Raw genomic sequence first — 230,686 nt, 5'->3', positions numbered from 1 at the left:
TTCAATCAGCGGCTTAGCAATACTACTCGGCAAGGTGCCAATCCCTAAGCCAGTTGTCAGAGCCTCTACTTTTGCTGGAAAGCTTGTCACGGTTAAACGAGGTTGTTTCTCTAGAATATTACGAGTTAAAGCGGGTTGATCGCGGGCTGTGTCTGCAATTGCAATAACCCTGTAACTTTCCCTCGCTTTTTGATCGAACTCGCCAGAACGCTTGTGAACGTAGTGGTTTGATGCCGCGACCCATACCATTTCCATCTTACCAATTATGTCACTTTTCATATCGTTTGGAATCGTGTCGAGCTTGGGACATACCAATAAATCGGCTCGGCCATCTGTGAGAGACTCCCAACAACCCGCTAAGATTTCCTCTTGCAAACGAACACGTGTCTTACTGATTTTGCCTAACTCATCGACTAGCGGGAAGAAATTAGCAATCGGAATAATGCCATCAAAAGCGATGGTTAAATCTAACTCCCAGCCATTAGCAAGAATACTCGCGTCGTTAACGAGTTGTTCAGTGGCGCCAAGAATAATCCTACCTTGCTCTAATATTAACTGCCCCGCTTCTGTGAAATTTGCACGGTGGCCTGAGCGGTCAAAAATCATGATATCCAAGTCTTGTTCTAATTTCTGGATTTGATAACTCAATGAAGAAGGTGCTCGGTCCATTTCATTCGCTGCAGCGGCAAAACTCCCACGACGATCGATGGCATCCAGTATATGTAGTGCTTCAAGTGTTATTGGGCTATGCATCATTATCCAACTTTATAAATGAGAGGTTAATCACAAAAATTGAAGTATTCACCAGCTAAATGGAACATTTAAAGCTTTTTAAATACAACGAGTTATACGGTTAAAACAGGTTTAGACTGACGAAGTCGAAAATAAATTCAAATGCAAATAATAGTAATTATCATTTAGATCCAATATTATCTTTCGCAAATCAAGATAATACTATGGAATTAAGGTAACTATCAGATGTATAAGCAATCCCTACTCTCTGCTTCAATCGTTTTAGCGCTTTCATCAACCTCAGCCTTTGCTGAAGATTATGCCCTATTTGACGAGGTTGTTGTATCTTCGACTCGTACGAATCAAACACTTATCAATACTGCGGCTTCTGTGACTGTCATCTCTGATGAGCAAATCGAAGAGAACATGGCAAAAGATGTTAACGAAATCTTCGAGTACACTCCAGGTGTGACGATGAACTCGAGCTCTCGCCAAGGCGCACAGACTATCAACATTCGTGGAATGGAAGGTAAACGCGTTAAGATTTTGGTTGATGGTTCATCGCAACCAGGTTCATTTGATGGTGGTCCTTATGCATTTATTAACTCTAGCGGTATTTCAATCGATCCCGACATGTTAAAAAGCGTTGAAATCATCAAAGGCGCTGCTTCAAGTTTACACGGAAGTGATGCTATTGGCGGCGTTGTTGCTTTCGAAACTAAAGACCCTTCTGATTTCTTAAAAGATGGCGAAGATTTTGGTGGTCAAGCTAAACTGTCTTACTCTTCAGAAGACAACTCTTTTAGCGAACATGTTGCGTTAGCGAATCGATTTGGCGACCTAGAAACATTGGTAGCCTACACGCGTCGAGATGGTGAAGAGTTGCAAAACTTCCGTAACCCTAACGACTTAGAGAACTACGCTGTTGAAGGTCAAGATACCTCAGCAGATAATCTTTTGGTTAAGTTACAGTACCAGTTAAACGAAAGTCATCGTATCGAGTTTTTAGCTGAGCTAATCAAAGATACTTCAGACTCTGACATCTACCACTCAAGCTATGATAGCTATACAGGTGCTGATGACACAACGCAAAATCGATTTGCTATTAAGCATATTTGGTTCGCTGATGGTGCAATTGCCGACACCGTAACGAGTAAAGTATCGTACATTTCTAAAGAAGAAAATGGTGTAACGAAGCGCTTTAAACCTGCTGGTCCTGGTATGCCACCTTGGGTTCCAGCTAACAACGACAATTTACAAACAAAAGATTACGAGTACACCGAAGATAAGCTTGAGATCGAGACGCAGTTAGATAAAGAAATTAACAACCATTACCTAGTGTATGGTGCGACTTATACACATAGTGACATTAGTAACACCAACATGGAGTACAACTCTGATCCAGCTACTGATGATCAGCTTTATGTATACACTCCTGATGCTAAAGAGCAAAAATTCGGCTTGTTTGTTCAAGATGAAATTAGCCTAATGAATGACAAGCTAGTTGTTACTCCAGGTGTTCGTTTTGATTACTTCTCAACGGATCCAGGTAGCAACACTACCGAATCGTTGACTGATTTCTCTGATTCAGCAGTAACAGGTCGTTTAGGTTCAACATACAAACTGACAGATACAGGCACTATTTTCGGCCAAATAAGCCAAGGCTTTAGAGCTCCTTCTTTTGATGAGCTTTACTACACCTATGACAACCCTGGACACGGCTACGTAAATGATCCAAACCCAGATCTGAAGTCAGAAACGAGTATCTCTTACGAGTTAGGCTACCGTCATAATACTCAAGCTTCATCATCTGAAATTGCGGCTTACTACAGTGACTACGATGATTTCATTGAGACAGTGGTTACGAAAAAGGTTGGCGGAACAACGCACTATTCTAACGTTAACTTAGATTCGGCAACGATTAAGGGGATTGAGTTCTCGAACACGTTACTTTGGGATGTTTTAGTCGGCGCACCTGAAGGCATTTCGACACACTTCGTTGCATCATACACTGAAGGTGAAGACGGAAACGGAAATGCACTAAATAGTGTGAACCCTTGGAATGCTGTATTAGGTCTTAACTACGATGCTCCAAACCAAAACTGGGGTACTAGCCTTAAGTTAAATTACACAGCTGACAAGTCTGGTTCAGACATCAACTTCGATGATGAAAGTGGCGGTAATGCTGGTCAAGCTGAGCTTCCAAGTGCCACGGTTGTTGACTTGACGGCTTACTACAAGCCAATCAAAGATCTGACTATTCGTGGTGGCGTGTTTAACTTAACTAATGAAGAGTACTACCGTTGGAACGACATTCGCGGCGATGATGAGCTTTACAAAGAAAACTCGCAAGCGGAAAGAAACTACGGCATTTCAGCTAAATACGAATTCTAATTCGTTAGAATTGCGAATCGCAGAAACTAAAAAGCCAGCTTAATGCTGGCTTTTATCTATTTCACTAAAAATTGTATCAAAAAGGAATAAGTGAAATTGCGTCTTACTTCTCTGCCATTTCTTTCTTAACCATTACTGCAGCAGCAATGATGAAAGTGATGATTAGGCCTAGTTCCATGATTAACTCCAAAGAAAATTAACATTAAACATATAATTCGCGAGCATATTAACACAACGAATACAGAATGATACTTTTTAACCACTAAATTACTTTTTATTCGATTTAGATCAAAAAAGATGCCCTAAAGCATCTTTTTGTACGTTAACTATTCATGAAACGACTAGATTAACCAGGGAAACCATCAGGGTTCGTTGACTGCCAGCGCCACGTATCTTCAGTCATATCAGTCAGTGTGCGTGTCGCATTCCAGCCTAATTCTTTCTGAGCTTTTGCCGGATCTGCCCAGCATTCAGCGATATCACCTGGGCGACGATCGACTAGTTTATAAGGAACTTGTTTACCGCTCGCTTTCTCAAACGCCTTAACCATATCTAATACACTTGAACCGTTACCTGTACCAAGGTTGTAGATATGAAGACCATCTTTACGCCCTACTTTCTCAAGTGCAGCGATATGACCGTCAGATAGATCCATGACGTGGATGTAATCACGTACGCCAGTGCCGTCTTTTGTTGGGTAATCGCTACCAAATACTGATAAGAATTCACGGCGGCCTACGGCTACTTGAGAGACGAATGGCATTAGGTTATTTGGAATACCTTGCGGATCTTCACCTAACTCACCACTTGGATGAGAACCGACGGGGTTAAAGTAACGCAGCAGTGTAATGCTCCAATCTGGATTCGCTTGTTGGAAATCGGTTAAGCACTCTTCAACCATTAGCTTACTACGGCCATAAGGGTTGGTTGCACTTGTCGGGAAATCTTCAGTAATTGGCACACTCGCTGGATCGCCATATACCGTTGCCGATGAACTAAATACCAGTGTTTTCACACCAGCTTCACGCATTGCATCAACAAGAACTAGCGAACCATTTACATTGTTGTCGTAGTATTCAAGAGGCTTAGCAACGGACTCACCCACCGCTTTAAGGCCAGCAAAATGGATAACGGCTTCGATGTTATGTTGCTTCATGGTTTCAGTTAAAAGCGCCTTATCACGAACGTCGCCTTCAACGAAACTAGGGCGAACGCCCGATACTTTTTCGATACGCTCTAGAACGCTCGGTTTGCTGTTGTACAAGCTATCAAAAAGTACAGGTGTCATACCTGCGTTAATCATCTGGATACTTGTATGGCTACCAATGTAACCCATGCCACCTGTAACTAAAACATTCATGCTTAGCAGACCTTTTAATTAAAATTATTCAATCTATCACTTATGATACAACAACTTAACGCGAGCTAACAGAGTTCAGTACTGTTGATTATCTGCAGAGAAGGTGTATTGACCTTTTCCTTTATGCTTCGCTTGGTACATCGCTTCATCGGCCATTTTTAGAATCGTGTCGAGATCTTTGTCTGATCCGTCGACTAAATGGATTCCTATACTTGCACCGACTTTCAGTGTTCGCTGTTTGTAGTTCACTTCTTGTTCGATAAGATCCAACAAACGCTCCGCTAACTTGGCGATTAAGTTTTTGTCGGTCTGTTTAATAATAAGTACAAATTCGTCGCCCGACAAACGTGCGACTAAATCCCCTGCTCTTACTTGCGAAAGCAAACGGTCAGAAACCGTCTTAAGTATTTCGTCTCCGGCATCGTGTCCGTAGGTATCGTTTATACGCTTAAATCCATCCAGATCTAAGTAAAGTACGGCAAACTGTTGATTTGAATAGTGACTCGCGGATACGACACCATCTAAGAACTTATAAAGTTGCGCTCGATTCGCTAGGCCTGTTAATGCGTCATGATGCGCTAAGTGTTCTAACCTCTCCATCTCTTTAACATTCGAGAGATCGGATAAAGTTAATACCATATCAAAATCGCCTTCTTTACGATCCGAGACAATTCGATTTACTTTGACGAACATTGGGACCAAAGTACCTGAAACATTTTGCTCCCACACTTCTCCTTGCCATTGACCATAGTTTTCAAGAGAACTACGAATTGTCGGCATTAAGGATGAAAACTGCTGCCAAGAGAAAACTTCAAACGGCGTTTTGTCCACCAGCAAGTCAGCATGATAACCAAGTAACTGTGTGACCGCAGGGTTAACCATGGTAATAACGTTAGACGAGTTGAGTACGATTAGCCCATCTTTACTGTTCTCAAATACGCCTGCCGCAAGTCGTTGACGGCTCATTGCCGTTTCAATCTCAGTCACGTCTTGTATCGCAAACAAAGTATGGCCATGTTTCGATAAGGATCGACTACTAATTTGTAGCCATTGCTTTGATTGGAACAGATCAATAGTTTCGATCATTTCGTCGTTGAGTTCGATATTAGAACTTAAAGCGGCTTGTAAAAATCCTGGTGGTTTGGTCGCGATGAGCTCTTGAATCGACATATTTTCAAGAAAAGCTTCGGTGCACTTAAAGATGTCTCGAGTCGCTGCATTAGCGTGAACAATGACCCCTTTTCGATCTACAACCAATAGTGAATGCTGAACCGTTTCAATGACTTCGTTCGCAAAAGACTTTTCTTCTTGAAGTTTATCTAATGTGAAATTGATCTGACTGTCGCGATGCTTAAGCCTTTCTAACATAGTATTGAATGCACGAACCAGATCGCCAATCTCATCGTTGCTTGCAGCTGTTAATTTCGGTTGCTCTGAACGACGCTCAACAAATGCCTGCATTGCTTCATTTAACTCAAACATAGGTTGGATAATGAAACGTTGAACCATTTTTACAAGCACACTCCCCAGCACAACGAGCAGCAATAAATAGATTCCCGCGACTTTTAGAATATTGGTCAGAATCTTAGAAAACGTCTGTTTGGATATCGTGACGCGTAGCTTTGCTATCATTTCATCATCAAGCCAAATTGGTACAGAGAGATAAATGTAGTCTTCTGAGATCGCAAACTGCTGAGCGGCAATATCTTTGATCTCATCTGCATTAGGCCTTGGTATAACGGTATTATCGACCTGATAGCTAGCAAATAACTGGTTGTCGTGATCAAATAACTTTACTCGCACGATGTCTTTATCGGCTGCAAAGGCTGACAAAATCTCGTTTGCGGATGTTTTATCTTCAAACAAAATTGCGGCCTGTAGATTGTATGCCACGCCTTGAGCCAACACTTTAACTCGTTGTATCAAGTTATCTTTCTCGCGCTCAAAAGTGACAGTGTAATTTATCGATTGGATCGTGATAAAGGCAACGGAAACAAACAAGATGATCGGCAGGATAAGCTTGTTTTTGATCGATAACTTATTGATGAAAGATAACATTAATTACCCTCCACGACGGCGATACGTAACAAATTTGAGCCTATGATGTAGTTGCCTCTTTTTGCATTGTCTAAATTGATCTTGGGTTTAATTTTATTATCAACAGTAACAAGCTCAACGACGCCTCCCATACGAGTAAAGTTAGGAGTCGGACTGACAGTAATCATATTGGGCGAATATAGGCTGATATCAAACCTTTCATTAGCAACAGTAAAGTAAGTGATATCGCACTGTGGCGTTACAGTTTGGTGTACATGAATAGGCAGTAAGCGCATTGTTTCGCCATTGGTAAATGAGGTAAGCACCTCACTGACTTCTTTATCCCCAATCACACAAAAATCGACGCTATTCATCTGACTCTCGTTATCCCAGCGGATAAAATTAGCGACTCTTAACAGATAGATCGCTTTCATTTGATTGGGGCTAAAACTGGTCGCATTCGAACCAAAAGAAGTGAGAAGTAAAACCAGCGCAAGTGTACCAATTGCAAATGATTGACAGAATTCGGCACGTTGCTCGAGCCTTTTGACACTCATGAGATACCCTTACGTAAATCTATTCGTAGTTAAATGTGATTGGGGTAAAGACTTTTTAATGACGACACGCAGTCGTTGCTTTCATTCATGCTAAATTTGAGCGAGTCCGCGGGATATACCCTGAGTTCACTTACTTTATAGGCAGTGTCGAATCTTTTGTTTATTCGCTCACTATATATGAAATGGAATACTGATAAATATCTGGTACCAAAACTTTGAAATAGGTCACTGTTTAATTCTGTCATTTATACGAACTTCAGTAAGTACCTAAACGTAAAGGATTGAAAGCAAGTGACAATGAAGATTTTGCTTAATTGCGACATGGGAGAAAGTTTCGGCAATTGGAAGATGGGCGATGATGAATCGGTCATGGAATGGGTCGACATGGCGAACATCGCCTGTGGGTTTCACGCCTCTGACCCTCATGTGATGTCTAAAACCATTAAGCTTGCCGAGCACTACCATACTCAGATAGGAGCTCATCCTGGCTATCAAGATCTTGTTGGCTTTGGGCGACGTTCAATCCCTCACACCATGGACGAGATCAGTGAATTAGTTTGCTATCAGGTGGGTGCATTGCAAGCCCTGTGTCGTTATCACCATACAACAGTTGGGTATGTGAAGCCTCATGGTGCCCTTTATAACGATATGATGGCAAACACCGACGTGTTTAACGCAGTCGCTCAAGCGGTTGCTGAGTTCAACATCCCTTTAATGATCCTCTCTTCTTCTGATAATCAACAATATTTAGACATCGCTGATGAACATGATTTACCTCTACTATTTGAAGCGTTCGCAGACAGAGCTTATTTAAACAATGGACATCTCGCACCGAGAACTTTAAAAGGTTCGGTTTATGTCAATCAAGATGATATCTATAACCAAGTCATGCAGATCGTCAATTACGGTTCAGTGACAACGCTCGAAGGTGAACGCCTCCCTATTGAAGCCGACACGATTTGTGTCCATGGCGATAATCCACAATCGATCGCATTGATAAAAAAAATCAGACAAGACCTCAACGCTTTTAATTAATATTGCGAAAGCTATAAGGCTGTAAGTGTCAAAGCTGTTAGTTAAAAATAGAGCGATAAGATAAGACCACAAAACAAGAAACCATGGCCAATCACCAAAGCACCTTATGCTGCGATTGGCATAAATGGTACTTTAAAGCGTATTTCTTCGTATCAGTATGGAAGCGAAATGAAGATGAACAAGATTGAATTCAATATCGACCCTGTCGCAGAGTGCAGTGTTTTAGTTACATTAAAGTCGGCTTACTCCTCAAACGTAACGCAAAGTATAGAGCTCAGCTCAAGTGCAGATGATTCTCGATACATGGCCCACTTTTCTGCAGCCATTCGACAACATTTCGCGTCAGTATTGATGAACGTGACACCGGCTTATCACACTATATTGGTGGATTACCTGCCTTACCGAATATCTGAACAACAATTGGTAGAACAACTTAACACCCTACTCACTCAATCCTTGTCGACACTTGCCAACAACCATTCTCGATCAAACGTTGTAGAGTTACCCGCCTATTACTCTAAAGAAACCGCACTCGATTTAGAACGGTACCAAGACAAAGGGCTATCATTAGATTCTGTTATTGCTTATCACTCCTCTCAGACATACCACGTCAGTGCAATTGGCTTTATTCCCGGCTTTGCCTTCATGTCTGATGTGCCTGATGAACTTGTATTGCCGCGCCATGCGACTCCGCGTTTAACCGTGCCTAAAGGCAGTATTGCTATTGCAGGTTCAAAAACGGCTGTTTATCCATCTGACTCACCGGGTGGATGGAATATTATAGGTAATTGCCCTTTATCTTTGTTCAATTATGAGCAATTAATCAACGCAGACATAACCTCACAAGGTCTCTCATTATTGAATGTTGGCGATAGCGTACAGTTTAAAGCCATCACGAAAAAAGAGTTCATTGAACTAGGAGGCGTACTTAATGGTTAAGCCAACACTGACAGTACTTAAGCCGGGGCCAATGAGTTTGATTCAAGACTTCGGACGGTTTGGTGTCGCACACCTTGGGCTCACACAAGGAGGCCCAGTGGATGATTACTCTTACAGTTGGGCTAATCACCTATTACAAAATCCAGTAAACATAGCCGCGTTAGAAATTACCCTAGGACAATGTGCTTTCAAGATCGATCATGATTGTGAAATGTCGATATGTGGCGGGGATTTACAGGCGACTTTGGATGGCCAAAAGCTTGAGAACTGGAGTACTTTTCAAGCTCGAACTGGGCAAGTTTTATCCTTTGGATTACCAAAGAATGGCCTTCGAGCCTATTTAGCGATTAAGGGAGGATTTGATGCTCCCATGACTCTAAATAGTCGATCTACCGTTATACGGGAAAAGATTGGCGGTTTTACCCAAAATGGTGAGCCTTGCCAAGAAGGTCAGAAGATAGCATTCTCAACACATCCTCTCACTCAACCTTTCAAACCATTGAGCGTCACGTTCAGATACAAACCCAACTATAACCTGCCTTTGAATTTGCGCATTATCGAAGGTTATCAATGCAACCTGTTTTCTGAATCTGCGAAGGAAACGCTCTATAACTCCAGTTATCGTGTTGACCAGAATTCGAACCGTATGGGCTATCGACTCAGTGGCGAGCCTGTCGCTTCTCCTAATATATCTTTGTTATCTGAGGGAATTGCACTAGGGGCGATTCAAATTCCACAAGACGGGCAACCTATCGTGTTATTGAACGACCGACAAACCATTGGTGGGTATCCGAAGATTGGTTGTATAGCTCGAATCGACTTACCGAGGTTAGCTCAAGCAAAACCGGGCCATGAAATATCGTTTAGTAAAGGCGATCGCTTGGGGTTACAAGATGTCTGGTGTCAGTGGGCACAGTTTTTCGGTTATTGATGCTTTTGCTCTTGATGCAGAAAACTCGATTAAGATAGATAAACAAGATGTTTAAATTGAAAAATCCAGCTTATTGTTTGCAGCAAGCTGGATTTTGTATTTGGATATCTAGGCTTTAGGAGAATTAGAACGCCTTTTAACCGTGATCTTGTCCTGATACCTTCGCAAGCGCATCTGGGTAACCGCGCTCCTTGGTTAAACCTATCGCTCTGTTTTCAATATCATTTAGGTTAAGTGACATTGTCACTGAGTGCGTGTCTTCAATCGATATCGATTCGGCTATATCAAACCATTGCTCAGCTACCTTTTGTGCAGCTTCTAACGTGGACGAAGCTTTTACGACTTCAAGTCGAGCATAGCGGTCACCGCAGAAAGACACGTCTGAAGCTCTCAAGCTTGGGTCCGTCCCCGGAATTTGCTGCGCACCGAAAAGCGGCTTACCGCCAACTTCAGCAGACGCAAAGCTTGGAATAAACTGAGACATATGAGTAATCGCCGCTCGTGTTCTTAACTTAAGCTGTTCTTCACTCCATCCGGATACGATTTTCTTAAGCAGCTTAGAAGGTAGCTGAGGTTGCGAAGAGTCCGTTGAAGATGAAACCAATCCACCTTCAAACAGAGTAATCCCTTCTGTCATGCCATGAAGCTGGAACACACCATCAGCATACGGTGTTAATTGCGCCATACCTTGTGGAGTGCCTCTTGGGCCATGAAAGATAACCTCTGGCCACTCTTCCTTACATTCTTGAGAATATGGCCACTCAGTGACGTAGGCGGCTTTAAATTCGACCAACCTTTGCTGTTTAGAGCCAACAAAGTCATCGACAATGCCGGTCTCGAAACCACTCGCATTAATCAAGTAATCTGCCGTCAGGTTACGGCTTTGATTTTCGCGGTCTGTGTAAGTTAAAGACCAACCTTCATTGGTCGATTCAACAGACTGTAAGCGGCTATTGGTCAACACCGTGCAATTCGATTGTTTATCAAGGGACAACTGAGCTGTCGCAGACAATCGGAATACACTCCATCCATACTCTTGAACCATCGCGACTGGGTACTTAAGCGTGTCTAAATCAGTGTGTTTAGCAAAAGGAATACACCATTCATCGAGCGATGTAGGTTTCAGAGGCTGCGTTTTTGCAGAAAGCGCTAACAAATCTTCTTTGCTATACAGCTTGTAATACTTTTCCGGATCGCCAAGCACTTGATTGCTTTTATCTTGTTTAACAAGGTCCGCATACGCTTGTTTGATGAGCTTAAGGCGAGGAAGTAAATCCATCGGTTCGCCACCATCACTATGTGGCACAGCGATGATTGTCGGTCGAATGTTGATCGTGTGAGGGAATAATCGGACAGTATCAATCGACTGTGTGAGCAATTGGAGACACTGCTCTACAGAAATATCTCGATACAGATTGCCGCCAGCGTGCAAGTGGCAAATGGGTGGCCCATTAACCAAACTTGGCCCTTTTTCCAAGATAATGACCTTAAAACCTAGCTCGCTAAAATGAATAGCGCTCGTGGTTCCGGCAATACCGCCGCCAACAATGGCAATAGAAGGTTGATTTATATCCGTTTTGTTGTGGTTCATCGGGTTCTGTAGAATTAGATTAACTGCCCCCATTCTACTTTTGTTCAGCGATGAATTAAATCACATTTTTATCAAGGTCTTAGCATTCTGCTTCTTAATATCAATATAAAAAACAAAAATAATCTCTTGACTTAATAACTCTAGATTGAGGTTTGAAGGTTATTCTAACAGTCAAATTTGTCCTAAGTGACGCCACATAAAGGCTGTCTCAATACTCGTAAAACACCGGCGTTAACTTATCCCTAAAGTTATCCACCGTTTTTGTGGATAACTGTTGATAACGTTCTTGCTAAGTTGCGCAAACCCTTTGTTTACAGGGACTAACCGATGTTCATAAAATCGGCGATATTGAACAATGAGTTTTAATTAATGCTGAGAAATGTCTATTTTAAGGTGAGATATATCTTGTGAGCCACACGAGTTGGTTAAATAAAAAGCGGCCTATTGCGAGTGACCTAAAAGATGTACTGCTAGACCGCTTTAAAAAGTGTGGGTGACGTATGTTAACCACTCTCTTTACTTAACCAATATCGTTTTTAGTGATTATCCAAAATCTTTGCTTACTGGCGCTAATAAACGTTTAATCAAACTATTGACCACCGCCGCTAAGGTGATAAAAGTCAGCACGGGCAAAATAATCCATAACATTGGATGAAGTGATGGTTCTAACTCGAAGCCAAAGCTCATCACACCAGCGACACTAAGCTCAGAACCTAAAGCTGCAATCGAGCCCGCCACCAATGCCATCAATCCATATTCACACCAAATCGTATTGAGAATGCGCTTCTTACTCGCCCCTAAGGTTCGATATAGACGAATCTCTTGCTGTCGTTGAGATAAGCTTAATCTCAGCAGTGTGAAGATTAACAACAGCCCCGCTACCACACCAAGTGCTGCGAGCACGGTGATTGACCAAACGATTTGTTTAAGCAGCTCTTGTATCTTGCTGCCCATCTTACGAATATCCATCAAACTGACTGTCGGGTGATTTCGTGACAGATCGTTAAGCATTTGATTGTGCGGCTCTTCTAATCTAAAGCTCACCAACCAAGTCGAAGGAATGGCACTCAATACATCCGGTGTAAAGATGAAGTAGAAATTTGGCTTCATTTCACGCCATTCTACCTCCCTAATGCTATTCACGTTAGCCACAACACTCTGGCTGTTTATCGTGAAAGTTAGCTCATCACCAATCTCCAAGCCTAGCTGTTCAGCCACTTCAGATTCGACGGATACACCTTTCTCTTGAGTCCAAGCACCTTTAAGCACTTCGTTATAGACTGGTAGAGTGTCTCCCCACGTAAAGTTGATCTCTCGACTCAGTGCATCTGTCCCTTCTGATGTATCACTGTACTCGTTCGCTTCGACTCCGTTTATTGTGGTTAAGCGGCCTCGAATAATTGGGAACGCCTGAGTACGCTCTACATCGTTGGAGTCAATGGTCGCGAGATAATCGTCTTTTTCATAGCTCGCAATATTTAGTGCAAACGCATTTGGCGCGTTTTCGGGTAAGGTTTGTTGCCAATCCGACAACAAATCACTTCTCACTAACCAGATAATAGATAGCAACATCAAAGACAGCGCTAAAGACCCGAACTGAATACCAGTAGCAAAGGGGGTGCGATTGATTCGACTTAGTGCTAAGCGCATTGAAGTCGATGTCGGTAATTTGCCGAACAAGCGCAATACGACATTACTTACGACCGCTAATACTAGGAACAGACAAGCGATTCCGGCTAAGACAATCCACACCAACAAGTTGTCGCCGTACATCAACATCATTGGAATAATAGGCACAAGCAACAACAAGTACTTTTTATAGCTTTCACGTAACTGGTGGTTCGATTGAATAACACTAATTGCCGATGTGTTGACCAAGCCTATTAGTGGGATACCTAAAGCGGGCACACCAATCAAGATGCTTGATACGATAGCCAATATTGCTGGCTCAGCGCCATAACTAGGAAGCGGTGTTGGCAGTAAGTCACCAAGTGGAATTCGTAATAAAAACTCTAAGCCAATACCAATGGTGATACCTAATACTGCGCCAATCACGACTAACAGAGATACCTGTACAAATAGCCATTTAATGATCCACTGCTTACTCGCACCTAAACTTTTAAGCATCGCGATGGTCTTTCGACGACTCGCGACATAGTGTTGGCAAGTCAGCACTAAAGTGGTCGCAGCCATGATCACTACGATGGCTACCGTTAGCGATAAGTACTGAGTCGTGCTTTCGAACATGTCGTTAGTGCGACTCGCTGAATCTTGCGTTCGCCAACGATCGCTTGGTGTTAACTCGATACTATCTTGTGCGGCTTTGAGTTTCGATTCATCACCATTTAAAAACAGTCTAAAGCTAACGCGGCTACCGGGTTGAATCGCGCCTGTCGCTTCAACATCGTTATTGTGAATAAGAACAGCAGGCATCTGTTGGAAAGGGTTAAAGCTCAAGCCTGGCTCTTGCGTGATGCGCCCTGTGATTGTTAAATCAGCATCGCCTATCGTGACATTGTCACCTATCTCAACTTCTAGCTGAGCAAATATACGCTCATCAAGCCACAATTCACCCGGTTCAACATGATTGCTTGCCGCGTTATCTGCGCCTTCCAGTATCATTTCACCGCGTAAAGGGTAATTACTCTCTACAGCTTTAACGGTAACCAACTGCATCGAGTTATCACTGAATGCCATGGTTGAGAAACGGGTCAGCTGAGAGCTTTCTAATTGTTCAACCTGAGTCAGATCTAATAAAGGTTGTGGGATTGGGTTTGCCGATACAAATACACTGTCGGCGGTTAACGCATCTTTGCCCTGCTTTACGATCACTTGTTCCATACGCTCAGCCAACGCTGAAAGCGCGAACACGCAAGCAATGATGAGCGTTAAAGCGATGGATACCGGCCATAGCTGACCATGTCGAATCTCTTCGATACTCCATGAAAACAGTCGTTTGTTCAGTCCGTGTGATGAATTCAATTTACACTTCCTCTATGTGACCGACATGCATTTTCAAGGTTCGTTGGCAACGCTGTGCGAGTTTAGGGTCATGAGTGACGAGAACAAGCGTGGTGCCGTGCGATGAATTGAGTTCAAACAACAACTCGACGATTTTCGCTGCGGTTTGTTGGTCTAGGTTGCCCGTAGGTTCATCGGCAAACAAAATTTTAGGCTTAATCATAAACGCACGAGCCAATGCGACCCTTTGTTGTTCGCCACCTGACAGTTGAGACGGTAAGTGATCAAGCCTGTCTTTCAAGCCCACTGATTCAAGCAGAGCCGTCGCGCGTTCGATGTCTTCGTCTTCACCTTTCAATAAACACGGTAGCGTAACGTTTTGCAACGCAGAAAGGCTTGGGATCAATAAGAAGCTTTGGAAAACAAACCCAACGGATTCACTGCGGATTTTGGCTCTCGCTTCATCATCCAGCTGTGATAAAGGTTGGCCTAACAAACTGATTTCGCCAGAAGTTGGCACGTCGAGCCCAGCAAGCAGTGTCATTAACGTGGATTTACCAGCACCTGAAGTACCGACAATCGCAACCGTTTCACCCTCACGAATATCGATGTCAACATGCTCTAAGATTGTTAAATGTTCTTGATTAGTAGACACTGTCTTGGAAACAGCTTCTGCTTTTATGATGGATGTATGCATGACTCGACTAATTTCCTTTTTATTTTTGATTTTATTTTCAACCGCTTCGTTAGCCCAAGGCTCTACGTCAGCTCAAGTTTCCAAGTTATTGGTACTTGGCGATAGCTTGAGTGCGGGTTACAACATGGATATCAAGCAAAGCTGGCCAAGTTTGTTGCCTGACGCATTGGAAAAACATGATAAAACCGTGAACGTGGTCAACGGGAGCATTTCTGGTGACACAACGGGTAATGGCTTAGCGCGTTTACCGCAACTGCTTGAAGAACACGCTCCAGACACTGTTCTTATTGAACTCGGCGCAAATGATGGACTGCGTGGCTTCCCACCTAAGCTTATGTCTGCGAACCTGGATCAGATCATCGAGCAAGTAAAAGCATCGGGTGCGAAACCAATTATGATGCAGATTAAAATCCCACCTAACTACGGCAAGCGTTACAACGAACAATTCGAGTACGTTTTTACATCGCTGTCTGATCAACAGGACGTGCCACTTTTGCCCTTCTTCCTTGAGCACATCATCCTCAAACCTGAGTGGATGATGAACGATGGGCTGCATCCAAAACCAGAAGCTCAACCTTGGATCGCTGAATTCGTCGCGCAAGAATTATATCAGTATCTTTAAGTTTTAATGGTCTAGCTCAATAAATTTTACACAGCTTTACGTTAGCCTGAGTGCATATCACCGTTAACTGTAAGGTTATTTATGCTGATCGAACCTATTATCAAGGGTGTGGTAGCCAAAAGCGCTCACCCTATTGGCTGTCAAGAAGCCGTAAAGCAACAGATCAAATTTGTTAAGAGTGCGCCGCAAATCAAAGATGGCCCTAAACGAGTTCTGATCATCGGCGCATCCTCTGGCTTCGGCCTAGCCGCTCGTATCGCCCTTACCTTTGGCGGTGCAAAAGCTGACACCATCGGCGTCTCATTCGAACGCGGTCCTAACGAAAAATCCTTAGGCACTGCTGGTTGGTACAACAATATCTACTTCAGAAATGAAGCCGAACGAGAGCAGCGCACTGCGATCAACATCGTTGGCGATGCCTTTTCACAAGAAACACGCTCACAAGTTGTCGAAGCCATCGAAACCTACTTCGAAGGCGAAGTGGATCTGATTATCTACAGCTTAGCCGCTGGTGTAAGACCGAAACCAGATTCCGAAGAATTCTGGCGCTCTGCGATCAAGCCAATCGGTGAAAGCGTCACTGGTGCAACTATATCTCTTGAACACGATCATTGGGTAACCAACACGCTTGAAGCAGCAACCGAAGAAGAAGCCGAAAGCACACTCAAAGTCATGGGTGGCGAAGACTGGGAAAACTGGATAGATGAGCTAATCAACGCTGAATCCATTGCCCCAGGCTGTAAAACCATCGCATTTTCTTACGTAGGTCCTGAAGTGACGCATCCTATCTACTTAGACGGTACTTTGGGTCGCGCTAAGATCGACCTTCATCAAACAAGCCACGCGCTAAATCTCGAACTAGCCAACTTCGGCGGTAATGCTTATGCGACCGTGTGTAAGGCATTAGTGACCAAAGCCAGCGTATTCATTCCCGGTTTAAGCCCTTACTTGCTCGCTCTATATAAAGTGATGAAAGAAAAAGAGACTCATGAGGGCTGTATTCAGCAAATGCAGCGTTTATTCAGCAGCAAACTATATGGACAATCAAAAGTGCCACTTGATGGTGAACGTTTGATACGAATGGATGAATGGGAACTAGAACCAGAAACTCAAGCGCACGTGGCAGAGCTACTTGAAACCATGGATGAAAACAATTTCCAAGCGATAGGTGATTATCAAGGGTTTAAAGAGGAATTTTTACAGTTAAATGGGTTCGCTCAACCATCGGTAGACTATAACGAGAAACTTAACACTCAGGATTTTATAAAGTTAAAGCCTTAATCGAAACTTATCTCATTACTGAGACCCAGATTCATATTTGAAAGCCTCTGCAAAATTGCAGGGGCTTTTTCCTGCAACATTTCTTATACTTAGTTAACGTAAGATTCACAGTTTTTTTGGTTCATCATAATTAACACAGGATGTGTTGATGCATTTAGCATAATTGACTCGGAGTCGTATGAAGAAAATAAAAACTCTAGATTTAGATATCCCAGATGATATGGAGTCAGGTTGGCAAAACATCGTCGACCTCTTAGCTCAAATTACTCAGGTGCCAGCCGCACTTATCATGCGAGTTCATGCCAACTATATTGAAGTATTCTCAACCAGTCGCAGTGAAAACAACCCGTACAACAAAGGAGACTCAGAAACCCTAGGTAATGGGCTTTACTGTGAAACCGTGATGGAATCTCAACGGAGGCTCCTTGTTCCTAATGCCTTAGCTGACCCTGAATGGGAAAACAACCCAGACATTAAGTTGGGCTTAATCTCGTATTGCGGTATTCCATTGCTTTGGCCAAATGGAGAACTTTTCGGTACGATCTGCATATTAGATTCTAAAGAAAACCATTACACTCCTACCTATATCAAGCTACTAGAGAGCTTTCGTACTTCGATTGAATCTCAGCTCAAAACTTTGTTTCAGCACGCTAAACTGACTCAAATGAATAAGGAGTTGAAAAACCGCGTCTACACCCGAACTAAAGATCTCGCGAGCCTAAATTATTCACTCAACCAAGAGATTGATAAACGTAAAGCCGCCGAACAAAAAATCAATTTTCAGAAGAACCACGATCTCGGTACCGGTTTTTTGAACCGCAATGCATTTGAATCTCGCTTAAACCAACGGTTGCCGTCACAGAGTAAACTGACCGATTGTTCATACGCTGTTATTCATATTGGTTTTACCAACGGTAGACGTATCCAAGCGCGTTACGGTTACAATGCATTAGATCAAGTACTTGTTGAATACCGCCAGCGAATCGATAGCATTTCTGATGTTGAAGTTCTCACCGCACGCCCTACTTCTGTCGATCTCGTTCTTGCGTTCAGCGTTAAGGATTTACAACATCGTCTCGAAGAAGTGTGTAAGAGTTTGGTAAATGTCGGTCATTCTGAGTTCGACATTGATAATGACAAAGTCCATTTGCACGCATTTATCGGCATAGCGATAACGAATAGCGAGGACGATGCTGAAAGTGTGCTGCAAAAATCTTCAGAAGCGATGCTTGCCTGTAAAGACTCGGGACAAAAATTTGCTTATTACTCTCAGTCTCATACCGATGAGCAAAGTCATCTAAATAAAATTGAAGGTTATTTGTTACAAGCGGTTCGTAATGATGATCTGATGCTCTACTTTCAGCCGAAAGTATGCCCGTTGACGCATCGCTGGGTTGGCGCAGAAGCGCTGTTACGTTGGAGGCACCCTGTTCTGGGCGATATATCTAACGAAACCTTAATTCACATGGCTGAACAAAATGGTTTGATATTTGAGGTTGGTAGTTTTGTGCTACGACACGCAATAGAAAAAGCAAAAGAATGGTCTCAATTCGTTGATGATTTCAAAATGGCAGTCAACGTTTCTGCTGTGCAACTCAAGAACGTGCATTTTGCCGAGCAAGTTGTTCACCTCTTAGAAACCTACCACCTAGAGCCGCACTTTTTAGAACTTGAAGTTACCGAGAGTGGCCTGATCGCAGATGAAGTCGTTGCCAAGAATACTCTGGAATCTTTGCATGACATTGGTGTTACATTGTCACTTGATGATTTCGGCACAGGTTATGCTTCATTCAGTTATCTTAAGAAGTTCCCATTTGACGCGATCAAAATAGATAAGAGCTTTGTCGACCAAATGTTGAACTCAAGTGAAGACACAGAAATTGTTCGCTCTATTGTTCAAATTGCTAAAAAACTCGACTTAAAAGTCACCATCGAAGGCATCGAATCTGAAGTCCAGGAACAATTTATAGTAGAAGAAGGCTGTGATGTTGGACAAGGTTACCTCTACGGTAAGCCGATGTCTGGCCAAGAATTCGAACACAGCTTAGTCAATCAAAACTATTTGGGGACAACTCGTTACGCTTAAAGCGAAAAAGAGCAGTTTGTTTTGGATTTAGGTCTACTTTCTCTTTACTCTAAAGGTGGTGATTTTTATAATCGCCGCCTTTCTGTTTTTATCTTCCCTTTATATAGGCATTCCTCGTTATGGATCAGTTGACTGCAAAGCTTAAAAAGCTCGAAAAACAAAACTTCCGCGCATATCAACAAATTAAAGGTCAATACGACTTTGCTGATTTCGAATTACACATCGACCACGTTCAAGGTGACCCTTATGCATCTTCTTCACGTTTTCGCGCAACACGTGCTTGGTCGTTAACAGGGTTAGATTGGCTTAAAGAAAAGTCTTACGAATACCAAGTAGCAGCTCGTGATTTCATTGCACGTAGCTTCTCTGAATTTGCTAAGCAAGAAGCGACTGTGTCTATCGCACTAACGGGTCAAACTGTTTTGGATAACACTTCTGTGGTTTTCACCGAGCACGGTATCGAAATTCGTTTTCGTATCAACCTACCTGCTGATGGTCGTAGTATTCTTGCAAAGAAAGCAATCAACATCATTACGTTCTATTTGCCTAAGTTTATTCGTCGCGCAACGCTTGAGCGTGAACTCAATATCGATGCGATGATTAAACATTGTGAAGCAGTTGAAGACCAAGACGCATTACGTGCTCAATTGGAAGAAAACAACCTAGCGGCATTCGTTGCAAATGGCAGCGTATTACCTCGTATTGCAGGTAACTGCGATCTACCAATGAAAGGCGCAGTTCCTTTCCTAGCACCAGAGTCTTTGAGCGTTACCTTAAACACACCCAACCAAGGTGATGTGACCGGTTTAGGTATTCCTAAAGGTATTACACTGATCGTTGGTGGTGGTTTCCACGGTAAATCAACACTATTGAACGCTGTTGAACGTTCTATCTACAACCATATTCCAGGTGATGGTCGTGAAGGCGTAGTGACGGCGACTGATACGATGAAGATCCGCGCAGAAGATGGCCGATGTGTACACAACTTGAATCTTTCAAACTACATCAACCATTTACCAATGCAGAAAGACACGTCTAATTTCAGCACACAAGATGCATCTGGTTCAACTTCGCAAGCGGCTTGGCTGCAAGAATCTATAGAAGCGGGTGTACAAACGCTCCTTATCGATGAAGATACGTCAGCGACTAACTTCATGATTCGTGATGAACGTATGCAAGCGCTAGTATCAAAAGGGGCTGAGCCTATCACTCCACTTGTTGACCGCATTGGCCAACTTCGCGAAGAGATGGACATATCAACTATCGTGGTAATGGGTGGTTCTGGCGATTATTTAGATGTGGCTGACACAGTGATTCAAATGCACGACTACCAAGCGGTAGACGTAACTGAAAAAGCACAAGAAGTGATCGCTCAACACCCTACTCAGCGAACTAACGAATGTGAGACGGCATTAGAAACTTTTGTTCCTCGTTCGTTAAACCGCGCAGCACTGATGAATATTCTTACTGACGGAAAATTCCGTGTTAACGCGAAAGGCAAAGAGTCACTGCGTTTTGGTAAGGAGTTCGCTGACCTTTCTGCATTAGAGCAGTTAGAGTCAACTTCAGAAGTCAACGCGATCGGTTGGGCATGGTTCCAGTTTGCACAAACTCCAGGTTGGTCAAACAATCCTGCTAAAGAGTTTAGCGCTATCTTAAGCGATGAGTGGCACGTGAACATGCCAAACTATGGCGACTTGGCGAAACCAAGAGTATTGGATGTAATGGCAGCACTAAACCGAATGCGTAAGTCTCAGTTCAAACCTTCGAACTCGAACTAATATCTCGCGTTAAGTTAACCTTATCTGTATTACGGCTCTCATTTATGAGGGCCTTTTTTTTGAGCTTGAACCTACCTCGAGCTTATTCTCTCGATACACGTTTCCGCATACAAATAATTCAACTATCTAATTCTTGATTAATCGATTATCAACACGTTGAATGCTGAGCGTGCTTATATTCGCCATGCATTGATTTATCTCTGAAATACCATGAATCATGACACAGCTTTTACAAAGCCCTAGTGATATTCGGATAAAGTCCCGACACTACAAGTGTAACTAAATGTAAAAGACTGAGGTTTTGATGAACCACAAACGCGTAAAAATGCGTGATCATAAAAGTGAAGTAAACCTGTTTCGAAATCGAGTCATCGTCGCGTTTGCAGGGATCCTGATCTTCACCCTCGTTTTAATTGGAAACCTATACAGGCTCCAAGTACAAGATTTCAAAAGTTACCAAACTCGAGCTGACGGCAACCGAATCAAGGTGCTCCCTATCGCGCCAACGCGTGGGTTGATCTACGATCGCAATGGTGTGTTACTCGCAGAAAACCAACTCATCTTTGATTTAATCATGATTCCAGAGAAAACGGATGACGTTGACACCATGCTCAGCAAGCTCAACAAATTCATCCCTCTTGATAATGAACAAATCGAGCGTTTCAAAAAGCGTTATCACAATACACGTCGTTTTAAGCCCGTGACTATTTTGGAAGATCTGAGCGAAGAAGAGATCGCCAAGTTTTCAGTTCAGCAGTACCAATTCCCAGGTTTATCCATCGATACCAACCTCAAGCGTTTTTACCCAAGTGGTGAAATACTTACCCATGTCTTAGGATATGTCGCTCATATCAACGACAGTGACTTGAGAAAGCTTGATGAACAAGGCAAAGAATCGAATTATCAAGCAACAACGGTTATAGGTAAGCTTGGTGTCGAACGATATTATGAAGACATACTTCATGGCACAAAAGGCTATCAAGAGGTTGAGGTAAATAGCCGTGGCCGTATTGTGAGAACCATTAAATATGTACCGCCAGTCGCGGGTAAAGACATTGTCTTAAACATCGACATTGAGCTACAAAAATACGTGTTTGACCAACTTGATAACCGGACTGGCAGTGCTGTGATTCTTGATCCTAAAGATAACAGTGTATTAGCGATGGCATCGAGCCCTAGCTATGACCCAAATCTGTTTGTGGACGGCATTTCGAGTAAAAACTATCAGACGTTATTGAATGATCCTGCCCACCCATTGGTGAATCGGACAACTTTAGGCGTGTACCCGCCCGCCTCGACCGTCAAACCATTTATGGCCGTTGCTGGTCTGCAAGAACATGTTATCTCTGAAAACACAATTCGTGATGATCATGGTTCATGGCAAATTCCGGGGTCTAAACCCAACTCTAAAGCGTGGCGAGATTGGAAACGTTGGGGTCACGGGCCTGTTGATGTTACACAGGCGATTGAAGAGTCAGTGGATTCATTCTTCTATCAAACGGCCTTTGATTTGGGCATCGACCGTATTTCAACGTGGATGAACCGTTTTGGTTTTGGTAAACCAACAGGCATCGATATCTATGAAGAAAGCAACGCCAACATGCCAACTCGTGATTGGAAAATGATGCGCTATCGTACGCCTTGGTATCAAGGTGACACCGTGCCGATTGGTATAGGACAAGGCTACTGGACATCTACCCCTTTGCAGCTGGCCAAAGCAACATCTGTATTGGTGAATCACGGTAAGGTAATGCCTCCACACATTCTAAGAGCAACGTTAGACCATGGAGAAGATTTCGATACACAAACGCTCGTTGTACCTAAGCAGATGACATCGATTGAAGAAGTGCCCGATGAGATTTGGGATGTACCAATCAATGCGATGAGACTTGTAAATAATGGGAGCCGAGGCAGTGGTCGAAGAGCCTTCAAAGGTGCTGACTATGTGAGCGGTGGTAAATCAGGTACGGCACAAGTATTTGATTTGGCAAAGGATCAGGTCTATAACTCGAAGAAGCTAGCACGTCACCTACTCGACCACGCGCTTTATACTGCGTTTGCACCTTATGACAACCCTAAATACGTTGCGACAGTGGTTATTGAACATGGTAACGGTGGTTCAAAAGTTGGTGCGCCATACATTCGTAAGGTACTCGATTACGCATTTGAGCATAAAAGTGGAGTGAGTAAAGACCACTCATAGCTCATCACTAGCAATAAACACAAAGCCCCACTAATGACATGTGGGGCTTTCTTCTTTCTTCTTTCTTCTTTCTTCTGGGAGTTTAGTAAATCAAGCGAGCTAAGTTTGAGCACTATTAGCCGCGCAGTACATTCCATGCTTCGCACAATGTCTGAAATTGAGCTGTGTTCCCTTCATCCCTATCAGGATGCCAACGTAGCGCAAGGCGTCGCCATCTTTTGCGAATCTCTTGTTGAGTCGCATCTAGTGGCAACTCAAATAAACTGAGTGCATGGCTTCTATCCATGTCCGTTTCACTACCGCCAACAAACTTCTTGTATCGAGTCCAAAACTCATTCAATAGCCTTTTGACTTCGCCTTCATCCGCTTCATAGTTGAGCCAGTTGATGTAATAGTCACGTAATGGGTCTTGCAGGTCGATAGTGTGAGTGCTGCCATGATAACGGCCGCTCATCAGTTCAATGTCCATGGCTTGTACCTGCAACCAACTGTCTGGATACAAGGTTTCTTGCAATTGATAGAGGGCATTCATAATTAAGAAGTTTTTCTTAAACAGCTCTTTTTCAGGTACGGGATCTAACACAGGCACCAAACCGAGATCATTAAGGTGTGCAGCCAAGGTATGTACTTTCCATCCACTTGGCTTTTGCTTGAGCACTTCCATAATTGGCCAAAGTAACGGGTTTTCCATATGTGTTTGGAAATTGGGGCTAATATCCTGATGACTTGGTGATTCTGGGTTGTCTAACATAATAAAGTGGGCCCGTTGCCATATGCATTTGAGTGTCTTATTAATTGAAAGCGATTTACGCCAGTTTGTCGAGTTTCAAATCAAATAAACATCAATCCGTTGCACCAGATAAACAAAAGGCCAGCATTACGCTGGCCTTCAAGAATATACCGTTTAACTTATATAAGCTTTAACTGACTAGATAACGCCAAGCTCTCTTAGACGTTCCATTAGGTATTCATTTGCCGTGTACTTATCAGACAGAACCACTTCTGGTTTCGGGTGCAAGAATAGAGGCAAAGAAATACGTGATTTCTCTTGGCGAGCACCTGATGGATTGATTACACGGTGAGTCGTTGATGGGAAGTAACCACCAGACGCTTCTTGCAGCATGTCACCGATGTTGATGATCATGTTACCGAAGTCACATGGCACATCAATCCACTCGTCATTCTGAGCTTTAACTTGAAGGCCAGGCTCGTTAGCCGCAGGCAGAACCGTTAGTAGGTTAATGTCTTCATGAGCCGCAGCACGGATCGCACCTGGTTCTTCATCACCTTGCATTGGTGGGTAGTGAAGAACGCGAAGCAGTGTTTGTTCGCTGCCATTAATCATTTCAGAAAGCGCGATTGAGAACTTCTCTTGTACTTCTTTTGGCGCATGCAGTTCAACCCAACCTAATAGCTCTTGAGCAAAAGCATTAGCACGTTGGTAGTAATCTAGAATCTGTTCTTTTAGCTGTTCAGGAATCTGACCCCAAGGGTATACGTGAAAGTACTCTTTGATGTCTTTTACAGTGTGGCCCTTTGCAACTTCAGACACTGAAGGTGGAAAATATCCATCTTGTGTTTCAACATTGAAGTGGAAGTTCTCTTTCTCTTCAGAAATGAAGAATTGGTACCAGTTTTCGTAAATTGACTCAACAAGCTCTTTTGGGATCGGGTGGTTCTTAAGAACACCAAAACCAGTTTCACGTAGAGAGCGAACAAATTGTTCTGCTGCGTCGTCAGCAAGGTAATCGACAGTTTCCAGTTTCATGACTTTTCTTTCTTGTTATGTAGTGATGCAACGATTTTAAGGATCGCTTTGTTGTAAATCAAACTTTTGTGAAACTCTCGCAACCGTTTGTCTAGATACTGGGCGATAACGCCAGTTTTCAACAAATATGGTGATTAGAGTGCAATTGAACACTGTTCATTATTGTGTAACTATACATGAAACTTATACAGGATCTGATGATGACAATTACGCCACTTGCTCAAAATAGACCTCTACTCTCACTAACTGCCGTCTATCTTGTTATCTTTCTTTTTTCAGCCTTTGACCCGTCTTCAAGAGCCGTTTGGATCGCTGAGATTGTCCCTGCTCTTGGTATTCTTGTCGGGATATGGTGGTTATCCACCAAGCTAACGTTTTCAAAGACCGCTTACATTCTGATGTTTATCTGGTTGGTTCTGCATACGATCGGCGCAAAATACACCTTTGCAGAAGTGCCTTTTGATTGGTTCAATAGTCTGATTGGTTCAGAGCGCAATAATTTTGACCGTGTGGCGCATTTCTCTATTGGTCTTTATGCCTATCCACTCGCCGAGTATTTGATTCGTAAGAAACTGGCTCAACCGGTGCTAGCTTGTTTTTTTGCTCTATTTGCCATCATGAGTGTTGCTGCAGGCTATGAAATTATTGAGTGGTGGTACGCGGAGGTAGCGGGTGGTGATGAAGGTATCGCATTCCTAGGTTCACAAGGTGATATTTGGGACGCTCAGAAAGACATGCTTTGCGACACCACCGGAGCGATAGTCTCACTATTACTTCTTAAGCTTCAAGGCCGTGTCAGAACTCATTGATACTGAACTTCAATAACAGCTCTGAAGTGCCACACACATTATGTGCTGTGGCATTTTTATTTCATCGTGCGCTTTCATTTTATAGCTAGCGTTTACTTCATCGTCACTTTACCACCGATGAATTTGTAGGCAGGTGTACCTCTAACCAAGGTATCTCTTGCGAATTCGATACCACACTCAGGGCATACGCATGGCTCTGTCGTGAAATCTTCGACTATACGTTCCTTAAAGCACTTTACGAGCGCACCTTTGCCACCCTTTCGATACTTGAAAAGTTGCGTTTTACATTTAGCGCAGAATATTTGAACCGTTTTAGTCGGTTGTTTCTTGTTCGGTTTAGCCATAGAAGTTAGTGATTGTATTTATTATTTTTTAAGTTTAGGGGCGACAAGAACCAAGCTTATCCCAAGTAAAATGACAGTCGATGAGATAACAAATTGCATGGTGACAGGTTCAGATAACAACAAAACGCCGCCGAGTGTCGCGATAACTGGAACAGAAAGCTGTGCAATGGATGCGGCGACCGTATTCAGCTTTTTCACGACGTAATACCACAAGCTATAACCCACGCCAGAGGCTACTGAACCAGACAATACTGCGTAAATCAAACCTTGTTCAGTGATGGATATTTGCGATGCCACACTAGGGATGACAGCTAACAGGCTTACTAACACAAGGATCGCTAACGAACTAAATACAAAGTTGGCAGTTGTAGATTGCAACGCGTTTTTAGACTTCTTACCCGCCAGAGTATAAATCCCCCACCCAATTCCAGCCAGAGCCATCAATATGATGGAGGTTATATCTGGTGAACTTGTCGATTCCGTCGGCATGAGTAAATAAACGAGCCCAGAAACAGACAACAAGCAACCACCCCACTCAAGCGATGACATTCTATTACCAGCGAATAAGTGTGCGGCAATCATCGTGAATTGAACCGCGACAAACAGGACCAAAGCACCAAGCCCTGCCCCTAGCGTTAAATAGGCAAACGAGAAGCCGAACATGTAAATGAGTAACGCCACTATGGCGGTTAAATCACACTGAGAACGAACCTTGGTATACATCGGTGCGTCATTGATTACTTTATCTTGTTTGCGTTTAGCGTTTGAAGATAAGGTTAATAAAATTAACAGAGTGAGCGCACCCGATAAGATACGCACGATCGAAAAACTCAAAGGATCAATTGTTTGATCCATCAAAGCCCAACGACACAACACTGAATTGGCAGCAAATGCCACCAGCGTAATAAGTGTGATAATCACCGTTTGCATCGTGTTGTCCTAATTGAGTTTTCTGTGATTTTAGTCAACGTCAGGTTTTACCCAAACTTGGCTAAAGTCGAACCAACCGAGTGCGTTGCACTTCGCGTTTTGTAACGTACCGCACTGGTCTTTGTTTACGCCTAACCAACAGTGGAACATCGGGATCAATTGGTTGCTTTGGACAAGTTGTTTACCGAGTTGTCTTGCTGGGAATTGCTCAAACTCGCCCGAGCGCCAGCGATCAATCATGTGACACCATTGGTCGAAGTCTTCTGCTTGGCTAGATTCATCAAGAAAGCTGTAATCCATTAGCCAGCCGGCTAGCGCATCATCTCTATTGTTGGCAATCCCCATTGGGTTAATCCAAATATCAACATTGTCGGCGTGTGGAGGATCGGTTTCGTAACCAAAAAGCTCGACATCAACATTATATTGCTTCAACACGGTGACGATGGCTTTAGCAAGTGTTGGGAACATTGGATGCTGACATTGATACGCCAATCTCACGCTTGGTTTAGCGCTTGCTGGTGGACAAACTGGTGTTTTTAACTTGATGTCATACCAACCGGGTTTGATTCCGTAAGCATGCAGCACACCCAAGTCGATAACCGTCTCTTTCGGAATATGCACAAACAAATCTGAAGCGTTTAAAGCATTTGATAAGAACTCTGCCCACGCAGGGTCTTGTGCGATGCCCTTCTTTCTATTGAGTAATAAATACGTACAGCCCGGATCAAGTTCAACTTCATCGCTATCACCGCGATCTGCCATTACGGGTTTAGAGAGGCTTGGGTAAACCATTGATGAATAAGCCTCATCGACCACCCAAACTTCAACGCGATCAATCAGCGGTCTAAAACCAAAGTATCCGTTGAAAGCCGTTAACACCAGTTGCTTCTCATCGTTCTTTTCAATGCGATAAGGACCTGTGCCTATCGGTCGAATATCGTAGTCTTCACCACGTAAAATCATCGGCAAGGTCACCTTAGCAACCGATTCAGTGAGCGCGAGTGGGAAGTACTTATCTGGACGCGTTAAAAAGACATCAACCACGCAATTGGCCGGTGATGAGACATCTTTAATATGAGAGAACATATTGAGCGGCTCGAGCAAAAGAAGCGTATCCACAACATGACTCGTTAACAGCGGTTCTCCGTTATGAAAACGAACGCCCGGTCTTAAGAAGAATCGCCATTGGTGATCATTAATCTTTTGCCATGAATGCGCAAGATCAGGCTGTAGCTGATCGTTCTCATCTAGGCGCGTTAACCCACTGAATACCTGACACGTGATATGTTGTTCAGAGCGTCGCATCGATTTAGTTGGGTTAAGCATGGAAAGCGGACGGTAGTAAGGCAAACGAATCACTTGTTCGCCTTCTTGATACTGTACGCCCAAGTAATTTTGAATAACTTGAGTAAGCTTGGCTGCATTGTGGTCAAGTACCGACAGTGCTTGACCAATTTTCCCTTCTTCTAAGTAGCGACGTGCTAAGTTTTCGCTTACATCACAACGATTCTGCTTAAAGATGAGCTTAGACAACTTACCTCGACCCGCTGCAGGTAACCACTCAACCCAGCCCTCTTCTTCGAGTTTGTTAAGCACCATTCTGGCATTACGACGGGTACAACAGAGCACATCTGTTATGTCGTCGAGCTGAACATCAGAATCTTTACCATCGAAGAATTCAAACAGGGTTTCAAATTGAACGCGAAGTCTTGGGCTACTCATAAAGAGGAAAACTTATTCAAAGGATATTGAATTCAGTTTCCCTATTTTACGAGTCAAAATCAATCGAACTTATAATTTTTTACGAAGAGATCATGAATGTGAGTCGGTTTCGTGGCCTTAACAGGAAGCCAAAGGCTTAAATAAACCCTGTTATAGCCAGTAATTACATCACATCACAGCCGATTTCATTGGCTATGTCGCGGAGCTGTTGTTCATTGTCTAATTTAATCGACCATTTGCACTCAGAACCGTTGGCAGAAATAACGTTTGCCCCTTTTCCGATCAGTTGAATCGCATCAACTTGCGCTTGCAATGTGACTCTATGTTCACCATCCAGACGAACAACCAGTTCATGGGCTGTTGCAATGACTTTTCCACTTTTAAACGTTATGACCATGGATATCTCTAACTAAAATAAACAGTTTATATATGAGGTTAATAAGCTGAGGATGGAATGATTCCTATCCCCGGCCTTTGTTATCGAATTAGCGTTTGTGCTTCTTCACTGCAATGGTTAAACGGCTTGTACAGACTAAGCGTTGACGCTCATCAGTGATGTTTATCTGCCATACTTGGGTAGACACACCAAGGTGAATAGGCTCGGCAGTGCCGATAACGTGCCCTTCACGCATTGAACGAACGTGGTTAGCGTTAATGTCTAGCCCCACGCAATAGTAACCATCGGGTACGCAGAAGTTTGCTGCTAGTGAACCCAGCGTTTCGGCTAAAACTACCGATGCGCCGCCATGAAGCATGCCAAGTGGTTGATGCGTAAAATGACAAACCGGCATGGTTGCCACCAAAGAGTTATCGTTAACCTCGGTGTAAACAATGTTGAGGTGCTCAATTAAGGTATTTTTTGAGGTCGCGTTGAAGGTATCTAGGTCAATGGGCTTTTTCCAAATACTCATGTGGGTTCCTTAATTATTGACTTTGTTAGTGCGTGAGCAGTTTCATTAACGCTAATGGTGTCCTTGAAGATAACTATGTTCTTAAAGATAGCTATGATCTTAAAGACAATAGTTATCTTACAACTATTAGTTATTACGCAAGTTGATGTTAACATGCATAAAAACCGAATACACAGAGGATATTGTATGACGTCATGGACGAAGTTTGCCTCACTTCTCACTCTTGCAGGCCTAACCGCATGTAGCGCTTCCCCGACAGGAAGAAACCAATTGCTGCTTTTCTCAGATCAAGATATGTCTCAGCTTGGAGCACAATCTTTTGAACAAATGAAGAAAGAACAGCCGATCAGTAAAGATGCAAAAACTAACGCTTATGTTCAGTGTGTAGCGAACAGTATTACTCAACACATTCCTAAGCAAGGCTTTAGTGAATGGGAAGTCGTTGTTTTTGATAGCGACCAAGTCAACGCGTTTGCCCTACCTGGTGGAAAAATTGGTGTATACACAGGTTTGCTTAATGTTGCGGTTAACCAAGATCAATTGGCAACGGTTATCGGACACGAAGTTGCTCACGTTCTCGCCGATCACAGTAATGAGCGTCTTTCTCAGTCTCAAATCGCTAATACTGGCTTATCTATTACTAACGTCGCGTTAGGCGCATCAGAATACAAACAGTATCAAGGCATGACCATGGCTGCGTTAGGCTTAGGTGTTCAATACGGTGTTGTTCTACCTTATGGCCGAACTCAAGAGTCTGAAGCCGATATTGTAGGCTTAGAGTACATGGCTCAAGCTGGGTTCGATCCAAAACAAAGTGTCGATTTGTGGCAAAACATGGCGAAAGCATCAGGTGGGAACCAACCTCCCGAATTACTTTCTACGCACCCTTCCCACAATACGCGTATTAAAGATCTACAGGCGACAATAAAAACGTTATCTCAATCTGGAACATCAAGGCCAAACTGCAAAGCGTAACCTGATGTTCTATCAAGCCTAAAACTTCAAATATAAAAGCGCCCTATCCATATTGGTTAGGGCGTTTTTAGTGGATCAGGCTAACGAGTTATTCGAACCGCGTTAACTCACAGATTAAGTGCCTAGAATTTGCAATGGTAGGCTTAATAGCTGATCTCCAGTAGAGGCAAAATACCAGATAACACCAATCAAACTGCTCACTAAACCTACGTACCAAAGGAATGATACGACTTGGCCGTATTTGTCTAAAGGCAATAGATGACTGTGGTGTCGTCCTTTCCATTCGAATAGAATTTCCACACTGCCCATAATCAATAAGAAACCGAACAAGGTCAGATTCAACTGGTAACTCAACACGACGCCAGCAACCGCTGCTGCAACACAAAGTACAATGCCAAGCACGCTGTTCATTGAAAAGCTGATACTTTTCAGCACATGGCCGCCATCCAGAGGCAAAATAGGCAGTAGATTGAACAGGTTTAACAAGGCGTTAAATACCGCAAGCCCGGCAAAGAACATCTCGCCAGTCGCCCAGTACAACACCATAAAGATCAACGACAATATTAATCCGAACAGCGGTCCCATGATCGAGATAACCACATCTTGCCATCGTGTATTAATCTTTTCATCGGATAGCGCCAAGCCACCAAGGAACGGGATTAAATAGATGCCTTTGGTCTTCATACCAAAGTATTTCATTGCTCTGATATGACCATATTCATGAAACATTAGACAAGCGATCAAAGCCAAAGCGAACTGAATTGAAAAAAGCCATGAGTATGCCGCTAAACTCGCAGAGGCAAGTACCACCTTAATTAGCTTGGCACTCTTGAGGGCTTTCATACCCAGTGACACTAACCCGATTAGGCTAAAACGTTTCTCAGGCTTAGGTGCTACAACGGGAGTTTGTTGCTCGATATCTTTAGTATTGCGATTGCCTTCGGTGATGGTTTGGCCATTAACAGACGCTTTGTACGTCATCTCAAACGGTTGCCATTGAACCAACGCCTCAACGTGACACTGCAACGTTTCTTCACCAGATCGGAGCGTAAAAGTATGCGTTCTCGCATCATCTTGATCTGTAGTTGCATCTAACTGAGACACCAACGTGTTATCCCAAAATAACTGTTGCCACCCTGCCATTGACCCCTCTAAACGAAGCGGTTTACCAAGAAACTCTATCGCGAGTAATTCCAAACTAAAATTCCAATTTAATGACGTTCTAAATGAACCAACATTATGCCGATTTAGGTATTAGCGGTAAACATAAACAAAGTTGTTACATATTGAGCAATTGAACGTTATTTGTACCAATAGCCAATATAAACATTCTGGTCACACCTCCAACCACGCATAAATCATTGATTATAATTATATTATTGATGATAGAGCGCCGCCCCTTGAAAACATTACTTCACAAAATGATAACTCATTCTTTGACTTTATATGAAATTTGAATTTAACATACCATTTACATTAGAGCTTAAACACCAACAATGCTCAGTGTGTTTTCAACAATAAGAATGAGATTTGATGCCCTAGGAGGGTCAAGGATGAAAACAATACAACGCTCTCTCGTTTCGCTTTCTGTGCTATTTGCATGTAATTCACTTGCGGCTGGTTTCCAAGTTGCTGAGCATTCTGCCTCAGGTCTTGGTCGTGCATTTTCAGGTGAAGGTGCCGTAGCCGATAACGCGAGTGTACTAGCGAGAAACCCCGCCGCAATGACCCTATTTGATACAGCACAATTTTCAGGCGCGGTTTCTATCGTTGATCCAGAGGTTGATATAACTCAAAACAACGTCCCAGGTTCTGGCGGTCAAAGCCAGGTATCAAAAGATGTTGCCCCATTACAAGTGGTTCCCGCGGCTTATTACATCAGCCCAATTAATGACAAATGGGCTTGGGGTATCGGTATGTTCTCCAACTATGGAGTTGCGACCGATTACCCCGATGATATTTATGCGGGTGATCTTGCAGGTGATACTTCACTTATATCAGTAAACGTAAACCCTAATATCGCCTATCGCATTAACGAACAATTTAGTGTCGGTGCGGGTGCAAACCTTGTTTACGCAGAAGCTGAACTTAATCGTCACCAAGGCTCTATCTCGAACATTACTGGGGACTCTGCCTCTACAAAACTGATCAGCATGACAGGTGAAACATTTGCATTTGGTTGGAACGTAGGCGCGTTATATGAACTGAATGAAAACAACCGATTCTCTATCGCTTATCGTTCAGAGGTAGACCTCGATTTTGATGATGGTGACTTTACTGATTACACGGGCAGTATCGTGCAAGGTAGTGCTACGACGACAACTGGCCGTTTAAAGATCACGTTACCTTCAATTATTGAAATTTCAGCTTTCCACCAATTGACCGATCAATGGGCGATTCATTACGGTTGGCAACAAACTGGATGGAGTAGCTTTAAAGAGCTTAAAGCGACGAGTTCCGATTGCGCAAATGGCGAGTGTTTTAAAAAGACCGAAGACTACGACGACAATAACCGTTACTCATTGGGTGCAACTTACCAATTGAACCAAGAATGGACCTTAAGAGCTGGTTTGGCTTATGACGAGCAAGCTGGTGAAGCGACATTGAGTATTCCTGATAGCGACCGTTTCTGGTACAGCGCAGGTTTGACTTATCAGTACAGCCCTAACCTTTCAATCGATGCTGGTTTCGCTCTTGTTCAAAGTAAAGAAGGTGATTTCACTGAAACCAATGAACTTGGTCAGGAACTTGAATTCTCTGGAGATGCAGTCGCTTACCTATCTGCGATTCAAATGAACTACACCTTCAACTAAACGGAATTAAAACATGAAAAAGTTATTTAACGTTTCGCTGCTTGCGTCAGCAATGTTTCTTGCCGGTTGTGGTGATGACTCTTCGAGTTCAGGTGCTTCAACAGCAATTCAATATGAGCAATACATTCAAGATTCACTCGCACAAGCGACGAATATCAAGTTTCAATTAACGGGTGCTGATATCGCTGTTCCTCTTCCTAGTTTCGCGTTGATGGATGCTACGGACGGTACACTTGGCTTGCCGACTGGCGGTGATGATTCATTAACTAACCCTATTGCAGCAATGAATACAATGGATGGCTGGTCTACTTCAATGCCAATCATCATGGATTTTGAAGGTACTGGTTTAGCTGATGGTGTGGCCACTGGTGGTGTTTACCTGCTAAAACTTAGCGGCTCGCTCACTTCTGAAACAACACCGACTGTCGCAGGAATATTGACTCTAGGTACCGACTTCAACGTTCTATCTAAAGCTTCAACCGACACCTTTACAATAGTGTTCAACGACTCGCTTGATGCTTCAAGTGAATATGTGTTGGCTCTGTCGAACGAGTTAACTGACGTTAATGGCGACCCTGTTGGCATGTCGGCAAGTTATGCAGCGCTTAAATCAAGTGCAGTAACTTACACAGAAGGTAGCCTTGCTCAAGCTCAGCAAGTCACTCAGGGCGTGGAAAAGATCTTCGCTGGAGCTACCGCAGCTGGTGCGATTAACCTTGATACTGAAAACATCATTTACTCGACGTGGTTTACTACAGAGTCTGTCGGTAGTTCCATTTACTCGACAAAGGCAGCGACTGCATCCGCTTTAGCTCAGGGTGGAGTGGCACAAGTATGGAAAGGCAGTGCCAATCCAAACAATATAGATCTATCATCTGCCTACCAAATGACATTTGGTACTACACAAGAATTGGCGATTGCATTGGCCGCGGATACTACTGTTGATACATTTATGGAGGCTTCCACTAAAGCCGCTATGCTAGCAGGTTATACGGGAGGAGCGTTAAATGGCACGGTTAACGTCACCAAAGGTAACGTAAAACTCCCCTACTACTTGGAAACAGGAACAAACGATTGGAATTCGCAACCATTTGAGTCTGGCATGCCAAGCCTTGTCAAGGTGTCTTCAGCTATTGCAGACACCAATGAAAAAGCAAATATGGCCGCACAGCTTGTAAGCTTAGGTGTAGATCTGACAAAGCTTGCTACAGACCCCGCGGAACAACTTAAACTTGTTGGTGCAAATCTGACTTTAAGTAACGGCAATGCATTAGACACCGAACGTGTCATCACTCGATATGCTCCTGTACCGCAAGTTAAATCACTGCAAGATGTAGAGTTTATCTTGTTTACGCCTGTGACCATTCCTGGCACTCCAATGCCAATCGTTATTTATCAACACGGTATTACTAGTCTTAAAGAAAACGCTTATGCATTTGCTGCGAATCTTGCTGCACAAGGTATTGCTGTGATAGGCATCGATATGCCACTACATGGAACTCGCAGCTTAGATAAAATTCCAAATGAACGTTCAGCGAATGCTAACCTATTGGCATACCTAAACCTTACTAACTTACCTGTCGCGCGTGACAATGTACGACAAAGTGTTATGGATGTGCTTGGGTTACGAGTCGCATTATCCTCTAACCAAGGTCAGGGCGCGTTCACATCAACACCTTTGGCAACTATAGATAACACAACGACCAACCACCCTAGACTATTCGGACATTCACTAGGTGGAATTGTTGGTGTTACTGCGTTAGCACAAGCTAACAAAACAATTAATGACCCTACGGGAGATGCAATTTATGCGTTTTCATCTAGTGTAATTGCTAATTCCGGCGGTCAAATTTCAAACTTATTATTGGGGTCAGACTCATTTGGCGACACTGTTATACACAACGTCGCGCTAGGAGGATTAGCAAGTTATGTAACACACAACACAACAACATGTGAACCAAATAGCTACACGATGACACAGTGTGTTGATGAGTTTATTTCAGACTCTGCGAATAAAGCGAGCCTTCAGACCCTACTTGCTCAGTTCGCTTATTCTAGCCAAACGGTGTTAGATGTAATCGACCCTTATACTAATGCGGGAGATTACAGTGATGCGTTGCCTACGCTAATGCTTCAAGCTGACGGGGATGAAACTGTACCAAACGCTGTTATCAATAACCCTTTGACTGGGAGTGCGCCATTTGCTGGTACTGAGCCGTTAGCTAACAAGCTTGTTTTGAACAATATAAGTGCATCAGCTGCAACTCCTTCTACGTCAGTTACCCGCGAGTTTATTCAGTTTAATGCAGTAGCTAAGCACTCAACTGCAATTGCACCTCAAGATAAAGGAACTCCTCCAGCGGATTACAATCACTACTTGGAAATTCAAAGAGAGCTGGTTGATTTCTTCTCTGACAACAAGTTGGATTCAGTATCAAACACAGGCTCTGTCTTGGAATAAGATTTACCTTTCTATCCACACCAAATGCCAGCCTAACCGCTGGCATTTTTGTATCTGCTATTTGTAACCGAAGCCTAGTTAACCGTTTGCATAAACCTTTAAAACACAAATGGTTGATCTCAGCTAAAATTAATCAAGACAGAATACCGTACGACCTCTTTCTTTATTGTAAATAAAGTGGATAATAGCCCCGTAATTTAATACCTAATAAATGTGAGTCCATTATGTCTTCTGAAGCTACGATGCTAGAACGCTGCCAATCTAAATGTGAACTATGTGGTTCTGATTCTTCTCTTACTGCATACGCAGTGCCGCCACACAGCCACGTAACAGTGGATCACGGCATCATGGTATGTGACAAATGTCTTGGTGAGATTGACGATCCTAAAGATATCAACCACTGGCGTTGCCTAAGCGACAGCATGTGGAGTCAAGAAGCGCCAGTTCAAGTAACTGCATGGCGTCAACTTACTCGTCTGAACTCTGAAAGCTGGGCTCAAGACGCACTAGACATGATGTACCTTGAAGAAGAAACGTCAGTTTGGGCACAAATCGGCATGTCTGCTGATGATAAGCCTCTTGACGTGAACGGCGTTGAACTTAAGAAAGGTGACGACGTAACAGTAATCAAAGACCTGCCAATCAAAGGTACTAACCAAGTAATTAAGCAAGGTACTGTTATCCGTGGTATCAGCGTTGGTGACGATCCTAAGCTTGTTTCTGGTAAAACAAACGGCGGTCAATCAATGTACGTAATCGCTGAGTTCTGCCGTAAGAAATAATCTTACTGTAAGAACGTGATCGAAAACGAAAAGGCGCCGATTAGCGCCTTTTTTAACATCTCAAGTTCTTAAAACTTAAAGCTATCAATAAGATGCTTTCGATAGTTCTTGATGACCGACACTAAGGACCCTTTTATCCCACTGATTTGCTTTGAATGTGGACACCACAAAGCAAAACCAAACTTGAAACCTTCTTCCATTTGTTCGGAATAAATAGGTTCTATCGAATATTTTGAAAATTCATAGTCAGTAAAAAAAGCCTTAGGCAGCAGCGACCAACCTAACCCCGCTTCAAGCATTTTAATAATAAGTGCGAGCTGATCGATTTCTTCGTAATCAGAACTCACAATAATCTTTTCTGACATCCCTTCTTCAATCAAAGATCTCAATACAAACTGCTTAGAATTGCGGAGTGCCACAAGAACTTCATCTTTACTCAAGGTAGATAGCTCTCCGCCTTTTTGAGCAAATGGGAAGAATTCAAAATGCCCTAGAAAAGTGGCATCTAAACTGTGCATAGCACGGCTATCATGAACATTAACCAAGCCAAAATGATAATCGCCAGTCTGTAACCCTACTTTAATTTCGTTCTTATTCTTGACGAGGAAATTTACTCGCATCATCGGAAAATCCAGCTTTAACTGCTTACGAATATCCACCAATACACGTTGTGGAATCACACTAGAGTAAGCAATCGTAATATTTTCTAATCCACCATAGGACAGACTCAACGCTACCTTGTCAAAAGTCCTAGCTTGTTCAATCGTCTGTTTTGCGTAGTGATAAAGAAGATGTCCGTCATCGGTTGGCTCAACAGAGCGGCCGACTCTTTCAAAAAGATTGACTGCGAGATGATCTTCCAAGTTAGTAATAACTTGTCCAATAGTCGTTCTATGCTTATTGAGCTTTACTGCTGCTTTACTAAATGACAGTTGCTCGTAAACGGTCACAAACGCGAGAAGTTGTTCAATACTAAAATTCATTCGATTGCACTGGCTTTCTTGATTATCTCTTTAAGCTATCACGAAATGGTCTGTTTGCACTTTTTGAAGACAACAAAAACAAATCAGATCGGCTATATGAGCGAAATTTGTCTAATTTGCAATCATTACTCATCTATACAGACCATAGTTATCCTATTTTTGATGGATCTGATCCTCTATAAGCGATTATCCAAATTGTGCCAACTGCTTTATCGTTCTGCCTATCAGAACGAATAGAGAACAACACCATGAACACAATGCCACATGAACTCGTGTGGGGTGAAATCTACTTCCCACCGCTGTTACTGGTTATCGCGCTCGCTTATATGCTGACGATTTTGACTGGTTCAATAGCAACCAAGTTTGGACTGCACAAATATGTCGCCTTTCCTGCGTTAGCAGAAATAAGTCTAATTGTGATTTTTACTGGCGTGATTGGCCAATTCATTCCCATCTTATAAGGCCTTACCCTTGATAAAACGTTACCTCATCACAGTACTATTATTTGTTGCTGCAGGCTCTGTGGTTTATAGCTATTACCAATCTTATACAAGTAACCCTTGGACGAGAGACGGGCAAGTCAGTGCCTATATAGTGTCGATTACTCCTCGTGTCACCGGACAAATCATCAAAATCCACGTAGATGACAACTCTCAAGTGTCTAAAGGCGATCTGCTTTTTGAGATCGACCCTAGTATTTATAGATCGGCTTACAACAAAGCATTAGCGACACAAAAACAAGCGCTTGCTCTACTTGCGAAAGCAAAAAATGAAGAGCAACGTGCAGCGAACTTAGAGAAGAGAACCCCTGGGGCCGTGCCCGTTTTAACGTTGAACAACTTAAGCAATGCTGTTGAAACCTCATCAGCGAATGTTCAACTAGCCAAAGTCAATGTTGAAGAAGCACATTTGAACCTCGAATTTACCAAGGTCTATGCGCCTACCAACGGATACATTACTAATTTTAATTTACGTGTTGGATCGCAAGTGGTTGCCAACTCACCTGTGGTTGCGTTGATCGATGAAGATAGCTTTTGGATTGAAGGTTATTTTAAAGAAACCGACCTTGTTGGGGTCAATCCACAAGACAGAGCGTTTGTCACTCTCATGATGCACAACAAAGTCCTGTTGAAGGGTCACATCAAAAGTATTGGATTTGGTATTGCTAAACAAGATGGTAGCACTGGCAATGACCTTCTACCTAACGTGAACCCAAACTTCCAATGGATTCGTCTTGCTCAACGTATACCGATAAAAGTGAAGTTAGATAATGTTCCTGAAGACCTACAACTTCGTGTTGGCATGACAGCTTCAATCAAAATAATCAAATAGTTGGATGACTTTTATGTTCAATGCATCAACCAAAGAAGGGATTAAAGCAGCGCTTTCAATCGTTATCGCAATCTGCCTGGCGCTGTGGTTTCAGTGGGAGAAACCTTATTGGGCAGCAATAGCGGTTGCCGTAATGGCATTGAACGAGAGTTTTGCTCATTCAATCAATAAAGGCCACAACCGTCTAATGGGTACCCTATTAGGAACGGGTTATGCCTTTTTCTTGATCGCGATGTTTTCACAAGATCGTTTTTTGTTCCTGACGTTTTTTACCTTGTTCCTAGGAATATGTATCTTCATGTCGAGTGATGAAAAGTATGGGTACATCTTTTCGATAGGATTCGCTGTGTGTTCCATCATCGCGTGTATGGGTGGTTTCGATAATCAGGTGACGTTCTACTTTGCGGTATTACGGATACAAGAAACTCTGCTCGGCGTGATAACATTCTCAATTGTGTATCGCTTAATTTGGCCCGTAAACACGGAACAAAACTTTGTACAACGCTTTGAGACAAGTAGAGAGACATTGTTAACCGCAATGCGTAACACCGACAGCTTGGATATAGAAGCCTTAGAATCCAACACCGCGAATATTGATAAGCTCTACCAATTGCTAGACTTGCCATTAAACGGCAGTTATCACCTCAAAGAGAATATTCAAGACTGCCGTTTGAGAGTCCATGAAATGGCTTATATTCAGACTCGATTGCTTGAACTCGCTTATGATGAGCTTGAACAACCTATTGATTGGCCAATTCTCATTCAAAATATGGAACGGATAGAATTAGTCGCGCCAAACCAGTCATTGATTGGTGACGTATCGTATGTGGTCGGTAAGAACCAAGGAGTTTCTTGGCACCACGAGCATCGTACCTTTGTTCAACATTTGAATGAGGATGGGAGAAAAGTCTTACAAGGTGTCTCGATGTTCGTAACATCGCTATTGGTTTGGATATATCTACCTGTACCAGGTGGTTTTATCTTCCCAATGATTGCAGGTGTGTTTTCTTCCATGCTACCGACCATGCCACCAAGTGTTATCAAAGATGCTTTTTTCGGGGTGATCGGCACTGGTACCATTATTTTGCTTCAATACATCTTTGTTATGCCAATGATGAGTGAACTTTGGCAACTCGCACTTTTTTATTTCGCTAATAGCGTAGTGATATGGAAGGTATTCGCAACACCTAAGCTTATGATTCATAGGATACTTGGTATTAATCTGCTGGTCGTGCTGACTTCTGGCGCTCTTAACCTAACACCAATATATCAGATAGAAACACCATTGCTTATGTTGACCACGATCTTAATTGTATTGATGATCGCTAAGCTATTTACTGATCTCTTTAGAGTAAAGACCACTGCTCAAGCTAAGCATTAACAAGATCTTTTGAGAACAGAATGACAGGCACAAAAAAGGCGCAATTAAGCGCCTTTAAAAAGTCTATTTTTACCGATTCAATATCAGTTATTTCTCAACCAAACATCTTGGTTTTTAGGTGCTTTCTTCTTTTTCTTTTTACCTGTGCCTGCCGGTGGCGCAACGGGTTTCAATGCAGCAACAAGTTCAGCAGTTGCTTCTTCATCTACTTCAAAGCCTTCAATTTGCTCACGCTCAAGACGAATTTTGTTCTTCTTCTCGATGATTGTGAAGTGATGGTAATCTTCGTGATCGATCAAAGATAATGCTAAACCAACCTCACCCGCACGACCGCTTCGGCCAATACGGTGCATGTAGTCTGATGGGCTACGCGGTAAATCAAAGTTGATCACCACTGGAAGTTTTTCGATATCTAGACCACGTGCGGCGATGTCTGTCGCGATCAGAACGTCGATCTCGCCAGATTTGAAATCTTCAAGGATACGAGTACGTGAACCCTGCCCTTTATCACCGTGGAATACTTCCGCGATAATACCGCGTTTGTAAAGCTTGTCTGCCAAGTGCTCACAGCTGTTCTTCGCATTAACGAAGATCAGAGCTTGTCGCCATTCGTGTTGCTGAATCAGGTGTGCTAACAAAGCAGTCTTGCGGCCTTTTTCAACTTCGAATACACGTTGAACCAGAGTGCTTGCATTAGCACTTTGAAGTTGAACTTCAATTGGGTCGTTCAGTAGTTCGTGAGTGAGCGTTTTAACTTGCTCAGGGAAAGTCGCAGAGAACAACAAGGTTTGCTTCTTGCTCGGCAGTAACTTCAAGATCGCGTCGAGCTCTTCTGTAAAACCAAGGCTTAGCATTCGGTCAGCTTCATCAAGCACTAACGTTTTTACTTTATCGAGCTTGATTGCGTTGCTTGAGATCAGGTCAAGCAAACGACCCGGTGTCGCCACCAAGATATCGGTACCGCCACGTAGCGCTTGCATCTGAGTGTTCACTGATACACCACCGAATACACAAACGGTTTTGATTGCACCGTTGAAGTGCACTGCGTAAGACTTAACGCTATCGGCAACTTGCTTAGCAAGCTCACGTGTAGGAACCAAGATAAGGCCAGAAACATAGTTACCTTTGCCCGAACGACGGTCCAAAGGTGCATCTTCATGAATCTGCTGTAACAGTGGAAGTGCAAATGCTGCGGTTTTACCTGAACCTGTATTTGCGCCTGCAATTAGGTCGCGTCCTGCTAACACACTTGGAATAACTTGCGCTTGGATAGGCGTTGGCTGTTGGTATTCAAGCTCGGTTAGACGAGCCATCAAAGGAGAGATTAAGCCAAGATCAGAGAAGTTGGTTGGTGCTGTGGTGTTAGTCATTAATTGCAGGAACTCAAAGCTAAAATAATAGCGCGCTATATTAACGTATTTCAGCAGTATTACGTAACTAAATCGCCCCTTTATCCTTTGTTTCAGTTGTTAAGACCCGCCAAAACAAGCAAGAGATGAAGTAATCGGTGTTAGAAGTACTCTAATCATCGTATCAGCTTCATCTCTATGTCGTTTATCTCATTGGATTGCCACGCTTGTAACACGGTTACTTTTGTAAAACGGTTGTCCTAAAAATTTAGTTCAGCCACCCTGCTACCGTTTGTTCAGGTGCATACGAGTTAGGCGCGGTTAACCACACGGCTACGGCATCTGGCGTGGCAACTAATGGAGCAAAATCAACATTGAATTGCCATTTGGATTCACCGCGTTGGTAACCATCGTAAACCACAACAAAATCATGCTCGAGTTTCTTACCTCTGTTTTCGCCCGCTTTAACGCTAGTGACTTCGTTCATCGCCAATAAGGCAATATGAGCCACATAATCCCCTTTGCCTTCGTAACTTACACTGAACGTATCGCCTTTATGATTGACGGTTAACTTAGGGTTACTTTGTTGTTGGAGCGAAGGGAGATTTCTATCGAGCCAATTAAAGTAACCGCGCCACTCTTTTCCATCGACGATAAAGCCCGGAGTATAAACGCCACTTGTTACCCCATAAGCTTTGTACAAGCGTTGCTTCTGACTGAATGCTTTGCTGGCGAACTTGTCTCCCCACCCTAGGTAATCCCAGTAATCGACGTGATAAGCAAGCGGAATAACTTGTGTCCAGAGTTTCGGATGATCCTCAAAAGTGCTGAGGTACTCATCAGCAGGCGGACAACTCGAGCAACCTTCAGAGGTGAAAAGTTCGATAACCTGTGCGGGCTGACCTTCATTACTCCAGGTTTGTGCAATCGACACAGAGGAATAAAAGCCGACCGGTAAGGCAAGTAAACAAAGTTTAATCAATGGTGAGTTGCATTTGGCGTGTGACATACCGTGATCCTTGTACGAAGCGAATTTACTGGCGCTCAAATACAGACCGTTATGCCTAAGTCTTTCTTTCAGGTGCTTATTTTGCGAAGAGATAAAGTTTCTTTCAGATACAAAAACGCCAGCTTGAGAAGCTGGCGTTTTTTAATTCTGTATTTCTTTAATTCAATGCGTTTACGCTGGAATTAACGGTTGATACCGATATCGCGTTGCATGTGACCAGATAGGTCGCTTGCGTAGTAACTACGTGGAGAGTTGTCTACGAAAAGAATATCAAAAATGTGTGCAATCAATCCTTTGAAGTTAACCGAGTAGGTCTTCTTATCCATAGAGTTAGGAACAGCGATAGTATTCATTTGCATTGCTTGAGCCATGATTGCCTCTCTATAAATTTGTTTATGTGGTTCGTTATGATGACAAGAATAATAGGTGATATTTTACAGGTTAAAAAATGACTAAAATTAGATATTCGAATTAGTTTTTCTAATAAAACAAACCATTAACAAGCCTGAGAAATACATATGCACAATGGGTGAGTATAAATTCAACATGATGCAAAAATCATGCATTTAGTACAAATAACCCCCAAACAAAAGTGGCCAATGTCACAGAAATTTTACATAAATAATTTTTCCGCTTCATCGACCACATATAACTTATCGAGTTTTCGATAAGTTATATTTGTTTTAATTTACTTGTTCAATGTCTGGCTTCTTTGCATAAATCGACGCTATAACCGCAATCGTCATGGTAGAAATCAGCACTGCTAAAGACCAGTATGTTGGGATAGCCCATTCGCTATCAACCAGTAGCATTTTCACACCGATGAAGACCATGATGAACGCCAATGCTGGCTTCAAGTAGATGAACTTATCCATCATGCCTTGCAGCACAAAGTACAGAGAACGAAGGCCAAGTAGCGCAAATACGTTTGCAGCAAGTACCAAGAACGGTTCTTGTGTCACGGCAAAGATAGCTGGAATAGAATCCAAAGCAAACATCACGTCCATGACTGCAATCGCACCAATCACCAACATCATTGGAGTGAACGCCCATTTAACGCCCTGTTTAACCATTAGCGCAGGACCATGGAAGTCCTCGGTGACAGGCATAATTTTACGAAGTAGCTTCTCAGGTAGTGTGTTAACACTCTCTTCTTCGCCTTTATCTAACGCCAGTTTGATACCAGTACCAATCAAGAACGCTGCAAACACGTAAAGCACCCAGTGGTATTCAGCCAACAGTTGCGCGCCTAATGCGATCATAATTGCACGAAGCACTAATGCCCCGATTACGCCCCAAAGAAGCGCACGCGGTCTTAAATGCTCTGGAACTTGGTATTGAGCAAAGATCATCGCGAATACAAACAGGTTGTCTACGCTCAATGATTTTTCTAACAAATAACCCGTAATGAATGACACGGTTGCTTTTTGCGCGGTGTAGTCACTATTTGGGGCATAGATGTCCCAAAATAGGTAAATAGAACCTGCGAACAAAAACGCGAGTACAAACCAGAAAACGCTCCAAATAGCCGCTTTCTTAATGGTTACGCTGCCACCACGAGTTTGATAGATATCAATAGAGACGAGAATTACTGTCAGCAGGAAAAAGCCCACATAAGTCGTCATGATTGGCGATGAAAAAAAGGATTCACTATTGGTAGATAATAGAGATTGAGTTGAGTTCATTATTCCTCCAGGCGGAAGAACTGTACAAAGACCTTCCGCAAACAAAGCATATCAAGCTCCATTACGGATCTTGACTGTGATTGCGTTGGTCTCGTTGAAGTGAAATATGGGATTTCACCTTTACATACCGGATAGACTCTTGGCCTAACGAGATGACGATATGTAAACTTGCGCTAACTACTCCCCAAACGCGTGGATAATATTCCCCTATTTATGTTTCGTCTAGATAAATTTGTTCTAAAAAAGAAAAAAGGAGCAAAAGCCCCTTTTTCTATTACCGCTGTTTTATCTAAATGACACACACATCGATTCTAAGAATACAACTCACGTGTTCAACCTGGGTGAATGCTCAGTGATATTTGAAACGAATGATATTCACCTATAAACCAGCTGTGGGTACCAAGTACACTAACGCAGACCAAACAGACACCCAGCCAACGACGGCTACCGCGTCTAACCAATCTTTCCTATCCATATTTTGCCTCCACAGGAAGTCACCTGTACAACAAAGCATAAACAGTGCCAATTTTATAAATCAGTCAAAAAGTACAAATAGTACGCACGATTATCGAAAACATTCCATGCAATTTAATGGTTCACTGTGTTGAAGTGATTCAGGGTGATCTTGTAAGAACGCAATAAAGCAGTCAGCCATTGAGTCAGTCGTAACCAACCCATCACCTATCATCTCCAAGACAGCGTTATAACCTTCTTTGCCTTTCATGGTATAGGCCGATGACGCTCCTCGGTAAACTCGGTCGCGAGACACTGGCTGCCAACCGGATGCTTCAGAGTGTATTTCTAGATGATGAATACGATGTCCTAGGGGCGCTTCTTTGTGGTAACAAAATCTCAAGTTATGAGTGTAAGGAAAGCTGCCAGAACCCGTGCCTACGACACCGTTATCCAATGCGTTATTAATAGCGCCTTCTAACATGCCTGCAATCGTCGCACCTTTTACCTCATACACACCAATAGGTACGGCAAACGGTAGTAGCTTTCCGGCAATATCGGCAACAGAGACGTCTCCGCTATTGAGTGAATTTCTAACACCACCGGCATTGTGAATGGCAAATTCAACGCCGTGTCCCTTTTTATTCATCAGGTAATGAAACGACTGAGCAACCAAAGGCGCAAGTTGGCTTGGTCCTTGTTCATCAGGAATACGGACATGACGCAGTTTCGTGTCAGCATGGGCAATAACTTGTTGCTGAAGCTTTCGCACTCTTGGCTGATATTTATCCGTCAGAATGCTCTGCAGTTCAGGATCTTTTTTACATACCGCGATGTTCTGGTGATTATTTAAAAACTCACACGCCATATTGTGAGCATCGTCTTGCCCTACTTCACTCAATTTAGCGTCTATAAACAGTCGACGCCCCAACAGCAGTTCATTCTTGCCATTAAAGTGCGTCACTTTGCCTTCAGAATCGAATTCGATTTCACAGTGTCCGAGGCTCATGGCATGGAAGCCTGCTTGAACTACATAGGTGTCACCGACTTTTACACCGTAGTCATCATCTTTTACTAGGCCAATATCAGAAAAATCACCTTGTAAGCGATGGCTGTGCCCACCAACAATCACACCAATACCAGACACATTGGCCGCCAGTTCTAAATCAGCCTCGTAACCAAGGTGGCTGAGTAACACAATCTTGTTAATACCAGCTTGATGAATCTGTTCTATCGTTGCTTTTGCCGTTTCTAACGAATTTTCAAACGGTGTATCAATATCTGGGTTCGCAATGCCCGCCATCTTGTCGATGCTTAAGCCGAATATGGCGACTTTCTCACCATCAAATTCTTTCGTTATAAAAGAAGCACTTCGTGTTTCAGTTAGGTAAGGCTTAACAATATCGTTGTCCGCTAAGGTATGAGTTTTATTGATATCTTCATTCGACAAATTCCAGTTACCCGCCAACAGTGGGAATTTGATTCTTTTAGCGAAAATGGCCACCGGTTCATTGCCCATGTCTAACTCGTGATTGCCAAGGGTCATGGCATCAATATTAAGGGCATTCAACAAATCGGCGTTGGCTTTTCCCTTAAATAGAGAAAAGTACAAGGTGCCTTGGAAGCAGTCTCCAGCGTGCAGGAACAAGGTTCCAAGCTTTTGACGTTGTGCATCTTGCTCTATTTGTTTAAAGCGCGTTGAGATTCGAGCAAAGCCACCTGCACTGACATAAGGTTCAATGATGTGGTTGTTCATTTTAAGTGATAGCTGTAATGAGGTTGGTTCAAAGTATGAGTGGGTGTCGTTGATGTGTGCCAACACTATTTTTGTCGGCTTATTCTTTTTAGTCATATTTTCTTCTCTCTTTGTCCCTTCATACTAGGTTGAGAATCATGACAGAATCGTGAATTTTATGAAACTGCACTGCAAAAAAATACTCAAGATAGATCAAAAATCTCGTTTTACTCCGTATAAATAAAGAGTGGATTTTGTGACAAAAGCGCATACCGGATAACAAATTTTCGATTATGATTAAAGATATCTGTTAGCTTTCAAACAATTAGCAGAGCCTTCCGTTAGGAGTAAGCCTATGCAACTAGAAAGAATCGAGATTTCTGGCTTTCGAGGTATCAAGCGTATGTCACTCGCGTTTGACGAGCTAACCACGCTGATTGGTGAAAATACTTGGGGTAAGTCTTCTTTACTTGATGCTTTGTCCGTCGTTCTCCCCTCAGACGGTGTCCCATATCACTTCGAAATGACTGATTTTCATGTCGATTATTCTGTTTCACATCCACAGTCTCAACATCTTCAAATTGTTCTCGCATTAAAAGCCAACGACAAGAGCGAGCTCAACGCAGGTCGTTACCGCAAACTCAAACCTATCTGGGTTCAAGATGAGTTTGGCACCTACCGTATCTATTACAGAATCAGCGCAACGTTAGAACAATATGAAACGACCACACACTACGCCTTCTTGGGAATTGATGGTAACCCTTTAAAGCTTCATCACTCTGAAAAACTGGCGCAGGAGTTAATGACGTTACACCCTGTGATTCGTTTGCGAGATGCAAGGCACTTTGATCGTCCTTTCAACAGTAAAACAATCAATCAGAATACCGTTGTTAACGGTGGTTCTAATGGAAACTATAACGTCATCTCTAATGGGAATGGGAACGGTACTCACGCCAGCAATGGCAGTGCTGCTAGCTCTAACGGCAATGGAAATGGGCGCCAGGCAAGAATAGAGAAACGCATTGATAATACCTGTCGTCGCTTAATGGCAATCCCAGGGCACGTTAACAAAGGCGAGATGCGCAGTAGCCTTGATTCAATGCAAAGCCTGATAGAACACTACTTTTCTTTTAAGAGTAACTCTCGTCGTAATCCAAGAAAACAGAGGGATGGCCTACTTTATTCAGCAGGTGCCAATGACCAAAGTATTCATCAACTTGTGGAAGAGACCAAGAACAAACAAACTCGTTTACTGTTCATGGGGTTACTTAACGCATACCTGCAAGCTAAAGGGCCGACTGACTTAAGACGATGTGCACGCCCTCTTTTGATCCTTGAAGATCCAGAAGGTCGTTTACACCCAACGCACCTAGCTAGGGCTTGGAGTTTGATGCAGAAATTACCCATGCAGAAAATTCTAACCACTAACAGTGGCGAATTACTCGCGGCGGTACCCCTTCAATCAATTCGCCGTTTGGTTCGACAATCAGACAAAACCATTGCAACTCAACTCAACATGAACCACTTCAGCAAAGATGAGCTGAGACGAATTGGGTTCCACATACGGTTCCATCGTTCTGGAGCATTGTTTGCTCGTTGTTGGTTATTGGTAGAAGGTGAAACCGAAGTCTGGTTGTTTAATGAATTAGCCAACCAATGCGGTTATAACCTTGCAGCGGAGGGTGTGCAGATCATTGAGTTCGCTCAATCTGGGCTTAAAGCACTGATCAAGGTTGCACAAGAGTTTGGTATTGACTGGCATGTGGTGACTGACGGCGATGCGGCAGGTAAAAAATATGCCGCGACAGTGATGTCTAAATTAGGGAAAGACCAAGAGAGGCATCGCCTTACCGAGCTACCTGATAAAGACATCGAGCATTACTTGTATATGAACGGCTTCGAAAACTTTTTCCGCGACATGGTTAAGATCCCATACGATCACCCTATCCCAGCGAAAAAAGTGGTGGCTAAGGTTCTCAAAAAACACGCGAAACCCGATCTTGCGTTAGCGATCGTTTCTCACTGCGAGAATCAAGGACAAGAATGTATTCCGCTGTTATTAAGGTGGACGTTAAAACGTGTCATCACCATGGCAAACGGGAACACCTAAGCGCTTTAATTAATTGATAGATGCTATTGGTTCTTCTGCAGATAAATTTTTTAACTGATTGGTTCAACCAAAACCAAAAAAGGCACACCAGATGGTGTGCCTGTATAAATCGATATACAAATTAATTGGGGGTTATCTTGCAAGAGTTCACAGTGACTAAACTAGGGTCAGGTTAACGAATTAAGCCTTCGCTTGCTTAGCGTGTTGTTCAACCGCTTCCGAAGATTGGGTCGATTTTTCGTGAAGCCATAGCCCCGTTGCTTTCATCAAGTATCCGAATACACCACCAAGCAGTAAAGATGGCACGACAAGTTGCCAATCGCCACCTGCCGCAAACGTCGCACAACAACCAATGAAGGTTCCTGGGATATAACCTAGCCACGCTTGTTTCGCTTGAATACACATAAAGAAAGCCACAATAGCAGTAATTACATAGCCTAGAATCTCTAACCCTGCGAAGGTTGAGCTTTCGATAATCACCATTGCCCAGAATACGCCGGTCATGTTGGTCAGTAAGCTACCTGCTAGTCCTTTAACACCGCCGGTTGGCGAAGCAAAATAACTGGTGCAACCTAGAAAACCGGCCCATGACAGTAAGCCGAAAGAGATAGCGATCCATCCCCATAGACCTGACAAAATACCTGTTGTTAATGAAATCGCGACTAATGTACTCATACTATTTCTAAAGCCTAATTACGCAATTCATCGCAACCGGATTTAGCCTCACTTAAAATCAAGTAAGCATATTATGGGAAGAACGCCTTCTTTTAGGCGATCTCGATCACGTTAACAATGTACGCGAATGTGCATTTATCATTAGATAGAGACCGGAATCGCTTATTCAACATATTTAGTTATTAGTATTTTATCAAATCTACATTAAAGAACCGACCTTTTGCCTTTCATCATGCGCTTACCTTCTCGCTTAATACACTCAGCAAGCGGGTTTTCTGCCATATCAGCACGCCAAATAAACGAAAGCGTACGTTCCATTTCAAGCTCAGGAACATTCAAGGTAACGAGTTGGCCGGATTCAACAAACTGCTCGACATCAAGATAAGGTAGACACGTTAAATATGGGCCGTTTGCAACCAAACTTCTTAAAACAGGAACGTGTTCATACTCTCGCCAAACATCAAGATCACCAATTAAATGATGAATAGAGCTATCAAAAACTTTGCGAGTACCCGAGCCATGTTCGCGCAATACCCACTTCGCTTGCTCTAGCTGCGCCAAACTCACACGTTCACGCTTGGCAAAGGGGTGATGAGCAGATGCAACGACCGTTAAATGGTCTGTACACCACACTTCTTGATGAACTCGACTATCGTCACAACGACCTTCGATAACGCCTAAGTCATATTTATAATCTAATACGCCATCAATGACTGCATCGGTACTTTGCACGCCAAGCGAGATTCGCATCTCAGGAAAGTCGTTATCAATAATACTGATGAGGTCTGGAACCAAGTGTTCTGCCGGAGTTTGGCTAGCACCGAGTTTGAGCTCTCCACTCAGTAAATGCTGCTCGTAGAACCCCATCTCAATTTGCTGCGCATCTTGCAGTAAACGCTTTGCTTTTGGCCTTAGCCACATGCCCCAATGAGTAAGGGCCATTTGCTTGCCCTGCCTTTCAAACAAAGGCCTGCCGAGCATTTTTTCCAACTGTGCAAGAGACATACTTGTCGCTGACTGAGTCAACGCCAACTTGTCTGCTGCCTGACTAACACTCCCGGAATCTGCCACTGCATCAAATACCGCGAGTTGCTTTAAAGAATAACGCAAAATTCATCCTTAATTCTTTTAATAACTTATGTCTTGCTGTTCGTTTTTTGTTAAGCCGATAAGCAATTAATTTCATTCTACGCGTAACCAAATCTATATCAATAATTTTGATGTGGTTTCTAAAAATTATCAATTTTACCTCTACCCCTCAACCCCCTAATCTGGGATGGCAGGACAGAAACGAGCCCTGCAAAACATTACTGATTAACCATTACGGATTAACCAAGTCATTAACACTAGGAATTACACATGACGGATTGTTCAAGGGGGGGATATGGCAACCAGCACTTCTGAAAATCAGCAACTGTTCTCGCCAACAGAAATGATGGCGGAAGCCGAGAAGTTTGCATTAAGCAAAGCAAATAAAACCAGCAGCATGACATTGAGTTTGGCAATCATGGCTGGCGCATTCATCGGGCTTGCTTTTTTATTCTATATCACGGTGACCACAGGTAGCGCTGATGCTGGATGGGGATTGAGCCGCCTAGCCGGTGGCCTTGCATTCAGCATGGGGTTAATCCTGATTGTTATTTGCGGCGGCGAGCTGTTTACCAGTTCAGTGTTATCAAGCATCTCATGGGCTAACAAGCAGATAACCTTCACCAAGATGCTGTCTATCTGGGGCAAGGTTTACGTCGGTAACTTCATTGGTGCCATGTTCCTTCTGGCTTTGGTAAGCGCAGCAGGCTTGTATCAATTAGATGGTGGCCAATGGGGTTTAAACGCTCTGAACATTGCACAGCACAAGCTACACCATAGCCCTGTTCAAGCTTTTGCTTTGGGTGTGCTTTGTAACTTATTGGTGTGTTTAGCAATTTGGTTAACGTTCAGCTCTGCTAACGCCATGACCAAAGCAATGATGACCGTGTTACCCGTTGCAATGTTCGTTAGCTCAGGCTTTGAACACTGTGTGGCGAATATGTTCATGGTTCCACTAGGCATCACGATTCAAGCATTCGCACCAGAGAGTTTTTGGATGCAAATTGGCGCGACACCAGCCCAGTACGCAGACCTAAACATCATGAAATTTGTCACCGCAAACTTAATACCAGTGACAATCGGCAACATCGTAGGTGGTTCGGTATTGGTCGGCTTAGCCAATTGGAGCATCTACCGTCGCCCACAACTTAAAGCAGCAAAAATTACCGCGATTACACAAACAACAGAAATTACGTCAGTTAAGGAAATCACTATGAACACAGCAACTACTATCAAGCAAATCATGAACACTCAACCAATTACACTTAGCGTAGAAATGCCTACATCCGTTGCGATTGATTCACTTTTAGACTCTCAACTTGTTAGCGCTCCTGTTTGCGATGTTGAAGGCCGTCTAGTGGGTATCTTCTCTGTTCATGACGTAATGGTTGACCTTTGGTGCCAAGACTACATTCCGACTAAAGGCCAGAAGGTGGTAGACCTAATGAGCCGTGACGTAGTCGCTATCTCTGCTAACGATAAATTGGTCGATGTTGCTGAGTTCCTATGTATCGACAAAGAGCAACTTTACCCTACTACCAGCATGGGCTACGCAACTCGCCTGACTTCTCTTTCCCTAGAAGAGCGTGCAAAAGCGATGAAAGTAAGCCAGCCACATATGCTTCCAGTATTAGAGAATGGCGTAATGGTCGGTGTGTTGACTCGTACAGAGGTGATGCAAGCACTGCGTCCGATCTACGGTGACCGCCTAAACGTGGTTCCACAAGCTGAACTAGAAACAGCTTAACTAAAGAAGGATTAACTTAACTAAAACAAGGCTGGATGATTAGGGATTAGTCGTTCACTTAAGAAAATCAGTCATGGCAACGTTGACTGGCTAGAAGTAAATGGTGGCTTAAAACGTACTAAAAGGTTTGACACAAAACAAACCTAAACGCGTGACCATTTACCTCAATAAAAAAGGCGCAAAGTGAATACTTTGCGCCTTTCTCTATTTCTAGCTAACCTGCTAGTTGATATCTACTAAACTTTTGATGTCTCTAAAAATGTTGATATCAGTCAGCGATTATAAATAGCTAGATTACTTCTTTACGCCTTCAACATGCAGATCCATGTCTACATAGCTTGAAGCGCCCATTACTGGAATGTTGAAGTCAGCAAGTTCTAGGCGAGTTGTACCAACGAAACCAGCACGCTCACCGCCCCATGGGTCTTGGCCAGCACCGATGAATTCAGCTTCGATAACGATAGGCTTAGTTACACCGTGAAGTTTAAGGTCGCCCATTACTTCAAGTTTGCCGTCGCCTTTATCAACCACTTTTGTGCTGTTGAATGTTGCGTCTGAAAATTTGCTTGCATCAATGAAGTCAGAGCTACGGATATGCTTATCACGTTCTGCGTGGTTTGAATCAAGGCTTGTTGTATCAATCGTTACGTTCACTTTTGAAGCTTCAACGTTGCTTTCATCAAATGAGAAATCACCTGAGAATGTGTTAAAACGACCTTGGATAAAGCTGTAACCTAGGTGGCTAACTTTAAAGTTTACTGAAGCATGCGCACCTTTTGTATCAATCACGTAATCAGCGGCGTTCGCAGCGAAAGGCATTGCCATAGCAAATGCTAATCCTGTAGCGATAATTGACTTTTTCATTTTGAAGCTCCTATCATTTTTCGTAGCGTATCGTCTTTGTCGATAACGTGGTGTTTTATCGCCGCTAATGCGTGCACTGATGCCATAATGATCAGTACCCATGCAGCATAGTAATGAACTGTTCCTGCGAGATCAGATTGGTTTGCAAACAGTTCACCCATACTTGGTACAGTGAACCAATTGAAGACCTCGATCCCGCGGCCATCTGATGTCGAAATCAAATAACCTGAAATAAATAAAACTGCTAAATTGATGTACATAAAGCCGTGAGCGATCTTCGCTGCTGCAACTTCATAGCTTTTACCCTCCACCTTAGGTGACGCGGTAACTAGTTTCCAAAGTAAGCGGATAACGGTAACGGCAGCCAAAAGAATGCCTACCGAACGGTGGTAGTCTGGCGCTGTTTTGTACCACTCGCTGTAGTATGAAAGATCAACCATCCAAAGGCCTACACCAAACAAACCAAATATTGCGAGTGCTGAAATCCAATGCATCGCTCTTGCTAAAGGGTTGTAATTTCTAACGTTGTTGTCCATGCATCTCTTCCGAATGTTAACGAGTCGTGTAGTTTTGAAAAGCGTACCCTACACTAAGTTTGTGTAACATATTATTTACCAAGCTTTACAATAGTTACATCATTGCAAATTAAACGAGTTATTCGAATTATTCGAACAAGTTTGGGCTAAACTTTAGATTTCAACAATTTGCTCGATCTCGTAGAGCTCATCTGAGATATCTAACATCTTACGTTCCATCACTTTTTGAGCATCTTCTATCCCCTTGTTGTAATAAACCGCACCAAACTTTTTACTGATGAAGTCGACTAAGAATTCCGTGTCGAACTGACCAAGCTCCACATCGAGTTCATCTTGCAGGTACTTTTGGAGCGTATGAGTAAGTTCAGACTTTTGTTTCGAATCTAATTGAATGGTCATGAATGTTTCCAAATAAAGAGTAAGTAGATCAATTGTGATTTGCTGACTAGACTATAATCATGGTAACTAGCTAGAATTCCTCATAATTTAGAATACAGACCATTGAAGTGCCAGTGCTATCCATAAAATCACTCAGCAATGGCTAATTTTGATAGAGAGATCAAGAACTCGCACTTTGAAGATAGGTAACGGCACCACAATTACCGTACTATTGCCCATCAATAAGATAGTAGCTGTGTATAAGGGACTTCATTGTTATTAGATCTAGTGATTAAAAGCGTTAATCAGTTTCAAGACGATTGCCTAAAGCTCTGTGAACGCCACTACCCTACGGTACACAATCAAGGAATCAGTGAGCACCATATAGGTAAAGCTTTTGCCCGCCGAATGGAGCACACCTTCATTAGCTTTAATCATGCAAGTAACATCAGCCCACTTGAAATGCTCTCCTCTGGTGAAAACCCTCGACACTTCCGAATCTCCTCTGAAATCGGCACCGTTTGGATGATCAGTCATCATATGGTGAGCGCAGGTAAAACTTGTCGTAAAAAGTTGATGCTAGACATTCATAATTGGCAACAAGAGTATGGGTTTGCCATTCAGCCTACTGACGTTTTGATCATTGTTTCTGACCATTGGATTACCCGAAGTAAAAACAGCGGTGAACTTTTACATTGGTGGATGGGAGATCTCCCGGATGAAATTACCGAATACAGCCAACAAGGTATCACTCTAAGAGAGAGTGATTCTCAATTCGCTACTGATTTAAATAATAACTTTAGTATCAGCCCATGTTTTATTAAATTCGGTCACCCGTTAAAACGGTCAGGGAATCAACAATTGGTTCGTAAATACCTGCAACTTTATGCGGTACTTCAATGGCAGTAAGAATACGGGTCAACTTTTTCATTCAATATTGAAAGCAAATTGTTAGACCTTCATCCCAATATTTTATAAAAGACAACTCATTCCCTGTTCATTAATTATTCGAACTTCCTGTTTTAATTATTAATAGCCGATCGACTCACTGTCTCGATTTTGAGAGATAGATATCATTTCTATGTAACTCGCTTAGTCTCTCCATTTTGTAACTTTGACATTCCCCCATAATCTAAGCCTTTAACCCTACTTTTCTCTGGTGTATCAGCGTTCTAGCCTTATATTGGTTGGGGTTAATATGAGAGACGTTACTCAGCAATTAAATTCACAGCAACTATAAAACACAGTCAATGATAGGTAAATTAAATGGTTAATGTCATTTATCATGCTGATTTTTCGTTAATTATATTTATTTAAATATTGACCCCATAAATGAATTTTTATTAATTGACAATTTACTTACACCTGTCAATATTGTGACAGCCATGACGTATATTCCGTCATTGAATAAATATCTATATTAGCGACTATGATTTTATCAGACAGAAGTGAATTTATTAGCTGTATATCTGTGGATGCCGATATGCAGTTTATTGCGAAATACCAAGACCTAACACTTAGAAGCGTCTATCAACCTATATTCGACAGTTCAATGACTCAGATAGGCGTTGAGGCTTTGGTGCGTATTTCGAATAGCAAAGGGGTTATTGTTCGTCCTGATCACTTCTTCCATTCCGACGACACGTTGTGCAACGATAAGATCAATGTTGAGAGGCTAAGTCGCGCTATCCATATCCGTAACTTCGCACAATCGAATATTCGCCATTTACACCTTTTCCTAAACGTTCTACCGAACGTTGGTGAGTTGTTTGCCGCAGAAAAAGTCAGTGACAGCCTGTTGGCTAAACGCCTTCATGAACTTAACCTTTCATGCGAGCAAATCGTCATGGAGCTGGTAGAACTGAATGCAGAAAGTGAAGAGCGCTTAAAAGATGCCGCTCACTCTCTTGCAGAGAACGGCTTTCAAATTGCTGTTGATGATTTTGGAACACAAGCGTCAACAGAACAACGCGTTCGTCATATCAACCCGCATATCATCAAGATAGATCGCTCAGTGATGTTAGATTTTGAGCAAGGTGATACACGAGAAATGGAATTAGTTCTTGAACTGGCGAAGCAAATCGGCGCTAAGACTGTCATCGAAGGCATTGAAACAGAGCATCAACTTACTGCAATGCAAAACTTAGGCTTCGATATGTATCAAGGCTATCACTTAGCGATGCCAAAGCCGATTGAGTTAGATCTCCGCGTCGCAATCTAGAACTGCCCCTATTCTTCCTGAAGCCGCTGACCTTTGGTTATCGGTTATCGGTTAGCGGCTTTTTTGTAGTGCCAATCTTATAGACCAAATCATGCCTATAAAAAAGCCCAGTCAAAATTGACTGGGCTGGCTTAAAAGAATCTGTTTTATATCATTCCCTAATAACCCGCAGTGGACGGTTTGATTCTATATAGAATAGCGAACATCACTGGTACTACTATTAGCGTTAGTACTGTAGCAAAGCCTAAGCCTGCCATGATGGTAATCGCCATCGAGCCGAAAAATGCATCGAATACCAAAGGAATCATACCCAAGATAGTCGTCAATGCTGCCATAGATACCGGTCGTACACGACTAATCGCACTGTCGACAACCGCTAAGTATGGGTCTTTACCTGTTGAGAGTTCAGTGTTGATCTGGTCAAGCAGTACGATACCGTTTTTCAAGATCATGCCGCTTAAACTCAGTAGACCTAGGAATGCCGTGAAGCTGAATGGCATATTGGTACCTAACAGACCAATCGAAACACCAATGATAGAAAGTGGCACCGTAAACCAAATCACAAGTGGCTTACGAAGCGAGTTAAACAGAAGCATAGTAATGATAAACATCAGCAAGTAACCCATTGGCAGTGAACCAAACAAAGATTCTTGTGCATCTTTCGAGCTTTCGTATTCGCCGCCCCAATTGATACTGTAGCCTTCTGGTAGGTCTAATGCTTCTACCTTTGGTTTAACACGAGCAAACAAGCTAGCTGGCGTTTCATCACCAAGTACATCGTGGTCAGCCAGCACGGTTAACGTACGCTTTCTATCACGACGTTGAATCAGTGGTTCAGACCATTGAAGCTCTACACCATCAATCACTTGCTCAACTGGAATGTAAGTTTGTAGCGATGGGCTCCAAATCTTCACATTGTTCAGTGATTCAAAGTCAAAACGCTCTTCTTCTGGCAAACGCGCAACGATAGGTAACATATGAGTACCATCACGCAGTAAGCCGATGTTGTAACCGCCGAACGCCATTTGTAACGTCTCAGACAGATCAGTTTTTGATATGCCAAGGCGACGTGCCTTTGATTCGTTAAATAGCGGCACTAGTTCTTTGGTGCGTTCACGCCAATCGTGACGAACATTTCGTGAACCTGGATCGGCAAGTAAGACGTCTTCGACTTCAACTGCAATGCTACGCAATACTTGAGGGTCTGCACCGATAATACGAGCTTCTATCTTTGAAGCCGGTGACGGACCGAATTCAATCAGTTTGAACTGGAACGTTGGTTGCTCAAATTCGTTCGCTAAGTCTTTGTCTAACTCCGCGAGAACCTTAAACATGGAGTCACGGTCAGTGGTTCTTACTTGTAATTGGCTGTACGCTTCGTAGCTTTTCTCTGGTTGGTATGTCAGCGCGAAACGTTGCATGCCCTGTCCAACCGTTGTAGTTACAAACTCTACGTCGTCTTCTTGACGAATGTAGCTCTCAACCTTTTCAGTTTGCTTGATCGTTTCACGTACATCCGTACCTTCTGGCATCCACATGTCTACGTAGAACATCGGCGTATTTGATGGCGGGAAGAACTGCTGCTTCACCTTACCAAAACCAACCACAGACACCGCTAGCAAAGCGATCATGCTGACGACAGTTAACCATCTAAAACGCAATGCAAATTTCAGAGATGCACCGAATACAACGAACAGAATACCTTTGTATGGGTCTTCGTTCTGATCGACTTTGTCTTCTTCTTTAAGCAGCATTTCAGCAAGGAATGGCGTTAGTGTTAGCGCCGTTACCCAACTCAAGAATAACGAGAAACACAGTACCCAGAACAATGAACCCATGAACTCGCCCGTTGCATCTTTCGATAATCCGATAGGTGCAAAAGCGGTAATAGCAATAATGGTCGCACCCAATAGTGGCCATTGCGTTTGTGTCACGATGTCTTTTGCTGCTTGAAGCTTAGTCTTACCTTTCTTCAAGCCAACCAATATACCTTCAACGACGACAATCGCGTTATCCACCAGCATACCGAGCGCGATGATCAAAGCACCCAGTGAGATACGGTGTAGTTCTACATCGTTGTAGTCCATCAAGATGAAGGTACCAAATACCGTCAATAGAAGAACCAAACCGATGATCAAACCACTGCGTAAACCCATTGCGAACAGCAATACAATGATAACGATAGCTACCGCTTCAACTAGGCTGATTAAGAAGTCAGCCACTGATTTATCTACTTCTTGCGCTTGGTTGTAGAAGTAGTTCAGTTCTACACCCGCTGGTTTAATACTCTCTAGGCGATCAAGTTCCGCATCCAGTGCTTTACCAATTTCAACTACGTTTACGCCTGAAGAGAACGCAATACCTAAGTTAATTGCTGGTTTGCCGTTGTACGTCAATACATTGCCTGGCTTTTCTTGAATACCGCGAGTCACTTCAGCGACATCTTTCAAGCGAATCAAGTTACCCGTATCACGACCATGAATGATTAGGTTTTCTAGCTCTTCAACTGTGCTCAGCGTACCGTTAGGTTTGATTGTTAGGCTTTGACCATTCAGCATTACCTCGCCTGCCGATACCACACTGTTTTGTTGTGCTAACAGTGACGTAACCGTCGACATATCTAGGTTCAGCGCCGCTAAACGCTCAAGTGACATCTCAACAAATAATTGTTCTTGTTGGTCACCCGCGATACTTACTTTGCCGACACCATCGACCAGTTCGATTTCACGCGTTAAATAATCTGCATACTGCTTTAGCTCGACATAATCGTAGCCATCACCCGTCAGCATGATCATCACACCAAATACGTCCCCAAAATCATCAATGATCTGAACTGAGTTAACACCACTTGGTAGCGTTGGCTGTAGATCGTTGATCTTACGGCGCATTTCATCCCAGATTTGTGGTAGCTCGTCTGGACCATAATCCATCTTCATGCTGACCATAATTTGAGACATGCCATTCGATGACGTCGAAGTGATCTTGTCGATATAAGGGAGCTGTCTTATCTCTTTCTCAAGGGGATAAGTCAGTTCCTCCTCAACTTCCATTGACGTAGCGCCAGGGTAAGTTGAGATAATCATTGCATCTTTAATGGTAAAAGCTGGGTCTTCTAAACGGGATAGATTACCAAAAGACGTCACACCGCCAATGGCCAAAATGACTAGAAACAGCCAGCTGATTACTTTGTTTTTTATTGAATATTCTGCGATGTTCATTCTGCTTTTCCTGACAATTTGATTCCGTCACGGAGTTTTCTTAGATTCGAGTTTACGAGTAGCTCACCTTGTTCAACGCCATGAGCGATAAGTGCCCCTTGGCCGCTGATCTTGTCGACTTCCACTTCGCTTTTGAAAGCTTGGCCGTCTTCCATCTTCCACACGTAAAACTGGTTCGCTTCAGCGCCCGCTTGTAGCGTCGTCATGGGCAACTGGTACCCTTGAACATCACTCAGGCCCGCTTTCGCCATATCTACATTTACCGTAACGCTGGTACCCGGCAGAATTTCACTTTCAGGTTGTTGCATCTGCATCCAAAACTCGTAAGTGCGAGATTGCGGATGCAGTTCACTGGTGTGCTCTAGATACGTCAGAGGGTATTTTCCAGAATGGCCGCCAAAAGTTGCGTCAGGTCGATAGCTGTTCGAACGCATGTCTGGGCTGATAGACGCTAAGATCGAATCTGATACTTGAATTCGCACATACACCTTGTCGTTCTGGTACACGCTGAGTAACGTTTCACCCGGTGTGGTGTTTTCGAAACGTTGCTTATCAACGGTTGAAATTGTTCCAGGGAATGGGGCTAAAAGCTCCGTGTAACTAAGCTTACGCTCTGCCGCAGCCAAATTAGCCGATGCCAGTTTGTAGTTAGCGGTCAACTGATCGTGTTCTGATTGCGACAACATCTTGCTGTCAAACATCTCAGAACCACGCGCCAGTTGCTTGCTCGCCAATTTGAATTGAGATTTAGCGTCTGTAAGGCCTTGAAGGTATGTCGCGTTGTCTAAGGTCGCCAGTAGCTGACCTTTTTCTACCTTGTCACCAGCTTCAACCAATACTTGTTGAATCTCACCAGCAAGCTTAAATGCCAATGGTGTGAGTTCTGCAGGCATCACCTGTCCGTTAAAGCTTCTGAATTGGTCAGTCAGGGGCGCACCAACTTCAAAGGTTGAAACCAAAAGTGAAGGTTGCTCACGGTGGTCGGTTTCATTGTTACAGGCTTGAAGTAATAACGCAGATACAACCACAACTGATAATTTGGAAAGGTTCATTAAATACCGCCCTCACGTAACCAAGCTTTTACTTGTTGCCCATCAGATAACACATCCACACCCGCTTCTACGATAAGGTCGCCAGAAGACAGGCCTTCAATAACCTTGCCTTGACCATCAAGGGTGACTTGTACTTTAGAAATCAATTGAGACTCTGGGTTGTAGCGCCACAGTTCACCGTGGTCTGCTTCTTTGCTTAGCCAAGCTGAATCAACAATGCCAATACCGGAGTCCGATCTGTTTTTCTGAACTTCAACTTGTGCCGTCATGCCAGAAAGCAGATTGATACCTTCAGGCTTCTCGATAGACACAACCGCTTGGTAGCTGTTGGTGTCTTCGTCTGGTTGCGTTGAGATCTCTTTAAAACGCGTTGGGATACGAATACCGCGGTGGCTATCCATCACAACCCACATGTTTGAGTTAGTTAGGTCTTGAATAGAACGGTCTTCAAGCTTTGATACAGGAATAGAGAAAGTCACATCCATCTCGCTGTGATTCAAAATATTAAGTACTGGCTGCTTTTCAGCGATTAACTGATATTGCTTACCAAACACCATCGAAACCACGCCATCGAATGGAGCAACTAATGTGGTGTAACCAAGGTTTGTTTGTGCTTGGTCCAACTCAACTTCAGCGGCAGTAAAGGTGTTTACGGCTTGGTCGTAGTAATCCGTGCTTACAAGCTTCTTCGAGTACAACTCTGACGCTTGCTTGTATTGGCTGTTCGCCAGATCAAACTTGGCTTGTGCTGCATCAACCGCAATACGGTAGTCCGTTGCGTCTAGCACAGCGAGTACTTGACCTTTCTTCACCTCTTGTCCCATACGAACAGAGAACGTTTCAATATCTCCGCCCACTAGGAAAGAAAGCGCGGCACGGTCGGTCGCATCCACTTTTGCGATAAAGCTATCAAGCTCGATATCCGTCAGCTGAGGGATCTCAAACAGCTTTACTGGCTTAACAACTTGAACCGTTTCTTCTGACTGAACCTTATTACATCCGGTCAAAGAGCCTGCGAGTAATAGTGCAGCAAATGCCACTCCTATCTGCTTACCCGCCTTGGCTTGAATAGACAACTTGGATTGCATGATGCTTCTCCATTTAATTATTATGATTTATTACACAGATGGGCAGTATATTTAATATTTAATAATTCTCAAGCTTTACTTTCCACCTGTGCAGTATTTTTTATTTCAGTAAAAACAGTGTAGAATGTGGTAATCAGGTAAATGTGTGAAATGAAGATGACAGAAAAGAAACAAGGTAGAAGAAGCGCAAAAGACGCCGAAGAGACTCGATTTTTGATCATGAGTGTTGCTGCGGATATGTTCTGTGAGCATGGATATGATAGCGTTTCACTGCGAAACATCAGTGAAAAAGCAGGCGTCTCGCATAGCCTTATCCGCCATCACTTTGGTAGCAAAGAAAAGATCTGGCATGCTATAAGCGATTGTTTACATGAGTATTTTCAGTCTTACATTGCTAAAATCATGGAAGAACTGCCAAAAGGTGTTACGCCGAGTATTACTATTTATTTGTTTAGTATGCGTCTCTTTAGCAACATGGTTCACTCACGTAAACCGATGCAACTTATCACCGACTCTGTTCGCCAAAAAGACAACCTGGTCGATTACTTTATCGACAATGTTGGTGATGTCGAAAAAGAAATTAATATGTTGGCAGAAGAATATAATGATGCGAACCCAGATAACTTGATCAACATTTATGAAATTAAATGGCAAATGATCATGTATGCGCACGGCGCGGTATGCCTAACCCCTTTCATGGAAAGCACGTGGAATGAAGGTGACATGCAATCGACGCCTGCAGAAGCATTGTTGAAACATTGGCAATTGTTCAACAAGCAAATGGTCAGTACGTTCAATATCAGTGAAGAATGGGTCTTGAATCCAAGTTCGATTGAAGAATTAATTTATGAAGTCCCTTGTGTGTGGAAGTGCAATCAAGAACACCGTTAATCGAATGCATTTTTTTGCCCTGATCGTAAATTAATTTACTTGATACAAAAACGCGCCCTTACAGAACAAACTGTAACGGCGCGTTTTTATATGTATAGATCTTTAATCTAGCTCTTTAGGTCCGCTTATTAGCGACGCGCTTTACCGCGGTTTTGGTGGATCTTAAGCTTTGCTTTCATCTTGCGTTTTTCTGATGAACGCCCCTTACTGCGACCACCGCGATCAGGTGCCACGTCTTTCTCAAGGCTTGGTTCAAAGCCTTCTAGCCACTCTTGAGGCAAACGCGTATCCAGTAATCGTTCAATATCACCCAGTAGGTAAGCTTCATCCTGACTCATCAAAGAAATCGCTAAACCGCTGTTGCCTGCGCGGCCTGTACGTCCAATGCGGTGAACGTAATCTTCAGCTTTGAAAGGCATGTCGTAGTTAACAACTTGTTCTAGCTGTTGAATATCAATACCACGAGCTGCAACGTCAGTTGCAATCAACGCACGCACCTTGCCTGATTTGAAATCGTCCAGTGCCTTTTGGCGTGCACCCTGACTCTTATCACCGTTGATTGATGCCGCTTTAATCCCGTCTAGCTTAAGCTCTTTAACCAGAGCATCCGTACCCTGCTTAGTTTTAGTGAATACCAACACTTGTTGCCAGTTCTTTGAACCGATCAGGTAAGCCAACAGTTCACTCTTACGCGATTTATCAACCGGATAAACCATCTGAGTAACCGTGTCAGCGGTACTATTTTTTGGCGTGACTTGAATTTCACTTGGCGACTGCATCATACGGTGAGCAATCGTCTTAATCTTATTATCGAACGTTGCAGAGAAAAACAGCGTCTGACGAACGTCATTCATGCGTGAAAGAATGCGTTTAATATCAGGCATGAAACCCATGTCCAACATGCGATCCGCTTCATCAAGCACCAACACTTCAGTGTGGCTTAATATGATGTTCTTAGTGAAAATATGGTCGATAAGACGACCAGGCGTTGCCACTAAGATATCTGCGCCTCCACGCAGGTTATCAGTTTGAACCTTCATGCTAACGCCACCGTAGGCCACAACCACTTTAATGTCGGTACCTTTCGCGTAACTGGTTACGTTATCAAACACCTGTTGTGCTAATTCACGCGTTGGCACTAATACCAATGCACGAACTAACTTAGGGTTTGGGATAACGTTGTCTTTAGTCTCGATTAATCTTTGAATAATCGGCAAACCAAATGCTGCCGTTTTACCCGTACCCGTTTGCGCGCCAGCCAATACATCTTTGCCTTCTAGCACCAATGGAATCGCTTGCTCTTGAACACTGGTTGGAGCCGTAAAGTTAAGCTCAGTGAGTGTTGTAAGCAGTTGGTCAGACAATCCAAGTTGGTTAAAAGATTTAGTAGGTTCAGACATAGTATGATGCTCAAAGATTAAATAGGCGCGGATTGTAGCAAACCTGCATTACGCTGTTTACCTTTCCTTTTGATTTTTCGTCAATTGAAGCGCACTAAACTGGTTTGCTTCTTCTAAAACGCTTGGATACAGCTCATTAAAGTGACACTGCAACTTATCATAGTGGCGTTCTAAGTCGTCATAACAGTTTTTGAGCATACCTAGCTTAGGCCTTCTTAACGCCATTCGTTGTAATACCAACTCAATGGAAGACATGTCTTGATAGCTTTCCAACCACCGCTGTTCTGCCATCTTCTGATGAATAGTAATGAAGTTCTCAGGCCAGTGTGACTCTTGATGTTCGAAAATCTGCTGATGACTGTCTGAACAAAAGTGCTCTAAGGATTGTGTCGAGAACTGTCCCCAATGATTGGCTAAGCAGTGATCCCAAAAGACATCGAGAGCGATAGGAGCAAAGCGTCTTGTTTGGTCTGAAAAGAGAGATTTTGCAGAACGAGACACATCATGACGGTCGGTATAGCTATCGACGAATCGATGAAGTCTTATCCCGTTAGAAAGCGAATCTGAATAGTGTTTATTAGGGTCACCCTTAACGAAGTCACCTAACAGATTACCGGCTAAGTTACTGTTGCAGTATTGAGCGATGTGCAGGTGTGCGAGAAAGTTCATTGAACCTCATTAAAGTATCGAGAACTAAGTAACATGGTAAACGTACTCGTTTATCTTCGCGAACTTTAATGAGGATAGTTTTGGTATGACGTGTGAGCGAATGAGATTTGCTCAGTTTAAGAATTGTCTAATTTGAGAACGTTGAACTACAAAAACGTTTAGCTAGGAAATCTTAGTTAGAAGACTTAAAAAGTTCTTCTGCTAATTGTTTAACTGTTTGTTCATAGTCAGATAAATCAATGCCAATTTCCATAGCATCTAACAACTCAAGACTTTCGTCATTATAAGATTGGTCACTCATAGTGCCCCCTCTATTCCTTGATGTGGACATAATGTCCTGTTAACTAGTGCACCATCTTGGACTTATATTATGTCACTTTGATGAACGCACTCTACTCTACCCATTCCATATTTATAGCTTGAAGCTACTCGCGATCATTAACGCTTGTTTACGTTAAAGGGGTATACGCGAACGACATATGTACTGCCACCTTACACCAAGTACAACAAATTACTCTACAAATTTTGAAGCAGATCATGGTCAAACGTTTGCTTAGGCATTTTTGATGCCCTGCCACCCACCACTGTAAATATTAATTTACAGTGGATATTTTAAATTACATTAGAGATTGCATTTGGAATTAAACTCAATCAGAATACTTCAAAATCAAGATATTCTTTGGGTTTATGCACGTACACCAGAAGAATTACAATGAAAACACACCCTAACGTAAAGAATTATATACAATGAATAAATCAAAGGTTTTTGGTAGTACTTTGATCATTGCAGGCACTACTATTGGTGCTGGCATGCTCGCTCTTCCACTTGCATCTGCAGGTATTGGCTTCTCAACTTCACTTTTCTTAATGCTATGTCTTTGGGCATTAATGACCTTTACTGCCTTATTAATGGTAGAGCTTCATCAATTCGCAGAATCGGACGCAACTCTACACACTTTAGCTAACACAATTTTAGGGACCAAAGGAAAGTGGATTGCTAGCTTTGCCGTTATGTTTCTGTTTTACGCTTTATGTGCTGCCTACATTGCGGGCGGTGGTGCTCAATTCAACCAACGTATTTCGGATATTGCAGGTATTGAGCTCAATGGCCAAATCACAACTCTCCTATTTACCCTGTTAGTTGCTGGCGTTGTGACGGTTGGTACACACAGTGTTGATAAAGTTAACCGTGTTTTGTTTGGCTTAAAGCTAATCGCGATGGTTCTAGTACTTAGTTTTCTGGCACCTAACATTACTTCTCAATACCTAATGAGCATGCCTTTACAGCAAGGCCTGATTGTTGCGGCGATTCCAGTTGTGTTCACCTCTTTTGGTTTCCACGGCAGCATCCCTTCGATTGTTCGATACTTAGATGGTGATGTTCGTTCTTTACGTAAGGTCATGATTATTGGTTCTGCACTGCCTTTGGTCATCTATGTTTTCTGGCAGAGCGTGACTTTAGGTGTGATTAGCCAAGAGCAGCTATTGTCGGACACAAGCTTAGGCGCACTGCTAGTCTCACTGTCACAGACCGTTCATCAGTCAAACCTTAGCGTGATCGTTGGTGTGTTCGCAGATCTTGCACTGTTAACCTCATTTATTGGCGTGAGCTTGGGCCTATTCGAATTTATGGGCGATTCATTGAGCAATAAGCTAGGCAGCGCTAAGCGTGTCAAAACAGCATTGATCACTTTCGTTCCACCACTCGGCTTTGCTTTGTTCTACCCACAGGGCTTTATTATGGCACTGGGTTATGCAGCAATCGCGCTAGCAGTACTTGCAATCCTGTTACCGACAGTGATGGTTTACAAAGTTCGTTACACTGATTTCTCCGTTGATGGCCAAAATACTCAAGAGACTTACCAAGTATTAGGTGGAAGCAAAGCGTTGTTCTTAGCGGGTAGCGTTGGCGTGTTTATCATTGCAATTCAAATCCTTATTTCAGTAGGGTTACTACCTTCTTTAGGCTAATAAACCTATACACGGTATAAATTCTTGATTGAGATCTCATAAACGATATGTTGGTATCATTAATTTTCACAATTAGTCGATTAGTATCACATTTTTATTGAGGTCGGTTATTTAGAGTCCACGGTAAAGGATTTACCGTGGAGTTTTTATGAAAGAAGTACAATTTCGAACGATAGACAAACTGTTTATTAAGATGTCTATCAACGACAAGTTTTGGGTCATTTTCTTAATCTTTTTCGCCGCAGTGGCGAGCCTAGCTGGACTCAACTACGTCAACAAAATGGAACAAATTGACGCAAGTGCAAAACAGCAAGTTGAGTATCAACTCAAAGGCATTTTATCAGCGTCAGATTCCCCTGCCTCTGTTCGTTCTGTTAGCCAACAAACTCGTCCTCAAGAGACTATCATTTCGAACAATGGCGCGGTTACCGCAACGGCTATTGCACAAGATGGTAACTACTACTCTCTTACCGTTTCAAACAACGAAACACAAAACCAAAAGCAGCAAGCACTGTACACTTTATTACTCAGTCTTTTATGGTGTGTGCCTTTTGGTCTTTTCTGTTACTGGGTAGCGACCTTCTTAGGTGGCGCTCTTTGGGTGCTTTACTCAACCACTCAAAAGATTGGCGATGGTGATTTAACTTCACGCCTTGGTTTCCACCCTGGCCGTGATGAATTTGGTACGATTGGTTGTGCTCTTGACCGTTCAATGGACACGCTAAGTGAGCTAGTGAACAACGTAAACCGCAGCGCAACTACACTAAGCGAAACGTCAGCTTCTTTCGAAACAGAAATGAAGCGCAGCGAAACACAAATCATGAGCCAAAACGCATCTCTTGACTCTGTTGCAACGGCAATGGACCAAATGACGGCGTCAGCTAACGAAGTGTCGAATATTTCTGCACGTTCAACCGAACAAACAGAACAAGATGCACAGCAGATCAACGATAGCCACTCGAAGGTTCAACAAGCCATCTCAGAGATCAGCACACTTTCTTCTCTGATTGAGCAAACCTCATCTTCGGTTACGAGCTTGAATGTGAACACCAGCCAAATTAATGAAGTCATTACGACGATCAACGCTATTTCAGAACAAACCAACCTACTTGCCCTGAATGCTGCGATTGAAGCTGCTCGTGCGGGTGAGCAAGGTCGTGGGTTTGCAGTTGTTGCTGATGAAGTACGCACGTTAGCAAGCAGAACACAATCGGCTACCGTTGAAATTCAAGCCATGATTGAACGCCTGCAACAAGAAAGCCAGAACATCGCTAAAATTACTGAACAAACGGTTGATCAAGCACAAACCAGCAGCCAATTGATTTCAAATATCGGTGATGACGTGAACTCCATCGCAGCTTCTGCTAATACCTTAATGGACATGAGCATTCAGATAGCCACTTCTGCCGATGAGCAAAGTAATGTAGCGAATACCATCGCGGCAGAGCTTAACGATATCCGTAGTCAATCCGATGTGATTAAAGATGTGGCTCAAAACTCTTCAAATGGCGTATCTAAGCTAACTGAAGCGTCAGTTTCACTATCTCAAACTTTGGCTAGATACCGAACTTAATTTGGGTTCAAAGAAAGCTCTAGCTCGTTTGATTTCTTAAATAGATACCTATTAAGCATTAGCGATTAACAAGCATAAAAAAGGACTCATATGAGTCCTTTTTCTTTATTTAATTGGCAAGCTTGCCGAGCGAAATTAACGTGTTTTTTGACTCATTGAGCACTCAACACTTGCCCACTCACGTTTGTTTCTCTCTCGGGTTCTCGAAAGAACAAGCTATAAAGCACAGGCACGACACCGAGCGTCAGTACGGTCCCGACCACCATGCCAAAAATCATCACAATCGACATTGAATACCAAAACTCACCGCCAGAAACCGCTAACGGCACTAGTCCAAGTATGGTGGTTAGCGTGGTCATCACAATAGGTCTTAAGCGACTCGTACAAGCTTCAATAATAGCGTCACGTACACTCATCTCGTTATTACGATTTTGTTCAATGCAATCAATCAGCACAATTCCGTTGTTAATAATGATCCCCGCTAAGCTGAAAATACCAAGCATCGCAGGAAAAGTGAAATACGCGCCCGTAATCAATAAACCAGACACCGCACCAATCAAAGACAAAGGAATCGTCAGCAGAATAATTAACGGTCGACGAATCGAGTTGAATTGAAGCAGCAACAGCAGAATCATCACAGCGAAACACTGCGGTAAATATCCAAACAAAGCACCATTAGCTTTACTTGCGCCCTTAAGTTCCCCCCCTAGTGCTATATGGTAGCCCGGTGGAAGATCTATTTGGGAAAGCTTAGGTTGAACCAACTTGTTAAGCTCACTTGCTTGTAGACTTTCATGCTTCACGCTAACAGTCACCGTTCTTTGTAAATCAAAACGACGAATGATTGAAGGCTCACTGGTTGCTTTGATAGTAGCAAATTGAATAAGTGGTAAAGCCTCACCATTAGTTGAAGACACGATCTGTTTAGTAAAGAGCTTATCGATAGTCTTCTCTTTGTCTTCTGCACCAACGATAACTGGAATCACATCTTCATTTTCTCGGAAACTGGTGACCTCTTTACCACGCAAGTAGCTGTCTAAACTTGTGGCTATGTCTCGGCTACTCACACCAGCTCTAGTCGCCCTTGCTTGGTCTATATCGAGAATAAGTTTAGGGACGTTGTTTTCCCAATCATTCGAGACACCAACGGCGCCGGGTACTTGTCGTAGGGTTAATTCAATCTGTTTGGCAATGCTCTGGATAGTCGATATGTCTTTACCCACCACTTGGTACTCAACCAAACCCAACTCGGTTCCCCCTAACCACATTCGTTTGGCTTGCCCACTCGCTTCTGGCAACTGTTCGATAATAAATCGATTGGTTTTATTAACCATTGCCAACGCGGCTTTGTAGTCTGTTGTGTTAACAACCATAAAAACGCGATTTGGCGCGCGATCAATAGGTGAAAGTGCTAAGAAAAAGCGCGGCCCACCGTCTCCTACATATCGAATAGTACTGGTGACGTTCGGGTTTTGCTCTTTATCCAACAACCAATCTTCAAGTCGCTCAGACACCCTTTCAGACTCTTCAACTTTAGTGCCGGCAGGGAGATCAACAAACACAAGATACTGATTTCGCTCTGAGCCCGGCATGAACTGTACCGTGACGAACTTGAAGCTATAAATCGATGCAGCAAAGATACTCAGCACTACCGCCAAAGTGACTAAGCGCATGTTTAAAATAGTACTGATAAGGTATCGGTAACCAAGATGAAAACGAGAAAGAGATCGCTGCTTATGTTCATGTTCCGCTTGGCTGATTGGGTTCATGAACCAAACACACAGAACTGGCGTTGCGAATAAACACAGAAACCACGAAGACAATAACGCAACCGTAATGACCTGCGATAAAGATCGTAGATATTCCCCAGTGACATCTTGTGCTAACAACAGTGGCATAAAGGCCAATATCGTTGTCAGCGACGACGTTAACAACGGAACCGCCATCGCTTTCGATGCCGAGACTGCCGCTTCAACACGATCGACACCTTCTGCCATTTTACTTTTGATAAACTCAGCAATTACGATTCCGTTATCCACCAGCAAACCGAGTGAAATGATGATCGCAGCTATAGACATCCTTTGCAGCTCAACGCCCCAAATCGACATCCCAATAACAGTAAGGAGTATGGTTAGCGGGACGATGCTACCAATGATCAATCCCATTCTTACACCAAGAAACGCCATCACAACAGCTAATACGACACCAATGGTTTGCATCAGGTTATTGGTTGCAGAATTCACTGCCTCATCAACTTTTTCTGGCTGAAAAGTTGCGAGTTCTAAATTCATACCTAACGGCAACTCCGCTCGGGCAGTTTCAACAAAATCTAATACTTCGGTACCAAATGCATCACTTTGACTACCCGACGCCATAGACGCTGCAATCACAACCGCGCGCTTACCGTTAAAATAAACAGGTGTGTTAAACGGATTTTCATAACCGCGCTCAACATCAGCCAAATCTCTCAAGTAAACGGTATTTCCAGATTCGCGTTCAATCAAATCAAGATCGAGAATCTCATCGACACTGTTAAAGTTTCCGGTCGGCTCAATCTCAATTTGCAGGGTATCGGTTTCTATAAGACCGCCAGGCAATACGACATTGCGAGCCTGAAGTGCGGATACGATTTGACGAAACTGAAACTTTTCATTAGCCAAAGCACCACTGCGTGCGTTAATCCAGATGCGCTCTTCATTAACACCGTAAAGCTCAACTTGAGACACCATTTGAACACTGCTTAATCGGTCTTGTAATGCTTCAGCCGTTTTTCTCAGCTCTTGGTCATCGAAAGCATCACCAATTAGCGCAATTGTAGCCGAGTAAACGCGGCCAAATTCATCGTTAACAAAAGGACCTTGTGTACCGTCTGGCAAACTAGTTTTCATGCTGTCCATGCGATTTCGAAGTGTGTCCCAGATAGGCTGTAGATCGAAGTACTTATCATGAACGGTAACGGTAATCTGTGTAACCCCAGTGCGTGACCAGGACTTTATCTCTGTTACTTCGGGGATCTGTTTGATTTCTCGCTCTAAGGGCTTAGTAATGAACTTCTCGATACGGTCTGGTGACATACCCGGGAATTGCGCAATAACAACAGCGCTACGAATTAGAATTTCCGGGTCTTCTTTGCTTGGCGCATTCTTAAAGGTACTAATGCCTATAACAAAAAGCATCACCAAGAACACTTGCGTAAATCGATGATATTTGAGGGCGAGTTCAGTAATTTTATGCATGATATCTCCCCTTACAAACCTTCCCACAGAGCGACTTGTTGCCCTTCATAAAGATAAGGAACGCCCGCTGTTACGACATGTTCCCCCTCAAAAAGGTTGCCGATCACCACAACCTGAGCATTAATATTGCGTTTAATCTCAACATAACGCTTTTCGATCACATAACTTTCTGGATTAACCACAAAGATGGCCGCGTTGTTTTTCTCTGAACTGGCATCCCGGTCATTGAAGTTAAATGAATCGATAGGAAGTAATACAGCGCCATGGTTTGAGCCACCAATATTGAATTGGATTTCTGCGGACATACCATTACGTAATTCAGCCTTTGATTCACTCAGTTGTAAGGTAACCGCATACGCATTGCCTCTTTCGACCACAGCACCAATCTCAGAAACGGTACCCGTGAATGGAGTGTCATTAAGCGCTGGAATCTTAACCTTGGTTTCTTCGCCAAAGTAAACCTCAGAGATCAACGATTCTGGTACCAAGAAATCTACTTCGTAGGCAAAGTCATTCACTAATTCGATGATCTTCTGCCCAGAACTTACCTTGGTGAATTCATCAATTGATACCTGGCTGACTTGACCAGAGAAGGGAGCGTATAGTTTGGCGCGTTCTAAATTAAGCTCTGCATTCAACAAATCAGTTTGAGCTAGGTTCTCTTGCTGCTGCTTAGCATCCAAGTCAGCTCGAATTGCGATCAATTCAGATTCTGACACAAAACCTTTAGTACTCAATTTAGCAGAACGTTTGTACTTATCTTCGGCTTGCAGCTTAGCCACTCTCGCTGCACCTAACGAAGCCCGCGCTTTTTGTAACGCAAACACCAGATCATGCGTTTCAAGTTGGGCAAGCACTTGTCCTTTTTCAACACGTTGCCCTTTAGAAACAATAAGATCACTGACTGTTCCCCCTACCTTAAAGCTCAGTGGCGACGTTTGTGCACTTTGCACAATGCCGCTAAGTTCACGAATTTGAGTATGTGATTGAAACATGGTGGTGATGTATTTAACGCTACGAATGGGTTTCGTTGTGTCTAAATCAGGTGTGGCAGATTGTTGCTTACATCCCGTTAGGGCGAGAGAGAAAACAAACAAAGCAATATATTTCACTGGGCAATCCGGGGTTATGGTACTCCGTTCCAGTATAGCAAACCGTATAGCGTTTAACTATTCTATTATCATTACCATGAAGCAAGTCGCAAAGGAGAGATTATGAAGGGGCAAAACTGTCTAATAATCGAGCTTAGGGGTAATCTAGTTAAACGGGTCTTATTTTCGCTTACCCTCTTGCTGCAGGTGACATAATGAATAATACAGAAGCACCAAACAACGAAGACATCACATGCCCTCTATGCCAACATGACGAATATCTGCTCTCAGAAAGTGGAGAGAAGTTTACGTGCGCATCGTGCGGTTTCCACACTAAACAATTTAGTAAAATAGTCAGCCTTCAAATAGGCACTACCCCACCAAAACTCCAGAGCTCGGTATACCGTTCATTGAGCAATGCTTGCCATTAATCCAAACCGAAATTTCTTCCAAACTGTAAATATCCTGAGCCGCTAGCTCTGCTATGTCGGCTTCTGGATCATCATTCAATGAATCTTCAATCGTTGGTCGCAGTCTAAAAGATTGAATCCCTGCTCTAACTCCAGCTTCAATACCCTTCACCGTGTCATCGACATAAATACATTCGTTTGGTAAAAAGCCCATGTTCATTGCGGTATACATGATCAGGTCAGGCTCCGGCTTCCAACTATTAGCATCAAAAGCCGAGAACACTTTACCTTTGAAGTCGTCGAGCATGCCCGTCATAGCCAATGATGATTCGACTCTCGATTTAGGAGCATTTGAAGCAATACAAAACTCGATGTCTTGTCGTTTGAGAAATTCAATCAACTCAATCGCACCATCCATAGGCTTCAAATGACGTTGGAAAAGCGCTTCGAGTTCTGTGCGGTAGAGGGGTTCAAGCGTATCAACGGATATCGACAGTCCAAGGCGTTCTTGTGTATCCACTAAGATATCAGCCAGCTTTCCACCCTGAAAATGGGCGTAACAGTCGTTCACGTTTAAATCAGCGCCAAAACGCGAAAATACGTTAACTAAAGCCTGACAGCATAGTCTTTCGCTATCGATTAACGTTCCGTCACAATCAAAAATCACACACTTAGTTTGTTCCAACCGCATAGAAATTCCACTCGCTTTGAATCCAAGCTTTATCCTATAGGGTTATCTTCAGGGTCGGCATGATTGAGCTAACACTTTACCGAAACCTAGTTATTTTTCTTTGCAAAATATGCAGCTGATCACCTTATGATTCAATATGCTTAAGCATTTTCATCTAACTTAGAGAAATATGAATAGTGTTTTTAGCTCTATATTTTATAAATGATAATCAGTTTCAAATAGAAATATAAGTAAGTGAGATATGTAACGTAGAATGGATAAAGGAGTAAATGGGTTAGCTAGCTCTATTATGAGCTAACTAGGAGCTAACTAGGAGCTAAATTAACGCACAGTTCTCTTCCTGGGTACTAACTGCTAAGGCGGTAGGTTCTGAATTGGAACTATCAGGGTAAGTATCTCTGATCGCTACAAACTCTGGTAAATGCTTCAGCAACAGCTTGGTAAGTTCAGGGTCAAACTGTCGACCGCACTCACGTTCAAATAGGTCTACAACCATTTCTAACGGCCACGGCTCTTTATAGCAACGTGCGCTCAACAATGCGTCGAAAACATCGGCTACTGCAGTAATGCGCGCAAACAAATGGATTTCATTAGCAGCCTTGCCATTCGGGTATCCTTCACCATCCCATCGCTCGTGATGCTCATTGGCGATAATCGCAGCTAAGTTAGTGATGTCACCCGCTCCACTGATCAGCAAATTGTAGCCTGCTGTCGTGTGCAGCTTCATCACTTCCCATTCTTCATCCGTTAATTTACCTGGCTTGTCGAGAATCGATTCAGGCACTGAGATCTTACCTACATCGTGCATAGGGCTGATGATTTCAATCATTTCTACTTCACGATGGCTTAAGCCTCGATGTTTCGCCAAAAGTGCTGATAACTTCGCCACACGCTTTACGTGATTACCCGTTTCGCCAGAGCGCGTTTCAATGGCTTCACCTAACACATGAATCATGTCTTTTTGAACGTTCAGTGTTTGCTTCTGTAGAGCGAGGATCCGTTTGTTCTTCTTTGCCAGCTCTTTCTTCTGACGTAAGGTAATGAACTGCATCAAGATGATCAGGCTTAAGCCTGCAATCACCATGGTCAAACCCATCAACAGTTGGAAGTTCTTACGAATAAAAGAAGAAGGTTCATTGATAACGACCGACTCTTCAGGTAACAAACTCTCACGGATACCGAACTTTTTCATCGCTGGATAATTGAACATAAAGCGTATGTTATCACCCGGCACCAATGGCGAAGAGAAACCAAGCGATACGTACTTGTCTAACGCATCAACAGCCTCCTCTCCTATGCTTTGCGAATGATTAACGTAACCGCCCAACACATCACCTGAGATGTAAAACTGCCATAGAGCGAACACAGGAGCTGCACTCGATACTGACAACGTTTCAGCAATTTCTTGATAAGAGTGATAAACGCCTTGTGCGAGTTCCGTGTTGTAGTGACTGAGCAGAACGGCATCATCAGCGGAGATAGTTTTTAAGTACTGGCTCGTCTCTTCAAGGGTTTGACTTCGGATTTCAACCAAATTGATATCGGGAAAATCAACCATCACCTTTTGTACTTCTTTGCGAATCAACTCAGAAGTGACACTGTAATCATTTACAAAATACAGGTTCTTAAGGTTTGGTCTTAACTGTGAAATCAACTCGATGTTAATGTCGATATGATCATTTTCATGAAGCACGGTTGCTCTATCAGTAATCGCGTACATGTCGGTACTGGTGTCATTAATACCAACCGCAACAACCGGTGTACTTCGGTCAATTAGAAAGCTAATGGATTCAAGAAAATTCGCAGCATTATCATCAGTAACAATGACACCATCCAGGTGATAACCCGAATACTTAGTTTCAAAGTAGTTGACTAGAGAGTCGTAGTATTCTGGACTGCTGATACGCTTGGTATCTAGATACTCAATTGAAAGTTTAACTTCGACTTGAGATTGACTGAACGCGCTATCTATTCCCTTTTGGAAATCGGCGGTCCATTGATAGGAAGGTCCATAGGAGTGGATGACTAGGATGTGCTTGATATCCCAGTTGTTAGCGTAAGTAGCTGTAGAAAAAGCGCTAACACACAATACAGCGATTGATATCAATAGCTTGTACATACCGGACCCTGTTTAAAAGACGGTGTATTGTACTCAGATTAACGCTTTCTCAAAGCTTCTTTAGCTTTCCAACCATACTTTATGATTAGAAACTTGATCTTGTGCCCAAAATTCGTGTAACTGTTTAGCAAACCCAATAGAGTCTTGGTCGTGCTGGTTTACGACATCTGAGATCAGCAGTGAATCGCCAGTCGCTGTAACAATCGCACTCGCCACTACATCACCGTTCTTAGTGCCTACATATAGTTCATGCTCATCCGATAGCATTATTTGGCTTAAAAACTCCAAAATATGCGCTCTTTCGGTTTCATCTTGATACCCGCTGGCTTGGTTAAGCGAGAATAGAACCGTCAGTTTATGAAAGTCGACTTTGTGTAATTCGTCTAGTTGGGTAGGTGTTTGATCTTGCGGGAGGAGTTGATACGTTTTTTGAGGAAGTTTGCTTTTATAGAGGTCTCGACCGAGAAGGCTCTCTTTTGCGGGGTACGCAATGTCGAGTTGACTGAACAGCCATTGGTTTTTCTTGTGTGCATTTTCAGGTATTTCGTTATTCATTCTATTAGTACCTACGTTTAGTATCCCCAAATATCACAGTTATTTGGAAGACATATGGTCGGCTGAGGTGCCGAGCTACAAGCAGAGAGCATACAGAGCATGACCAAGGCCAACAAGTACTTTAAATGCTTCATATTTTTCATTCTCCAACAACATCCTTTAAGAACTCGGTGAAAAGCTCTACACTCGTATTCAAGCTTTCAATATTCCTATAGTAAACAGAACTATATAAATAAAAAGGACTTCTTATGAAAAAAGCCTTAATAGCAGTTGGTATCATGACATTGTTGGCTGGCTGCTCAGACAACGAGGTTGGCGATGTCTCTCTCGGTTTCTTCACTATGAAAGATATCAAGATGTCTTCTTTAGATGACGATAAGATCGCGGGTGTAACTTGTCATATCGCATCCATCGAAGCGAATCTTAGCCTTTCAGATCCAAGTGATAGCTCAATCTCTTGCCGTCAAACAGGCGAAATTACGCCTGAGATGATTGCTCAAATAGACAAGAGTAAATCAGGTGAAGTGGTATTTAAGAAATCAAAAAGTATCTTTTTCAAAACAATGAAAGTTCGCCGCATCTACGACGCAGAGAATCAATCATTGCTCTACTTGTCTTACACCACTAAAGAAACAGAAGGTAGCTTCAAACACAGCCTTTCCACTGTTCCTCTATGGGGTACAAAGGCTTACGTTGATCCTGCTACGTTAACCCCTACGGAATAACGAGCTTAAATCACCTGTACAGACATTGTGCAGGTGATTCAAAATGTAATAAAAATGAAAGAAACAGAAACAAAATGTGATATCATGCGGCAAAATTTTTTCACTGTATTTTTCATATGAAGTTTCCTGGACAGCGTAAATCTAAGCACTATTTTCCAACTCACGCCCGTGATCCGTTGGTCAACCAAATTCAACAAACGCCTAAGTTGCATCGCGCGACTATTGTCGGCGTAGGTCAAACTATTGTTGATATCGAAGCCCGTGTTGACAACGCGTTCCTTGAAAAATACGAACTGAGTAAAGGTCACTCGCTTGTACTGGAAGAAAGTAAAGCAGATGCCCTGTACGAAGAGCTAGTTGAACGTGGTTTGATCACGCATCAATACCCTGGCGATACCATTGGTAACACGCTGCACAACTACTCTGTTCTTGCAGACAGCAAATCGGTTCTGCTTGGCGTTATGTCTAAGAAAATCGAAGTGGGTTCGTTTGGTTACCGCTACCTTTGTCGTACCTCTTCTCGCATGAACTTAAACCACCTACAAACTGTTGATGGTCCAATTGGTCGCTGTTACACGCTAATTACCGAAGATGGCGAACGTACGTTTGCGATCAACGAAGGACACATGAATCAACTGCTTCCTGAAAGTATTCCTGAGCAGATTTTCGAAAAAGCGTCTGCATTAGTTGTATCTTCATACCTAATGCGTGGCAAGCCTGAAGATCCAATGCCAAAAGCCGTACAAAAAGCGATTGAATATGCGAAAGCACACAATGTGCCTGTTGTACTGACTCTTGGTACTAAATACGTGATCGAAGGTAATGCTGAATGGTGGCAAGAATACCTGAAAGAGAACGTAACCATCGTCGCGATGAACGAAGACGAAGGTGAAGCATTAACCGGTGAGAAAGATCCATTACTTGCTGCAAATAAAGCGCTTGAGTGGGTTGACCTCGTTTTATGTACCGCTGGCCCTATTGGCCTGTACATGGCAGGTTACACGGACGAACTAGCGAAACGTGAAACGACACTGCCGTTGTTACCGGGTAACATCCCTGAGTTCAACAAGTTTGAATTTAGCCGCGCTATGCGTAAGCAAGATTGTGTCGACCCAGTAAAAGTGTACTCTCACATTGGTCCTTACCTAGGTGGTCCACTTGAGATTAAGAACACCAATGGCGCAGGCGACGGTGCACTTTCTGCACTGCTACATGATATGGCAGCGAACAGCTACCACCACGTGAATGTGCCAAACTCAGAGAAACACGAGCACGCTTGTCTAACGTACTCGTCACTGTCTCAAATTTGTAAGTATGCCAACCGTGTAAGCTACGAGGTATTGACTCAACACTCACCTCGCCTTTCTCGTGCACTACCGGAACGCGAAGATAGCTTAGAAGAAACATACTGGGATCGTTAATCGACCATTTTAGGTTGTCGACTGATTGAGGTTAACGCCTAGTTAGATTACCCATTTCTCGAAGGGCTGCTATATGCAGCCCTTTTTGTATTCGGTATTTATGCAAACACAATTAAAGGTAATCAAATCGAATATTTTGCTTGTTTAAGATTTGATCTCGCGCAATGACTCTTTAGATCTGTTATCTTCCAGCACATAATTCGTGTGGTTTGCCTTTACTTGGTAAATTTATACAGTATTATCGCCACGCAAACGTTTACGTACCACCTTTCGGTTCTGATATAAGGATCAAATATGCTATCTGATATTGATATTTGTCGCTCTACTCCCCTTAAAAACATCAGTGAGGTTGCTGAACAAGCAGGCCTGAATCAAGATGAACATCAACCGCTAGGACTCCATAAGTCTAAGGTTTCTTTAAGCTCCCTTGAACGCCTGTCTAGGCAACAAGATGGCAAATTGATCGTTGTAACTGCTATTACGCCTACGCCACTCGGTGAAGGTAAAACAGTCACCACAATTGGACTTGCACAAGGTCTCGCTAAAATTAACCAGTCTGCGATGGCGTGTATTCGTCAGCCTTCTATGGGGCCAGTATTTGGTGTCAAAGGTGGTGCTGCTGGCGGTGGTTATTCTCAAGTTACACCAATGGAGCAGTTAAACCTCCACCTAACTGGCGACATTCATGCGGTGACAGCGGCTCATAACCTCGCCTCTGCCGCTATTGACGCTCGTTTGTATCACGAGCTGCGTGAAGGGCTTGAAGCCTTTGAAGCGCGCTCTGGCTTAAAAGCACTAGATATAGACCCAAACAGAATCGTTTGGCGACGCGTGCTTGACCATAATGATCGTGCACTGCGCATGATCACTGTAGGTAAGAACGAGGCAGACAAAACAATCAACGGTTTTGAACGCGAAGATGGCTTTGATATCTCGGCCGCTTCAGAGCTCATGGCCATTCTTGCGCTGGCTGACGACCTTCAGGACCTGCGCAAACGTATTGGTCGTGTGGTACTCGCTTATAACCACCAAGGCATTCCATTAACCGCAGATGACTTCAACGTTGCAGGCGCAATGACTGTAACAATGAAGGATTCAATTGAACCAACATTAATGCAAACACTTGAAGGTGTTCCCACGTTGATTCACGCAGGGCCTTTCGCAAACATTGCACATGGTAACTCTTCAATTATTGCGGATAAGATTGCTCTTAAACTGAGTGATTTTGTTGTGACAGAAGGCGGTTTCGGCTCAGACATGGGTTTTGAGAAAGCGTGCAACATAAAGGTTAAAGCATCGAACAAAAAACCCGATTGCGCGGTGATCGTCGCAACACTACGTGGCCTAAAAGCCAACTCAGGCTTATACGACTTGAGAGCGGGTACAGCATTACCAGAGTCAATATTCAATGATGACCAAGACGCACTCATTGCGGGCTTTGAGAATCTAAAATGGCACATCAACAACGTTAAGCAATACCAAGTGCCTGCCGTTGTCGCCATCAACCAATTCCCACAAGACTCGATTCATGAGTTAAACACGTTGAAACAGCTGATCACCGATTTTGATCCTAATGTGACCGTTGAAATCAGCGAAGCTTTTGGTAAAGGCGGCGAAGGTGTGACGTTATTAGCTCAAGCCGTTGTCGATGCTTGTGAAATCGAGAGCGACTTTAAACCACTTTATAAGTCTGAGCAGAGCTTAGAAGAAAAACTAATGGCAGTCGCCGAGGTCGGTTATGGCGCAGCAAGTATTTCGCTATCACCTTTAGCGAAGAAACAACTCGCCGAATTCAACCAACATGGATACAGCAACCTGTCAGTGTGTTTGGCAAAGACACCGCTATCTATTTCGACAGAAGCACAAGTTAAAGGCGCTCCTACCCAGTTTGATGTACCAGTTAGAGAACTGAAGCTTTGCGCCGGAGCAGGTTTCATCTACGCTTTGTGTGGCAATGTAATGACCATGCCTGGCTTACCGGATAAACCTGCATTCATGTCTTTAGACATCGATGACAGTGGCAACATTATCGGATTAAGCTGATTTATAGATTCTTTATAATTCATAAATAAGCGCAGTGACATGTTAACTGCGCTTATTGGAGTTCTGTAACAGAATCCAAATTGGCCTCAATGGGTTTTCATTAACCCCTACGCACTTCGTTAAACCAATTCGCTTCATTAAAAACAAACGGATCTGCAAAGTTTTCGTGGTAGTTAATTGCCTAACTGGCAAGCTTAATTGCAAAAAGTTGCACTAAAACCATGATTATATGCAAAGCGTGTTTTAAGTTCTGGGTCAAGATCACATTAAAAACCCCATAAAATATATAGTATTGCGCTGATTCTTTGAGGACAGTGATGAATACGAGTATAAAAAAACTAGTCAGCCAATTTCTGTGTACCATTTTTGCCCTAGGACTAGTCCCTGCCCTCTATATTAACTCTGAATTTGATCGGATAGACGCTCAGCACACGCTAAATATTAAGCAATCAAGTCAAAACCAAATCGAATACAGCTTCCACGAGCTTTCTGTCATCGTAGAGCAGATATCTAACTCCGTTCCCTCTATAGCAAATTCACAAACCCTTCTTCGTGCAATTGAAGAACCCTCAACGATTCACAAAGAAGCGCTGCAAGACTTGTGGGTGATGCTTGCTCGTGGACAAAAATATTACTCACAACTTCGTTATCTCGATATTCAAGGAAATGAAGTTTTCCGTATCAACTACAAAGACAATCAAGCCACAGTCGTTGCAGACAAGGAACTACAAAACAAATCAGCGCGCAGTTACTTTGACACCCTTCAAAAATTAGAAATTGGACAAGTCAGTTCAAATGGTATCGATCTAGAAGTCGAAAACGGTGAAATAGTTCATCCGTTAATTCCGGCCCTTCGTATCATGACGCCTGTAACGTCAAAAAATCGCATCATTGGTTACTTTATTGCAAACCTCAATATGCTTGAGATTTATGATCGCCTACATTATCAAATCGGAACATCTTCTGCTGTACCGGTACTCCTGAATAAAACCGGCCATGTCATCATGGGACCCGACCCAGAAGAATCATTTGGTCATGTTCTTGAGTCTCGTGCTGACATCACATATGCCAAGCGCTATCCAGAATTATGGCAAGCAATTAAAGACAACACTTCCTCTAGCTATTTTGATGGCGAAAACTGGTATTTCCACTCGGATATCAGCCCTAAGATAGATCAGTTTGAAGGGCCTATTTATATGGTTCTTCACGTTAAAAGTCATCAGTTTAATAACCAGTATCAACAAGAACGCCACGCTATCGTCGTACAGATCATTACCTTAACGATACTGATATCGATGATTTCTGCTGGGTTTGTGCTTTGGAATAGAAACCACAAGAAGAACAGCATCGATAGTCAACTGGCTAAAGCAGCAATGAATGGCATGTCCGCCTTAGTGATTACCGATAGAAATAACCGAATAATCAAAGTAAACCAAGAGTTTACCCGCGTAAGTGGTTACAGCCTGGAAGATGTAAAAGGTCACCAACCTTCTATGTTTGCCTCTGGTCGCTACAATCAAGAATTCTACATAAAGATGTGGAGCATTATTACCAAGACTGGAGTATGGGAAGGCGAAGTAGTAAATCGCCGTAAAGACGGTTCTCTGATCACTGAAATACTGCGAATTCAAACGATTAAAGACTCAAAAGGTGTGATTCAGTTTTATGTCGCGTCATTTGTCGATATCAGTAAACACAAAGAGCTCGAGAATAAACTGAGAAACCTAAGTGAAAAAGATTCGTTAGCAGGCTGTTGGAACCGCCGCAAGTTCGATCTTGAGCTGCGCGATGAATGCTCTCGTGTTCATCGTTACCCTACCCGTGAGCAGTCTTGTTTAGCTATCTTGGATATTGACTACTTCAAACGCATTAATGACCGATTTGGGCATGACTACGGTGATCGAGTCATTCAAACGGTCGCTAAAGTGCTCCAACGCGAATGTCGTGAAACCGATTTTGTTGCTCGTATTGGTGGTGAAGAGTTTGGTGTTATTCTGCCTCACACCTCAACAGAAGAAGCTGAATACGTCCTCAACAGGTTGAGAGTTGCTGTCAGTCTTGATCTCGACAACGTAGTGACTGTGAGTGGCGGAATCACTAACATCACCAATGATCCTGCTCTTAACTACAAGTGCGCCGATTTAGCGTTATATGAGGCCAAAGCGGCAGGTCGAAACAAAGTGTGTTTATTTCTAGACAAAGAAATGAGCGAAATCGCCTAGCAAAAATCTATATCATCCCGCTAGGCTTTAATCTGGCCAACAGCCATTGACTTAGCAGCCTTATCATTCAGTGACATCACAATTTAGCAATCAGCTTGGTGCAGGATAGAACTCTAACTTATTCCCTTCGACCACCAGAATACAATCCATGTTCGCAGCATGAGCAGCCTGCTTACCAAGATCGGTATCTTCAAATACAACACACTGCTTGGGTTGTAATCCCATACCGAAACAAGCATCCAAGAAGGTATCTGGATTTGGCTTATGATTCTTCACATCTGTCGCTGTCACTAAGATATCCAGCTTACTCAAGATATCCGTTTTATCTAATAGCTGTTCTGCACTTTTACGCTGACTGCCTGTCCCTACCGCTATTTTTTTGTTGCCTAGATGTTCTATTAGAAGAGAATGCGTACAAGGGATAATATCTCCTTTGTCTTCAATCGCCGCAAACGACGCCATCTTAAACATAGATACCGCTTGTGGGTCGAGTGACAAACCGTATTTACTATTCACCTCACCCGCGATCTTATAACTCGGCATACCACCTAAACTGTGCAACCAAGATGCCTCGAAATGAAAGCCGAACTCTTCAGCCGTTTGCTGCCATGCTTTTACATGTGCCGGCATTGTATCGATCAACGTACCGTCCATATCAAAGATTAATCCTTCATACGCCGTTAAATCTATTTTCATCACTACTACCACTCTTTAAGAAAGTTACTGATACCATAACCAATATTCAGTATCATGACCCCATATTACCGTTCAAAATGGAAGTTTATGTTACAAATATCTAACTCTGTTTCGATTCAAGACTGGGAACTCCAGTTAACCGCGATCAGAGCACAAGGAGCCGGCGGCCAAAACGTCAATAAAGTATCGAGCGCGATACATTTACGTTTTGACATCAAGCACTCCACCCTACCTGATTTCTATAAAGAAAAACTCCTAGCGCACAAAGATAGCCGCATTACTAAAGATGGCGTGATTATCATTAAGGCGCAGCAGTATAGAACTCAAGAACAAAACCGTGATGATGCTTTGGTGCGTTTGAAAGAACTGATCTTGGAAGCAACAAAGGTTCAAAAAGTAAGACGAGCAACTAAGCCGACACGTGGCTCTCAGAAAAGACGTTTAGAAGGAAAGAAACAAAGAAGTACCACCAAGCAACTGCGCGGAAGAGTGGACTAGTTCTTTCAGGTCCGCCGATGAACACGTCACTTATGAAACAACCGTTGTAACTCATTTGTTTGGACAAAAACGATACCTATTAGACCAAAACGCTACGGCTGTTTTTTGACCGACAAAATCAGTTTGATCAACAACATTCTTTCTTCACTGGTCAGTAAACGACTGACCGCTGCAACGTCTTCCGCCGTTGCTTGTGATGCACCAACAATATCAAGCACGACATCCAAGTCCGTCACTTTTAAAGTTCTCGTGATAGAACGATATTGAGACATTTTTATGTCTGCCTCACCGCGTTCAATTCGCTGATACGTTTTTAAACTCATTCCTGCACTTGAGGCTAACTTTTCTTGGGATAAATTAGCTTTTTTTCTGCGATCAACCAGCGCCATTACTATGGGCTCTTGCGACATAAGCTTCTCCTCACTAGACAGTTATGACCTAATTTCAGCAAGAAGCAGACCATATTGACTCTCGACGGTTTACATACGCCATTAAAGGCATATTATGCGAGCCATAAAAACGTTACGTTTCATAAACCTTCACACTTACATCAGTCGTGAATGGACAGGCTAGTAAACTTGATGATTCAAGTGTTGGGAAATAATAAAAATTGCAAATTGCGAATAAGAAAGACGTCAAATTGGAAATTGCGAATAATTATAAATTCGTATTTTCTTGCATAAAACACGCTTTAGAATCCGAAAATACCCGCAGTCAAATTATCGCGGTACAGCATAGGCTACTCACTTACAAAGAAGTGTTGTTGCACGGGAGCATGTTGGAAGATAAGGAATTAAAACAGGCTTTTTCTGCATTGAACCCACACGAAAAAGATGTCGCGCAAGGTGGCATCAAAAGCATCAATGATGCAATAAAAGAAATGGATGAAATTCTAGAAAGGTACAGCAGAAAAGCAGTTGTAGAACGAAACAGATAAACGAGTGAAACCTGCAGAAATAAAAAAGTCGACGCTATCGTTAGATACACGTCGACTTGTTCAAAGCATTGAAGTTCTACCGTAACACGGCTTTTCTAACACCCGCGAACAACATCAGCATACCTAGCAAACCAAATGAAACACTACCACCACTGCTTGAACCAGATGAAGCTCGTGCATTCACATAAGCTGTTCGCTTAGCATCAGTAGAAACAAACTTGGCGGTTTCAGTACCAGCAATAACACTGTCGATCCAAGTTTTATAGTCTAGTATTTCGGTGAATACCGATGTCACGGTTGGGCTACCACCACAAGTATCTGGGCCAAAACTGGTAATACCAACTTGTCTATATGTTGAACCATCTTGCCAATAGACAGGACCTCCGGAGTCGCCTTGGCACGTACCATTAAATAGCCCGGTAAATGCACTGTAATTACCGTTAAAGCATATTTGGTTATCAGTTAAGGCTGAACCATCAGCAAAGGCTGAAGCACAAGTAGCGTTATCTACGTAATTCAGGTCAGCCTTCTGCAACAAAGTTGTTCCGTCAAAGCCTGAACGTGTATCACCATGGCCCACAGCGGTAAATACCTCTGAAGAGCTACGATAACCATCCGAACTAGGGCGTTTTACAACATCGTTAACTGAATCAATATTCAGCGGGCTTTCTAGCTTAAGAATGGCAACATCGTTGCGCAATAGATCACTCAACGCGTTTGAATAGTCACTGCGATAGTAAACTTCTGAAACTCGCGCTTTTTGAATGTTACCGTTAGGGAATTGAGACGTATCTTCGAGCTGTGGAACTACAGTAGTAAATAACTGCCCTTCTTCATTGCCGTAAATACAGTGCGCAGCAGTCAGAATATGAGTCGGGTCTAAAATGGTCGCGCCACAGTAAGGTCCTGTTGAGTAAACACCATCGTAATCAATACGATCAATGAACAAGCTCGCCATTGAAGGAAATTCAGTTACCGAAGCATTGCTACCATTCACGATATAAGGTGTTACGTTCGCGTCAGGAGTACTTTCGATCGAGTTTTCTGTCGCCATAACGCTTGATGTGTAGATTAATGGCGCTAAAAGCCCAAGAACGGTCTTACGAACCGGACTCATTGTATGGTTCTCATTCATAGATAACTCCTTGTAACCCCTACTACTTATTTATAAAATTGATGAATCGCCACCATAACACGTACTAATCATCATTATAGTAAGTATTTGTAACGATATGGCCACATCTCTCATTTTATAAACGAATTTATAAACAACTTACCTCAGCTCATCATTTTAAGTTTTATACGTTGCGAAAAACAAAAAGCCTACCGTTAAACCTCTCAATACAGAGAAGCAAACAATAGGCTTTTAGATAAGCTTAGTGGTTTCTCTTAAAAAAGATTAGCCACGGTAGTAACGCTGAGGTACGAATGGCATTTTTTCTACTGTCATTGGTAGCTTCTTGCCACGAACGTCAGCAAATACTTCAGTGCCAATTGCAGCAAGGTCAGTGCGAACGTACGCCATAGAAACAGGCTTGCCAGCGTTAGGACCCGCAGTACCACTTGTCACTACACCAATCTTGTTGTCTTCAGCATCAAACAACTCTGCGCCTTCACGTACTGGAGCCTTAGTTTGACCAACTAGACCAACACGTTTACGTTGAACATCTTTAGTCGCGATTTGCTCAAGGATGATATCAGCGCCAGGGAAACCGCCCGCACGTTCACCGTCAGTACGACGCACTTTTTGAATACCCCATAGAAGGCTAGCTTCTACTGGTGTTGTCGTTGTGTCTAAGTCATGACCATATAAACATAGACCACATTCAAGACGAAGTGAGTCACGAGCACCAAGGCCAATCCACTCTACTTCTGCTTCAGATGTTAGTTTACGAGCAAGAGCTTCAGCGTGATCGTTAGGAACTGAGATTTCGTAGCCATCTTCACCGGTGTAACCGCTGCGGCTCACGATGCATTCAACACCATCGATATCGATTTTTTGAACATCCATGAACAGCATGTCAGCAACGCTTGGTTGGAAACGAGCTAGAACTTCAGACGCTTTAGGGCCTTGAAGTGCTAATAGAGCGCGATCATCAATCACTTCCATCTCTACGTCAGCTGGTAGGTGCGCAGTTAGATGGTCGATATCTTGTGTCTTACATGCAGCGTTCACAACAACAAATAGGTGATCGCCTAGGTTAGCAACCATCAGGTCATCCATAATGCCGCCCTGCTCGTTAGTAAAGAACGCATAGCGCTGCTTACCAGAAGGAAGGTCAATAATATCTACAGGAACCAAAGATTCTAAGACAGCAGCTGCGTTCGCGCCATGAAGACGAAGTTGCCCCATGTGAGAAACATCAAAAAGACCGGCAGCATCACGAGTGTGTAAGTGCTCTTTCTTTACACCTAGTGGATACTGAACTGGCATATCGTAGCCAGCGAAAGGAACCATTTTTGCACCCTCTTCAACGTGAAGTGCATGCAATGGTGTTGTTAGTAGGTCTTGATTAGCGTGTTCTTGAGTCATTTTCTTCTCCATGAAGCGTTGCAGGCTTTCCAAATCGAGTCTGCCGCTTATATCTCTATTTAGAGTCGCTTCTAACGATAAGTTTCATCATTAGTCACCTCAGCGTATTCGCGTCAGTAACCTTGGCGTCTTAACTTTAGAAACAGTAGATAGTAAAAAGTGATGTCTTTTATATAGGCTTATATCGTTAGCTTGATAAATCAGGTTAGCTGTACAAAAGCTCTACAAGTCACTTTCTAAGAATTCACTTCAGTAAACTTCAATCAATATGAGTAAACCGTGTTCACTATAATAAACAAGCCTGCGTCAGTTTTACACCCTTAACAATAGTCAAACAGCTCAAAATGTGACATTTAACAATTTAAAAACAATTATTCGATACATACAAAAACGCGATATTGATGATTATCACACCAATATCGCGTCTATTACCTAACGTTCGAAACAAAAGCAAACGTTTGCATTCACTATAAGAAATTCTAAGATTGTTAATTTATTTTGCAGTCACCCACAAAATGAGCGCGTCTTCTGCACTGGTCGAGATAAGCATGTGCCCCATATTGGCATCGTAATACATGCTATCACCTTCACTCATCGGTACGGGTTCGTAGAATTCTGAGTAGAACATCACATCGCCAGAGATGATCATTAAGAACTCTTCCCCGTCGTGGCGAACCCAATCATTGTACTCTTCAAAAGTACGCGCTCGCACGCGACTCTTAAAAGGCATCATCTTCTTATTAGACAGCTCAGTGGCAAGCAGTTCATGCTCATAAGTCGGTGTAGGATGAGGTTTGCCTTGACCCGCCTTTGTTAAGTCACGACGTCCTGTTGCAACTTTTTTCCTCGGTGGTTCAAAGAGTTGAGGCATATCAATTTGCAAACCCATCGCCAGTTTTTGCATAGCCTGAAAGGTTGGCGAGATTTGTTCGTTCTCAATTTTGCTGAGCGTAGAACGCGCTAAGCCTGTTCTTTGACTTGCTTCTTCCAGCGTAATCCCAAGCTTGCCGCGGATATCTTTAATGCGCTGGCCAAGCCTAAGTGGTTCAATATTCTGGTCTAACGTTTCCTTCGCCAACGTTAAAGATGGGTACTCATCATAAATGTCTTCTGACATAGGTCCCTCATTAATTTCTTGCGTCCTGTCTATTAATTTCATTGTTGCATGAAGCGCTTTGTTGATTAAAGAGCACACAGAGAAATAAAGCGTGCTCCCCGTAGCAAAACAAGAAAAGTTGTTTCCTATTGGAAATTTTTGTTGAAAATTGATTTTATCGGAGCTATGTTATCGACTTGTTAGATGAAGAGATGCTACTTCAGCTTGCAGCAAATGATAGATTTAACATTTGTGAGAGCTGTTTTTTACCCGAACTTTTTGGGAAACAATTCGTGCTGCATTGACCCTACAACGATCGCTTAGACGCTGTAAGTGTATATTTATAACGCAATTCACGTTTATCTATACCTATATAGCGCAAACGATACCGATGCAGAAATCAACGTAAGACCTAATGGACTATAAAAACAATCACCATTAGCTTAATGAAAGGTCTCGACAATGAACGCTTACCAAAACCATAGCTTAGACAGTTTTTTCACTACGAACCTATCTGGAACAGACGATGCAGTATTTGCTGGCATCCAAGCAGAGAACACTCGTCAAAATGAACAAATCGAACTTATTGCTTCTGAGAACATCGTTTCTAAAGCAGTAATGCAAGCTCAAGGCACTTGCCTAACAAACAAATACGCCGAAGGCTACCCAGGCCGCCGTTACTACGGTGGTTGTGAACATGTAGATACAGTTGAAGCTATTGCGATTGAACGTGCGAAACAACTATTCAAATGCGAATACGTAAACGTACAGCTTCACTCAGGCGCTCAAGCAAACGGCGCAGTTAAACTTGCCCTACTTCAACCTGGCGACACTATCCTAGGCATGTCTCTAGACGCTGGTGGCCACCTTACACACGGTGCACGTCCTGCTATGTCTGGTAAGTGGTTCAACGCAGTTCAATACGGCGTAGACCGCGAAACTCTAGAAATCGATTACGAAGCGGTTCGCGCTTTAGCTATCGAAAGCCAACCTAAAATGATTATTGCTGGTGGTAGTGCTATTCCACGCGTTATTGATTTCGCTAAGTTCCGCGAAATCGCTGACGAAGTTGGCGCTATCCTAATGGTCGATATGGCACACATCGCAGGTCTTATCGCGACAGGTGCTCACCCTAGCCCACTACCACACGCACATGTTGTAACGACAACAACGCACAAAACACTTCGTGGCCCACGCGGCGGTATGATTCTTACGAACCACGAAGACATCAACAAAAAGATCAACTCTGCAGTATTCCCTGGCCTTCAAGGCGGCCCACTAATGCACGTTATCGCGGCTAAAGCAGTGGCGTTTGGCGAAGCACTTGGTCCAGAATTTAATACTTATATTGATTCAGTGATCGACAACGCAAAAGTTCTTGCTGAAGTGTTGCAAACTCGCGGTTGTGACATTGTGACTGGCGGAACAGACACGCACCTAATGCTGGTTGACCTTCGTCCTAAGGGCTTGAAAGGTAACGTAACTGAAGAAGCATTAGAGCGTGCAGGGATCACATGTAACAAAAATGGCATACCATTCGACACAGAGAAGCCTATGATTACTTCGGGTATTCGTTTAGGTACGCCAGCTGGAACCAGTCGTGGTTTTGGCACTGAAGAATTCAAACTTATCGGTGAATGGATCGGCGATGTACTTGATGGCTTAGTTGAAAGCCCTGAAGGCAACGCTGAAGTTGAGCAACGTGTTCGCAAGCAAGTTAAAGAGCTTTGCAAACGCTTCCCTCTTTATCGTTAAACCGTTTTTAAGATTTAAATTAAAACCTCATAAATTTTTGGAGAATAAGCAATGGACAATACACTAAAGTTTGCAGACAGCCACGAGTGGGTAAAAGACAACGGTGACGGTACTGTGACTATCGGTATTTCTGAGCACGCTCAAGAGATGCTAGGTGACGTTGTGTTTGTTGACCTGCCTGACACTGGAGACGAAATAGAAGCTGGCGAAAGCTTCTCTCTAGTTGAATCAGTGAAAGCAGCTTCTGATATCTACGCACCAATCTCTGGCGAAATCGTAGAAATCAACGAAGAATTAGAAGATAGCCCAGAGTTAATTAACGAAGAATCTTATGAAGGTGGTTGGATTGTTAAAGTGAAGATGTCTGATGCGTCTGAACTAAACAACCTTAAAGATGCGGAAGAATACCTAAGCTCTATCGAAGAAGACTAATAGGTTCCTCATTACGATAAAGCTGCTCTTTTGAGCAGCTTAATTTTAGGGGCTAGCTCACGGCTCCAAAGAGAAAGTAGAACATATCATGACTGAATTACTTCAAAGCCAATTACTAAAAGACTTGGGTACTCAAAACGAGTTTGTTGCTCGTCATAACGGCCCTAATAAAGCAGACCAGCAGAAAATGCTTGAAGCGATCAACGCGACTAGCTTAGACGCACTGATCGACGAAACGGTTCCTGCACAAATCCGTCTTGAAAAGCCAATGACACTTGCTGCGCCACTGAGCGAAATGGACATGCTGACCTCTCTTAAAGAGATCGCTAACCTAAACCAAGTGAAACGTACCTTCATTGGCCAAGGCTACTACAACACATTCACTCCAAACGTTATTCTGCGTAACGTTTTAGAGAACCCAGGCTGGTACACAGCTTACACACCATACCAACCAGAGATTTCTCAAGGTCGTCTTGAAGCTCTATTAAATTACCAACAAATGGTAATGGACCTTACAGGTATGGAAATCGCAAACGCATCTCTTCTTGATGAAGCGACAGCGGCTGGCGAAGCGATGACACTGTGTAAGCGTGCTGGTAAAAGCAAGAGCAAAGTATTCTTCGTTGCTGACGATGTTCACCCTCAAACACTAGAAGTTGTTAAAACTCGTGCTGAGTACATCGGTTTTGAAGTAATGGTTGGTGCTCTTGAAACACTTCCAGAGCAAGACGTATTTGGTGCGTTAGTTCAATACCCTGGTACTACAGGTGAAGTTCGCGATCTAACCGACATCATTGCGAAAGCTCAAGCAAACAAAACGCTTGTAACGGTTGCAACTGACCTACTAGCCTCTGCTCTACTTAAGCCAGCTGGCGAAATGGGCGCAGACGTAGTAATCGGTTCAGCTCAACGTTTCGGCGTTCCTATGGGTTACGGCGGTCCACACGCTGCATTCATGGGTACTCGTGAAAAGCATAAGCGTACAATGCCAGGTCGTGTCATCGGTGTTTCTATCGATACTCACGGTAACCAAGCGCTACGTATGGCAATGCAAACTCGTGAGCAACATATCCGCCGCGAAAAAGCGACATCGAACATCTGTACAGCTCAAGCACTTCTTGCAAATATGGCGTCTTTCTACGCGGTTTACCACGGTGCAGAAGGCCTACGTACTATTGCTCGTCGTACACACCACATGACAGCTATCCTAGCGGCTGGCCTGACTAAATCGGGTTACGAGCTAACGAACAACAGCTTCTTTGATACCATCACGATCAACTCTGAAGAGAAGACAGATGCACTGTACGCGAAAGCGCAAGCAGCAGACATAAACCTTCGCCTTCTTAAAGGTAAGATCGGTATCAGCTTAGATGAAACTACAACGATCGACGACGTGAATGCCCTATTCGCAATCTTCGACGTGAAAGAAGACGTTCAAGCACTATCTTCTGACATTGCATCAAATGAGTTTGCAGCAATTCCAGAAAACTGCCGTCGTGAATCAGAGTTCCTAACTCACCCAGTATTCAACACGCACCACAGCGAAACGCAAATGATGCGTTACCTAAAACAGCTTGAGAACAAAGACTTCTCACTAACGCACGGCATGATCCCACTGGGCAGCTGTACGATGAAGCTGAACGCTGCTGCTGAGATGATTCCAGTAACATGGCCTGAGTTTGGTTCAATTCACCCATTCGCACCTCTAGAGCAAGCGGCAGGTTACACAGCACTAGCGAAAGACCTTAAAGAGAAGCTATGTGAAATCACCGGTTACGACGATTTCTCACTACAGCCTAACTCTGGTGCATCTGGTGAATACGCGGGACTAATCGCGATTCAACGTTACCACGCAAGCCGCGGTGAAGGTCACCGTAACGTTTGTCTGATTCCAAGCTCTGCGCACGGTACTAACCCTGCAACAGCATCAATGGTTTCTATGAAGGTAGTGGTTGTTAAGTGTGATGAAGATGGCAACATCGACATGACAGACCTAGCAGCGAAAATCGAGAAGCACAAAGACAACCTATCAAGCATCATGATCACTTACCCTTCTACGCACGGCGTATACGAAGAGCAAGTGAAAGAAGTGTGTGAACAAGTTCACTCAGCGGGCGGTCAGGTTTACCTAGACGGCGCGAACATGAACGCTCAAGTAGGTCTAACATCTCCAGGCTTCATCGGTTCAGACGTATCTCACTTGAACCTACACAAAACATTCTGTATCCCACACGGTGGTGGCGGTCCGGGTATGGGTCCTATCGGTGTTAAATCGCACCTAGCACCTTTCCTACCAGGTCACATCGAAAATGGTGTACAGGGTTCAGACTACGCGGTATCAGCAGCAGATTTAGGCAGTGCTTCAATTCTACCTATCTCTTGGGCTTACATCGCAATGATGGGCGAACCTGGCCTAACAGACGCGACTAAAGTGGCGATTCTGAACGCGAACTACGTGATGGAAAAACTACGTCCTCACTACCCTGTTCTTTACCGTGGCACTAACGGCCGCGTAGCGCACGAATGTATTATAGATATTCGTCCACTTAAAGAAGACACAGGCATCAGCGAAGAAGATATTGCTAAGCGTCTAATGGACTTCGGTTTCCACGCGCCTACTATGTCTTTCCCAGTAGCTGGCACACTAATGGTAGAGCCAACTGAATCAGAAGATTTAGAAGAGCTAGACCGTTTCTGTGAAGCGATGATCGCAATCCGTCACGAAATGGCAGCAGTGAAAGCCGGTGAATGGCCACTAGACAACAACCCTCTAGTGAACGCGCCGCACACACAAGTTGACCTTTCAGGCGCAGAATGGGATCGCCCTTACTCTCGCGAACTGGCTTGCTTCCCATCGAAAGCAACGAAGAACTCGAAGTACTGGCCTACTGTTAACCGTGTAGACAACGTATACGGCGACCGTAACCTAATCTGTTCTTGCCCAAGTATCGATAACTACGAAGACTAATTTTTGTAGATTCTAGATAAACAAAAGCGAACCATTTGGTTCGCTTTTTTTGTTGGATAATCAATTATTTTAAGCTGATAGGCTAAAATCCTTCAATCTGGTCCGCAATCCACATATTGGTTTGAGTATGGCTAATGGTTACCTAAGCTTTGGTGCGCTTTTAACACCAGTAATAAATTTGTCTACTTCTGCATAGAACTTAGCCGGATCGTTTTGCACCCAGTGGTTTGCGCCCTCAAACGAAACATTGTCTAGCGTACTAATAAACACTTTCGCACGTTCACACCCCTTTAAGCTGTCAGTGCCCCAAAAATATACTTTAGGTATGGATAAGTTTTCGTAGATTTGTCCCCAGCCAACCACGCCACGGATATCTTGAGTCGCATGTTGCCCGTAGATTTCACTGGCGGTTTGACCAAGAACCTCTGGCTCACATCGTCTAACTGACGAAAGATACTTAACACCCGCTCCGTGTCCCCAAGCCATGGCAAAACGTTTTGCGAAACCTTCTCCTTTCACCCAGTTCGTAAATTCGTCAGTACTTAGTTCAGAATATGTGTCTGCAATAATCTGGGATAGGATGATGCTTTCTTCGTGCAGCCCGCCTTCAGCATTAATCAAACCACGCACGATACCTTTCGTGTCGTATTCACAAACCAACGTCGATGTATCGCCTCCCCAAGAGTGCCCAAGTAGAAAGCAATCATGGATGCTCAATAGGTCGAGTGCTTTCAATATTCGCTTTGCTTGGGTTTCTGTTGAATGGGATATGTCTGAAGCAGGAGAATAGCCATAACCACAAAGGTCGAACATGACTAAGTTGTAATTCGGGAGCCAATCTAACGCGTCGGCAAAACATAAATGTGACTCACCCAACCCATGAATTAACACTAATGTTTCCTGAGACTCTTTGATGTCAGTCGACAAGCAATAAAGCTGGTCACCATCAATCTCTAACCACCTTTCTATCAACACATTACCCTCTCACTTCTAATTGCAGAATTTGGATTTATCATAACGAATCCAACACGATAAGAAAGGTTAATTTGGTGACGTTTTATAAACTCATTGACCTTACCGTAAGGGAAAGGTTTAAGGTTAACTCACGAGTTCAATATGACTAGGAAACGATTATGGGATGTTGCAATAAAGCGCCAAAAGGTGGGGCTCCTCTTGGCTTACTTCTAAAGGTCACGCTTGGGATTGGGTTATTTGTATTTCTGCTAGCTTTGTGGCAATAAGAGGCTTATACGTCACAAAGTCTGAAACTAAGACGTGGTGGTATGTGAAACATAGATAGCGCCAAGGATAACCATTGGCGCTATAGTCGTTTGTTATATTTATTGTGCCAAAAGCTTCTGTTTTTCTGCTTGGTACTCTTTATCTGTAAGTATTCCTTTATCGTGAAGTTCTTTGATTTTTAGAAGATCTTCGTATTTATTTGATACGTTAATAGCACCACCACTAACTAGTTCTTTCTGTGAGCATACAAAAATAATCTCAATTCGAGGGAAGTTACCTAAAATATACGGAGGAGATGCTGTGTGCTCTGACATGGTATACATTTGCGTACCTTTTTCCATGTCGCTACAAAACTGATTAGCGCGCTTTGTAGCAGATTGTCTAAGTACTGACGTCAAAGTAAATCCGGTAGAAGCTTGATGAAAAATTCTGTACTGCTCACCATCTTTCGGATCATCTGTAATATAGAAATCTTTGCTTCCCTCATAAAAAGCATCAGCAAAATGTGATGTACTTTCGCTGACTTTCTCGATTGGGGACTTTTGAGCACAACCAGCTAATACTGTAAAACTCAAAACAGTAATAATTTTTTTCATGATAAGTCCATGCTTGAATATTCCACGAACTCTAACATGAAACAGAACAATATACCCTTAATGAAATATAACGCTCTGTTAAGGGGTGAGCAACGCAATATTAAAGCCTCCGCATACCACCTTAATCACTTAAACCAACCCATAGTAAAAATGCCACGCGTTGCGAATCACTCTTGAACAGTTTGTTATGATTGTGGCTGGGGAATCGTATATTCATAGAAAACCACACCACTGCCATTAGCGGCTTGCTCTATAAAACCCAGCTTCTTGAGTAACTTTACTGAAGCGATATTAGATTGGTCAACACCGCCTATGAGCTTTAACCAAGATTCGGATTTCTCGACTTCATGGATGAAACCTTGGAGTAATTCACTAGCTAACCCTCTTCCCCAGTATTCTTCCGCAAGCAAATAACCGATATGGGCATACTCGTCATTTTCCACATAAGCGAACAAGAAACCTATTAGTTCGTGATCCTCGGCTTCCACTTGAAGTAAACGACTCTCCAACAACATCCGCTCAAGCCAGGTTCGGGCTTGTTCACTAGAACCTATCTTGTGGAAATATGGAGGAAGATTTTCTACAACTGCTGGCGTGAGGATTTGAGGAATTCGCTCTAGTAAATATGAGTGTTTAGACAAATCAAACCTTTCAGTAATTTCAACTACTGTCAGCCTCTGACTTTCAAATGATATTGCCATACAACCTCCCCCCATTTCGATAAAAATCATAACAACTATTAGATAGAAATCTCCATTTAAATACAGAATTTTTCTATCTAGTTTCTTATGTCACCAATGGTACTAGCCTTTGTCTTTTCATAACAATAGCTTATACCGCCACCTTAGTGATTAGCGTGGCAAATGTTGAACTTATCTTTCTAGTCTGATTTCTACTAAATCAGAAACTTACGTGCGTTGGCGCTGTGTTTTGACCATCAGAACCTATCCGTATCTGGGAGCAAGTGAAACTCTATAAATCCAAAGCTTGACCCTATACGGTAAGGTGTTTATATTGTCGCCCGCCCAACGGGGCACATCCTAAAATGCACACCGGCCATCCTGCCATCATTCGTGTATTTATATTGGTGTTGTGAACTTCCATGCTAACGAAACTTCGTCCTTTTACTCGTGAATCGGGTGCGCTTATGCATCTTTCGGTTCCAATCATTTTGACTCAAATAGCTACCCAAGCGATGGGATTTGTCGATACGACAATGGCTGGCCAAGTAAGCCCTGCCGATCTTGCCGCTATTGCTCTTGGTACTAGCCTTTGGATTCCTGTGTTACTGCTGCTACGTGGTGTGATTATGGCGTTAACGCCAGTAGTTGCTTACCACCGTGGCGCACGTGACTTCCAAAGCATCTCTGTAGAGTTCTTCCAGATGGTTTGGCTTGCATTAATAGCGAGTGTGCTGCTCATCGCTTATTTGGTGAGTGCGAAACCGATCTTAGAATGGATTGGGGTTGCCGCTGAGATCATCCCTATCGGCAGTGACTACGCGTTTGCCCTAGCCTTTGGTGTGCCGGGTATTGCCCTGTTTTATACCTTGAATGGCTTCTGTGAAGGCATGAACAACACCAAAGTACCGATGATCATTTCGGTAATTGGTTTGCTGATTAATATTCCAGTCAACTACGTGCTTATTTACGGTAAGTTCGGCTTCCCTGAAATGGGTGCGGTGGGTTGTGGCTGGGCGACAAGCTTGGTGTATTGGCTAATGTCGGGAATGCTGTATTCCTACATTAAAGGTCATCACCACTACAAAACTATTATTAGCTTTGCAGACGCTAAGCCAAAAGCAAAAGAGATGCTTCACCTTCTAAGATTAGGTTTACCTATCGGGATGAACATCGCGGTATGTGGCAGTATCTTTGCGGTAATCGCTCTGATGATCGGCCGTATTGGTGCTGAGAACGTGGCAGCGGCGCAGATAGCACTGAATATATCGAGCCTGACTTACGTGATTCCGATGAGTATCTCATTTGGTATTACGATTCGTGTTGGACACGCGCTAGGTGAAAAAGACGAACTTGGCGCGATTGAGCGCAGTAAAGTCGGTATTTTGGTTGCCGCGTTAATCTCACTTCTTTCAGTTGCGATGTTCCTACTGTTCCCTGAATTAATCATTAGGCTTTACACCACCGACCCTGCAATAAGCGCAACGGCAGCAGTATTGTTGACCTTTACGGCTATGTACCAATTCAGTGATGCACTGCAAACATCTGCTAACGGTGCACTGCGTGGTTATAAAGATACGAAGATCCCAATGATCTTAGCTATCGCTTCATACTGGGGCTTAGCATTACCACTCGGCATGGTGTTGGGCTTAACAGACCACATTGTTCCTGCGATGGGTGAAGAAGGCTTTTGGATTGGTATTCTGACGGGATTAAGCGTTTCAGCGACGCTGATGTTAATTCGCTTACGATACGTGATTAAGAAGCGTGACTTGCCACCAGCAAGTGCTCCATTGGCAAACTAAGACAGATCATCAAGCTAATACAAAAAAGCGCGTTATTGCTACTCGGCAATAACGCGCTTTTTATTGAATGTCTATAAATCAGTTAATGTGGTCGGTTTAACAGTTGTTGTTAACAATACGAACTGTACACTCACACCCTTCATCAGGACATTGGCTGCCATTGGTTCGGCCAAAAGAGTCATAAAGAACAAAGCAGCCTTGGCGCGTCTCTAGATCCTGGTCCGTGATATTCGAGCTATCTAATTCAGCTTGAGTAAAGTCGTAATCATACCCGACCACAGTGTGTCGATTACCGAATTCAGAAGTTAAGCTATCGTCTTCTGATAACGTTAAGAAATGAAGCATATTTAACTGATCGCCTGACTCACCTCGGCTTTCGGGGCAAAGTGTTCCCCAGTCGACCTCAACGCTACCAATACCAAAATCAATCACATAGTTGCTCTGATCTCCTGGGTTTGTTGCGTCCGGATTAAGCCCAACAATAATCGCTTTAGAGGTGACCTGCGTGATCACCCCTTCCATCGCACCAGCGACGCCCTCAAGTACCGCTTCTCTCGCCGACTCTTGGATATTAAGAAACCTCGGGGCTGCTGTCACAGCTAAAACACCGAGTATCACAATAACAATGATTAATTCCATTAACGTAAAGCCGTTTCTCTTCATAACACCCACATCATGTGACAACTAAAAGATTCAATAACTCAATGAATTATCACTAACTATACATCTTGAACAGCACACTTAAAACTCAACTTGATTTTCTATAACCCAGTTATATTTTAGTGATTTTATAACTTTCAATCTCTCATGTTTACTGGAAGCATTGTCACATAAGGCGTGAATGGGTTTTCTATCAGTAATACTCTAGGAAGAACTTGATCTAGACACTGATTAACTTTGATCCATTTCTTTGAGCCCACGCATGATTGAACAACGGACTTAAACGATTTCTTGCTCCTGACTATTCAACTTCTAACAAAGATGTAACCCACTTTTGTAACGGATCATCGTTATATCTTGGGTGCCAAGCGGCCACCACATCAAAGCTCTCTGGCGATTGTTCCATTGGGATCGTCACTAAACTTAACCCCTCTATCGCTCTTGATGGTAAGAAGGCAATCGAGTCAGTGGTGTTTAGATACATAGGTACGATAGAGAAACATGGGGCGGACACAACGACATTGCGCTTTAAACCAAACTTCCCAAACCATTCGTCAATCGACCCTTTAAAGTTTGGACGCGATGGTGAAGCGATGATCGTTGGATAACTCGCGACCTCTTCTAACGCAGGATTTGTGTGTGCGATAGATGAGTGAGATGAAGTGACGCAAATATGGTGTTCTTCAAACAGCTTGATGACTTTGTAGCTATCTGGAATGTAATCAGGAAACGCGATAGCTAAATTGACCTTGCCACTTTCCATTAGCTCGTGCAGGTTATCGATTTCGAAATCACGCACAATCAGCTTTAATTCTGGTGCTTGCTCCCTTAGCTTTGCTATCAAGCTAGGTAAAATAATCTGTTGTGCATAATCTGTTGCCGCAATCACAAACGCACCTTTTGCTTTCTCTGGCACAAAGTTTGTCTTTGATAACAGCAAATTGAAATCGATAAGCAGACGATCAACACCAACAGACAGCTCTTGAGCAAATGTTGTCGGAACAAAGCCATTGGTCTTCCTTACAAACAACCTATCGTCGAACACTTCACGCAGCTTCTTTAAGTGCTCACTGACGGCTTGCTGGGTCATCCCTAATTGATTCGCAGCTTTAGACGCGTTCTCTTCACGTATTAGCGCTTGGAAAACCCTGAGTTGCTTGATGTCTAGTCGATCTAGTTTGCTCACACTTACCTACTTCCATGAAATTGGATTTTGTATGATTGTAGCACTGCACAAGAAAAACCAGTAACACTCACAATTAAGCTTTGTTTCTACTTGTTTAGTCATTTAGTTAAAGTTCTTCCATCGAAACGAAACACATACAGATCGGAGAACAACATGAAAACAATCATTCTAATTGGCGCACGCGGCAAGATGGGTCAAGCAGCATTAATGGGCTTAGGCAATCACAACGTAATCACAGCGGGTCGCTCTGGCGATGTCGACCATATTGTTGATATCACCGACCCACAATCAATTGAAGCGCTTTACAAGAACGTGGGACACTTCGATGCCGTGGTGAACACGGTTGGCTTGTGCGAATACAATACCTTTGCAGATATGACAGAAGAACAGTGGATGACCACGGTAATGAGCAAAATGATGGGACAAATCAATCTTGTTCGCACAGGCCAAAAGTACATTGCTGATGGAGGTTCATTTACACTGATTAGCGGCATTTTGAATGTGAAGCCAATCCCTTTCGCTATTGCAGACGCAACCACCAGCGGCGCAATTGACACCTTCGTAAAGTGTGTCGCTTATGAGATGCCGAGAAACACACGCATCAATGTCATCAACCCTACCGTGCTCGCTGAAGCGTGGGATGTGTATGGTGAAATGATGCCAGGTTTTGAGCCCGTACCGAGTAAGTTAGTGGGTAAAGCCTTCGAACGCTCAGTCGATGGATTCATTACCGGTGAAGTGATTTTTGTAGATGCTTAAATTTAGTCTGTGAACGGTTTTGTAAACACTAGCGCTTGTAGATACCTAGCTTTGATAAACACACAGAACGTTCTTCTCTAACAAAAAAGGCGAACCATTCGGTTCGCCTTTCTGCATGAAGAATCGTGCTTATCGATTTATCGCCAAATATGATCCTGCAGCAATCATTATTCCACCAGCACTTTGATTAAGTCTTTTATGTGCACGTGGCGTTTTAAGTAAACTTGCCATTCTGCCTGCACCCATTGCAATTAGCATTAAACCAGACATCAGAGCAACAGCCGCCAAAACAGAAACCAATATGATATCTTGCGACTGCAAAACCGTCAGGTCAATGAACGTCGGTAAGAATGAAATATAGAACAGAATCACTTTCGGATTTGATGCTGAGATCAAAAAGCCTTGTGCGAAACTGGCGAGTTCTGATTTCTGACTTTGTTTAGCAGCGAGCTCCGCTGAACCTTGAACTTCAGGTAAGCTCTTAAACATCTTGTAGCCCAAGTAAATCAGATAAGCGGCACCAACGTAGCGAATCACTTCAAACGCGAACGACCAATTCTCGGCAACGGTCGCTAGACCAAAGCAGGCAAGTACAAGATAGATGAGATCACTGCATGTCATCCCTAACGAAAGCGTGATGCATTTACGCCACCCATGAACCATCCCACGAGATAAAATAGCAAAGACACCGGGCCCCGGAGTAATACCAAATATAAACATGGCAATAAAGAATGTAACTGCGCCTTCTAGTGACATCTGCCGTCCCTCAAATATCATTCAACATTGTAATTTTCGAACGTATCATGAAGCCCCGATACGGGTAAAGGACGTTTTTGACTAAGAGCGTGTTTGACTAACAGCGTTTTTAGCTAAGAACGATTCACACAACTCATGTTTTGAATAAGTGTCACACGTCATTTCCCCACTACGCATGACTTTAAGATAACCCCCACGTGTTTTTTGTTAAGACACGAAAAAGGCGAACCTAGTGGCTCGCCTCTGCAAAATATTGACTACGAATCAACGTAACGAGATTAGTTCGCTATTGGTGACAACAATTCTGGGTTTACGACTATATTTCTCACGCCGTGTGCGTGGTCTTCGTTGAAATCATTACCCTCACACCAGCTACCAACCGTTGCGATATTCACTTTCGCCACTTGGGGTCTCACGCTCCATGTTACTTGGAAAGGCGAACCTTGCTCATTGTAACCTGGGCCCGTCGTAGAGCCTGCGTATTGAATCGCTGAGCCAGTATCTTGTGGGATGTTTGGTGCTTGGTGTAAACCATTCACTTTTGAGTGCTTGGCTAATGCTTCGAAGTCGAGTGCTTTGTCGTCATTCACTAATACGTAGACTTGAGTTTCTACACGCAGTTGCGGGTTGGTAATCGCGTCGTTAAAACAAGCACCCAATGTTTCGCCCGGTTCAACTTGTGCAGTCGAGTAAACGTAATGCACCTCGATAGTGTCACCAGAATTAAGTGAACCGTGGTCGCTAGGACAAACCTTCTGCTCGAATGGTTTAAGCTCGGCCGTGCTCAACTTGCCAGTGTATTTAAAGCCACTTTGGAAACCCTTGCCATCACCGTTACCAGCGTATTGAGTAAACTCACCACCTTTGTGCTCAGCGTTTTTATGGAAATGAATATTACATAAATTCATGGCTGTTGAATCTGGCGCATCGGAAAACAGACGAGCGTTAGTTCCCTGTAAAGAACCCAGATCACGTGGGGCTTGTGGGCCGAAACCTTTCCCTTGCGTGTTTTCAGATAGGTTTGCTCTTTGTTCAGCGATAACACTGTCAGCTACAGACTCATGATTTCCGTCTGATGCATTTGCATGAGCTGACAACATCACCATCGCGACACTTAAAAACACACTTTTATTCTTCATATTTCTTCCCTAGAATATTGATAACTAAACCTAAAATTAACTTAACAGCAAACATCTTACTATGCTCACAAGTGAATATGGTACTTGTCTTTGTAAGATTAGATTTCACGGCTTATTTTGGGAAGAGTATTAAAACCCTTGATGCATATAACAAGTCACACACGGTAAATACGGCGAGTTCATTCCATAACGAACAAATTCCTACTTTGCTGACTGTCCCTTGACTCAAGCCGATAAACAAGCGGACAACACGCTACAATCAGAGCTAATAGTAGAGTTTCTGATATAAAAAAGGCGAACCATTTGGCTCGCCTTCACGTCTCATTCTATCTGTTAGTTTGGCTTTCTTGGTTAACGGATCAACCGTGGCCCGTGGCAAATATCCCAAACGTCATGACGTTCAATGCATCTGTCACGCCCTCTAATGATTTAATCACTTTCTTGGTCGGTTCGTTATGACGGATAAAATAGCTTCCGATACCTTTTTCACCGCTACTCTTAGCATCATTCTCAGTTGTTTCTGTTGCTGCTACTTGAGAGGGATCCGCTGATTCTGGCTCTGCATTAGCGTGAGTTCTCGTGCCTTTATTTGAATCAAGGTTTGAGTTTACGTCATGGCCACTTATAGATTCATCGCTAATGGTTAGTTCATGGGAAGATTCGTCGCTGGTCTCAGCATTTGTATCCATTGAAGTCTCGAGATTACCCTTTTCCTCTACGCTTTTCGACATAGCGTCTTCGTTGCTCAATGTCTTGTCGTCTAGCTGATGATTACTCGTTGAAGAACAAGCTGTTAAGAAGAACAGGCTAACGATGAATATGAGTAAGTTTCTCATCATAATGATAAATCACGAATTAATAAAACATTGTTCGATTGTATTTTATTTAGCTGATGACATCCAGTGATAAGCGGAGTAAACGTGAAAAGTCGAGTTTTGAAAGAGTAAACAAAAGCGTACGGGTTTAGCGCTTAAGCCTAATAATTCGAGACCTCAATCAGATTGCCATCAGGATCTCGAATATAAACAGAGACAATTTTTCCCATTGCACCTGTTCGCGTAACTGGTCCCTCTTCGACCACGACTCCTTGCGCTTGGATATGCTCTACGACCTCAACAATTGGTGTATTGGTAACAAAGCAGAGGTCTGCACTACCGACCTGCACATGCCTTGCCTTTGGCTCGAACTCGCTACCGGAAAGGTGTAAATTTATCTTTTGATTGCCGAACGACAACGCCAAACGTCCTTCCCCGAATTGGATGGGCTTCATACCTAATACGCGCTGATAAAAATCGACCGTTACCTCTATATCTTTAACAGTTAGCACCAAGTGATCTAAATGACTGATTTCCAATTTAATCATCCTTGTTTCGTCGTTACTGAATATTGCATGCTGAATGCCGAATAAGGCTAAGCCACATACTCTAATGTTGGACGTGCGAACACAAGATAAGCATACATCTTCACCTCTCACTTTGAACGAATAAAGGGAGCACAGACTAGCTCCCTTTTTAATCTAATCAGAACGCTTACAAGATGTTCAGGCCAAATAGTTCTTTAACATCAAACAACACAGTTTCTGTTCTTTCTCTCGATACTTGCGTGCCTTTGCGCAAGATATCGATAAGTTGCGCTTTGTCATCCAACAATTCGGCTCTACGTGCTCTAATCGGGCGAATCATCTCTTGTAGACACTCTTCCAATACCTTCTTAGTTTGGCCATCCCCTAATCCGCCTCTGCGGTAGTGATCTTTTAGTTCATTGACGTAGTGAACGTCAGCATGGAAAGCATCGAGATAAGTAAATACGATATTGCCTTCTACTTGGCCCGGATCTTCGATTCGTAGATGATTTGGGTCGGTATACATGGATTTGACTGCTGCTCGAATCTCTTTCTCGGTCGCGCCTAAGTTGATAGCGTTGCCCATTGATTTGGACATCTTGTTCTTACCGTCCGTACTCGGGAGGCGAGAGGCATTGCTCAGCAACGGTTTACACTCATTTAAGATTGGTTTGCCCGCGAGTGAGTTAACTTTTCTCACGATCTCGTTGGTCTGTTCTAGCATCGGCAATTGGTCGTCACCCACAGGAATCAAAGTCGCGTTAAAGGCTGTGATATCAGCCGCTTGTGAAATCGGATAAGTAAGAAAACCAGCCGGAATTGAGCGGCCAAACTCCTTGTTTTGAATCTCACTTTTAACGGTTGGATTGCGCTCCAAACGAGCGATAGACACAAGGTTGCTGTAGAACATGGTGAGTTCAGCCAGTGCTGGCAATTGTGATTGAAGGCAGATTGTGGTTTTTGTTGGGTCTATACCCACCGCTAGATAATCAGCCACCACATTGAGAATGTTAGACGAAACCTTGGCAGGGTTATGTGCATTGTCGGTAAGCCCTTGCATGTCAGCGACCAATATCGTTTGGTCGTGAATATGTTGCAATGAGGCACGCTGCTGAAGCGAACCAACATAGTGACCCAGATGTAAAGGACCTGTCGCTCGGTCGCCAGTCAGAATAATTTCTGGTTTGTTCGTGTTTTGCGGTGTTTTCATGGGGTATCTCCAAGTAATAAAAGCTACTGGAGATAAAAAGAGACGACATTCTTGGTGACATTCTTAACTACCTTCCAGCAGCTAAAGAATGTGAGTATTCCGTGCTGCTCTAGATAGAGCACCACCAAAAGAAAATTGAAGTTGAAGCGGAATTAAATTTCATTATTAAAACCTACCAATAATAAGAGTTAGCGACAACCCTTTTATTGGTAGACAATAAAACTAACGTACCGAAACCGGTTTTCGAGGCGTTTCAAAACAGAAACTATTGAATATGCACATCGTAAGTAAATGTATTAATTACATAAATCAATAATTCTAGAACGCATCGCTTGATTGACGTTAAAGTGAGCATTCAAAAATTCAAGCTGTGCCAGAGCCGATTCTGCCGTGCATTCGTAGCCTTGAGTAAAGGTTGGCAATAACTGAGCGAATTTAGGAAAGCGTGCCTCTAACCTTCTATCAGACATAAATTCATCGACGAATTCAGGTTGTGATATTTCTGTTTGATCGACAAGATCGATCAAACGATCAAGCGCGTAAGATTGAACAAACCGGCTCCCAGATAGCTTTTCACCTCGGTTATAGCGAGACATGCCCACGTAAAGGTTGGTGAGCGCCTCTCCTACGATCCATTCTTGAGAATTAGGTTGGGTAGCAGCTTTTGCTGCTGGCACACAACACTGAGTATCAAAGTCGGCTTCCTGCCAAACAATTCGCCCTTCAGCAAACGGAATATGTGCTAATTCATGTGGTTCAAATACCGCAAACTCGCAGAAAACACCGTCAGCATAGAGCACCTTATAGCCGTCGACCGTATTCCTTACCGCATAGTCGATTGTGTGGATATCAGATAACCAATGCAAACTGTCTAAGAAATACTGCTTGTGCCCGTTCTGCACTATCGCAAAGAAATCGACATCTGAATATTGATCCAGTCGCTCCGTTTCAATGCCAACAGAACCGAGCCCCAACAAGGCATGCGCCTTACCTGAGGCTCTTAAAGACTCTCCAATCGCATCTAAACGTTGTAGTAGCTTTTCTGGTGTATTGGCCTGTAACGTTTCTTTTTTATTCGATTGAATCATTTTATCGGCTTGCATCGTTATATTCCTATCAAGTTGAATGCTACTCAACCTAACTGACAGTTATAACAACGATGAAGTCTAATTTATAAAATCTGTGTTTAAGGTAACGATCTGTGCAAGTTATTGTTTCATTTAAACGCGTAAATCATCCACCAACGTCCGTTTTCCTATTCGATTTACAACGAAGACTTAGCAAGATACTCTGCCATTTCTTGCTCTGGAACCATACCGCCACCGGTTGCCCAAACAAGATGAGTCGCGCTCGCTAATGTAGATTCAGCGATGCCTAACCTCTCCAGATATTCACTGTTGTGTTCAACATGAATAGCACCCGGCATACCAGCCAATGCAGAAGGCTCTAACTGAATACCTTCGGCTTGATCCAATTCACTCAACAGTTGATACATCCGTTCGTCTGTTAATGTGTAATAACCATCTAATAAGCGTTCCATTGCTCGGCCAACAAAACCAGACGCACGGCCTACTGCAAGCCCGTCTGCTGCGGTCAAGTTATCAATACCAAGATCTTGAACTGAGATTTCGTCATGCAAGCCAGTGTGAACACCCAACAACATGCAAGGAGAATGAGTCGGCTCAGCAAAAATACAGTGAACATCATCACCAAACGCCATCTTTAAGCCAAATGCCACACCACCAGGGCCGCCACCAACACCACATGGTAAGTAAACGAACAATGGGTGCTCTTTGTCGACGACAACCTGTTGTTGTTCGAATTGTTGTTTGAGCCTCTCTCCCGCCACAGAATAACCAAGGAACAAGGTTTGAGAGTTCTCATCATCAATGAAGAAACAACGCGGGTCTTGCTCAGCTTCTTTACGACCTTGTTCTACCGCGACACCATAGTCTTGTTCGTACTCAACGACATTGACGCCATGCTCACGCAGTTTGTTCTTCTTCCACGCTCTTGCATCAGCAGACATGTGAACCGATACCGTAAAACCAAGCTTGGCACTCATGATGCCGATAGACATGCCAAGGTTACCTGTCGACCCAACGGCAATACTGTATTGTTTAAAGAAGTCACGAAATTCAGGCTCTAACAGCTTGCTGTAATCATCGCTCTCACTCAGCAATCCAGCTTCAATCGCAAGCTTTTCGGCATGCGTTAGTACTTCATAAATACCGCCACGCGCTTTGATTGAACCAGAAATCGGCAAGTGGCTGTCTTTTTTCATCATCAAGCGGCCTTTAATCGGCAACTGATAATGATCTTCCAGTACTGATTTCATCAAAGGGATATCAATAAGCTCAGACTCAATAATGCCGTTGGCTACTTGAGTTTCAGGGAATGCCTTTGCCAGATAAGGAGCAAACCTTTTTAATCGCAAGCTCGCATCGTGAATGTCTTTGTCGCCCATGCCTACATAAGGTAACCCCTGCTCTAGCGTGGTGATATTTGGGTTAAACCAATTCACCTCTTCAAGTGCTATCAGTTGTTTTAGCAATGGGAAATCGCTAGTGAGTTTATCTATATTTAATTCACTTTTTTGGTTCAATTCAGTCATGGGTTACCTTCTCTGGTATAAAGCAATCTGCGTTGGTATACAACGATCTGCGCTCGTTCAATCACTTGGTTTTGTGCCTATTAAAACGGTATTTTGGTGTTTATTCAAACGACGATAAATCACACTTACATGAACTCAATTCATCTATTACTTAATAGTTCGAGAATTAACTTAGCTAAAGCAAGTTATGATTAACTATCACTCATAGATAGAGCTATGATATGACATCAACGATGTGTATCGAATTCCTCTTGTTTGAACCAAGGTGCCCTTAACGACATGTATAGCGAAGACAACCTGTACTCTAAAAATCAACGATTAAACAGCCACCAGCTTTCTAAACTTCACACGTTTGAAGTGGCGGCACGACATGGATCTTTTTCACTTGCAGCCCAAGAGTTATCGATGACACCAAGTGCGGTTTCTCATCGTATCAACAAACTCGAAAGAGAGATGGATATCCAGTTGTTTGAACGAGCGCATCGCAAAATCACCCTGACAGCCGAAGGAAAACGCATATATACAGCGTTGAGCCGTACCTTGAATGATCTAAACCAAGAGATTTTAGATGTTAAGAACGAAGAAATATCAGGCACACTCACGATATATTCACGACCGACGTTTGCACAAAGTTGGCTAGTACCTCGGATAGCGAGCTTTAAACAACGTTACCCATCAATCACATTAAAGCTGCTGACTGGTAATGAAAATATCAGTTTTCAAGGACACGGTATCGATATTGCTATCTACTTCGATGATCAGTTCCCCGATAAACTTTTCTGCCAAGCATTCATGCATGAGAGCATGACTCCGGTTTGTACCCCACAATACGCTGAGTTACACGGCCTTAATCAACAACCAGCGAACCTGAATCGAGCAACGTTACTGCACGACAACCAAGCATGGAACTACGATTCGAACCGCAATGAGTGGGAAGTGTGGGCACAAGCAAACAAACTCAGCACTGTGCATTCAAACTCTAACATCGAGTTTGACCGTTCAGATCTCGCGATACTGGCAGCCATAAACAATGCCGGTATTGCCATGGGACGATCTAGCGTTGTATCGAAATATCTTGAAGACAATACGCTTATCGCGCCATTTAGCGAACCGCCCGTCACATGCAAACAGCAGTACTATTTTGCGACGCCTTCAGAGCAACAATCCCCAAAAGTTAAAATGTTTATTGAATGGGCTTTAGAGCAACGAGATCAGATGTAGGTGTGTATCCTCGCACCGTGTGAAAATGCGCCTCAGGTGGTATATGGGAATTCTTGGCTCAGCCAGCTCTTTTTAGCACCGGTAATTGTTTCTACATTCAATGATCTGTAGGCTAGCCTGTCTTCTCATAAGCAAACAGTAGAACAACCTATGAGCGCCTCACTTCGTAACAGCATTTTCGTCATGTTAGGGATTCTATTCCTATCACTTAACCTTCGTGGGCCGTTTACGAGCTTGGCTCCGGTGCTTTCTCAGGTTATGGAAGGGCTCAGCCTTAATTCTTCTGCTGCTGGATTCTTAACGGCTTTACCGCTGTTAACGTTCGCCTTATTCTCGCCGCTAGTTACCAAAATATCTCAGCGAATTGGGCTTGAACCTAGCTTGCTGTTGGCTTTAGTTTTGATCACCACAGGTATCACGCTGCGTTCTTTTGGAGCGATTCCAACTTTATACATCGGCACTGTGATGATCGGGCTTGGTATCGCAATTGGTAACGTATTGCTTCCAGTAGTGGTCAAAATTAGCTTCCCGACACGCATTGCGACTGTCACCTCTTTGTATATTTTTACGATGGGGATTGGTTCGACGCTAGGCTCAAGTTTGATGGTGCCACTTTCAGAACTGCCCTTGTTCACGTTAACTGGTTGGCAATTAGCACTGTTAATGAACCTCGTATTCCCAATATTGGCCCTGATGATTTGGCTCCCTAAAATCACCAAGCGTTCTTCTTCTAAAAGCACTAAACAGAACGAAGAAAATCCAGTACCGATGAAAAAGATGATAAAGAGTGGCGTTGCGTGGCAAGTGACACTCGCACTTGGGCTTAACTCATTCACCTTCTACTCTTTGGCTGGTTGGCTACCACAGATATTGAACGATCTTGGCTACAGCGAGATCGATGCGGGTTACATTTATGGATTCCTACAGTTTTCAACCATGGTACCAGGACTACTGTTACTGCCGTTCTTAGGCAAAAGCAATAACCAACGATGGCTCATTACCCTTTGTACTTCGAGTGTGTTTATTGGATTGATTGGCCTGCTGTACTTACCTGATTTTGCGATCTTTTGGGTGGGGCTCTTTGGTTTAGCCAACTGTTCTACGTTTATTATCGCGCTCTCTTTTGTTGGCTTGCGCACATCAAACAGCAGCCAAGCCGCATCGCTGTCGGGGATGGCTCAAGGAATTGGTTATGCCTTAGCGGCGACGGGCCCGACTTTGGTGGGTAAGCTCCATGCACAGACGGGCTCTTGGAGCGTTCCGATTCTGTTGATTGCTGGCGTTGCCTTCGCATGTACGATTTTTGCCGCTCTTGCAGCAAGAGACAACAAGGTCAGCGTTTAAACAGTAAAAGAATGGTTAAAGCGTTGCGACTCTATCACTCGCAACAGTCTTGATATATTCACTCGGCGATAAACCAAACTTACCTTTAAAACGTTGGCTAAAACGCCCTTCAGATTGGTAACCACAAGACTGAGCCAACATCGCCACATTCTGTTGGCCATTCTGCATCAAATACAGTGCGTGACTTAAGCGCACTTCCGCTAACACCTCTCGATATTGCATGCCTTCAAGTTTAAGCTTACGAATCAGAGTGGTACGACTCATCGCAAAACGTTCTGCTACCGATTCTAACGGATGTTTCTCGTCTGGAGAGTGGGAAAGGTAGTGGCTGAGCTTTTGGCTAAACGAAACGTTTGAGCTAATAAACAGATGATGTAATACGCCCTTCTCTGCCAGTTGCTGATACAAACCTTGTAACCAAAATTGCTGGGTTGCTTCACTCATGCTTTGACGATCAAACGTAAACAACGCATTCAACGAATCTTGCAAACTCTGATCAGCTTTTATGGTGGGTAATTCCAACTCATCTGATCGCTGCTCGCTGAAATCGAGCATCGCTTGGGTTGGCTGGAATTGAAAACTGAACACACGCGATACAAATCGTCCTTTGTGGGGCATGTTCTCAAAACTCAATGATGCCGATGCTTCACACAACAACAGCTCTGATTGTGTAAGTTCGGCTGCTGACTCTTTCCAAAACAGGCGCTTACTGCCTGTGATTATCTGAATGATACTAGGGGATAGAATCCTCACATTACGCAGCTTCTGTAATTGCTCTGCGCGAAAGACTGTCACTTGATATTGATGATTCATCTCATCCCCTTGTCTGTTTTGTTGTGTTTCTTGTGCCAATCGTGCTGCTTGATTAGCAAGCTAGCGAGTATAAGTTGCTGTTAATCTCGCTTTGTCTAACGCCATGCTGTTCAGCGTAAAACCGACCACAGCAGACGGCGTGTTTTCATCTAGGCTAAGTTTGTCCGTTGGTAATGCCCAAACGGTGAATTGGTAACGGTGCATGCCGTCCTTCTCGGGAGGGCAAGCACCACCAAAGCCGACGCTTCCGTAATCGATGCGCCCTTCTTTGCCACCTAACTTCGCGATGTCCACAGCGCGTGGTAATTCGTTTACCGTTGCTGGGATGTCAAATGCGACCCAATGCCAAAAACCACTTTCGGTTGGTGCATCCGGGTCGTAAGCTGTAATCGCAAAACTCTTGGTTCCTGCTGGCGCGTCTTTCCACATCAACTGAGGTGATAAGTTATCGCCATCACAACCCCAGCTAGAGTATTCAAACGTCTTCGCCATTGGGTGACCTTCTTGAATATCATTGCTCGTGAGTTCAAATGCCTGAACTGAACCTGCAGCCAAGATGCTCATTGCCAATACTGATTTTATGATTATTTTCATGGTGGTTCCTCTTATTAGGTTTGAACCCAGTATATTCAGTTCCACCGCCCCAAAAATAACATTAAGTACACAATTATCTAATTTAAACCAAATAAATGATACTTTCTGTATTTTAGCCTTATTCTCTGAAAGCATGCTCAATTCAGGCTTATGATTTATTTCATGACTCAGCTTCACAATTTGTTATCGAAAGGACGCTTGTTGACATTCAGGTTACAAATCTCAGCCAAAACTCTTTAGACTCGCCCTAATGACTTTTAATGAGAATGACTGGATGCGTAGGCTGACATTAGCCCTTTGTTTGACCTTTTGGCTCCCAACGCTAGCCAATGCCCAAAGTTTGCAAGACAAGTGGCAAACCCTGTATCAACTCAGTTGGCAGTCGTCTCCAATTTCTGTATCTCAACAAGAATTATCTCAATATCCAAAAATTCTTCTTAAGGAAAGCAGTCGCTATCCGGATTTCAAAAAATTCAGTTGGGAAGACATCGCAGAACTGGCCTCGATACAAAATCACTGCCAAGCGATTGAAAATACCAACCCTTCTTTGAACGATGCCATCGAATTCGAACTGGCTTTGTGTCAACAACAACAGCTAGATTCAATCTGGTTTGCGGCACACTCAAAACGACACCCTGCTGGTGGCAGTTTTGCTGACCGTTATTTAGCCCATTACCCAGAGAACAGTGAGCAAATTCATCCATTTTTGAGTATCAGCAACCCTCTGCATCCGTTATTTCCCAAGCTGGAAACTTTAACGATAGAAGGAAAAGAGGCGCTACTTAATGGATATCGCGCTTGGCAACAAGGTGATGTGCTTTGGTTAAATGGCGAACAAGGTTGGAAAGCGATTCCATCGGAAGTGTGGCAGCCTATCGCCGAGCAGCAAGAAGTCACCTTGTCGGGCGAAAGCTGTTCTTTTCGTTACAGTAACCTGTGCCTGAGCGAGTCGAGCAACGATAGGCTTGTCATGAAGCTTGTGACTCTCTCATTACTTTTCACGCTACTTTGCGTATTAACTAGAGCCATATATCTACGTAGGAAAGAACGCAGAGAGAAGCAATTTGTATTGCAACTTCTCACGCATGAACTGCGCACACCAATCACTAGCCTTGGCTTAACCGTCGAAATGTTCAGAAACCGCTACGATGATTTTCCCGATGACACCCAAGGCGCAGTTTGGCGCTTAATATCCGACTATCAAAGGCTTTCGCAACTTACTCAAAACAGTAAAGTGTACTTGAGTGCAGATCAGTCAGAGCCGTTGTTGAAGCAAAACGCATCATTAGAAGAGTGGCTCGACCATGTCTGCGAAAAGCACAATATTGAGTATCAATGTGAATCAAGCGAAGTCGAACTTAATCTACCGTATTATTGGTTAACCATCTGCCTTGATAACTTGATCAAAAATGCCAAGCAACACGGACAAGGTAAGGTTTTAGTTAAGGTCACCCTTGCCGATAAACTGACGATAGAAGTGCAAGATGAGGGTCACTTCCCTTCTTTGATACAACGACTATTATCCCGAGTAACGCCAAGTGATGCACACAAACAAGATAACATGGGCATTGGCCTGACAATTGTCGAACACTTGATGAAACAAGCCAATGGCCGTCTCATTATTCTCCGTAACCCAACACGATGCATTTTGGAAATCGCTTATGAACACCCTATTGCTGATTGAAGACGACCAACTGCTAGGGCAAGGCCTTGTCAGCTTCTTTGAGTCCAATGGTTATCACTGCCTTTGGGTACAAGATGCAAAGAGTGCCAGTAAGCTGTGGTTACGTGCCGACCTTGTGGTGCTTGATCGACAACTCGAAGACGGTGACAGCTTACAGCACCTTCCAAATTGGTTACTGCTCAAAGCTCTGCCTGTGATTGTGTTAACCGCCAAAGTGGAAGTTCAACAACGTGTTGAAGGCTTGATGGCTGGCGCCAAAGATTACGTGACTAAACCATTTTCAAATGAAGAGTTGCTTGCTCGGGTGATCACTCAGCTTCGCCCATTAGGTGTTAGCCACTTAAATTACGCCAACATCCAAATCAACTTGTCGGAACGCATTGCTTATCTGGATGACAGTCCTATCGCACTCAAACCTAAAGAGTTTCAGTTATTGGTTTTGTTTGTTCAGAACCAAGGGCGTGTGTTCCACCGAGATGAGTTACTCAATAAAATTTGGGGTTATCAAGCCTTCCCAAGTACCAGAACCGTGGACAACCACATACTGCGTTTGCGTCAGAAGCTGCCAACACTCCACCTAGAGACACACCGTGGAGTTGGTTATCGTTTGGCTGGGAAATCACAATGAAAGTAAGCTATCTAACAGCACTATTCTGTACATTGCCCTTTGCGTGTCACGCAGCTTGGTTTGCTAATACGCCATTGCAACACACCTATCAATCGCTGCTTGATGGCCAACCACAAGTCGCTTGGCAAGAACTACAAATCGCGCTTAATCAGGAGACACTTGATAGCCAGCTTTGGTTGCCTGTTAAACAAGAAATACTGAGTCAAACTCAATGTGGAACCACTCTTGAACAAAGTGTTAAACCCAACAACCGCATCCAAGTTAGCTTTATCAAACGCCAAGGTCTTTCGTCACAAGGCTATCAGATTAAAGTATCTGCGGAGCAAATAGGTGAAGAGTCAGAAGCACAGCCCATCTCTTTAGTAACACCTTCAGGGAAAGTGGTTATCGATGGACTACTCAATTCTGATGTCGAATATCAAGAGATTGAAACCAGTGAAATGTTCATCAAACCCGAGTCCGGTGTTTATCAGTTAACCATAGGATCAAACAACTATCCTATTGTTGTGGCTTTAAATGACAGAAATCGATGGCTAACGCTCGAAAGTAAACTCAGCGAACCGTATGTTGTGCTCTCGCCTCCAAAGGTGATCGACAATTGCCCTGACGCTAATGTGAGTTGGCAATGGTTTGATGATAACTACAACCTGTTGGGCTACAAAGTGCCAATCAAAACAGCGCAAGCAGCCGTTCCCACAGAAAGCCCACTAGGAACGAAAGCCAAACACCTGAGTGCTTCGGTGGAAATGTTTGAATACCAAGGCGCGATTGCAATCCAATATGTACAGCGTGTCGCGGTGCCTTTCTAAAGTTATGCACGCAGTAAAAAGGTATTAAACCCTTAAGAGAGATAATAGAGACATATAGGCGACAAAACACCATCACGACTTGGGTTTAATAACCGTACTTACTCTTTACGGAACCTAGATATGCTCAGTGTACGTCACCATTTAAACTTTACGTCTTTTGCCATTTTGGCTCTATTTAGCACTTGTGCGTTCTCAGCAAACGCACAAGACAGCCAGATAACACTAACGAGTATTAACAACAGCGACACAGTCTCAATTTCAACAAAAACACTAGAGATTGATTGGAATGGCTTAAGCGTGAATAGCGCAGCGCTAACGGTTGATCATCAACCTCAGAAAACCACACAGCTTGTCGCTCACTCACAAACCAAGGCTTCTTGGACACTGATACCAAGCGGAATCCATGCTGAAGCCGAATTGAAGCAAGATGATCTTCTTGTCCAATTCACCGTTCCCTCAGATATTGATATAGAACGAAACCAACCCATTGTTCTCACTTGGTTTGACCTTGCAGAGCAACAAACTCAAACCCTATTCCTACCCTTTAACGAAGGTATGCGCGTGCCTACCAACAATAAGCAATGGGCAAACTATCTAGTCGACAATCATTCTGGAAGTAACACCACACAAGACTTAAAAATGCCGTTTTGGAGCGCGCAACAGAAGGATCAATTCATTAGTTATCAGTTGATCAACCCAACCAACAATCAGCTGTTTTTTTCTAATTCGTCCTCTAAGACAAGCACCAACATTGATATGAATGCATCACATCAATTTACCATGCTGAACAAGTCTCAGCCTTTTACGGTTCGGATAACACTTGGAGATTCTTGGTTGGATGGCGCGAAACAATACCGTGGTTGGCGTACTAAGAATGATCGCTCTGAATCGCTTGTCGAAAAGCAAAAGCGTAATCCTGACGTGAGTAAGCTAATTGGCGCGAGCCACATTTATCTGTTTGGTAAAGACCCGTTAAGCATCCAAGATATAAACAACTGGTGGGGATTAAACACTTGGTATCTAGAGAGATCTAAACTGATTATTCCAAGTGAAGCCAAGCGAGAACTGTCTTCTCTATCTAAAGGCAAAGATTGGTTTAGCCAGTATCACAAACAGCTGTTGTTGGACTCTATAAGCCAGTCACTACAAGGATTGTACCCTGTTGCCACGCCAACACTCACTGACAACACTATTCAAGCTCAACATACCGCCGCACAAGACAAAAAAAACTGGTTGATTAACAACGCGTCTTCTTATCTCAATACACCTGAAACGTGGGGACAAGCCTTGTCGTCAGATATGGTCAGCAACCTAAATAAAGCGGGCTTGAATCAGCTTTGGCTAGGTTTTGATAATTGGATGCCAGCTTTCTATCAACCGAATGCAGTAGAACTGGCTAAACAGTCCGGTTATTTAGTTGGAACCTATGATTCTTACAACACAGCTATACCCGCACAGTTAAACGACAATTGGTTAACAGCTCAACTGCCAACGCCTATTCGCGACACTTGTGCGATTGAAATGGCTGATGGCCGCTTGAAAAAAGGATTCCGAGGAAACGGTTTTTACTTAAATCCGAATTGCCATTTGGACTACGTAAAGGAGCGTGCTCTCGACATCATGCGCCTTGGGCACTTTAATAGTCTGTTCTTAGATGTGGATGCGACAGCAATGGCTCGTGAAGATTACCGTGACAATACCAGTGAGTCGCATATGCTTTCGGCCTTCAATAACCGAATGCAGTGGTTAAGCGAACAACCAGATTTAGTGCTTGGTTCTGAAGATGGCAATAGCCTGACGACAAAAGGCATCGCGTTTGCACACGGATTAGAAACGGTTGGCTTTGGTTGGACAGATAAAGACATGAAAGAAAACCGCCAATCACCTTATTACTTGGGCCGTTGGTACCCAGACCACAAACCGGATTTCTTCTTTAAGCCTACCGAAGTTAAAGACCCCTACAAGTCGCTACTGTTTTCGCCTCAATACCGAATTCCGCTTTACCAAACCGTATTCCATGATGAAGTGATTAACACACACCACTGGCATTCAGACAGTCTCAAGTTCACCAATGTGAAAGCTAACCGCGATTTAACTGCCATGCTGTACAACACACCTGCGATGGTTCACTTAACAAGAGATGAAGCTTTATCGAGCTCAAGCCCAAGACTTAAGGCATTGAAGAACTATCAGGATGGATTTGAGCCAATACACAAGCAGTTATGGGACAAGACGCTCGTTAATTTTGCGTGGTTAGATAACAGCGGTACAGTTCAACAAACCGTATTCGATGATGGCAGCAAGATCATCGCGAATTTCTCTGATCAAGCGTTTAACCAAAAGGGTGTCAGTGTTGCGGCAACGTCTATCAAAGCCGTATTAAGTAATGGACAAGTCGTAGAGTGGAAACCAGAGCTCAATTGATCGCACTCTTACTCTTTCATTAGTGAGTTCGTTAGCTTTTCAGTTCTTTAGTGTTCTATTTCGATACTAAAGAACTGAGTATTTGTGTCGCGACTTAAGAGTGATTAGACAAAAGCTATTCATGGTTGCGGCTTTGAAATGCCGTTAGCAGATAGTCGATAAAGACCTTTTTACGTTTAGGCATGAGCTGCCTGTCGGCGTACACCAAACTCACCGAGACTTGTGGCATGTCGTATTCAGGCAGTAAGTGCACCAATCGACCAGTTTTAAAATGGTCTCTACAGATGAACTCAGGCAAAACAGCAAGCCCTAGCCCGTCAACACACGCGGTAAGACATGCCGTAATGGTATTTACCTTGAGCTGGCTTGGAAGCTCTATCAGCTCGGATTCACCATCATCAAGTTGTAACTTCCATTTAGGCAAACGCGCCGCTTTATTCGAGACCTCGATCATTCGAAATGGTGATTTGAGGTCCTTAGGCGTTTTAATTTCGCCAAATTGCTCTAAATATTTAGGGCTAGCGACTAACACGCGTCCTGAAGTCGTCAAAAAACGAGAAACCAAACTGGAGTCTGCCAGCTCACCGATTTGTGCGTAGAGATCGATGCCTTCACCAATTATGTCGACTTCACGGTTAGTCAATTCCAAATTCATCGTTACATTCGGATGTTCAAGCAGAAAGCTGTGAATATACTTCGCTAACACTTGGTGTCCCAATTCAACAGGGAGCACAACGTTTAGAGGGCCTCGAATCAGATCTTGGTTAGCTGAAACTTCTAATTCAGCTTGGTTCATTATCTCGTGCATTTGCATGCTCGATTGATAGAAACGCTCACCTTCCGGTGTTAACACCAAACTTCGTGTCGAACGAGTGATCAACCTCACACCTAGATGCTGTTCTAGCTCAGCAAGTTTTCGGCTTACGGTCGACTTGGTCATGTTCAATGCCTCAGCGGCATGCGTGAAACTCCCACAATCAACGACTTGTGTAAAAACAGTGACGGCATTTAAGTCCATCCGACCTCCCCCAAACTCGTAATTAGTAAGATTTTTGCAACAGTGTTTCTCTTTTTTCCTATCTTATCAATCAATGAGATTCATTTACAATTTGTTACATCTAAATAAAATCAAAATGAGAAAAAGAAATGACAGATATCAATAACGCTTCGCAACCAGTAAGCACAAAAAAACGTAAAAAGGCACCGCTTATTGCTACTGCGATCATGCTGTCATTGGGCTTAGCTGGCGCTGGATATTGGTATGGCTACGGCCAGTATTTTGAATCGACCGATAACGCCTACCTACAAGGCGACATCACCAATATCAGCCCTAAAGTGTCTGGCTATATTGTTAAGTCTTACGTGAGTGATAACCAATCGGTGAAAGAAGGCGACCTATTGGTTCAAATCGATGACCATGATTACCAAGCGGCCCTCGCTCAAGCTAATGCTCATTTATCCGTCGTACAATCTGACGTAAAGAACTTAATCGCTCAACAGACGTTACAACGTAGCAAAATAAACCAAGCAGAAAGTGGCGTCGATTCCGCAGAAGCAGAATATGAACGTGCAATCCAACAGGTGCAGCGCTCTCGCAGCTTGTTAAAACGCAATTACGCTTCCCAAGATGAAGTCGATAGCATGGTCGCTCAACAAAAAGTGACCCTTGCAGACTTAGAAGAAGCGAAAGCAAACCTCGTCGCAAGTAACGATCAACTCATCGTTATTGCTAGCGAAATTGAACAAGCCAAAGCCTCAGTAACAGAAGCTCAGGCACAGCAAGATCAAGCACAGCTAAATCTTGACTACACCAAAGTCTACGCACCTACTGATGGCGTAATAGGTAAACGCAGTGTCCGTGAAGGTTTGCTGATTCAAGCTGGTGCTCCGCTTATGAGTTTAGTGCCTAACAACCAAGTGTGGATTGAGGCCAACTTCAAAGAGACACAACTAAGTGGTATCCACAAAGGTCAAACGGTTGAAGTTGAGTTAGATGCTTTTCCAGGTCAGCCACTTGAAGGCATCGTGGACAGCTTCTCCCCTGCTACTGGCGCTAAGTTCGCGCTGCTGCCACCAGAAAATGCGACCGGTAACTTCACCAAAATCGTGCAACGTGTACCTGTAAAAATTACCATTCCAGACCAGCAAGAGTTGAAAGGCCGATTGCTTCCTGGTTTGTCTGTGGTTGCGACTATCGATAAACGAGGCTAGACCATGAGCAGCGCTGGTGTTGTCACCCCAACTCATGATGAGGACAAAGTATCAACTCGCCATTGGATTGCCCTATTCGGCGGTTTGATTGGTGCGTTTATGGCGATCTTGGATATCCAAATCACCAACTCGTCTCTTAAAGATATTCAAGGTGCCTTGTCTGCAACCTTGGATGAAAGTTCGTGGATCTCCACGTCATACCTAGTTGCAGAAATGATCGCGATTCCACTCAGTGGTTGGCTTTCAAAAGCGCTCGGTAAACGTCGTTATCTCACGTGGACCACGGTCATCTTTACCTTCTCGTCTTTGTTATGTTCATTCTCGTGGAACATGACTTCGATGATCGTGTTTCGTGCGATGCAAGGCTTTAGTGGGGGCGCTTTAATCCCACTCGCGTTCTCGTTGGTTATTCAACTGCTGCCTATCAATAAACGTGCTGTCGGTATGGCACTGTTTGGTGTTACCGCGACGTTTGCTCCATCTATTGGCCCAACATTTGGTGGCTGGCTGACCGAGAACTTCTCATGGCACTATATTTTCTACATCAATATTCCACCCGCTCTACTCGTGATCACCATGATCCGATATGGCTTGGACGATGAAAAGCTAGATCTTGGTACACTGAAAAAAGCCGACTGGTTTGGTATCGCAACCATGGCGCTAGGTTTAGGTTGTTTGGAAGTTGTGTTAGAAGAAGGCAACCGTGAAGAGTGGTTTAGCTCAAGCTTTATCGTTGGCTTGAGTATCGTGTCTGCGGTGAGTTTGGTTTACTTCGTGATAAACGAACTACAACACAAGAAGCCACTGGTGAATTTACGGCTATTGCGGGATGCTCAGTTTGCGATGTCTTGTATCGCCTATCTAATCTTAGGGATGGCGTTGCTCGGCTCTATCTACGTGTTGCCACTGTATTTAACACAAATCCAGCAATACAACGCGATGGAAATCGGCGAAGTACTAATGTGGATGGGTTTCCCACAACTTCTGATCTTCCCAATAGTGCCAAAACTAACTCAAATCATTAAGCCCAAATACTTGGTGACCTTTGGCTTCGCGATGTTTGGGTTGAGTTGTTATGTGAACACTCACATGACGATCGATTTCGGTGGTCAGCAGTTGATTTTGTCGATGATTCTACGCGCTATTGGTAGCCCGTTTATCATGGTTCCGCTGTCTTTGGTTGCCATGAAGAACATCAGCAAAATGGACACGCCAGACGCATCAACTTTAACAAATGTAATGCGTAACCTAGGTGGTGCTTTCAGTATTGCAATTATCGCTACTCTACTGGATAACAAGACAAGTGAGCATCTTGCACATATCAAAGAATCGTTGCCTTCAGTGAGTCAACTTGGTTGGCAAACACTTCAACAGCAACAAGCGTTCTTCATCCAATCAGGTAGTGATGCTGCAACCGCGATGCAACAAGCGCAAGCAAGCTTACTTGGAACCATGCAGCGTGACGCCGCTATCATGGCTTACAATGATGTGTTCTTAATGATGACAGCATTCCTAGCTCTAGCTGCCGTGTTGATTCTTAACATGCGGGATTAACCGTTCTATCTGAAACATCAAAGCAAGGTAATTAATAGCCCCAATACAAAAGGCAAGCCTAATGGTTTGCTTTTTGTCGTTTATAAAAGCAGTACCTAATCTAGTTTACTAACCGTACCTTTGAGCTACCTTTCTCAAATATATCGAATATTCTTTATTACCAATAGCTTATTGAGTATTCACCTTTCAACACAGGAGCTTGACAATGTGCAACTTGACACCTAAATTAAAGTTAATATTTGGTATTGAGGAAAATGGATTTGACCTTACCACCAGACCTACGGGTTTTGATTGTCGACGACTCAAAGAGTGCAACGATCCTTATCAAGCAGCAACTCTCAAGCTTAGGCATTGCGCACGAAAGTATTTTTATTGCCACTAACTATCGACAAGCGATTAAAGCGGTCGAGACGCACTCTTTCCATTTGCTGCTAATTGATTACCATTTGGAACAATCCTTTACTGGGTTCGAACTGTTAGGGATTCTCTACCGAAATCGACTTATCGATCATACCGTCGCAACTATCTTGATATCTGGGGATATGCGCCAAGAAACGGTATTAACGGCCCTTTCAGGTGAAGCTCACCATTTTATTTCAAAACCAATTCATACTCAGTCACTAGGGAAAAAAATCCAAAGTGCTGTGTCTGTATCAAGACAACTCAGTCAGCTTCACCATTTGTATCCAATCAATAATCACAAGGCCTTACTACAAGCTTTAGCCATCTCTCAAAACGGTAATAATGTCCAATTCGAAGCGACATTAATTGAACACCTTATATCTGGTAAAAAGTGGGAGTTACTTTCCAGTGTCATTAAGAACTCAAAAACCAATATGCACCCAACAAAGCTCGTCGCAGAAGCATTAATTCTTGATAGCTTAGGTAAGCCTAACTTAGCGATAGAGAAGCTCCACAATTACCTGATCGTTCAGCCTTTGTCATTAACTGTTATCGATTGTTTAAGCTGTATTTATGAGAAGCATAAAATGCTTTTACCTGCTCTCAAACTTGCCATTCGTGCATTTGAGATGACACCGAGTATCAGCCACCGTGCAATCAGAGCGATAGATTTGGCAGAAAACTCCGATAACACACATATGCTGATTAAACTTGGTGAGATGTATGCAACCCATATCTCCTCAGCGGATATTGATGTTATTCATTCCATTGGGTCTCACTTTAGTTCACTCAAGGCGACTTATCAGCGTGAAACCCAAGTAAAGAACAAACGTATTCTGCTAGAACACGCGAATCAATTTACGGAACTAGTAAACCTAAAACTCCCCGAAAAACACCAACAACAAGTTTTAGCAAGCCTTGCGCTATTTCAAAGCAATATATTGCTTATTGAAAGCACCCCTCAAATAGCACACAAAAAAGTAATACGAGCCTCGGCACTACTGGCAAATAACTTTTATAGTCAACCAACATCTTTACTGGTTCAACTGGTTCCATTGCTGGTCCACTTTGGCGAGTACTCCCTTTACCACCTTGTGGCTGAATGTTTAAAATCTCGTGGGGAAACAATTAACCAACAACTTGGTTCAACCAAAACTGACCCTTCAACTTGTATTAATATAGAAAACTCCAGTTCAATACATGAGTTAAAAGATTACATTACCAATTACCCCTACTCTGTTGCTGCGAAACTTGACTATTTATATGCGGTCAAAAAGGCTCATATAGATGAACATCTTAGCAACGAATATATAGAAGAACTTACACAGTTAGAACTTCCGCCAAAATGGAACCAATGGATTAGTGACTCATTAAAGTATGGTTTTTCCACTAAGCCACCTAGCCCATTTTCAACATGCAGCCGACAGGAGTCCATATGCTAGATTTTGATGCCTTAAATGCTTACTTAGATAACGACAGAGATGTGATATTTGCTGTGTTGTCGACCTATCAAGAAGACCATGCGGATGCACTAGAAGAGATTCAAGAGCTCGTAAGTCAACAAGACTGGGGCAAGCTTCACTTTATCGTACACACACTAAAAGGAATCTTAGTCAGTTTTGGTGAAGATACGGCAACGGTCGCGTTAGAAAATGTCGAGCAAAACACCTTAAAGAACCTTGCACCACAAGATGGTGACCTATCCATAATTTATAAAGAAGTTGAGATAATCAATAAACAGATCGAAGACGCATTAGTTCAATATTGCTAATACAGTCTGTTCATATCTAAGCCTCTAACTACAACGACTTCCTACAACGCAAAAAGAGCTAAGTATCACTTAGCTCTTTTTATTTCGTCTATTGGCTAGTCACCGTTTTGGCACTACGCATGTAACCCAGGTTGAGCGCTTAATGATTTTGCGCTCGTGATCCAATGACGTACAGACTGGGGAGACATCACTCGCGGGTTACCTAAATCACTGTCACCTGCTGCTGCCAGTTCTGGTGGCAATACATTTATGATTAATTCTAAGTCTTCGTGGGAATTAATTTCTCGCGTAAAGACATCAGCCATCTCCTCACTGTAGTCTCCGCCACGCGCTCTAGCAGCTTTAACAAGCCCATCAAGTAACACATACCATGTCGTCATTGGCCCTTGAACCACTGACGCAGACTCAGCCGCAGAATCGATAAATGCAAAAGGCACGGTCACAATCGGTTGGTTGAATTCCATCGCTGCAAAAATCCAATCCGTATCAAATGAGAAATCAAAGACTGTTGGATTTTCCAGTATTTTTTCTAATATATTTCGACCGTATAACTTAAACGCCGCTTGAGTATCTTTAATTCCACTATCAAAAATTTGCGCACCGATCATTCGTTGCATATGGCGAAGCGTCTTAATCCCAACTCCCCAACGCTCTTCTTGTTTTACCAATATCGAGTCAACGTGCTTTCTATTACCTAAGACGACTTGCGTTCCTTCGCGATTATATGGCGCTAGCGCAAGGCCAATCTGTCCAAGATGAACAGAGTTATCAGCATCTGTATATAAAACGGCATCGACTCCATCTTTTAAAGATTGATCACAACCTAAAATAATGGCTCCGCCTTTGCGAGAGTCATCAGCACAAGCTAGATTTCTTAAAGCCCCATGATCTACAGGTAACGCATCCGCTAAGCGTAATACCTGAATTTTTGCACTCGTTGCGGCGTCATAACCCGCTTTGATGTTCTCTGCAATAGAAGCACTCCCATGCGGACAACCATCGTCAACGGCATATAGCTTCCAATTAACATTAGTATCTTCTGTCACCCATTGTAACTGCTCCACTTTAGTACGCAGAGAGTCCTCTCCATGTGGGTTATCAGAACTCTTGGGCTGCAGGCGATTTTGCTCGCCCCACATCGCAAATACCACACTGACCTCTACAGGCTGACAAATGGCCTGGGTCTCTTTACGTGATTGGACTAGTTTAACAGCAAGTTTAAATTCTAGTGGGGCGCTGAATTGAAGAGACAAGTCATTCAAATTTTGTATGGTGAGGTTATCTATAGCTAATAGTCGGTCAGCAAGCCTAAGTAAACTGCTTTGGTGTTGCGGTTCTGTAAGATCGAAATGTTCGTTAGAAGCGTTCAAAAGTTCAAGAGCGGTAGACAATGAAGTATCCATACATATTCCCTAGCGTGATGTTGTTATAATCACCTTTAGAATAGTATGCAAATCAACTCATATCAAACTTATGTCATTGATTTTTTGAACAAGGTTTTCCTTGCTTAAAACTGAAGTTTCTATACTTAGCTCGATACGTTTTTTTCCTATCTTCTCGGAACTTACCGGCCCAGTTACTGATCTCTGGGTCTGTCGCCCATATATTGGCCATAATACGTAAATACGAGCTTTCAATACTTGGAATAGGGTCATATTGGCTGTCGTTTATACGTAATACCAAGTTGCCATCTATATACCATTCAAGCTTATCTTCTCCCCAATATATTCCATAGCGATGGAAATCTTTGGATGCATCAAACCCTAAAAAAATAAGTGTCTCATGCGAGTTGGTGTAGCTGTCATCATCAGTCCAAAAATTCAGTTGGACCATATTGGTATTAGAACCAAGAAATTCGATATCTATTTCATTGTGTATTCCATTGCCGCCTTCAGGTTTGTCGTAAGGTCCCGAAAACAAAAAGAAAGAACTAACAACCCCGGGGGCTTTTGCTGGTTTCATGTCTATCTCATAGCAACCGTATGGATAAAACTCCGTACTTCGAATCTCTCCCCCATAAAAGCTCAATTTACCGTCATCAGCTAACACGGGATCTGGCGACAATGAGAGAGTCATCCCTCTCTTGTTGAAACTAACCGCGTCAGCGTCCCATCGACTTACGAATGGAAACCCATTCTCCCACCCATCAGACAACCACCAGAGGCTGCTATCTAAGTCCCTAAATGGGTCTTCGAAGCTCTCCCCATAAACGGTGGCACTAGATAAGACTAACGCAACGGCGATAGCAGAATATGTTTTGGATAATGGCATGGGCAAACACACTTATTCATTGAGTTTCACTATCAAGCGTAATACATATGCCATAAATTTCACCCTAGATTTAGTCTTCGGTTACTGGAATAAAACTTCTTCTTTGTACGGCTTCCACTGCAGGAGCAGAATTCAAGCCTAAATTACCTTTGGGAATCGTTTTAGTTTCAACAGGATGAGGCTCTGGTAGAGTCGATTGCACATTGGATTCAGAAATTGGTTCGACATCGCCAAGCGGAGAAATAATAACCACTGGTTGGATCTCATCATTTCCATTCGGAGATTCTGCACTCTTACTTTTGACTTGTTGATTCGTTGAATGGGAAGCCTTGTTATCTACTGGTTCGTTAGCTGATAACTCTTTCGTTGTAGGAAGCTCTTTCATTATAGAGATATTGCTCGTTGCAACTTCGGCTTGAGGGTGAACTCGGCTTTTAGGCGAATTAATGTCTGAGCCACTGTAATTAATCGTTCCTCCGGTACTGGCTCTCTGTACCACATTGGAACCTTCACCACTCGCCCCTGACAAATCACTCGTTTGTGGATTGGCCGCTTTAACCTCTGAATTAGTACTTTTCGACGTAGGAGATGGTTCGACCACGAAAGTCGGTTTATTTGAAAACTCATTGTTGAGCATCAGCTTTCCATTCGGTGTGTATTGTTTTAGCTGATCACCTTTGGCTAATGGTTTGTTTGAGCGTTTTACCGGTGGAGGTGGTGAAGCAATCAACCCCGTTGCCGGTGCATCGTAATTAAACACTCCAAGCTTTTGGTCCCAGATATCGATAAGAGAAGAGAGTTGAACCCATGAGTCATTCACAAAACCACTCGCATCCCCTGAATTTGTGGCAACAGAGAAACGAGCATTGAATTGATTATATTCACTCTGTAATTGCTGCTTGTACTCAAGCCAATTGCTTCCCCCCATTAAGAAATATCGAACACTATTGGACCAATATTCGTAAGCAATCGGATCTTGGCTTTTCTCTGCCGCAATCGCAGCCAACGCATCCGCTAAACCAGCAGTTAACCACATTTGCTTGGTTCCTAACTTAGGTTCCATACTCAGGGCTCTATTTGCTTGTTGATGCATTAAATTAGCCGCTTGGATATAACGGCCTTGTGAAACCATCAATGTCGGCGTACTCAGAAGATCAATTGATGCTTGGTTTAATGCGTAGGAAGGAAACGACATGACAAGCAATAGTATCCATACTCTGTTCATCGGAATGTCTCTATTAAGCAACGACCAGGATGGTCGAAACGAGAGTTAAATTTTACATCTCTATATTCTTTATCAGTAGTCGATTGATACAACTTGCCCTTTTGCTTATAAAGCAAAGCTTGAAGCACCCCCGCATTAGTTTTCAAACTGATGCTTTTTTCATAAGCACTGGTTAGTTCGTAACGCCCCTCATACCAACCTCGCTGAGGGTCATACAACTCTTTTACTAGGGTCATCAATCGATCGGTATAGTCTGTTTTCCACAATGCCCACATTTGAAAAGCGACTCTTGTTGAAACCAGTGCTAAATCATCATGAGAACTGCCATCTTCGGCCAACGTTATCCAAGGCGTACCCAACCCATAGATAGCGTCATAGACAAAGTATGGTTCTCCGGTAACAACGTGCTCTCCTCGCGCAGTGTAGATTCTTTCATTATCCCAGCGAGCTTCTTGAACTTGGTAAATAGCATCAGCCATCGCAGACAAGGTTTGATTAGTATGGGTAGCATCACTTGAAGTCGTATCTCCAACCTTATCCCAATTAAATTCTAACCCCATCCATAGGTAAGGTGTCGAATAGACAGGTCTTAATACATTAAACACTCGCGGATCTCGACCATCGAAAATCAAGTCGATATCGTAAATAGTTGCCACATCATAAGGTTCAATATTCATGGCTTTTTCAGGAACAATTTGCCAGTCAAGATAACCATAAGAGGTATACTCTTCGATACCCAGCCGACCTTCTTTATAGCGTATAAGCTGGCCATCTTGAATTAGGCCACCGTACAACTCACCATCAAGGCTAATTAACTCACAAAAGTTCCACCTCAAGACTGCTTTATCTACATACTCTGAAAACTCAGGTGAATGTCGCTTCACAATAGCTAACACAATCAGTAAACGACCGACATCTAAAGATGACCAACCTATGTCTTGAGGTTGATTTCCATAGTTCACCATTCCCCCACTTTGCGTGCTGTAGACTTTGTTAGGGGCATAACCATAACTCAGGTCCATTTTGTTGAGAAATGCCAATACCAACGTCAAACGCTCGTCATATTGCTTATTGGTTATAAACTCGAATTCCTTGGCCGCAATTAGAGAAATCAAATAGTCAGCCAAGCCTGCCATGTTTGTTGTCGGAAAATTATCCAAACTGTTCACCAACCCTGTTGTGAGTTGGGTGTTGTTATCTATATATTTCCATGCGGTTTGAGCCCATAGAAGCTCTTCTTCGGTTAATGGGCCATGACGCCCCTGTCTTACGATTTGAGACTGATTGAGCGCATCAACACCATTGCTTACACCTTGGTAAACTACTCCACATCCGGAAATAGATACCGACAACAAAAGTACACTCCACTTCTTCAGCATTCAGTAACCTTATTCTACGGGTACAATCTTTTTACGAGGTAGACATTGGCCTTCATAACCAAACGGCGACTCCAACGCTTTCTCCCATAGGCTTGGCGCTAAGTTATCTTTATAGGTCAATAACTTACCTTGCTTTTTGTACAATAAGATTTCTAAGGTAATCCCATTATTATTCGACGTGAACGTATTAATAAGTCCGGTACCATTTTCAAATATACCTTCATAGAACCCTTTTTCGCGGTCATATGCAGTCGAAACATGATCAAACAATAGATCCGTGTATGGTGTGTCCCATAGAGCCCACATCCCCATCGCGCCTTTAATCGCAACAGCTGAATACTGAGGTAGATACTCACCGACTTCTGAAATTGTATTCCAAGCAAAACCATCAGTATAAATTGTGTCATAAACGAAATAAGGAGCTCCTGCTAGTTGGTGCTCGGTTCTAGCAGTAATGATACCCGTTTGCTTATAACGCTCTTCTTGGACTCGGTAAATCTGAAGAGCAAACTCAGCGATCCACTCATGTGAGTAATTGTTGTCATGTGGTGAACGGTCTTCGACTAAATCCCAACCCATCTCGATACCGTCTAACACATAACTCTCAGTTACAACGTAACTATGAGCTTTGAGTTTTCTTGGGTCACGAGTATCGTAAGGCACGTCGTAACCGAACAGGTTTATAGTGGCATAAGGCTCGGCCATTGCAGCTTGTGTGGTATCGAACCCCCAAAGTTCAAACCCCTTAGCTGCATACTCTTCATACCCTAAACGACCTTCTTGAAGGTACTGAACCTCTTTACCTGGTTCTAGTAGTGCGCCAAACATGGTGCCGTTCTCATCAACAACATTGCAGTAGTTCCAACGTAATAGAACTGAATCGATACTTGTCGCGAACTCTGGGTACCTCTGTTTGATAATGTAGAGCCAAATCATCAAACGCCCTAAGTCCAGCGCCGAGTAACCAATTTCACCTGGTTGGTTACCATAGTCCACCTTTGCCGCTGTTTGCGTATTGTAGGCTTTGTTTGGCAGCTCGCCCTTAAACAAGTCAAGCGTGTTTAATGTAGTCAGAAAACGTACCAATCGTTTATCAAACTCTTCTTTCTCAATGATTCCTAACTCATAGGCACTCGTCATGCCCGCCAAATAAGAAGCCGCATCCCACCATGTAACCGATGGGTAATTATTTACCGCATTCACTAGCCCTGTTGATTCTTGGTAGTTATTTTCAAAGTACTTCCAAGCAATCCTCGCCATATCCATCTCTTGCTCTGTTAGCTCTCCAGAACGAGGTTGTGGCGTTGTCCAGTGTGTATTTCTTTCAATAATATCATCAGAGAATTGATTATATTTACTACCGCAACCAACGATTGCAAGAGTGATCAAGCCAACACTAATCGTTCGCATATAAATTCCTTCTTATTATTTCAACTCACCGATGGTCAATAGTGGTCCATTTTCTATATACGCTAAAGATTCCAAAACAATACCGTTGGTATTTGCCGTTACCGCTTTATTCGTTCTACCATCAATCTCATAACGACCTGAATACCAACCTTTTTCATCTGAATACAACGTTGATGCTTCATTGATTAGCACATCGGTATAATCAGAGTCATAGAGTGCATACCAGCCAAAGGCTGCTTTCGTGGATAGTGTTTTAAGGTGAGATTGATCTTTACCATCGTCTGAAATGGCATTCCATTTTTCGCCATCAGAGAACACGGTGTTGTACACAAAGTATGGTGCTTCATCTACGTTATCTTCACTGACCGCTGTCACGATACCCGTATCTTCGTAACGTCGTTCTTGAGCTTGGAAGACTCGATGTGCGAACACTTTCGATACGCTATCTGCGCCAAATTCAATACCGTCCAATATGTAAGACTCACTCACCACGTAGTTATGCGCGTGGAACTTAGAAGGGTCACGCTTATCGGTAGGAATCTCAACCCCATAGATATCAACCATATCTAAGAAATCGATATATTTCATTGAGTTAAATACATCACGTCCCATAAGCGCTAGCGATTTTGATGCATACTCTTCATAACCGATTCGACCTTCTTGAACCAGCTCCATTTTGCCGTCAACACTAGATGGACGAGAACCAAACATGTAGCCTTCGTTCAACATTGCACTCACTTTCCAGTGATTCAAAACATCGTTAACTTGCTTGTTGAACTTAGGGTACTGCCAAATCATGATATTCATCGGCACTAAAATTCGACCAATATCAATGGCAGACCAACCAATACCATTTTCTTCAGGGTTGTTCGCGTAATCCACCATTTGCAACGTTTGTGTGTTGTAAGCTTTATTTGGCAATAAGCCATCAACAAGCGGAAGTCTCGCCAACGTAGTCAGAGCCTTCTCCATACGTCGGTCAAACTCTTCTGAAGATATAATATTGATCTTCTCTGCAGCAATTAGCCCCATTAAGTAAGAAGCGGTATCCCACATAGTTGTTGAAGGGTAACCATCTACTGAATTCACTAATCCGGTGTTTTCTTGATAATTGTTTTCAAAGTACTGCCAAGCAACATTCGCCCATTCAAACTCTTGTTCAGACAATACTCGTGAAGACTTAAACGGGATGTCTTCAGGTATTTCAAAGGTGATATTCCCCAGAACACGTCCTGGCTCACGGCTTTCAATACTGAAGGCAATGATTAGTGCCGTAGCAAGCCCTAGAATAAATACTATGTGATGGCGAGCATTCACCAGAGATTTATTAAACTCCATACTTCAACTCCTCTGAATTGGTAGTTTCTTCACCTTCACTTTCTTCAGGTGGTGCCCAGAATGCAGCTGCGATCATTCCCCACATCGCAAGCATGTTATTGATAATCCAAAATGTGTTCAGTACAAGTCCGCCAAATGAGTAATTTCCCCATGAGCCTGTTGAATGGCCAATCCATGCGAAAGCTAAGCTAAATAGGCTCAAGCCAAATACGGCAGCTTGTGGAATAACAAGTTTAAAAAAGTTACCTGTTTGACGTTCCTTAGGCGTGGTAGGAAAACTCACTTTACGCCCTCGAAGTACCGTCCATAGAGCTCTTAAGTTCACAGGGAAGAAGGACAAGAAGTTAGTTTTGCCTTTGTAGCCAGCAACCCCCCACGTCCCTATCATCATCGCCAACTCAGCCGTCAATACAAACGGAAGAAAGTGAAGATAAAAAGTCACGTCATATGCACTTACCGGAGCGATAGAAGTTAGGAAATAGATGATCGGACACGCTAAGAAAACGATATTCCAAATTGCAGACAGATTGGACCAAAAGCTCGCGCCATACATAAACTTCTGCTTTAGCGTCAGGCCTTTACGAAGTATCGGGTTATCGTTCATGAAAATATCAATCGCACCACCTGAGTACTTAAAGCGCTGAACAGTCCAAGTTTGTAAATCTTGCGGAGATAACATCTTACTTTCCACATTAGGGTGCATCACCGAACGCCAATTTCGCTCTCTATCTGAATGTAAAACGATAGATGTGTATAAATCCTCAGACACGTGGAATTTATATGGAGTGAATTCAGTATCAAACAAAATCTCATCACGTAAGTTATCCGACACCGTTTGTTCAACCTTTTTCTCATTGGTTAAACGACGGATTTGCGCTTCGATTTCATCTTGTTCTTTGGTGATTTGCTCCGCGTATGCTCTAAGCGCAGCTTCCATGACCGCTTCACGGCGGTGTATCGAACCAGCGCCACAACAGAAAGAAGAATTGACCCAATTACGACGACGTTGAATCACGTCATAAAACATTTGAGGGTCGTTGACGAATGGGTCTTCACCTAAGGTTACTGGGCCATAAAAACGCTCAATACCTCGACCAATTGGGCTCGCCCACTTACCTACTTTTCTAGTTAGGAACTCAGGAAGGCGCTCACCTTCTGGTAAGTCAAAGAACCATTGCGGTGTTTGTACCCATGCAACACTTGGGTCTCTAAAGTAGCCAAGTGTATTTTCTAGAATGGTAGGGAATGGACGAGTATCCGCATCACAGATGACAACGAAGTCACCACTGGTACGCTCCATCGCATTTCGTAAGTTACCAGCCTTAAATCCAATATTTCCATCACGAGTGATGTAGCCAATACCCATCTCTTTAGCCATCGCTTCCATTTCAGGTCGCTTACCATCATCAAGAATGAATATCTTAATATCAATATCGTGAGGGTAACGGATTTTTTGAGCATCCAGAATACTCAGTTTTACCAACTCTGGCTCTTCATCGTAACTAGGGAAAAAGACATCAACACTGATTGGCCTATCTTCCTCACTGTTAGAAATACATTCCGAGATCTTGTGCGGTGGAGCCTTTTTAGGCTCATCTTCAAGCTTCCACAGGTTGTATGTAAACAAAATTGAACCAATAAAAGCACATGACTCAGCAAAAGCTAAAGGTAGAGAGAACCACAGTGCATCGTAATTTAGCGCGTACATCCAACGCCAACCCAAATACCATAAACCTAACGTTAAGCTACAGGTCGCCAAATACTGATATAGAAGCTCCCTAGGTACACTGTGAGGTACAGGTTCGGGCGGAACCCGATGCTCAAATTTATGAAAATAATTGTCCATTTGTTCATTTCCCTATTATTTTATTCATCTAGCCAAATGTTTCTTTTCCCTGAATCTATGGGGAATGAACATTGTCGATCAAATCACTTTCAACCAACTCCTTAGTCATCATGAAACAGTTATATCCACCCTCAACTTGCAATCTGATTTCATCCATCAAAGCCGATACAATCAAAAAACCGCGTCCAGACGTCGTCCATGTTGAGTCATCACTAGGGTCCATATCCACGAACTCATTGGACAACGCTTTTTCCAATTCACTTTCTGTCATAGCTTCTCCTTGATCGATGATGTCGATGCACAACTTCTTCGAATTAGAATCGCTTTCAAGTAAGCACTTGACCCTGACAGGCATACCTTCCTGCTCGCTATAAGCATGGATATAAGTGTTGTTAACCATCTCTACAACACATAGTTCCAACTGTGAGGCTAGATCAGGGGATATCCCGACTTCCGCCCAGTAAGCGTGAAGCTCCAAAGCGACCTGCCGAGAGGTTTCGAGAGAACTTTTATATGCCTGTTCAAATGTCTCCAACATGGAGTCCCTCCTTATCTACATGCTATTCAACATATCCGATACACGGTTGTGTGCTGCATGCGTTCTTAGGTTATGCCATTTCAAATCATGATTTTGTACGCCGTCATGGCCAATGCAGTAATTACCAAATATGGTTTGATGCTTAATATGCGCGCCAGACTCAACATTGATGTTGTCGAATATAAGAGACTCTTCAACAACACTGCCTGAATCAAGTTGGCAATTTGCGCCAATTAACGCTGGGCCAATTACCTTCGCATTCGCGTCGACTTTACAACCGCTACCGATAACCACTGGTGGAGTTAAGCTACAATTATTGAGATCCACGACAGAGTTAATTCCTACCCAAACTCCGGCCTTTACTTGAGTTCCCGGAATTCGATAACCAGGGACTTTTCCATCAAGAATATCTTTGGTAACACTCCAGATATCCGTAATATTCCCTACATCTAACCATTGGAAATTCATCTCTACGGCATAAAATGGGACGTGTTTTTCTACTAACATAGGGAAGAGTTCACTACCAATATCGTATTCACCCTCTTTAGGGATATAGTCAAAAATAGCGGGCTCAAAAATGTAGATCCCGGTATTGATTTGAGTAGACATGGCTTCAGCTTTCGGTGGTTTTTCTTGGAAGCTAGTGACAAGCCCTTTATCGTTAGTCACAACAACGCCGTATTTTTCGACATCATCTAACATCACGTTTTTGGTAATGATGGTCGCGATACCGCCATTCTTTTTATGCTTACGAACAGCTTCTGTTAGGTCAAGATCTATCCAAGCATCACCACAGACCACAACGAATGTCTCATCGAAAAAGCCGGAAAACTGCTGTATTTTTTGCATTCCACCAGCCGACCCTAATGCTTTACTTCGATATTCACCATCAACATGCTCACCTTCATAGGAATACGAAAGTTGCACATCAAAATGGTGGCCATCACCAAAGTAACCCTCGATTACCTCAGCAAGGTGACTCGTGTTAATAACGAGCTTATTAATATTGTGTTGAGCAAACAGCTCAATCATCGATTCCATCACTGGTTTCCCAAGGATTGGAATCATGGGTTTAGGCAACGACTGAGTGATAGGTTTGACACGAGTTCCTTTCCCTGCAGCTAGAATCATTCCTTTCATTTTATCCCCCTAAACTGCCGTAGCTAACGCTTCATCTACAGTGGTGTACGTTTTGATCAACCGATCCATACGCGTTAGCTTAAACAGATCCAAAACTGGCTTTTGATCATTTGCTACAGCGATCTTTTTGTCTCTCAACATTTTGTAAACCCCCATCACCGCACCAAGACCACTGCTATCCATAAATTTGACGTTAGTAATATCTAGCACCACATTTTGTGACAGTTCTGGAGTTAAGCTTTCTACTGTTTCTCTAAACTCAGGGGCAAGCTTCGCATCAAATCGCTCTTCATTTACTTGAAGAACTGTGCTGTTGCCTTGTTGACTAATTTCATATCGCATTCGGCGTCTCCTTCTTGAGGCCCTTTCCATTCTGCGACCAAAACACTTACATCATCTTGGAAGCTTTCATTGTGTTGCCAGTTTCTGACATTGTTTACTAATAATTCGGTTTGCTGTTGTGTTGGGTAGTGCTGCAACTCTTCAATCGCATCTTTCAAGCCTTCCTCTGAAAATTGTTCTTCACCATTTTCAGCTTCAGTGATTCCATCGGAGTAAAACCATATTTTATCCCCGGCTTCTAATTGAATATTTGCAGCTTGATATTCCACCTCATCAAAGGCACCAACCACAAAATTATCGTGACCAATTAGCTCGGCATTGCCTTTAGATCCGTGGTACCAAACCAACGGAGGGTGACCAGCACAGCAATACGACATCAATCCCGTTTTGATGTTAAGCACGGCATAAATCATTGTGAAATAGAGAATATTTGAGTCGTTGCTCATGTACATTTGATTGAGCTTTGATACCACTTCGTGTGGTGGGCAAATTTGGGTGCTGTCTCCATCATGCTTAAGAACGACTGAAGCATTGCCGTTTAAAACAGATAAACTTGTTTGCACCGAAAAAGACATCAGTGCAGAAGAGACTCCATGGCCCGCAACATCAAATAGATAAAACGCCACGTGATCTTTATCTAGTTGCATGTAGCCGAGCATGTCTCCGCCAACTTGAGCACTAGGTATCGAAATGTAGCTCAGCTCAACACAGGCGAAATGTTTGGTTTTAGGAAGGATGTGACGAATGAGATCACTCGCGGAATCTAAATCACGCTTAATCGTATCGTAAGCTTTATCAAGTTCGGTATTCTTGTCGACGACTTCGTTATGTAAAGCAAGAGTTCGGAAACCTGCTCTCACACGTGCATCGAGTTCATCGATGGAGGTTTTTTTATCGATGAAATCATCCGCACCCGCGTCAATACCATTGATAATTGAGGCCTCGTCCCCCTTCGAAGACAAAAGGACAAAAAAGATGTAGCGGTTGTAATCTTGGGACTTAAGTTCACGGCAAAGTTCTAAGCCATTCATTCCAGGCATCATCCAATCGCTAAGTACGAGTTGGATATCATTGTTACTAGCCAGCAGTTCAAGCGCTTTTTCACCACCTGATGCAGTATGCACTCGATAACCGCGTTTTTTAAGAACCGAACTCATATATATAAGAATGGTTCGATTATCGTCCACCAATAGAATATCTTTCATTCTTAACCCTAAGCCTTTAACTGACGTTACAAATGCGCACATTAACTATTATTTTTAGCTTTGGTTCGCACGCCTTATTACTTTAGGTTAGACTCAACTCATTGCTTTGCAAATTGTTTCTTATGCTTTTGTTTCTTTTAAGTTAATGATGTGCGGTAACTAGCACTATCAATAGGGGTGAATTGTTAAAAATGACATTAACAAAAGGATGGAATTTAACAATCTTGCTTGGTGTGATTGCAAACCATGCAACAGCAGACAGTTTTTTGGCCAATACTGCGCCTCACGCCCCGAAAACAGATAACGGCAATACAGTCACAGCAAGTACACCTTCAAACACTTCAACATCCATACCCACAGATTCAGAAATTGATGAAATTTGGAAAGGTGTGAGCAGTTCGTTTGAATTCCCATATGCCGATTGGGAAGAGAGAGATCTCTTTGATGGATTAAGTGGCAACATCGGTTATCACCAACCCTTAGCTGAAACGGAATCTGCAAACCTACCCGCGGGGAGCACGCAAGGCCCCTCCAACCTAAATAAAACCGCAACACTCTCGCTGAAATATACCATCGCTGGGGCTTGGTTTATTTCCGGAACCTTTTATCACTATTTGGACAGCGATCAGCAGCAAGCATGGAATCCAGATTTCACCTATGTTTTTGGTTACAGTGATTGGCGTCCATATACGTTAAGCCTTGTTTACTCAAACTATGGTGGCAACCGATTCAATCCAGAACCTGGACAAAACAGAACTGAATTCAACCAAGGCACTTGGTCTCTTGGCTGGAAGTTCCCGATAACCTCTCCTGTCGTGGATTGGTTTAGATTTACCGACGACGGCGCTATTGGTTGCCAAGTCGACTACAACCTCACGCCCGAATATTTCGATTTAGCCTCGATCGAATATAAGTCTAACCACCAAACGGTTAGCCTTGGCTGTAAATATTCCATTTGGGGGAATTGGTACGTCAATGGCACTGCTTTTTATTACCTAGATAAAAACCAGCAACAACCATGGAATCCTGACTTCACTTATGGCTTTGGCTATTTCGACTGGCGACCAGGTTCCATTACTCTGCAGTACAACAACTATTCAGGAAACCGTTGGAACAGTGCTGAACGCGGTGAGAACACAGGCCGATTTAAAGATGGCGCCATCACCTTAGCCTATAGTTTTGCTTTCTAATCCATTAGTTATTGATTTGATTTAATTAACGAAATTAATGGAAAACATCCCCAAGCCGACTAATCTTAGAATACAACCAACATATGCAACCACAATCACACAAATAGATCCCACATAAATATCGATAAGTGGTACGTACAATAATGGCTAGGAGGCGGGTTATGGAAGGAACTAAACACGATGATCTCATTGTAGGTACAGATCAAGACGACGCAGTAAATAGCCGAGCTGGCAACGATCAAATTAGTACGCTGGCGGGTGATGACTTCATTGCTGCGGGTGAAGGCAGCGACACAATTTTAGCGGGTGAAGGCGCAGACACCGTATTAGGTGATGTTGAATACGATACAGGAGAGACGGCTGAGGCCCCAGTCAATACTGACGATTCATGGGGTGAATCTCAAACCGTTTATACCTACGACAACAATACAAACGGCCAGCAATCGTCACACACAATTCGACTTGATAGTTTTGCTGTTAACCAAGCTGTCAACACATCAACAACGGTCGCTGGGCTTGAAAGCAACAGCTCAATTACCGTTCAACTCACAGACGAAAATGGTACTGTGATCGCCTCACAAATCGCTCAAGTCGATGCTAACGGTCTTGTCAGCATCGATACCGATATTCCAGAATCCTCACTCGGTGACTCCGGTGAAATCACGTTTACCTTTCTTGATGACAACAATCAACCCATCACCCAAATTGATGATATGAACATTGACGTTCGTAACATCTATAACGACACAATTGATGGTGGTGCCGGTGATGACATTCTTAAAGGCCAACAAGGTGACGACACGATCTACGGTGGTACCGGAGATGATTTTTTAGACGGCGACATCAATGACGATACGCTTTATGGCGAAGATGGAAACGATGTTTTAGTCGGGGGGAACGGTGATGACTACCTCGATGGCGGTTCTGGCGATGATACCCTACTCGGATCTGATGGCGACGACATCCTTCATGGTGGCGATGGTAACGATCTACTCATGGGTGAGATAGGTGACGATACGATCCATGGGGGGAAAGGCAACGATGACCTGATTGGCGACGATGGTGCTGACACCCTGTATGGAGGTGAAGGTCACGATAAATTGTTTGGTGGTAAAGGTAACGACTACCTATCCGGTGATGACGGTAATGATGAGATTCATGGTGAAGACGGTGTTGATAACATTATCGCAGGCGCCGGCGATGACTTCGTATTAGGAGGCGCTGGTGACGACTTAATCTCTGGTGGCCAAGGCAGTGACCTTTTACTTGGCGGTGATGGCGACGATGTTGTTACTGGTGATGAAGGTGACGACACATTAGTTGGCGAACTCGGTAACGATAACTTATCAGGCGGTGACGGCCAAGATACCCTATATGGTGATGCCGGCGATGACACGTTGTCTGGGGGTGCTGGGAACGACCAACTGTATGGTGGCTTAGGTGATGACACAATAGACGGCGGCGATGGCGATGATGTCATTCACGCAAATGAAGGTGCCGACATCATCACAACCGGTAGCGGCGATGATCTCATTTTCGCAGGCTCCGGTGACGATATCATCGATACCGGTGAAGGTTCTGATACGGTATTTGGTGAAACCGGCGATAACCAAATTACGTCAGGTTCTGGGGACGACACGATTTACACCGACTCAGGTAAAGACAACATTGATTCCGGTGACGGTGCCGACACGATTTTCGCAGGAGCTGGTGATAATGTAATAAATTCCGGATCCGGTGACGACTTGATGTACACAGATTCTGGGGACGATCTCATCACCTCTGGAACAGGAAGTGACACCATCTATGCCGGAGACGGCGACAACATTGTAGAGTCTGGCACTGACAACGATACAGTCTTTACCGGAAGCGGCGTGGACACCATCAATCTTGGTGAAGGCGACGACAAAGCATTCGCTGGCGGGGGCAACGATTCAATTGTTGCTGGTAGCGGTGATGACCAAATCTTTGCAGGTGAAGGTGACGATACCCTTCAAGGCATACAAGGTAATAACCAACTCTTTGGTGAAGGCGGTGACGACACGTTAATTGCAGGTCTTAATGCAAGTGAGCTATACGGTGGTAGCGGTGCGGATACTCTCCTAGGCTCGGAAGAGTCTGACAGTCTACATGGTGGTCAAGGAAACGATGATATCACTGCGAATGCCGGTAACGACATAGTTGAAGGTAATGGCGGAGATGACACATTAACTCTTGGAACCGGTAATGATGTCGGCCTAGGCGGTGAAGGTAACGATACGATATCTGGCGGCGAAGGTAACGACACTCTGGTTGGAGATGCCGGGCACGATACTCTCACTGGCGGCAGTGGAGATGATGTCCTTGTCGGAGGCGAAGGTAACGATCTACTCGACGGTGGCACAGGACGCAGTGAGATATATGGCGGCAGTGGGAATGATACGATAATTAGTTCTACTGAAGATGACCTACTCTCCGGAGGCTCGGGAGACGACACTATTTCATCAGGAATTGGAGACGATACCGTATTTGCGGGCTCGGGGACCGACAACATAACAACGGGCGAAGGTGCTGATACCGTTTATGGTGAGTCTGGCAGCAATACGATTGATACCGGTACTGGTGACGATATCGTTTATGGTGGTGTAAATAGTGACAATGTCACCCTTGGTGAAGGTAACGACCAAGTTTACTCTGGTGATGGTAACGACACCATTGATGCAGGCTCAGGTGATGACCATATAGATGCTGGTGCTGGCGCAGATTACATCCAAGGTGGCAGCGGAAACGATGCTATTTTTGGTGGCTCCGGGAATGATGAACTCGTTGGGGGTGAAGGTTACGACTTCCTAGCTGGCGGAGATGGTGATGACATTATCACCGATGACGGTCAAGATACGATCCTAGGTGAAAAAGGGAATGACACCCTCACAGCAGCAGCTACGGGAAGCCACAACATCTACGGTGGTGACGGTAATGATACTCTGATAGGAAGCAACGCTAGTGACACCCTCTATGGTGGTGCCGATGATGACACCATCACTGGAGCCGATGGTGATGACACATTATTTGCTGGCGATGGCGTAGATACCGTCGACGCTGGTTCTGGTAATGATAACGTTTATGGCGAATCCGGCAGCAACCAAGTCAATTTGGGTACCGGCGATGACACCCTATTTGGCGGAACCGGTGCAGACACCGCTTTAGGTGGTGAAGGTAACGATAACTTGTTCGGTGGTTCAGGTAACGACGATTTATCTGGCGGCGTAGGAGAAGATTTCGTAGATGCCGGAGAAGGCAATGATACCGTTTCCGGTGGCGACGATAACGATCTTATTTTTGGCGGTGACGGTAACGACACATTGATGGGTGATGCCGGAAACGACCTACTCTACTCCGGTGCAGGCAACGACCAACTGCACGGTGGCGATGGCGAAGATAAATTGACCGCGGAAAGCGGTACCAATACCCTTTCTGGTGATTCGGGGGATGATATTCTACTTGGTGGTTCCGGTGCAGATACCTTACTCGGCGGCACTGGTGACGATTATATTGAAGACTCATCAGACAACAATACTGTCGAAGGTGGCGAAGGCTCTGATACCATAAAACTAACCGGTGCGAATAACACCGTAGCCGGCGGTGCAGGTGCTGACACTATCAGCTCTACAGGTGGTGGTATTGTTAGTATCGCAGGTGGAGACGGTAACGACTCAATAACAGCTACTGGTGATGTAAATACTATAGATGGTGGTGAAGGCAGTGACACTATCAGTATTACTGCGGGTAGCAGTACGGTTACTGGCGGTGAAGGTAACGACTCAATCACGTCAGCCAGTGGAAGTGATACCCTTCACGGTGATGCCGGAGCAGATACTCTATCCTCTGGGTCTGGAAACGATAACCTTTATGGCGGTTCCGATAACGACAAACTTTATGCAGGGGACGGCGACGATCTCCTTGAAGGTGGTGACGGCAATGACACCATGTACGGGCAAAACGACCAAGATTCCCTCGTTGGCGGATTAGGTAACGATTACCTTTCAGGAGGTTCCGGTAACGACTCCCTTAAAGGTGGAGAAGGAAACGATACGTTACGTGGTGATTCTGGTGAAGACACCCTTTGGGGCGGCACTGGCAACGATAACCTTTCAGGCGGAGGTTCTGCCGATCTCCTATTCGGAGAAGAAGGGAACGATACATTATCTGGAAACGGAGGCAACGATATTATGTATGGCGAAAGTGGCGATGACAAACTGTCCGGAGGCTCTGGCGATGATTACCTTTCTGGTGGTGACGGCAACGACACCCTAAGCGGTAACAACAATTCAGACACCCTTGACGGTGGAGTTGGCGACGACAACCTATCTGGTGATTCCGGAAACGACACCCTATTTGGTCAAGTTGGTAATGATATTCTCGACGGCGGTGATGGCATTGACCAACTCTATGGTGGTGCGGGTAATGACCAACTCATATTTGATTCAAACGAACTCGAATCCGGTGAGGTTGGTGTCGTTCACTTTAGTGGTGGTTCAGACTTCGATGTTTTAGTAGTCGGCAACGACAACCAAAGCCAAATGATTGATATGTCGAACAATACATTCCAGGAGATTGAAGGGGTAAAAATCAGCTCCAGTGATACAGAGCTCGCCCTCGCCTTGGATAAAATTGCTGCCAATAATACGGCTGGTGATACTGCGGGACAATTCGTATGTACCGGAGCGAGTAGCATTGATGTATCTGGTTGGGGTTGGCAGCTCACGGAGAGCCACTTAGAAATGAGTGAATCACTTCAAGACATCTATCGCGAAAGCAATATCGATACAGGCTCTCTGTATGGCTACCGATTTGAAAGTGAAGCTGGGCAAGAAGTCGTCATTTGGAGCGATCTAAATAGTGGTGACATTAATTTCCCTGATACCAATGAAGTATAAGGATACGTCAGCTCGTAACCATTAAATAACTCCAATCAATAACCTGCTACCAATAGCAGGTTATTTTTTGCCTGGTGTTTGCTGTCTAGTTAATGGTGTTTAGGGCTACATTTCCATTAACCAGCATTGGCAGAGCATCAGACCGAAAATACTCGTTAGATAGCCGTTCAGAAACAAAAAAACGCAAGAACAGTGAAGCTCTTACGTTCTAATATCTTATCCTTCGAATAAGTCTGCTTAACTTGGGTCTCAGCCCACTTATCAAAGCAGTAGAAACCTAGTTGGCTAGCCTTCGATACAAATTTCACGCGTTTTACGTGTTAGTTGCGCATCATTAGAAATAACAAAGAAGTAATACTCTTGGCTTAATTCATATTGCTGAATATAAGTTCGCATATGATTTAGCATACTTTTGGCTTCACCATAACGCTCTAAATAATTACGGTCGCACTTATTCACTATATCAAGATCGACTCTTAAATCAGCAAACTCCGTCATTAATTCATCAACGCGTTTTTCTGTCTCAGCCTTTTGTGCTTGTTTGGAGTACTCTCCTTCAAGCTCTGACATTTGGGATGCAAGCGCCTGTTGGTTTTGTTTTTCTAATGCAACTTTCTCTTTTTCAAGCTTTTGATTCATCGCAAGCTTGGCATTTTTGACCGAATTTTTTTCTGAAAAATATCGAGAACGATAAGTCTTTGCCGATTTCTCCGCCTTCGCCAATTTAGCATTAGTTACCGCTAATAATGCGGAGAGCTCTTCGATTTCAAGCGCTTTTTCTACAAGCTTTTTATCAGCAGCATCAACCTGACTTTCATAGGTTTCATCATCCATTGTTTTGACGTAATTCATGTTTGCCATCTCATCCGTCAAATCATCAATGACTTTATTTAGCGTCGTTATAGTTTCACTCGCCTCACTGAGCTGTATTGAGGCACTGTAATTATGGTACCCAAGATAGCCAGTAATAAGTAAAGTCGAAGCCAATAGCGTTGAAAGAGCTGTCGTTTGTTTATCCATTGTCTCCTCCTTAAATTACCTGTTTGTAGCACTTCTCTTCGCAACTCGGGCATATGTACGATTGACGGTCGATCTTGGCGGAGCAATGCGGACACCGCCCCTGCTTACGGTCAAAGCTCAGTAATAGCAACATAAATCCAATAGGACCTAATACATACCCAAGTAAAACCCCAGCAACTAGGTTGTTCTTTTTAAATCCAACATAAGTGCTCATAGCTAAGAAACTGAAATAAAAACTCAGCCAAAACATCATAGATTCGTCCATTATGCCTCCCTCATTGCTTTCGCCATTCCACTCGTTAGCGGACCAATTAAGTAATCCCATAGCGTCCTTTCTTCCACTAAGATCAACACTTCTGTCAGCATGCCAGGGTACAGCTCAATGTTACTTTTAGTACGAAGCGCCTCAAGATCATCACGGTCAAATCGTATTTTAACGAGGTAACCTTGATCGCTTTGTGAAGCTTCCCCTCCCTTGATGACCCTATCCGCTGAAACATGGATAACTTCACCCAAGATCGGCGGGACTTGCCTTGCACTATAAGCCGTCAGGCGTATTCTGGCGTCCTGCCCTGAGCGAACAATATCGATATCTCTTGGCGGGACAATCGCTTCCACAATCAGCTCATCACTCTCAGGGACAATTTCCATCAAAACCTGCCCCGGACGCACAACACCACCCACGCTAGAAATATTCAACCCAACAACACGACCATCAAACTCACTTCGAATTTGAATTCGTGAGCGAACGTCTTCCAAGGTATTCATGACTTGTTTAATGTCTCGAACCTCATCGTTTACGGCTCTTAATTGCTGTGAGTAATCTCGCTTCAAATCCAACAACTGACTTTTATAGGTTTCTTCCAAAGTTTCGAGTTCGCGTTTAGCGACATCAATCGTAACCTTGATTTCCGCAAGTTCACCATCAATACGTGCGTAGTGTCGTTGCAACTCAAGCATACGAGTTCTAGATACATACCCTTTAGCCACAAGGCCTTTGGTCATATCAATCTCTTGCTTGATTAGATCTCTTTGAGACGACACGGCCTTTCTCTGGAACTGGTTACCTTGAATTTTCTCTCGGTATAACGTGGATTTTTGTGTGTATAGCGAATCAATTAATTGCTTTCGTAACAAGCCTTGCTCGAACTGAACAGATTCACTATTGATGATTGGCATAACAATTAAAGATTCATCCTCATTGCTCACCAACACTTCTGGCCACTGTGGCTCTTCAGATTCATTGAGTAGTGCTTCAAGCCGAGCTTGCTGCGCTATCAAAGAAAAGTTTCGATATAAATAACGCTTGTAGTCAGATTCAGACTTACTATCAGAAAGCTCGATAAGCACTTGGCCAACTTTCACTTTCTCGCCGTCTTTCACGAAAACTCGTTTAACCCAACCACCCTGCAAGTGTTGAATCTGCTTCCTTTTGCTTTCAACAACTAAGTTACCGTGAGCAACAGAAGCTGAGCTTAATGACATCGTCATAGACCAAAATAAGAAGCCTCCGACAGTCAAAATTAGGATAGTCGAACCTAATATAATGAGCTTTCGCGTACTGAAATTCCCTTCCATATTCTGCACCTATCCTTGTACTGAATTTTGAGACTTCGGCGAAACCTTCGAAGTTTGAGAGTGAGTCTTAGGTTGGGAGTTGGCATTGTTCAATGAGGCAGCCTTACCTTGCGAGTTCACATTAAGCCCTAAGAACTGTTCACAGGTTCCAGCTTTCTCGACACGTCCTTCTTTCAAACTAATAACCCAATCCATCTGACGAAGGAAACCCGGTCGATGAGAGATCATTACCACGGTAATTTTATGTTCTTTGCAATGCTGTAAAACAATGGCCAGAGCGGTTTCGCCTTCGGGGTCAAGGTTTGAATTCGGCTCATCCAATACTAATACTCTTGGATTTGAGTAAATTGCTCTTGCAAGGCCAATTCGTTGTTTTTGGCCTCCGGAAAGTAGAATTCCGCCTTCACCAATATAAGTATCGTACCCTTCAGGAAGCGCCATAATAAGCTCATGAATACACGCAAGTTTTGCAGATGAAACTACATCTTCGTCATTACACTCTGCAAATCGCGAAATATTTTGTTTAACCGTTCCGGCAAGTAACCCTACATGCTGAGGTAGATAACCAATATATTGGCCGAATTGGTTTTGATCCCATTTCTCAACCGTTGCGCCATCAATTTTGATATCGCCAACACTCGCTTTATGAATGCCCATCAGTAAACTTGCAAGAGTTGACTTACCCGACCCAGAATTACCCATGACTGCAAGAGCCTGACCGGCACCCAGCTTGAAACTGATACCCTGCAAAGTCGGCGCTTTTGCTCCAGGGAACTTCAAGCTCACGTTGTTAAATTGCACTTCGCCTTTAGGCTGTGGTAACAACGTTTTGGCTTTCGTTTTACTAAGAGATACACACTGTTTGAGTCTTCGCCACGATTGAAATGCGCTATACCAAGACTTCCATCCACTAACCGCACTTTCAAAAGGACTGACGACTCGGCCAATCAGAATTGAGCTCGCGATAACGGCACCAAGACCCACTTGCTGTTGCAGCGCTAAATAAACACCAAGTGTGAGTATGACCACCTGCAATAAGGTTCTAAAATAACGGCTAACCGCGAGTAACAAACCTACTCTGGCGTTTACTAACCATTGCAAACTGAGGACGTGGTTGTTTTTTTCTTCCCAAACTTTTCCTATGTTTTGACTCATGCCCATAGCCTTCAGTGTCGGCGCATTACGAAGAAAGTCGTTGAGTTCCATGGCGACTTTGCCCGTCTCTTCTTGAGCCATACCACTGACCTTTCTACCTCCGAGCATCATTGCAAAAGTAAGCAATGAAAAAATGATCACGCCAGTGAGTGCAACGAACCCGATGTATGGGTGTAGAAAAAACAGCAGGATTAGAAAGAACGGAGTGAATGGTAAATCCAGAATTGAAGATGTTGAGGGGGATGCAAGAAAGTTACGTAGTGTTGTGAGATCGTGGAGCGGCTGCTTATCAATGCTATTTGATTGCGATGATGTCGATATACTTAAATCCAGTAACTGACCACTAAGCTGTGTGTCCAATTTAAGCGCAGAACGTTGCATCAAAAGAGTTCGAATGTACTCAAGAGCCGACTGGGAGGTGACCAAAAATAGAGTAATACCCAATAATGCCAGCAAGGTTTCCAAGCTTGCACTGCTCATCACTCGATCAAAAAGCTGTAAACTGTATATAGGCACAGCGAGTACTAATAAATTGATCCCCATGCTAAAACCAACCGCGGCCAACGCTTCCCTCTTCACAGTTCGAAAAGGACTCCGTGTCATATCTTCCATATAGCCAGACTCACCTAGTTGCATATTATTATAGAGTGAGTATAGACAAATTTTTAACAGCCTAAATACAATTTTTTAAAAGCTTAGATATTGATCCTTAAAACGTTATCAGACAAAACCATATCAACCTCATTTGTAGTTGGAATCTCATCTAATTTTATAAACACCTGAGTTAAATGAGATTAAATTGCTCGCTCACCTCATAGCCTGTCGCAACTTCTCTATGACTTTCTTTTATTATCCAATTAATTGGGTTTCGGACCCAAGGCTGAGGATCTTGTGAAGGAAAACCATCAGACACTTTCAGAGCAACGACCGTAAAGCCCAAAGATTCGCAAGTTTCAATACAGCGCTGTGCATGCCAAGATTGTGCAACAACGGCGACTTTAACTTTCCCCAAATCCTCGCGTGCCTTTTTTGCCACATCCGCAGTCGTTTGATAAAGGTCATTCTTTATCGGTACATAAGGAGTTTGATGCAAATGCTTCGCTATCTCCTGTTGCACGTAACAAAAAGCCAAAGGATTCAAATGATAAAATAGCGCCACATGGCTCGCTAACTGCTGATTAACACAATCACTATCACCAAACGAAAAAGCAATCACGGCTTGAGCGTCTCCGACATCACCGAAGTTTTGACGCTTTAATACATTTGAAGTTAAGTAATGGAAAATGCGTTCTTTTGACGATTCTTCTATCTGATAACGCTCTTTAAGATAGCGATGCTGAATCAAACAAGAATTTTCAGGGGAAATATGCTCAGGAACCGGAAGGCCCATGTCGCGGATGAAATCATAAAATTTAAACATAACAATCTTTTCCTAACTAAATCAAAATCCATCTAGCCAGTTCTGTCCGTTGTTATGCTTACAGTTTAACAGCGTATTGTTAGATCAAACAAGTTAATTGTTTAAATTATCATCAATACCTATATTCACATTTTTCGTAATTCCTCTGATACGATGCAATAAGTTGTATTATCATTAGCTTAACTATAACAATAAGCATGGAGTTGCATTGAAGCTAATCACGAAAGGAAACGTCCGTTTTACTTGTCTATTGTTTGCGATTTCAATCTTTACTCAACAATGGGAAGTATTTGCGGACGAAGAGGTTAGTTTTTATGGGACAAGAGGAGTCATCACCCCTGCCAGCACTCCAGGAATGGATGAAGACAAAGAGATTGACGAACCTAAGTACTACCGTCGAGTTATCGCTCCGCCAATATCCGAAAATACAGTAGATGTTCAAGAGAACACTGACATCGATGTTCATCCTGCTCCATTAATTAGTCAAGATGCGACAAGCACGCTATCAAAAAGCTCCTCCCCTATTCCATTAAGCCGAAATGAATTACTGCTAGCCAAAAAAGCGGAATATTACATTCAAAGGAACTTCAATAACAAAACCGGGCTTTGGAATTCAGTACAAGGCTATCCACACACAACAATGTGGGATGTTGCAAGTGGGATCGCGGCCACCTTAGCGCTCGAAGCTCTAGGTTTAAAAACAAGAGCACAAGCCCACCATGAGTTGAATAAAACATTAACGACGCTGCATACCATTCCTTTGTATAAAGGTTTACTGCCTAACCGAGAATACAGCACCAAGTCAGCTAAGCCCTCTGGTCGATTAAGCGATACGCGAAGTAACGGAAATGGGTGGTCTGCACTCGATATTGGACGGTTATTAGTTTGGCTCAAAATCTTGGAACAGCAACATCCCGAGCTCATCTCTGATATTCAAAAAATTGTGAGTCGCTGGAATCTCGATAAAGCCATCAACAACGGTACGCTTTATGGTACTAAGCTCTATAAAGGCAAAGAATATTACCGACAAGAAGGAAGAAACGGCTATCTGCAATACGCAGCTCAGGGTTTCAAAATGTTCAAGTTTGATGTACTACTCCCTGATTTGAAGACATATCTTGAAAGCGTTGAGATTGACGAGATCACCATCGCTATCGACAGCCGAAACGTGCCCTTTCTCACCAGCGATCCCTATGTCCTGTCGACCATAGAGTACGGTGATAGTAAGTGGAGCCAATTGCTTCCCTTTTATGATCTCCACAAACAGCGCTGGGAGAAACAAAATATCCTCTCGGCTTATGCTGAAGATGCGATGAATAAAAACCCTTGGTTCGCCTACAACAACGTGTATTACTACGGAAAATCTTGGACAAGTGTTAGTCCATCCGGCCAACCTATCGAAAACCCACAAATACTCAGCAATAAAGTGGCATTTGGGTTCAGCGTTCTCTTTGAAGATGAATTTAGCGAGTTGCTTTATGAAGATGTGTTAGAAAGTAGCTTAAAGTTTAGGGGGATTCCGACAGGAAAATATGCGAATGGTGGAATCAATTCATCAATGAATATTAACACCAACTCTCTTGTTCTGGTTGCCTTATGGTACAAAACGAAAGGACGCTCACCAATCTTAGAATAAGCGTTGTAATCACAATAACTTATACCTCTCCCACACTTCTACCAAATTTGTTGTTTCTAGGTTTCCATATCGCTAACTTTATTCTACGTTTATATGAAAACAGTTGGATGGATACTTTTATATGTCGACACGCATGGTCTGGAGTAATCTTTCAGTAAAGCACAAACTTTTCGGATTAGTTCTTCTTCCTATCTCATTGCTGCTTTTCCTCGCAGGAAGACAAGCCTATTTTCTTACAACTCAATTGAACGATTTTGAGCGAACCAGTCAGTTGTCCTTATATTTAGAAGGAATCTCGACTCTCTATCGAAGTACCTTGGCGCCGAACCCAGACGCTTTTGTAGAGCAAAGCACTCAAACCAAGTTAGAACTAGAAGCACTCTCAACAAGTGTTTTCTTGAACGCTTCTGGTGAAATGAATCAACTGCTCAACGATTTTAGTGAAGCGACCTTGTCAACAATGGAAGCAACAGACAGTTTTGATAAACTTGACGCGATTGAGTGGCAAAGTGATCTTTACCAGCAACTGCTGCTCGCGATTGAAAGGGTTCCTTTTGAAAATACCAAGCGTGAGATACAACAACACCTAACCGCTTTACAACAGCTTGAATGGTTAATGTTTTGGTCTAATGAAGAGTTTAAGTTGGGTGCATCACTCATTGAAATCTACCAGAAAGATCAAGAGTACGATCCTGAACTGGCTGAATTAATCGCTACATTGAGCGGAAGACAACAACTCTTTTTAGAGCGCTTTGTGTCGCTAAATGCCAATGAACATCAAGTATCTCTCATGGTGGACGTATTTAGAAATGATGTATTCGTCCAAAGCCAAGAGATAAGAACTGCACTTCTTGATGTGAATATGCTCAGTGAACTAACACCGAAAGAAATCTCTACTGGTTTAACGGCTATGAGGGCAAGATTAGCCTTGTTACAGAACCTTGGTGGCGTGATAAAGCAAGAGTTTCAACAAGAAGTAGGACAAGCGATTTCGGACGCTCAAATGCAGCGAACGCTATTTATCACCATCGTCACGCTACTTGCTACTATTGTGATGGCGTTAACCCTAAGCTTAGCAAGACAAGTGACAAACAACTTAGGGCTGATTCTACGATTCTTAAAACACGATAATGGCCAGCGCCCTTCTCTTGAAATATTGGTTCAAGGGAAAGATGAGTTAAGCTTATTTGCTCAACAAGTCGAGCGGCTAACAATCGAAAGAGAGCACGCTAAAGAAAGGCTAACGATCGCAAAAGAGGACGCCGAAAAAGCGAAAGACGATGCCATACAAGCGAGTAAGGCAAAAAGTAGTTTCCTTACGAACATGTCTCATGAAATCAGAACACCTCTTAACGGTGTTATCGGTATTTCAGAAATACTTTCAGATACACCGCTGACTCCAACTCAGAAAGACTATGTCGATACTATCGAAACCTCTTCTCAGTTACTGCTGAGCTTAATCAATGACATCCTAGATTTCTCTAAAATAGAGTCCGGCATGTTACTGATTAGCCCACATTCCGCTTCCATCCGTGAATCCATATACGATATTGCCTCTATCGTATCCCCTAAAGCGAAAGAACAGAACATCGGCGTAAACGTCGAGATCAGCCCCAACACCCCATCACGGGTCATGATTGATGACCACCGATTAAGACAGGTGTTGATGAATTTCATGTCGAATGCTGTGAAGTTTACCGCTGAAGGGGGTGTAACCCTATCGATCACGACTCTCAACAAATCTGAGAGTGACGTCACTATTCGATTTTCCGTGCAAGACTCAGGGATCGGTATCGATAAAGAGCAACAAAAACAGATATTCGAACCCTTCGCCCAAGAAGATGACTCAACCACTCGCCAATTCGGTGGCACAGGCCTTGGGTTAGCAATCAGTACTCAGCTTGTGGAACTGATGGGCGGGAAAATTCAGTTGGACTCAGTGAAAGGCGAAGGTAGCTGTTTCTACTTCGAACTTGAATTGCCAATCGACTTAGATACTCCAAAACCAAGCCCAGCGACCACCGATATTTATATACTCGGTAACGAAAAAGGAATATCAGAGCGTATTGAAAATGATCTTAACTTTTTCGGCCTAAAAGTGGCGCAACGCTCAAACGAAGCTTCATTAGTTACCTCTCAGATCACAGCAAACAAACACAACAAGCCTGTCACTGTTATTTTCGCAGAAGACGATACATTCCAAGCGAGTGACTACTCGAACGACTTAGATACCTTACACAAGAATGGCATCACCATTTGTTTAATTCGCTCATTCTTAAGCGACCCCGCAGATATTGGACAATGTATTACCGCGCAGGTCTCTCAGCCACTACTCGGCTTACGCTTAATAAAAGCGATTGAACTTTGCGATTCGCAAGGCTTAGTCGAGTTATGCGACAAAAAACAAGTGTCTGAGGTTATTCATCATAAGATCCTTATCGTTGAAGATAATAAGATTAACCAGAAAATTGCCGGACTTCACGTAGGCAAAAGTGGCTTCGAATTTGAATTCGCTAACAATGGTCAAGAAGCCGTGGATATATTCAGTGCTAACCCACATTACGCTGCGATCTTGATGGACTGTATGATGCCAGTGATGGATGGCTTTGAAGCCACGGCGAATATTCGCCGTATAGAAAAAGAAACCAAAGCATCACGACGCATCCCTATCATTGCGTTAACAGCCAGTGTAATTGATGATGATATCCAAAAATGTTTTGACGTGGGTATGGACGACTACGTTCCGAAACCATTCAAATTTGAGATGCTAAAAGAAAAGATCTTAACTGCTGTTGAAGAGGAGCCTCTTCCACCTTCGTCTCTTACCGCCTCCACACAGTCATCAGGCAAACAAGCTATTTCAGCCCACTCCACAGTGACACCTATTCATGCAGCGAAGCAGAGCCTGACGTTACCAGAAACACCTGAGGAAGACGCAGTACCAAGTAAATCAGAAAGAATACTATTGGTCGAAGACAACCGCGTTAACCAAAAGGTTGCCTCTGTGATGCTCAAAAAGGCTGGCTATGCTTTTGAAATCGCGGATAACGGTCAAATTGCTGTCGACATGTACCAAAAAGATCACAGCTTCGACGTTATTTTAATGGATTGTATGATGCCAGTGAAAGATGGTTTCACCGCAACCAAGGAGATTCGTGCACACGAAAAAAACTTAGGCTTAAGCAAAACTCCTATCATCGCGCTTACCGCGAGTGTTATCGATGATGACATACAAAGATGCTTTGATTCAGGTATGGATGGATATGTACCAAAGCCTGTCAGGAAAGAAAAGCTATTCCATCAAATTGAAAGTGCGACCTGTTAGGAGAAACCAATGGATTGGATTAATACAATAAAAATCATCCAACGAACGACTGTTACATCAGCGATATTAGGTCTCTTAGGTAGCCTATTGTTGCTAAATCCGGCTTATGCAGCAGAAGAGTATGCAATATTCTCGTTAGATACCGATTTCAGTGAAATCTCTATAAACAAAGCGAGAAAATTGTATCGGGGAAAAACTAAACGCCTTGACGGCAAACGCGTTGAGCTTTCAGACTGGCCAGAAAACAGTGACGAAAGAGACCGTTTCTATCGATTGTTACTAGGTAAGAACGCAGCTCAAATGAACGCGCACTGGGCCGGCCTATCCTTTTCCGGTAAAGCGCGTTACCCGAGAGAAATTAAGTCAGCCTCTACCGATAGCCTAGTGGACTGGCTTAATGATAAACCTAATCGTATCGGATACTCCCCCCTCTCTTCAGTTCCTGAAAATGCCAACGTTCTCTACGTTGTAAGCTCGGAGAAATAACATGAAAAAGATAATTACGTCAGTGCTATGTGCTTCACTTACTTCTCCCGCATTCGCGATTATAGAGATAACCGACAACCTTTCGTTAAGCGGATTTGGCTCAACATCTTGGGCTAAATCAGATAACAAAAATCCATTAGTAATTAATCGTGGATTTACTGATGAAAACTGTTACGACTGTGATACCACGTTTGGTGTTCAGCTCGATTATTTCTACAACTCATTTAAAGCGTCTGTACAAGTTGTGAAAGCACCACAATTTGAATGGAGTGACCCACAACTAGAGTGGGCTTATCTCGGCTATGAATTTGGTGATTTTGATGCCAGCATCGGACGCTTAAGGATCCCTCTGTTTCTTGCCTCTGAATACTATTACGTTGGCCAAGCTTACATGACCGCTAGGCCTCCAACAGAGGTTTATAATGCCGTGCTAGGTATCACCGCGTTCAATGGCATCAAGGTCAGCTGGACCCACGACGTCAGTGATGAGGCGACTCTATTGCTCTCTCCGTTCTATGGTGTAAAAGACACAAATGAAGTCGAGTTCAACTCGAGTACAGATCTAGAATTTGAAACCAATCGAATGTTCGGTGCCAACCTACAACTAAGCGGCGAAAACTACCGTTGGAACCTATCTTTCTTAGATTCAACTTTCGATCAAACGGTTAGCACGACAATACCTGGGGTGCCTACACCATACACAACAGAACTAGATAACCAACATATCCAACTTTGGTCGCTAGGAGCCGAGTACGAATTTGGTCAAGCTGTTCTGACTAGTGAAGGGCAAATAAGTGATTTCTCATCATCGATGTACGCAAGTTTGGGCTATAGACTAAACTCTTTCACTCCTTACGTTGTTTACGGTGCAGAGTTTGATTCTAACGAGCACTTAGCCGGGAACAGTTATTTGATTGGTGTCGATTACGATGTACTACCAAACGTCTCTATCAATGGTGAAGTTCAATACTTTGAAGCACGTAAAACCAACGGCGCCTTTGTTGAAGACTTCACACCAACAGGCTTTGATGATAAAGATGCAGTGCTCTATACCATCATGCTGAGTTTTGTTTTCTAAGCCAGAGTTAAATAATATTCAATAAAAACAGAAGCCCAAGGTACTCACGCACCTTGGGCTTTTTTCTGGTCCTAAACTTTACCCAAACAAGCTGAAACATAAGCCTTAACTATCCTTTTATTTGCAATAATTTATATGGTTTTGGGATGAATGTCAGAGCAGTCAACATTGTGTAAAAAGGCTGCAAACTCACGAACTTCGCCGGCCTTGCTCGGTCAACCTTAGAGCAAATAAACAGATACCTTAAACGGAGAACGCATGCGATTAGCTACTTTATCTTTAAGTTTGGTTTCAGCGGTCGGTTTCGCGGCTGAGCCCACCCCCTTTCCAATAACACCAGACAAAAGCGGCGAAAAATTCATGGTGAGTGCGACCAACCCATATGTCAGCAGCACCGGATATTCGATACTGAAACAAGGCGGCAATGCCATCGACGCCATGGTGGCGATGCAAATGACCATGTCGGTCGTCGAGCCCGACATGACTGGGATCGGCGGCGGAACGTTTGCTCTGTTTTATCAACATGATAAAGACCAGTTTCTCGCTCTCGATGGTCGTGATGAAGCCCCTTCTAGCGCAACACCCGACATGTTCATGGAAAACGACAAGCCGCTAAGTCGAAATGAGATTTTGGGTCCGCGTTCGGTCGCAGTACCTGGCACACTTCGACTACTCTATAGCACCCACCAAGAGTATGGGAAACTGCCTTGGTCGGAACTTATTCAACCTGCCATCGACCTTGCAAGCAAAGGTTATGCGATGAATAGCTACACGTACGACATTGTGGTTCGTGAGCAAACACGTTTGATTGAAGACCCAGAAATCAAAGCGCTCTATTGGGATAACGATGAGATCAAACCAACAGGCACTTTGATGACCAACCCAAAACTTGCCGACACTCTAAACAACATTGCTCAACAAGGTGACAAATACCTTTATGGTGGCGAATTTGGTAAGCACATCGTTGAAACGGTCAACAGCCGTATTGATTCAGGCCACGCAAAGCTTTCTATCGAAGATTTTGAGCATTACAAAGTGAAACAACGCGACGTAATTGAAAACGACTATAGAGGCAATAAGATAGTGTCATTTGGCTACCCTGCTTCTGGTGGCGTAATGGTGGCCCAAAGTCTTGAAATGCTAGAAGCCTATGATTTAGCAAACATGTCGAAAACCGATGCTGAACCTTGGCGCTTAATGACGGAAGCAATGAGAATTGCCAAAGCCGACCGTATCGCTTATGCAGGTGATCCTGATTATGTTGAAGCCCCAGTGTCTGCCCTACTCGACAAGCCTTACATTGATAAGCGACGTCAACTGATCCCAGAGCATGGCATCGCGCAGTCTAACCCGAAGGCAGGTAAGCTTTCCGATACCGACTACGCACAGTATCAAGGCTTTGAAAGTCAGGATACCGGACACATCTCCATCATCGATAAAGACGGTAATGCGATTGCAATGACCAGTACCATTGGCACAGGAATGGGTTCTGGAGTAATGGTTGATGGTGTGATTCTCAATGCGCAAATGGCCAATTTCTCTACCAAACCAACCATCAACGGTAAACCGAGTCAAAATGCTATCGACGCAAGAAAACGACCTCGCTCAGCGATAACACCGTTAATGGTGATGGACAAGAATGACGACCTACGTTTAGTGGTGGGATCACCGGGTAGCTCTCAAATTCCAGGGTATGTGTTAAAAACCGTAGTTGGCGTTCTCGACTGGGGTCTATCCGCGCAGGACGCCATTGACCTACCGAATATTCAGTACGGCACTAAGATTGATCGAACCAAACCTTATGACCCAACGGGTCTATTAGTCGAGAAGAAAACCTACGCTGAAATGCTTGTCCCTGAGTTTATTCAGCTCGGTTATCCGGTACATGTCATTCCTGTGGTCAGTGGCTTGAACGCCATTGAAGTAAAAGATGGCAAGATCTATGGAGCAACAGACAGACGCCGAGCATCAAGCTCAATGGGTGACTAGTAAAAATCGAACATATACGGAAAACAAAAAGCCAGTCGATATCGTCGACTGGCTCCTTATTTAATCAGCAACTACCGTTGAAATTTACGAACTAGAAGGAACACGCTTCTCTTTCAACTGTTCAATCACGTAACTCGGTGCAACTTTCGAAAGCTCTTCCAAGCAGTCGTCTGTTTTCTCATTCCCGTAACGCACGTAAATATCACAGACTGCGTAAAGTTGCTCGGGCGAGCCCGAAATTAGATACGCCTTTTCAAATGACTGGGTTGATTTGTCGATATCGAACTCTTCCTGTAACACGCCATTCAAATACCAGTAATAGCTATTATCTTTCGCCAGTTCTGCAGCGACTTCTATCTCATTTGCCGCAGCGTTCTTGTTTTCAAGGCGAACCAGAGTCAAAGATTTTGAGTAATGCAGCGCTGCGTTGTTTGGCACATTCCCTAAACCACGATCCAGCACTTCTACTGCTTGCAGGTCTTTTTTCTGAGCTCGGAAATTATCAGCGTAGCTCAACCAAACTTGGGGATCTTTCTGATGAGTTTTTATCAGTTCTAGATAAACCGTTTCTGCTTTATCCCATTCGTTGTGCCAGCGAAGTACATCAGCAAACAACAACTGAAATTTCTCAGACTCCTGAGTCTCCAAGAAACCAATCAGTTCTTTTACTGGAGACTCAATCTGTGATTTTTGCTGTTCATTTAACGCATTAAAGTCACGAACTAGGTTTGATGTTGCGGTATGGCGAACCATAGTGTCGTTATCTTTTAGTAACGGAGAAACCAAGGTCCAGCGATGTTCTAACTGATATGGTGCAGAGCCGATGACCGCGGCTTCTCTTACTTCTGGATTTGGGTCTTTAAGCCCTCTTGCCACAGCAACCAATGCGTTTTGGCTTGGGTAATTGGTCAGTGCTTGCAACGCACCAGTACGGTTCTCTATGGATTGGTTTTGATCTTGCGCCATGTAAGACAACTGTTGGATACGGGTTTGAGTATCCGTCATTTCAAGCACTTGATTGATATTTTGTGCCGGTGCGTCAACCGTCTGTTGAACGCTATTGGTTGCCATAGCAGACGTTGAAATTAACAACGCAACGGCAGTCGCTAAACTCTTCTTCATCATAGTATTACCTTAAACTGGGGAACTTAGCCTTTCCTTAGACTCGTATCTAATTAAATTTCGTTAGGATCTGTAGACAAAAAGGCCGAGTTAAAACTTGGTCTCGAACGTGGCTTGTTGCGCCTGTTTTGCTCGATGCGCCATCAATACAGAGTCATTGTGCTTACCATGAGCTACAGGATGTCTCATGGCCCGAGCGATATAGGCCATCGACTTATCTACATGAGAAAAGAACTTGTGCCAACCTGCACATAGGTAGTTCAAACCCGGCTCACCAGCACGAGTTTTGATAAAGCGGTTTTTAGGACACTCGCCATGACAAGCGAATTTGTAGTCACACTGCTGACATTGGCTCGTCAATGTGCGTGATTTCGCGAAACCAAATTTCTGTTGTGGTGCGCTGTACGCGAGATCATCAAGCTTCTCGTGGTGGATATTTCCGATTTTATATTCTGGGTAGACATAGTGGTCACACGAGAACACGTCGCCGTTTGGCTCCATCGCGAGCCCTTTGCCACACATCTCGTTCAAAGTGCAAAGCGGGTTTGGGCGACCAATCCACGTTTCTAAGCTTGCTTCAAAATACTGAACAAACACTTTACCGATGTCGTGCTTCGCCCACTCATCAAACACAGTAATCAGGAAATTACCCCAAGCCAAATCTGACACGCACCATGATTCCATGATCGAATCTTTGTGGCCTGGGATAAGACGTTTGTCACCTTGCTTAAGTTGCTCACTCACTTGAGAAGTTTGCGGTGCAACGGTTCTAAAGGTTTTTTGTTCAACGATAGGGATAAATTGCATCTGTGGAGACTTCACCACATCACGCAGGAAGCGATACACTTCTAGTGCATTTTGACTGGTGAGGTTATTCACACAAGTGAGCGTTGCGAATTTAACTTGGTGTTTGTGTAGCAGTTCAACCGCAGCCATCACTTGTTTGAATGTGCCACGACCAGCTCGATTTGTACGGTAAGCGTTGTGCAGCATTTCAGGGCCATCAATACTTAAACCGATCAGGAAGTTGTTCTTTGCTAAGAATCGACCCCAATCGTCATTCAATAATGTGCCATTAGTCTGAAGGTCATTTGAAATCAACACACCTTCAGGTTGATATTTTTTCTGCAGCTCAACCACTCTTTCGAAATAAGCCAAACCTAGCATGGTAGGTTCACCGCCCTGCCACGAGAAGATGATTTCAGGGGTATTTTGACCTTCGATATATTGTCGGATATAAGTCTCTAACGTCTCGTCATCCATTCTTGGAGAACTGCCTTTCTTGTACTCCAACAAATCTTGCTTACTTAGGTAATAACAATATTTACAGTCGATATTACACGCTGCGCCAATCGGCTTCGCCATAACATGCAAGCGTTTAGACGCTTTACCATTATATTGCGGACCTTGAGTAATATGCATGATTTACCTACCTATCTTAGTGTCTGGCTCCCATCATAATTCCGATTTAAGTCAGTGGCATGTTATACCCTTTATAACCAATAGGAATGACCTTAAACGTTAGAATTGCACCCTATTTCGAACATTTGAGGCACGTGATGAAATTTTTCAATTACAAACATTTAGCAGCGGTTAGCAGCGTCACCATGACTATTCTTCTAAGCGGCTGTGTCAGCGTGCCTACACATCCTATCGCCAAAAAAATTGACCAAGAGATGGTGTTGGTTGAAGGCGGAACATTCACCATGGGTTCAAACAGCCCAGAAGCGAGCAAGGCAGAACGACCAGCCCGGGATGTAACTGTAGATAGTTTCTACATCGCGAAGTTTGAGGTGACTCAAGAATTGTTCGAATCGGTGATGGGTTCATCTCTCAGTTATTTCCAAAATCCACAGGTTCCGGTTAATAACCTTAGCTGGCAACAAGCGAACTATTTCGTTGAGCAATTGAATGAATTAACCGGCGAAGAATACCGCCTGCCAACGGAAGCTGAATGGGAGTTTGCTGCGAAAGGTGGCAATGACAGTAAAGGCTATACTTACAGTGGTTCCAACGACTTAGATGATGTCGCGTGGTACTCAGCAAATTCAAAAAATAGCGCACATCCTGTCGGGCTAAAAAAACCAAATGAACTAGGCTTATACGACATGACAGGAAACGTTGGTGAATTTGTCATTGATGCTTTTGATGACACCTTCTACAGATTCGGTCCAACAGACAATCCAAACAATACAAAACACAGTGACGTTGGTTTATCACACAAGTCCGTTCGTGGTGGCAGCTTTGCCTATGATGAAAATGAATCTGAAAGTTACCGTCGCGACTTCGCAAGCCAATCGATCACTATGTCAGACATGGGCCTGCGCTTAGTTAAAGATACGAACTAGTTAAAGATGCTGATTAATTTAGAGAGCAAGCTAGTTCATTTTAAGAATTAATCACTTAAACGAATTAAGTGACTCAGCTCAATGCTCTCCGGTCAACGATACTAAAAACATAACTTGCATCATCAAACGTTAGAACGCTACGGCAACACTGAAAAGGACACTCTATGCAATACACCAAGCTTTCAGGACTTACACTCGCGTTACTCTGTGCCTTCCCTGCATCGGCTGCGGACAAGCCAGATTTAGTCCTCCAAATCACGGTCGATGGCCTGCGTGCAGACCTTATCGAACGATATAAGCACAACTTCGGTGAAGGCGGATTTCGGTACTTAATGGATGACGGTACCTATTACACCAATGCAAACTACCAGCATGGAAACACAGAAACCATTGTCGGACATGTATCGCTTGCAACGGGTGCTCCGCCGAGTGTTCATGGCATGGTTGGTAATGTTTGGTATGACCGTAGTGAAGAGCGTTTGGTGTATAACGTAGAAGATGGTAACTACAAAATGCTGACCTCTGGTGCAGGTGTCGATAAAGCAACAGAGATCGACCCAACACAGAAGACAGCACAAGGTGATGGTCGCTCTCCTGAGCCAATACTCTCTACTACGTTTGGTGATGAACTAACGATTTCCAATAGCGGAAAATCCAAAGTGTTCGGTGTGTCGGTGAAAGACCGCGGCGCAATCTCATTGGCGGGACACAGTGGCAAAGCCTTCTGGTTCTCCAAAGCACAATCTGAATTTGTAACGAGTAACTATTACTACGATGAATATCCAGCTTGGGTATCACGCTGGAACGAGAAAGCGATTGCTGCTCAGTATTCCAAACAAAAGTGGGAGCTTTCATTGCCGCGTGATCAATACACGTTGCAAGAACATAATACCGAACACAAAGTGAAACTCGGTGATTTCCAACGCACCTTCCCTCACCCATACGGCCCGGCAAGCTATAAGTACTACAGTACTACGCTCACCGTGAGTCCTGCTGGTGATGAAATCACGGAAAACTTCGCAAGCACCTTGTTGATGCAAGAGAAGCTAGGCCAAGGTGACGTGACCGATTATCTATCTGTTAGTTTCTCGTCGAACGACTATGTGGTTCACCTTTATGGCCCTGAAAGTCTAGAAACCGAAGACAACTTGATTCGACTCGATAGAACTATCGCAAAGCTTCTCAAGACTGTCGATAACCAAGTCGGCCTAGAGAACACGTTAATTGTACTGTCTGCCGATCACGGCGTGCCTGAATCTTCACCTGCGGCAAATGCACTTGGCTTCAATCAAGCTCAGTACTTCAACAAAGACACACTACTCTCGAGTGGCGTTGAGAAACGATTGAAGGACGAATTTGGCTTAACTAAAGAGGCGATTCGTTTGTATGCACAGCCTTATATTTATCTGAATCACGATTTAATCGCCGAGAAGAAGCTTGACCTCGCTGAGGTACAAGGAGTAATTGCGGATGAAATAGCGAAAGTGAAAGGCGTTGCATTTGCAGTATCAAGCAGTGATATCGCAGCGAACCGAGTGCCGGATACTCATGTAATGCAGCTCATCAAAAACAACTACCACCCAGCTCGCTCTGGCGATGTCTATGTGGTATTCGCACCACGTAGCTACATTAATGACATGGAAGGCCTACAAATCGCCTCTACACATGGTTCTCCTTGGAAATACGACACCCATGTACCGGTTATTTTTGCAGGCTACGATGTTGAAGCTCAGAACGTCTCGCGTGCAATCACGCCATACGACATTGCGCCAACACTTTCGAATAAACTGGGCATCACTCAACCAAGTGGTTCGATTGGACAAGTGCTGAAAGAAATCACTGAATGATCGAATTCATTGAGGTTTAATCGTTAAGATTTAGAACCTTCGATACCTAATGCAAGAGCCGTTTACCTAAGTCTGGCAGATTCAGTCGAAACAGGTAAACGGCTCTTTTAGTTTAATGTGTGAAAATAGAACCAGAAGAGACAGATTAAGCAAGCCTAGTTCTGACCCGAGTAACGAAATGCTTCTTTAGTTAACTGATTCAACTCTTCATCATTCATCTTGTTGTGCACAACCGTAATTCGCCCCAAATAGATAAGTGGCACTTCGGCTTCCCTCTCTTCTAGATGAAATTTGATGGCTTCCGCTGTCGCAACCCCAAGGTCATCACTCATTCTCATTGGAGTCGCATCCAACTCGTCTGAACGAATCTTTTCGATCTCTTTCGCCGTTCCGCCCCAACCCGTCACATATATTTCAGAAAGCATATCGGCTTTACCTAACGCATCAACAGCCCCCATCGTCATCGCTGTATTTGCATTGTGAATCATCGTCACTTCAGGGAAATTACCGAGAACCAATCGAACCCCATCAGCCCCACCAATTTTTTGATATTGCCCAAAGTGCTCATAGACGGTTAACCAATCGCCTTTCTCTTCGACACAATTGATGAAACCTTGTGAGCGCTGCGTGTCGGTGATTCCAGGGATCCCGCGATTCGCAGAGAATTCAACCTCATTACCTAACTCTTCCAACACATGTTGGCACAGCACTTTCGCGCCCATCGCACTAGAAAAGTCGAACCAACTGTCTGGTTGATGTACCCATTGTTCGTTCGGTGTATGAAACGCCCAGATAAAGGTTTTAAAGTCTTTCGATGCAGAAAGTTTTTGAATATTTCCAGCTTGAACGCCTAACTCTGAAGGGCCAAAAATTACGAAGTCATACGGTGCCTCAGAGCTCAAGACTTGATCCGTATATTGTGTTTGTAAAGAGTGTTCAATTTGTCTCGATGTGAACTCTTGGATCTCAAATGGAAGTTCGAGGGCAATGAGTCGCTCCTTCAATGCCGTGTAATTTCTTATCCAAAAGTCAGAAATATCTGCACTTGGATAAATTAGAGCAATTCTCACCGGTTTTTCAAATGACACAGTAGCCAAAGAGATCGGCTCTCCACTTACAGTCTCTTGAAATTTATCCAGTTTTCTAGAATCAGCGTCAGGCCTTATGCCATCAGCGTTCACGAACCAAGGAACAGCAAAACAGGCGGTTAGTAGGGTTGGAAAAACATTTTTATAAATTTGACCCATCATAACTGTTACCAAATGTTTGAATGTTTATTAACATTATTATAAATATATAACGATGATGATTAAAAGCACTTTATATAATTCATGAATAAGACGATAAGTTTTGCGAGTTTGTTGCTCGCTACCACCTGCTACTCAACCAGTTTTGCGGGCAATCCAGAAGACGATTTCTTCCAATACGCTGAAGAAAAAGTGATGCAAGCGATTTCCAGTCAACGAACTTGGGGAGGACCAACGGAAGGTCCGGCCGTGCTTCACGAGAAGAACATTATTTTTGTCGCCTCAGACTTACGTAACGGCGGTGTTTATGGTGTTGGGAAAGGCATATCTGAAGCCATTTCTAAGATCAATTGGCACCTTCGTTTTATCGACGGTCTAGGTTCTGAAGTCCGCCAAGGTGCAGCGATCAGAAAAGCGCTCGGCTTTGAGCCTGACGCCATCGTTCTCGGCGGGATCGATGCTGTCCGACACAAAGACATTTTAAAACAAGCCGAAGAGCTCGGGGTTGTGGTCATTGGTTGGCATGCGACTGAATTGGTGAGTGGGAACCCTGAGATTGGCTTATACTCGAACATAACAACCGATCCTTTGGCTGTAGCCGAAGTCGCTGCACTGCTCGCGATTGTAAACTCTAATGGTCGAGCCAAAACCGTCGTATTCACCGACCCTAATTATGAAATAGCGATGATCAAAGCAAACGCGATGGTCAACACGATTAAACGTTGCAACACGTGCGATGTCCTTGAACTGAACTACCTACCGTTAGATAAAATAGCGGAGCAAATGCCCGCGACATTAAAAATACTCGAGAAGAAGTACGACGAGAAAATCACGCACATTTTAGCCATCAACGACTTGTACATTGATTATGCGATCCCGTCTTTGGAATCCAACCTCGATGAGTATCGGCTAATACCACAAAATATCTCGGCGGGTGACGGTAGCAAAGCCGCATACAAACGAATTAATAGTGGCCAGTTCCAACTTGCTACTGTACCAGAGCCTCTTTATTTGCAAGGTTGGCAAATTGTCGACGAACTCAATCGAGCCTTCAACAAGATGCCGCCTAGCGGTTACTCTGCTCCTGTTCACCTAGTCACGCCAGACAATGTTGAAGAGCTTATAAGTCACGAAGACAAAGGCATCTACGACCCTAAAAATGGCTATCGCGAAGCGTATCTGAGAATTTGGAAGCCACAATGAAATTACATCAGATAAACATCACCCAACGACTCATTATTTCGAATCTTCTATCGTTATTCATTGTGAGTCTCGCTGTTATCATGGTGATTCGATCGCTCTATTACGTAGAATCTACACTTAAAACTGAAACGTCCACGCACGTTTCAGAGTTGATAGTGAACTCCGAAATCAGCCGTCGAGTTTTCACTTTAACGTCAAGAGTGAAATTGCTCGAACAGACCTTCTTATTCAGTGAAACCACACTGTCAGAAGAAGCATTTAACGTTGATTTCCAACTTCAAAGGTTAAGGGATTTGTCGACCAATGAAGGCTTTTCGCAAAAAATTGATGCCTTTATTAACAATTTCCACCGATTTTTAGGCAGCTCACTGGCACTGAATAGGATCTTTAAACAAACCAATAAGATTGATGCAACCTTGGCTGATCAACTCGACCAACTCGAATTCGCCATCGCCGACAGCAAACTTAGACACCTAGATGAACCTGACTTCATCCGTTACAACAACGAGTTAGATCTCATCAACATGTTACGCGAATCTTTTCTTACTTCAGGAAAAATGGTCGGTGACATTCACAGTCGTATCACTCCAGAAACAGAAAAAGTGCTGCTTATTGAGGTCGAGAAAGAACTCGATATATTCTTACTTCACCTAGAGAACGTTGATATCGAAACGCCCGCCGTCATCGCAGAGAAAAAGCGCATCAACAGAACGGTAATGCGATACAACGCCGCATTAAAACGAATTAGAGCCAATTTAGAACAGCGTTGGTTGGTAATGGCCTCTCTTTTAGAAGCACAGAGTGACTTATTAGAAATGGTGAAAAACACAGAGTCACGAGTCCAAAACCAAGCCTTAGAATTAACCGACCAGCTAGAAAAAGAAATTGGTCTATCAAGATTCAACGCCATCCTTATTAGCCTCTCCGCGTTTGTATTATCGATGCTATTGGTAAACCACGTGGTCAGATATCATATTAGACAACCACTTAATGCGCTTAAACATGGCTTTGACCGCCTAGAGTCTGGGAGCCTCAAAGAACCGATCAATTTGGGCAGAAGCGATGAATGGTCTCACTTAGAAAAGGCCTATAACGATATGGCCTCACGACTTTCAGAGGCTTATTTAGAACTCACCGAAGAGAAGAAAAACTTCGATTTCTTGGCTCACCATGATCCACTGACCGGTTTGGCCAATCGCCTTTTGGCGACGAAAAAATTGGACGAAGAGATCAGAAGATCGAGCCAAAACCATGAGTCTTTCTTATTGCTTTACCTCGACATTGATGAGTTTAAAACCATTAACGACTCGCTGGGACACGCGCCGGGTGACAACCTTTTGGTCAATGTATCTGACATCCTAAGAAACCTAGTTGGAGACAAAGGCTTTGTCGCTCGAATGGGGGGTGACGAGTTCATGGTTGTGTTTTCAAACATTGGGTTAGAAGAAGGCGAACCGATCGCAGACCGTTTAAATCAAGCACTGCGTAAGCCCTACTACATCGGTGATAATTCTATCTTCGTGTCAGCCAGTATTGGCGTGTGTGAATACCCTACTCATGGTTTGGACGGCGAAACCTTGATTAGAAACGCAGATACTGCGATGTATCACGCCAAACGCAATGGTAGAGACCAGTACCGCATCTATGCTGACAAAATGACACATGAGGTTAATGACTTAATCGAAACCAATATGGGGCTTCATCAAGCCATCGCCAATGATGAACTGGAAGTTTACTTCCAACCCAAGGTTGATTTGAACTCTCAAGACATCATCGGAGCCGAGGCTTTGATTCGATGGAGACACCCCAAGTTAGGGTTACTTCCTCCGGTTGATTTTCTTGAAGTTGCTGAGAAAAGTGACCTGATCATCGACATCGATAAATGGGTATTTAAGAAGGTCGCAAACTTGATTACCGAGTGGCAACGCGCGGGGCTTGATTTACAAGGCGTCACTTTCTCAATCAATTTTTCTGCAAGAATCTTCTATATGACAGACCTGGCTGAACAGCTGCAAGTAATACTCGATGAAACGGATTGTAAGCCTCACCAACTACTGCTTGAGATTACCGAAAGAGACATGATGCGCGATTTTGAAACCTGCTCGAGAACCATTGAGGTGCTTCATTCGAAAGGGTACAAAATTGCTATCGATGATTTTGGTACGGGCTATTCTTCACTGTCGGTTTTGAAGAACCTTTCTGCTGATTGCGTCAAATTGGACCGTAGCTTTATTGAAGACATTAACTCGTCTAAAGTCGATTACGAAATTACCTGTGCAGTGTTAAAACTCGCACAAATACTTGATTTTTCAGTCATAGCAGAAGGCCTGGAAACCCAAAATCATGTTGAGACATTGCGTCAAATAGGTTGTAAATACGCTCAAGGCTATTTCTTTGCGCGACCTCTGCCGATTAATGATTGGGTATCTTACTTCTTACTTAACTCTGAACAGGGTCAAAAAAAGGCATAACGTCAGTTTTTGATACTAATTGATCTTCAATCAAACAGCCTCTCAAGCAAGCCAGTGATTAATTACTTTAGTTCTGTCACTGGTTCTTCACCAAACAAGGGCTGTTTGCCTCGCTCACTAAGCGGAACATGCCCGACGATTCCCAAGTCACTCTAACTTGCAGGTCAATGTATCAGTCCATTGCAGCAAAGGCCGCTCCCCTTAGCTCTGGGGAATTCGCTGTCTTTCCCTTAAAATCGCGCGAACACTTTCCATAGTGATGTCCTCTTTTAGGCTAACTCGATACGTCTTTTGCTGCCGCTTTGATCTTAGCGCGTAACCATTTGTGGCTTGGCTCATTGGTTCTACTCGGGTGCCAGATCATACACATATCCAGATCATCAATATGGAATGGTATCGGCAGTGTTTTGACATTATATTTTTCAGCGAAACAACGAACTGACGAAACAGGAAGCACACCCAAGTAATCAGACCCTTCTATAACGGGAAGCATTTCAACAACACCAGCAGCTCGGTAGGCAATTTTACGCTTTTCTAAGTCACTAAAGTGTTCAGAACTCAACAAGCTCTTACGAGCGTGCCAACGGGCTACCACAACATGTTCATGTGCTAGGAATTGTTCCATATTAATAGTATCACCTATTGTCGGGTGATCCTGACGGCAGACAACAACGAGTTCTTCAGTTGAAATCACCTCATGCTTAAGCATGGTTCTCCCTCTGGGCGTCATATCGACAATCACATCGTGCCTTTGTAGCCTCAGATCTGACTCGTAGTCTTCTGTAAAAAGAGGGTGGATTTCTAACGCTATGCCGGGTGCCACTTGGCTAATTAACTGCATAACTCTCGGCATCATTTCGTAGCTAGCCGCCGAGACGCAGGCAATTGAAAACACGCGGCCTGAAGTTTTAGGGTCGAAGTCTCTTGATGCGGATAACGTAGAAGTAAAGTTTTTAAGCGCAGCGGCCATTGCAGGATAGATATCAATAGCGAATGTGGTTGGCTCTACGCCAGAAGTGGTTCTGTGAAACAATGGCTCATCATAGATATCTCTCAACCTTGCAAGCGCTTTACTCACAGCCGGTTGGCTTATATCCATGCGATTAGCAGCCCTAGATAAGTTCTGCTCTTCATAGATAGCGACAAATATAGGAATTAGATTTAGCTCGGTACTTTTCATACAGTTCCATATTAAAGAAGCAGGTTCCCTATAGTAGAGAACCTGCCGATTATGTTCGATGCGAATGACTAAAGTTTGCTACTTAGTTCTATCTTTTAAGTCTGGCAAGGCTTTCGGGATTTTCAAGCGAGCGGCAATTGAACGGGATTTGCTCTGGTTTGATTTGTCGTCGGATAAGTTACGCAAGCCTTTCCATAAACGAGTAAATACGTTTTTATCTTCACGTCCTTGTTGAAGGGCTTCGCTATCCTCTAGCCAACGCTTTTGTCCATTCAATTTACCAAGTTGCGCTTTACCCAGTTCTAGCTGAGAGGTTTCGTTTCGTAATTGACGATAAATAAAGGTTCTCAATTCAGCCCAATTACCTTGCTTAAGTAAACGACGTAATACCAGCCAACTCGGTGTTGGACGGTTTGTGTAATAACGTTTAACAGCAACAACTAACGCAATGCAGACTAACAGAGCCAAACCAACAGTAATAAACACTGACATGTAAGCCTTGATGAAGGACTGGAGCGTGTGTTTTGCTTCAAACACCTCGCCTTTTATCACTACACTTTCAAGACGTTGATTTTTGCTGTCCCACCACTGGAATGTAAAATCCGGCAAGGTAAATTCACCACCTTGTTGAATCACATATACCGTCTCTTCAACTCGGCTTGAGCGATAATCACCACGTTCTTGAGTATCATCCAAACGATTAGGTTGAGGATAAGCTTGGTACTGCTGAGTCGATTCATTGTTTAACACATTCGGCAGTAATACAGACAAGCTGTCTTTGGCCTTGATAGTCACCGTTCGAGTAATGGCATCACCTACTTTTAAGTTTTCACTCGAACGTTGCCATTGTTGCTCTATATCTACGCCTGTCGCAGAAAACCAAGGCGATTCATTATCGAGTAAACCTGAAGGCAACGAAGCTTCAAACTTAATTGGCTGCGTGTAAAGCGTGCCACCAACGTTTGAACCATCAGGAGCAGAAACTTGGACGCGAACAGGCAGCGTAGGAATCACGAATTTACCTGATGTCATCGGATAGAGCGTAACTTCCCAACGTTGACGCGACCATGTTGTCCCACCGACTCTTTCAGTGTAGTTAGTCGCAAGTTGGTTACGCTGCTTAGCAATCACATTAGGGATTTCGATGCTGCCGATTCGAGTGCCACCTGTTAACCAACGCGGTGTCGCCACCTCAATGTTCAGAATGACCTGCTCATTTACGCTAACTTTGGTAGGCATGATCTTGTCGCCTGACTTGGGTTTTTCTCCAACCCAAGCGATCAATTCAACATCACCACTTTTTTGTAGATCGAAGATATCAGTAGCAGAAGCAGAAGCAAGTGTAGAAAAAGCAGCGCTAAGCAGCAGAACCATCGATACAAGCAAGGTCTTGGTTAGTTTAAAGAGCTCCAAGCTCCCTACCTTTGCTTGAACGGCTTCAAGAGCTAAATCATATCGACTCATTGTGTTTGCTCCTGTTTTGGCGTCTGTTGCTGTTTTTTCGTCTGCTCAATAGCAGGCGCAGGGTCTCTTAACTGAATTTGGAACTTAGACTTCAAGAAGAACTTAGGATCCGCTTCTACGCGCTTCAACCACTTGTCGGCGAGCTCTTGGCTCCCCAATATTTCATTGGCATTAAGCGTTTCCTTAAGCATTAATTCCGCTACTGTTTCTTCTTCTGCACCATCACCCGTGCGCGGCTGATCGTCATCAAGCTCTAAAGATTCTTCAGGACCGTCTGTAGTGCCTGATTGACTCTCACTGGTTCGGTTAACTTCTTCGACAATCCCGCTCAGCACAGCCAAGTTATTTTCTACATCAGCTCTTAATTTTGGAGACAGGTCTGGCTTTTCACTCAGTGTTTTCAACAAGTCTCTCGCGGCAAGGTACTCACGTTGGCGAGCTAGTGCGCTAGCAGCATTATAAAAACCAAGATCTGTTTTGGTCTGCAAAAACGCACTGTGAGCCAGCTTAAAATCACGAGCATAATAATAAGCCGCGCCCGTTCTCATAGGGTCTGTGAAGTGCTTAGCTGCTTCAAGGTATTCCTTTTGGTTCAATAAGCGTTGTCCTTGTTGATCTGCCGTTAACCATAAATCCCACCACCATTGGGCTGTTTTATCCCAAACCGTCACGGACTCTTCAACCACTGGCTTGTCAGCGGTCAAACTGACCGTTTTCGCCAAAGTGTGCGGAGAATACACGCTGCCTGTAATCAAAACGCCAACCACACACCATTGAACCAACCACCCTTTTCTAAACCACAGCAGCATGATAATAGCCATTGGGATTAGTAGGCCATATCCCATGTCTTTCCAAGGCATAGCAGATTCACCGTTGAGCTGCATGTTTCTTTCAACAGCCTGATTCAGTTGTTGAATATCCGAATCATCAACGGTCACCTCAATCACTCGACCACCTGTCTTATTCGACAAATTGCGTAATGAATCGAGGTCGACTGGGTTATCGCTCACCACATTGCTATTTCCTGCCGCTAGAATGAGCAGCTGATAAGGGTTGTCGTTAAAGAAGGTTTCGAACGCCCTGATAGTGCTTGGGTTTACACCATCTGATACCAACAACACTGACGAGCCTAACTCACCAGACAGTTGTTGATTGATAAGTGGCAATGCCTCTTCTGCTGACTTACCGGATACAGGCATGATGTCGGGTTTGATAGCCGCTAAAAACGGTTCGAATACCTTGCTGTCTTGAGTGACAGGCATGGCGACGTGGGCACTGCCTGCATACACAACCAAACCTGTGTTGCCGCCTTTACGCGCTGCGAGCAAGTCTCTAATTTTCTGTTTGGAGCGTTCCAAGCGACTTGGTGGTAAGTCTTTAGCCAGCATAGAGTCACTGTTATCGAGTACCACTAACATCGAGGCTTTGTCTTCACCAAACGGCGAAGCTTCACGTTGCCATGTTGGGCCTGAGCAGATAATAATGGCGATTGTCACAATCACCATTAAAAGCTTTAGTGGTAACTGTTTGCGCCAACCGGTTTCACCAATGGTCAATGCATCACGTAAGTGTGCAGGCAAAATGTCTTTCCACGTTGGTTTGGTCTCTTCTCTCCAGCGAATCCACAACAGGAAAAACATCGGAATAAAGGCCAACAACCACAATGGTCGGATAAAGTGAAACTGAGTAAAGAACTGTTGCAACACGAGAGAATCAGGCATTGTTCTCTCCTTTCAAATTTTTCATTGAAGAAGCTAAAAGCGATCGTCGGCGGATTGTTGCTAAACTAAACGCAGTCAAATACATCACAACAACAATTGCCATCAAGTAATGGTGTAGCCCCTGTTTAGGACGATAAGTCGTACTCTCATACAACTGAGGTTCTAATTCACCAATTTGAGCGTAGGCTTTGGTCAGTTCGTCGCGGTTAAGCGCTTCAAAGGCTTCACCACCAGACTCTTGAGCCACACGCTTGATGGTTTCCATGTCCAGAGCAACCTCTCCGACTGTTTGCGGATCGCCCATCGCAATAACATGAATTCGAACGCCTTTAGCCTTCGCAACCTTGGCTGCATCGATCGGCTCAACAAAGCTTCCAGTGTCATTGCCGTCTGTTAATACGATCACGACTTTCTCTTTCGCGTTGGCATCGATGCTTGAATCTTGGGCTACAGCACTCTGCTTTTCACTCTGTTCAAACACCTTAATCGCAAGGCCAATTGCATCACCTAAGTGAGTGCTTTGCCCTGCCATTGCCACATCAGTTTGGTTGAGTAGTTCGAGCCATACGTCTTGATCCGCGGTAAACGGAGTTTGTACAAATGCCGCGTCACCAAACAGAATCAAGCCTAATCGGTCACCCTTTCGAGTTTTAGCAAAGTCAGCTAACACCTCTTTAGTCGCATCTAAACGCGAGATTTTGTTCCCTTGTTTAGAGGTAAAATCTTGTTCAGCCATTGAACCGGACAAATCGACCACCACCATGACATCACGACCTAATTGTTCGCGAACCTGCGGCTCACCAAGAATGGTTGGTTTCGCCAGAGCACACACGACCAATACCCAAGTAATAATCAGCGTCGTGCGTTGCCACCAGCTAGGGATTAACTGGCTTGCCCCTTCAGATGGCGCTTCACCAATCGCTTCAACCAACTCACTGAAAAATGGGACTTTAATTGCCATTTGCTTGGTTCGATAAGCCGGTACAGCCAAGTAGACCAACAAAGGCAATGGTAACGCGATAAACCACAATGGATGCGCGAACTCGAAGCTGGCAGATAAACTATCAAACATTATCTTGCCCCTCTGTTGTCGCTTGTACATTCGGTTTTGTTTGTACATCGGGTTTATGAAGTTTTAGCCACATCATCGCAGTTTGAATCACCTCTAAACGCTGTTCAAAGGTCAAACGCACCTTTGGATCAATCAAGCTTTGCATCCATAGTCCCGACACTTCATCGGTAAAGAAAGCATTACTGTTTGCATTCGTGCCAGCGCTAACAGGCAAATAAGCATTCAAGCGGTTGACATAGGCTTGGTCAAACAACTTGGCATTGCTACTGTCTAAATAACGAAGCACTACTTTGAGTACTTTAAAGGTTCGTTCGGTTGAGTTTTTGTCTCGAGCATCCAGTAACATGAGTTCTTTAAGTGCTTCTTTACGATAGCGATTATTCCACCACCTTAAGCCTACGCGATAAGCCAAATAGAAAGCGGCTAATAACAATGCAACGCCTAGGATCTTCCAACCGATTGTTTGAGGAACCCAGCTCACGCTTTCGGGAATAGCGACATCGTGCAATTCGCGAAGGATATAAGTACTTGGAGGCGTATGTTCAACGGTCATTTAGCGCCCTCCCACCAGCTTTTGGAGCTGTGAAATATGAGTGCCAGATGTGTCTAATTCGATATAAGGAAGGTTTTTCATCGCCATTAATTTAGCAAGAGATTGTTTTTGAAGTGCCGCTTTTTGAGCAAGGCTCTCACTCGCGAGGTTAACCTTAGATTGGCTATCCAGATTAAGTTGAAAGCGACCATCACCGACTACCCAGTTTGCGTTTGCAAGATCTTGAGGCAGCGACTGTTCCAGAGGATCGGTCACCATAATGGCCAAGATATCGTTGTGTTGTTGCAGTTGCTTGAGTCGATCAAGATGTTGCTCTTGGCAATCTCGCCAATCACTAATAAAGATTAAGGTCGACTGTTTTAACCTCATTCGCTTAATCAACTCGATCCATTGAGTAAACCCGACTCCCTCATTGTCACTTACATTCACACCCAAGCTCTGATTAGCTTTAGCAAGATGTTTGAGTTGGGATAGCAAGTCAGACTGAGAACGTTGCGCTTTAGTGTGAAATAGCTTTTGGTGTGAGGCTAAAACGAAGCCGACGCGGTCACCATCCTTGAGCACTCGCCAACCACACAATGCCGCAACTTCGGCTGCGACGACTGACTTCATGGTATCTTGAGAGGCAAAGAACATTGAGCTGCGCTGATCGACACAGATCATCACATTACGGTCTTTCTCTTCGGTGTAACTACGAACATGAGGCTTACCCGTTCGCATAGTGACTTTCCAATCAAGATTACGAATATCATCACCGAGTTGGTAATGTCGTAACTCCTCGAAATTCAACCCACGACCACGGAACAAAGAATTATGTCTGCCCGAAAGCACGCTGCCCGCTTTCAAATGAGGTAGCAGGGAAAACGATTCAGCTTGAGCCTGTATTCGCACTAACCTTGAGTAGTCACAATACAACCGTGGATCGAGGCCTTGCGATTTGGGAGCTTGTGTTGGCTTCGCCATGACGCCCCCTTATTATCCGATCTCAACATTATCAAGCAGTTCTTCAACCACTCTCTGATGGTCAACGCCGTCAGCAAGTGCGTCATAAGACAAAGAGAATCGGTGGCCTAATACGGTTGGCAGCATTGCACGAACATCGTCTAACGTGACGTGGTCACGCCCTTGGAGCCACGCATAAGCACGAGCACATTTATCTAGTGAAATTGAAGCTCGAGGACTTGAACCAATTTCAATCCATTTGGCTAAGTTAGATTCTGGGTAACGTTCTGGCTTCCGAGTCGCCATCACCAAAGCGACAATGTAATTTTCGACTAAGTCAGAAACTACTATTTCAGGCAGCTGTCGACGCGCTTCAAGCACTAATTCAGGTTCAATATGTTGCGGAGTGACTAATTCTGAACTGGTTTCGCAACCCAACTCTTCGCTACGCACCAGTCGAATGATGTCACGTTCAGCTTCATCTTCTGGATAGTCGACCGTTACTTTCATGATGAAACGGTCCATTTGTGCTTCAGGTAATGGATAAGTACCCTCTTGCTCAACTGGGTTTTGAGTTGCTAGCACCATGAACAGATCAGGAAGGATATGAGTTTGACCACCCACCGTAATCGTCCCTTCCGCCATCGCTTCAAGCAGAGCAGCTTGTACCTTCGCAGGAGCACGGTTAACTTCATCGGCTAATACAATACTGTTGAAAATAGGACCCGGTTGGAAGTGCAACTGAGGCTTTCCATCAAGCTCTTGATACACTTCTGTACCTGTTACATCTGATGGCAGCAGGTCAGGCGTAAACTGAATTCGACCAAAACTGGTATTCAATAGGTTCGCTAGCGATTTCACTGAGCGAGTTTTCGCTGTACCGGGAAGCCCCTCAAGAAGCACATGGCCATTAGTCAATAACCCTATCACCAGAGCCCGAACGACGTGACTCTGACCGATAACACTTTTCTCTGTCTGTTCAATCAGTTGGTTTATTGCTTGTTGCGCATGGTTCATAGTCTACCTATACAATTTTCAGGAGCCTGAGCATTAAAGTTTAAGTATAAAGTCGAAGCTAATAACTAAAGGTTATATTCGCTATATTCACTTGAGTTAGAAGACCTTAGTAGCGTCGATATTCCAACTAAGATTGGCAGTGCATGTTCGAAGAACATTTTTATTCCCGGACACAAGTAGTTTAGACCAGCCTCACCATTCGGCGCGGTAAGTAGCCGATTTTTGGGGCATTCTCCCCAGCAATACTGCAAATACGGGCAATCAACGCAGTATTGCGGCAACGATGACTTTTTCGCCATGCCAAAGCTGTACTGACGAGTCGAGATAGCTATCTCATTTAGCGGTCGTTCATTGATATTGGCTAGTCGATATTCGGGATACACATAATGGTCACAACTAAACACATCGCCGTTGTGCTCAATCGCCAACCCTTTACCGCAGAACTCTGCGCTAACACATAACTGCGAAGGCATCCCCATCACTTGTGCGACTGCTGTTTCGAAAAGGTTAACCAATATTCTGCCAAGATCGTTGTTCACCCATTCTTCAAACACAGCAATCAAAAACTTACCCCACTCTTCTGCGTCGACCGACCAATCCGTGACAACCGACATCAAATGCCCCGGCTTTGCCAATTCGCTGCCCAGTTTTGGATGCTTGTTTTCTTTCCAAAAGTGGGGAGCGGTTTGAGTAAAAGATCGAGGTTCAACACAAGGTGTGAACTGGATATAAGTGACACCGAGCTCTTGAGTAAGAAAGCGGTACACTTCGAGAGGATATTTGGCGTTAAAGCGGTTCACGGTGACCAGAGCATTGAATGACACCTTATGACGCTTCATCAGATCAACGGCTTGCATGACGCGTTGAAACGTCGGTTTGCCACTTCGGGTTTTACGGTATTTATCGTGGATAAATTCCGGGCCATCTATCGATAGACCAACCAGAAAACCATGGTCATGCAGAAACTGACACCAAGCCTCGTTTAATAACAAGCCATTTGTTTGAAGGTCGTTTTTGATGCGAACACCGCGTTTAGCGTGTTTGTTCTGCAGTTCGACAATCTTCTTGAAGTAGTCCAAACCCAATAATGTTGGTTCGCCACCCTGCCAAGAAAACACAATCTCGTTACCATCTTGGCTTTCGATATAGCTCTTTATGAATGCCTCAAGTGTTGCATCATCCATTTTGGGCTGAGTACCTTGATTGAGTAATTCATCTTTGTGCAGATAAAAGCAGTACTGACAATCGATATTGCATTTTGCCCCGCCCGGTTTCGCCATCACATGAAAGCGTCGTTCGACTTTATCACTATTAGATGAAAACGCCGTTTTGAGGGGTGTTAATGCCATTTGAGTGGTATGAATGTGAGTTTGTTTTTTCATGCAGAACGATCTCGAAAACAGAAGTAAATCAGCGCCCAAGTTGGGCGCTGTATTTAAGGACAATAACTAAGGTCTATTGACCTAAGGACAAAACGTTATTTCGGAACAAACGAGCCCGGAGCCATGCGCGGTGGGTACTCTTTGAAGGTATCCATGACCTCTTTTACTTTTTCAACCGCTGGCATCATTAAGAATGAACGTTCGTACATCCAACGGTCGTAGCCCATACCAGTATCGCCACGCTCAAATGGGTCGATACTCAAATCATAGATTTGTGGTACGCGGAGTTTGGTAAATGGCTTCTTCCAGATATCCAAACCCGTTTCGTTTTCTTGGATCATGAAGTGGTATTTGTATTTACCGTAGCGCAGAGCCAACAAATCGCCGTCATCACTCCAGTAAACAAACTCGTTACGAGCAGAGTTGTCGGTTTTACCCGTTAGGTATGGCAGTTGGTTGTAACCGTCTAAGTGAACGTTGTAGTTCATATCGCCCACTTTCTTGCCTTTCAACAGCTCTTCTTTTACGTTGCTGTTGCCCGCAGCAGCCACCAAGGTTGGTAAGAAATCTTCCAGAGACACAATGCCGTTAAGCGTCGTACCCGCTTGGATATGATCCGGCCACTTGATCACTGCAGGAACGCGAAAGCCACCTTCCCAACCGGTGTTTTTCTCACTGCGGAATGGTGTCATACCCGCGTCCGGCCACAAGTTAATCATTGGGCCATTATCTGTGGTGTAAACAATGATGGTGTTGTCATCAACGCCCAGCTCTTTAATCTTATTCAGCAAGTGACCAATTTGGTCATCGTGTTGCTTCACACCATCGGCGTAGAAACCTGCACCTGTTTTCCCTTTGTAGGCGTCTGGTACGTGAGTGAAGTTGTGCATGCGCGTGGTGTTAAACCACGTAAAGAATGGCTTATCGGCTTTGACTTGCTTCTCGATAAACTTCTCAGCTTCATCTAGGAACTCATCATCGACGGTTTCCATGCGTTTACGCGTCAATGGGCCGGTGTCTTCAATCTTGCCATCCGCATAAGAGTGGATCACACCACGAGGACCGAACTTCTTCTTAAATTCAGGATCTTGTGGGTAGTCTACATTCTCCGGTTCTTCTTCCGCATTTAAGTGGTAAAGGTTGCCAAAGAACTCGTCGAAACCGTGATTGGTCGGCAAGTGTTCATCACGATCGCCAAGGTGGTTTTTACCAAATTGACCGGTTGCATAACCAAGGTCACGTAGCAATGTCGCGATAGTTGGATCTTTCTCAGAAATCCCTTCTTTCGCTCCTGGCAAACCCACTTTAGACAAGCCAGTGCGTTTTGGCATTTGTCCCGTGATGAACGCAGAGCGCCCAGCGGTTGAACTTTGCTGTGCGTAGAAGTTAGTAAACTTAGCACCGTCTCTTGCAATGCTATCAATATTTGGTGTGCTGTAAGCCAACATGCCACCGTTGTATGCACTCAAGTTCCAGTAGCCGACATCGTCACCAAAGATAACGAGAATGTTAGGCTGTTCTGCCGAATAAGCGGTCGCTGATGCCGCTCCAATCGCAAGCGTACAAGCGTTTAATACCAGCTTCTTGCCGCGTTTTTTATCGTGGTTTGCCATAAAAGGGCTCCATAAATCTGTTGCTGCAAATCTTGTTAGAAAATCAGATACCAAGATTTGATTAAGATAAAACTTGTTAGTTGACGGATAAATAGAGTTCAGATACGTTGATATATAAATTTAGTTTATGGATGAAAAGATGGACTTAAACTTGATTCAAACTTTCTTGGTGGTTGCGGAGTATCAGTCCTACACCAAAGCGGCCAACCATTTGGGCCTTACGCAACCAGCGGTGAGCGCTTCGATTAAGCGGCTTGAACAAGTGGTAGGAAAGCAGCTTTTCGTCAAACAAGGACGAGGGATCGCACCCACTTCAACCGCCTATCAACTCATGCCGCAGTTTCGTCAGGCAGTGAGCATCGTAGACAACGCCATTTCAGAAAGAACCACTTTTCAAGTCTGCTGCTCAGAAACTTTACTCCACAGTTTAAATCCGATTGAAAACGTAGTTTTCCACGAATCTCCACCGGAAAAGTACTTGTTGTTTGAGCAAATTCGTCAGCAAAAAATGGACTTGGTGATTGATACCATCATAACCAAAGACTCCTCTTTCGTAATAGAAAACGCCTACTATGAACCCGCAATGATCATCTGTCGTCAAAGTCATCCAAGAATCCAAGGAGCATTGAGCCGAGAAGATTTTTATCGCGAAAATCACTGTATGTTTTCTGGTAAGTGGAATAACACTTCCGGCTTCGAACAGCTGGCAAAAGAGCCGATACAGGAGCGAAATATAGAGATCGTAACGTCATCGTTGGCAGGTATGGCAATGTACGTTGCGCAGCGAGATTGCCTAGGCGTCGTCTCTCACTCGTTTGCAATGAAATGGAGTAAGGCACTCAAGTTACAGGTCCTTGAGTGCCCGATTGAAATCGACCATATTCCTTATAAGTTTGTCTATCACAAGCGCGATGAGCACAACCCTGCTCATCAGCGTTTAAGGGAACAGGTCAAGCAACAACTTGAGTTTGCCCATGCATCCCCTATTGATTTATAGAGGCTCTCAAACGCTGAATAACATCAGCTGGTGCAAATTCTCCGAGTTGCTTCAAACATTGCTCAAAAGCAAACGCGACAGAGCCGTCTTTGTAGTTTCGCGCCAACACTTCACACTGCGCATACAGATGCTGTGGGTTGCTGCTAAATTGGTAAGCCTTGTGCAGTGATTTACTTGCAGCAAGCACGTCTGATTTCTCTAAAGCTAAGCCATACACATACCAATATTGTGGGTCGGTTTGCGCCGTTTCAGCTGCTTGTTTAAGGTACTCCGTTGCTTGGTCGTAATCTTTCACACGAAGTAGAGATAACCCTGTACTGTATGGCAATACACTCGATTTAGGTTGAGCTTGAATGCCTTGTTTCAAGGTCGCTAGTGCTTTAGGTTCATCACCTAGAGCACGATAAAGATCAGCAAGATTGGCATAGCTGTTCTCAAAATATGGCTCTATTTCGATAGCGCCTAAGTAGAACTCAATCGCTTTTTGATATTGGCCTAGATCGCGGTAAACGTTGCCTAGGTTAGTACGCCCAAACCCTCTATCTGCATTAAAACGTTGTATCTCAATGTACTCTTCCAATCCAGGCTTGATTTGATCTTTCTGCAGAGGATTCATTTCTCCCCAGTAACGTACTAGCGCGCCTGCGGTTTCTGAACGAATCGACAATACAGGGTCTTTCAATAGTGGCTCTAAAATCTGCCAACGGTCAGTAAACGGAAAGCCGGACGAACCTTGCACAACGCCCAAGCGAATCATCTCATCGTCGTGTTTCACAGCTCTTGCGAGAGATATAAGCGTATTCTTGCCCGTGTTACCACCCAAACGTTCTAAACTCGAAGCGCGAATGATATTACTCAAACTGGAATCCTGAGCTGAATACGCCAATGCATCTTCTGCACCTTTGTGCCCTATTGAATCCGCATAAAAGGCAACAGCAAAATGTTGCTGGTTACGATACTTAGAGTCAGGGAACCATTGACCGATTTGTTTATCGGCCCACTGATCTGTTTGATCTTCGTGGCAACTTGTACACACGTTCGGCGTTTTAATGTGTTGGCTGATATCAGGTCGTGGGATGTGCCAACTGTGGTCACGCCTTGGGTCGACCTCCATGTAAGTCGTTTCTGGCATGTGGCAAGTCGTGCATTTCGACGCTTCGGTATTAGCTTCGTGGAATGTATGCTTTTCAGGTGTGTATTCAGAAGCAATGTGACACTGACTACACACGGCTTCCTCTGCAATTTTTAGTTCTGCAGTATGGGGATCGTGGCAGTTAGTACATGTGACACCTTTTTCAGCCATCACCGACTGAAGGAAAGACCCGTAAACGTAATCTTCATCGTAGATTTGACCATCGTTATGGTAGAGCTCAGGAGTAATTAAGCTAAGACGGTACTTATCAAAGAATGACCCGTTAACGTGGTCGCCCGTTTCATTCAATTGTGTGCGTCGACTGTGGCACTGTGCGCAGGTTTGAACTTGATTGGTATGTATGATGTCTTTCGGTTGAAGGGTTGAGTTGCCCTCTTGATAAATCCACTCTTTCACCGACTTCGACAAGTCACGATCAAAACCGTAATGCGCCGATGCTGGAGCGTCTTTCCCACCGTCCGCTTTCGCTAACTTGTTATTTGCTAACTTCGCTTTGGCTAACTGGGCTTGTTCAACATGCTCACTCGCAGGGCCATGACACGCCTCACAGCCGACATTAATCTCAGACCAAGTAGTGTTGTAGGTATTACTTGCGCTGTCGTAGTTCTTGTCTAGGTTCGTTGAATGGCAATCGGCACACATGAAGTTCCAATTCTGGCCGCTGTTGGTCCAGTAAAACTCATCGGTGTTGGTGGTATCAGGATAGAGGTGAAACCAACGTTGGCCGCCTTCACCCTCATTGCGAGAGTCCCAAGCGAAAGGAATCAACTGTACTCGGCCATCTTCAAACTCAACCATGTATTGCTGTAGTGGCTCAAAGGCAAAGGTATAACTGATTTTGTAATCTTTGAATTGCCCGTCTGGTCCTTCGATATTGACCCAAAACTCATCACCCTTACGAAAAAAACGGTTGGGCTTACCGTCATGAGTGACCGCTTGATCGTTGAAATCACCCAACACCGATTCATCAGAGGCGTGCTTCATCGCCATGTCGTGATGAGAGCCTTGCCATGCTTCCACTTCAGCGCTGTGACAGTCAATACAAGCTTCAGAGCCGACATATGTAGCTTGGGAGCTAACTGGCGGCACCTGTTCATTGGCATACACGTTGAAACTGAGCAGCGACAACATAGGTAAAGACAACATTGCGGATAATACTGCAACTCGCTGGTGTTTCAATCCGTTCACTAACGAGCACAACCATGCAGACATAACATTCCTTGTTTTTATACATCCTTATGCTTAATAAGGTAGACGCAAAAACAATGAATTTACAATTATTTAGTGTCTGTGAACGCGATAGTTGTGATTCATATTCACGACTGGTATTTGGTCATCGATATGCGCATAAAAAAGAGCTCCTAGGAGCTCTTTCGTGTTAGCAGTTTCACTAATCCATAGTCTACTTGTTGTGGTTCTCTTGAAGTTTTTCCATAACCTGATCCAAGCTAAAGCTTGCTGCTTTTTGACGTGGTGGGTATTCAACAAACGTCTCTAAGAATTTGCCAACGTACGCTTGAGCAGGAACAAACATATAAGCATGGTCTAACAACCAGTCGTAGTATGTGTTCGATGTAATATCTGCGTTTTCGTATGGGTCCATACGCAGGTTAAACAGCTTAGGAAGACGTAACGTAACGAACGGTTCCGACCAAATCTGCATGGTACCCGTTGCACGCTGCTCCATGAACACCGCTTTCCATTGGTTGTAACGAAGCGCCGCTAAATCACCATCATCGGTAAAGTAGAAGATCTCGTGACGACGGCCTTTTTCTTCTTCACCTGTTAGGTAAGGAAGGAAGTTATAACCATCTAGGTGAACCTTAAACGTTTTATCACCGGCGGTATGGCCTTTTAGCAACTTCTCTTTGATTTGGTCATCACCAGCAGCCGCAACGAAGGTTGGCATCCAGTCCATGTGGTGCATGATTTCATTAGATACACTTCCTGGCTCTATCTTACCAGGCCAACGGACCATTGCTGGTACACGGTATGCGCCTTCCCAGTTGGTGTTCTTCTCACCACGGAACGGTGTAGTACCGGCATCAGGCCAAGAGTTCATGTGTGGGCCATTATCCGTTGAATAGAAAACAATGGTGTTGTCTTTGATACCCAATTCGTCAACTTGTTTTAGTAACTCACCTACGTGTCTATCGTGCTCTACCATGCCATCAGCATAGTTACTAATCCCAGTCACGCCTTTGCTGTCTGGCTGAACATGCGTTCTAAAGTGCATACGCGTTGCATTCCACCAAACAAAGAATGGCTTATCAGCTTTCACCGCACGATCCATGAAATCAAGTGCCACTTCTAATGTTTCTTCATCCACCGTCTCCATACGCTTACGCGTTAAAGGACCGGTATCTTCAATCTTGCCATCAGCGAATGATTTAATAACACCACGCGGGCCGAATTTCTTACGAAACTCAGGATCCGTCGGGTAATCTTCATTCTCTGGTTCTTCCTCAGCATTCAGGTGGTAAAGGTTGCCAAAAAATTCGTCAAACCCGTGTGCTGTTGGTAGAAATTCATCTTTATCGCCAAGGTGGTTTTTACCAAATTGGCCTGTCATGTAGCCCATTGGCTTTAGAAGTTCTGCAATGGTTGCATCTTCTGCTTGAAGCCCAATGTCTGCTCCCGGTAGTCCTACTTTACTCAAACCTGTTCTCAATACACTTTGACCCGTAATGAAGGTAGAGCGGCCTGCGGTACACGATTGCTCTGCATAGTAATCGGTGAACATCATGCCTTCTTTGGCGATGCTATCAATGTTTGGAGTTTGGTACCCCATTAAGCCAAAGGTGTATGCACTGACATTAGATTGACCAATGTCATCACCCCAAATGACGAGAATATTCGGTTTTTCTGCTGCGAATGTGGTGGTGGAAGCCGCCATCATCGCTGTGCCCAAAATCGCTAATCGACGTTTGACGCCATATTTCGCTGTCATAGAAACCTCTTCGTTAGTTATTTGCATCCTGCCATACAACGTATAGTTCATTTTTTGCACTATCGCGAGATTCACTAAACTATTAATCTTTTTGTCATTTTTCCAATAAGCAGCACGCTCACTCAACGATAAAATTTACGCGAATAAACTTGATAATGATCACACATAAAACCTAAGGGTAAATTCCAATTCTGAATTAAAAGCGGCTAAAATCAGCAAGTTATACCCCCTCCATAACAATTGGTTATAACCACTATAAAAAGACACAACCGATTTTTGAGATTAATGTTTGCCCAACGATGTGTTGTTCTAACGCATTAATCTTTAAAGTAAATCGGAGTCCTTATGGGTACTAAAATTAATAAACTAGCATTAGGTGTTGGCTTATTAGCAGCTTCTTCAGCAGCAACAGCGGCAGAAAAACCAAACATTCTTGCTATCTGGGGTGATGACATTGGTGTATTCAACATCAGTGCATACAACAACGGAATGATGGGTTACGAAACACCTAACATCGACCGTATTGCTAACGAAGGCGCACTATTTACTGACCACTACGGTCAACAATCGTGTACTGCTGGTCGTGCTGCATTCCTAACAGGTCAAGAACCTTTCCGTACTGGTCTATTGACTATCGGTATGCCGGGTTCGGACCATGGTATCCCTGATTGGGCTCCAACGATCGCAGACCTTCTTAAAGAACAAGGCTACATGACCGCTCAGTTCGGTAAGAACCACATGGGTGACCAAGACAAACACCTTCCAACGAACCACGGTTTTGACCAGTTCTTCGGTAACCTTTACCACTTAAACGCGGAAGAAGAGCCTGAGACATACTACTACCCTAAAGATCCTGAGTTCCGTAAGAACTTTGGCCCTCGTGGTGTAATCAAGTCAACTTCTGACGGTAAGATTGAAGATACTGGCCCTATGACGCGTAAGCGTATGGAGCATGCAGATGAAGAGTTCCTAGAAGAATCTCTAGCATTCATGGAAAAAGCGGTTAAAGCTGACAAGCCTTTCTTCATCTGGCACAACACCACTCGTATGCACGTGTGGACTCGTCTACAAGAGAAATACCAAGGTAAATCTGGTATCAGCATCTACGCTGACGGCATGTTAGAGCACGATGACCAAGTTGGTGTGCTGCTAGACAAGCTTGATGAGCTGAAAATTGCAGACAACACAATCGTAATCTACTCAACGGATAACGGTGCAGAAACGGTATCTTGGCCTGATGGCGGTGCAACTTACTTCCACGGTGAGAAAGGTACAACTTACGAAGGTGGTATGCGTGTTCCTCAGTTAGTTCGCTGGCCTGGTACGATTAAACCGGGGACTAAGATCAACGACATCATGGGCCACCAAGACTGGATCCCTACATTGCTAGCCGCGGCTGGTGATGACAAAGTCGTTGAGAAATTAGCGTCTGACAAAGGTGCAACGTACAACGGTAAAAACTGGCGTGTACACCTCGATGGTTACAACTTCCTACCTTACTTCCAAGGTAAAGAAGAGAAAGGCCCTCGTGACAGCATGCTTTACTTCTCTGCGAACGCTGAGCTAAACGCTGTACGTTGGAATGACTTTAAGATCTCATTCGCTGTAATGGACGGTAACATCGTTGATGCGGTACGTTTCCAACCAAACTGGCCTCAAGTTGTTCACCTACGTGCTGACCCATTCGAAAAAGCACCACACGAATCTGGCATGTACCTACGTTGGATGGCAGACAACATGTGGCTATTCGTACCAGTTGGCGGCAAAGTACAAGAGTTCATGAACACGCTACCTGACTACCCAATGCAGCAAAGCCAAGTGTTGAACCCTGGTAACTTCAACCAGAATGCTTACATGCTTCAAGGTAAACTTAAGCAACTCGAAGCGGCAGCTGCGCAAGCTAAATAAATCGCTTTAAGTACAACCGAGTAAGCTAAATTCAAAGCCGTGTCAGCCTCTTTACGCTGTCACGGTTTTCTCTTTTCTGACAGAAAACCTCTTTAAGCCTCTGAATTTCTATAGCTCTTCCACACCTCTTTTCTCTTCATTTCTATACGACCTCCTTGCAACAAGCAAAATATGAAACTAGATTTACATCAAAGACGTAATTTTTACATGGATTAAACAAGATCAAATTCAGACGGATTCTGAATCATGTTAAGGGTCTAAAATTAGATGGAACTAGTACTATGAGAACACCCTATTTGGCTGCGATAGTGATCACTGTTATTTCTATTTCTGTCATCGTCGTAATTTACAGCTCATCTCCGCCAACAACCACAACTCCGATTGAAATTACTTCGAATCAACATTCCCATAATGATTCACCTAAAGCATCCTCGCCGTCTACTCAAACGTCACAAATTAATAGCTACAGTGTCTCCTCCAGTCAGCCAATCTTTGCCATCCCAAACGAAGCCGATATTGACGTAAACTTAGCCAAAATTGGTTGGGCGCTATTTAAAGATCCGAACCTTTCTTCGAATAAACAAATCAGCTGTGAGACATGCCATAGCCTGCACTCGAATGGCGCAGAAAGCATCCCAGTTTCTATTGGAGTGAACGGCGCTGGAATGCGTAATTCACTGACCGTTTTCAATGCTATTTTCAATTACCGATTTTTTTGGGATGGACGAGTCAACAACCTTTCCGATCAAATAGATGGACCCGTTCACAACGTCCTTGAAATGGACTCAAACTGGGATCTGATAACGAATTATGTATCTCAGTCCAATCACTACACAAACCTATTCAAAAAATACGATTTACCCATCACCACCCATTCAATTAAGTCGTCTTTGATCGAGTTTATGCATGGTCTCACCACGCCCAACTCCCCTTTTGACCAGTATTTGCAAGGAGACAGTGCCGCACTTTCCGATTCAGCATTGCGTGGATGGGAAACATTCCAAAAAGAAGGCTGTATCCGTTGTCATCAAGGAACCAATATTGGCGGGGGAATGATCATGAGATTTGGTTACTTCGGAATTGCTAAAACGGGTAGTGAACGTAGTGATGATCAAGGGAGATATATGTTTACCTCTTCGCCCCAAGACAAGCACTTGTTTCGTGTTGCGAGCTTAAGAAACGTCGCTATCACAGCCCCCTACTTTCACGACGGACGAACAGACACATTAGAAGAAGCCATTAAAATCATGGGTGAGAGTCAACTGGGTAAAACATTTAAAAGGGAAACGATTAACGATATTAAGGCGTTTCTAGAATCACTGACAGGCGACCGTCCGCAAATGCTTCTGGAGTTTGAAAATGAATAAAATCAAACTGACATTTTTAGCCTTTCCGTTATCGTTTATTGCACTCATAAGCTTCACTGTTCTGTCTTATATTGAACATGAACGCGTGGCATCTTACGGGAAGTTAGCCCGTGAATTAGGGCATGAAGTGTTAAACATGAGGGATCAAATAACGAATAGCGCTATTACTGGCATTTCGAACCCTTATCAGCTCTCTGCCAATTTAGTGCACCTAGAAAAAGAGCTTCAAAAACTGAGGAGAAGCTATCAGGAGAAAAGCATACATTCCCCATGGTTCAACAAATTACATACGAGACAGATACTAGAACGATTTTATGACTCTTCTATGACCAATATTGATACTTTAGATCACTTGGTTGGCCAGAGTGTGGCACGTCAGTTCATCCTTCAATCACTCACACAAAAATTGACGGATAACAACACTTCCACAGCAATGTTTAAAGTTCAGAGCGAACTGCTCTCTAATGTTTTGCAAACAAAGCCTTCCCTTGCTAATCAAGAAGACAGCGCAAAACATGAAGGTTCTACAAGCTCAAAGAACACCATAGGCAACCTAAATAGTCACCCTGACTTTATTCAACTCATAGAAACTTTTACAGACCTAAACATCCAACAACAGTTATTACTGTCCAAAATTTTATCCGATAACAGCATGCAATATGTCGAGGAAGTTGAACACGAATTTACCGATCTACAAAACTCATTAAAAAGCCTAATCATAAAACTGATTTTCTCGATTACAGCCTTAATCTTCGCCTTCTCTTTTACCATGTTCATCATGAGAATTTTTGAGTTAAAACGTAATACTCTTGCTTACCAAGAAGCCGCGAGTACCGCGCAGCATGCTAACGAAGCGAAATCTCTTTTTCTCGCAACAATGAGCCATGAATTAAGAACACCTATGAATGGGGTCTTGGGGCTTGCACAAATAATCAAAAGCGACTCTCAAGAACCCGAGACTCGCAAACAAGCTCAGGTAATCATCGATTCAGGGCAACACTTAGTAACCATCCTTGATGACATCTTAGATTTTTCTAAAGTCGAGCAAGGAAAGCTAGAGCTTGAGTTTGCCCCTTTCTCGGTTTGTGATGTCGTGACACACCTAGATAAGACACTCACTCCACTCGCTGAAAATAAGGGCTTATTATTAATCATCAATGACAATATCCCATCAAATATCCAATTAATTGGTGACTCTGCACGTACCCGCCAGATCCTATTTAATTTGGCAGGTAATGCAGTCAAATTTACGGAGTCAGGCAAAGTCGAAATCCAGTTTGATCTATCCAACACGACCCCACCTACCGTCAATATCCGAGTGTCAGATACAGGGATAGGCATAGATGAAAGTAAGATAGACCATATATTTACAGCATTTGAGCAAGCAGAATTATCAACAACGCGTAAATTTGGAGGGACAGGTCTAGGGCTTTCGATTGTTAAGCAACTGGTTAACCTGATGGGAGGCGATATTAGCGTTTCTAGTCAGTTGAACGTTGGAACTCAATTCAACATCACTTTACCTTTAAAATTTCAAAAACTTGCGCCGAGAATAACCAAGGTAGCAGAGTCAGAGAAGACATCCATTCACGAAAACTTCTCTGTATTGCTTGTTGAAGATAACAAGGTCAACGCAATGGTGATAAAGAAGTTCTGCGAGTCTCTCAACTTGACTGTTGATAATGCTTTTGATGGGTTACAAGCTCTCGACAAACTGTCTGAAAATCAATATGACCTCATCATTATGGACAACCATATGCCGAACATGAGTGGTATCGAAGCAATACGGAAAATCCGAAATGAACTAAAACTTTCGACAGTTATTTTTGCTTGCACCGCTGATGTATTTAAAGAAGCTCATGATGACTTCCTAAGTTCAGGCGCAAATTTCGTGCTGACCAAGCCACTACAAAAAAACAGCCTTCAGAATGCAATTGTAGAGTTCCATAAGCAGTTTGAAGTCAATAGAACACACTTAGACATAGACGCCTCAAACGTGGGTAAAACACAAAATGAAGGCAACGTCACAATACTTACCCGATGCCCAAAAAATCAGTTACCAATGACCGAAGAAGAACTAACACGAAACCCATTACTTGTTGGCCAGAACCTAGACCTCGATGAAAAACTCGATTACCTAGCGTCCATTGTTTCTGACTTAGAACACCAAATTGATGCCCTAATTGACATGTTTTCTAACTCTCAAGCCGAAGAACTCAACCACACTTTGCTAGCAGTTAAAGGCGTTGCTGCCGAGCTTCAAATGAGTGAAGTTCTTGAACTCGCAAGCTCAGCTGAAAGCACAACACGTAACAACATCTTGCCCGAAGCAGAGTTATTACAACAACTCATCAATAGGCTTATGGTGAACAGTCATCAAGCAACTCGCCTTATTCATAAACTCAATCAACAACGTAAAACAGGGTAAAGCGAAACTATGGTCGGCTGATCATTTACTGTCCAATCAGACTGGACGCTGTAATGTCAAACACTTAGAACTAGCTTTTACGTTAAGTTTCGGTGAATTTTTTCAATTCGAGACGAGCTAACTTGAAATACTTTGTTCTGCATGAGATTGTAATTTAACTTCCCATAAACAACTGTATGATTATGAAAACATTACAATCCATTGCGCTGCTTTCCACAATTATCGTAGCACCACATGTGCTAGCTGACGTGACAATTGAAGTTCCCGCTAGCGTAGATATCTTAGCGGTTAATGAAGCGAAACCTGACCTAGATGGCAGCTTATTTTCTTCTCATAAAACGCTAACCGTTCCAGACGGTCAAAACCAGATCGTATTCCAATATCAACTTGCTTTTGATAAAGGTAACGACCGAGAGTTTGTCGACAGTGACGCTATTATTGCAACCTTTAGTGCAACTGACGCCGCATTGACGTTCGATATGCCAAAGTTCCGCAATACCGCTGACGCGAAGAAAGGCTTTGATAACCTAGATTGGAAATTGGTTGATGAAAACCAAGACGCAATCAGTGTTAAACAAGACAAGCTTGTAAAAGACGGTATGCAGATTGGTCGTAAATTCCCTCAAGAAGCAAAAGAGTACAACAAGAAAGGCGGCGTTGCTGCGCTAGCTATGGGTACAGCTGCAGGCGCTACAGCGGCAGTTGTTCAACCGGTAACGCTACCAGCTAAAATTGATGCTAACGCTGCTAACACGGCCGAAGAGATGCTTTACTTTTGGTACGACAAAGCAGATGCTGAAACCAAGCAGAAATTCAAAGATTACGTGAACAAGTAACCCTACTTGTCTCACTTAAAAAGAAAAGAAGCTGGCATATTGCCAGCTTCTTTTTTATCTCGACGTTCATTCTGTATTTAGAATAAACGTAAAACTAATCGATAGATATGACTTCACCATTCACTCTAGCAGGCCAACCCAGCTGTTTATACTCGGCAGCTAACAAATAGGCACAACGACTCGAAATCGTTGTTTTAATCCAGTCGCCTATGCCACACACTTTGTATTCCAATACGGCCATTTTCATAACAACATTACTCACTCAATTTTAAATTTATAAATATCAGGCGTAAGTTAACGATATGAATGAGTTGTGTATGTTCCCAAAAGAACACAAGACCATGATTTACTCATAAATAGTTGCTTATGAGACCTAGACATCTCAAAGAAGGAATATTGTTAACCGAATGAGAATCAACTACTTTGACATCATTTCCGCGACAGGGTCACGCATCATCAAGTTCATTGGCGAGATTCGTTTATATAGCCCCTCCAAATCCGAGATAAAGACTTTACCTCTCTGAATTTTCACCATGCCCAACTGTTCAATTCCTTTTAAAACTTCGTTTAATCTAGGCCTTGATATACCCGTGATGGTACTTAACTGACTTTGTGAAATATTGATACTGAGTGTTGCCCCAGTAATGTTGGTTTGACGAGCCGCCAATTCTAACAATACATAAATTGTTTTTTGTTCTTTCTCATGAATAGACGATAGGAAAGCTTGAATCCAAATAGATTGCGCTTTAGCACCACTATGAAGTAACCACTTAAATACCAAGCACTTTTTTTCAGCGAGCTCTAACACCTTATCTGAAGGAAAAAGTACCATTGTGATAGGTTCTACCTCTTCAGCTATAGCAAAAAGGTTATAGTCGACATGAACCGACAGCGCACCGATCCAATCGCCTTTACCTACTACACCACCTGACAGGCTTTTCAAATTCTCAGTTGAAAAGCAGATACCAGCCGAACCAGTAAGAATATAAAAAACACCCGGTAGGTTTTGAAATCTCTGCGTAATCTCTAAGCTATTAATGCCCGTTTTAAAGACAGCAATTTCAAGTAGGCTGTCTATAAAATCTTGTGGCAAATCACAAGGCCACTGAATTTGTTCACTGATTGTTGGGTCTAACAATGGTTTGTTCCTCCTCCGACAATCGCTATACGAGGTCACGTCGTACCTATACACCTCCTTTAAATGTAGTTCATCATTACTGAGACAAGGCGTTTTTATTTAAATAAAATGATATATCTTAGTAGGTTAAGTCATGTGTCTTACTTGTTATTCAGGCGAAAAACAAAATAAAAACGACCAGCAATTGCTGGTCGTTGGGTGTTCTAAATTGCAGAATATTGAAAGCTAGCGAGCTAGAAAATATCGACTCGCTCGAGATACGCTTGAACCACACCTCGATATTGCTGTTTCATTGGCTCTTCAATAAAACTAGCCTCAATGGCATTCAGGCTAAACTGCGCTAGTTCTTGATGCGTTAATTCATGAGCCTTACTGACTGCATTAAAGTTATCCGACATATAACCACCGAAGTACGCAGGGTCGTCCGAATTAATCGTTACAGCCACTCCTCTTCTCAATAGCTCTACAATGTTGTGGTCTTCCATCACATCGAATACTTTCAGTTTAATGTTAGATAATGGACACACCGTCAGTGGCATTTTGGTTTTGATCAAATCCTCTATTAAAGCTTGGTCGATCATGCATTGCACACCATGATCCACTCGACTTACGCTAAGCATTTCGATGGCATCAACAATATTTTGAGCGGGCCCTTCTTCTCCTGCATGAGCTACCGTTAGGAAACCTGCTTGCTTGGCTTTCTGGAATACGCGCTTGAATTTCTCTGGCGGATGCCCTAATTCAGAAGAATCTAACCCTATACCGATGATCTTATCTTTGTGCTTCAACACATCCGAAAATGTTTGAATGGCACTCTCTTCAGATAAATGGCGTAAGAAGCACGCAATGATTTGAGACGTAATTCCCAACTCCTCGTGACCCTGTTCAAGCGCACGATGAATACCGTTAATTACAGTGTTGAATGCAATACCACGATCGGTATGTGTCTGAGGATCAAAGAAGATTTCAGTGTGAATAACATTATCGGCTTTACAGCGCTCTAAATATGCCCATGTTAAATCATAGAAGTCTTGTTCAGTGCGCAAAGCATTAGCGCCTTGATAATAGATATCGAGAAATGACTGCAAGTCATCAAATTCGTATGCGCGCCTTAACAGCTCTGGGGATGAATAAGGCAGTTCAATGCCGTTGCGTTGAGCAAGCTGAAAAAGCAACTCAGGTTCGAGTGAGCCCTCAATGTGTAAATGCAGCTCTACTTTTGGAAGCCCTTGAATAAATGCGTTCATATTTCACCTACTATGGATTTTAGGTGTGCACTTACTCTGAATAATAGACAGGAGGTTTTTTGAACGCCATTACAAAGAGTAAGAACACTATTGTGATCTAAACCCTTCGTAATCAGCACTTTGCGGGAGCTGGTAGAGACCCCCAAACCATATCATTGGGGTTATACGAAGCAAACGGTTGCTACTATACACCGTTCAACAGAGAGTTACAGAGTTCTATGGGGGTTTCACTAATCAATGAGTCAATAAAATTGTTGAACACATAACGCAATCTATTCAGAACAACATTCGTACCTAAGGTTGACATGCTTTAGCTATTGCCGCTATTTTTGTCTTAAATAACAAAAGGCGGTCAATATGAAAGACAACCAATTTGATAGCTTTGAAGCTCTCCTCTCACACCAAACCAACACTTTAACCGCATGCCAACCAAAAGATTTCGATAGTGTTTTCTCGTTACTTGCTAAGGAAGCGCTTACTTGGTTTAAACTCGATAGGCTCACCCTATTCCCAAACTCTATGATTCTTTTGGATACGGGCAAGAGCATCTCTGTCTCTAAAACTGATACTCCGCAGCTCGACATGAAACGCTTTCTTAAAGGAAACTATCTTGATTATCTCAAGCTTCTACGCTCAAAAGAGTGTTGGCAATTATTCCCTGAAGAGACTTTGAGAAATCACAAGATAGACCCGTTACGATTACTCCATGAAGAGGGCGCGTGTTGGCACGCCATTGTGAGTTTGTCGCTTTTCGGGCAGCAATGGGGGGCTATCGGCTTCTCAAGATTCAAGCATTACGATACCCCTATCGAAGAACGGGACATGAAGCGAATTAAGCTATTAAGTGATGTTTGGCTCTGCTTCTGGCAACACTCAAAAATGACACGCAGTGTTACGAGTGATGAAGCCGATAATATAAATGAGAGCGAAAAGCTATTGCTGCTAACCAAAAGACAGTGCGCAGTTCTTACTCAATTGGCGCAAGGTTATACCGCTAAGCAGTGTGCTGAAATTCTGTTTTTGAGTCCAAGAACTATCGAGTCACACAAATATCGCATGTTGGATATCCTTGATCTCGACAACCATACCGAGCTTATTCAGTTTGCACTGCGAAATGGCTTTAGTATCGATAATCCATAGCGTCCTAACGTACATAGTGTTCTAGCGTACATAGCGATCAATAGCTCGAACATAAACACCCTGATATCAAAACACAGCCTCAACACATAATAGTTTGAGGACTGTGTATTTAGGGGAAATGCTTAATCACCCTCTTATTAAGCAATTTCAGCAAAACCTCTGTGGCTCACTCGCATCGATAATCATGTCGAATTCTCGACATCAGCAACATATCAATATACTTTCCATCTTTGAATGTACTTAACCTCTTAGTGCCTTCTAACTGAAAACCCACACGTTCATATAACGCAATAGCTGCGTGGTTATCGGCATGAACTTCTAGCTCAAGGCGAACTAGGTTAAGCCAGTTATCAGCCTGATTAATGACTTCTTCCATTAACGTCTTACCTACCCCTTTACCATGGGCATCAGGGTGAATTGCAATGCCAAGACCTGCACTGTGTCTGTCTCTTACCTTGGTGGTCATAAACAAAGTAACGTGACCGACCACTTTATCTGACACTTCAGCAACTAATGTGAAATGGTCTGAATGCCCGAACAGTCTTTCAACTTGATCAGAACTAAGGAAAGGCTTTTGTGACGTGTTTTCTGATACTGCTGGATGACGATAAATATCAAAAATATCTTGGTTGTCTGTGAGTTCTAGGTGTCTAATTTGTATTTCCAAAGCGCTTCCTTACTATCTGATCTTCTTAACTGAACGACTTTCATACTACGGATAGCAACGAGCACCTACAACCTTAAAGATTATAAGTGCTCGAAATAATTAAACAGATAATAAAACTCAATTAAATCCTAACTTTAGGCGAGACTTCGAAATGTCTTAACCTTAGAATTTATAGTCGACACCAACGCTCGCGAGTACTTGTTCGGAGTTATAGAAGTCGATATTGGAATCAATCGTTCTTAAACCAAGTAAGGTGATAAACGACCAATCTTCATAACCCATCAATCCGCCAAATTCATACGCTAAGAAGGCGCCATATTCGTTCTCTTCACGAGCTTTTTCATAAATCGGATTCGCTTCATCATACTGACGATCATTGGCATCTAATGTGACAACAAAACCATGACGACCAATTCTCTTCGCGTAATTCAATTCAATACCGTAGCTGTCAAAGCTAAGTGCACCGCCTTCTGCATCTGAATTAAAATACACCATGGAAGGAACCAACAGGCCAGCGTGGTTTGGCAATATGAAGCGATACCCAGCTTTCGCATACACATAGGTTCTTTCCCTATCTAAGAGCGCTGCCTCTTCTGGAAGTAAGCTTTGACTCCCTGAAAGCTCGTCATCCACGTCAGATTCACCAATCGCAAAATCCGTTTGGAAGCGGGTTCCTCCAATATTGGTCAGCTGTAATCGGCCAACATTCCCTTTTACATCGGTTTCTTTTCGATTAACGCCTTCAGCATAAGGGTCTGACCAAGCCTTACCAGAAATAAGCGTAGGCAACACAGAAAAGTCTATGACCGTACCACCAGAGAGTTGATGTCGATAACCAATTTCGAACGCTATAGTACCGGTCGCAATATCCTCTCTAGTAGTACCTGCATAAACCTGATGAGTCAGAGATTCACCGAAGGTATATTGAACGGTACCAAGAAAGCCAAGCAAACCTTGGTTTTCACTGTCACCTTCCATGGTATTGGTTGCTTGATTTGAGTCTTGTTCGGTACTCAAATTACTACTGTCAGAATAGAAACCAGCCAAAACACTAAAGTTACCACTAAAGCCTTCGCTGGGAGCTAAGCCACTGTATGCCGGCATAGAAATGACTGCCGAAAGTACTACAGGTAAAACAGACCTCATATTCACATCCAATAATTGAATAATCATCTATTAACTATAAGTATTAAAATGGAATTATAACAAATATTTAACGTGTAAATATTACTCGCCTTAAGGTACTAGCTATCTCAGGAATCGGCTTAAACACACAATAAGCTGATCTATCGCTTTTAGGCTTTCATAACACTTAACAGAATAGGTTCTGATCATGGGAATCATCATAAAATGAAAACAGACATCGTAGATGTAGCGGCGAAGTGATGAAGCTTAATCGCACTGTAGCTGTTCAAAGTGAGGCTGTGGTGGTTGGACTGGTCGAGATGACGTAATGAGCCGTTAAAGTCCAAAGTCGTGATGCTAGATATTGACGCGATCTCCGCGTAATTGACGGCATTTACTGCCCAATTAATCAAATTAAAAATAAATTAGAAAACCATTTAAGGGTGTGACACGCTCACACCCTTGTCATCTTTCTATATCAAGTGAATGTCGGTACCAAATAAATCGTGCTTCCCTGACACAAGCAATAACCCGAGCTACATAAACAAACGACCGAATATCAAAAATGCCGCCATCGACACCACTTTGGTAAACACCACAACCCAAATACAATCACTAATACTAGAGTGCGTTGCCTTTCCAAGTAGGAATACAAACAGTATCAGCCCTAAAATCCACCCAACCGTCGGTATCATAGAGACTAAAGACACAATAATCGCTATCGTTAGAAGAGACTTAAAATCCGCTACAACAAACGACATTTTAGACGCAATGTACATACAACAAGCCGTGACCAGTGCGTCCATTACAAACGCTAAAGCTTCGATTCCCACTTACTACCCTCACTCTTTTCAATCGAACCGAATAGTACATTGAAATTAAAGAGGAAATCTTAAGGAGATAGTAAAAACATCATCAACATCCGTCTCAGATTTGAGATTTAGAGAAAATTATGGGGGGATCATTTACGCGATTTATTCTTTGGCATTTTCATATTTGTGGCCGAACAAACAAAGAAACGCATTGATGACAAAAGAAAAGAACGAAATAACAACAACAAAGAGCGGAAACAGTCCAGAGACCCCGGCTTGTAGGGCTAACACTCCAATTGCAAAAGATAACATCGACACTAAGGTATATATTTTCAATCTACTCACATGACTCATGAACAACACTCCTTGTATTCATTCAATCTTTAAGATTAGACAACAAATTGGCTAGCACACAATTTGAACTCATCGACAATATCAATAGATCGGCAAAATTTACCCTTAAAAAGGTTTAATAATCCTTTTAGGCCTGTTCCTCTTCACAATCTCCGCTCTTAACATAAGCCTACTGGTCAACAACCTTTTCCATCACGAAATTCGTTAGCGTTACTCCACGCATATCGACTTGCTGTTCATTCACAACATTAAAACCCATACGCTCATAGAATGGCCTGGCGGTAATACTCACCTCAGAGAAATATCTCGATACGCCACGAACTCGACCAATAGTAAAAACATGCTCCATCAGCGCTCTTCCAATACCTTTTCCTTGATATTCATGATGGCAGAAAAAGTGATCAATCAACCCATTCGGTTGAAGGTCAGTATAGCCGACAACACAACCGTCTAGTTCAGCTACAAAGGGTTGTATGCGATACAGACACTTTTTCCAAAGCTCAGGTTCAAAATCACTTGGCGCCCATGCCTCAACTTGTTCTTGAGAATAATCTCGAATGTTAATATTGCGAACAGTATGAAAATAGATCTCCCATAATGCTTTGGCATCACTCGCTTGGTAGTTTCGAATTTTAACCACGACATACTCCTTTCATGTCTTTAGTGTCTTTAGTGTCTTTAGTGTCTTTGACATATTGTACTGGGCGTACAAACCCGTATGTAAATATCTGAGTTGGCGGATTCTGAAAAAAGGTATTTAACGATAAAACACGGCTAGCCAGATCGTAACAGTATCTCTGTCCGTTCCTAGCACCTTGTGCTTTTCTTTCGCAGCAATGTTGATGTAGTCACCTTTGGATAAGGTAACGACACGTCCATCTTCAAATTCAATGACCCCTTGCCCTTCAATAACCATCACCCATTCATGTTCATCTTGATCATACCAACCTTCTTCAGGAGAACTGTGCCCGTGAGACAGTATCCTTTCAATTCGAATATTATCGTTGGTGATTAGATCGCTGAATATTTCATTAGGTATCGATGAAGGAACATCCGAGTAGATATTTGACATTATTATCTCCTAAGCCATCGCACTCTTTTTGAAGTAAAAACGGTAATAGCCAACCAAATTACTGCAGATAAACAGAGCTTCCATCACAACGGCGGTTGGGGAGCCAATCAAGTAATTATGAACCAACTAAAAACTGGTTCCGATGATCATCAATTCTCTTAATCGACGGTCGTCCTTATTGAAGGCGGCAAAGGTTTGAAACACAGAGGCAACACAACTTAATACGCTAGTCAGTCCCGAGTAAGTAAAAGCTGTCGCAACGACAGACATAGAACAAAACAGATATTTAAACTTAGGCGATGTAGAAAATACACTGGTCAAATAGCGAATGGTGGCAATCGTCATTAAACTCGCGGCAGTCCATTGCTCAAGAAGAATAAAATGACTCGAAATAAGTACGCCCGCAAAAAACAGACAGGTAACGATCTTCTTCCTTTCCTTAAATTGGAATGACAACAGATCGAAGCAAATCGCGATAGCGACAAGCACTTGAGATAGATAAAAAGCTGACACGGTGATTCCTTCCATAATAACGTTACGCCCAAGGTGATTAGCTCAGTCATGAATGAGCAAATAAAGCATGCTTGGTTAATTCAAACAGATAAGACAAACAAGAAAATCTCGCGCGATATCAACTCTGAACACGACGCTTTAGATCTTCAACACACCACTAATCACTGTGGTAGCAGATCCAATTAATTTTATTCGTCCGTTAGCTAGTAACTCTGTCGACAGGTATCCGCCGCGATGTGACGCTTGATATGCACTAAAACTGCGTTTATTTAACTTTTCAGCCCAATACTGTGTCAATGCGCAATGTGCCGAACCAGTAACGGGATCTTCATTGACACCAACCCATGGTGCAAAGTAACGAGAAACAAAATCGAGTTCTGTATTTGATGTCAGCGCTGTCACGACAACACCTCGCCCCTTAATACCTTTTAAGGCGTCAAAGTTAGGTGATATATCCAATAGCACTTGTTCGTTTATCACTTCAATTAACTGTTTCGAATCAAACTCCCGGAATGAAATAACTTGGCTCGGCTTTAAGCCAAGATGTTCAAGCAACACAAAATCAGGGTCAGAACTCAATGAGAACTGAGAGCTTGGAAAATCAAGCTCGATAGACGATTCACAAACAGTGGCAGATAACTCGCCAGACAAAGTATTAAACACTACCTTGTCGCCTGTTTTTGCCACCCCTTGCTCTTTCAATACATGGACTGCAGCCAAAGTACCGTGTCCGCATAGTTTCACTTCCACTTCAGGAGTGAACCACTTGAGTGTCATTGTTTCTAATGCGAGAAAAGCCGTTTCTGACACCGCCATCTCTTCCGCAATTGAAAACATCAGCGACTCTTCGAGGATTTCTTGAGAAATACAGACCCCAGCAGGATTCCCTTTAAACGCTTGGTTGGTAAATGAATCCACTTGATAAATTTTTAGGTCCACAATGATTCCTACCTCTAGTACGGGTTAAATATTGCTGACTACAATAAGCACAAATACTTCGTGCTACAAGTATTTAGCGGCAACATTATTAATGCTTATTTAAGAAGTCAGGAATGATAAACAAAGAGTGATGAAAAGAGTTACCAGGTTCAACAGAAGGTTGAACATAAGGCTAAAACAAACGTTGAGACTTGGCTAACTCTGATAGGAAAATTAACAAGCACACGCTCGTGGCAAATAAGCATCGTATCGTGCCACAAGCGTGAGTTTAATGAATAATTAGACGCGACTAAATCTATTGACGTACCAGAGCAGATTTCACAATAGTTAGCCCCAGTAAGCCTAGCATTACCCCTGTAACCTTATCAATATAATAGGCCGCACGCGTAAACTCTCGTCGAACTTTAGGTGCCGATAAAAGGAAGATGATCGCTGCATCCCAGATAAACACAACCATTGTCATCCAAATTCCCAACCCCAATTTGAACATAAAACCAACATCATTGTTTAGAACAACAGTGAATAGGCTCAAATAGAACAACAGGTTTTTAGGATTTAGAATTCCCGATAGAAAACCAGTCACGAATTCTTTTGCGAAAGTAGTTTGACTGGAAATATCTGTATCTGACACATCAATGCTACTGTAATTACACTTTTTTGCTCTTATGGCTTGAACAGCTAAGTACACAAGAAACAAACCGCCAATTATTTTTAACGCGATCATGACTGAAACCGAAGCCGCCAAAATAGAACCGACTCCAATAAGACACAAACCAATATAAACCGCGTTCGCACTGGCAATGCCTAATGCGACACCCAATGCTTTTTTACCTTTATTTCGAACCGCACTTTTTACCACGATGACAAAATCAGGCCCTGGACTTAACAGTGCCAAGAAATGAGCAATTGCCACAGTAATGAAAATACCGAGTAAACCTGCATCCATAAACCAACCTCCTTGTTGTTTAATTAATGCCTGATTATTGCATAAATATAAGAAAACATGCTCAAGCAGTTGAGCAATAGTGTACTTATTCCAAAGTAATCAGAGAGACTACTCATTTTCATCCGTCCAATTCAGGAAAATATGAATTCAATTGGGAAATTGGAGCCATTCAATGAGTACTTTTTATATTTCGATAGCTAAAGCTGGGTATTTCCTGATTTAACTTGTGATCCTGTGCCCAACACTCATTTTTCGTTTTCATTGGGTTGCAGAAAGTTGGTATTTGTATGCAATGCATGGGGTTGAAGTAAAATTAGAGGCCTAAATTTGAACTATGTCTCAAAATTTAGGCTACGATTTAGCTAGTCACGGTACGAAAGGAATCGGTCAGTGAAGACATTCTATATTTCAGTTGTTGTGTCATCATGCTTTTTAACTGGCACAACGTTTGGCCAACAGAACGACATTTATCTCTATAATTGGGATGAATTTTTGTCGGACAATGTTATTACTCAGTTGAGCGATACCTATGATATTTCGTTGAAGCAACAATTTTTTTCAGATGAGTCCATCAGAGATGAAGTTCTATTGAGCGAACGTCGAGGCGCTTTCGAACTGGTGGTTGTTGAGAGCGTAAAACTTAAAGCTTTGGCTAAACAGAATTTATTTCACAACCTCAGGGAATTGCAGAATTCCCTCGCTGATAACTTTGATTCTCGTTGGGTCGACGGATGCGGAGAATATGGCATTCCTTACGCTTGGGGAACGTCCGGAATCTTGTATAGAACCGATAAAATGTCCCCTCCTCAATCTTGGAAAGCCATTCTCGAACCAGAGACCAAGAGCAGCGGCCGAATCAGCATGTATTACGAACCTACGGATTTAGTGAGCACCGCCTTATTGGTCAATCAATTTGATCCCTTCACTAATGATGAACAAGAACTTCGTGTTGCCTATAAAACCTTGCAAATTCAGAAACCTCATCTCGAAAGCAATGAGTACGTCGTTGACTATATCCATCAGCCAGAACGACTCACCAATATTGATTTGGCTTACGGATATTCCGGCGATAGTTATGTGCTTAATGATGCCGATCCAGACGCTTCATGGGCTTATATAGTCCCTCAAGAAGGCACAACGTTATGGTTAGAGTGCATTGCCGCCATTAACAATGGAGAGATGTCTTCACAGGCCTCCACAATATTGTCGTTTCTATCCCAACCGACCATTGCTGCACAGAATGCCATGGACTCCTGGTTTGCAACCCCAAGTTCAAAAGCGAAAGCACTGACTTCTCAAGAGTATCAAAATGATCCTGAGCTTTTCCCTAGCAAAGAGGTATTAGAACGCAGTTATCTGTATGAGCAACTCGAGCCTAATAGTATTCAAATTCGTAATCGTATTGTCGACAGTTTGAGATAATCAATGCCGATATTAAAGAAGCTGTATTTTGTATTAGTTCCGACCCTAATGTTTGTACTCACAATTGCGGGAATCGTTACCTACAACTTTGCATCTAACCACGCCAAACACATGTATTTGGATGAGGTGCAATCTGATGTAAATACCGCTTTGGTCGCCGCTGAATATGAACAGCTAGGCTTGTCATTATTGGTCAAAGATATTGGGGCATCATTGCAGTTCTTGCGCTACATTCAAACGCCTAGCGACTACATCACTTTGTCCCTGTTAGAGAAACGCGTACTCCGAGTTTTAAACCAAAACCATGTTAATCAATTTGGTCAACGTAACATCTACATCATCGATCCCAAGTTCAATCTGACACTCTCAACCTTGAGAGCGGACCCATTCGAGGGATTAAAAATCCCCGACACCATTTACGAACGAGTCTTCGACATATACGCGTCTTTAATGAACAAAGATGAGCTAACTCAAGACGGCTTTTCTTACATTTCGGTTAGTGGAGGCCTCAGGTATGCCTATGTCGCTGCGATAGACCCATATTTGCTCCCGCAAGATAAGCGAGCCAAAAACAGTTTAGATCGCTACATTTTGATTGCAGATGGTCCAATGAAACAACTGTCTAGCTTGATGACTCAGTATAACGGCGACGACAACATGCAACTTATGATCGAGCCCTCATCAAATAAAGAGAACCTTGAAAATACTCAGTTCGTTATTCAGTCTTTTGAACAAAATGAAGACAGCATCAATGTAAAAATGACAAGCCGACACTTCCTCGCCCAAGTTGATATTCGTGAACAAAAGTTCGACCAAGAAAAAGCAGTTATCGCTCAACAAACCATGCTTGGAAGCCTCGCCACTCTATTTACTATCATGTTTATCGTTCACTTGGTCGTGCGTTATCAATTGGTCAGCCCCCTCAGAAACCTGCTGAATGAAATCTCCATTGGTGGACTTAAACTTAGATACTTCAAACGATCGTCGGGGCAAAGTGAAATTGATGGCTTAAAGAACGCCTATATAGACTCACTGACAGAATTGAAATTTGAAGCCGAGTTTGACCAACTCACCAAACTTGCTAATCGACGTTCATTCATACGTCACCTCGATGTTCGCATTAAAAGCTCAATGAAGCCCCGCTGTTATTTGGTGTGCTGGGATATCATCGACTTTCGAAAAATCAACGACCTATATGGCGCAAAGGTGGGTGATAATGTACTGATAAGCCTAGCTAAATCGCTTAAAGAAACGCTGCAAAATCAACAGTCTGCTTTCGGGTTCAGTTGCAGCGATTACTCACTCGCAAGATTGGGCGGGAACCAGTTCATTGCCATATTGGAAATGAATGAACACCAATCGATAAACGAAGAAATAGAGAACATCAATAACACTCTAACGGGTACAACATTCCTGGATTATTATGGTTTTAGACTTTCGATTGCCACTGGCGTACTGCAGGTCGACACGCCGAAATTTGAAGAAATATGGCACAGATGCATTGATGAAATGCTAATCAGCGCAAAAGCGCACAGTGATGGCGAGAGCCGTATTGTTTACGGCGAAGAGCTGCTCCATACGCTGGAAAGGCACGATATTATTGAGAAAAGGCTTTTGGAATGTTGTGAGAGCGACAACTTTGAGCTTCGCTTTATGCCCATTTTCAATGCTCAAACACTCCATATTGACGGTGCTGAATGTCTCATTCGCTGCCCTGCACTGTTTGATATTAAAGCAGGGCCAGATGAGTTCATTCCAGTCGCAGAGAAAAGCAACTTGATCTCCAAACTCGATATGTGGGTTATTAGCACCGCAATCAAGAGCTACAAAGAGCTCTCAGAAATTCACAACTACAAAGGCACCTTATCCATCAATATATCAGCTATGGAGCTCTACAATCGTAATTTTGCCGACAACATTCGCAAAGTGATTGAGCGTTATCAAGTGCCTCCCGAAAACATCATCATAGAAATAACCGAAACCAGTTACGTTAAAAGCACGAAACTGACCGTACAAACCATAGAGAGTATCCGAAATTTAGGACTAAAAGTTTCCCTCGACGATTTCGGCACGGGTTATACCGCGTTCAACCAACTACTTCACTACCCTGTTGATGAACTTAAAATTGATAAGAGCTTTATAGATAATATCGCCAAGGACAAGGCTGACCGTAAGATGGTCGAATCGATGGTTAACTTAGGGCACTCTTGTGACACCTTTGTTGTTGGGGAAGGCGTCGAGTCGATCGAGCAATATCATCACCTACGAAGAGCCAACTGTGACCTAATACAAGGATACTTCTTTAGCTCACCATTAACTTATATTGAGTTCATTGAATTTGTCCGTGACCATAACCCTCGAGCCATTCTAGACCAACAAACAACTTTAGAACCAAGCTCTGACGAAAAGATTGTGGCACTCAATCAGAAATAATAGCTATGTTACTTGGAAATCACAGTGACTGATGACCATGGTCGCTTAGGCATCTTAATAACCACGACAACTTCATCACAGCGACAAGAACCCTTCTTCTTTACATACTAAGTGATGCTCAATCATTATCTGCGCTTAACCACAAACTATTCACGCAATATACTCCGATAAGCCAAAAAGCTCCTACTCCTATAAGAAAAAGCGACTAAACAAACTAAGCCTTATCCGAGTCCATTCTCTATTAGTTCATTAGTTCAGCGGAGGCTACTAGCGTTGCAATGCCAACACCGAATATAGAGAGATATAGGTAGGACAGACTAAGGGACAATGGATTAGAAAAACGAACGTAAGAGGAGCCTTTTAAAAAGCTTAGCCTTGCATGGATGTGAGTAACTCCATCATGTCTTTAGAACTGATGTTTTTTTTATGTCTAACTACGGCGTCAATCATCAGCTCTAGGTTACCCGCCGAGATGTAATCACTGAGTACATCGTTAAATCTCTCTTGAATTTCGTCACTCGCGTATAGATGGTCAGGAATAAAAAATAAAAACTGACTTCCGCTACTACGGAATGAAATTGTGCTTTCAGGAATCTTGTCGGTCAGAGACTTCGCAGCGGAACTCACCACGAGGTCTCCATATTCAAGCCCATATTTTTGGTTAATCTCATTGAGGTTTCTAATTCGTACAAAGTAGAGGTCGAAGTTACTGTTTGTTGGATAGCTATTTTTGACAAATTTCATTAGCGAGACTCTGTTACGAAAGCCTGTAATAAAGTCGGTCGAATGGAGTTTTCGTTTGATAGAAAAGTCGAGATAGAAAATGGTACCCGTGATCAACAAAATAAAGACGAGAAAGGCACTGCTGACTTGGTGAACAACGACAAATTTGCCTACTATGGACGTGTTCTCTTCAATAACAGGGCTTTGTAAGCGAAATTTTTCGTTAATAAAATCTACAAGTGTGTGATAACAAATATCGACTTTCTTCTGCAAAGATTCTTTAGGTAGGACCCCTTGGCTAACTAGTTTAATGGAGGATTCCAAGCTCTTAAACTTCTCAAACTCGGCGGTAAAATAAGGCTTAAAGTTAGCAGATTTAATGAAATTGGAAGACTCGTTGCTATTAATCAATATATCAAAACGACTCCAAGTAATATCGTATGCTAGCCACAACTCATCATAATCAATGGTTTCAGAACGGCTTACCATTAAGAAGTTGGCATATTCTTTTACCAATTGAAAGACGAACCAAGTTGCTTCATTTTGTCTATTCGAAAAACTCTTATTGATATCGTTAATGCGAGTAACACTGTAGATATTAACGGTCAGTACCACTGCTGCCAGAGATAACACAGCGATTTTAACAGCAGTCAATGACAGCAGCTTTTTCATAGTAAACCCTTACAAATGAATATCGCGTATCTGCCAAATCATCTTGGCATGGAAGTCTGTGTTATCAATGTCTGGAGTCGAAGAAAGCGGGTAGATCAACCAATACGGTCCTTTGTCCCTAACCGACATAAACTGGCCATTTTGTTTTATCGCAATGATCGGCTGATAATCCTCAAAGTCTTCTTTAGGAACAGCGATCTTGTAGTCATTCAAAGCCACAAAAGTTACTTGTGATGAAATGGGTAAATCCATTGTTTCAAGCACGGTTTGTAAAGTCACACCACTATAAACCAACTCTCCATCAACCCAAGGTAACGACGTGGTAATTTCTTTTTGAGGGAGCTGTAACAATTGTTCTCTGCTTAATTGATGTTCTTGCCCTAAGTGGTCGAATACGGTGAGTTCCGATGTCGCGAAAATAGAAAATGAACACAATGAAAGTATAAACAGAAGTGCAGTTCGCATTTTAAACTCCATTTTAAAAGGTCACTTATCTGAGTCTAGCTCATATTCGTCATTTAATTGGTGTAAGTCACTCGCTAATTTCAGTCCACCTTCCACGTTTTTTCTATATTCCATGAAATCCCACAATCCTCGGTTTACCGCGCTATTGGCGTCGCTCAATTTAAATAAAAACGACTTTTTTATGGCTAACAAGTAATCCAATTACCGTGATGAATACGTAGCGACCGATAAAATTGACAATAAAAATGAGTAACTGAGTAGCGAGAACGCTTATGCATGCATAACCTTTACACCAAGGTGAGTGTTTTCTGAGGATCATCAAGCACTCGCTCTTTTCTTCAATAAGGGAATCAGTAATGAGATTAAATAAGCAAAAGTTTAACCCCATAACCGCACTTTCCATTCTGCTAATGACGGCTGTCATGAATCCAGTTTATGCAGAATCAAGCGACGAGCAGTTCGAGTTAGGAAAACAAAAAGCCAAGGTGTGTATGACTTGTCATGGCGTTGATGGCATCTCAACGCAAGATCCCTACCCTAACCTTCGCGGTCAAAAGGTGGGTTATCTCATCTCTTCTTTAAAAGATTATCAGACAAGGGAGAGAACCAGTGGTTTAGCGATCCTCATGCAGCAACAAGCCGATACGCTCTCAGACCAAGACATCCGCGATATCTCCTATTTCTATTCAATGCTCGGCAAGGAATCAAGTTCAGTTAGCGACTCAAAAACAGACAGCAATTCAAAACTGTAGGCAAGGAGCCTTGTTATGGAACAAGTGACAACGCAGTACAGCATTAAGGTCGTGAAATACTTCATCGTCGCATCCTTAGTGTGGGCGATTGTAGGTATGATCATCGGTGTGATTCTCGCCGCACAATTATATTGGCCAGTCTTAAACTTTGATTCCCAATACTTCCAATTTGGACGACTGCGCCCGCTACATACATCAGGAGTTATTTACGGCTTCGTCGTGAATATTTTGATGGGGACGTCTTTGTACATTGCCCAACGAACTGGCCATTGTGGTCTGTTCAACAAAAGTTTGTCATGGATGGTCTTTTGGGGGTGGCAATTCATTCTGTTGCTTGCGGTCGTCTCCTTACCCGCGGGTCACACTAGCTCAAAAGAGTATGCGGAACTTGAATGGCCCATCGACTTAATGATTGTGTTGGTTTGGGTGCTCTATGCGGTGTTGTTCTTTGGCACCCTTGCCAAGCGAAAAGTGAGCCATATCTTCGTGGCTAACTGGTTCTTCGCGGCATTCATTATCGTCGTTGCCATGATTTTCATTGTGAATAATCTAGCGATGCCAGTATCGGCTATGAAGTCCTACTCTGTATTTGCAGGGGCTCAAGATGCGATTGTTCAGTGGTGGTGGGGACATAATGCCGTTGGTTTCTTACTGACCGCCGGTGTGATTGGCATGAATTACTACTTCATACCTAAAGCCGCGGATCGACCTATCTATTCGTATCGTTTGTCTGTGATCCATTTCTGGGGCTTAGTCGGTTTTTACACTTGGGCTGGAACGCACCATTTAGTTTACTCTTCGGTTCCTATCTGGATTCAGAACATCGGAATCGTGATGTCATTGATCCTGTGGCTCCCTTCATGGGCAGGTGCGTTTAATAGCGCAATGACCCTGCTTCAAAACAAAGAAAAGCTGAAGTCCGACTACATTCTTTTATTCTTTTTCTCAGCGATTCTTTACTACTGCTTGGCGACATTCGAAGGCCCACTACTTGCTATTCGCTGGTTCAACATGGTGGCACACAACACCGAATGGATCATCGGTCACGTACATTCTGCAGCTCTCGGATGGGTTGGAATGTCAGGGATTGCGGTTTTTTACTATTTCATTCCACGCCTATGGGGCCAAACTGACCTTTGGTCACGACGACTGATCAAATGGCACTTCTGGCTCGCTCATGCTGGTGTCGCTCTTTATGCGATAGCACTTTGGGTTGCAGGCATCGGTGAGGGTTATATGTGGCTCGCTCAAAATGAAAATGGCGAACTGATTTACAGTTTTGTAGAGGCTATGAACTTTAAAGCACCTTGGTTGTTCTTACGATTCTTTGGTGGTGCGCTGTTTGTACTTGGATTGTTCTTAATGGCATTCAATTTGTACAAAACGGTTCGTATGCCAGTAGTACATGACGCTAAACACACCGCTAATGAGGGGCTTAAATGATGAGTAAAGACTTTACACATTCTATCGTCATTTTAATTTTGACCACCGTTGTCGTCGCCTCCTTCTCTTTGTTGGTATGGGTAGTGCCAAGCATTGTCCGTGGAGATGATATTGCCAAAAACAGTTTAGCGATGCCACTCACTCCTATTGAGTTGGCAGGGCGAGACATATACATCAGCGAAGGCTGCCATGTGTGCCACACGCAAATGGTTCGCCCTTTAGAACCAGAAGTGAAACGTAATGGACGCCCGAATAAGGAAGCGGACGATATCTACGAGTTTCCTAACTTGTGGGGTTCCAAACGTACAGGGCCAGACCTCACTAACTTAGGTAGAAAGTATTCTGACCAGTGGCATGTTATCCACCTAATTGATCCTCGAAAAGTCGTACCTACCTCTATTATGCCCTCTTATCCGTGGCTGTTTGAGCAAACTCTTACAGGCGATGACATCAGCGCCAAAATGGAAGTTTTACGTACCTTAGGCGTGCCTTATAGCGATCAAGAAATTGGCGACGCTAGATTGCAAGTAAGAGGCAAAACCAAAGGTGAGGCTCTGATTCGCTATTTACAAAGCCTTGGTAAAGATACGTCACAGGAGGTATCACAATGAGCACATTTTGGAATCTATGGGCGGTACTATTAACCTTAATATTCTTTGTTCTGATGGTGTCTGTTGTCGTTAAGTACTGGCGTAGCAATCACAAGGCCGATCACGATCACACCATTGGCACCTTTGATGGTATTGAAGAGAAAGATGCGCCTCCACCTAAAATACTTTTTATCAGTTATGCAGTAGCATTTCTGCTATCTGCGGGCTATTTAGTGCTTTACCCCGGGCTTGGAGAATGGAAAGGATTAGTCGATTGGGAGCAAAGCGACGATAAACTCAGTTCGCCGACCACCAGCCTTAATGAACAATTCTCTCAAACCAGTGAAACCACGTTGGACGGGGTAGCTTCAGTTCCAGAGATCGTGAACAGCGGTAAAATCCTGTTCCAAACTCACTGTGCGGCCTGTCACCGAGATAACGCTCAGGGACAAAAGCACTTTCCTAACCTGATAGACCAAGAGTGGCTCTATGGCGGAAGTGATGAAGCTGTTATTCATTCGATCGCCAAAGGTCGGAACGGTGCTATGCCGGGTTGGAGTGAAATCATGCGTCCAGATGAGGTGGCGAAAGTTTCCTACTATCTAGCGTCTCTCAACCAACGTCATACCAATGTGCCCGAGGTTAAAGTCGAGCTCGGTAAAACCTTGTTCGTCAAATACTGTTCGTCTTGCCATGCCGATGGTGCTGTCGCTAACCCTGCAATTGGGGTCCCAGATCTTTCTGATGATATCTGGCTTCACGGCGGCAGTATTGAAGAGATTCAACACACTATCAATTACGGCTTGAACAACCTAATGCCTGCGTTTGATGAGCAGCTTACGGAGAACGAAATACTTGCGCTTGGGGCTTACATCCGACACGCTGGTGAAGTGGAGCAACAAAGGCTCGCGAGTTTAAAAACATCGTCTGTTGAGCGTGGAGAATACCTAGCGTATGCCGGTGACTGTGTGGCTTGTCATAGCTCAGAAGGTGGCGAACCCTTCGCTGGCGGCCTACCGTTTGTTACCCCGTTCGGTACCGTGTATTCAACCAACATTACCCCACACACGACTGAAGGAATAGGAACCTACGACTTCGACGACTTCCGAGCCGCATTAGTTGCAGGTAAAGGCAAGAACGGGTACCTCTACCCTGCTATGCCTTACACCTCTTATCAATACCTCACCGACCAAGACATGATCGATTTATGGGAATACATGCAGTCAATCGCCGCAGTGCCACGACGCAATGACGACAACAGCATGATATTTCCATCCAATATTCGCTTAGGCTTACTTGGCTGGAACATTGTATTCATGGACACCGATCCTATTGATTATCAGGTACCAGAAGAGCTTAAAGGTGAAGTTAAGGATGTCGATAAGTGGCAACAAGGCAAGTATTGGGTTGCGGGACTTGGTCACTGCTCGGAGTGCCATACACCACGAAACATCGCGCAAGCTTTGATAGCAGAGCGTATTTTCCAAGGTAACTTGATCGATGGTTGGAACGCGCCTGATATCACTGCCAATGAGCTCTATGTCGATGGTTGGGATGAGAAAACACTCACCGACTTCTTACATACAGGTCACTCGGATAAAGGTACTGCTTTCGCGGGTATGGCAGACGTAGTGAAAAATAGCCTGAGTTTGATGACGCGTGAAGATATTGAGTCGATGTCTTATTACCTACTCAGTGGAGACATCAACAACACCATTGCTAGTGACGCAGTTCCGTTACAGCCTAAAGGGTTTGACGAAGCCGCCTATGGCAGTGAAATCTACATCACTTATCGGCAAACCTGTGGGGCATGCCATGGTGATGATGGTAAGGGTCGAGCTCCAATCGCACCAACATTGTTGAATAACGGCATCATCATGCACAGCGATCCATTCAACACCATCGCGGTAACGGTACGTGGCCTACAACCAACCTATCTCGACAAGGACCGTAACTTCATGCCAATGGCAAGTTTTGAAGATGTACTGTCGGATCAAAGGCTGGCTGAGTTAATCACGTTTGTGCGTTCAAATCTTGGAGACCGAAACGAACCTGTCACGGCAGAGCATGTTCGAGAGGTAAGAGAAACACTAGAAGCTGCAGGTTACGCCGGAGGGTTGCACACCACTCCTGAAATGTATGAAAGTCGAGATAAGAACATTAACATCCGTTAGTCGACGAACAAACCATGCAGGAGGCCAAGTTCTGGCCTCCTTTCAACTGTTTTTAATACAACAGTTTTTAAAACAACCGTCTCCAATACAACTGTGTTTTAGTACAGACGAGCTTTGATACAACCGTGTTTTCGATATTCTAATCACACCCAATCTAGACACTTTACCCACCAAACGTTTTAACTAACTGATTACATAATAAAGTCAATTCACACATAATGAGATCGATATCGCAGAACAAAGATGTGACTAAGTGCATAATCTTCATTATTTTATAAAGATGTACTAAGGGACCGTCTATGGATACAACAACTCTCATCTACGATACATTGGAAGGGTTATCGAGCGCAGAGCCTCAACAGCACGCTCAAATTCGCCAAAATCTATACAACCAATTAGATTTATCATTTGAGAAGCAGTTAGCCTTGTATTCAAATGTCCTAGGACCAGCCAGTGCAGGCCGTTTAACAGACCTTGAAAGTGCGGTCGTTTCTGCATGTAAGATTGTTGGTTTGAAAAAATAACCCGCCTTGGTACTGAGTATTTCTTTCTAGGAAACCAAAAATTAAAACGCTGCGAATTCGCAGCGTTTTTTGTTTTCTTACAACAAAGGCTTTTCCACAACAAAGATTTTCATACATAAACTCAACTCTGACTCCTATCCTAGCTTTTAGCTTTTAGCTTTTAGCAGACAAACCGTATTGATAACGGTTCGCGATAAGTCCAATTCGCTCTGTTTTTCAAGTTACATGCATTCTCATTTGGTTAATCTTATGTTCCATTTTTAACAGGTGTGCAACCTCAATAATGGCGCTAATGTTAGTAGCACGTTAACCACACATCGGATGGAAGAATCATGAGAGTACTTATTGAATATACACAAACAGGCAAATACCGTGACCATGCGTGGGAAGCATTAACGATTCGTTCAAAAGGCGAAATTCAAGCTGTGACTCCCTCTTATGCGGCTCAGCTTATCAAACAGAACCGCGCCAGCTTATCGACCACTGAAAATCAAGATATCGTCATCCAACCTTAATGAATTTAGGAACTATCCCTCCCGGTTCTTAAACTCTCTGTTTTACTCGCTTTAGTTATTAATACGATACTGAGCAAAACAGAGTTCGATGACATAAAAAAACGCTGCACGGATGCAGCGTTTTCTTGTTTCTAACGTAGACAGTTTGACTATTTTGGCAGGTTTTCTAACGCATCAACCATTGTCATTAACTTATCGACAATTCGTTCGCCATCGACTCTCAAGCCGTTGTGTTCATACTCGTTGGTAATCCACGCTTTAGAGTTTGGAATGTTGGCAAGCGTTTCGCGGCTGTAATCCAGCTCTACGTACATGTCGTCTGCATAAACCGCACACGCCATCGGAACCGTATTTTTGCTCAGTTGTTCTGCGTTGTACAAATTGCCCCAATCCGACTTCTCAGCCAAAAGATTCGCCGCTTCACGCAATGGCTTCAGTGTTTCTAGTTGGTCGAACATCCATGGGTAGACCATTTCTCCAGTAAACCAGAACTCACTACCCGATTGGTAGTTGAAATGCGGGTACTGCTCACGAACACGGTGTGCAGACCAGTTAGACGCTGTGCCTTGGCAGTAAATAGACTCATGCAGAATCGCGTAGATAGGATTTGTAAGGTAACCCTGCTCTTGCTGCATTTGGTTTAAGAAGCTGTAGCTCAATTGCTTACTACCGTTCACTTCAACAAACGCACTCTCCAATGTGAAATACATCGGGAGATTAGCTTCACCACCACCAAGGTTAATACCGATTAGCTGGAATTGTTCAACTGTGAACACCTGACCGTTTGGCAGTCTCACATCGTTATTAAGCAGGTAATCAGAGATCTCACGACACATGGCTTGTGCTTGTGGGAACTGAGCAAAGAAGGCTCTATTTTTATCTTCGACACGCTTGTAAGTCGCACGGTAAACATCATCTGCTTCACGCTCGATAGACGGAATACCACCCGTTACATAACAGCACTGTAGGCTTTGTGGGAACAGTGACAAATAGCTCAAGGTGCAGAAGCCACCAAAGCTTTGACCAATCGTCGACCATTGCTTAACACCGAATTGCTCACGAATGGCTTCAGCGTCACGAACAATGTTATCCGCTCTGAAATTCGTTAAGTAATCTACTTGTTGATCTGGAGACATATGTGCCAAGGTTTCATGGCTGATAACCGTGCTGTTGCCTGTGCCGCGCTGGTCAAGAAGCAGAACACGGTAGTTTTGTAATGCACGCTTTAGCCAGCCTGATTGACCGCTAACACGTGGAGAAGGAAAGCCCGGGCCACCTTGAAAGTAGATCAACCACGGTAATTCTTGCGCATCTTTTGCGAGATCAACCAGTTCACGAGCGAAGACTTGGATCTGTTGTCCATCTTTTGCTTGGTAATCGAGTGGCAACTCAAAAGAGTGCTGACGATACAGGGTGGTTCCATCAATAAAGTTAGCTTGCACGCTTCATTCCTTTTTTATCTGATTCTAAAGTCATCGGTACGCATAAAATCGGCACCCTTTGGCACCTTTAATTAGCAAGATACGCATAGTGGCTTGTAAATGAAACTGTTTGTTGAACCTGAATGTGAAGGTACTTCATTAAATCGCCAAATTAGCTTTAAACGCGTAACAACTTGTTTCAAAACAGAAGGTTTAAGGGAGGCTATTGAGAGGAAGAATGAAAATGGGAAACAAATAAAAAGAGCTTAACGAAGTGAGGATACGTTAAGCTCTTTGGTTTTATCTGTGTTGATAAACTAACTGGATTATTTGCCGTTAATCTATCGAATCTATTCGTTCTATCAAATCTAGCGACTACGAAGCCGTTAATTCACCTGCACCTTGAGTCGAACGTTGGCTACTTTCAACAAGGATTGCCGTCGCGGTCTCTTTCAACGCGCCCCACTCTCCATCATCAACTTCAATGCCATCGTTCCACGCTTTCTCTTGAGTTTTAAAAAGCGCTTCCGATTCAATGTGTGTTTGGTAGCCATCTGACAAACGTTCGATATCGAAATCCTGGACGGAAAGCTCGATGGTCATATTGTGGATATGTTCGTCCGATGCCAGTGGCAAATCTGATAAAAACAGTTCTGGAGCAACGCAACCACGGTTAAGGACATACAAAGTGCTCTTAGGGTTTGAGCCATTGTCCCAACGTGCGGTACATGCGATACCTTTCGCAGCCAATTTCACAAGCTCGCTGTACGCTAACCAACGGTTGTGGCAGTTGTTTAGCTCAATTTTCAGCGTCTTTTTACCGACCATTTTTTCAATCGCGTAGTCCATCACAACGGGGAGGTGGCACGCCAAACTCGCCTTGTGCAGGTCAACTTCAACGGTATTGTCGCTGCTCACTTGAATGTCTACAGGGCAATCGTCTTCAAGACCCATAAAGTTGCTCGCATTGTTAAAATGACGAACACCATCCAAACCGACCATTTGTAAATCTGCCACCATGTTCGCTATCACATCGGCTTCACCACATGTACGACGCATACCCAGAAAGGCTTTATTGACGGCCGCTACCAGTTCATTGTGAGAAACGATCATAACGATTTACCTCCATGTTGGCCTTTCGTAGTTGTGGTGTGAGCAGTTGTGCTGTGAGTAGCTGTACTGTGAGTAGACATATTTTGCGAACCAGACAGTTCAGCTTCACTTGGTAACAGTGGGAACACCCATTCGTCCTGATGAATTTCATCAAGCAGTGGCGCGCCTTGGAAAAACGTCACTCGTACCCAGCGGTCTGAGCGAGGATCAAACTTAGTCGCGCCAAACATAGCAAGCTTACAACGCAGTAAGTGCATTGGTGGAGAATCTTGGTGCAACACATTCATTTGAATGTCGCCCATCGCCTTGTTACCTAGCGTCCACACACGGCGTGCAATAGCACGATGCTGTGGCTGCTTAACCAAAAACTCTGCCAATGAAAGCTCTGGCGCAAACTGCAATAAAGCATGATACAAACGGTAAGCTTGACGGCCGATATCCAACGGCAGTTCACGCTCTTCACCTAGCTCTTCGCCTCGAACACCGAGCCTTGGCTCTTCTTTATCTTGAGAGCGATACCAGAACCAGTAATTATTCTCTGCTTTCGTAAAGTCGGTCGTAATTGCCCAACGATACTTTTCTTCTAGTACAACCAAAAGATCTTGAATTTTTTTACCGCTAGGAAGCGACAGCGTTTCGCTACAATTCATTTGCTCTTGATGGGCGTCCACTAATTCTGGGTACAATTCCATCAAGCATGAGATAAGGATTTCTTGGGCTTCCATACTCATGTGCTTAGATTGCTCGACAAATTCACCCCATGTTTCACATCGGTTGACTGTAGCATCTAACGTTTGTTCTGCAGCTTTCAACTCAGTGACGGCAGCTTTGTTCAACTCTTGCTGCTTTTCATTGATGGTTACGACTTGTTCTAAATGACAAATCGCTTTTTTAACTAGTGTACGTAATGGCTCGATCAACGCCGCATCAGTAGGATTAACCAACACGTCAGCCAATGCATGCTCACGGGTTGTCATCCACTGATCGACAATACTTGGGTGGTTAATAAGGTATGGCGCCATGCCTAGACCTGTCGCATTACCAACACCAAGGTAACGTTGTAATCCTCTGTGCAAGGTGATCGCTTGTTCACCGCCCTGTTGCTCAGCTAGGTAATGAACCCAATCGAGGCTAAATTCACGCAGCATATAAACGGCACACATTTGCGCACTAAACGATTGATTAAAATCTTCATTTTTTTCTAAGATTTTAAAGTCAGCAATGCCAAATTTGCCATTACCGTATACCGCTGTCGTTCGCAAGATGTAACCCACTTCAGCCAGCTCTTTTGGCGTTGGTTGAACACCTTTAGCCAAGTGACTAACGATATGTTCAAACACACGCACGCTTTTGTTGGCACGCGCTAAAACAAGCACATTGTTAGGGTTACGGCCTGCTTCTTGAAGCGGTACATTCGCACGAAGTCTTTCAAGTAGGGTGACATCCACATCACCAAGAACAAGCGCAAACGTTACGTCCCACTTTTCAGCAATTACACGGTCATTTCGTTCGTCGTCTGCAATTTCATCGCAAAAAACAACCAAATGATAAACATGGTTTGGCGTCGCTAGCTTATAGATAACGTGACCAAAACCTTGAGGGTCTAGTTGCCACTCATGCTTAGTCACTTTCCATTCTTGCTGCGCCATTTTACGAATCAGAGTTCTTACAAAGCTGATGCGTGTTTGGTGCATCGCACCTAGCCTTTCCGGTGCCATGACGACTGTTGCGTCACGTAGTGCTGATTCAGTGTAGGTAGAACGATGTGCATCCATTTTGCTCACCACCTTATAGTTATAGGATTTTGCTAGCCATTCAGAACCGATCGTTGCCATCATTTGAAGCATTCGTTGTTACAGTGTGCTGGTTAGCTTTCACGTTATAGGAGCAAGCGAACTCACCCCTTATTATTTGTCCTAACTAGATCGATTGACCTAAATACGTGCAGCTCGGTGTATCTTCACCAGTACGGGTTTGCTGTTCCTTTCGGAATCTTGTATCAGCCTTCTTTCAAAGGCTGATACCTTGTTTCTCTTTAACTTGTTATAGGCCCTGCTCTTTCGCCATCTTGATTGCGATTTGAGGCGCATTCCAAAGTGATGGCAGCAAGATTAAGGACACCGGTACCGCTGTGATAACAATGAATGATTGCAGCGCTGAAATACCGCCGGAACCTAAGGAAATCAGAATTAACGCTGTTACCCCCATCATCACACCCCAGAAGGTACGAATAATTGCATTCGGTTCTGTCTCACCACTGATAACCACACTGATGGTGTAAGTCATTGAGTCACCGGTCGTTACAATGAAGATCGTGGTTAAGATCAAGAACAAAATAGAGATAAGCATTGGCATAGGTAGCTGTTGAGTTACCGCTAGCAGAGCACCTGGTAAGTTAAAGCCTTCGAACGCTTTACTTACGCTGCCTGGATCCGCGATTTCGAACGCAAGACCAGAGCCGCCAACAATCGTGAACCAGAAGCAAGTAACAAACGGTGCAATCAAGCTAATAGTTGATACCAATTGGCGAATACTACGACCGCGTGAAATACGTGCGATGAAGATTGCCATCATTGGGCCGTAACCTAGGAACCAACCCCAGAAGAATACTGTCCACCAGCTCAACCAACCTTCGTCACCACGGTAAGTCGCCATTGGGATGAAGTTATCAATCATGCTGCCTACACCTTGGATGTAGCCATTGAAGATGAAGTTTGTTGGGCCAAAGATCAGGATATAGACCATCAATGCCATCGCCAAAATTACGTTGTAACGGCTTAGCATTTGCATTCCGCGGTTAAGACCACTTAATGCCGACAATGTGTACAGAACGATAGCGAACAAGATGATGATCAGCTGTGTCGTAAAGCCATCTGGAATACCAAACAGTTCGTTAAGCGCGTAGCTCACTTGCAAGCCCAAGAACCCGATAGGGCCAATGGTGCCCGCCGCTACTGCGACAATACAACATGCATCAATCAGTGCGCCGGTGTGGCCTTTCAGTGCTCTTTCGCCCAAAACTGGGTAAAGCAAAATACGAGGTTTAAGAGGCAAGCCTTTGTCGTAATGAAGGTGCATAACCACGATAGACGTTAAGCTACCCACAATAGCCCATGCTAGGAAACCCCAGTGCATGAAAGATTGCGATAAAGCATTCACTGCGCCTTGCTGTGCGTTTTCTTGTGCGCCATACAAAGGTGGTGGGCTGACATAGTGCGCGATTGGCTCAGCTGCCGCCCAAAAAACACCGCCACCCGCAAGTAGCGTACAGAAGATGATAGCCATCCAACGGAAGCCATCCATTTCAGGTTTTGCGATGCCGCCTAGGATAACCTTGCCTGTTCGCCCTGCCGCCAGGCCAAGACCAATAAGAAAAGTCAGAAGAAGAAGCATTTGCCAATAAGGACCGAATACTTTTACAGACCATGCAAAGCCCGTGTTTACTAGACTTGATAATAGCTCGCCATCAAATAAAGCAAGTGCTACGAACAGAGCGATAAAACCGCCGCTGTACCAAAGTGCTGGATTGGATAGTCCTAATTTGTCTGAAGTAGATTCAGACTTATTTGTGTTGCTTGCTGTGTGTGCTTGACCCGCATTTACGTTTGAAGATTTCACGCTATTGGTTAAATCAGACATACTCTGACTCCAGAGGTTTCTTTGCAGCTGTCATTTAAATGATGACTACAAGAGGTGTATTTAACACCTGCCCTATTATTTTTGTGTTGGGCAGGCTAATCCATGTTTGGGTTACCGCGTTGCGAAATAGACCGTTGTTCCTTTTGAATAGTGAAATTGGTTAAAACAGCACTTCTAAATGAACGTTTTTAGAAGGCTGCTAATTCGATGATGGCTCGTGAGAAAGCGCTTAACCCTTGCTTTGAGGCTCTAGGCCATCTTTCAAAAAGTTAAACCAGTTTTCTCCCAAGACTTGTCCAGCTTCAGACTCGCTGAAACCATGACGCATCAATCCGTTATAAATATTTTCCATACCCGCACTACCACAGAACCAAGGCAACGCATCTGGCCAACCTGAGTTGTTTGCAGAGCCTTCACCGTAGTCCATTGCTTTAGACCAACGACCATTTCTCATCCATTCAAGGACGGCTTGAGGTTGGTTTAAGCATAGGTCACTACCAATACCTAGGTGTTCTACGCCAACCATGTCAGCGGTAGTCGCAACCATTTGGCAGAAGTCTTCCAACGTACATTGGCTGCCATTTGGTAGGTGGAATGGGTATAAACTGAATCCGATTAGGCCGCCGCGTGCGGTTAGGGCTTTAATCACATCGTTTGATTTGTTTCGTAGTGCATCATGAGCAAACGTTGGGTTCGCATGGCTGATACAAATAGGACGAGAAGACAGGTCAATCGCCTCAAGCGTTGAACGCTCGGCGCTGTGAGACATATCGATGATCATGCCCACTCGGTTCATCTCTTCGATCGCTTGCTTACCAAAGCGAGTAATACCGGTGTCGTTCTTCTCGTAGCAACCCGTCGCCAATAAGCTCTGGTTGTTGTACGTCAGTTGCATGATCAAAAGACCTTGCTGACGCATCACTTCGATAAGACCAATTTCATCGTCGATTGGAGAACAGTTTTGAGCACCTAGAAAAATGCCGACTTTGCCCGTCGCTTTCGCAGTTTCAACATCAGCCATTGAATGAATTGGCATGATAATGTCTGCATTTTGCTCGAATCTTAAGTTCCACTCTGCAAAGCGAGATAAGGTTTCACGAGCTGTCTCGTGGTAAACCGCGGTAGCGTGAACTGCTGTAATGCCGCTCGCCTTTAGTGTTTGGAAGTATTCTCTGTTCCAATTGCAGTATTGCAATCCATCTATAACAATCCGTTGCTGGTACATAACCACTCCTATTGAAAGCTCAGTGTTCTAGCTCGGTTTTGAAAACACGCTCAAATAACATGTTTTCAAAAATGGGTTAAATCACGTCTCTAATTTCATTTGTTGTGTTGGGTTTGGATGTTGGCCTGACTCTGTGAATCAGGCCAATTCAATAGCTGGATGGCTAGGCGCTTAATGTCTCCAGCCATCCCGTTCTAGTTAATAGAAAGCTGATTAATAAAAAGCCGATTAGTAAGGACGCTGGTAAGCGGTCTTCACAACTGTGTAGAACTCTTTCGCGTATTGACCTTGCTCACGAGGACCGAAGCTAGACTCTTTACGACCACCAAACGGTACGTGGTAATCCGTGCCAGCTGTTGGTAGGTTCACCATCACACAACCTGTTTGCGCTTGTTGCTTGAACATTGCGCTAGTACGTAGGCTTTGAGTAATGATGCCGCCCGTTAGACCAAAGCGAGTATCGTTGGTTGTCGCGATAGCCTCTTCTAGGTCAGCTACACGAATCACACTTGCCATTGGTGCAAACACTTCTTCTTGGTTCACTTCCCAATCGTTCTTAGTGTTTAAGAACAGCGTTGGAGACATGTAGAAACCTTCGTGTTTCATGCTTAGGCGTTCGCCACCAAATGCTAGCTCACCGCCGCTTTGACGTGCTTTCTCAACCCAACCTAGGTTTGCTTCAAGTTGGTTGCCGTCAACAACAGGCCCCATGAACACACCGTCTTCTAGTGCGTGACCGACTTTCAGCTCGCTCATACGTTTGATCAGTGCTTCAACGTATTGGTCGTGAATGCCATCCATAACCACTAGACGAGAAGATGCTGTACATTTTTGACCTGCGCCAGAGAACGAACCTGCGATAGTTGCATCAACGGCTGTTTGGATATCAGCATCATCAGCAACCACAAGTGCGTTCTTACTGCCCATCTCTAATTGGCAACGAACGAAGTTTGGCGCTGTAGCAGCGGCAACCTTACGACCCGTGTCAACAGAACCAGTAAAGCTCACACCGTTCACTTCTTTAGAGTTGATCAGTGCATCACCTACTTTAGAACCGCTACCTAGAACAAGGTTGAACGTGCCTGCTGGCATGCCTTGGCGGTGGATAATCTCAGTTAGCGCAACCGCACTTGCTGGTGTTAGGTTTGCAGGTTTCCAGATAACGCTGTTACCGAAAGCCAATGCTGGAGCGATTTTCCAAGCTGCTGTTGCTGTCGGGAAATTCCAAGGAGAGATGATGCCGATAACACCCACCGCTTCACGAGTCACTTCTACAGAAACGCCAGGGCGTACTGATTCTGCGTTGTCGCCAATTTGACGAAGCACTTCAGCCGCAAAGTACTGGAAGAACTGACCTGCACGGTAAATTTCACCACGACCTTCAGCAAAAGGTTTACCCTCTTCACGAGAAAGCAACGTACCTAGTTCATCACAACGTGCAATCAGCTCATCACCAATCGCTTGAAGTACCGCTTGCTTACGTTCAATCGGCGTTTTTTCCCACTCTGGTTGAGCGTGCTTTGCCGCTGAAATCGCTTGTTGAACTTGGTCAGCACTTGCTTGTGCGAAGTTACCGATGTTTTCAGAAATATCTGATGGGTTAATGTTCGCAACGGTGCTTACACCCGCTTGCCATTCGCCGCCAATGTAAAGTGCGTTTTCTGCTTGAACATTCTGTAATTGAGTCATCATTCTGTCCTTGTAACGGTTAGGTTGCGGTTGAGTCTGGCAACCATCTGGTTAATTAATAAACTGTTAATATTCAGGTAATTAATTGCTAAAATAAGATGTATATTTTGTTTCTAAAGTGAACCAAATCGCTTGTATCAATAAACCACTTCAAATTAAAAGAGTTTTGATCCGCAAATAGCTTTAGTTCACAGTCTGATTATTCAGGTTGAGACGCCGATGCATAAACCACGAACTCGACCAGCATTTCTTCTCTTGCTAACCCTGCAACGACGACCGCAGCACGGTTTGGATAAGGTGCATTGAAGTATTCTCCGTATACGCTGTTTACCGTTTTTAGATATTCACGGTCTGTCACGTAAATCAGAACTTGCAGCACGGAATCCATAGATTCGCCTGCACACTCCAACGTATGAACAAGGTTGTTAAAAGTCTGACGCGTTTGCGCTTCAATACCGCCTTCTACTACTGCGCCAGTTTCATCAATTGGAATCTGTGCTGTGTATAGAGTGCCGTTATTAACGATTGCCCACTCTAGTGGTGCTTTTGAAGCAAAAAGCTCGGTTTTTACTGGGTGTTTTTTAGTTTGTGCGTTCACGATTCCATCCAACTTTGTAACAACTATGTTTCAAGATGGTTAAATACTGCACCTTGACGACTGATAAATCTAACGGTAAATTTTGTGCATTTGATAAATAAAATCTATCACCTTGCAAAAAGTAAGGTATAGCAAGGGCTAGAGAAGGATCAGTGCCATGAGTATTAAGCTACAACAGTTAAAACATTTTGTTTTAGTGGTCGAAGAAGGCGGATTTCGAGCGGCATCTCACCGAGCAAATCGATCGCAAGCGGCACTTTCTACATCGATAAAAGAGTTGGAAAAAATACTCGGTCAGCCACTGTTTGAAACAGGCAACAAATCAACGCTGACACCTTTCGGGGAAATATGCCTTCCAAAAATCATTCAATTTCTGAATGTTTACAAAGCATTAGACAATGATTTACGCGCAGCAGCAGCAGGACAACAAGGAAGAGTTCGAATAGCGAGCGTGCCATCAGTCGCCGCAAAATTAATCCCTAGTGTTTTAGGGGCTTTTTGTGAGCAGTACCCGAATGTAGAAGTTAGCTTGATTGATGATAATGCGGCAGGTGTGGAAGCAAGATTACTCTCAGGAGAAGTGGATGTTGCCCTCGGAAATAGCTCCCATTTAGAAGAAGAGAGCATCGACTTCACACCTTTACTCTCAGATCCTATCGGTGTGGTGTGCCTCAAAGACAACCCTATCGCCTCTCAAAAAGAGGGAATCGAGTGGCAAACTTTGTTAAAACAACCCTTCATTCGCAACGGTACTTGTACCCTACTTGACCCAACACCCGCACGAATGCTCAGCGAGCAAGCTTTGTATTCAGTAGAGAACATTACTTCGCTGTTTTCGGTGCTAGAGCTCGGGATAGGCGTGACCACGCTACCTAAACTGGCTTTCCCAACCAATGAAACCCGCTTGGTATGGATTCCATTGATTGACCCACCTTTACAGCGTCAAATCGGTATTTTCAGACTGGCAGACCGTACGATCTCGCCACAAGCACAGGCTTTTCATGACTTATGTATTCAATACCTCAGTTATGAAGAGTAATAAGCGAACCTAGATTAAGTAAATTAGGCGGCACTTTGCTGCCATTTACTTCCTCAAAACTTGGTGTCTCTTCTCCAGCACCATGCTTCTCACACACCCAATCATCACCTTCACTCCTAAAACATCAACATTTGGGCGCTGAATTTTCACTCTCGTGTATGCAAATAATGACAAAGTAACAACAATATAAAAAATATTCGCTTACTGATAAGGAGCGGCGTACTTTTAATTTGTCAGACAAACAAGACCTTCCGTCATTGCCTCAAACAAGCTTAATCTCTCCCAAAATCACACTAGGCAATTCAGCTAACAAATGAGCCTAAGTGTTTGAATAGCCTTAATTGATAAGATAGTAAGTTGATAATTTCGCTCGCTGAATCCTTCTAAAAAGTCCCTCATTTATTTAAGGATAAAGCATCTTAAATATTCATGAATAAAGTAATAAAACTATTACTTTCATAAATGAAAAACACTTATTTCAAAAATGGAATTATTGATGCCGATATTTGTCGTTTTGATCACATAATTTTAGGCGTAGTTTATATTTTGTCGAAACGATAGCGAATTAGTTTATCTCGTTTAATTTCGTCAGGAGATATAAAGCCAGAAAGATTATTTCTTTGTTAACGAGTAAAGGTTTATTAACAAGTTAAATTGCTATTAACAAGTAAGTGCTAGTAACAAAACATATTCAAACTGTGTTTTATATTAACTTACACTGTTAAATATAAGGTTTTATTATGAGGCTTAATGGGATAAGTAGCGACATCCTTGTTGCTGCTAAAAGAGTCGTTCTTTGCCAAATAGTATTAGCCATCGGTGTAGTTTTATATGAAGTGTTTTTTGGTAATAAAGTAGATATGGAGTCTTCAGCTTTGGGTGTCGTAATCGCGATGTTACCACCGCTGTTTGGATTTATATATGCAAGCCTTAAGGTGCACAAGAATCCTAATTATAGTTTACGTGACTTAATGCAAATGAGTCGTGTCGTGAAAATAACCTATACGTTCTTAATGTTTATCCTGGCATTCCAATTTTTTAAATTGGATAACCCAGTAATATTATACGCGTACATATTCACAATGATTGGGTACTTCTTAACACCATTTATTACAGCCTCTACAAGATCGGAGTACGTGTAGTATGGATCAAGTCACTACCGCTCACGAATACATAGAGCATCACTTAACCTTCTTAACTACAGGTGATGGTTTCTGGGCATTCAACATTGACTCAATGTTGGTATCTTGGATTACAGGTTTACTGTTCATTGGTGCGTTTCGATATGTAGTCACTCGGGGCACTAGCGGTGTTCCAGGTCGTTTTCAATGTTTTATCGAGCTTATCTTTGATTTCGTTAACAACCTAGTCAAAGAGATTTTTCAAGCGGAGGATAAATTAATAGGGCCACTGGCGTTAACCACTTTTGTTTGGGTGTTGTTAATGAATGCAGTCGACCTCTTACCTATAGATTTAATACCAGGGTTAACTCGTGCAATGGGTTTAGAACACTTTAGAGACCTACCGACAGCGGATGTAAATATTCCAATGTCAATGGCACTCGGTGTGTTTATTCTACTGTTAACTTATACGTTTAAGAATAAAGGTTTGAAAGGCTTTATCAAAGAGCTAACTACTCAGCCATTTGATAACCCTCTTTTATATCCTGTTAACTTAGTTCTTGAATTAATCACATTAATTTCAAAGCCAATATCACTAGGCTTACGATTATTCGGGAACATGTATGCAGGCGAGATGATATTCATCCTTATTGCATTAATGCCATGGTGGATGCAATGGGCACTGAGTGTTCCATGGGCCTTATTCCACATATTAATCGTATTCTTACAAGCGTTTATATTTATGGTACTGACCGTTGTTTATCTAGCAATGGCGACAGAAGAACACCATTAATTAATAACTAAAAAATTAACTAACAAATTATTTATCGGAGATACAAATGGATATCGTAAGCGCAGTTTTATATGTAGCAGGTGCATTACTGATCGGTTTAGGTGCAGCAGGTGCGGCATCTGGTATTGGTAACTTAGCAGGTAAATACCTTGAAGGTGTTGCTCGTCAACCAGACCTTACTCCAATGCTTCGTACTCAATTCTTCATCATGATGGGCCTTGTGGATGCTGTACCGATGATCGGTGTTGGTATCGGTCTATACATCATCTTTGCCGTTGCTTAATTAAGAGCTTTGAAAAGATCGATTTGTAAATAATCAAGATTTAGTGAGGAAGGTATGAACTTAAATGCCAGCATGTTTGGTCAAGCAATCTCATTCGTGATTTTTGTTTGGCTATGCATGAAATATGTATGGCCCCCTCTCACCGCGATGTTAGACGAGCGCCAAAAAGAAATCGCTGATGGTTTACGCCACTCAGAGAATGCAGCGAAAGAACTAGAACTAGCAAAATCAAATGGCGCGCAACTCGTCGCAGATGCGAAAAGAAATGTGACCGAACTGATTGAGCAAGGCAAAAAACGCCGCAACGAGATCATCACTTTAGCTCACCAAGAAGGTGAGCAAGAAAAGGCGCGCATCTTAGAACAAGGTAGAGCTGAACTCGAAGGCGAACGCCAAAAGATACGCCGTGAACTTCAGGCGGATATGGCTGACGCTGTCATTCAAAGTGCACAGAAATTGATTAGCAAGAACCTAGATTCTGAAACGAACCGAGCGTTAGTTGATCAATTGATAAGCGAACTCTAAACGGAGGCAATATGTCAGATTACACCAATATTGCTCATCCCTACGCTAAAGCATCGTTCGACTTTGCTTTAGGTGAAAACAAGTTACAAGAGTGGCACTCAATGCTGTCGATTCTTGTGACGGTAGCGGAAGAAGAAACGATCGCTAAGCAGATTTCATCAGCAGAAGGTGTTCACACACAACAATCTGAAGAACTGGTCAATCTCATCATTCACGTTTGCCAAGGACTTGTTGATGACCACGTCATCAATCTCATCAAAGTCTTGGCTGAGAATGGCCGTCTTGCAGTGATCAGAGACTTGTTTAACTTGTTCAGCGACCTAAAGGACGAACATGAACGTGTAATCCCTGTCACTGTCACCAGTTCAGAATTGCTTACACAAGATCAAGTTACATCACTCACTGCTGCACTTGAGAAGAAATTAGAGCGTCAGGTTGAAATGGAACAGGTTATTGATGACTCGCTGGTTGGCGGGATCGTAATCAAGGCGGGTGAAACCGTCATCGATGGTTCTTTGAACACATCAATTAACCGATTAGCTCATCAACTTCACGCGAGATAGGTAACAATTATGCAATTAAATTCAAATGAAATCAGCGACCTGATTAAAGATCGCATCTCGAAGTTTAATGTGAGCACCGAAGCTCGCAACGAAGGCACCATAGTCTCGGTTCGTGATGGCATCATTACCATTAATGGCCTTGCGGATGTGATGCAGGGTGAGATGATCGAGCTTCCAGGTGGAAAATACGCCCTCGCACTTAACTTAGATACCCACTCAGTCGGTGCCGTGGTTATGGGGCCCTACACTGACCTATCTGAAGGTATGAAAGTGAAAGGGACAGGTCGTATCTTGGAAGTACCTGTCGGTAACGGACTTCTTGGCCGTGTAGTGAACACACTAGGCGAGCCCATTGATGGCAAAGGCCCAGTAAGTTGTGACCGACTTGACCCAGTAGAAGTGATTGCACCCGGTGTAATCGAGCGTAAGTCAGTCGATCAACCCATCCAGACGGGCTATAAAGCGGTCGACACCATGGTGCCTATCGGCCGAGGTCAACGTGAACTTATCATCGGTGACCGTCAGACAGGTAAAACTGCATTAGCCATTGATGCGATCATCAATCAAAAAGATTCTGGCATCAAATGTGTGTACGTGGCTATTGGCCAGAAAGCGTCCACTATCGCAAACGTTGTTCGTAAACTCGAAGACCACGATGCGCTTAAAAATACCATCGTCGTTGTGGCGTCAGCATCAGAATCAGCAGCACTTCAATACCTAGCACCCTATGCGGGCTGCACAATGGGCGAATACTTCCGTGACCGCGGTGAAGATGCACTGATCATCTATGATGACCTATCAAAACAAGCCGTGGCTTACCGTCAAATCTCATTGCTACTTAAGCGTCCACCGGGTCGTGAAGCCTTCCCTGGCGACGTATTCTACCTCCACTCTCGCCTACTAGAACGTGCGGCAAGAGTGAATGCGGAATATGTAGAGAAGTTCACGAACGGTGAAGTGAAAGGCCAAACAGGCTCATTAACAGCACTTCCTATCATTGAAACTCAAGCGGGTGACGTATCTGCGTTTGTACCAACCAACGTAATCTCAATTACTGATGGTCAGGTTTTCCTACAAACCCAACTGTTTAACTCAGGCCTACGTCCTGCAGTTGACCCAGGTATCTCGGTATCTCGTGTGGGTGGCGCAGCACAGTGCAAGATCATCAAGAAATTGTCGGGTGGTATTCGTACATCATTAGCTCAATACCGTGAGTTAGCCGCATTTGCTCAGTTCTCTTCTGATTTAGATGACATGACGCGTAAGCAGCTCGACCATGGTGAGCGTGTAACCGAACTGATGAAGCAAAAGCAATACTCGCCAATGTCTGTCGCTGAGCAAGCAACGGTTATCTACGCAGCAGAAAAAGGCTATTTGGCTGACGTAGAGTTGAACAAGATTGCACGTTTTGAAGAAGAATTGATTGCTTACGCAAAAGGTCAAAACCCAGAATTGTTCGACACCATCAACGCTAATGGTGACTACAACGATGAAATTGATGGCGCTCTTGCAAAGCTTCTCGGTGACTTTGTAGCGTTGAAAGCTTGGTAAACGCTCCGGTTTGTTGGCTGGAAATCAAAACAAATTAGGAGCAGATAATGGCAAATACTAAAGAAATTCGCACCAAGATAGGAAGTGTTAGTAACACTCAGAAAATCACCAGTGCAATGGAGATGGTTGCGGCAAGTAAGATGCGTAAGGTTCAAGACAATATGACGCTAACACGTCCATATGCCGAGAACATGCGCAAAGTTATCTCTCATGTCGCGTCAGGGTCACTGGAGTACCAACACCCCTATCTTCAACAGCGTGAACCAAAACGTGTTGCTTACATCATTATTTCGTCTGACAGAGGCTTATGTGGTGGCTTGAACTCTAACCTGTTCAAGAAAGTGTTAGAAGAAATGGAACAGTGGCGTACCCAAGGTGTTGAGGTAGAAACCACTTTAATTGGTTCAAAAGCTATCTCATTTTTCCAACGCAGCGGCAATGTTATCGCGCAAACGTCAGGCCTTGGTGACGCACCTAAATTAGAAGACATCTTAGGTACGGTTAACGCGATGCTCGGGCATTACGACGACGAAAAAATCGACAGTTTGTATCTAGTTTATAACCAGTTCATCAACACCATGGTTCAAGAACCAACGACCTTGCAGTTGCTACCCCACCCCTCAGATTCAGAGGCCGATGGCGGTACGAAAAAAGCACGTCGTTGGGACTACATCTATGAACAAGCACCAAGAGACATCCTCTCTGAACTGTTACATCGATACATTGAATCGCAAGTGTATCAAGGCATCGTAGAGAGCATTGCCTGTGAGCAAGCAGCCCGAATGGTGGCCATGAAAGCGGCCACCGATAACGCAGGCCAACTCATCGATGATTTGCAGTTGGTATACAACAAAGCACGACAGGCTGCCATTACCCAAGAGCTGAGTGAAATAGTCTCAGGTGCTCAAGCTGTCTAAGGGCAGAAAAGAGTGGGTCAAGAATAGAATTTGAGGATTTAGAGATGAGTGTTGGAAAAATAGTTAAAGTTATCGGCGCGGTGGTAGACGTCGAGTTCAGTGGCGGCAACAGCCCACGCGTTTATGATGCATTGAAAGTGACTAGCGAGGAAGCAAGCTCGCTCGTATTAGAAGTTCAACAACAGCTGGGTGGCAGTATCGTTCGTTGTATTGCAATGGGTACGTCAGATGGCTTGCGCCGCGGCCTCACTGTTGAAAACACCGGTTCTCCCATCACGGTTCCTGTGGGCGAAGAAACCTTAGGCCGTATCATGAACGTGCTTGGGCAGCCTATTGATGAATGTGGTGAAATCGGCCAAAAGGAAAGCTACGAAATTCACCGAGAAGCCCCTTCTTATGAAGAGCAAGCCAACAGTACTGAGCTTCTTGAGACTGGCGTTAAGGTAATCGACCTAATCTGCCCGTTCGCGAAGGGTGGTAAAATTGGTCTGTTCGGCGGTGCTGGCGTAGGTAAAACCGTCAACATGATGGAGCTTATCAACAACATCGCCAAAGCTCACTCAGGTCTATCTGTATTTACCGGTGTGGGTGAGCGTACTCGTGAAGGTAACGACTTCTACTACGAGATGAAAGAAGCTGGCGTATTAGACAAAGTTGCCATGGTTTACGGCCAAATGAACGAGCCACCGGGAAACCGTCTACGTGTGGCACTTACCGGCCTGACTATGGCTGAGCGCTTCCGTGATGAAGGTCGTGACGTACTGTTGTTCATTGATAACATCTACCGTTACACACTGGCAGGAACAGAAGTATCAGCACTGCTAGGCCGTATGCCTTCAGCGGTAGGTTACCAACCAACGCTGGCTGAAGAGATGGGTGTTCTACAAGAACGTATCACATCAACTAGACAAGGTTCGATCACGTCTATTCAAGCGGTATACGTACCTGCGGATGACTTGACCGATCCATCGCCAGCAACAACCTTTGCTCACTTAGATGCAACCGTTGTACTGTCTCGTAACATCGCTGCATTAGGCCTCTACCCTGCAATCGACCCATTGGATTCAACATCTCGCCAATTGGATCCTCTTGTAGTTGGCCAAGAGCACTACGACATTGCACAAAAAGTACAAACAACGCTGCAACGCTACAAAGAGCTAAAAGACATCATCGCGATTCTTGGTATGGACGAGCTATCGACTGAAGATAAGCAGACGGTATCTCGCGCTCGTAAGATTGAACGTTTCTTAACTCAGCCTTATCACGTAGCCGAAGTATTTACTGGTCAGAAAGGTGTATTTGTACCGCTAAGTGAAACACTGAGAGGCTTTAAAGGTCTGCTAGGCGGCGAATACGACGATATTCCAGAACAGGCATTCTTGTACTGTGGTTCTATCGACGAAGTGCTTAACAAAGCAAAATCACTCTAAAAAGGTTGGTGCATCATGGCTATCGGAGTTACAGACAATACATTTCAACTTAATATCGTAAGTGCGGAAGGTACGCTGTTTTCAGGGCCGGCTTATGCCCTAGCCGTTTCTGGCGCTGACGGTGAGCTGGGGATCCGCCCAGGTCACTCACCACTTCTCAGTAAAATAAAGCCCGGCGTGACAGTGTTTGTCACAGACCCTAAATCAGAGGGGCAAGTGCTGTATGTCTCTGGTGGCATGCTTGAAGTTCAACCGGATGTGGTAACCGTGTTAGCCGATACGGCCTTGCATGGTAAAGACATTGACCGCGCTCGCGCAGAAGAAGCAAAATATGCGGCCCTAGAGAATATCAACAAGGGCAATGTCGACATTAACTTTGCACAAGCTCAACTTGAACTGGCGAAAGCCGTTGCTCAGCTTCGTGCATCGGAGCTGACGTCTTCTCGCACTCGCCACTAAAAATAGAACGTAGATGCTTGATGTATAAATAGTCTACCCACTTAAACATGATTTAAGTGGGTAGAATACATCAGATGTTAAAGCCTCAAACTCCTCCCTGTTTTCACCCTATCCACCAGCACCTTATAACTTACTTCTCTGCAAAACGTGCTTGGTGCGGATCAAGTTCATGACCAAGAGGCTGTGTAAGTGAGTGATAAAGCTCTGGCTTACGGCCACGGATCCAGCGCCTACCTGTACACATATCTAACTCTTCCGCTTTCAACTCTGCAATCACCATGTCGTTATCTATGCTGTCAGTCTCAGTGATGATTTCACCATAAGGGCTTAGGATCATCGCATTACCTGTTCTGACTTCATCCATATCAACGCCGACACCATTACTAAATACCACAAACAGACCATTGTCGTGCGCTCTTGCAGGCAGCCAACGCATTAACCACTCGCGGCCATTCTTACCCTGCATTTCAGCACGAATCGCATCTGGATTTTCATCTCGGTTAAACCATAGCTCCGGGTCAATTCGCTTCATCGCATTCGGGCTGCGTGATTGGCAACCGCCCGTCTGATGTGGTGCAATCAATATATCAGCCCCTTTCAAAGCGGTGATTCGTACGTTCTCGACCAAGTTGTTATCCCAACAAATCAGGATACCGACTTTGTAGCCATGCGGCGTATCGAACACCGTGTATTGGTCTCCGCTGCTCATGTGTGGGCTAACGAAGGTGTGCAGTTTTCGATGTTTCTGCACCTCGCCATTTGGCATGGCAAATACGTAGGTGTTATATAGTTCGCCATCCATGCCCTGCTCTATCAAGCCTGCGCCAACACTCATGCCAAATTGAGTTGCCAACGAAACGAGCTTTTGAGTAGATTCACCGCTCGGTACAGGTTCAGCTAATGCTTCAATATCACCCCGCGATAAAGTAGACACATGCCAATAACCGGTAATGCACATCTCAGGAAAACTGATGATCTCCACGCCACTGTCCGCAGCCTGTTGAACATATTGCTCTATAACCGAAAAGTTATACGCTTTGTCACCTGCGTGGTGGTTGAATTGAACCGACGCTACTTTAATGTCTTTCTTCATGATTCGTCCTCAAATTCCGCTTTGTCTGATTTGGTATGAACTCAGTATAAAAAATCGATTCAATTCCATATAATGAAATATATTCTTAATTCAATGAGCACTTGGAATGGAATTCGATCTACTCAAAGCATTCTGTCAGTTGGCTAAATCGGGCAATTACCGTTTGGCGTCAGAGCAGCTATACATCACTCAATCGGCACTCACTAAAAAGATTCAACGACTTGAATCCAACATTGGGGCATCTCTGTTTTCACGAGGTCGGAATGGCGCAGAGCTAACGCACGCAGGAAAAACGTTACTGCCGGAAGCCCAACGTTTGGTTCATTCAATGCAAGCATTTGAGCAACTCTCAGGTTCGGTAGTAAAAGGAACTCAGGGGCATTTAGACATTGGGTTTGGTGTTTCCACTTATCATGAAGCGCCCAAGCTTATTGCGGTTTATAAACAGCAATATCCAGACGTTCATGTCACCTTAAATGACACACCTTCTAAGCAGCAGACGGATGAGTTATTAAGCCATGATCTCGATATCAGCTTCAATCGGATACCCGACTCCTTGGGTTTAGAGAGCCTAACGCTTTTCGATGACTCCCTTGTAATTGCGATACACAAAGATCTTCTCCAGCAAGCTCCCCAGTTGAGTTCTAATAACCCAAGTCAGGCAATATCTGAACTATCAAATTGGCCTTATCTAAAGCTAGCTCAACACCGTGGCCCCGGATTAGACAGACAGATTCAACAATATTGTCTTGCCAATAAAATCCACTTATCAAAGACGCAAGAAGCCGACGATATTCGGACCTTGCTGGCGTTAGAGGCGGCGAATATTGGCAACACCATTGTACCGAGCAGTGCACAGTTCATTAGCAACACCGATGTGGAATTCATTGCATTGCAAGGCGAACACGCCACTTGGCCTGTCGGGTTGATATGGAATGGAGAGAGTGAAAACCCACTCAGGGATAGGTTTGTCGAGTTTGTGGCTAATCAAAAAGAAAATTAGGCCAGAAGCTAAATCTTACCAACAAAAAAGGCTCACTAAATAGTGAGCCTTTTGATCTCTGCTTAACGCAAAACCGAAGTTTAACCTAGCTTAAGTTTTAAAAGAATAGTTTTAGAGCAGCAGTTTAGAGCTTTAGTCTAGAAGAATTCAATCGAATTACGGCCGCTTTTGTCGTCACGTTGTGGCTTAGGCGTGTCCGCTTTCTTTTTCGGTTTGTTTTCTTTCTTCTTCTCTTTTTTCTCTTTCT

The 230,686-nt window shown here is 43.5% G+C and carries 190 protein-coding genes, 3 pseudogenes and 1 riboswitch (2 of these 194 cut by a window edge); of the genes and pseudogenes, 83 read left to right on the top strand and 110 right to left on the bottom strand.

The window, feature by feature from the left end:
* Positions 1-753, bottom strand: partial view of a LysR family transcriptional regulator gene (locus tag IHV80_RS21115; RefSeq protein ID WP_192892191.1) — the 5' portion only. Its footprint begins 135 nt before the window's first position; only the first 753 of its 888 coding nucleotides appear in the window; the start codon lies at positions 751-753; its stop codon lies beyond the left edge, outside the window.
* Between the two features lie 225 nt (positions 754-978).
* Here IHV80_RS21115 and IHV80_RS21110 point away from each other — a divergent pair, with 225 nt between their 5' ends.
* Positions 979-3,126, top strand: a complete 2,148-nt coding sequence (locus IHV80_RS21110) for a TonB-dependent hemoglobin/transferrin/lactoferrin family receptor (RefSeq protein WP_192890843.1) — start codon at positions 979-981, stop codon at positions 3,124-3,126.
* A gap of 346 nt (positions 3,127-3,472) precedes the next feature.
* On the opposite strand, the gene galE is transcribed toward IHV80_RS21110, so the two are convergent.
* From galE to IHV80_RS21095, 3 genes are all read right to left on the bottom strand, one after another.
* On the bottom strand, positions 3,473-4,486 hold the full coding sequence (gene galE / locus IHV80_RS21105; protein ID WP_192890842.1) for a UDP-glucose 4-epimerase GalE: 1,014 nt from the start codon (positions 4,484-4,486) through the stop codon (positions 3,473-3,475).
* Positions 4,487-4,561: 75 nt separating this feature from the next.
* Positions 4,562-6,544 carry a sensor domain-containing diguanylate cyclase gene (locus tag IHV80_RS21100; protein ID WP_192890841.1) on the bottom strand — a complete coding sequence of 661 codons (1,983 nt, stop codon included), beginning with the start codon at positions 6,542-6,544 and terminating at the stop codon, positions 4,562-4,564.
* The gene (locus IHV80_RS21095) at positions 6,544-7,080 is read right to left on the bottom strand and encodes a YfiR family protein (RefSeq protein WP_192890840.1); all 537 of its coding nucleotides are present in this window, start codon (positions 7,078-7,080) and stop codon (positions 6,544-6,546) included. Before IHV80_RS21095 ends, IHV80_RS21100 begins: the two co-directional genes overlap by 1 nt.
* A gap of 291 nt (positions 7,081-7,371) precedes the next feature.
* On the opposite strand from IHV80_RS21095, the gene IHV80_RS21090 reads away from it, so the two are divergent.
* From IHV80_RS21090 to IHV80_RS21080, 3 genes are all read left to right on the top strand, one after another.
* Positions 7,372-8,115 carry a 5-oxoprolinase subunit PxpA gene (locus IHV80_RS21090; protein ID WP_192890839.1) on the top strand — a complete coding sequence of 248 codons (744 nt, stop codon included), beginning with the start codon at positions 7,372-7,374 and terminating at the stop codon, positions 8,113-8,115.
* Positions 8,116-8,283: 168 nt separating this feature from the next.
* Positions 8,284-9,054 (top strand): 5-oxoprolinase subunit B family protein, encoded by a 771-nt coding sequence (locus tag IHV80_RS21085; protein ID WP_192890838.1) that lies wholly within the window; start codon positions 8,284-8,286, stop codon positions 9,052-9,054.
* Positions 9,047-9,985 (top strand): 5-oxoprolinase subunit C family protein, encoded by a 939-nt coding sequence (locus IHV80_RS21080; protein ID WP_192890837.1) that lies wholly within the window; start codon positions 9,047-9,049, stop codon positions 9,983-9,985. The genes IHV80_RS21085 and IHV80_RS21080 overlap by 8 nt, the downstream gene beginning before the upstream one ends.
* Before the next feature lie 136 nt (positions 9,986-10,121).
* Here IHV80_RS21080 and IHV80_RS21075 read toward each other — a convergent pair whose 3' ends face one another.
* The 3 genes from IHV80_RS21075 to IHV80_RS21065 all read right to left on the bottom strand — a co-directional run bounded on the left by IHV80_RS21075 (position 10,122) and on the right by IHV80_RS21065 (position 15,234).
* Positions 10,122-11,576 (bottom strand): FAD-dependent oxidoreductase, encoded by a 1,455-nt coding sequence (locus IHV80_RS21075; RefSeq protein ID WP_192890836.1) that lies wholly within the window; start codon positions 11,574-11,576, stop codon positions 10,122-10,124.
* A 543-nt stretch (positions 11,577-12,119) separates the two neighbouring features.
* Entirely contained in the window at positions 12,120-14,558 is a 2,439-nt protein-coding gene (locus tag IHV80_RS21070; RefSeq protein ID WP_192890835.1) for an ABC transporter permease, read from the bottom strand.
* 1 nt (position 14,559) lies between these two features.
* Positions 14,560-15,234 carry an ABC transporter ATP-binding protein gene (locus tag IHV80_RS21065; protein WP_009845334.1) on the bottom strand — a complete coding sequence of 225 codons (675 nt, stop codon included), beginning with the start codon at positions 15,232-15,234 and terminating at the stop codon, positions 14,560-14,562.
* On the opposite strand from IHV80_RS21065, the gene IHV80_RS21060 reads away from it, so the two are divergent.
* The 5 genes from IHV80_RS21060 to mrdA all read left to right on the top strand — a co-directional run bounded on the left by IHV80_RS21060 (position 15,233) and on the right by mrdA (position 23,207).
* Positions 15,233-15,856, top strand: coding sequence for an arylesterase (locus IHV80_RS21060; RefSeq protein WP_192890834.1), 624 nt, complete (start codon positions 15,233-15,235; stop codon positions 15,854-15,856). The genes IHV80_RS21065 and IHV80_RS21060 overlap by 2 nt on opposite strands.
* A gap of 81 nt (positions 15,857-15,937) precedes the next feature.
* Positions 15,938-17,137, top strand: coding sequence for an enoyl-ACP reductase FabV (gene fabV / locus IHV80_RS21055; protein ID WP_192890833.1), 1,200 nt, complete (start codon positions 15,938-15,940; stop codon positions 17,135-17,137).
* 178 nt (positions 17,138-17,315) lie between these two features.
* Positions 17,316-19,223, top strand: a complete 1,908-nt coding sequence (locus IHV80_RS21050; RefSeq protein WP_192890832.1) for a bifunctional diguanylate cyclase/phosphodiesterase — start codon at positions 17,316-17,318, stop codon at positions 19,221-19,223.
* A gap of 119 nt (positions 19,224-19,342) precedes the next feature.
* Entirely contained in the window at positions 19,343-21,004 is a 1,662-nt protein-coding gene (locus IHV80_RS21045) for an ABC-ATPase domain-containing protein (RefSeq protein ID WP_192890831.1), read from the top strand.
* Between the two features lie 304 nt (positions 21,005-21,308).
* Positions 21,309-23,207, top strand: a complete 1,899-nt coding sequence (mrdA, locus tag IHV80_RS21040; protein WP_192890830.1) for a penicillin-binding protein 2 — start codon at positions 21,309-21,311, stop codon at positions 23,205-23,207.
* A gap of 115 nt (positions 23,208-23,322) precedes the next feature.
* On the opposite strand, the gene IHV80_RS21035 is transcribed toward mrdA, so the two are convergent.
* Positions 23,323-23,958, bottom strand: coding sequence for a DNA-J related domain-containing protein (locus IHV80_RS21035; protein WP_192890829.1), 636 nt, complete (start codon positions 23,956-23,958; stop codon positions 23,323-23,325).
* 177 nt (positions 23,959-24,135) lie between these two features.
* Positions 24,136-24,975 (bottom strand): isopenicillin N synthase family dioxygenase, encoded by an 840-nt coding sequence (locus IHV80_RS21030; protein ID WP_192890828.1) that lies wholly within the window; start codon positions 24,973-24,975, stop codon positions 24,136-24,138.
* Between the two features lie 200 nt (positions 24,976-25,175).
* Here IHV80_RS21030 and IHV80_RS21025 point away from each other — a divergent pair, with 200 nt between their 5' ends.
* Positions 25,176-25,784, top strand: coding sequence for a DUF2238 domain-containing protein (locus IHV80_RS21025; protein WP_192892190.1), 609 nt, complete (start codon positions 25,176-25,178; stop codon positions 25,782-25,784).
* Positions 25,785-25,876: 92 nt separating this feature from the next.
* On the opposite strand, the gene IHV80_RS21020 is transcribed toward IHV80_RS21025, so the two are convergent.
* The 5 genes from IHV80_RS21020 to IHV80_RS21000 all read right to left on the bottom strand — a co-directional run bounded on the left by IHV80_RS21020 (position 25,877) and on the right by IHV80_RS21000 (position 29,691).
* Complete coding sequence (locus IHV80_RS21020) at positions 25,877-26,128, bottom strand: hypothetical protein (RefSeq protein ID WP_102250464.1); 252 nt, start codon at positions 26,126-26,128, stop codon at positions 25,877-25,879.
* 21 nt (positions 26,129-26,149) lie between these two features.
* Positions 26,150-27,058: a DMT family transporter gene (locus IHV80_RS21015; protein WP_192890827.1), complete on the bottom strand. Its 909-nt coding sequence runs from the start codon at positions 27,056-27,058 to the stop codon at positions 26,150-26,152.
* Positions 27,059-27,088: 30 nt separating this feature from the next.
* Complete coding sequence (locus tag IHV80_RS21010) at positions 27,089-28,780, bottom strand: SgrR family transcriptional regulator (protein ID WP_192890826.1); 1,692 nt, start codon at positions 28,778-28,780, stop codon at positions 27,089-27,091.
* Positions 28,781-28,943: 163 nt separating this feature from the next.
* Positions 28,944-29,177, bottom strand: a complete 234-nt coding sequence (locus tag IHV80_RS21005) for a DUF3389 domain-containing protein (protein ID WP_004730938.1) — start codon at positions 29,175-29,177, stop codon at positions 28,944-28,946.
* A gap of 88 nt (positions 29,178-29,265) precedes the next feature.
* Complete coding sequence (locus IHV80_RS21000) at positions 29,266-29,691, bottom strand: hotdog fold thioesterase (protein ID WP_192890825.1); 426 nt, start codon at positions 29,689-29,691, stop codon at positions 29,266-29,268.
* 186 nt (positions 29,692-29,877) lie between these two features.
* On the opposite strand from IHV80_RS21000, the gene IHV80_RS20995 reads away from it, so the two are divergent.
* A complete protein-coding gene (locus tag IHV80_RS20995) occupies positions 29,878-30,666 on the top strand; it encodes a M48 family metallopeptidase (RefSeq protein ID WP_192890824.1) in 789 nt (262 codons plus the stop codon).
* Between the two features lie 114 nt (positions 30,667-30,780).
* Here IHV80_RS20995 and IHV80_RS20990 read toward each other — a convergent pair whose 3' ends face one another.
* Positions 30,781-31,863, bottom strand: coding sequence for a site-2 protease family protein (locus IHV80_RS20990; RefSeq protein ID WP_029223684.1), 1,083 nt, complete (start codon positions 31,861-31,863; stop codon positions 30,781-30,783).
* Between the two features lie 356 nt (positions 31,864-32,219).
* On the opposite strand from IHV80_RS20990, the gene IHV80_RS20985 reads away from it, so the two are divergent.
* From IHV80_RS20985 to IHV80_RS20975, 3 genes are all read left to right on the top strand, one after another.
* Positions 32,220-33,479 carry an outer membrane protein transport protein gene (locus IHV80_RS20985; RefSeq protein WP_192890823.1) on the top strand — a complete coding sequence of 420 codons (1,260 nt, stop codon included), beginning with the start codon at positions 32,220-32,222 and terminating at the stop codon, positions 33,477-33,479.
* Between the two features lie 13 nt (positions 33,480-33,492).
* On the top strand, positions 33,493-35,940 hold the full coding sequence (locus IHV80_RS20980) for a VolA/Pla-1 family phospholipase (protein ID WP_192890822.1): 2,448 nt from the start codon (positions 33,493-33,495) through the stop codon (positions 35,938-35,940).
* A gap of 224 nt (positions 35,941-36,164) precedes the next feature.
* Positions 36,165-36,722: a PhnA domain-containing protein gene (locus IHV80_RS20975; protein WP_017111983.1), complete on the top strand. Its 558-nt coding sequence runs from the start codon at positions 36,165-36,167 to the stop codon at positions 36,720-36,722.
* 68 nt (positions 36,723-36,790) lie between these two features.
* Here IHV80_RS20975 and IHV80_RS20970 read toward each other — a convergent pair whose 3' ends face one another.
* Positions 36,791-37,705: a LysR family transcriptional regulator gene (locus tag IHV80_RS20970; protein ID WP_192890821.1), complete on the bottom strand. Its 915-nt coding sequence runs from the start codon at positions 37,703-37,705 to the stop codon at positions 36,791-36,793.
* A gap of 248 nt (positions 37,706-37,953) precedes the next feature.
* On the opposite strand from IHV80_RS20970, the gene IHV80_RS20965 reads away from it, so the two are divergent.
* The 3 genes from IHV80_RS20965 to IHV80_RS20955 are packed head-to-tail and all read left to right on the top strand — an operon-like array spanning position 37,954 to position 40,418.
* On the top strand, positions 37,954-38,166 hold the full coding sequence (locus IHV80_RS20965; RefSeq protein ID WP_065105717.1) for a DUF1656 domain-containing protein: 213 nt from the start codon (positions 37,954-37,956) through the stop codon (positions 38,164-38,166).
* 10 nt (positions 38,167-38,176) lie between these two features.
* On the top strand, positions 38,177-39,037 hold the full coding sequence (locus tag IHV80_RS20960; protein ID WP_192890820.1) for an HlyD family secretion protein: 861 nt from the start codon (positions 38,177-38,179) through the stop codon (positions 39,035-39,037).
* A 13-nt stretch (positions 39,038-39,050) separates the two neighbouring features.
* Entirely contained in the window at positions 39,051-40,418 is a 1,368-nt protein-coding gene (locus IHV80_RS20955) for an FUSC family protein (RefSeq protein ID WP_192890819.1), read from the top strand.
* Between the two features lie 83 nt (positions 40,419-40,501).
* Here the strand turns inward: IHV80_RS20955 and IHV80_RS20950 are convergent, their stop codons facing one another.
* From IHV80_RS20950 to IHV80_RS20930, 5 genes are all read right to left on the bottom strand, one after another.
* The gene (locus tag IHV80_RS20950; protein ID WP_192890818.1) at positions 40,502-41,788 is read right to left on the bottom strand and encodes a DEAD/DEAH box helicase; all 1,287 of its coding nucleotides are present in this window, start codon (positions 41,786-41,788) and stop codon (positions 40,502-40,504) included.
* A gap of 247 nt (positions 41,789-42,035) precedes the next feature.
* A complete protein-coding gene (locus IHV80_RS20945; RefSeq protein WP_192890817.1) occupies positions 42,036-42,776 on the bottom strand; it encodes a DUF1223 domain-containing protein in 741 nt (246 codons plus the stop codon).
* A 182-nt stretch (positions 42,777-42,958) separates the two neighbouring features.
* A complete protein-coding gene (locus tag IHV80_RS20940) occupies positions 42,959-43,147 on the bottom strand; it encodes a hypothetical protein (RefSeq protein ID WP_010429554.1) in 189 nt (62 codons plus the stop codon).
* Positions 43,148-43,459: 312 nt separating this feature from the next.
* Positions 43,460-44,461, bottom strand: a complete 1,002-nt coding sequence (locus IHV80_RS20935) for a TerC/Alx family metal homeostasis membrane protein (protein ID WP_065105712.1) — start codon at positions 44,459-44,461, stop codon at positions 43,460-43,462.
* A 565-nt stretch (positions 44,462-45,026) separates the two neighbouring features.
* Positions 45,027-46,766, bottom strand: coding sequence for a bifunctional metallophosphatase/5'-nucleotidase (locus IHV80_RS20930; RefSeq protein WP_192890816.1), 1,740 nt, complete (start codon positions 46,764-46,766; stop codon positions 45,027-45,029).
* 238 nt (positions 46,767-47,004) lie between these two features.
* Here IHV80_RS20930 and IHV80_RS20925 point away from each other — a divergent pair, with 238 nt between their 5' ends.
* Complete coding sequence (locus tag IHV80_RS20925) at positions 47,005-48,759, top strand: ATP-dependent endonuclease (protein ID WP_192890815.1); 1,755 nt, start codon at positions 47,005-47,007, stop codon at positions 48,757-48,759.
* A 180-nt stretch (positions 48,760-48,939) separates the two neighbouring features.
* Here IHV80_RS20925 and IHV80_RS20920 read toward each other — a convergent pair whose 3' ends face one another.
* Positions 48,940-49,434 (bottom strand): DUF1097 domain-containing protein, encoded by a 495-nt coding sequence (locus IHV80_RS20920; protein WP_057622224.1) that lies wholly within the window; start codon positions 49,432-49,434, stop codon positions 48,940-48,942.
* A gap of 204 nt (positions 49,435-49,638) precedes the next feature.
* Complete coding sequence (locus tag IHV80_RS20915; protein ID WP_192890814.1) at positions 49,639-50,544, bottom strand: LysR substrate-binding domain-containing protein; 906 nt, start codon at positions 50,542-50,544, stop codon at positions 49,639-49,641.
* Positions 50,545-50,818: 274 nt separating this feature from the next.
* On the opposite strand from IHV80_RS20915, the gene focA reads away from it, so the two are divergent.
* Positions 50,819-52,270 (top strand): formate transporter FocA, encoded by a 1,452-nt coding sequence (gene focA, locus IHV80_RS20910; RefSeq protein ID WP_192890813.1) that lies wholly within the window; start codon positions 50,819-50,821, stop codon positions 52,268-52,270.
* A gap of 294 nt (positions 52,271-52,564) precedes the next feature.
* Here focA and IHV80_RS20905 read toward each other — a convergent pair whose 3' ends face one another.
* The 3 genes from IHV80_RS20905 to IHV80_RS20895 all read right to left on the bottom strand — a co-directional run bounded on the left by IHV80_RS20905 (position 52,565) and on the right by IHV80_RS20895 (position 54,069).
* Positions 52,565-53,134, bottom strand: a complete 570-nt coding sequence (locus IHV80_RS20905) for a YceI family protein (protein ID WP_192890812.1) — start codon at positions 53,132-53,134, stop codon at positions 52,565-52,567.
* On the bottom strand, positions 53,131-53,670 hold the full coding sequence (locus tag IHV80_RS20900) for a cytochrome b (RefSeq protein ID WP_048660207.1): 540 nt from the start codon (positions 53,668-53,670) through the stop codon (positions 53,131-53,133). Before IHV80_RS20900 ends, IHV80_RS20905 begins: the two co-directional genes overlap by 4 nt.
* Before the next feature lie 153 nt (positions 53,671-53,823).
* Positions 53,824-54,069, bottom strand: a complete 246-nt coding sequence (locus tag IHV80_RS20895) for a DUF2164 domain-containing protein (protein ID WP_017059821.1) — start codon at positions 54,067-54,069, stop codon at positions 53,824-53,826.
* A gap of 252 nt (positions 54,070-54,321) precedes the next feature.
* Here IHV80_RS20895 and IHV80_RS20890 point away from each other — a divergent pair, with 252 nt between their 5' ends.
* Both IHV80_RS20890 and IHV80_RS20885 read left to right on the top strand, forming a co-directional pair.
* Positions 54,322-54,957 (top strand): hypothetical protein, encoded by a 636-nt coding sequence (locus IHV80_RS20890; RefSeq protein ID WP_192890811.1) that lies wholly within the window; start codon positions 54,322-54,324, stop codon positions 54,955-54,957.
* A 574-nt stretch (positions 54,958-55,531) separates the two neighbouring features.
* Positions 55,532-56,269 (top strand): EAL domain-containing protein, encoded by a 738-nt coding sequence (locus tag IHV80_RS20885; protein WP_192890810.1) that lies wholly within the window; start codon positions 55,532-55,534, stop codon positions 56,267-56,269.
* A gap of 158 nt (positions 56,270-56,427) precedes the next feature.
* Here the strand turns inward: IHV80_RS20885 and IHV80_RS20880 are convergent, their stop codons facing one another.
* The 3 genes from IHV80_RS20880 to IHV80_RS20870 are packed head-to-tail and all read right to left on the bottom strand — an operon-like array spanning position 56,428 to position 61,627.
* Entirely contained in the window at positions 56,428-59,487 is a 3,060-nt protein-coding gene (locus IHV80_RS20880) for an efflux RND transporter permease subunit (RefSeq protein WP_192890809.1), read from the bottom strand.
* Positions 59,484-60,539 carry an efflux RND transporter periplasmic adaptor subunit gene (locus tag IHV80_RS20875; protein WP_192890808.1) on the bottom strand — a complete coding sequence of 352 codons (1,056 nt, stop codon included), beginning with the start codon at positions 60,537-60,539 and terminating at the stop codon, positions 59,484-59,486. The genes IHV80_RS20880 and IHV80_RS20875 overlap by 4 nt, the downstream gene beginning before the upstream one ends.
* Positions 60,539-61,627 (bottom strand): efflux RND transporter periplasmic adaptor subunit, encoded by a 1,089-nt coding sequence (locus IHV80_RS20870; RefSeq protein ID WP_192890807.1) that lies wholly within the window; start codon positions 61,625-61,627, stop codon positions 60,539-60,541. Before IHV80_RS20870 ends, IHV80_RS20875 begins: the two co-directional genes overlap by 1 nt.
* A 150-nt stretch (positions 61,628-61,777) precedes the next feature.
* Here IHV80_RS20870 and IHV80_RS20865 point away from each other — a divergent pair, with 150 nt between their 5' ends.
* A complete protein-coding gene (locus IHV80_RS20865; protein WP_192890806.1) occupies positions 61,778-62,518 on the top strand; it encodes a TetR/AcrR family transcriptional regulator in 741 nt (246 codons plus the stop codon).
* Positions 62,519-62,646: 128 nt separating this feature from the next.
* Here IHV80_RS20865 and IHV80_RS20860 read toward each other — a convergent pair whose 3' ends face one another.
* The 3 genes from IHV80_RS20860 to IHV80_RS25360 form a co-directional block, all read right to left on the bottom strand.
* Entirely contained in the window at positions 62,647-63,918 is a 1,272-nt protein-coding gene (locus IHV80_RS20860) for a DEAD/DEAH box helicase (RefSeq protein ID WP_192890805.1), read from the bottom strand.
* A 57-nt stretch (positions 63,919-63,975) separates the two neighbouring features.
* The gene (locus IHV80_RS20855) at positions 63,976-64,587 is read right to left on the bottom strand and encodes an acyl carrier protein phosphodiesterase (RefSeq protein WP_192890804.1); all 612 of its coding nucleotides are present in this window, start codon (positions 64,585-64,587) and stop codon (positions 63,976-63,978) included.
* Between the two features lie 172 nt (positions 64,588-64,759).
* On the bottom strand, positions 64,760-64,888 hold the full coding sequence (locus IHV80_RS25360; protein WP_017059831.1) for a hypothetical protein: 129 nt from the start codon (positions 64,886-64,888) through the stop codon (positions 64,760-64,762).
* A gap of 446 nt (positions 64,889-65,334) precedes the next feature.
* On the opposite strand from IHV80_RS25360, the gene IHV80_RS20850 reads away from it, so the two are divergent.
* Positions 65,335-66,558, top strand: a complete 1,224-nt coding sequence (locus IHV80_RS20850) for an aromatic amino acid transport family protein (protein ID WP_192890803.1) — start codon at positions 65,335-65,337, stop codon at positions 66,556-66,558.
* A gap of 148 nt (positions 66,559-66,706) precedes the next feature.
* Positions 66,707-68,131, top strand: coding sequence for a methyl-accepting chemotaxis protein (locus IHV80_RS20845; protein WP_192890802.1), 1,425 nt, complete (start codon positions 66,707-66,709; stop codon positions 68,129-68,131).
* A 152-nt stretch (positions 68,132-68,283) separates the two neighbouring features.
* Here the strand turns inward: IHV80_RS20845 and IHV80_RS20840 are convergent, their stop codons facing one another.
* Both IHV80_RS20840 and IHV80_RS20835 read right to left on the bottom strand, forming a co-directional pair.
* Positions 68,284-71,367 carry an efflux RND transporter permease subunit gene (locus tag IHV80_RS20840; protein ID WP_192890801.1) on the bottom strand — a complete coding sequence of 1,028 codons (3,084 nt, stop codon included), beginning with the start codon at positions 71,365-71,367 and terminating at the stop codon, positions 68,284-68,286.
* A gap of 11 nt (positions 71,368-71,378) precedes the next feature.
* Positions 71,379-72,479, bottom strand: a complete 1,101-nt coding sequence (locus IHV80_RS20835) for an efflux RND transporter periplasmic adaptor subunit (RefSeq protein WP_192890800.1) — start codon at positions 72,477-72,479, stop codon at positions 71,379-71,381.
* A gap of 194 nt (positions 72,480-72,673) precedes the next feature.
* On the opposite strand from IHV80_RS20835, the gene IHV80_RS25480 reads away from it, so the two are divergent.
* A complete protein-coding gene (locus IHV80_RS25480; protein ID WP_080585209.1) occupies positions 72,674-72,889 on the top strand; it encodes a hypothetical protein in 216 nt (71 codons plus the stop codon).
* Here IHV80_RS25480 and IHV80_RS20830 read toward each other — a convergent pair.
* The 3 genes from IHV80_RS20830 to IHV80_RS20820 form a co-directional block, all read right to left on the bottom strand.
* On the bottom strand, positions 72,831-73,559 hold the full coding sequence (locus tag IHV80_RS20830) for an HAD-IA family hydrolase (RefSeq protein WP_192890799.1): 729 nt from the start codon (positions 73,557-73,559) through the stop codon (positions 72,831-72,833). The genes IHV80_RS25480 and IHV80_RS20830 overlap by 59 nt on opposite strands.
* 316 nt (positions 73,560-73,875) lie before the next feature.
* Positions 73,876-75,678 carry an HD domain-containing phosphohydrolase gene (locus IHV80_RS20825; RefSeq protein WP_192890798.1) on the bottom strand — a complete coding sequence of 601 codons (1,803 nt, stop codon included), beginning with the start codon at positions 75,676-75,678 and terminating at the stop codon, positions 73,876-73,878.
* Between the two features lie 60 nt (positions 75,679-75,738).
* Positions 75,739-76,233, bottom strand: coding sequence for a hypothetical protein (locus tag IHV80_RS20820; RefSeq protein ID WP_192890797.1), 495 nt, complete (start codon positions 76,231-76,233; stop codon positions 75,739-75,741).
* Positions 76,234-76,481: 248 nt separating this feature from the next.
* Here IHV80_RS20820 and IHV80_RS20815 point away from each other — a divergent pair, with 248 nt between their 5' ends.
* From IHV80_RS20815 to IHV80_RS20800, 4 genes are all read left to right on the top strand, one after another.
* Positions 76,482-76,958 carry a CreA family protein gene (locus tag IHV80_RS20815; RefSeq protein WP_192890796.1) on the top strand — a complete coding sequence of 159 codons (477 nt, stop codon included), beginning with the start codon at positions 76,482-76,484 and terminating at the stop codon, positions 76,956-76,958.
* 116 nt (positions 76,959-77,074) lie between these two features.
* The gene (locus IHV80_RS20810) at positions 77,075-78,379 is read left to right on the top strand and encodes an inosine/guanosine kinase (protein WP_102413509.1); all 1,305 of its coding nucleotides are present in this window, start codon (positions 77,075-77,077) and stop codon (positions 78,377-78,379) included.
* A gap of 294 nt (positions 78,380-78,673) precedes the next feature.
* Positions 78,674-80,422, top strand: coding sequence for a formate--tetrahydrofolate ligase (locus tag IHV80_RS20805; RefSeq protein ID WP_192890795.1), 1,749 nt, complete (start codon positions 78,674-78,676; stop codon positions 80,420-80,422).
* A 317-nt stretch (positions 80,423-80,739) separates the two neighbouring features.
* On the top strand, positions 80,740-82,644 hold the full coding sequence (locus IHV80_RS20800; RefSeq protein WP_192890794.1) for a sensor domain-containing diguanylate cyclase: 1,905 nt from the start codon (positions 80,740-80,742) through the stop codon (positions 82,642-82,644).
* A gap of 90 nt (positions 82,645-82,734) precedes the next feature.
* Here the strand turns inward: IHV80_RS20800 and IHV80_RS20795 are convergent, their stop codons facing one another.
* Positions 82,735-83,340, bottom strand: a complete 606-nt coding sequence (locus IHV80_RS20795) for a beta-phosphoglucomutase family hydrolase (protein ID WP_192892189.1) — start codon at positions 83,338-83,340, stop codon at positions 82,735-82,737.
* An 87-nt stretch (positions 83,341-83,427) separates the two neighbouring features.
* Here IHV80_RS20795 and arfB point away from each other — a divergent pair, with 87 nt between their 5' ends.
* Positions 83,428-83,838, top strand: coding sequence for an alternative ribosome rescue aminoacyl-tRNA hydrolase ArfB (arfB, locus tag IHV80_RS20790; protein WP_102350009.1), 411 nt, complete (start codon positions 83,428-83,430; stop codon positions 83,836-83,838).
* Between the two features lie 92 nt (positions 83,839-83,930).
* Here arfB and IHV80_RS20785 read toward each other — a convergent pair whose 3' ends face one another.
* Positions 83,931-84,248 carry a helix-turn-helix transcriptional regulator gene (locus tag IHV80_RS20785; RefSeq protein WP_192890793.1) on the bottom strand — a complete coding sequence of 106 codons (318 nt, stop codon included), beginning with the start codon at positions 84,246-84,248 and terminating at the stop codon, positions 83,931-83,933.
* 200 nt (positions 84,249-84,448) lie between these two features.
* Here IHV80_RS20785 and IHV80_RS20780 point away from each other — a divergent pair, with 200 nt between their 5' ends.
* A complete protein-coding gene (locus tag IHV80_RS20780) occupies positions 84,449-84,775 on the top strand; it encodes a hypothetical protein (RefSeq protein WP_192890792.1) in 327 nt (108 codons plus the stop codon).
* A 76-nt stretch (positions 84,776-84,851) separates the two neighbouring features.
* On the opposite strand, the gene IHV80_RS20775 is transcribed toward IHV80_RS20780, so the two are convergent.
* The 3 genes from IHV80_RS20775 to IHV80_RS20765 all read right to left on the bottom strand — a co-directional run bounded on the left by IHV80_RS20775 (position 84,852) and on the right by IHV80_RS20765 (position 88,425).
* The gene (locus IHV80_RS20775; protein ID WP_192890791.1) at positions 84,852-85,910 is read right to left on the bottom strand and encodes a S1 family peptidase; all 1,059 of its coding nucleotides are present in this window, start codon (positions 85,908-85,910) and stop codon (positions 84,852-84,854) included.
* Positions 85,911-86,174: 264 nt separating this feature from the next.
* Complete coding sequence (gcvT, locus tag IHV80_RS20770) at positions 86,175-87,308, bottom strand: glycine cleavage system aminomethyltransferase GcvT (protein ID WP_192892155.1); 1,134 nt, start codon at positions 87,306-87,308, stop codon at positions 86,175-86,177.
* Between the two features lie 493 nt (positions 87,309-87,801).
* Entirely contained in the window at positions 87,802-88,425 is a 624-nt protein-coding gene (locus IHV80_RS20765; protein ID WP_017105927.1) for a helix-turn-helix domain-containing protein, read from the bottom strand.
* 441 nt (positions 88,426-88,866) lie between these two features.
* Between IHV80_RS20765 and IHV80_RS20760 the strand changes: the two genes are divergently transcribed.
* The 3 genes from IHV80_RS20760 (at position 88,867) to gcvP (ending at position 93,559) form a co-directional block, all read left to right on the top strand.
* A complete protein-coding gene (locus IHV80_RS20760; RefSeq protein ID WP_192892154.1) occupies positions 88,867-90,159 on the top strand; it encodes a serine hydroxymethyltransferase in 1,293 nt (430 codons plus the stop codon).
* Between the two features lie 51 nt (positions 90,160-90,210).
* Complete coding sequence (gcvH, locus tag IHV80_RS20755) at positions 90,211-90,591, top strand: glycine cleavage system protein GcvH (protein ID WP_004730871.1); 381 nt, start codon at positions 90,211-90,213, stop codon at positions 90,589-90,591.
* Positions 90,592-90,679: 88 nt separating this feature from the next.
* Positions 90,680-93,559 carry an aminomethyl-transferring glycine dehydrogenase gene (gene gcvP, locus IHV80_RS20750; protein WP_192892153.1) on the top strand — a complete coding sequence of 960 codons (2,880 nt, stop codon included), beginning with the start codon at positions 90,680-90,682 and terminating at the stop codon, positions 93,557-93,559.
* A 138-nt stretch (positions 93,560-93,697) separates the two neighbouring features.
* Here gcvP and IHV80_RS20745 read toward each other — a convergent pair whose 3' ends face one another.
* The 3 genes from IHV80_RS20745 to IHV80_RS20735 form a co-directional block, all read right to left on the bottom strand.
* The gene (locus tag IHV80_RS20745; RefSeq protein ID WP_192892152.1) at positions 93,698-94,534 is read right to left on the bottom strand and encodes an alpha/beta fold hydrolase; all 837 of its coding nucleotides are present in this window, start codon (positions 94,532-94,534) and stop codon (positions 93,698-93,700) included.
* Between the two features lie 365 nt (positions 94,535-94,899).
* Positions 94,900-95,397: an SHOCT domain-containing protein gene (locus IHV80_RS20740; RefSeq protein WP_192892151.1), complete on the bottom strand. Its 498-nt coding sequence runs from the start codon at positions 95,395-95,397 to the stop codon at positions 94,900-94,902.
* A 185-nt stretch (positions 95,398-95,582) separates the two neighbouring features.
* Positions 95,583-96,098, bottom strand: a complete 516-nt coding sequence (locus tag IHV80_RS20735; RefSeq protein ID WP_192892150.1) for a GNAT family N-acetyltransferase — start codon at positions 96,096-96,098, stop codon at positions 95,583-95,585.
* A gap of 401 nt (positions 96,099-96,499) precedes the next feature.
* On the opposite strand from IHV80_RS20735, the gene IHV80_RS20730 reads away from it, so the two are divergent.
* Positions 96,500-97,882 carry an MATE family efflux transporter gene (locus IHV80_RS20730; protein WP_192892149.1) on the top strand — a complete coding sequence of 461 codons (1,383 nt, stop codon included), beginning with the start codon at positions 96,500-96,502 and terminating at the stop codon, positions 97,880-97,882.
* A gap of 96 nt (positions 97,883-97,978) precedes the next feature.
* On the opposite strand, the gene IHV80_RS20725 is transcribed toward IHV80_RS20730, so the two are convergent.
* Positions 97,979-98,521 (bottom strand): type II secretion system protein, encoded by a 543-nt coding sequence (locus IHV80_RS20725; RefSeq protein WP_264158481.1) that lies wholly within the window; start codon positions 98,519-98,521, stop codon positions 97,979-97,981.
* Between the two features lie 322 nt (positions 98,522-98,843).
* On the bottom strand, positions 98,844-99,728 hold the full coding sequence (locus tag IHV80_RS20720; protein ID WP_192892147.1) for a LysR family transcriptional regulator: 885 nt from the start codon (positions 99,726-99,728) through the stop codon (positions 98,844-98,846).
* A 153-nt stretch (positions 99,729-99,881) separates the two neighbouring features.
* Here IHV80_RS20720 and IHV80_RS20715 point away from each other — a divergent pair, with 153 nt between their 5' ends.
* Complete coding sequence (locus IHV80_RS20715; protein ID WP_192892146.1) at positions 99,882-100,487, top strand: short chain dehydrogenase; 606 nt, start codon at positions 99,882-99,884, stop codon at positions 100,485-100,487.
* 129 nt (positions 100,488-100,616) lie between these two features.
* On the opposite strand, the gene IHV80_RS20710 is transcribed toward IHV80_RS20715, so the two are convergent.
* The 7 genes from IHV80_RS20710 to IHV80_RS20680 all read right to left on the bottom strand — a co-directional run bounded on the left by IHV80_RS20710 (position 100,617) and on the right by IHV80_RS20680 (position 107,548).
* Positions 100,617-101,243 (bottom strand): LysE family translocator, encoded by a 627-nt coding sequence (locus IHV80_RS20710; protein WP_086713886.1) that lies wholly within the window; start codon positions 101,241-101,243, stop codon positions 100,617-100,619.
* Positions 101,244-101,521: 278 nt separating this feature from the next.
* Positions 101,522-102,382 carry a delta-class carbonic anhydrase gene (locus IHV80_RS20705; RefSeq protein ID WP_192892145.1) on the bottom strand — a complete coding sequence of 287 codons (861 nt, stop codon included), beginning with the start codon at positions 102,380-102,382 and terminating at the stop codon, positions 101,522-101,524.
* A gap of 359 nt (positions 102,383-102,741) precedes the next feature.
* Positions 102,742-103,221 (bottom strand): putative periplasmic lipoprotein, encoded by a 480-nt coding sequence (locus tag IHV80_RS20700; protein WP_192892144.1) that lies wholly within the window; start codon positions 103,219-103,221, stop codon positions 102,742-102,744.
* Positions 103,222-103,358: 137 nt separating this feature from the next.
* Entirely contained in the window at positions 103,359-103,736 is a 378-nt protein-coding gene (locus IHV80_RS20695; protein ID WP_192892143.1) for a VOC family protein, read from the bottom strand.
* Between the two features lie 175 nt (positions 103,737-103,911).
* A complete protein-coding gene (gene trpS, locus IHV80_RS20690) occupies positions 103,912-104,934 on the bottom strand; it encodes a tryptophan--tRNA ligase (protein ID WP_192892142.1) in 1,023 nt (340 codons plus the stop codon).
* Positions 104,935-105,230: 296 nt separating this feature from the next.
* On the bottom strand, positions 105,231-106,037 hold the full coding sequence (locus IHV80_RS20685) for a hypothetical protein (RefSeq protein ID WP_192892141.1): 807 nt from the start codon (positions 106,035-106,037) through the stop codon (positions 105,231-105,233).
* A gap of 161 nt (positions 106,038-106,198) precedes the next feature.
* On the bottom strand, positions 106,199-107,548 hold the full coding sequence (locus IHV80_RS20680) for a D-serine ammonia-lyase (protein ID WP_192892140.1): 1,350 nt from the start codon (positions 107,546-107,548) through the stop codon (positions 106,199-106,201).
* Between the two features lie 279 nt (positions 107,549-107,827).
* Between IHV80_RS20680 and dsdC the strand changes: the two genes are divergently transcribed.
* Together dsdC and IHV80_RS20670 are read left to right on the top strand one after the other, a co-directional pair.
* Entirely contained in the window at positions 107,828-108,769 is a 942-nt protein-coding gene (gene dsdC, locus IHV80_RS20675; protein WP_192892139.1) for a DNA-binding transcriptional regulator DsdC, read from the top strand.
* A 150-nt stretch (positions 108,770-108,919) separates the two neighbouring features.
* Positions 108,920-110,113 carry an MFS transporter gene (locus IHV80_RS20670; RefSeq protein WP_192892138.1) on the top strand — a complete coding sequence of 398 codons (1,194 nt, stop codon included), beginning with the start codon at positions 108,920-108,922 and terminating at the stop codon, positions 110,111-110,113.
* Positions 110,114-110,128: 15 nt separating this feature from the next.
* On the opposite strand, the gene IHV80_RS20665 is transcribed toward IHV80_RS20670, so the two are convergent.
* Together IHV80_RS20665 and IHV80_RS20660 are read right to left on the bottom strand one after the other, a co-directional pair.
* The gene (locus tag IHV80_RS20665) at positions 110,129-110,926 is read right to left on the bottom strand and encodes a helix-turn-helix transcriptional regulator (RefSeq protein ID WP_192892188.1); all 798 of its coding nucleotides are present in this window, start codon (positions 110,924-110,926) and stop codon (positions 110,129-110,131) included.
* A 60-nt stretch (positions 110,927-110,986) separates the two neighbouring features.
* Positions 110,987-111,520, bottom strand: a complete 534-nt coding sequence (locus IHV80_RS20660; protein WP_192892137.1) for a YbhB/YbcL family Raf kinase inhibitor-like protein — start codon at positions 111,518-111,520, stop codon at positions 110,987-110,989.
* 274 nt (positions 111,521-111,794) lie between these two features.
* Between IHV80_RS20660 and IHV80_RS20655 the strand changes: the two genes are divergently transcribed.
* The 4 genes from IHV80_RS20655 to IHV80_RS20640 all read left to right on the top strand — a co-directional run bounded on the left by IHV80_RS20655 (position 111,795) and on the right by IHV80_RS20640 (position 117,065).
* Positions 111,795-113,204 carry an ATP-binding protein gene (locus IHV80_RS20655; protein ID WP_192892187.1) on the top strand — a complete coding sequence of 470 codons (1,410 nt, stop codon included), beginning with the start codon at positions 111,795-111,797 and terminating at the stop codon, positions 113,202-113,204.
* Positions 113,182-113,832 carry a response regulator transcription factor gene (locus IHV80_RS20650; protein ID WP_192892136.1) on the top strand — a complete coding sequence of 217 codons (651 nt, stop codon included), beginning with the start codon at positions 113,182-113,184 and terminating at the stop codon, positions 113,830-113,832. The genes IHV80_RS20655 and IHV80_RS20650 overlap by 23 nt, the downstream gene beginning before the upstream one ends.
* Positions 113,829-114,641: a DUF2861 family protein gene (locus IHV80_RS20645; protein WP_192892135.1), complete on the top strand. Its 813-nt coding sequence runs from the start codon at positions 113,829-113,831 to the stop codon at positions 114,639-114,641. Before IHV80_RS20650 ends, IHV80_RS20645 begins: the two co-directional genes overlap by 4 nt.
* Before the next feature lie 120 nt (positions 114,642-114,761).
* On the top strand, positions 114,762-117,065 hold the full coding sequence (locus IHV80_RS20640; RefSeq protein WP_192892134.1) for a glycoside hydrolase: 2,304 nt from the start codon (positions 114,762-114,764) through the stop codon (positions 117,063-117,065).
* Between the two features lie 115 nt (positions 117,066-117,180).
* Here the strand turns inward: IHV80_RS20640 and IHV80_RS20635 are convergent, their stop codons facing one another.
* Positions 117,181-118,083: a LysR family transcriptional regulator gene (locus IHV80_RS20635; RefSeq protein WP_192892133.1), complete on the bottom strand. Its 903-nt coding sequence runs from the start codon at positions 118,081-118,083 to the stop codon at positions 117,181-117,183.
* A 128-nt stretch (positions 118,084-118,211) separates the two neighbouring features.
* Between IHV80_RS20635 and IHV80_RS20630 the strand changes: the two genes are divergently transcribed.
* From IHV80_RS20630 to IHV80_RS20615, 4 genes are all read left to right on the top strand, one after another.
* Positions 118,212-119,276, top strand: a complete 1,065-nt coding sequence (locus IHV80_RS20630) for an HlyD family secretion protein (RefSeq protein WP_192892132.1) — start codon at positions 118,212-118,214, stop codon at positions 119,274-119,276.
* 3 nt (positions 119,277-119,279) lie between these two features.
* On the top strand, positions 119,280-120,830 hold the full coding sequence (locus IHV80_RS20625; RefSeq protein WP_192892131.1) for a DHA2 family efflux MFS transporter permease subunit: 1,551 nt from the start codon (positions 119,280-119,282) through the stop codon (positions 120,828-120,830).
* A gap of 254 nt (positions 120,831-121,084) precedes the next feature.
* Entirely contained in the window at positions 121,085-122,674 is a 1,590-nt protein-coding gene (locus tag IHV80_RS20620) for a response regulator (protein ID WP_192892130.1), read from the top strand.
* The gene (locus IHV80_RS20615; protein ID WP_192892129.1) at positions 122,668-123,003 is read left to right on the top strand and encodes an Hpt domain-containing protein; all 336 of its coding nucleotides are present in this window, start codon (positions 122,668-122,670) and stop codon (positions 123,001-123,003) included. The genes IHV80_RS20620 and IHV80_RS20615 overlap by 7 nt, the downstream gene beginning before the upstream one ends.
* 113 nt (positions 123,004-123,116) lie before the next feature.
* Here the strand turns inward: IHV80_RS20615 and IHV80_RS20610 are convergent, their stop codons facing one another.
* The 11 genes from IHV80_RS20610 to IHV80_RS20560 form a co-directional block, all read right to left on the bottom strand.
* Positions 123,117-124,406 carry a glycosyltransferase family protein gene (locus tag IHV80_RS20610; protein WP_192892128.1) on the bottom strand — a complete coding sequence of 430 codons (1,290 nt, stop codon included), beginning with the start codon at positions 124,404-124,406 and terminating at the stop codon, positions 123,117-123,119.
* A gap of 73 nt (positions 124,407-124,479) precedes the next feature.
* The gene (locus tag IHV80_RS20605) at positions 124,480-125,079 is read right to left on the bottom strand and encodes a family 16 glycosylhydrolase (protein ID WP_264158484.1); all 600 of its coding nucleotides are present in this window, start codon (positions 125,077-125,079) and stop codon (positions 124,480-124,482) included.
* Positions 125,080-125,344: 265 nt separating this feature from the next.
* Positions 125,345-126,499, bottom strand: a complete 1,155-nt coding sequence (locus IHV80_RS20600) for a hypothetical protein (RefSeq protein WP_192892126.1) — start codon at positions 126,497-126,499, stop codon at positions 125,345-125,347.
* Positions 126,496-127,878, bottom strand: coding sequence for a DUF3131 domain-containing protein (locus tag IHV80_RS20595; protein ID WP_086713864.1), 1,383 nt, complete (start codon positions 127,876-127,878; stop codon positions 126,496-126,498). The genes IHV80_RS20600 and IHV80_RS20595 overlap by 4 nt, the downstream gene beginning before the upstream one ends.
* Before the next feature lie 9 nt (positions 127,879-127,887).
* Positions 127,888-129,288, bottom strand: coding sequence for a DUF3131 domain-containing protein (locus IHV80_RS20590; protein ID WP_192892125.1), 1,401 nt, complete (start codon positions 129,286-129,288; stop codon positions 127,888-127,890).
* A 15-nt stretch (positions 129,289-129,303) separates the two neighbouring features.
* Positions 129,304-130,626, bottom strand: a complete 1,323-nt coding sequence (locus IHV80_RS20585) for a DUF3131 domain-containing protein (RefSeq protein WP_192892124.1) — start codon at positions 130,624-130,626, stop codon at positions 129,304-129,306.
* Positions 130,616-132,472 carry a glycosyltransferase family 2 protein gene (locus tag IHV80_RS20580; protein WP_192892123.1) on the bottom strand — a complete coding sequence of 619 codons (1,857 nt, stop codon included), beginning with the start codon at positions 132,470-132,472 and terminating at the stop codon, positions 130,616-130,618. The genes IHV80_RS20585 and IHV80_RS20580 overlap by 11 nt, the downstream gene beginning before the upstream one ends.
* Before the next feature lie 55 nt (positions 132,473-132,527).
* On the bottom strand, positions 132,528-133,010 hold the full coding sequence (locus IHV80_RS20575; RefSeq protein WP_192892122.1) for an ATP-binding protein: 483 nt from the start codon (positions 133,008-133,010) through the stop codon (positions 132,528-132,530).
* Positions 133,011-133,025: 15 nt separating this feature from the next.
* Positions 133,026-134,150 (bottom strand): sugar phosphate nucleotidyltransferase, encoded by a 1,125-nt coding sequence (locus IHV80_RS20570; RefSeq protein ID WP_192892121.1) that lies wholly within the window; start codon positions 134,148-134,150, stop codon positions 133,026-133,028.
* A gap of 9 nt (positions 134,151-134,159) precedes the next feature.
* Positions 134,160-134,492, bottom strand: coding sequence for an STAS domain-containing protein (locus tag IHV80_RS20565; RefSeq protein ID WP_086713858.1), 333 nt, complete (start codon positions 134,490-134,492; stop codon positions 134,160-134,162).
* Positions 134,444-135,697: a PP2C family protein-serine/threonine phosphatase gene (locus tag IHV80_RS20560; RefSeq protein WP_192892120.1), complete on the bottom strand. Its 1,254-nt coding sequence runs from the start codon at positions 135,695-135,697 to the stop codon at positions 134,444-134,446. Before IHV80_RS20560 ends, IHV80_RS20565 begins: the two co-directional genes overlap by 49 nt.
* Positions 135,698-135,888: 191 nt before the next feature.
* On the opposite strand from IHV80_RS20560, the gene IHV80_RS20555 reads away from it, so the two are divergent.
* A complete protein-coding gene (locus IHV80_RS20555; protein ID WP_192892119.1) occupies positions 135,889-136,887 on the top strand; it encodes a hypothetical protein in 999 nt (332 codons plus the stop codon).
* 161 nt (positions 136,888-137,048) lie between these two features.
* Complete coding sequence (locus tag IHV80_RS20550; RefSeq protein WP_192892118.1) at positions 137,049-141,803, top strand: calcium-binding protein; 4,755 nt, start codon at positions 137,049-137,051, stop codon at positions 141,801-141,803.
* Positions 141,804-142,088: 285 nt separating this feature from the next.
* On the opposite strand, the gene IHV80_RS20545 is transcribed toward IHV80_RS20550, so the two are convergent.
* The 4 genes from IHV80_RS20545 to IHV80_RS20530 form a co-directional block, all read right to left on the bottom strand.
* Complete coding sequence (locus IHV80_RS20545) at positions 142,089-142,823, bottom strand: hypothetical protein (protein WP_192892117.1); 735 nt, start codon at positions 142,821-142,823, stop codon at positions 142,089-142,091.
* Between the two features lie 264 nt (positions 142,824-143,087).
* Positions 143,088-144,401, bottom strand: coding sequence for an HlyD family type I secretion periplasmic adaptor subunit (locus IHV80_RS20540; RefSeq protein WP_192892116.1), 1,314 nt, complete (start codon positions 144,399-144,401; stop codon positions 143,088-143,090).
* 9 nt (positions 144,402-144,410) lie between these two features.
* Positions 144,411-146,168: a type I secretion system permease/ATPase gene (locus IHV80_RS20535; RefSeq protein ID WP_192892115.1), complete on the bottom strand. Its 1,758-nt coding sequence runs from the start codon at positions 146,166-146,168 to the stop codon at positions 144,411-144,413.
* 172 nt (positions 146,169-146,340) lie between these two features.
* Positions 146,341-146,976 carry a hypothetical protein gene (locus IHV80_RS20530; protein ID WP_192892114.1) on the bottom strand — a complete coding sequence of 212 codons (636 nt, stop codon included), beginning with the start codon at positions 146,974-146,976 and terminating at the stop codon, positions 146,341-146,343.
* A gap of 208 nt (positions 146,977-147,184) precedes the next feature.
* Here IHV80_RS20530 and IHV80_RS20525 point away from each other — a divergent pair, with 208 nt between their 5' ends.
* From IHV80_RS20525 to ggt, 5 genes are all read left to right on the top strand, one after another.
* Entirely contained in the window at positions 147,185-148,612 is a 1,428-nt protein-coding gene (locus tag IHV80_RS20525) for a DUF3131 domain-containing protein (protein ID WP_226088557.1), read from the top strand.
* A gap of 121 nt (positions 148,613-148,733) precedes the next feature.
* Complete coding sequence (locus tag IHV80_RS20520; protein ID WP_192892113.1) at positions 148,734-151,937, top strand: response regulator; 3,204 nt, start codon at positions 148,734-148,736, stop codon at positions 151,935-151,937.
* Between the two features lie 9 nt (positions 151,938-151,946).
* Positions 151,947-152,423 carry a hypothetical protein gene (locus IHV80_RS20515; RefSeq protein ID WP_192892112.1) on the top strand — a complete coding sequence of 159 codons (477 nt, stop codon included), beginning with the start codon at positions 151,947-151,949 and terminating at the stop codon, positions 152,421-152,423.
* Position 152,424: 1 nt separating this feature from the next.
* Positions 152,425-153,501: a sulfate ABC transporter permease gene (locus tag IHV80_RS20510; RefSeq protein ID WP_192892111.1), complete on the top strand. Its 1,077-nt coding sequence runs from the start codon at positions 152,425-152,427 to the stop codon at positions 153,499-153,501.
* 258 nt (positions 153,502-153,759) lie between these two features.
* A complete protein-coding gene (gene ggt / locus IHV80_RS20505; RefSeq protein WP_192892110.1) occupies positions 153,760-155,490 on the top strand; it encodes a gamma-glutamyltransferase in 1,731 nt (576 codons plus the stop codon).
* Between the two features lie 84 nt (positions 155,491-155,574).
* On the opposite strand, the gene IHV80_RS20500 is transcribed toward ggt, so the two are convergent.
* Both IHV80_RS20500 and IHV80_RS20495 read right to left on the bottom strand, forming a co-directional pair.
* Complete coding sequence (locus tag IHV80_RS20500) at positions 155,575-156,615, bottom strand: hypothetical protein (protein WP_192892109.1); 1,041 nt, start codon at positions 156,613-156,615, stop codon at positions 155,575-155,577.
* A gap of 87 nt (positions 156,616-156,702) precedes the next feature.
* The gene (locus tag IHV80_RS20495) at positions 156,703-158,034 is read right to left on the bottom strand and encodes an anaerobic sulfatase maturase (protein WP_192892108.1); all 1,332 of its coding nucleotides are present in this window, start codon (positions 158,032-158,034) and stop codon (positions 156,703-156,705) included.
* Between the two features lie 137 nt (positions 158,035-158,171).
* Between IHV80_RS20495 and IHV80_RS20490 the strand changes: the two genes are divergently transcribed.
* Together IHV80_RS20490 and IHV80_RS20485 are read left to right on the top strand one after the other, a co-directional pair.
* The gene (locus IHV80_RS20490; protein ID WP_192892107.1) at positions 158,172-158,960 is read left to right on the top strand and encodes a formylglycine-generating enzyme family protein; all 789 of its coding nucleotides are present in this window, start codon (positions 158,172-158,174) and stop codon (positions 158,958-158,960) included.
* Between the two features lie 164 nt (positions 158,961-159,124).
* Positions 159,125-160,807, top strand: coding sequence for an alkaline phosphatase family protein (locus tag IHV80_RS20485; protein WP_192892106.1), 1,683 nt, complete (start codon positions 159,125-159,127; stop codon positions 160,805-160,807).
* A gap of 155 nt (positions 160,808-160,962) precedes the next feature.
* Here IHV80_RS20485 and IHV80_RS20480 read toward each other — a convergent pair whose 3' ends face one another.
* Positions 160,963-162,057 carry a substrate-binding domain-containing protein gene (locus IHV80_RS20480; RefSeq protein WP_192892105.1) on the bottom strand — a complete coding sequence of 365 codons (1,095 nt, stop codon included), beginning with the start codon at positions 162,055-162,057 and terminating at the stop codon, positions 160,963-160,965.
* Between the two features lie 81 nt (positions 162,058-162,138).
* Between IHV80_RS20480 and IHV80_RS20475 the strand changes: the two genes are divergently transcribed.
* The gene (locus IHV80_RS20475) at positions 162,139-163,257 is read left to right on the top strand and encodes a substrate-binding domain-containing protein (protein WP_192892104.1); all 1,119 of its coding nucleotides are present in this window, start codon (positions 162,139-162,141) and stop codon (positions 163,255-163,257) included.
* A complete protein-coding gene (locus tag IHV80_RS20470) occupies positions 163,254-165,728 on the top strand; it encodes a putative bifunctional diguanylate cyclase/phosphodiesterase (protein WP_192892103.1) in 2,475 nt (824 codons plus the stop codon). Before IHV80_RS20475 ends, IHV80_RS20470 begins: the two co-directional genes overlap by 4 nt.
* Positions 165,729-165,834: 106 nt before the next feature.
* Here the strand turns inward: IHV80_RS20470 and IHV80_RS25435 are convergent.
* The 10 genes and pseudogenes from IHV80_RS25435 to IHV80_RS20425 form a co-directional block, all read right to left on the bottom strand.
* Positions 165,835-165,983: pseudogene (locus IHV80_RS25435) on the bottom strand (lipid kinase YegS); the annotation flags it as partial.
* Positions 165,984-166,002: 19 nt separating this feature from the next.
* Positions 166,003-166,908: a LysR family transcriptional regulator gene (locus tag IHV80_RS20465; RefSeq protein ID WP_192892102.1), complete on the bottom strand. Its 906-nt coding sequence runs from the start codon at positions 166,906-166,908 to the stop codon at positions 166,003-166,005.
* Positions 166,909-166,986: 78 nt separating this feature from the next.
* Positions 166,987-168,372, bottom strand: a complete 1,386-nt coding sequence (locus IHV80_RS20460; protein ID WP_192892101.1) for a BatD family protein — start codon at positions 168,370-168,372, stop codon at positions 166,987-166,989.
* Positions 168,369-170,093 (bottom strand): VWA domain-containing protein, encoded by a 1,725-nt coding sequence (locus IHV80_RS20455; RefSeq protein WP_192892100.1) that lies wholly within the window; start codon positions 170,091-170,093, stop codon positions 168,369-168,371. Before IHV80_RS20455 ends, IHV80_RS20460 begins: the two co-directional genes overlap by 4 nt.
* Entirely contained in the window at positions 170,086-171,165 is a 1,080-nt protein-coding gene (locus tag IHV80_RS20450; RefSeq protein WP_192892099.1) for a vWA domain-containing protein, read from the bottom strand. Before IHV80_RS20450 ends, IHV80_RS20455 begins: the two co-directional genes overlap by 8 nt.
* Positions 171,158-171,718 carry a DUF4381 domain-containing protein gene (locus IHV80_RS20445; RefSeq protein WP_192892098.1) on the bottom strand — a complete coding sequence of 187 codons (561 nt, stop codon included), beginning with the start codon at positions 171,716-171,718 and terminating at the stop codon, positions 171,158-171,160. Before IHV80_RS20445 ends, IHV80_RS20450 begins: the two co-directional genes overlap by 8 nt.
* Positions 171,719-172,681, bottom strand: a complete 963-nt coding sequence (locus IHV80_RS20440; protein WP_192892097.1) for a DUF58 domain-containing protein — start codon at positions 172,679-172,681, stop codon at positions 171,719-171,721. It lies immediately after the preceding gene.
* 12 nt (positions 172,682-172,693) lie between these two features.
* A complete protein-coding gene (locus IHV80_RS20435) occupies positions 172,694-173,677 on the bottom strand; it encodes an AAA family ATPase (RefSeq protein WP_192892096.1) in 984 nt (327 codons plus the stop codon).
* A gap of 65 nt (positions 173,678-173,742) precedes the next feature.
* Positions 173,743-175,059, bottom strand: coding sequence for an anaerobic sulfatase maturase (locus tag IHV80_RS20430; RefSeq protein WP_192892095.1), 1,317 nt, complete (start codon positions 175,057-175,059; stop codon positions 173,743-173,745).
* A gap of 95 nt (positions 175,060-175,154) precedes the next feature.
* On the bottom strand, positions 175,155-176,672 hold the full coding sequence (locus IHV80_RS20425) for an arylsulfatase (protein WP_192892094.1): 1,518 nt from the start codon (positions 176,670-176,672) through the stop codon (positions 175,155-175,157).
* Positions 176,673-176,799: 127 nt separating this feature from the next.
* Between IHV80_RS20425 and IHV80_RS20420 the strand changes: the two genes are divergently transcribed.
* Complete coding sequence (locus IHV80_RS20420; protein WP_192892093.1) at positions 176,800-177,669, top strand: LysR family transcriptional regulator; 870 nt, start codon at positions 176,800-176,802, stop codon at positions 177,667-177,669.
* Here IHV80_RS20420 and IHV80_RS20415 read toward each other — a convergent pair.
* Together IHV80_RS20415 and IHV80_RS20410 are read right to left on the bottom strand one after the other, a co-directional pair.
* Positions 177,656-180,034 (bottom strand): tetratricopeptide repeat protein, encoded by a 2,379-nt coding sequence (locus IHV80_RS20415; RefSeq protein ID WP_192892092.1) that lies wholly within the window; start codon positions 180,032-180,034, stop codon positions 177,656-177,658. The genes IHV80_RS20420 and IHV80_RS20415 overlap by 14 nt on opposite strands.
* Before the next feature lie 190 nt (positions 180,035-180,224).
* Entirely contained in the window at positions 180,225-181,772 is a 1,548-nt protein-coding gene (locus tag IHV80_RS20410; protein WP_192892091.1) for an arylsulfatase, read from the bottom strand.
* Positions 181,773-182,117: 345 nt separating this feature from the next.
* Between IHV80_RS20410 and IHV80_RS20405 the strand changes: the two genes are divergently transcribed.
* The 4 genes from IHV80_RS20405 to IHV80_RS20390 all read left to right on the top strand — a co-directional run bounded on the left by IHV80_RS20405 (position 182,118) and on the right by IHV80_RS20390 (position 188,311).
* Positions 182,118-183,680 (top strand): arylsulfatase, encoded by a 1,563-nt coding sequence (locus IHV80_RS20405; protein WP_192892090.1) that lies wholly within the window; start codon positions 182,118-182,120, stop codon positions 183,678-183,680.
* A gap of 281 nt (positions 183,681-183,961) precedes the next feature.
* Positions 183,962-185,047 (top strand): cytochrome-c peroxidase, encoded by a 1,086-nt coding sequence (locus IHV80_RS20400; RefSeq protein ID WP_192892089.1) that lies wholly within the window; start codon positions 183,962-183,964, stop codon positions 185,045-185,047.
* Positions 185,040-187,475: an ATP-binding protein gene (locus tag IHV80_RS20395; protein WP_192892088.1), complete on the top strand. Its 2,436-nt coding sequence runs from the start codon at positions 185,040-185,042 to the stop codon at positions 187,473-187,475. The genes IHV80_RS20400 and IHV80_RS20395 overlap by 8 nt, the downstream gene beginning before the upstream one ends.
* A gap of 182 nt (positions 187,476-187,657) precedes the next feature.
* Positions 187,658-188,311 (top strand): DUF2057 family protein, encoded by a 654-nt coding sequence (locus tag IHV80_RS20390; protein WP_192892087.1) that lies wholly within the window; start codon positions 187,658-187,660, stop codon positions 188,309-188,311.
* Between the two features lie 94 nt (positions 188,312-188,405).
* Here IHV80_RS20390 and IHV80_RS20385 read toward each other — a convergent pair whose 3' ends face one another.
* The 3 genes from IHV80_RS20385 to IHV80_RS20375 form a co-directional block, all read right to left on the bottom strand.
* Positions 188,406-188,558 (bottom strand): hypothetical protein, encoded by a 153-nt coding sequence (locus IHV80_RS20385; protein ID WP_192892086.1) that lies wholly within the window; start codon positions 188,556-188,558, stop codon positions 188,406-188,408.
* 171 nt (positions 188,559-188,729) lie between these two features.
* Entirely contained in the window at positions 188,730-189,449 is a 720-nt protein-coding gene (locus tag IHV80_RS20380) for a Crp/Fnr family transcriptional regulator (protein WP_192892085.1), read from the bottom strand.
* A 233-nt stretch (positions 189,450-189,682) separates the two neighbouring features.
* A complete protein-coding gene (locus IHV80_RS20375; RefSeq protein WP_192892084.1) occupies positions 189,683-190,696 on the bottom strand; it encodes an adenosine deaminase in 1,014 nt (337 codons plus the stop codon).
* A gap of 89 nt (positions 190,697-190,785) precedes the next feature.
* Positions 190,786-190,885: riboswitch (purine riboswitch) on the bottom strand.
* A 168-nt stretch (positions 190,886-191,053) separates the two neighbouring features.
* Between IHV80_RS20375 and IHV80_RS20370 the strand changes: the two genes are divergently transcribed.
* Entirely contained in the window at positions 191,054-191,836 is a 783-nt protein-coding gene (locus IHV80_RS20370) for a response regulator transcription factor (protein ID WP_192892083.1), read from the top strand.
* A gap of 166 nt (positions 191,837-192,002) precedes the next feature.
* Here the strand turns inward: IHV80_RS20370 and IHV80_RS20365 are convergent, their stop codons facing one another.
* The 9 genes and pseudogenes from IHV80_RS20365 to IHV80_RS20330 all read right to left on the bottom strand — a co-directional run bounded on the left by IHV80_RS20365 (position 192,003) and on the right by IHV80_RS20330 (position 198,264).
* Complete coding sequence (locus IHV80_RS20365) at positions 192,003-192,503, bottom strand: GNAT family N-acetyltransferase (protein ID WP_192892082.1); 501 nt, start codon at positions 192,501-192,503, stop codon at positions 192,003-192,005.
* Positions 192,504-192,665: 162 nt separating this feature from the next.
* On the bottom strand, positions 192,666-193,649 hold the full coding sequence (locus IHV80_RS20360; protein WP_192892081.1) for a DUF2860 domain-containing protein: 984 nt from the start codon (positions 193,647-193,649) through the stop codon (positions 192,666-192,668).
* Positions 193,650-194,164: 515 nt separating this feature from the next.
* Positions 194,165-194,461 (bottom strand): hypothetical protein, encoded by a 297-nt coding sequence (locus tag IHV80_RS20355; RefSeq protein WP_192892080.1) that lies wholly within the window; start codon positions 194,459-194,461, stop codon positions 194,165-194,167.
* A 153-nt stretch (positions 194,462-194,614) separates the two neighbouring features.
* Positions 194,615-194,794: pseudogene (locus IHV80_RS25430) on the bottom strand (hypothetical protein); the annotation flags it as partial.
* 169 nt (positions 194,795-194,963) lie between these two features.
* Positions 194,964-195,434 (bottom strand): GNAT family N-acetyltransferase, encoded by a 471-nt coding sequence (locus IHV80_RS20350; protein WP_192892079.1) that lies wholly within the window; start codon positions 195,432-195,434, stop codon positions 194,964-194,966.
* Positions 195,435-195,551: 117 nt separating this feature from the next.
* On the bottom strand, positions 195,552-195,866 hold the full coding sequence (locus IHV80_RS20345; protein ID WP_192892078.1) for a cupin domain-containing protein: 315 nt from the start codon (positions 195,864-195,866) through the stop codon (positions 195,552-195,554).
* A gap of 9 nt (positions 195,867-195,875) precedes the next feature.
* Positions 195,876-196,379, bottom strand: a pseudogene (locus IHV80_RS20340) (YgjV family protein).
* Positions 196,380-196,517: 138 nt separating this feature from the next.
* Positions 196,518-197,318, bottom strand: a complete 801-nt coding sequence (locus tag IHV80_RS20335) for a PhzF family phenazine biosynthesis protein (protein ID WP_192892077.1) — start codon at positions 197,316-197,318, stop codon at positions 196,518-196,520.
* Positions 197,319-197,613: 295 nt separating this feature from the next.
* Complete coding sequence (locus IHV80_RS20330; RefSeq protein WP_086713797.1) at positions 197,614-198,264, bottom strand: LysE family transporter; 651 nt, start codon at positions 198,262-198,264, stop codon at positions 197,614-197,616.
* 390 nt (positions 198,265-198,654) lie between these two features.
* Between IHV80_RS20330 and IHV80_RS20325 the strand changes: the two genes are divergently transcribed.
* Positions 198,655-199,686, top strand: a complete 1,032-nt coding sequence (locus IHV80_RS20325; protein WP_192892076.1) for an ABC transporter substrate-binding protein — start codon at positions 198,655-198,657, stop codon at positions 199,684-199,686.
* A gap of 3 nt (positions 199,687-199,689) precedes the next feature.
* The gene (locus IHV80_RS20320) at positions 199,690-202,119 is read left to right on the top strand and encodes a putative bifunctional diguanylate cyclase/phosphodiesterase (RefSeq protein WP_192892075.1); all 2,430 of its coding nucleotides are present in this window, start codon (positions 199,690-199,692) and stop codon (positions 202,117-202,119) included.
* A gap of 369 nt (positions 202,120-202,488) precedes the next feature.
* Here the strand turns inward: IHV80_RS20320 and IHV80_RS20315 are convergent, their stop codons facing one another.
* Together IHV80_RS20315 and IHV80_RS20310 are read right to left on the bottom strand one after the other, a co-directional pair.
* Complete coding sequence (locus tag IHV80_RS20315; RefSeq protein ID WP_192892074.1) at positions 202,489-203,514, bottom strand: GGDEF domain-containing protein; 1,026 nt, start codon at positions 203,512-203,514, stop codon at positions 202,489-202,491.
* Between the two features lie 9 nt (positions 203,515-203,523).
* Positions 203,524-203,979 (bottom strand): hypothetical protein, encoded by a 456-nt coding sequence (locus tag IHV80_RS20310; RefSeq protein WP_192892073.1) that lies wholly within the window; start codon positions 203,977-203,979, stop codon positions 203,524-203,526.
* Positions 203,980-204,335: 356 nt separating this feature from the next.
* Here IHV80_RS20310 and IHV80_RS20305 point away from each other — a divergent pair, with 356 nt between their 5' ends.
* From IHV80_RS20305 to IHV80_RS20280, 6 genes are all read left to right on the top strand, one after another.
* On the top strand, positions 204,336-204,731 hold the full coding sequence (locus tag IHV80_RS20305) for a c-type cytochrome (protein ID WP_017105981.1): 396 nt from the start codon (positions 204,336-204,338) through the stop codon (positions 204,729-204,731).
* 15 nt (positions 204,732-204,746) lie between these two features.
* Complete coding sequence (ccoN, locus tag IHV80_RS20300; RefSeq protein WP_192892072.1) at positions 204,747-206,174, top strand: cytochrome-c oxidase, cbb3-type subunit I; 1,428 nt, start codon at positions 204,747-204,749, stop codon at positions 206,172-206,174.
* Positions 206,171-206,785, top strand: a complete 615-nt coding sequence (locus IHV80_RS20295) for a cbb3-type cytochrome c oxidase subunit II (protein WP_192892071.1) — start codon at positions 206,171-206,173, stop codon at positions 206,783-206,785. The genes ccoN and IHV80_RS20295 overlap by 4 nt, the downstream gene beginning before the upstream one ends.
* Positions 206,782-208,938 (top strand): c-type cytochrome, encoded by a 2,157-nt coding sequence (locus tag IHV80_RS20290; RefSeq protein WP_192892070.1) that lies wholly within the window; start codon positions 206,782-206,784, stop codon positions 208,936-208,938. Before IHV80_RS20295 ends, IHV80_RS20290 begins: the two co-directional genes overlap by 4 nt.
* A 299-nt stretch (positions 208,939-209,237) precedes the next feature.
* Entirely contained in the window at positions 209,238-209,462 is a 225-nt protein-coding gene (locus IHV80_RS20285) for a PAS factor family protein (protein WP_076670032.1), read from the top strand.
* Between the two features lie 332 nt (positions 209,463-209,794).
* Positions 209,795-209,977, top strand: coding sequence for a hypothetical protein (locus IHV80_RS20280; RefSeq protein WP_017632710.1), 183 nt, complete (start codon positions 209,795-209,797; stop codon positions 209,975-209,977).
* 149 nt (positions 209,978-210,126) lie between these two features.
* Here IHV80_RS20280 and IHV80_RS20275 read toward each other — a convergent pair whose 3' ends face one another.
* Positions 210,127-211,419, bottom strand: a complete 1,293-nt coding sequence (locus IHV80_RS20275; protein WP_192892069.1) for an alpha/beta fold hydrolase — start codon at positions 211,417-211,419, stop codon at positions 210,127-210,129.
* 99 nt (positions 211,420-211,518) lie between these two features.
* On the opposite strand from IHV80_RS20275, the gene IHV80_RS20270 reads away from it, so the two are divergent.
* Complete coding sequence (locus tag IHV80_RS20270; protein WP_192892068.1) at positions 211,519-211,668, top strand: hypothetical protein; 150 nt, start codon at positions 211,519-211,521, stop codon at positions 211,666-211,668.
* Between the two features lie 105 nt (positions 211,669-211,773).
* On the opposite strand, the gene IHV80_RS20265 is transcribed toward IHV80_RS20270, so the two are convergent.
* From IHV80_RS20265 to IHV80_RS20240, 6 genes are all read right to left on the bottom strand, one after another.
* The gene (locus IHV80_RS20265) at positions 211,774-212,511 is read right to left on the bottom strand and encodes a DUF3726 domain-containing protein (protein ID WP_192892067.1); all 738 of its coding nucleotides are present in this window, start codon (positions 212,509-212,511) and stop codon (positions 211,774-211,776) included.
* Complete coding sequence (locus IHV80_RS20260; protein ID WP_192892066.1) at positions 212,508-214,349, bottom strand: hypothetical protein; 1,842 nt, start codon at positions 214,347-214,349, stop codon at positions 212,508-212,510. The genes IHV80_RS20265 and IHV80_RS20260 overlap by 4 nt, the downstream gene beginning before the upstream one ends.
* A 205-nt stretch (positions 214,350-214,554) precedes the next feature.
* Entirely contained in the window at positions 214,555-216,150 is a 1,596-nt protein-coding gene (locus IHV80_RS20255) for a BCCT family transporter (protein ID WP_192892065.1), read from the bottom strand.
* A gap of 229 nt (positions 216,151-216,379) precedes the next feature.
* Positions 216,380-217,375 carry a membrane dipeptidase gene (locus IHV80_RS20250; protein ID WP_029222845.1) on the bottom strand — a complete coding sequence of 332 codons (996 nt, stop codon included), beginning with the start codon at positions 217,373-217,375 and terminating at the stop codon, positions 216,380-216,382.
* A 228-nt stretch (positions 217,376-217,603) separates the two neighbouring features.
* Entirely contained in the window at positions 217,604-219,064 is a 1,461-nt protein-coding gene (locus IHV80_RS20245) for an aldehyde dehydrogenase family protein (protein ID WP_004730413.1), read from the bottom strand.
* A 199-nt stretch (positions 219,065-219,263) separates the two neighbouring features.
* Positions 219,264-219,662: a RidA family protein gene (locus IHV80_RS20240; protein WP_004730412.1), complete on the bottom strand. Its 399-nt coding sequence runs from the start codon at positions 219,660-219,662 to the stop codon at positions 219,264-219,266.
* Positions 219,663-219,819: 157 nt separating this feature from the next.
* On the opposite strand from IHV80_RS20240, the gene IHV80_RS20235 reads away from it, so the two are divergent.
* The 10 genes from IHV80_RS20235 (at position 219,820) to IHV80_RS20190 (ending at position 228,343) form a co-directional block, all read left to right on the top strand.
* A complete protein-coding gene (locus IHV80_RS20235) occupies positions 219,820-220,701 on the top strand; it encodes a LysR family transcriptional regulator (protein WP_171310614.1) in 882 nt (293 codons plus the stop codon).
* A gap of 740 nt (positions 220,702-221,441) precedes the next feature.
* Positions 221,442-221,843, top strand: a complete 402-nt coding sequence (locus IHV80_RS20230; protein WP_171315847.1) for an ATP synthase subunit I — start codon at positions 221,442-221,444, stop codon at positions 221,841-221,843.
* A 1-nt stretch (position 221,844) separates the two neighbouring features.
* Positions 221,845-222,615, top strand: coding sequence for a F0F1 ATP synthase subunit A (gene atpB / locus IHV80_RS20225; protein WP_192892064.1), 771 nt, complete (start codon positions 221,845-221,847; stop codon positions 222,613-222,615).
* Positions 222,616-222,661: 46 nt separating this feature from the next.
* Positions 222,662-222,898 (top strand): F0F1 ATP synthase subunit C, encoded by a 237-nt coding sequence (gene atpE / locus IHV80_RS20220; protein WP_004730405.1) that lies wholly within the window; start codon positions 222,662-222,664, stop codon positions 222,896-222,898.
* A 54-nt stretch (positions 222,899-222,952) separates the two neighbouring features.
* Complete coding sequence (locus IHV80_RS20215) at positions 222,953-223,423, top strand: F0F1 ATP synthase subunit B (protein ID WP_192892063.1); 471 nt, start codon at positions 222,953-222,955, stop codon at positions 223,421-223,423.
* An 11-nt stretch (positions 223,424-223,434) separates the two neighbouring features.
* Positions 223,435-223,986, top strand: a complete 552-nt coding sequence (locus IHV80_RS20210; RefSeq protein WP_009844933.1) for a F0F1 ATP synthase subunit delta — start codon at positions 223,435-223,437, stop codon at positions 223,984-223,986.
* Between the two features lie 9 nt (positions 223,987-223,995).
* On the top strand, positions 223,996-225,537 hold the full coding sequence (gene atpA / locus IHV80_RS20205) for a F0F1 ATP synthase subunit alpha (RefSeq protein WP_009844932.1): 1,542 nt from the start codon (positions 223,996-223,998) through the stop codon (positions 225,535-225,537).
* Positions 225,538-225,584: 47 nt separating this feature from the next.
* Positions 225,585-226,454, top strand: coding sequence for a F0F1 ATP synthase subunit gamma (gene atpG, locus IHV80_RS20200; RefSeq protein ID WP_192892062.1), 870 nt, complete (start codon positions 225,585-225,587; stop codon positions 226,452-226,454).
* A 44-nt stretch (positions 226,455-226,498) separates the two neighbouring features.
* The gene (gene atpD, locus IHV80_RS20195; RefSeq protein WP_004730394.1) at positions 226,499-227,884 is read left to right on the top strand and encodes a F0F1 ATP synthase subunit beta; all 1,386 of its coding nucleotides are present in this window, start codon (positions 226,499-226,501) and stop codon (positions 227,882-227,884) included.
* 15 nt (positions 227,885-227,899) lie between these two features.
* Positions 227,900-228,343: a F0F1 ATP synthase subunit epsilon gene (locus IHV80_RS20190; protein WP_017074015.1), complete on the top strand. Its 444-nt coding sequence runs from the start codon at positions 227,900-227,902 to the stop codon at positions 228,341-228,343.
* Between the two features lie 130 nt (positions 228,344-228,473).
* Here the strand turns inward: IHV80_RS20190 and IHV80_RS20185 are convergent, their stop codons facing one another.
* Complete coding sequence (locus IHV80_RS20185) at positions 228,474-229,436, bottom strand: nitrilase family protein (RefSeq protein WP_192892061.1); 963 nt, start codon at positions 229,434-229,436, stop codon at positions 228,474-228,476.
* 106 nt (positions 229,437-229,542) lie between these two features.
* Between IHV80_RS20185 and IHV80_RS20180 the strand changes: the two genes are divergently transcribed.
* Positions 229,543-230,439 (top strand): LysR family transcriptional regulator, encoded by an 897-nt coding sequence (locus IHV80_RS20180; protein WP_192892060.1) that lies wholly within the window; start codon positions 229,543-229,545, stop codon positions 230,437-230,439.
* A 137-nt stretch (positions 230,440-230,576) separates the two neighbouring features.
* Here the strand turns inward: IHV80_RS20180 and IHV80_RS20175 are convergent, their stop codons facing one another.
* A protein-coding gene (locus IHV80_RS20175) for an RNA-binding S4 domain-containing protein (RefSeq protein ID WP_192892059.1) crosses the window boundary here: on the bottom strand, positions 230,577-230,686 show its end. Its footprint extends 424 nt past the window's final position; only the last 110 of its 534 coding nucleotides appear in the window; its start codon lies beyond the right edge, outside the window; the stop codon is at positions 230,577-230,579.

It is taken from the genome of Vibrio bathopelagicus, assembly GCF_014879975.1.
GTDB classification, from domain to species: domain Bacteria; phylum Pseudomonadota; class Gammaproteobacteria; order Enterobacterales; family Vibrionaceae; genus Vibrio; species Vibrio bathopelagicus.
This window is presented reverse-complemented; position numbering and strand designations above follow the sequence as displayed.

Excerpts from the sequence above, each read along its gene's own strand:
- IHV80_RS20815 (WP_192890796.1), top strand. The coding sequence starts at position 76,482 with ATGAAAAAAGCCTTAATAGCAGTTGGTATCATGACATTGTTGGCTGGC.
- IHV80_RS20645 (WP_192892135.1), top strand. The coding sequence starts at position 113,829 with ATGAAAGTAAGCTATCTAACAGCACTATTCTGTACATTGCCCTTTGCG.
- dsdC (WP_192892139.1), top strand. The coding sequence starts at position 107,828 with ATGTATAGCGAAGACAACCTGTACTCTAAAAATCAACGATTAAACAGC.
- IHV80_RS20870 (WP_192890807.1), bottom strand. The coding sequence starts at position 61,627 with ATGCAATCCAAGTTGTCTATTCAAGCCAAGGCGGGTAAGCAGATAGGA.
- IHV80_RS20385 (WP_192892086.1), bottom strand. The coding sequence starts at position 188,558 with ATGAAAATGGCCGTATTGGAATACAAAGTGTGTGGCATAGGCGACTGG.
- mrdA (WP_192890830.1), top strand. The coding sequence starts at position 21,309 with ATGAACCACAAACGCGTAAAAATGCGTGATCATAAAAGTGAAGTAAAC.
- IHV80_RS20640 (WP_192892134.1), top strand. The coding sequence starts at position 114,762 with ATGCTCAGTGTACGTCACCATTTAAACTTTACGTCTTTTGCCATTTTG.
- IHV80_RS20730 (WP_192892149.1), top strand. The coding sequence starts at position 96,500 with ATGCTAACGAAACTTCGTCCTTTTACTCGTGAATCGGGTGCGCTTATG.
- IHV80_RS21045 (WP_192890831.1), top strand. The coding sequence starts at position 19,343 with ATGGATCAGTTGACTGCAAAGCTTAAAAAGCTCGAAAAACAAAACTTC.
- IHV80_RS20480 (WP_192892105.1), bottom strand. The coding sequence starts at position 162,057 with ATGATGGGTCAAATTTATAAAAATGTTTTTCCAACCCTACTAACCGCC.
- galE (WP_192890842.1), bottom strand. The coding sequence starts at position 4,486 with ATGAATGTTTTAGTTACAGGTGGCATGGGTTACATTGGTAGCCATACA.
- IHV80_RS20895 (WP_017059821.1), bottom strand. The coding sequence starts at position 54,069 with ATGACCATTCAATTAGATTCGAAACAAAAGTCTGAACTTACTCATACG.
- atpB (WP_192892064.1), top strand. The coding sequence starts at position 221,845 with ATGGATCAAGTCACTACCGCTCACGAATACATAGAGCATCACTTAACC.
- trpS (WP_192892142.1), bottom strand. The coding sequence starts at position 104,934 with ATGAAAACACCGCAAAACACGAACAAACCAGAAATTATTCTGACTGGC.
- IHV80_RS20265 (WP_192892067.1), bottom strand. The coding sequence starts at position 212,511 with ATGATCGTTTCTCACAATGAACTGGTAGCGGCCGTCAATAAAGCCTTT.
- IHV80_RS20970 (WP_192890821.1), bottom strand. The coding sequence starts at position 37,705 with ATGAATTTTAGTATTGAACAACTTCTCGCGTTTGTGACCGTTTACGAG.
- IHV80_RS20515 (WP_192892112.1), top strand. The coding sequence starts at position 151,947 with ATGGATTGGATTAATACAATAAAAATCATCCAACGAACGACTGTTACA.
- IHV80_RS20875 (WP_192890808.1), bottom strand. The coding sequence starts at position 60,539 with ATGAACCTTTCCAAATTATCAGTTGTGGTTGTATCTGCGTTATTACTT.
- IHV80_RS25360 (WP_017059831.1), bottom strand. The coding sequence starts at position 64,888 with ATGAGTGACCAATCTTATAATGACGAAAGTCTTGAGTTGTTAGATGCT.
- IHV80_RS20290 (WP_192892070.1), top strand. The coding sequence starts at position 206,782 with ATGAGCACATTTTGGAATCTATGGGCGGTACTATTAACCTTAATATTC.
- IHV80_RS20930 (WP_192890816.1), bottom strand. The coding sequence starts at position 46,766 with ATGACTAAAAAGAATAAGCCGACAAAAATAGTGTTGGCACACATCAAC.
- IHV80_RS20190 (WP_017074015.1), top strand. The coding sequence starts at position 227,900 with ATGGCTATCGGAGTTACAGACAATACATTTCAACTTAATATCGTAAGT.
- IHV80_RS20860 (WP_192890805.1), bottom strand. The coding sequence starts at position 63,918 with ATGTCTGAACCTACTAAATCTTTTAACCAACTTGGATTGTCTGACCAA.
- IHV80_RS20565 (WP_086713858.1), bottom strand. The coding sequence starts at position 134,492 with ATGCGATATGAAATTAGTCAACAAGGCAACAGCACAGTTCTTCAAGTA.
- IHV80_RS21010 (WP_192890826.1), bottom strand. The coding sequence starts at position 28,780 with ATGAGTAGCCCAAGACTTCGCGTTCAATTTGAAACCCTGTTTGAATTC.
- IHV80_RS21060 (WP_192890834.1), top strand. The coding sequence starts at position 15,233 with ATGACTCGACTAATTTCCTTTTTATTTTTGATTTTATTTTCAACCGCT.
- IHV80_RS20595 (WP_086713864.1), bottom strand. The coding sequence starts at position 127,878 with ATGCTGAAGAAGTGGAGTGTACTTTTGTTGTCGGTATCTATTTCCGGA.
- IHV80_RS20625 (WP_192892131.1), top strand. The coding sequence starts at position 119,280 with ATGAGCAGCGCTGGTGTTGTCACCCCAACTCATGATGAGGACAAAGTA.
- fabV (WP_192890833.1), top strand. The coding sequence starts at position 15,938 with ATGCTGATCGAACCTATTATCAAGGGTGTGGTAGCCAAAAGCGCTCAC.
- IHV80_RS21050 (WP_192890832.1), top strand. The coding sequence starts at position 17,316 with ATGAAGAAAATAAAAACTCTAGATTTAGATATCCCAGATGATATGGAG.
- IHV80_RS20185 (WP_192892061.1), bottom strand. The coding sequence starts at position 229,436 with ATGAAGAAAGACATTAAAGTAGCGTCGGTTCAATTCAACCACCACGCA.
- IHV80_RS20485 (WP_192892106.1), top strand. The coding sequence starts at position 159,125 with ATGCAATACACCAAGCTTTCAGGACTTACACTCGCGTTACTCTGTGCC.
- IHV80_RS20590 (WP_192892125.1), bottom strand. The coding sequence starts at position 129,288 with ATGCGAACGATTAGTGTTGGCTTGATCACTCTTGCAATCGTTGGTTGC.
- atpA (WP_009844932.1), top strand. The coding sequence starts at position 223,996 with ATGCAATTAAATTCAAATGAAATCAGCGACCTGATTAAAGATCGCATC.
- IHV80_RS25480 (WP_080585209.1), top strand. The coding sequence starts at position 72,674 with ATGAATAATACAGAAGCACCAAACAACGAAGACATCACATGCCCTCTA.
- IHV80_RS20630 (WP_192892132.1), top strand. The coding sequence starts at position 118,212 with ATGACAGATATCAATAACGCTTCGCAACCAGTAAGCACAAAAAAACGT.
- IHV80_RS20495 (WP_192892108.1), bottom strand. The coding sequence starts at position 158,034 with ATGCATATTACTCAAGGTCCGCAATATAATGGTAAAGCGTCTAAACGC.
- IHV80_RS20445 (WP_192892098.1), bottom strand. The coding sequence starts at position 171,718 with ATGACCGTTGAACATACGCCTCCAAGTACTTATATCCTTCGCGAATTG.
- IHV80_RS20670 (WP_192892138.1), top strand. The coding sequence starts at position 108,920 with ATGAGCGCCTCACTTCGTAACAGCATTTTCGTCATGTTAGGGATTCTA.
- IHV80_RS20830 (WP_192890799.1), bottom strand. The coding sequence starts at position 73,559 with ATGCGGTTGGAACAAACTAAGTGTGTGATTTTTGATTGTGACGGAACG.
- IHV80_RS20435 (WP_192892096.1), bottom strand. The coding sequence starts at position 173,677 with ATGAACCATGCGCAACAAGCAATAAACCAACTGATTGAACAGACAGAG.
- IHV80_RS20570 (WP_192892121.1), bottom strand. The coding sequence starts at position 134,150 with ATGAAAGGAATGATTCTAGCTGCAGGGAAAGGAACTCGTGTCAAACCT.
- IHV80_RS21085 (WP_192890838.1), top strand. The coding sequence starts at position 8,284 with ATGAAGATGAACAAGATTGAATTCAATATCGACCCTGTCGCAGAGTGC.
- IHV80_RS20600 (WP_192892126.1), bottom strand. The coding sequence starts at position 126,499 with ATGAACAGAGTATGGATACTATTGCTTGTCATGTCGTTTCCTTCCTAC.
- IHV80_RS20660 (WP_192892137.1), bottom strand. The coding sequence starts at position 111,520 with ATGAAAATAATCATAAAATCAGTATTGGCAATGAGCATCTTGGCTGCA.
- IHV80_RS20865 (WP_192890806.1), top strand. The coding sequence starts at position 61,778 with ATGAAGATGACAGAAAAGAAACAAGGTAGAAGAAGCGCAAAAGACGCC.
- IHV80_RS20280 (WP_017632710.1), top strand. The coding sequence starts at position 209,795 with ATGAGAGTACTTATTGAATATACACAAACAGGCAAATACCGTGACCAT.
- IHV80_RS20945 (WP_192890817.1), bottom strand. The coding sequence starts at position 42,776 with ATGTCACACGCCAAATGCAACTCACCATTGATTAAACTTTGTTTACTT.
- IHV80_RS20560 (WP_192892120.1), bottom strand. The coding sequence starts at position 135,697 with ATGAAAGATATTCTATTGGTGGACGATAATCGAACCATTCTTATATAT.
- gcvP (WP_192892153.1), top strand. The coding sequence starts at position 90,680 with ATGACTGAATTACTTCAAAGCCAATTACTAAAAGACTTGGGTACTCAA.
- IHV80_RS20805 (WP_192890795.1), top strand. The coding sequence starts at position 78,674 with ATGCTATCTGATATTGATATTTGTCGCTCTACTCCCCTTAAAAACATC.
- atpE (WP_004730405.1), top strand. The coding sequence starts at position 222,662 with ATGGATATCGTAAGCGCAGTTTTATATGTAGCAGGTGCATTACTGATC.
- IHV80_RS20735 (WP_192892150.1), bottom strand. The coding sequence starts at position 96,098 with ATGGCAATATCATTTGAAAGTCAGAGGCTGACAGTAGTTGAAATTACT.
- IHV80_RS20820 (WP_192890797.1), bottom strand. The coding sequence starts at position 76,233 with ATGAATAACGAAATACCTGAAAATGCACACAAGAAAAACCAATGGCTG.
- IHV80_RS20650 (WP_192892136.1), top strand. The coding sequence starts at position 113,182 with ATGAACACCCTATTGCTGATTGAAGACGACCAACTGCTAGGGCAAGGC.
- IHV80_RS20465 (WP_192892102.1), bottom strand. The coding sequence starts at position 166,908 with ATGAAAAGTACCGAGCTAAATCTAATTCCTATATTTGTCGCTATCTAT.
- IHV80_RS21020 (WP_102250464.1), bottom strand. The coding sequence starts at position 26,128 with ATGGCTAAACCGAACAAGAAACAACCGACTAAAACGGTTCAAATATTC.
- IHV80_RS20315 (WP_192892074.1), bottom strand. The coding sequence starts at position 203,514 with ATGAAAAAGCTGCTGTCATTGACTGCTGTTAAAATCGCTGTGTTATCT.
- IHV80_RS20785 (WP_192890793.1), bottom strand. The coding sequence starts at position 84,248 with ATGTCGCAAGAGCCCATAGTAATGGCGCTGGTTGATCGCAGAAAAAAA.
- atpD (WP_004730394.1), top strand. The coding sequence starts at position 226,499 with ATGAGTGTTGGAAAAATAGTTAAAGTTATCGGCGCGGTGGTAGACGTC.
- focA (WP_192890813.1), top strand. The coding sequence starts at position 50,819 with ATGGCAACCAGCACTTCTGAAAATCAGCAACTGTTCTCGCCAACAGAA.
- IHV80_RS21095 (WP_192890840.1), bottom strand. The coding sequence starts at position 7,080 with ATGAGTGTCAAAAGGCTCGAGCAACGTGCCGAATTCTGTCAATCATTT.
- IHV80_RS20540 (WP_192892116.1), bottom strand. The coding sequence starts at position 144,401 with ATGGAAGGGAATTTCAGTACGCGAAAGCTCATTATATTAGGTTCGACT.
- IHV80_RS20935 (WP_065105712.1), bottom strand. The coding sequence starts at position 44,461 with ATGAACTCAACTCAATCTCTATTATCTACCAATAGTGAATCCTTTTTT.
- IHV80_RS20545 (WP_192892117.1), bottom strand. The coding sequence starts at position 142,823 with ATGGATAAACAAACGACAGCTCTTTCAACGCTATTGGCTTCGACTTTA.
- IHV80_RS20740 (WP_192892151.1), bottom strand. The coding sequence starts at position 95,397 with ATGAAAAAAATTATTACTGTTTTGAGTTTTACAGTATTAGCTGGTTGT.
- IHV80_RS20680 (WP_192892140.1), bottom strand. The coding sequence starts at position 107,548 with ATGACTGAATTGAACCAAAAAAGTGAATTAAATATAGATAAACTCACT.
- IHV80_RS21065 (WP_009845334.1), bottom strand. The coding sequence starts at position 15,234 with ATGCATACATCCATCATAAAAGCAGAAGCTGTTTCCAAGACAGTGTCT.
- IHV80_RS21075 (WP_192890836.1), bottom strand. The coding sequence starts at position 11,576 with ATGAACCACAACAAAACGGATATAAATCAACCTTCTATTGCCATTGTT.
- IHV80_RS20795 (WP_192892189.1), bottom strand. The coding sequence starts at position 83,340 with ATGAAAATAGATTTAACGGCGTATGAAGGATTAATCTTTGATATGGAC.
- IHV80_RS20425 (WP_192892094.1), bottom strand. The coding sequence starts at position 176,672 with ATGGCAAACCACGATAAAAAACGCGGCAAGAAGCTGGTATTAAACGCT.
- IHV80_RS20460 (WP_192892101.1), bottom strand. The coding sequence starts at position 168,372 with ATGAGTCGATATGATTTAGCTCTTGAAGCCGTTCAAGCAAAGGTAGGG.
- IHV80_RS20995 (WP_192890824.1), top strand. The coding sequence starts at position 29,878 with ATGACGTCATGGACGAAGTTTGCCTCACTTCTCACTCTTGCAGGCCTA.
- IHV80_RS20415 (WP_192892092.1), bottom strand. The coding sequence starts at position 180,034 with ATGTCTGCATGGTTGTGCTCGTTAGTGAACGGATTGAAACACCAGCGA.
- IHV80_RS20310 (WP_192892073.1), bottom strand. The coding sequence starts at position 203,979 with ATGCGAACTGCACTTCTGTTTATACTTTCATTGTGTTCATTTTCTATT.
- IHV80_RS20230 (WP_171315847.1), top strand. The coding sequence starts at position 221,442 with ATGAGGCTTAATGGGATAAGTAGCGACATCCTTGTTGCTGCTAAAAGA.
- IHV80_RS20580 (WP_192892123.1), bottom strand. The coding sequence starts at position 132,472 with ATGGACAATTATTTTCATAAATTTGAGCATCGGGTTCCGCCCGAACCT.
- IHV80_RS20585 (WP_192892124.1), bottom strand. The coding sequence starts at position 130,626 with ATGGAGTTTAATAAATCTCTGGTGAATGCTCGCCATCACATAGTATTT.
- IHV80_RS20520 (WP_192892113.1), top strand. The coding sequence starts at position 148,734 with ATGTCGACACGCATGGTCTGGAGTAATCTTTCAGTAAAGCACAAACTT.
- IHV80_RS20840 (WP_192890801.1), bottom strand. The coding sequence starts at position 71,367 with ATGCATAAAATTACTGAACTCGCCCTCAAATATCATCGATTTACGCAA.
- IHV80_RS20420 (WP_192892093.1), top strand. The coding sequence starts at position 176,800 with ATGGATGAAAAGATGGACTTAAACTTGATTCAAACTTTCTTGGTGGTT.
- IHV80_RS20700 (WP_192892144.1), bottom strand. The coding sequence starts at position 103,221 with ATGATGAGAAACTTACTCATATTCATCGTTAGCCTGTTCTTCTTAACA.
- IHV80_RS20245 (WP_004730413.1), bottom strand. The coding sequence starts at position 219,064 with ATGACTCAATTACAGAATGTTCAAGCAGAAAACGCACTTTACATTGGC.
- IHV80_RS20880 (WP_192890809.1), bottom strand. The coding sequence starts at position 59,487 with ATGAACATCGCAGAATATTCAATAAAAAACAAAGTAATCAGCTGGCTG.
- IHV80_RS21015 (WP_192890827.1), bottom strand. The coding sequence starts at position 27,058 with ATGCAAACGGTGATTATCACACTTATTACGCTGGTGGCATTTGCTGCC.
- IHV80_RS20530 (WP_192892114.1), bottom strand. The coding sequence starts at position 146,976 with ATGTTTAAATTTTATGATTTCATCCGCGACATGGGCCTTCCGGTTCCT.
- IHV80_RS20665 (WP_192892188.1), bottom strand. The coding sequence starts at position 110,926 with ATGAATCATCAATATCAAGTGACAGTCTTTCGCGCAGAGCAATTACAG.
- IHV80_RS21005 (WP_004730938.1), bottom strand. The coding sequence starts at position 29,177 with ATGGTCATAACGTTTAAAAGTGGAAAAGTCATTGCAACAGCCCATGAA.
- IHV80_RS20510 (WP_192892111.1), top strand. The coding sequence starts at position 152,425 with ATGAAAAAGATAATTACGTCAGTGCTATGTGCTTCACTTACTTCTCCC.
- IHV80_RS20440 (WP_192892097.1), bottom strand. The coding sequence starts at position 172,681 with ATGGCGAAGCCAACACAAGCTCCCAAATCGCAAGGCCTCGATCCACGG.
- ggt (WP_192892110.1), top strand. The coding sequence starts at position 153,760 with ATGCGATTAGCTACTTTATCTTTAAGTTTGGTTTCAGCGGTCGGTTTC.
- IHV80_RS21110 (WP_192890843.1), top strand. The coding sequence starts at position 979 with ATGTATAAGCAATCCCTACTCTCTGCTTCAATCGTTTTAGCGCTTTCA.
- IHV80_RS20825 (WP_192890798.1), bottom strand. The coding sequence starts at position 75,678 with ATGTACAAGCTATTGATATCAATCGCTGTATTGTGTGTTAGCGCTTTT.
- IHV80_RS20320 (WP_192892075.1), top strand. The coding sequence starts at position 199,690 with ATGCCGATATTAAAGAAGCTGTATTTTGTATTAGTTCCGACCCTAATG.
- ccoN (WP_192892072.1), top strand. The coding sequence starts at position 204,747 with ATGGAACAAGTGACAACGCAGTACAGCATTAAGGTCGTGAAATACTTC.
- IHV80_RS20400 (WP_192892089.1), top strand. The coding sequence starts at position 183,962 with ATGAGAACACCCTATTTGGCTGCGATAGTGATCACTGTTATTTCTATT.
- IHV80_RS20800 (WP_192890794.1), top strand. The coding sequence starts at position 80,740 with ATGAATACGAGTATAAAAAAACTAGTCAGCCAATTTCTGTGTACCATT.
- IHV80_RS20725 (WP_264158481.1), bottom strand. The coding sequence starts at position 98,521 with ATGGAATTAATCATTGTTATTGTGATACTCGGTGTTTTAGCTGTGACA.
- IHV80_RS20295 (WP_192892071.1), top strand. The coding sequence starts at position 206,171 with ATGATGAGTAAAGACTTTACACATTCTATCGTCATTTTAATTTTGACC.
- IHV80_RS20810 (WP_102413509.1), top strand. The coding sequence starts at position 77,075 with ATGAAGTTTCCTGGACAGCGTAAATCTAAGCACTATTTTCCAACTCAC.
- IHV80_RS21000 (WP_192890825.1), bottom strand. The coding sequence starts at position 29,691 with ATGAGTATTTGGAAAAAGCCCATTGACCTAGATACCTTCAACGCGACC.
- IHV80_RS20605 (WP_264158484.1), bottom strand. The coding sequence starts at position 125,079 with ATGACTCTCTCATTGTCGCCAGATCCCGTGTTAGCTGATGACGGTAAA.
- IHV80_RS21100 (WP_192890841.1), bottom strand. The coding sequence starts at position 6,544 with ATGTTATCTTTCATCAATAAGTTATCGATCAAAAACAAGCTTATCCTG.
- gcvT (WP_192892155.1), bottom strand. The coding sequence starts at position 87,308 with ATGACTCAAGAACACGCTAATCAAGACCTACTAACAACACCATTGCAT.
- IHV80_RS20845 (WP_192890802.1), top strand. The coding sequence starts at position 66,707 with ATGAAAGAAGTACAATTTCGAACGATAGACAAACTGTTTATTAAGATG.
- IHV80_RS21080 (WP_192890837.1), top strand. The coding sequence starts at position 9,047 with ATGGTTAAGCCAACACTGACAGTACTTAAGCCGGGGCCAATGAGTTTG.
- IHV80_RS20775 (WP_192890791.1), bottom strand. The coding sequence starts at position 85,910 with ATGAATGAGAACCATACAATGAGTCCGGTTCGTAAGACCGTTCTTGGG.
- IHV80_RS20710 (WP_086713886.1), bottom strand. The coding sequence starts at position 101,243 with ATGTCACTAGAAGGCGCAGTTACATTCTTTATTGCCATGTTTATATTT.
- IHV80_RS20655 (WP_192892187.1), top strand. The coding sequence starts at position 111,795 with ATGCGTAGGCTGACATTAGCCCTTTGTTTGACCTTTTGGCTCCCAACG.
- IHV80_RS20885 (WP_192890810.1), top strand. The coding sequence starts at position 55,532 with ATGCAGTTTATTGCGAAATACCAAGACCTAACACTTAGAAGCGTCTAT.
- IHV80_RS20765 (WP_017105927.1), bottom strand. The coding sequence starts at position 88,425 with ATGTCAGAAGACATTTATGATGAGTACCCATCTTTAACGTTGGCGAAG.
- IHV80_RS20950 (WP_192890818.1), bottom strand. The coding sequence starts at position 41,788 with ATGACTAACACCACAGCACCAACCAACTTCTCTGATCTTGGCTTAATC.
- IHV80_RS20920 (WP_057622224.1), bottom strand. The coding sequence starts at position 49,434 with ATGAGTACATTAGTCGCGATTTCATTAACAACAGGTATTTTGTCAGGT.
- IHV80_RS20620 (WP_192892130.1), top strand. The coding sequence starts at position 121,085 with ATGGATTTGACCTTACCACCAGACCTACGGGTTTTGATTGTCGACGAC.
- IHV80_RS20985 (WP_192890823.1), top strand. The coding sequence starts at position 32,220 with ATGAAAACAATACAACGCTCTCTCGTTTCGCTTTCTGTGCTATTTGCA.
- IHV80_RS21025 (WP_192892190.1), top strand. The coding sequence starts at position 25,176 with ATGACAATTACGCCACTTGCTCAAAATAGACCTCTACTCTCACTAACT.
- arfB (WP_102350009.1), top strand. The coding sequence starts at position 83,428 with ATGTTACAAATATCTAACTCTGTTTCGATTCAAGACTGGGAACTCCAG.
- IHV80_RS20410 (WP_192892091.1), bottom strand. The coding sequence starts at position 181,772 with ATGACAGCGAAATATGGCGTCAAACGTCGATTAGCGATTTTGGGCACA.
- IHV80_RS20955 (WP_192890819.1), top strand. The coding sequence starts at position 39,051 with ATGTTCAATGCATCAACCAAAGAAGGGATTAAAGCAGCGCTTTCAATC.
- IHV80_RS20900 (WP_048660207.1), bottom strand. The coding sequence starts at position 53,670 with ATGGACAACAACGTTAGAAATTACAACCCTTTAGCAAGAGCGATGCAT.
- IHV80_RS21035 (WP_192890829.1), bottom strand. The coding sequence starts at position 23,958 with ATGTTAGACAACCCAGAATCACCAAGTCATCAGGATATTAGCCCCAAT.
- IHV80_RS20430 (WP_192892095.1), bottom strand. The coding sequence starts at position 175,059 with ATGAAAAAACAAACTCACATTCATACCACTCAAATGGCATTAACACCC.
- IHV80_RS20395 (WP_192892088.1), top strand. The coding sequence starts at position 185,040 with ATGAATAAAATCAAACTGACATTTTTAGCCTTTCCGTTATCGTTTATT.
- IHV80_RS20940 (WP_010429554.1), bottom strand. The coding sequence starts at position 43,147 with ATGGCTCAAGCAATGCAAATGAATACTATCGCTGTTCCTAACTCTATG.
- IHV80_RS20975 (WP_017111983.1), top strand. The coding sequence starts at position 36,165 with ATGTCTTCTGAAGCTACGATGCTAGAACGCTGCCAATCTAAATGTGAA.
- IHV80_RS20180 (WP_192892060.1), top strand. The coding sequence starts at position 229,543 with ATGGAATTCGATCTACTCAAAGCATTCTGTCAGTTGGCTAAATCGGGC.
- IHV80_RS20475 (WP_192892104.1), top strand. The coding sequence starts at position 162,139 with ATGAATAAGACGATAAGTTTTGCGAGTTTGTTGCTCGCTACCACCTGC.
- IHV80_RS20455 (WP_192892100.1), bottom strand. The coding sequence starts at position 170,093 with ATGCCTGATTCTCTCGTGTTGCAACAGTTCTTTACTCAGTTTCACTTT.
- IHV80_RS20500 (WP_192892109.1), bottom strand. The coding sequence starts at position 156,615 with ATGATGAAGAAGAGTTTAGCGACTGCCGTTGCGTTGTTAATTTCAACG.
- IHV80_RS20360 (WP_192892081.1), bottom strand. The coding sequence starts at position 193,649 with ATGAGGTCTGTTTTACCTGTAGTACTTTCGGCAGTCATTTCTATGCCG.
- IHV80_RS20330 (WP_086713797.1), bottom strand. The coding sequence starts at position 198,264 with ATGGATGCAGGTTTACTCGGTATTTTCATTACTGTGGCAATTGCTCAT.
- IHV80_RS20715 (WP_192892146.1), top strand. The coding sequence starts at position 99,882 with ATGAAAACAATCATTCTAATTGGCGCACGCGGCAAGATGGGTCAAGCA.
- IHV80_RS20370 (WP_192892083.1), top strand. The coding sequence starts at position 191,054 with ATGAAAGACAACCAATTTGATAGCTTTGAAGCTCTCCTCTCACACCAA.
- IHV80_RS21030 (WP_192890828.1), bottom strand. The coding sequence starts at position 24,975 with ATGAAACTGGAAACTGTCGATTACCTTGCTGACGACGCAGCAGAACAA.
- atpG (WP_192892062.1), top strand. The coding sequence starts at position 225,585 with ATGGCAAATACTAAAGAAATTCGCACCAAGATAGGAAGTGTTAGTAAC.
- gcvH (WP_004730871.1), top strand. The coding sequence starts at position 90,211 with ATGGACAATACACTAAAGTTTGCAGACAGCCACGAGTGGGTAAAAGAC.
- IHV80_RS20490 (WP_192892107.1), top strand. The coding sequence starts at position 158,172 with ATGAAATTTTTCAATTACAAACATTTAGCAGCGGTTAGCAGCGTCACC.
- IHV80_RS20575 (WP_192892122.1), bottom strand. The coding sequence starts at position 133,010 with ATGTTGGAGACATTTGAACAGGCATATAAAAGTTCTCTCGAAACCTCT.
- IHV80_RS20470 (WP_192892103.1), top strand. The coding sequence starts at position 163,254 with ATGAAATTACATCAGATAAACATCACCCAACGACTCATTATTTCGAAT.
- IHV80_RS20285 (WP_076670032.1), top strand. The coding sequence starts at position 209,238 with ATGGATACAACAACTCTCATCTACGATACATTGGAAGGGTTATCGAGC.
- IHV80_RS20535 (WP_192892115.1), bottom strand. The coding sequence starts at position 146,168 with ATGGAAGATATGACACGGAGTCCTTTTCGAACTGTGAAGAGGGAAGCG.
- IHV80_RS20215 (WP_192892063.1), top strand. The coding sequence starts at position 222,953 with ATGAACTTAAATGCCAGCATGTTTGGTCAAGCAATCTCATTCGTGATT.
- IHV80_RS20260 (WP_192892066.1), bottom strand. The coding sequence starts at position 214,349 with ATGATGGCAACGATCGGTTCTGAATGGCTAGCAAAATCCTATAACTAT.
- IHV80_RS20925 (WP_192890815.1), top strand. The coding sequence starts at position 47,005 with ATGCAACTAGAAAGAATCGAGATTTCTGGCTTTCGAGGTATCAAGCGT.
- IHV80_RS20375 (WP_192892084.1), bottom strand. The coding sequence starts at position 190,696 with ATGAACGCATTTATTCAAGGGCTTCCAAAAGTAGAGCTGCATTTACAC.
- IHV80_RS20705 (WP_192892145.1), bottom strand. The coding sequence starts at position 102,382 with ATGAAGAATAAAAGTGTGTTTTTAAGTGTCGCGATGGTGATGTTGTCA.
- IHV80_RS20235 (WP_171310614.1), top strand. The coding sequence starts at position 219,820 with ATGAGTATTAAGCTACAACAGTTAAAACATTTTGTTTTAGTGGTCGAA.
- IHV80_RS20615 (WP_192892129.1), top strand. The coding sequence starts at position 122,668 with ATGCTAGATTTTGATGCCTTAAATGCTTACTTAGATAACGACAGAGAT.
- IHV80_RS20305 (WP_017105981.1), top strand. The coding sequence starts at position 204,336 with ATGAGATTAAATAAGCAAAAGTTTAACCCCATAACCGCACTTTCCATT.
- IHV80_RS20390 (WP_192892087.1), top strand. The coding sequence starts at position 187,658 with ATGAAAACATTACAATCCATTGCGCTGCTTTCCACAATTATCGTAGCA.
- IHV80_RS20405 (WP_192892090.1), top strand. The coding sequence starts at position 182,118 with ATGGGTACTAAAATTAATAAACTAGCATTAGGTGTTGGCTTATTAGCA.
- IHV80_RS20210 (WP_009844933.1), top strand. The coding sequence starts at position 223,435 with ATGTCAGATTACACCAATATTGCTCATCCCTACGCTAAAGCATCGTTC.
- IHV80_RS20965 (WP_065105717.1), top strand. The coding sequence starts at position 37,954 with ATGAACACAATGCCACATGAACTCGTGTGGGGTGAAATCTACTTCCCA.
- IHV80_RS20250 (WP_029222845.1), bottom strand. The coding sequence starts at position 217,375 with ATGTACCAGCAACGGATTGTTATAGATGGATTGCAATACTGCAATTGG.
- IHV80_RS20550 (WP_192892118.1), top strand. The coding sequence starts at position 137,049 with ATGGAAGGAACTAAACACGATGATCTCATTGTAGGTACAGATCAAGAC.
- IHV80_RS20850 (WP_192890803.1), top strand. The coding sequence starts at position 65,335 with ATGAATAAATCAAAGGTTTTTGGTAGTACTTTGATCATTGCAGGCACT.
- IHV80_RS20610 (WP_192892128.1), bottom strand. The coding sequence starts at position 124,406 with ATGGATACTTCATTGTCTACCGCTCTTGAACTTTTGAACGCTTCTAAC.
- IHV80_RS20255 (WP_192892065.1), bottom strand. The coding sequence starts at position 216,150 with ATGTCTGATTTAACCAATAGCGTGAAATCTTCAAACGTAAATGCGGGT.
- IHV80_RS20905 (WP_192890812.1), bottom strand. The coding sequence starts at position 53,134 with ATGAAAAAGTCAATTATCGCTACAGGATTAGCATTTGCTATGGCAATG.
- IHV80_RS20270 (WP_192892068.1), top strand. The coding sequence starts at position 211,519 with ATGAAACTGTTTGTTGAACCTGAATGTGAAGGTACTTCATTAAATCGC.
- IHV80_RS20345 (WP_192892078.1), bottom strand. The coding sequence starts at position 195,866 with ATGTCAAATATCTACTCGGATGTTCCTTCATCGATACCTAATGAAATA.
- IHV80_RS20555 (WP_192892119.1), top strand. The coding sequence starts at position 135,889 with ATGACATTAACAAAAGGATGGAATTTAACAATCTTGCTTGGTGTGATT.
- IHV80_RS20635 (WP_192892133.1), bottom strand. The coding sequence starts at position 118,083 with ATGGACTTAAATGCCGTCACTGTTTTTACACAAGTCGTTGATTGTGGG.
- IHV80_RS20450 (WP_192892099.1), bottom strand. The coding sequence starts at position 171,165 with ATGTTTGATAGTTTATCTGCCAGCTTCGAGTTCGCGCATCCATTGTGG.
- IHV80_RS20980 (WP_192890822.1), top strand. The coding sequence starts at position 33,493 with ATGAAAAAGTTATTTAACGTTTCGCTGCTTGCGTCAGCAATGTTTCTT.
- IHV80_RS20855 (WP_192890804.1), bottom strand. The coding sequence starts at position 64,587 with ATGAACTTTCTCGCACACCTGCACATCGCTCAATACTGCAACAGTAAC.
- IHV80_RS20685 (WP_192892141.1), bottom strand. The coding sequence starts at position 106,037 with ATGCAAGCCGATAAAATGATTCAATCGAATAAAAAAGAAACGTTACAG.
- IHV80_RS20760 (WP_192892154.1), top strand. The coding sequence starts at position 88,867 with ATGAACGCTTACCAAAACCATAGCTTAGACAGTTTTTTCACTACGAAC.